Here is a 225,750-nt window from a genome sequence, read left to right as displayed (position 1 = left end):
ACGCGTTGTCAATGATCCGGTTGATGATCATCTCCTTGGTCTCCTCCGGGACCTCGACGTCGTCTGCGGCGACCTTAGCCACCTTGTACGCGAGGTGCTCCTCAATGGGGAACTCTTCGGCGGAACGGCGGGTGCGTACTTCGTGAACGATCATGGGTGGGGCGCTCCTCACTTTCCTCTGATATTGACCTACCTCATACTATGACCCCCTGTGTGTCGTACCACCGGTTTGCAATTGCAACATTCTTTAGCGAAAACACCTCGTTCCTGCGTAAGTTGTAAACACACTGTTCACCGCGCCAACATGAAAGTGAGGGAGCATGGCGAAGCACTTCGCGGGGGGCAAGATCCGGACGCTCCGCCACGCCCGAAACCTCACTCAGGCCCAAATGGCTCGCTCGCTGGGAATCTCAACTAGCTACCTGAACCAGCTGGAAAACGACCAGCGCCCGCTGACCGTGTCTGTATTGGTGCAGCTGGCCGGGGCGTATGACCTCGATCCCACCTATTTTTCCGACGACGCCGAAAGGCGCACGGTCGGCGAGCTGGCCAGCCTGCTGCCGTCGATAAGCGAGCCCGTTCTTACCGACATTGCCGTACGCTTCCCCGCCGTCGCCGAGGCAATCTTGAGCGTCCCCGAGCTCCTCGCCGGCTCTGCCCTCAACCCTTACGTCGCGGTCCGCAACTTCTTTCAAAGCCACCGCAACTACTTCCACGAGCTGGACACCCACGCCGAGGACCTCGCGCGATCAGCGCGCGGGCGGCAGCGCCGCCTCACGCAGCTTGCCGCCACCTTCGACCAAACCCTCGGCTACACCGTTCGCTTCAACCAGGACACCGGCGGGTCGCGCTCCGCCGTCGACCCCGCGCTCCGCGAGATCCGCCTCCGCACCGGTTTAACCGAAGCGCAGCAGTGCTTCGAGCTCGCGTATCACTACTGCACCCTCACGCAGGCCTCGCTTATCGACGCCTACCTGCACCCGGCCTTCACCGACCCCGAGGCCCGCGCAATCGCCCACCACGGTCTAGCCCAGTACTTCGCTGCGGCCGTGACCATGCCCTACGCCGAAATCCTGGAGGCCGCCGAAACCAGCCGCTACGACATCGAGGTCATCTCCGCTCGCTTTGGTACCAGTTTCGAGTCCACCTGCCAGCGCCTCGGCACACTCCAGCGCCCCGGCGCCACCGCCGTGCCGTTCTTCTTCATCCGCACCGACCGCGCCGGAAACATCTCAAAGCGGCAGTCCACGACCTCGTTTCCTTTCGCGATCTCCGGCGGCACCTGCCCCCTGTGGGTGATTCACCGCGCCTTCGATAACCCGGGAAGCGTGATCAGGCAGGTCTCGACCATGCCCGACGACACAACGCACCTCTGGGTGGCTCGCATGGTCCAAGGCCCCACCGCTGGTTTCGGCACACCCCGCCGCGAAAACGCCGTGGCCTTGGGCTGCGACATCAGCCACGCGCACCGCCTTGTCTACGCAGACGGCCTCGATCTCAGTCTCGCTTCCGCCACCCCCATCGGGCCGGGTTGCGACACCTGCCCGCGCATGTCCTGCCCTCAGCGGGCGTTTCCTGCAGTGCGGGTGTGATGCTGTCAGGCGCGAAAAGTAGAGCAACGCACGTTTTCTCGCTCTAACCCGGCAAGAATCTACACGTTGCTCTACTTCGGCAGCGGTTGCTTGACAACAAAGTAGAGCAACGCACGTTTTCTCGCTCTAACCCGGCAAGAATCTACACGTTGCTCTACCTCGGCAGCGGTTGCCTGACAACAAAGTAGAGCAACGCACGTTTTCTCGCTCTAACCCGGCAAGAATCTACACGTTGCTCTACTTCGGCAGCGGTTGCCTGACGTTGTCGCCAATCACGGAGGGCATCAGCGCTGGGGCCCGACCCAGCAGGGCGCGAATGTTGCCATCGCGCTCCACGGCGGAGGTGACGGCCTTAACTTTCCGAGAGGTACGTTCCTTGTCACCCCGTACCCCAGGCATACCCCCGCCAGCGGGAACGACATGACCGCCTCTGGCACCAGCGGACGAGCCGGCATTCATTCCTGAACCCGAAGTGGCTCCGCCATCGACACCGCGGTTGACGTTCGCGCCACTGCCTCCGACGGGTGCACCCAGGGATCCTGCGGGAGCGCGACGCGCGCCCAAACCCGCGTCACCAAATGCACCGGGTGCACCCATGCCGTACTTACTCGCACGCCCTAGTGCGTTCCCATCCGGAGATGCTCCGGCGACACCGGCGGAATGAGGGCGGGTAAACCCGGGCATGTGAAGCCTGGGGACCATGTTCGCACCGGCCCCTGCTCCTGTGCTCGCACCGAGTCCGGGGATCGCGCCGAACCCGCCACCAGGCATGGTGCCAAGCGACGGCCCTGACCCAATATTCGGAGCTAAGGAGGGTGACAGAGTGGGAGATGCTAACGCCGCCGCGTGGGTAGGAGATGCCCCCGCGGAAAGCGCCTCGACCAGGTCTGGCGTGACCTCTCCTGCGCCGCTGGTGACAGCACCGACAATGTCCGTGGGGGTAGCGGCGCGCGCGAGGTCCCCAAATCCAGCTTTTTCGAACGCTGCGGCCACCACCGTAGGTAGCGTGGTCGCGGTGAAGCTCGGCACCTCTGGGGCACTGACTCCACCCGCCGGAATGGCGGTAACTGGCATCTCAGCCAGCGGTGGGAGGAGCTGATTGAATCCGGGGTTCGAGGGAGTCAAACTCGTTGTTAGGTGGGTCGCGAAAGGCGTGAGATAAGCCTGCTCGAACGCCAGTTTTTGCTCCATGGTGGGCAACGCCAACCATGTTCCGTGTGCGGCGGCGGTCAACGCTTGGTGCGCTTGCGCCGCGGTTCCCAGACTCGTCGTGTGACCCGCGAGCGCCGTAGCGTGGGCAGCATACGTCGCCCCAGCCCACTGAATACGGTGCACCCGTTCTATCGCCGCCTGCACCCACGACGTCACTGACGAGGGCGCGAGCAGGTCAACGACCTCATCAAGAGCAGCAACGGCGGTGGACAACTGCTCAGCCGTTGTTGACCATTGAGCGGACGCTGCCAACGCATGAGAAGGTATCGTCGCGGTGAACATGGCGTTAAGCGCAGGAAGAGAAAACTGGGGTCCCGCCACCGCCGCAGCGTTCGCAAACCGTCCCGTCGACGGATTTACCACCACCGGAGCAGACCCAGCAGACTCCACTGATGGGCTCGCACCCGAACCAATCCCAGCTAATGCTGCGGATAGTCCCTCATCCGCCGCAAGCGTTGCTTCACAACCCGCATCCAGTAAGGCCGCTGCGTCTAAGATATGCGTAGCGAACGCGCGAGTGGCATCCGGTTCATAATTCTGCGTGATAGCCCCGTGCATTCGGCCCGCAAAATCGAGGCCGGAAACGGGGGAAAAGGTCAACAGGTCACCTTTGCTGCCATGTAAGTACAACCGGGATATCCCGCTTGAGATATCTCTCAAGCGCCAGACTGCGTCCTTGACGGACGGCACCTCGACCCTCATTAGTGCGTTCAATGTTTCCCCCTCGACATCTTGATTGACTGCACCCCGCAGCAGACATTGCCACTTCAACAATAGAAACGGTTCTAATCAGTGTCGAGCGATCGGCGCACACTGAAGTGACACCGAGAGTTTAGTGCTCTAACGGTTTAGCAGAAATAGCGCTTCCAACATATGAACTGCCTCCGCGCAGAGGGTGTCAAGGGATTCGCTGGGCCGCAAAGTTCCAAACGATGAGGTCAAACTACCCCGGGGTGTCTCAACGGCCGCCGTACACATCGCGTCTTCCGAACGCCCATCCCCGTAGACAAACAACCCGGGAATTACAGAAGAATACCCGGAGAGAAGCGTCTTCTTAGAGGAAATTACCTCTCGGTTAGCCGCGTTACCTCCGAACCCGGCAATCACGTATGGGTCGGAGCCTTCTACAAAACAGCTGCTAACTCCCCGCTCAGATGATGTCACTCCTCGGCTTGGATCGACCGTAAACCCCGCCGCCGCAAATTCCTCAACAGAAATCTCCGCGCACGGATCAAACACGTTCCCGAGCACTGCGTACGGATCGAAAGGCCCGAGCACCAAGTCGCCGCTGCGGAAATGAAACGCTGTAGGCTCAGCGTCCGGCGGGGCCACGCTCCCTGTTGTCACAATGTTAGACGAAGCAGCCCCGGTAACCGTGGCGTCCCCACCGTCGTCCGTGCCACAACTCGCGAGCAACCCCACCGCACACAGCAGTAATCCAAACCGTTTCATTCGCACACCCCCCATGCGAACGGGATTCTAGTCCAGGTCTGTGGAGGTCACCAGGCGACGGGCGGCTTCAGTGATCGAGCCAGAGAGCGAAGGGTACACGGCCAGGGACTCGGCGAGCTGCGCGACCGTAAGGTTGTTCGTCACCGCGATCGTCAACGAGAGAATGAGCTCCGAGGCAGTCGGGGCGACGATGACGCCACCAAGAACCTGGCCGGACCCCTTACGGGCAAAGATCTTCACAAAACCGTGTTTGAGGGAGCGCATCTTCGCGCGTGGGTTCGTGGCCAAGTCCAGCTTGATCACGTCCGCGTCGACCTCGCCGTTAGCAATCTGCTTTTCGCTCACGCCGACGGCCGCGATCTCGGGACGCGTGAAGACGGCATTGCCAATCGTCTTCAGGCGCAGGGGCTCGACGCCCTCACCAAGCGAGTGGTGCATCGCGATGCGCCCCTGCATCGCGGCAACCGAAGCCAACGGCATGAGGTCGGAACAGTCACCCGCCGCGTAGATCCCGGGGACGTTCGTACGCGAGACCCTATCGACGTGAATGTGACCGGAAGGAGTGGTCGCCACACCGGCGCCTTCCAGGTTGAGTGTTGCGGTGTTCGGGATCGAACCGATCGACATCAGCGCGTGGCTGCCCGTGATTTCACGGCCATCCTTGGTCCGCACAACCACCCCCTCACCGGTGTTCACTACGGATTCAGCGTATGCATCCTTGACCAGAGACACGCCACGACCAGCGAGGACATCCTCGAGGACGTCTGCCGCGTCGGCGTCATCGTGGGGCAGGATCCTGCTGCCCGAGGACACCATCGTGACTTTGACGCCGAGCTCAGCGAATGCAGACACCATTTCCGCGCCCGTCACGCCGGAGCCGACGACAATGAGGTGCTCGGGCTGCTCGATGAGGTTGTACACCTGGCGCCAATTCAAGATGCGCTCGCCGTCCGGCTCGGCGCCGCGCAGCACACGAGGGCTCGCTCCGGTGCACACCAGCACCATATCGGCGTCGAGCCGCTCGAACTCCCCGTCGGGATATGTCACCTTCACGCTGTGCGTGGTGTGGCCCGTCTGCTCAGTGGAAAAGGCGCCGCGACCTTTGACAATTTTCACGCCCGCGCGCTCCAGCTGCAACCGGATGTCGCGGGATTGCTCCGAGGCCAGGGCCACGACACGGTTGTTCAGCGCCGTGAAAAGGAGTCGCGCCTCCCCCAGGCCGTGATTGAGGCCCATGTCATCTGCGCGGCGCAGGTCGGTCTTGATGTTGGCGGCGGCGATGAACCCTTTGGACGGGACAACGTCCAGATTGATGCCGGAGCCGCCAATAGCCTGATCCTCAACCAGGGTGATGTCTGCTCCGTACTTTGAGCCGACAAGTGCGGCCTCGTAACCCGCAGGGCCACCACCAATGATGACGATCTTCTTTGACACTAAATAACTCCTTCAAGCCTGTACCGCACCGAGCCTGCAAAAACCCCGTGCCAGTGTACAGCTAGGAATCGTCAGCAGCGACCGCGGTAAAATACCTTTCGACGAGCGCCCCGAAAAGCCGCACACCGACCCCGATTGAGCGCTCGTCAACGCAGAGGTCTCCCCGGTGGAGATCCTGTTTCTCTCCTTTGCCGGGCCACGCGCCGAGGCGCACCATCGAACCGGGCACCTGCTCGAGGTACCAGGAGAAATCTTCGCCTCCCGACGACTGCGGTGCCGCGACCACCGCATGCGGGTCGATCGAGCGGCCCGCCTCGACGATGAGAGCGGTCGCGACATCGTCGTTGAGAACGGGCGGCACGCCACGCTGGTAATGAAGGGTGAAGTCGCACCCCGTGGGCGCAATAATCTGCCCAATGAGCTCAGTGAGGAGGCCCTCTAGGGCCCGCCAGGTCGCGATGTCGGCGGTGCGGATGGTGCCGCGCACCATGCCGGACCGCGGGATCGCGTTGGCCGCATACCCGGACTGCACCTGCCCGAAAACGAGGACGGTACCGGTGCGGGGGTCCACCCGGCGCGATAACAAGGCCGGGAGCTGGGTGATCACGGAGCCAAGGGCGTAGACAACGTCGGCCGTGATGTGCGGACGGGAAGTGTGACCACCGGGGCCGGAAATGTCGAGGCGGAGCACGTCGGCGGCCGATGTGATGGCGCCGGTACGCACGCCGATGTGCCCCACACGCAGCGTCGGCTCGACGTGAAGAGCATAGATGGCAGCGACATTGTTCAGCCCTCCCCACTCGATCACGTCAACGGCGCCCGACCCCATCACTTCCTCGGCGGGCTGGAAGATGATGCGCACGCCGTAGGGCAGAGTCGTTTCCGAAAGCGCGCAGGCCAGGGCGAGCGCGACGGTCGTGTGGATGTCGTGACCGCAGGCGTGGGACACCCCGGGCGTCGTTGATGCGAAGTCGAGCCCCGTAAGCTCGGGCACCTTAAGCGCGTCGATGTCCGCCCGGAACGCAAGTCGGTCTCCCCCCTCGGGCCCGAGGTCAACGTAGAGACCGGTGCCAGGGAAAGGGACGGGGTTCAAACCGTGGGCGCTGAGGACGTCGGAAAGAAAGCGCGTCGTCGCGGTTTCTTCGTTCGACAGCTCGGGGTGGGAATGGATGTGGCGGCGCCAACCGATCACCGTGTCGTGGTGATTCTCCAGCCAGCGTGTCACGTCTGCGGCGATTCCCACGATAATCCTTCCCCGTATCGACAATCCTATGAGAAGGAGTCTAGCAACTAGACTAAGCGGTTCGTTACACCTCTCCCAGCGGGAGTTGGAAACACGGATCGCGCAGACTGCTGCCCGCCGCCAGGTAGGCCTCACCAAAACGAGCCGTATCCTCGGGGACCTCGGGCCACACCACGGCGACAACCGGCAAAGCCTGTGACTGGTCGGAACAGGGCTCCCCCACTGGCTGACCAACTCCCGGCAGCAGGACCGCGGGCGGAACCCGCAGGGCGTAGGCCAGCCGGTACAGCGTGGACAGCGTCGGGTCCGCGCTTCGTCTGCTGTTGTAATGGTTGCGCTCCATGTTCGAAATGAGGCTGCGCGACACCCCCGACAGCTCCGCTAACCGCAACTGTGTCAGGCCACGCATGCAGCGCAACATGCGCAACCTCGTGGCCAGCGCAAATCCGTAGCTCGCCCAGTACGAGTGCGGCAACACGTCCGCCATGCTTGTTCCCCCCTCACGCGACCCCCCGGTCGCGTCATCCCCGATGAGGGTACTACAGATCAATGTTGCGCGGACCGTACAAGCGGTCACCGGCATCCCCAAGCCCAGGCACGATGTACGCGTCCGCATTCAACCCGGGATCGACGGCCGCCGTGACCAGCCTGAGAGTCAGACCGGGGTACTCGAGGGCCTCCAGCTTGTCGACGCCCACCTGCGCCGACACCACGCACACGCAGGTGATGTTATCTGCCCCGCGGCCCACTAACAGCTCAATCGCGTGCAGGAGGGAGCCACCGGTGGCCAGCATCGGATCGACCAAGAATACGGGCTGGCCGGAGAGATCGTCCGGCAGCGCCTCCAAGTAAGGAACAGGCTCGTGGGTGGTCTCGTTGCGCGCGAGCCCGATGAACCCGACCTGCGCGTCGGGGATCATGGACAGGGCCGGGTCAATCATCCCCAGCCCGGCGCGGATGACCGGCACGATGATGGGCGGGGTGCGCAGCCTGTGGCCCTCCGCCACCGCGACAGGCGTGAGGCAGTCGAAAGTCTCAACAGCGAGGTCGCGCGCCGCCTCGTATACAAGCATGGCTGCAAGGTCGGCGAGGGCCGCGCGGAACACCGAGTTGTCGCTGCGGACGTCACGCATGATCGTGAGACGGGAGGCGGCAAGAGGGTGGTTCACGACGGTTGTCTGCATACCCACCCATGCTAGTGACAACTTCGCCGCCCAATGGAACCGAAACGTGGACGCGACAGTCCAATAGGACATGACCGTTGCACAGTCCACGCCCGCAGTTTTTCAGATCGACCCCGATACGGTAGAACGCCTCGTGGCGTCGTTGCGCGCCGATGCCGACTCGCTCGCGCCGCTGAGCGCGGTCACACCGGTTACGGCGGGCCCGACCGCGGCGTTTACCTCCTCGCTTGCAACGGCAATTGCATGCGTGAATGAACGAACGGCGGAGTTGAGCCGGGAAGCGAGGCGCCTTGCCGACGTGATGGAGCTGACAGTGAGCGCGGCCCAGCAGCAGGACTCGCAGCTGAGCAAGAATCTGGGAGTGATGTCCGCGTGATCACCCCAGAGGCAGCCGCATCCGCACTCCTACAGCGGGTGCCGGGACTGATAGAGCCAGTGGTCGCGGGCGCGCCGTTCCCACTTTTCAATGCCGTTGCAGGCCTCGCGCACATCGTCAGCGCGGACCCCGCCCGCATGCAGGACGCAGTCGCAGCGTTGTACTCGGATCAATCTGCCGTGGAAACAGCCGCGCGCGAGGGCGCGGCGCTTATTGCCGCGGCGGGCGATGACCTGACGCGGCTGACCCTTTCCTTCTACGCCGAGGCCTCGACACTCGTGCCCCTTGTGCTCAACCCCTTGTCCGGCGGCCCTGCCGCGGCACGACTCGCGCACCTCACCGTGTCGGCGTTTACTCGCGCCGAATCCCGCCTTGCGCAGCTGGAACGCGACCTCGAACCGCACGTCGCACTCCTCAGCAAAACGGTAAGTGATGCGGCGGCCCGCCCACCCCTGAACCCGAGCGACACCGCGGTGAGGGCCACCCGCGAGTTGGAAAGGTACTCCGCACCGGAGAGCGACGAACCAGTTCCCGCCGTGTTCGAGGCGGCGTCCCTGCCCGTTCCGGCGGGGGGTGGCAACCAGGAGAACAGCGAGGTCGGGCGCGCCGCCGTCGAGGCCGCGAAGACCCAGCTCGGGGCACCGTACGCGTGGGGAGGCACCGGACCAGAAGGATTCGACTGCTCTGGGTTAACGTCGTGGGCGTACCGCCAGGCCGGTGTTGAGCTGCCTCGGATGGCCCACGAACAGGCGATCGGCCAGCAGGTGACCTACGACCAACTCCAACCCGGTGACCTCGCGGTGTGGGACGGGCACGTGGCGATGTACGCCGGGGACGGCATGTATATCGAAGCGGGTGATCCCGTTCAACTCAACCCAGTGCGAACCGAGAACATTGGAATGGGGTTCAGGGGATTCTGGCGGCCTACGGCGTAGCGTCGTTTAGTAAAGTTGCCCTCCATGAGCACGCGCGCGATCCTCCCCATCAAGTTGTCTCTCACCGAGGGCGACGTCTACACACTGTGGGCACCGACGTGGAAAGAAAACGGCACCGAGTGGCAGGCATTCTTGGGTGACGACGAATCCGTCCTTGCTTTCGCCTCCCCGGCGCACCTGTTGAGCTACCTCGAGCAACAGCCCCAGCACGACCTGACCGACCACCCCTCGTGGGGCCACTTCCAGATGCAGGGGGCGGACCGGGTCGTTCCCCGGGAGCGCGACGCCTACGACATCGTCGGGGCCCCGTCCTACCTCGCGGGCCGTCCGAGCCACGAGAATGTATCCCGCCTGGCGCGTGTCTTCCAGGTCTCAAAGTCGCTGGCCGACGTGGGCACCGCCGAGCAGGCGCAGATCTTCTTCGCGTCCCACTCCATCCTCGACAGCGTCGCCCGCGGTGCCGAGCACTACGCGGGGGACAACGGAATGAACGAGTGGAGCGGCGTGGGCCGAGTCGTGCTGGCGAATTGGGCGGACGTGGTGCGCTCCCTGGACGGGGTTGTGAGGGACGGCGGGGCGGCGTTAAGCGAAGCTTCCGTGGCCGACGCCGAGAGCCGCATCGCCGCCGCCGAGCAAAAGCGGGAACAGGAGCGCGCGCAGAAGGAAGAGGAGGAAAAGGCCGCGGCGGCAGCACGCGACCCCTACGACGAGTCGGTGTGGGCGACCGCCGGCATCGATCCGGTGAAGGTGTCCATCCAGGGCAAGACCGTCTACACGCTGCGCACGTACCTCGGTTCCTCCCCCGTTTTTCTGGGCAAGTACGGCGAGATCTTCACCTTCCCCTCAGCCAAGCACCTGGGCCGCTGGATCGTGGGGAACGAAGACCATGACCTCGCCGGGGTCTCCACCTGGGGCGAGATCATGAACGCGGCAAACGCCGGCGAGCTCGACGTGACGGTGCACCCAGACAACGCGTACTCCTTCAGCGGACTCGCCGAGGACATCGCCGAAGGCCCCGAGGCGGTGGACACGGCGCAGATGTCCAAGGCCTACGAGCTTCTCGCCGACGCCGCCGACTGGGCCGCGGATGATTCGCTGAATTCTTTCCTCCTGGCCAACCCGCGGATGCAGGACTATCTGGCCTATATGATGGGCGCGACGGAATCGGCGGGCTACGTGCCCTCGCCCCCGTTCAGCGATAAGTCCGAGGCGTGGGTCGAATTGGAAAATCAACTAATCAAGCGCTTCTCCAAGTTCTGATCCGGGCTACCCCACGGTGGCGCCGAACACCCACCCCGCCCCGAAGGTCACGGCAAGCCCGATCGCCCCACCCAGCACGAGGCGCAGCACCGCCCGGCCGGGTGAGGCACCGCCAATCCGTGCCGACACGTGACCGGTGAGCGCCAGAGCAGCGAGGGTAACGACGAAAGTCAGTGGCACGCGCCACTGCGCTGGGGGACTGAGCACCGCGGCCAGAGGCACCAAAGCGCCAACGAAGAAGCTCAGGAACGACGCCGCCGCGGCCGTCCACGGGCTCACGATGTCGTCCTGGTCGATTCCGTAGTGCATCTTCAGGTGTGCCCTAAGCGGATTGGTGGCGGTCATCTCCCGCGCAACGCGCAGGGCGGTCGGCCGGCTCAACCCGTCTCGCATGTAGCCGCGCACGAGGTGATCGAACTCGCCGTTCGGGTCGTCTTGGTGCAGCTGGCGCTCCTTCGCGATGTACGCCCGCTCCATATCCCGCTGCGAGGACACCGAGACGTACTCCCCCAGCGCCATGGACACCGCCCCTCCGACCAGCGAGGCAAGTCCGGAAGCCGCGATCGCACGCGCGTCGGAAGTTGCGCCGGCTACTCCGACGACGACCGCTGCTGTCGAAACAATCCCGTCGTTGGCGCCAAGAACCGCCGCACGCAGCTTGTTCAGCCGCTCGTTGAGGCCCGTGTTGGGGGTGACCGCGTTCATGGACCTTTATCTACCCTCCCCGGCACCGCCCCGCAAGCATGGAAAGCCTAAGGTACCGCTGCTCAGAAGCCCTTTTTCTTTTCGACGCCCACCGCCCCAGTCCTCCCGCTTACCCCAGTAGACTGTGTCGCGATGAACCCCGCCCCCTTTCTCGCCGCCGCCCTGGTCCTCTCCGCCACGCGGACGGCCGCGCCGGACACCGCAACCTGCCCGCAGGCAACGTGGCCACCCGGGCCCGTCACGACTTCGGAGGCGGCCGCCCCCGCCCCGCAGCCCCTCCCGGTGACCTACCACGGGTCGTGCGGGGTGTCAGCTCCGGCCGGTTTCGTCGTAGACGAGTCCGTGTTGGCGTCGGCGTGGCTGGTCGCTGACCTGGACACCGGTGACATCATCGCCGAAAAGGACCCGCACGGCCGCTACCGTCCCGCCTCCATTGTGAAGGTCCTCCTCGCGCTCGTGACCATCCGCGAGCTGCCCCTGGACCAGGTCGTTGTCGTGACGCAGGAGTCTGCAGACCAAGAAGGTTCCGCCGTCGGTGTGGTCGCCGGCGGAACCTACACCGTCAACGACCTGTTGCACGGCCTGCTCATGGCAAGCGGTAACGACGCGGCCCACGCCCTGGCGCAGCAGCTGGGAGGCGACGATGAGACGCTGCGCAAAGTCAACGATCTGGCGCACGCTCTCGGCATGGCCGACACCCGCGCTGTGAGTTACACGGGTCTCGACGCCGCCGGAATGTCCACCTCCGCCTACGACATGGGCTTGGCCTACCGGGCCGCCTTCGCAGACCCGACCTTCGCCGGAATCGTGGCCACCGACTTCTACCCCTTTCCCGGCCAAAACGGCGAACCCGGGTTCGAGGTGTGGAACGACAACGCGCTGTATTTGAACGACCCCGACGGGATCGGCGGTAAAACGGGGTACACCGACGATGCCAACCACACGTTCGTGGGAGCGGTGAATCACGCGGGGCGCCGGCTCGTCGCGGTGGTGCTGGACACAACCGTCGATAAGGCGAGGCCGTGGCAGCAGGCCCAAAGTCTGCTGCACGAGTCGTACCGGTTCACGCAGCCCGTGGGCACTCTCGGCGCTGGTGATTCGGCGAGAGAAGCAACCGCTGCCGAGCCCGCAAGCGAACCCAGCGCGAAGGAACCCCCCGCCATCATCGCGCTCGCCCTCGTGGCGGTCGCCGTGGCGCTGTGGGGAGCTAGTCGCGCGCTAGCAGCGAGAGCACGCCGGCGCCGATAAGGCCCGCCACAGCCCCGATCCCTAGGGCTCGGCCGTTGTCCGAGTGGGCGCGCCGGGCTTGTGCGGCAACGCCCGCGCGGACGTTGATGACGGCCGGTTCGGGAACATCGGCCGGGGCTGCCTTGAGCGACTCCGTGGTCGTCGCGGTCCAGGCCGACACATAGAGGACAACACGCCAGACGAGGTACAACACGACCATCAGCGTGATGATCGGGCCGAAGAGCGCACCAGCCGGGTTGTTCGACGCGGAGCTGATGATGACAGTGGCGAACTGCTTAATCAGCTCGAACGCGACCGCACCCAACAACGCGCCCTTGATGCCGGACATCAGCGGAACCTTCGTGCGCGGCATGAAGATGATCAGCCATGCCATGACCAAGAAGTTGGCAAGCAATCCCGCCACTAGGCCGACCAACCACACCAGGAAGCGGGCCCCCGGCACACCGTCGAGGCGCAGGTAGGCCAACAGGTCGGAGGTCCAATGGGAGGTGCCGATTGCGGTGACGGCGAAGGCGAGCAGGAGGAGGATGATGAGCCCGATCAAGCCGAGAAGATCCCACACCTTCTTCTTGATGAAGCTGCCGCCCTCATTGGCGTCGATGTTCCACATCTCCGAAATCCCGACGCGCAGGTTGTTCATCCACCCGAGCCCCGACCACAACGTGGTCAGCAAACCGATTCCGGCGACGGTCCCGCGCTGTTCAATGGCCGAATCAACGAGCTCTGACACGGTATCTCCCAGGTCGCCGCCGAGCGAGCTGTGGATTTGGTCCTGTACCTGCGTAAGCAGATCCGGCCGGGAGACGAGGAAGAACCCGAGTCCAGAGAAAATGAGCATGGTCAGCGGGAAGAGCGCAAGCACCGAGAAGTAGGTAATTCCCGCCGAGAGCTGGTTGCCACCCTGGGAGGAAAAACGGTCATTCATCCGCATCAGGTGCGCAAGGATCGGCGACTTCTTCGTGACTTTTCCCACCGCCCCCTCGTCCTGCTGCTTGTTTGCGCGCTCAATGCCCTGCTCATCTATATAGTCTTTGCGCGGCGACGTGGAGATAGCCATCGGCCTTCCTTACTCAGTCGTGGGACAAGAGGGACGCGCAGAACGCGCCAGCTATTTCATCGTAGAGGAACCCGGGCGGGCAGGAAGCCCACCCGATCGTAGACCTTCGCCAGCAGCGGCTCGGAGACCTCGCGGGCGCGCGCCGCTCCTTCTACGAGAACCGACTCCAGCTGGGCCCTGTCGGACATGAGTTCGTCGTAGCGGGCACGCAACGGCGTGGTAAAGGCCTCTAACGCGTCGGCCGTGTCGACCTTCAACGCGCCATAACCCTTGCCCTCGTAACCGGCGACGAGCGCGTCGATAGTCGTGCCCGTCAGCGCCGACTGGATGGCCAGCAGGTTGGACACACCAGGTTTCGCCTCCCGATCGAAGGCAATGACCCCGTCCGCATCGGTGACGGCGGATTTTATGCGCTTGGCGGAGGTCGCGGGCGCGTCGAGAAGATTGATGAGGCCCTTTGGATTGGCCCCCGATTTGCTCATCTTCGAGGTCGGGTCCTGCAGGTCATAGATCTTCGCCGAACCGTCGGGGATGAAGCCTTCGGGCACGACAAACGTCTCGCCGAAACGGGAGTTGAACCGCTCCGCAAGCGTGCGGGTCAGTTCGAGGTGCTGGCGCTGGTCCTCACCCACGGGAACGAGGTGCGGGGAATAGAGCAGAATGTCTGCCGCCATGAGCATGGGGTAGGTAAACAGCCCGACCGTGGCCCGGTCTTGCCCCTGCTTAGCCGACTTGTCTTTGAACTGGGTCATACGCGACGCCTCGCCGAACCCGGTGATGCACTGCAACACCCACGTCAGCTCGGCGTGGGCCGGTACATGGGACTGGACGAACAGCGTCGACTTCACCGGGTCGATGCCCAGGGCGATGAGCTGGGCGCAGCCCTTGATTGTGCGTTCACGCAGCTCGGCCGGGTCTTGCTCCACCGTGATGGCGTGCAGGTCGGGGATGAAGTAGAACGCGTCGTACTCGTCTTGCAAGGCGATCCACTGCTTCAGCGCCCCCAGATAATTCCCTAGGTGGTAGGAATCTGCCGTGGGCTGGATGCCGGAGAGGACACGCTGCTTCTCAGTCATGGCTACCGATTCTAAACGTCGCCCGCGCCGCGGCCCCCGCGGATCCGGCGCAGCCCGCGGTATGCCCAGCGCGCCCCCGGAATCTTCCGCCCCTGCGTGTAGAGAACCTCGCGCGGGTTGCGCGCCTTGACCTGCTCCTCGTCGTACTCGTAGACGGGCAGGTCCCAGCCGCGTTTGAGCGAAATCAGGCGCGTACTGAGGACGACACTCAGGGTGGCCAGCACGTTGATCCAATCGGGCGCGCCCAGCAACATGAGGCCCCACCACACGCACGTGCCGATCACCGCCGTCGAGGCATACATCTCGTGGCGGAACACCAGCGGGACGCGGTCGGACAGGACGTCGCGCATTACCCCGCCGGACACACCCGTGGTCACCGCCGCGACGCAGGAGATAACAAAGCCGTGGCCGTGGCCCAGCGCGACCTGAATGCCCAGCACAACGAAGGTGGCCAGGCCCACGGCGTCGGCGACGAGGAAGAAGCGACGCAGCTGGTACATCAGCCAGCTAATCCGCACCGTTACGACCGAGGCGATGATCACCACCAGTAGGTAGCGAGGGTGGGCGACCCACGTCAACGGGTAGACGCCGAGCAGGAGGTCGCGGACGGTCCCGCCGCCCAGCGCCGTGATCGCGCCGAGCGTCACCACCCCGAATAAGTCCATACGCATCCGTCCCGCCGACACGGCGGCGGTCATCGCCTCGGCCGTGATGCCAACCAGGTAGAGGGACGTGAGCAGACCCGATACATCGAGCGCCGTCATGAGCTGTACGCTACCAGCAGTGGCGAGTGGTCGGACCAGCGTTCTTCCACGGTCGCGGCTTTCTCTACCCAGCTGCGCTGCGCGCGACCCAGCATGTCAGCGGTGGCGGCTTGGTAGTCGATGCGCCAGCCGGCGTCGTTGTTGAATGCCTGCCCGCGGAAGGTCCACCACGTAAACGGCGCCCCCTCCGGGTCGAGCCTCCGGGCGACGTCAAACCAGCGGGGCTCGGCATTCACTTCTCGACGCCCCTCGGACACGTACTCCACCGCCCCCGCCCAGCTGTAGAGCCCTTTCGCATCCGCGTCCTGCGCCTCCTCGTCGGGGTAGGCGCCGAAGAGCGCGTCCATGAACGCTCGCTCGTCCGGCAAGAAACCTGACTTGGTTCGGTTCGTGCGCCAGTTTTTCAGGTCCTCGCGTCGATGGCAGATGTTCCAGTCCCCGCCCACGACCATGTGTTGGTGCTCGCCAGCCCACTGTTCGAGGAGCGGTTCAAGACTGTCGAGGAAGCGGTACTTCTCGTCCTGTTTTGCAGTGCCGGCTGAACCCGAGGGCAGGTAGAGGGAGGCCACGCGGGTGCCGTCGATAAGTGTGGCAGCGATAAAACGGCCCGCGTCACGGAAGCCGTCGATCCCAACCTCGACCTCGGCGAAAGGCTCGCGGCTGAGGATGCCCACCCCGGCCCGACCCTTCGCACCCGGCGCTTCGGCGGGTGCCACGGCGAGGTGCCACCCCTGCTCGAGGGCCGGCGCGAGCGCTGCGGCGGCTTGTTCCGCAGTGGCGCGCACCTCTTGTATAAGAACGACGTCGGCGACCGTGCCAGCGAGCCATCCGAGCATGCCTGGGTTGACCTCGCTGCGCACTTTCGTAGCCGCGCGAATCCCGTTGACGTTCACGGACGCGATGGTGAGAGTCATGGCAGACACCATACATTCCGCCCTCGACACCATTAATGACCGTATTAGTCAAACATAGGTATTCTGTATAACCGGACTGTCTCAAGGAACTTAGAGGAGCAAAAATAGTGGGCACGATTATGTGGACGCACACCGACGAAGCACCGTTGCTGGCAACGTACTCGTTGCTGCCGGTCATCAAGGCTTTCACCTCGAGCGCCGGTGTTGACGTCGAAACGCGTGACATCTCTGTGGCCGGACGCATCCTCGCCCTCTTCCCTGAGCGAGTAGACGACGACCTGGCGCGCGACGCTCTCGCCGAGCTAGGCCAGCTGGCGCGCGAGCCGGAAGCGAACATCGTCAAGCTCCCGAACATCTCCGCCTCGCTGGTCCAGCTGAAGAAGGCCATCGCCGAGCTCCAAGCCAAGGGCTTCGATATCCCGAGCTACCCGGACCACCCCGCCACCGCCGAGGATCGCGCGGTTTTGGCCAAGTACGCCACCGTCACCGGTTCCGCCGTCAACCCCGTACTTCGTGAGGGCAACTCTGACCGCCGCGCCCCCGAGGCCGTGAAGAACTACACGCGCATGCACCCGCACACCATGGGCGAGTGGTCGAGCGACTCCAAGACCAACGTGACGACCATGACCGACAACGACTTCCGCCACAACGAGAAGTCCGTCATCATGCCCACCGAAGACACCCTCACCATCACGCTGACCGGCCATGACGGAACCGAAACGGTGCTGCGCTCCGACCTTAAGGTCCTCGAGGGCGAGGTCATCGACGGCACCTTCATGTCCGCCAAGGCCCTCGACGCATTTCTTCTCGACGCCATCTCGCGCGCCAAAGAAGAAGGAGTCCTCTTCTCCGCCCACCTCAAGGCCACGATGATGAAGGTCTCGGACCCCATCATCTTCGGCCACGTCGTCCGCGCCTACTTCAAGGACGTCTACGACAAGTACGGAGCCACGCTGCTCACTGCCGGCCTCAATGGCGAGAACGGCCTCGGCGCCATCCTCGACGGTCTCACCGAGCTCGACAACGGCGAGGAGATCCGCGCCGCGATCAACGACGCCCTCGTCGACGGCCCCGAGCTGGCCATGGTCAACTCCTCGCGCGGCATCACCAACCTCCACGTCCCCTCCGACGTCATCGTCGACGCGTCCATGCCGGCAATGATCCGCACCTCCGGCCACATGTGGAATGCCGACAACCAGGAACAAGACACCCTGGCTACCATCCCCGACTCCTCCTACGCCGGCATCTACCAGGTCGTCATCGACGACTGTCGGGCGAACGGAGCCTTCGACCCCGCCACGATGGGCACCGTCCCGAACGTCGGTCTCATGGCGCAGAAGGCGGAAGAGTACGGCTCCCACGACAAGACCTTCAAGATTCTTTACGACGGCACCGTCACCGTCACCAACTCCGCCGGCGAGGTGCTCATCTCCCACGACGTCGAAGCAGGTGACATCTGGCGCGCCTGCCAGACCAAGGACACCCCGATCCGCGACTGGGTCAAGCTCGCCGTCGACCGCTCCCGCAAGTCCGGCATGAAGGCCATCTTCTGGCTCGACGACAAGCGTGCGCACGACCGTAACCTGATCGGCCTCGTCGAGAAGTACCTGCAGGATCACGACACCGAGGGATTAGACATCTCCATCGCCTCCCCCGTCGAGGCGACGAAGACGACCGTGGAGCGGCTGCGCCGCGGCGAGGACACTATCTCCGTCACCGGGAACGTCCTCCGCGACTACAACACCGACCTGTTCCCGATCCTCGAGCTCGGGACCTCCGCCAAGATGCTCTCCATCGTGCCACTCATGGCCGGCGGCGGCCTCTTCGAAACAGGCGCCGGCGGATCCGCCCCGAAGCACGTCCAGCAGCTGCAGGAGGAAAACCACCTGCGCTGGGATTCCCTGGGCGAATTCCTCGCCCTCGCCGAGTCCCTTCGCCTCGAAGCGGACTACGGCAACGCCCGCGCTGACGTCCTGGCCAGCGCCCTCGATCGCGCCACCGAGACGCTTCTGGTCGAGGGTAAGTCCCCGTCCCGCAATGTCGGCGAGATCGACAACCGCGGCTCCCACTTCTACCTGGCCCTCTTCTGGGCTGAAGAGCTCGCCGCCCAGACTGATGACGCCGACCTGGCTGCAACCTTCGGCCCCGTCGCCGCCCAACTTCGGGACAATGCCGACACAATCGCCTCCGAGCTCCTCGCCGTTCAGGGTTCGCCTGCCGACCTTGGCGGCTACTATTTCCCCGACGACGCGAAGACCACTGTCGTCATGCGCCCGTCGAAGACCTTCAACCGCATCATCGATGAGCTGTCTCACGTCTAGCTGCTAGGGCGCTGGTTCGATAGTTCCAGGCGAAGGGGTGGCCGCGAGTAGCGGTCATCCCGCGGGAATCCAGTTGGTCGGCAAGAGCGCCACCTGCTAGGAGGGTAGGAGGGTTGATGTGGCGCTTAGCATCCCCATTAACTGCTTTCCGATTATTCCCCCGCGACCCGTGCCAGCGTCCGGCCGGGAATGAGCTCCCCGCCGATGGTGATGCTTACCGGGGAGAGGCGATTGTCCGGGGTGCCGAAGCGGTCAATTATGTCGATCATCTGGGCCATCGCCGTCTCCGCCACGCGCTGAACCGGCCAGCGGTAGGTGGTCAGCCCCATGACCTCCGAGCCGGGGAGGAGACCATCGCACCCAGTGACGCTCACATCGCCGGGCACGGAAAGCCCGCTCCTTTCGAACAACTCGATAAACCCCACCTGCCGTCGGTCCGACGGGCACATCACCACGCTGACGGCACCGCTTTGGACGAGCGGGAGGATGTAGTCGGCACCGGTGTCGTTGCGGACGTCGACAATAAACGGCTCGAGACCGGACCCGCGGATTGCGCCGATGGCCGCCGTCGCCCTGGTCCATTCGGGGATAGAGATTTCGGAATTGGTCCGCACAACGGCGATGCGGGTGTGTCCGGATTCCAAGACGCGCCGAGCGAGCTCCTCGCCCGCCGCCGCCGCGTCATAGGAGACCGCATGGACGAGCCTATCGGGCTCCGGGGTGCAGATACGCAGGATGGGGACTCGCACCATGAATGGCTCGAGCGCGCTGCTCGGGAGGTCGCCGGTGGCCACGATAAGCCCCGCAACCTTCATCCCCAGCAACTGGTGCAAAAAGGGTCTTCTCGACGCCATCGAGCAGGTCCACGCAAAGACCGGCAAGCCGGGCATTACCTTCCAGCACTCCGCGTGGTACATGGAGCAGCTGGCGGCGTCACTAGGCAAGGAGTTCTGCGCACCGGGCAATGGCGTCGGCAAGGAGCAGGCCACCGAGTTCAACCTCACTGACCCCGCGCTCGTGTCCGTGTGGCAGCGCATCTCTGACCTGTACAAGGCCGGCGCGATCCACAACCCGGGCACCGACGCCTCTGCCGCGACAGGCGCGTTCCTCGCCGGCGAAGTCGCCCTCCAGATGAACTCCTCGTCGAATTACGGCAACATCCAGAAGGGCAACGTCGCCTTCGACTGGTCCATCCACCGCATGCCGCGCGACACCGCAGAGTCCGGTGCCGCCCCGGGTGGTAACTCGCTGTGGGCCGTTAAGGAAGGCAACTCCGACGAGGAGATCAAGGCCGCGTGGGAGTTCATGAAGTTCATCGGCTCCGACGAGTCCCAGACGCAGATCTTCCAGGAGACCGGCTACCTGCCCACGACCACCACCGCGACGGAGAAGCTCTCTAACCTCACCCCGCAGCACGAGTCCCTGCTCGACCAGCTAGGCACCACCCCGGTCAACACCGTGAGCGCCGGCTGCCACACCGGTGCGCTCAACGACGCGCGCAAGAGCTACGCCGAGGCCATGTCCACCATCGCTAACGGCTCGGACGCCAAGACCGCGCTCGAAACCGCGAAGCAGGGCGCCGATTCCGCCATCGCCTCCTACAACACCCGAGCTGGTAAGTAGTGGCGGGCCTCGTTGGAACCCCTGGCACACTGGCCAAGTTCCGCACTGACGGCGTGTCAAAGGTGCACCCAGGATCGACCTTTGTTGCCGCCGTGCGGGAGGGTTCTGCGCTCCAGGAGGTTGGGGAGAGAATCCAAAGCGATGCCCGTTCGCGCGGGTGGGAGAGTGACTTCGCCTTCACGGTGCCATCGAGCTTCCACATGACGGTGCTCGAAGGGCCCGAGGCGAACGGCACCCTCCCGACCTGGCTCGAGGACGCCAACGACTTCCCGGAAGCCGTGGTCCGCATGCGCCAGCGCCTCGCGGAGGCCCGCATTGCCGCGCCGACGCGGCTGGAGATGAAGACAACCGGTGTGTTCGATCTCCACGAGCGGCTGACGTTTAAGCTCGTACCCGCCGACGACGAGGTCAACGCCGAGCTCGATAGGTTCCGGAAGCAAGCCGGGGCGGTCCTCGAGATCCCCGTGAAGGAGCTCAGTGAGTACCACTTCCACTCCACGCTGGGCTACCGGCTTACCGTGGCCGAGCCGGACGAGCCTGCCCTCCTCGAGGCGAAGGCCCTCTACGACTCCTGGGCCGCCGAGGTCACCTCGGTCGACCTCGAGCGCGTCGGGTTCTGCATTTTCAACGACATGCAGTCCTTCCCGCCACTGCTCTACTTCGATCCCGCGTAAGGGACCGTAAGGGACCGTAAGGGACCGTAAGGGACTCAGTATGCTGCGAGGCTTAGAGCGACAGTGTCTCGCGCGCCTTTTCAGCACCCTCCCATAGGTGGGCGTCCCACCCGAACTCGAGCGCCCCACCGATGTTGACCTGGCGATCATCAAAGAAGAACGTGGTCTCGCGCTCGTAGTCGGGGTAGCGCTCCTTGAGGCGCTCCTCGGCGATCTCGAAGATGCGCTGTGCCGGCTTGGCTACTCCGACCTCAGCGGAGAAGATCTTCACCTCAATCTCGCTGCCCCAGTTGGATTCGCGCACGGCCTTGATCATTGAAGTCGGCGCGTTGCTGAGCAGGCCGACGTGGTGGCCCCCGGCGCGGAGGTCCGCCAGCAGCTCTTCGGTCTCCGGCACGAGCACGGAGTTGCGTGCCCCGTCAAGGGCCCCGAGGCCCTCGACGTCGACTCCGGCGTAGGCGGATTCTTCCAGCCCGGCGTCCTGGAGCACCTTGGGCCAGTACTCCGCCTCGGTCAGCCCGAGGTCATAGTCGTCTCGATGTGCCCAGTAGCCACGCATAAGATCGTCAACTCTAACGATCACCCCGCTGTCGGTGAGGTACGACATGAGGCGGGGGATGCGGTCTCCCTCGGGGACGAGAACCTTACCGATGTCGAAAACGACGATGGACATGCGCATTCCTTCATTCGGAGCTTATCTAGACGGTCCCCATCATGGTATGTTCGTCATCCTTTCACCTCGCCATCAATACACCCGTTCATCTTCCGTTTTCCTACTCAGTCACCACATTTTTATTCACGTAAAAGTGCACGTAATCGCACTTATCAGACAGCTTGGTCCAGAAGATCACCGCGCACGGATACATTGGCCGCATGACCAAGTACGACAATTCCGACGCCCAGTCGTGGGCCTTTGAGACCCGCGCAATCCACGCCGGCCAGCCGGTCGACTCTGACTATGGGGCGAGGAACCAGCCTATTTACATGACGACGTCGTACGTTTTCAACGACGCCGCTCACGCCGAGAGCCGCTTCAACCTCTCGGACGCGGGCCCGATCTACACCCGCATCACGAACCCCACGCAGCAGGCGTTGGAGGATCGCCTCGCCAGCCTCGAGGGCGGGGTTGCAGCGGTCGCATTCGCCTCCGGAATGGCCGCGGAAACGGCCGCGATCACGAACCTGGCCTCGGCCGGTGACCACATCGTCACCTCGCCGCGCCTCTACGGGGGAACGGAGACGCTCTTTAAGATCACGCTCCCCCGCCTGGGTATCGACTTCACTTTCGTCGACAACCCCGACGACCCCGAATCCTGGCAGGCCGCCGTCCAGCCGAACACGAGGGCATTCTACGGCGAGACTTTCGGTAACCCCATCGCCGACGTCCTGGACATCCCGGCCGTGGCGGACGTGGCCCACCGCAACAACGTACCGCTTATCGTGGATAACACGATGGCCACGGCTGCCCTCGTCCGCCCGCTCGAGCTCGGGGCCGACATCGTCGTCGCTTCCACGACGAAGTTCTACACCGGCAACGGTGCGGCCATCGGCGGCATTCTTGTCGACGCCGGGCGCTTCGACTGGACCGTCGAACGCGACGGGCAACCCGTCTTCCCCTACTTCGTCACCCCGGACCCCGCGTACCACGGCCTGACGTACGCTGACCTGGGAGCCCCGGCGTTCGCGCTCAAGGCACGCGCGGGCATCCTGCGCGACACCGGCGCGGCCATCTCACCGTTCAACGCCTGGGTCGCGCTGCAGGGCCTGGACACGCTGGGCCTCCGTGTCGAGCGCCACAACGACAACGCCCGACGCGTCGCGGAGTTTCTCGCCGCGAGCGACAAGGTCGCCTCTGTCAACTACGCGGGCTTGCCGGACTCGCCCTACTACGAGGTGAAGGAAAAGCTCGGGCTCCCGCACACCGGTTCCGTCCTCTCCTTCGACCTCGCGGGCGACCCGAGTGACCGCTCGAAGGCCTGGGCATTTATCGACGCCTTACAACTCCACTCCAACCTGGCCAACATCGGCGACGTCCGCTCGCTGGTGGTGCACCCGGCGTCGACGACCCATTCGCAGTCCGACGAGGCGGGCCTGGCGCGAGCCGGGATCACGCAGGCGACGGTACGTCTGAGCGTGGGCATCGAGAGCATTGATGACATTCTGGCTGACCTGGAGCGGGGCCTCGCCGCCGTCGAAAAGTAAAGTGGCCGTTCAGCACGTCGACATTGGGGACCTGTCCACAGAGGCGGGTGCGCTCGTACGCGATACGACCATCGCGTACGAGCAGTGGGGCGAGCTGCGCGGTGACCCCCACGGGGAGAACAACATCATGCTCGTCGAGCATGCCCTGACTGGTGACACCAACGCCGCCGAGTGGTGGTGCGAGGTGATCGGGCCGGGCCAGGCGCTCGATACCGACCGGTGGTGCGTGATCTGCACGAACGCGCTGGGCAGCTGCTACGGCTCGACGGGCCCGGCAAGCCGGCACCCCGACGGGGGCGCGTGGGGGTCACGCTTCCCCGCCATCTCTATCCGCGACCAGGTTCACGCCGAGCGCGTCTTTTTGAACAAGCTGGGCATCAGCCACGTGCATTCGATCCTCGGCGGGTCGATGGGCGGGGCGCGCACCCTGGAGTGGACGCTCATGTACCCCGAAGCCGTCAGTTACGCTTGCGTGCTCGCGGTGTCGGCCCGCGCGAGCGCGTGGCAGATCGGGATTCAGACGGCGCAGCTCTCCGCGATCACGCGCGACCCGAACTGGCACGGCGGCGACTACTACGGCACCGGATGCTCCCCCGATGCGGGTCTCGCCGCCGCGCGCCGCATCGCGCACCTGACGTACCGCGGCGAACTCGAAATCGACGAGCGATTCGGCACCTCCTCCCAGCCTGGCGAGGACCCCCTCGGACCGTACCGGAGCGACGAGCAGCGCTTCGCGGTGCAGAGCTACCTCGACCACCAGGGGCGCAAGCTCGTCGAGAGGTTCGATGCCGGGGCCTACGTGTCGCTCACGGAAACGCTCAACCGCCATGATGTCGGGCGCGGGCGCGGGGGGTTGAACAAGGCGCTGGCCAGCTCGACGGTGCCGACGATGATCGTGGGCGTGGACACCGACATCCTCTACCCTTACCATCAGCAGGAGCACCTCTCCCGGAACCTGGGCAACCTCATGGCCATGGCCAAGCTGTCCAGCCCCGTCGGCCACGACGCATTCCTCGTCGAGGCCCGCCAGATGGACCTCATCCTGCGTCGTTTCATGGCCTTGACCGAGCAGACACCCTCGCCTCACGACGCCGCCGCCACCCGCGGCTTCTACGACATCTAAGACCCCAGCGAGTCCACCGACCACGCCAGGACCATCATTCCCAAGCCGATAACCGTACAAAACGCGGCGTCGAAGCGGCGAGAGCGCACGGCGAACAGCCCGATCACCTGGGAATCACACGCCCATCGCAAACCCGCGAGCCACAGCAGGGCAGCGCCGAGGGTGAAGGTGGCGCGCCTCCAGTGCTCGGTGGCGGCATACACACCCGAGAGGAAAAACCCGGCGAGGAACACCCCCAGCAGTGCGCGCTGCGCCCACATCGGCAGGGGCGACGGGGGCACGCCCGCGTCGTGGGGGTTATCCAGGCTAGGCAAGCTGCTCCGCCCGCTCGACGATGTTACGGACGAGGAAAGTCCGCGTCATCGGACCGACCCCGCCGGGGTTCGGGGAGACCCAGCCGGCTTTCTCCCAGACGTCGGGGGCGACGTCGCCAACTGTTGTTCCGTCGACGCGGGAGACCCCGACGTCGAGTACCGCCGCCCCCTCCTTCACCATGTCCGCGGTGATCATGTGGGGCCGTCCCGCCGCGGCGATGACCACGTCGGCCCGGCGCGTCTCAGCCGCGAGGTCCTTGGTCCCGGTGTGGCACAACACGGCCGTCGCGTTGACCGACTTCACGGTCAGCATGAGCGACATCGGCCTTCCGACGGTCACTCCCCTGCCCACCACGCACACGATCGCCCCGTTGAGTTCCACTCCGAAACGCTCCAAGAGCTGCAGTGACCCGTGCGGGGTGCAGGGCAGCGGCGCGGGCTCACCTAGTACGAGTTTGCCCAGGTTGACCGGGTGGAGCCCGTCGGCGTCCTTGGCCGGGTCGATGAGTTCAAGGACGCGGTTCTCGTCGAGGTGCTTCGGCAGAGGGAGCTGGACGATGTAGCCGGTGACAGCCGGGTCGTGGTTGAGCTCGTCGATAAGCGAATCCAGCTGCTCCTGCGTCGCGTCCCCGGGCAGCTCCTTCATGATCGACGCGATGCCGAGCTGCGCGCAGTCGCGATGCTTCATGCGCACGTAGTTCTGACTGGCAGGGTCCTCCCCCACGAGGACCGTAGCCAGGCCCGGCGTGATGCCGCGCTCCTTCAGCGCCTGGACGCGGCGCTCAAGGTCGGCGAAGATTTCCTCGCGGTACAGATTTCCGTCCAGTTTGATCGCAGTCACGCACCCGATTCTAAACTCTCCCATCGTGTGTGCCCTGCATGTCATCTTTGACAACCCCGTCATTCCCTCGAACACCGGCAACGCGATCCGCCTCGCAGCGGTCACCGGCGCGGTGCTTCACCTCGTTGAGCCCCTCGGCTTCACCATGGAGGAAAAGCACCTGCGCCGCGCGGGCCTGGACTACCACGACCTCGCAGATGTAGTCGTCCACCCCGACCTCGACGCCTGCTTCGAGGCGCTGCCCGAGTCCCGCATCTTCGCCTTTACGACGCACACAACCGCCCACTACCACGACGTGGCCTACCGCGACGGCGACGCCCTGCTCTTTGGCACCGAGCCGACCGGCCTGCCGCACGAGCACCCCCACCACCCGCGCGTGACGCAGCGTGTGCGCATCCCCATGCTGCCCGCGCGCCGGTCGATGAACCTGGCCAACTCCGCATCGATCGCGGTGTACGAGGCGTGGCGGCAGCTGGGTTTTGCCGGGGGTGTGTGACTTAGTGAAAATCTCGCGACCCCCGTGACAGCCACTCCCCCATCTCCAGCGGTTCGAACTTGTCGGCGACGACGTTGACCGCACCGGTTTCGTTCTGCACAATCCCGCGCACGATCAGGGCTTTGGCCGTCCGCGCGAGCACCTTGTGCCGGTTCCACAATCCGGGCGAGACCACCACGTTGATCAATCCTGTCTCGTCCTCCATGCCGAAAAACGTCACCCCGGAGGCCGTCTGCGGCCGCTGCCTGTGCGTGACCACGCCGGCCACGCGCACGCGCGTCCCGTCTTCCACCCGGGAAAGGTCAGCGGCGGTGCAGATACCGCTGGCAAGCAATGCTCCCCGCACGAGTTCCATCGGCTGGGCGTCGTGCGTGACTCCCGTCGCCGTGATGTCGGCCGCCATCAGTTCGAAGGCGTTCATGCCGGGTAAGGCGGGCGCCGCGATCGCGCTCAGCCCCGGCAGCATGCCCTCACGCTCGGTCGCGGCGACGCCCGCTTGCCATAATGCTTGGCGACGGTCCACGCCAAAGCACTCCACCGCCCCCGCACGAGCCAGCGCCTCGACGTGCTCCACGCTCAGCTCCGCCCGGCGCGCGAGGTCCGGGATACCCGAAAACGGCTGCGCCGCCTCGATCCGGTCGGCGGCGTCCTCCCCCAGTCCCTTCACCAGGTTCAGCCCGACCCGAATCGTGGCGCTATCGACGCAGCGGGCCTCTGTGCCGGACTCGTTCACGCTAACCGGCAACACCCGAATGCCGTGGCGGCGGGCATCCTGGATGAGCGATTGCGGGGAATAAAACCCCATCGGTTGCGCACGCAGCAGGCCGACGCAGAACTGCGCCGGGTAGTAGCGCTTGAACCACGCCGAGAAGAACACCAGCGAGGCGAAGGACTGGGAGTGCGATTCGGGGAAACCGTAGGCGGCGAAGGCCACGATCTTTACCCACAGTTTCTCGGCCGTCGCCTCGTCAATCTGGTTCGTCTCCCAGCACCCGTCGAAAAAGCGCGCCTTGAGCGCCGCCATCTTGGCGGGGGAACGCTTCGACCCCATCGCGCGCCGCAGCGAATCGGCCTCCCGCCCGCTAAACCCGGCCGCGTCCACGGCGATCTGCATGAGCTGCTCCTGGAATAACGGCACACCAAGCGTCTTGCCCAACGACTTCTCCAGCACCGGGTGGTCGTAGGTGACCGCCTCCCTGCCGTCGCGTCGTCGCAGGTAGGGGTGGACGGACCCGCCCTGGATGGGCCCCGGGCGGATGAGCGCCACCTCCACGACGAGGTCGAAGAAGCAGCGCGGTTTAAGCCGGGGCAGGGTGGACAGCTGGGCGCGGGACTCCACCTGGAACACGCCCACGGCGTCGGCGCGGCACAACATGTCGTAGACCGACGCGTCGGTCACGTCGAGCTCCCACAGGTTGACCTCGCGGCCCGTGGTGTCGCGTACCAGGTCGATCATGTGGTGCAGCGCCTCCAGCATGCCGAGCCCCAGCAGGTCGAACTTCACCAGGCCCGCCGAGGCGCAGTCGTCCTTGTCCCACTGCACCACCGAGCGGCCCTCCATCCGCGCCCACTCCACCGGCACGACATCGGCGATGGGACGGTCGCAGATCACCATTCCGCCGGAGTGGATGCCTAGGTGGCGGGGTTGCCCCTTAAGCTGCGCCGCCAGCGCCGCCACCGCTTCCGGAGGGTCACTGATCCCCTTCGACCAGGAGTCCGCCGCTCCCTGGGCGTAACCGAGTGCGCGGGCGGCGTCGCGGATCGCCCCCTTCGTGCGGTAGGTGATCACGTTGGCTACCTGCGCGGCGTTGTCGCGCCCGTAGCGCTCGTAGACATACTGGATCACCTCTTCGCGCCGCCCCGATTCGATGTCGAGGTCGATGTCGGGCGGGCCGTCACGATCCGGGGAGAGGAAGCGCTCGAAGAGCAGACCGGCGCTGATCGGCTCCGCGTTGGTAATGCCGAGCGCGAAGCATACCGCCGAGTTCGCCGCCGAGCCCCTCCCCTGGCAGAGAATGTTTTCCCGGCGACAGAAGTCGACGATGTCGTGGACGATGAGGAAGTAACCGGGAAAGTTCAGCTCCTCAATCACGCCGAGCTCGTAGTCGATCTGTGCCATCGCCTTGTCGCGGATGTCTGCCGGCCGGGTGGCGTAGCGGATCTCCGCGCCCGCGCGCGTGATGCGGCGCAGCCAGCTCATCTCATCAAAGCCGCGCGGTGTGGGAAAGCGCGGCAGGTTCGGGGCGACGAGGTTGAGGGTGAAGGCGCACTGCTCGCCGATCTCCAGCGCGGTGTCGATCTTGTCGCGCGCCCCGGGCAGCATCCGCTCTATCTGCTCGGCGGAGCGCAGCCAGTTCGCGCCCATCGGGTGGAGGTGCGGGTGGGCGGCGCCAAGAGAATCGCGCCTGGCCAGCGCACGCTTCGCCGCCGCCAGGCGCGCGGCTTCGCGTGTCGACGCCCCCGGGGCCGCCGTGACAATCGCCGGCACGTGTGGGAAGCGATCGAGCGCCGCGTGGTGGTCGGCGTCCTCCGGCGTCATCGACACCTCGTACTCGCGCACTACGTTATCGCCAAAGAGTTCGACCAGGCGATCGATCTCGCCCACCCACCGCCACCCCGCCAGCACGATGCAGGTGCCGCCAAGCCGGTCGGCGATAAGCTCTAGCGGCGGGTAGGCTACAGCCCCCTTCTCCCTCGTCGCCATGCGCGCCGCGGCGATGAGGTGGGAGAGACGCCGGTACCCCTCCGGCCCCTTGGCCAGCACCGGGAGGACCTGTTCGTCCAGGGTAAGCTCCGCCCCAAAGACCGTATTGACGCGATACTCCGCGGCGGCCTCCGCAAACTTCACCGCGCCGTAAAAACCGTCCCTGTCCAGCAGCGCAAGCGTCTCGACGCCGAGTTCTTTCACCCGTCGCACCATCTCCTCCGGCTCGCTCGCCCCGCCGAGGAAGCTATACGACGACACCGCGTGCAGCTCGGCGAAGGGCGCCACGGCGGGGCGCTGCGCGGCGATGCCGACCCCCGGACGCGTGTGCTCCACCGGCACCGGCACCGGCCCGGGGCGGCCGGAGAGGATGCGCTCCATCCGCGACCACGACAGCGGCACCCCACCGTTGAACCTCATGGGGGTGAGGGTAGCAGTATTCGAATGTGTTTTCCATTCTTTCCAAACCCGGGCAGGTCAACCTGCAGGTGCCCCCCTCAACTCGGGGCAAGTTCGGGGCGTCCGGATGCCGCAATGCCGTCGTGGCTGCGGCAGCGGTCCAGGCGGCTCGCTTTCAGAGCTGCCCTCCGGGGTCTTTTTCCGTGGGTGGGCAGCTTCCCGCCGAGGCCCACCCCACTACCAAAGCACCCAAAAACCGACGCAGTACAGACCCGCCAGTGCAGAAAATAGACTAAGCGGTACAGGCAGTGATAAATTCAAATTCCGAAACAGTACCCACGATACGAAGGAGCCCTCATGCGCCTCAACCGCGTGATCGCCACCATCGCCGCCGCCGGCATCGCCGCGGGCAGCCTCGTCGCTTGCTCCGGCGAGTCAGCCAGCACCGGACCCACCACGGCGGCCGACGGCACCACCACAATCAAGATCGGCACCACCGACGCCGACCAAGAGGCGTGGTCCGTCTTCTCCGACCTCGCGGCTGACCAGGGCATCAAACTCGACATCGTGTCCTTCTCCGATTACGCGCCCGTCAACGAGGCACTCGCGCAGGGTGAGCTGGACGTGAATAAGTTCCAGCACATCAAGTACCTCGCGGCGTACAACAAGAGCTCGGGCAAGAACCTGCGCATCGTGGGCTCCACCGAGATCGTGCCGCTGGCCTTGTTCTGGAAGGACCACACCAGCCTCGACGGCATCGAGGGCCAAGAAGTAGCCGTGCCGAACGACCCGTCGAACCAGGGCCGCGCCATCAACGTCCTCGCGCAGGCGAACCTGGTCACGCTCAAGGACGGCGTTGCGGATACGCTTACGCCTTCGCCTGCGGACATCGACCAGCCGGCCTCAAAGGTAAAGATCGTCCCAGTCGACGCCTCCCAGACACCCTCCGCTTACAACGAGGGCCGCCCGGCGATCATCAACAACACCTGGCTGGACCGCGCCGGCATCGAGCCTTCCCTGGCCGTCTTCCAGGACGACCCGAACTCAACGCAGGCCGAGCCCTACATCAACGTCTTCGCGGTCCGCGCCGATGATGTAGGCAACGAAACCTTGAACAAGCTCGTTGAAATTTGGCACAACCCAGCGGTCACAGAGGCCGTCGCCAAGGATTCAAAGGGCACCTCCGTCCCGGTTGAGCGCGACAAGGACGAGCTCAACGCCATCCTCGACCGCCTGCAGAACAGCTAAGTAAAGGAACTTCCTATGCACATCAACCGCCTTATTGCTGCGGCCGCTGCCGCCACCATCGCCGCCGGTGGCTTGACCGCCTGCTCAAGCGACTCCTCCAGCGACGGCCAGAACGTCACCGTGAAGATCGGCACCACCGACGCCGACCAGAAAGCGTGGACCGCCTTCGAGGACAAGGCAAAGGAGGAGGGCGTCAAACTGGACATCGTCCGCTTCTCCGAGTACCCGACGGTCAACCCGGCGCTCGACGAAAGCCAGATTGACGTCTCGAAGTTCCAGACGATCAACTACCTCGCGCAGTACAACGCCTCCTCCGGCAAGAACCTGCGCATCATTGGCTCGGGCGAAATCAACATTCTCGGCCTGTTCTGGAAGGATCACACCAGCCTCGACGGTATCGACGGCCAGCAGGTCGCCATCCCCAACGACCCGTCGAACCAGGGCCGCGCCATCAACGTGCTGGTCCAGGCCGGACTCGTCACCCTGCATCCGGGCGCGCCGCAGCTCACGCCGACGCCGGCCGACATCGACGCCTCGGCGTCGAAGGTCTCCGTTGTCGCCGTGGACGCCTCGCAAACCCCCTCGGCCTACAACGAGGGCCGCCCCGCGATCATCAACAACAACTGGTTGGAGCGCGCCGGGATCGACCCGGGTAGCTCAGTTGCCGCCGACGACCCGAACTCCGAGCTCGCTGAGCCCTACATCAACGTCTTCACCGTTCGCGCAGATGACGTCGACAACGAGACCTACGCCAAGCTTGTCGACGCCTGGCAGTCCGACGAAGTCACGGCGGCCCTCAACGAGGACTCCAGCGGCACCGCCGTCCAGGTGAAGCGCTCCAAGGAGGAGCTCAATTCCATCCTTGACCGCCTTGTGGAGGACTACAAGTAATGACCGGTACCGGCACCCGGGTTGAGTTCCGGGAGGTCTCGAAGGTTTTCACCACCGGTAGGCGCACCGTCACCGCCGTCGACGGTGTCACGCTCACTGTGGAACCGGGGGAGATCCTCGGCGTCATCGGATACTCGGGCGCCGGCAAGTCAACCCTCGTGCGCCTCATCAACGGCCTCGACAAGCCAACGGGGGGGCAGTTGCTTCTCGACGGCACCGACGTCGCCGGCATGAGCGAGGCGAAGCTGCGGGGAATCCGTCGCAACGTGGGAATGATCTTCCAGCAGTTCAACCTTCTGCAGTCGCGCACAGCCGCCGGCAACATCGCCTACCCGCTGGAGTTGGCGGGCATGCCGAAGGAGCAGCGCACGGCACGCGTCGCGGAGTTGCTCGACTTCGTCGGCCTCGCCGACCGGGGCTCGAGCTACCCCGAGCAGCTGTCCGGCGGCCAGAAGCAGCGCGTCGGCATTGCTCGCGCGCTGGCCACCAACCCCTCTCTCCTGCTCGCCGACGAAGCCACCTCCGCCCTCGACCCGGAGACGACGCACGAGGTGCTTGGCGTGCTGCGCCGGGCGAACGAGGAGTTCGGCATCACGATCGTGGTGATCACCCACGAAATGGAGGTGATCCGCGCCATCGCCGACAAGGTCGCGGTGATGGAAAACGGCCAAGTGGTCGAGTACGGCTCGACCTACGAGGTCTTTTCTAACCCCCGCACCCGCGTGGCGCAGCGCTTCGTGTCCACCAGCCTGCGCAACACCCCGGACGAGGTGGAAACCCGCGATCTGCGCGCCCAGCCTGGCCGGCTCTTTACCGTCGACCTGCGCGAGAACTCGGGGTTCTTCGCGGCCGCCTCCCGCCTGCGCGAGCTAGGCGTGAACGTGCTGCCGGTGCACGCCGGCATCACTACCCTGCAAAACCATTCCTTCGGCAAGATGACGGTGCGCCTCAACGGCGACGACGCCGCCATCAATGAGTTCCTGCGCGAGCTGCAGAAAACCACCGAGATCGAGGAGATCACGCGATGACCGAGACAATCCTCGCCGCCGGCAGCCCCAACTGGGACCGGCTGGGGCCGACGTTCATCGAATCCATCGGCGATACCATGTTCATGGTGGCTATCACCATGGTCGTCGGCGGTTTCTTCGGCCTCGTGCTGGGCGTGTTGCTCTACACGACCCGCCCGAACGGCATTCTGAAAAACAGCGCCTTCTACTGGATAATCAACGTCCTGGTGAACTTCTTCCGTCCCATCCCGTTCATCATCATGATCGCCATGCTCTACCCCATCACGCTGAGCGTGGTCGGCACGACGATCGGTCGCAGCGCCGCGACCTTCGTGATGTGTTTCTCGGCGACGTTCACCGTGGCCCGCATCGTCGAGCAAAACCTCGTGGCGATCGACCCCGGTGTCATCGAGGCGGCGCGCTCGATGGGCGCCGGACCGTGGCACATCATCCGCACCGTCATCCTCCCCGAGGCGCTGGGCCCGCTCATTCTGGGTTACACGTTCATCTTCATCGCCGTGATCGACATGTCCGCGATGGCCGGTTACATCGGCGGTGGTGGCTTGGGTGACTTCGCCATCGTCTACGGCTACCGCCAGTTCCAGCCGGCGGTGACCTTCGCCGCGGTCATCGTCATCGTCGTCATCGTCCAACTGGCCCAATTCCTAGGCAACTGGCTGTCGAAGAAGGTGATGCGCCGCTAGGCGCTAGTGTGGGGCGCGTGAAAATCGCCGCGTTCGACTTCGACGGAACCCTCGGCCATTTCGGCCACGGGGCGCTCCCGCAGCGCCCTCGCGCACGGCATGCGCGGTTCCCGGCTCGCGTTCGACTACAACGTCTTATCCAATGGCGGCTCGGGGACGTCGTCAAGTGGTGAGCTGCTCTTCGCCCATCTTCTCGACGCCACGGTGCTCGACCACGCCATCACCGAGTTTAGCGACCGCGCGGGGGTGGCTGTCTTCGGCACCACCATCGGCGACATCGACGGCGTGTTTGCCAACAACACCGGCGCGCTCAGTGAGTTCACCGCCCATTTCACCCCGATGACGCGCGAGGACATCCCGCGGCACGACTTCGCTGTCGTCCCCCTCTGGGTACCCGGTGACCCCACCCTGCGCGACGAGGTCGCCGCGTGGGCAGTCGAGCTGGACGGGGTAAGCGTGGCGCGCAATCAGGATTACATCGACATCATGGCACCGGGCCGGTCTAAGGGTGCGGGCATCAGCGAACTTCTCGACGTCCTCCAGCTGCCCCGTGAGTCAATCAAGCTGTACACCTTCGGCGACTCCTGGAACGACCTCTCCATGCACCGCATCGCCGACGTCTCCCACAGCTTCGCCCACTCCCCCGCAGAGGTGCGCGCGGACACGGACCACGTGATCAGCTCGGTGGAAGATGCCCTAAGCGCTTACCTCTAGGACCTCCCACACCCTGCCGTTCTTCGGCGCGTCGCCGCAGGAGGAGACCACGCCCGCGACCTCCCGCTGCTGCAACGCCACCGCGTAGCGCTGCCCCGTCTCGCGGTTGCGCACGACGATAGTGGCAGCATCCCCCTCCACCGCCTCGGAGTCGATCTCGAGCTGGCCGTACTGCACCCGCACCCCGCCCCGAGCGAGATGCGCCGCAACAGCCACCTCCGCCGCCTGCGCGGGGGGCGAGAAGGTACCGCGCCCCCGGTTGCCCGGGACGAAGTAGAGCGCGCGCATGGCGTCGCTAATCAGCGCCTCGGTGGCCTCGAGGTTCATGCGCCCGAAGCTGTAGCCCCAGGGCATGAGCATCAGCGTGGCGGCGAAGCGGTGCCCCTTGAGGTGGGACGTCTCCCACACCACGTCGTGACCGGCGTTGAAGGGGTAGCGCCCGTTGAGCTCGTTGATCAGGGGGCGGCCCTTCATCGCGCAGCAACGGTCGCGTTTGCCGTGGGTACACACCAAGACCAAGGGCGCGAGCCGCGCCATGGCATCGTTGCGCCCCGGACCCCCCAGGTCGAGCTCCAAGATGGCCTCGGGCCCGCGGACATGCTTGACCTCCGTCAGCCCGATCTCAGTGTGCACGATATAGAGGTGGTGGTCGTCGATTTGACGCCCCTCGCGCGTGGAGTGCCGGATGAGCTGGAGGGACGCCCCCCACTTCTGCAGATGCGCCTTGATTCGAGCCGACAGCTCGGGGCCGAGCGTGTCCCCGTCCAACACATCGTGGCTCCACGACCCCGGCCACTCGAACAGGACGTAGACCCCGCCCTGTTTGGCGGTCCCGGGCAGGGGTTCAACCTCGACGTCGGAGCAATACACGACACCCCACCCTAGTACACAGCCTCGACCGCCCACCTCCCCCTCGACCACGCCAGGAGCCATGCGCTCACCCCGCCTTTTTCTTTCTTAGCGACGACCTGCAGCCGCGCCACCCGATTCGGCCGCTGCCCCCACCAGCCCTCGTCCGCGGGCCAGGGGCCCGCCCAGGCAGTCACCAGGTAGCGCTTCTCCCCCCACGCCAGGCCGTACGGCTCGGCAGTAAGCAGGGTCTCGGCGGTGACTCCGACGGCGGCGCCTGTGGCGTCGATAAGAATGATCCGGGAGGCGGGGTGGTCGATCCCCCCGCCGAGGCGCGCCGGCAGCGGGGCTGGGATCGCCCCTGGCCACGGCGCAGCCTCGACCTTGCGCGGGCTCTCCCCGTAAGGCACCAGCTCGATGCGTTCTGCGACACCCCGCCCACCGACGAGGTGTGGCTGCACCACCGCATCAATACCCAGCTGGGACTGAACCCGCTCCACCACCCGGCGCGCCTCGTCCCGGCTCGCCCCCGAAGACCATAGCTCCCCCACCGTCTCCGGCGCCGCCAGCTCAACGGGCTCCAGGATCAGCGACGCGATCGCGCCCGCCCCGCCGCTGCTCAACCAACCGTCCAACTGCCACCGCACACGGTCCGCTGTAGCAGTTTCCGTCAGCGCCTCCCGAGTGCGCCAGACCCGCTCCACACGGGCGCCATCTGTCAGCTCGGCGATCACCTTCAAGCGCAGGCAGTTGCTGCCCGCCCCCTTCAACTTCGCGTGTAGGCCGGCGGCGAGCGCGCGGGCTGCAAAGGCGGCGGTATCCACCCGCTCGATCGGTTCCTCTGGGGTGATGGCCACGGCGAGGTCTGCTACCGGCAGCTCAGGAGCTACGCGGCGGTCCGGGGCAGCCCGGGCTATACGGTGGATGTGCATCCCCGGGGTGCCAAAGCGTGTGGACATCGCGGTGGAGGGGATCTCGGCGACATCCCCCAATGTGGCGATTCCCAATTGCCCCAGCGCGCTCACCGTCTGCGGCTCCGCCCCCAGCGCATCCTCCGCCACCAGCACCCGCAGGGGTTGAGCAGCGAGGAACGCGCGGGAACCCCCAGGTGCCACGACCGCGGACGCTCGGGATGCGATGACGGCGGTGGACATCTCGTCGGCTACTCCCACAAGCGCGTCGATGCCGCGTCGCGCTGCGGCGTCGACAAGCATCTCCGTGGCCGTGCCCTCCCCGCCATGGAACGCGCCGGCCGCCGCCACGTCGACGGCCACCAGCCCTGGGCGCAGCACCTCAACCGACGCCGCTACGTCGTCGAAACTTCCGGCCAACGCAGCAAACATGCGGCCATCCCGATCGGGGTTGTCCTCCACTACCGTCAGTTCCGGTAGGAGCGCCTGCGCGTGGCGGACCTTCATGCCCCGGCGCACCCCGAGGGAGCGCGCCGCATGCGAACACGACTTCACCCTATGGTGGGCCACAACCGCGATCGGATCTTTCAGCTCATCGTCCGCGTCTAACCTGGCGGCCTGTATGGGCCAGTCCGGGAACCACACTGCGGCGACGCGCACAGCTACGTCACCACCCGCAGTCCCGGGCGCTGCAGCGGCGTACCCAGCGTGATCACGCGGGAAGCCGGGCGCGCGCCCTTGGCCTCCACACGGACACGGATATCAATGGCCGCGATCCGCCCCACCCCGCGGCCCACGCCGTGGACGTCCACGATCTCTCCCGTCACCGTGGCAGCTGGGGATGGGACGGACGCCCCCACGGTGACAAGCGCCGCGCGCCCCGTGCGCAACCGGGCCAGAAGGGGCCGCGCCCGCACCGGTGACAAGTCCACATGCTGGGCCGTCCGCATGACGACGAGGTCAAGCCCCTCCGCCAGCACCCCGGCCACCGTGACCGCGTCAAGGCCTGGGTCCGGCACCGCCACCACCCGTTCCAGGTTGCCCTCCCCCACTCCGGCGTAAGACAACTGCGGCCAACCCACCACCCCGGCAAAACCGCCCGTACCGGCGACGCGGTCGAGAATTTCCACGATGAGCGCTGGGGTGTCACTGACATGCGTGACCGCTTGACGGGGCAGACCACCGTATGGCAGAAGTGTTCGAAGTGGGCCCCCGACAATCACGGTGCCCGCGTCTTCCTCCTCGGACGGCACCGGGCCACCGCCCAGTGCAGCCATGCGTGAGCGGAGCTGGTCGATCTGTTCCGCCCTGCTCAGAGGGCGCGATTCCTCGGCCACTCCCTGCCGGGATCGAATGGGTGTTCTGCTCACACCCCAAGTATGCCCGCCACCCCCGACAGGGGCAACACTAAAGGTCAAACATATATTCTAATCTAGGGACCTGTCGGCGGCCCACCGCGTGAGCTGATGACGATTCGAGGTTTGCGTTTTGCGCAAGATATTCGACGCGTGCGTTTCCACCGTCTTCACCGAGATAAACAGCTGCTTCCCGATCTCCTTGTACGTATACCCACGAGCCAGCAACCGCAACACCTCTAGCTCCCGCCGCGTCAATGCATCCACCACCGGGTCCTCAATCTTGACGGGCTCCCCCTCCGGGTCGTCCACTACACCACCCGCCGCGAACGCGTCGAGTACGAATCCCGCCAGCCGGGGCGAGAAGTACGCATCCCCGCCGTGGACACGGCCGATTGCCTCCGCCAACTCGCCGCCGTCGATGTTCTTCGTCACGTACCCTCGGGCCCCGGCGCGGATCAGTGCGATGACGTCTTCCGCCGCGTCGGAAACGGACAGGGCCAGAAAGGTCGTGGGCGCCGTCACGCCGCGGATCACCGCTAGGCCGCCCCCGTCGGGCATGTGGACGTCGAGAAGAGCCACGTCCGGCTTTAGCTCGTCGATGCCACGGATGGCCGCTGCGACGTTTCCTGCCTCCCCCACGACGTCAACTTTGTCTGAAAGTTCCGCGCGGACGCCGGCGCGGAAGACGGAATGATCGTCGACGAGGAAGACTCTCATGGCTCCCAACCTACCTTTCGCACCCGTCGGCCTAGGCCGACGACCATGCGCTGGTGAATTCATCGAGGGTCAAGGCGTCATCACAGCGGACGGGTATGCCGTGGTTCGTGGAGACGAACCTCGCCCCGTTAGCCAGGATGAAGTGCACGTCTCCGCTGTCTTTGACGATGCGCGCCCACCCGTCCGTAACAAGGCCGTGGCACGCGGAGCAGAGGGGCAGCAAATTGTCCAGATCCGTCGTGCCCCCGTCTGCCCAGTCCTGGATGTGATGCATCTCCATGAATCGTGAGTGCGTGCAGCCCGGCATGGCGCACATCCCGCCCCACATCACCATGAGCGCGTTAACCTGGGCATCCGTGGCGAGCCTGAAGGACCGCCCGGTGTTGAGCACGAGGCCGGTTTCGTCGACGGTATTGACCCTCATCAGCCCGTTTGCCACAAGGTTCGCCACCGACTGCGCACCCGCCCCCGAGTTATTGGGTAGAAACGCCCGCCCATCCGACGTCACAACGATGTTGACGTGCGCCGCCGGGGTCCGCAGCGGGTTCTTCGGCCGGGCACGAACCATATTGACCATTCCCATGAACGAGGACAGCAGGACCTTCCCCAGCGGCAACCCGAACCCAGAGGCTGCCCTCCTCTTCTCCTGTACCTCGGGCCGTTTTTCCAGGTCATCGACGATGCCATCCAACCGCTCCCCGAGCGTTTCAGTGGGCTCTCCGGCCGGCACCTCCGTGTCGTAGTACGCGATTTCCCCTAGTTTGAGCGCTGCCATCACTTGCGCCCCCTCCGAGGGGCTGAACTCGGCCCAGAGCTTCACCCTTCCATCAGGTCGAGTGTTCATCCTCACGTAGGACCGCGGGCGTTCGCGCTCGCCGTCATCGTTGCGTGGTCTGCCTGCAAGCGCGATCTCGAGCTCGTGGTAACCCATGCTGCGTGCCATGCCCACAAGCTCTTCCTCGTTGCCTTCCGTCATGTACGGGAGAACCAGGCGCACCTTCGAATAGGACACCTCACCCGCCCCGAAAGCCCGTTCGAGCAGGGCAAATAGGCGCAGCGCACGGGCGAGCTTAACGTACTCGTGGGCGGTCGTGTTCGATACGCCGAGGCGCTGAATCAGCCACATCGCTGTTGTCGACGCTCCCATTCTGCGCGCCAAACCAAGCGCGTCGAACTGCCCGATACGCTGTAACAAGTACGCCTTTTGCCGCGTAATCCTCCCGAACACTCCGACAATGTCCGCCGTAATCTCCGCGGCAACAAAGTCTATCGACGTATTATTCGAACTCAAACCTGTAGCCATGGCATTCCCCTCCGAAACCGTGCCGATGAACACTTTTATTGTAACGAATGTTCGAACCGAGGTCGAGGGGAATGCGAATAAATTTTCGAAAAGAAAGTCCGCAATGCGGACTCCGAGCTCCCCCCCCCCCACAAAAAGTCCGCATTGCGGACTTTTTCGCCCCCGTTACCTAAATCGCTTCGGCACGTCCGGCTGGCCCAGGGTCAGCATTAAACGGTTGGCCCAGTTAAAGAAGGACGCGGAGTTCACGACGTCGATAATCGCGAGCTCATCGCAACCCGCGGCGCGCAACTTCTCGACGTCCCCCGGCCCGAACTCGAAGGGTGTCGCTGTGAGGGAGACCGCGGCGTCGCGAAGAGCGTTCCATGCGTCTGTGCCGAGGTCGGCGCCCACACCGTCGCGAAGAAGCCCGTCGATGGCCTCGGCGTCTCCGCCCTCCTGCTTCGAGCGTGCCTGGTGCACCGACGCGCAGTACTCGCAGCCGTTGAGGCGGGACACGACGGTGGCGACGAGCTCGCGCTCGGCGCGCCCCAACCCGCCCTCGGTGTTGAAGAAGATATCGAAGTCGGTCAGCGTGCGGGCCTTGAGCGCAGCGGGGTCGCGCGCGAGCAGGCGGAAGTACTCCGAATCGATGCGGGAGGGCTCGACCAAGGCGTCGTAGTGCGCGGGGGTGAACTGCTCCTTGGGTAGGTCTGCCACCCAGGGCTTCCACCCGAGGGAATGGTTGACAAAGTGGGTGGGCGATACGACGTCGGGAAGAATTGTGCGCGGACCGGGCGCCCACCCCGGGTTTGCGACGCCGCGGGCGCGAGTGGCGGGAGCGGCAGCAGAGCCACCGGCGAGGACGTGGAGGCCATGAGCGACGCGCAGTTGGAACGCGACGAACGAGATGAGCTGGGCCAGCGAGACGATGGCGTCGTCGCTGAACCCTGCGCGTTGCAGGTGCCCGATCGCTGCTGGTGAGGCGTCTTTGGGGTGGAACGTGAGCAGGTGAGCGAAGTCGAGGGCAGCGGACAAGCCCGCGTGCGGCCCGTCGAAAACGACGTATTCACCGCCTGTGTACGGGCCCGTCGACGTGCCTCGAGCGATGGCCTCGTTGACAAGAGTGATCAGGTCCTCGCCCGCCTCGTCGCTGAGCAGGTCGCGGTAGAAGCGAGCGGCAGAGCTGGAACCGGACACCCCGGCGATAAAGGTGGCCACGGCGTAGCGCCACGCCTGCGGCAGGTCCTTCTCTTCGGCGGGCTCGAACAGCGCCTGGAAACTGAGTTCGGCGTTCGCCACGGCGTCGGGCCGGGCGCGGCGCAAGCGCGCGACGTCGTCGGGGATGTCGGACAGCAAATCGATGATGTTAGACATTGAACTCTCCTAACTGGCGGGCGCGGAAGGTCGCGCCCGGGATGGCGTCGATAAGTGTGCGTGTGACCTCGCTGCGGGGGTGATCGAAGACCTCCTCGGCTCGGCCGTATTCAACCTGGTGCCCGTGGCTCAGCACGCTGACCGTGTCAGCGATTTGGCGGACGACAGCGAGGTCGTGCGAGATAAAGATGTAAGTCAGGCCCAGTTCGCGTTGCAGGTTCTCAAGTAGGGAGAGGATCTGCGCCTGGACGGTGACGTCGAGCGCGGAGACGGCCTCGTCGAACACCACGATCGCGGGGTCCACGATCAGCGCGCGGGCGATCGCGACGCGCTGCCGCTGGCCACCGGACAGCTGGGCCGGGCGGCGGAGTGCGAGCGCGGGGTCGAGTGAGACGCGAGGCAGGAACTCAGCAGCGCGAGCCCGCGCTTCACGACGCGACTGGCGCCCCAGGTTCCGCAACGGCTCCGCCACAATATCACCCACTGTCATCCGCGGGTCCAGCGAGGAAAAGGGGTTCTGGTGCACGAGCTGGACCGTGCCCCGCAGGCGCCGAAGGGCGGGTGAGCCGCCGACTTCCTCCCCGTTGAGGGTGATGGACCCCGAGGTGGGTGCGGTAAAGAGAGACACTGCGCGACCCGTCGTTGTCTTTCCCGACCCCGATTCCCCCACCAGCGCGTGCGTCGAACCGCGCCGCACGTCGAAGGACACCCCGTCGACGGCGGTGAAGTCGCCGTAAACCTTCCTCAGGTCGCGGACCGAGACGATGACCTCCTCCGACGTGGGCGGCCGGTGGTGGGCGTTGGCGACGGCGAGCGAGGGGGCGTCGGCAAGAAGGCGCTTCGAGTACTCCTCCCGCGGCGCGGCGAGCACGGTCGCGGCGGACCCCGACTCCACGACGCGGCCGTGCTCCATGATCACCACGTTATCGGCGCGGTCGCCCGCCACCGCGAGGTCATGGGTGATAAAGAGCAGGCCCAGGCCGAGCTCGGTGCGCATCCGGTCGAGCAGGTCGAGGATGGTTTTTTGCACGGTGACGTCGAGGGCCGAGGTGGGCTCGTCGGCGATCAGAACGTCCGGCTCAAGCGCGACCGCCGCGGCGATGAGCACGCGCTGCTTCATACCGCCCGATAGCTCGTGGGGGTACTGGTTGTAGCGGCGCTCCGGGTCGTCGATTCCCACCTCCGCCAGCAGGTCAAGGGCGCGCTTTCTTCTCGACGCCCGATCGCCGATCCCGTGGATCTCCATGCCCTCTTCGATCGAAGCCCCGATCGTGGCAAGCGGATTGAGGGAGTTGTTGGGATCCTGCGGGACGAGCCCAATGTGGGCCCCGCGCAGGGAGCGCCACTGCGCGTGAGTGGACCCCACGATGTCCTTTCCGCCGAAACGGATCGCGCCACTTTCGAGGCGAGCGGAGGGACTGAGCAGGCCGATCGCGGCCATCGCCGAGGTCGTCTTGCCCGAGCCGGACTCCCCGACGATCGCGGTCATGTGCCCCGGGTTGACGGTGAAGCTCACGTTGTCGACGGCGAGAACGTCACCGTACGACACGGTCAGGTCCTCGACGCTGAGGATCGGCTGAGAAGGGCTCGTTGTCACGCTTCCACCTCCGTGGAGAAGTTCTGGGACAGGCGGTTGGCGGCCATGACGGTGGCGACGATGGCCAGGCCCGGAAGGACGATGATCCACCAAGCGGTGGCCATGAAGTCGCGCCCCTCGGCGATGATGAGGCCCCACTCCGGCGTGGGCGGCGGCGCCCCGTAGCCCAGGAAGCCGAGAATGGACAGTTGCAGGATCGCGGTGCCGAACTGAAGCGCGGCCAGGGCGAGAACCGGGGTCAGCGAATTCGGCAGGATGTGGCGCGCAAGCACGGCAGCTCGGGTCGCGCCGGAGCCGTAGGCGGCCTCCACGAAATCGGTATTGGCCACGGTGATCACCTGAGACCGGGCGAGGCGGGCGAAGGCGGCGATCGATGTCACGCCGACCGCAAAGGCAGCCTGAACGGACCCGAATCCCAGCACGATGATGATGGACAGGGAAAGGAGGATGCCCGGGATCGCAAGAAGGACGTCGACAAGTCGCATGAGCACGGTGTCCACCGCACCGCGCACGCTGCCAGCGATGAGCCCGATGAGCGTGCCCGCGACCAGCCCCACGGCGACCGCGACTAGCGCGCCGAGCAGGGATTGGCGCGCACCGAACACCACGCGGGAGAACAGGTCCCGGCCCACCGAATCGGTGCCGAACCAGTGCTCGGCGCTCGGGGCAAGGAGGGCGACGTCAGTGCCGCGGAAGGGATCGTGCGGGGCAAACGCGCCGGGGAACACGGCCCACAACAGCGCGACAACCAGCACGATCAGGGACAAAACGGAGCCGGGAGCACGCCACGTGTTGGCCTGCGCGCGGGTTGAAAGTGCAGTTGTCATGCCGCCACCAATCGGTTCGGGGTGAGGGAGCGCTCGCGCAGGCGAACGTCGATCACCGGGTACAGAAGATCCACGACGAGGTTGATTAGGACGTAAGCGACCGCGGCGATGAGGACGACACCCAGGAGCACCGGCGTGTCACGGTTCGACACCGACGAGACCACGAGCGAACCCAGGCCTGTGCGCCCGAACACGGTCTCCGTCACGACCGCGCCGCCGACGAGCTCGCCGAAGAGCAGTCCCGCCATCGTCAGCGGGGGCAGGGAGGCGTTGCGCAGCACCGTCCGGAAGAAGATGCGCGTCTCCGTCGCCCCGCGCGAGCGCGCCACCTGCACAAAGGGCTGCTCCCTGACCTCGTCGATGGAGCGAATCAGCACCTGCGCGAGCGGGGCGGCCATGGGCACCGAAAGGGTCAGCGCGGGGAGGATGAGGCCTTCTAGCGGACCCGGGTCGATCACGTTGACCCAGCCCAAGCGGAAGGAGACGAATTGGAGGAGCAGGATAGCCACCCAGAAACCGGGAAGCGAGACCAGGAAGGACGGCAGCGCGCGGAAGAAGGCTCGCACGAGGCGCAGGCCGGGAAGCGTCGCCACGTAAGCGGTGACGAGCGCGACGATGGCCGCCAGGCCTACCGCGGCCGCCGCCAACGCGAGGGTGTGCGGGAGGGCGTCGGCGATCAACTGCGAGACGGGGGTGCCCGTCCGGACCGAGTAGCCCAGGTTACCGGTGAAAAAGCCCGCCAGCGAGGTAAAGAATTGCACGGCAAGAGGCTTATCGACGCCCATCTCCTGCCGGATCCCGTCAATCTCAGCCTGGGACAGACCCAACGCCGGGTCGGCGTAGCGGGCCATCACGCCGTCCGAGGGGAGGGCGGAGAGCAGGAAGAACGCGAGCGTGTAGGCCAGCAGCAGGACGATGAGCGCCTGTCCGATCCGCCGGAGAATGAGCGACATCAGTTGTCCTCGCTTTCGATGTAGACGTCATAGAACGACGGCCGCGCCACGCTCTCGGTACGGAATCCCTTCACGCGCGGGGACAGTGCGTACACCTGCGGTTCCTCGAACAGGGGAATGGAGTAGGCCTGCTGGGTGATGTAGTCCTGCACATCCCGCGTCGCGGCTGCGCGCCCCGCGTCATCCGGGGTGGACACGACGCGCTGCAGCAGGTCCTCGAGGTGCTGGTCGATCACGTTTCCCTCGGCGTCTTGGTTGATAAACACATCGCGCGTCCCGACGGAGTAGAGCGAGTTGATTGCGTCGTAGTCGGCCCGGCCCACCATCGAGTGATAGATCTGAATCTTGTTCTGGTCTTTCGCGTCCGCGTTCTGGCTCGCGTTATCACCGGAGTTAATCTCTAGGGCGATGCCTACGGCGCGCAGCTGGTCCTGAATCATGGTCTGTACTTCGCGGGAGCGCGGCTGGGGGCCCGCGATGTTGACGCGCAGCGCAAGGCGCTGGCCGTCCTTTTCCATGATGCCGTCGGAGCCAGCGGTCCAGCCCGCCTCGGCGAGGAGGGCTCGGGCCCGGTCGGGGTCGAAAGCGTAGGCCTGCGGGTCCTGCTCCGCGTACCCCAGCCCGGTTGTCGCGACCGTGGACGTGGCGAGCGGGTAGGAGTCCGAGAACAGCACGCGCAGGATTTCCTCCCGGTTCACGGCGTGGGCGAGCGCCTGGCGCGTCCTGATGTCCTGCAGCAGCGGGTGGTTGAAACGCAGCGCCAACTGGTTGTTCATCGAATTGGTGCCGCGCGAGTACACCTGCACGCCCTCGTCGGCAAGGTGCCGCTCCGCGGGCGCGGTGACGCTGCGCACGACGTCGGCCTGGCCGGAGATGACGGCGCCGGTGCGCATCGCCTCCTCGGCCGCCAGCGTGACGTGCACCCCGCCGATCCTCGCCCGGCCCTGGTGCTCCAGCGACGGCGGGGCCCAGTTGTAATCCTCGCGGGTGGTCAGGGTGAGGTCGGTGCCGAGGGATTCGCCCGTGATGACGAAGGGTCCGGAGCCGATGATGTTGACGGCGTTGCCGGGGCCGTAGTCCTCGTTGCGCAGCGCGAGGGTGGCGTCGGAAAGCAACCCGGCGTTGTAGACGGAGACCGCCTGGGCGAAGCCCGGGGCCGGCGCCGTGAAGTGGAAGCGGACGGTGTCGTCGTCGACGACCTCACCGTAGTCGTAGTTACTGATTTGCTCAGACTTGCTGAGCAGGCGCGACTTGTCCCCCTTGCCGTAAAGATCGATGTTGGCCACCACGTTGCGCGCCGTTAGGGGCGTGCCGTCGGAGTACGTCACGTCGGTGCGGATGTCGAAGGTGAACTCGGTGGCGTCGGCGTTGACCTCGGGAAGGGACGTAGCGATCCACGGTTCGAGCTCGAGGGTATCGGGGTCCTGATAGAGCAACCGGTCCGTGATTTGATTGACCACGCCACCGTTCGGGTAGTAACCCGCAGCTGGCGGATAGAGGGTGGTGAACCAGTTCGGTTCGAGGTAGGTGAGGACCTCGTCCTCGCTCGAGGAGCTTGCCTCGTCCGAGGGCGCCGCGCAACTCGTCAACGTTGCGACCGCGACGAGTGTGGCACCTATCGAGCCTGGAAGCGATAGCTTCACTGCGGTTTCCCTTCTATCGGGTTGTGCGGAATTCTCGAACAATAACACAGTTAGACGGAGTGGTATTCCAAGAGTAGACTATTCTGTCTAAACAGAAAGGACCGTTATGCCAGCCGATAGCACCATCGCGATCGTGGGAATGGGTCCGCGCGGCATCTCAGTTATCGAGCGCCTCGCTGCCTACCTCCGCGAATTAGGCCCGAGGCAGATCGCCCTCCACCTCATCGACGACGCCCAGATCGGCGCCGGGCGGGTCTGGGACACCTCTCAAACATCAACGCTGTGTATGAACACCCTGGCCGGCGCTGTCACGCTGTTCACCGAACCCGGCGCGACCGTCGGCGCCCCCGTCCTCGAGGGGCCCACCATGTACGAGTGGATCCAGCTCATCCGCGGCGAGCGCGAGGGGATCTCGAAGCCGAAGGCATCGCTTTTCGACGCTTACCCGGTCGCCGCCCCCACCGCTTACTCAGCGGAGATCGACGCGACGCTGCCCGAAAGCAATCCTTCCCGCACCCTCTACGGGGAATACCTGCGCTGGGTCTACCGGGTGGCTCTCGCTCAGCTGCCTGACACCGTCACCGTGGTCGAGCACGCCACCCGCGCCACCGGCGTGCGCAGCCAGGGCGATGCCGACGTCATCTCCCTGGCCGACGGCACCACCGTCACCGCGGATGCGACCGTGCTGGCCACCGGCTGGGTCCTGCCCGCCGGCAGGCGCGTCGGGGGCCCCGCCTGGATGGCCCCCGACAACCCAGTCGAGCAGGACGTCGACACGCTGCCGGCGGGTGGCGACGTCCTCGTGCGCGGCCTGGGCATGGGCTTTTTCGACCTCATGGCGCTGGTGACCATCGATCGCGGCGGCCGGTTTGTTTCTGAGCCCACCTCCCGCTCGGGGTTGCGCTACGAGGCGTCGGGACGCGAACCGCGCCTCCTCGTCACCTCCGGACGCGGATACCCCTACCTGCCCAAATCCGAGTACCACTCCCTCCCCCCGCGGCCCGCCATGCCGCGCCTGCGCAGCGTCGCCCGTGAGGCAGTGGAGTCAGGTTCCGCGCGCTTCGGTGAGGTGTTCTGGCCCGCTATCGTGCGCGACTCCTACGCCGAGTACTACACCACTCTCGCCCGCGTCCGCCCTGAGTCCCTCAACGCCAGCCTGGAGGACATCCTGAAGGCAATCGACTCCGCCGACCTGTGCGGGGACTTCAGCGCGGTGCCCGCGGCGCTCACTGCCCACCTCAGCGGGATGAGCTCGCAGCCCTTCGACCTCAATGAGTGGATCAACCCCCTCGCCGGCACTGAAAGCCTGAGCATCGACGAGCTCACCGGCCTGATTGGCACCAAGATGGAGCGTGACATCGCCGAGGCGGTCGCCGCCCGGAACTCGCCCGTCAAGGCGGGGCTGTGGGTCATCTCGGTGGCCCGCCGCCCCGCGTCCTACGCTGCCGAGAACGGCCGTTGCCCATCCTCAGACCGCGCGCTGCCCGCGTTCATGAACTTCGGCCAGATGGTCGGCTCGGGCCCCCCGCTGTTCCGCACCCAGGAGCTCCTCGCTCTCGTCGACGCCGGCCTCGTCACGTTCCTCGGTCCCCTCCCGGCACTGGCCAGGAGCGAGGAGGGCTACACCATCACCAGCGGCAGTCGCAGCGCCAGTGCGCCCACGCTTGCCGACGCCTTCCTTCCCGCCCCGGATATCCGCCGTCCCGCCGACCCCCTCTTCCGCTCCATTATCGAAGCCGGCCGCGTTCGCCCCTTCGCACCCGACGGCGCGCCCACCCCGGCGCCGGAGACCGACCCGTCGACGCGGCGCACCGTCCACCCCGACGGTTCACTGGACACGCGCCTTCACATCATCGGCATTCCAACCGGTGGCCAGTGGTCCGACACCACGATCTCGCCGATGCCGGGGACGGACCCTTCCTTCTTGCAGGAGACGGACAAAACAGCCGCCTCGCTGCTCAACCGAGGGTGAGTTCCACCTCGGTCCCCTCCCCCGGGCGGGTTCTCACCTCCGCGCGGCCGCCCGCCCGTTCCATCCGGGAACAGATCGAGTCGCGCAACCCGTGCCGGTCGTCCGGCACCGTCTGCGGATCAAACCCGCAGCCGCGGTCGCGCACGAACACGCTGAGCTGCCCGCCAAGGTGTTCCGCGTACACGTCGACCTGGCCCACCCCGGCGTGCTTTGCCGCGTTGGCCATCGCCTCCCGCGCCGCCAGCACGAGCGGCTCGGTCTCATCCGTGAACGGGCAATCCTCGCCGACGGTGACCGGGCGGATGTCTACCGAGTAGAGGTCTTCGACCTCGCCGGCTGCCGTGACGAGGGCGCTAAAAACCGTCGTCGGGGCGGGGCTGGCGGACCCTGTGGCGTCGAAAAGCCACGCCCTCAGCTCGCGCTCTTGGCTGCGGGCGAGGCGGGCGACCTCCTCCGCGTTCCCAGCGCGCTTTTGGATGAGCGCGAGGGTCTGCAACACCGAGTCATGCAACCGGGAGGCGATCTCCGCGCGCTGGTCGGCAGCGGCCTTGGCTTGGCGCTCCTCGAGCAAGGACGTGGCCAGCCGCACAATGACGGGCACGACCAGCAAGCCGCTGCCGAAGACGCTGGCGAGGACCGCGACGACAGTGCCCGCGGTGCCCCCTCTGTCCCCGAGCAGCGCGATGGCCAGCACGCCCCCCATCACCAAGAAAATACCCACCCCTAGGGCCGCGCGACTGCCCCGGGAGGACACTCCCCTGTCGTAGGCCTGCCACACCACTATCGCCCCGACCGCCACCACGCCTAGGACCCCGGTAAAAGCTCCCCCCGCGCCGCTGACCAGGGATAACGACACCGCTGCACCAACGCACCCCACCGCCACGAGCAACGCGTAGGCCGCGCGCGGCCACACGTCTCTCTCGACGGTGACGCCGCTTTCCAGCTTGGTGAACATCCACAGCGCGGCGTAGAGGATCACCCCCACGCCGCTGACAAACGCGGCCGCCGCGAAAAACACCCGCACCCACTTCACGTCCACGCCGAGGTGGGCAGACACGCCTGCTGCCACTCCGGCGACGACGCGTCCGCCGCGGACGCGGTGTAACCGCGGATACAGGGGGGAAGACATAGCCCCTATTGTGTCAGCGCCGGCCCTGGGGGCCATCCGGGAAGACCCTGAACCTGGAAATCCGGGCGGATCCCGATGGTGCAGCACCGCCCTCGCGGCGACACTGAAGCCATGGACCTCAACAGCACTCTTTCAGACATGTGGCGCACCCGCCCTCCCCGCCTCCCGCAGAGCCAGGGCGGCAACGCCATGGTCGCCGGCGTCTGCGAAGGAATCGGCGCCCGCTACCGACTTGACCCCACCCTCGTCCGCCTCGCGTTCGTCGCCCTCTCCCTGTCCTTCGGTGGCGGGATCTTCCTCTACCTCCTGCTCTGGATGATCATGCCGCGGTTCGGGATGACAACCTCCCCCTGGACAGGCATCAGTACCCCGAAAGAAAAGCTCTCCGCCGAAGAGAGACGCGACCGCGATACGGGCTGGTGGCTCTTGGTCGGGTTGTTCGTTTTCTTCCCCAGCCTCACCTTCGGCGCTGGCGGGGCGGGTGCCCTCTCCTCCCTGGTCACCCTCGCTGTGGCGGCGCTGGCGCTGTACTTGCTACATACGAGGCAGCCGCTCCCGCCAGAGGGGTTGCTGGCAGCGCCGGAGGACACCGCGCCCCCCGTTGATACGTCCCACCTGACCACGCCGGTGGGTTACCCACACCCGGGCGCCGGGAGAACGACCCCGCCCAGCTGGGACCCGCTGGGCACCGCCCCGGAGCTGTGGGACCTGCCAGAACCCCCGCCCGCGGAACCGGAACCCGCACCCAAACGAAACAGGCTCGTGCCCTGGATCCTCGTCGCCGGTGGGGCGGCGGTCCTCGTCACCGCGCTCGGTGCGGCGGGCCTGGTTATCCGGGATAGCGACGTGGCCGGTAGTAAGGCGTACACCGTCACCGACAACCTGCGCGAGTCCTACGAGACCGGCGTGGGGTCAGTCAGTCTAGACCTGGCTGGTTTGGAACCCCTCGACGATGACCGCACTGTCACCGTCACCCACGGCATCGGGGAAGTGACCATCGTTCCGCCTGCCGACGTGCGCACCGAGCTGACATGTCACACCGGGGTCGGCGAAACGGAGTGCCCCGCCGTGCTTAACAACGACACATCCGGGGCCACGCTCCACCTCGAAGCCGAGGTGGGAATCGGGTCCATCCGCGTTGCGGGCTAGTTACTCCCACTCGATGGTGGCCGGTGGCTTCGAGGTGACGTCGAGAACCACCCGGTTCACGCCGGCCACCTCGTTTGTAATGCGGGTGGAGATGGTTTCCAGCACCTCGTACGGCAACCGCACCCAATCCGCCGTCATCGCGTCCTCGGACGCAACCGGGCGCAGGACGATCGGGTGGCCGTACGTGCGCCCGTCGCCCTGCACGCCGACGGAGCGTACGTCGGCCAACAGGACCACCGGGCACTGCCAGATCTCCTGGTCGAGGCCGGCTCGAGTGAGCTCCTCGCGGGCGATCGCGTCGGCAACGCGTAAAGTCTCCAGGCGCTGGGCCGTCACCTCGCCAATAATACGAATGCCCAGGCCCGGGCCCGGGAAAGGCTGGCGGTTCACAATGACTTCGGGCAGGCCCAGTTCGCGCCCGACGGCGCGGACCTCGTCCTTGAACAGCGAACGCAGCGGCTCAACGAGAGTGAACTCGACGTCGTCGGGCAGCCCGCCCACGTTGTGGTGGCTCTTGATGTTCGCCGCCCCCGTGCCCCCGCCCGATTCCACGACGTCGGGGTACAAGGTGCCCTGCACGAGGAAGTCAACGTGGTGGTCGGAAAGCACCGAAGCGACGGCGCGCTCGAATGAGCGGATGAACTCCGCGCCGATGGCCTTGCGCTTCGCTTCCGGGTCCGTCAGGCCCGCCAGCTTATCCAGGAAGGCCTCCCGCTCATCGACGGTGACCAGACGCGCACCGGTGGCGGCGACGAAATCGGTTTCCACCTGCTCGCGCTCCCCCTGGCGCAGCAGGCCGTGGTCCACAAAGACGCACGTCAGCCGGTCCCCGATCGCTCGCTGAACGAGCGCGGCGGCGACGGCGGAGTCCACTCCACCGGACAACCCGCAGATCGCACGGCCGTCTTCACCAACCTGCTCCCGGACCTGCTCGATCAGCTGGTCGGCGATGTTAGAGGCCGTCCACGACCGCTCGAGGCCCGCGATATCGGTGAGGAAGCGGGTGAGCACCTGCTGTCCATGGGGCGAGTGCAGCACCTCAGGGTGGTACTGCACTCCCGCGAGCTTGCGTTCGAGGCATTCGAAAGCGGCGACGGGAGCCCCCGGCGTCGAGGCGGTCACGGTAAAGCCCTCGGGTGCCTCCGTCACGGAGTCACCGTGGCTCATCCACACCGGGTGTTCGGTGGGCAAGCCCGCATGCAGGGCCCCTTCGCTGGTCAACATCGTCGTACGCCCGTACTCGCGGGCACCGGTGTGCGCGACCTTCCCGCCCAGCGCTTGCGTCATGAGCTGGAAGCCGTAGCAGATCCCGAAGATAGGAAGGCCGAGCTCAAAAATCTCCGGGTCCAGGCTCGGGGCGCCCTCCTCGTAGACGGACGAGGGCCCGCCGGATAGGACAAGCGCGACAGGGTCTTTGGCGCGCACGTCCGCAGCAGTCACCGTCGAGGGGACTACCTCCGAGTACACGCGGGCCTCGCGCACCCGGCGGGCGATGAGCTGGGCGTACTGAGCGCCGAAGTCGACAACTAGAACGGGACGGGGATGCGGTGTCATCACCCCCTGTATCCTAGCCGACGTCAGGCTACGTGAATGTCGGGCACATCCTCACCCACCGAACGCAAGATTTCGTGCGTCACGGTGGCCACCTGGCCCCGGCCGAGGAAGACGGTCCCCAGCGCCGCCTTAAGCGGCCCCTCAGGCGCCCATTCGAAGTAGACCTCCACGTGCTTGCCGGTTAAGCGCTGAATCTCAAGCGAGATCACGGCGACCGCGTTGGCGATAGAGGCGGCGTGCACCCGCAAGACGCCGCCATCGCCCACGACATCGTAGGGCTCCTCGAAGGCACTCGGGTCCCGCACCGAAATCTCCAGGGCCACGACGCGCACGCTCTCATCGAGGTGGTGGCGGCGCCGAACACGCTCCTCCTTGGTGGAAATATCGTGGCAGGGCGCGGCGGGCATGAGGTGGAGGACGGCCCCGGGGACGTCGAGAAGCGACAGTGCCTCCTCGTCAAAGGTGACGCCGTTTTCGCGCAGCTGGTACGAGCGCGCCGCGCGCGACGCGAAGGACACGGCGACGATGGTGACGATGAAGAAACCCGCCACGTGCAACCCGTCCGGGCGCTCGATGACGTTGGCCAGCAGCGTCAAGCCCATAAGCAGCGAGATCGCGGCGAACCACAGCCGCGCCGTGCGGCCCCGCTCCGTCACAGTCACCGCCACGGCACCCGAAAGGATGACTACCAACACGCCCGTGGCGTACGCACCCGATTGCTTTTCGACGTCCGCCCGGAACGCCACCGTAATCAGCACCGCGATCGCGGCCAGCAGCACCACTATCGGCCGGGAACGCCGAGCCCACTCGGGCGCCATGCCAAATCGCGGGAGGTACTTCGGGATGAGCGCGAGCATTCCCGACATTGCCGACGCGCCGGCGAACCAGAGGATGGCCGTTGTCACCCAGCCGTAGACGTTGCCAAACCCGGAGCCCAGGTAATGGTCGGCGATCCAGGCGAGGGCGCGTCCGTTCGCGGACCCGCCCGCCGCGAACTCCTGCGCCGGGATCAGGGTAGCGACGAGGAACGACGAGGCGAACAGGAAGAAGCTCATCAGGAGCGCGCTTGTCAACAGCAGGCGCCGCCCCTTCTGGATTCGCTCGCCGAGGGTGGGGGCGCGCAGGAGCGGCATGACGGACACGCCCGTTTCGAAACCGGACAGACCGAGGGCGAGCTTGGGGAAGACGATGGCGCTCAGCGCCGCAATAGCCAGTGGGTCGGGGTTCTGAGCGTGAACGGCGCCGGCCCAGCTCTGCAGATAACCCGGGTGGGCGATGAGCTGCCCGGCGCCCGCGGCAACGACGACGAAGGTTAGGGCGAGGTACGCACCCACCAGAACGACCGCCACGGTGACCGCCTCTCGGAAACCGAGGAGGAAGACGATGGCCAATACCGCGATCAGCACCAAGGTGACCAACATTTGGTGGGGGGATGAGTCGGAGCCGAGGAGGTGGGCGGAGGCATCAGCGGCGGACAGCGTGATGGTGACCATGAAGTCCGTCGCAGCGAAGCCCAGCAGGACGAGGACAAGGACTTTCCCGTGCCACCCGCGGGTCAGCTTCTCCACCATCGCCACCGACCCCATGCCGTAGGGCGAGCGCTGCGCTACTCGGCTGTATACTGGGACAACACCGATGAGCGTGACCGCGATGAGGATCATGGTGGCAAAGGGCGCGAGAACCCCGGCCGCGAGGACCGCGATACCGGGTTGATAACCGAGGGTGGAGAAGTAATCGACGCCCGACAGGCACATCACCTGCCACCAGGGGTACGTGCGTTCTTGAGACGGCTCGACGGAAAAATTGTCCCGGCGAACCTGCCGCAAGGGTCTGTCACTGTGAGTAACCACCACAGGGAATCTACTCCCGCACGGCGACAGTCGAAAGCCCTCTATCGACGAACCGCCAGCCCTACCTTTTGGAACGCCTTGACATCGGTGTACCCGCACTTAGCCATGATCCGCCGCAACCCCCCAACCAGGTTCAACGCCCCCGTCGGGTCCGTCGACGGCCCCTGCAGGATCGTCGCCAACTGCTGCAGTTCGTCCGGCAACGCCACGGTGCCCACACCGCCCCGCGGGTGCCGGGGGTGGGCCGCCGCCGACTCCCAGTACACCCCGCGCCCCGCAGCCTCCTGGGCACGTGCCAGCGGCCGACCGAGGACCACCGCGTCGGCCCCGCACGCAATCGCCTTTGCAATGTCTCCGCTCGAGCGAATCTCGCCGTCCGCAAGAATGTGGACGTAGCGCCCACCCGTCTCGTCGAGGTATTCGCGGCGCGCGGCGGCAACGTCGGCAATTGCCGTCGCCATGGGGAGCCCGAGGGCTTTCGCACCCGAGCGCTCGCTAGTGGCTGTTCCCGAGCCGACGATAATGCCCACCGCACCGGAGCGCATGAGGTGCGTCGCGGTGGTGTAGTCGTACACGCCGCCGACGACCACCGGAACCTCCAAGGTGCCAATGAACTCCTTGAGGTTCAGCGGCTCCCCGCCTCGCTGCACGTGCTCGGCAGAAACGAGGGTGCCCTGGATGAAGAGGATCTCCGCCCCGGCCTTGACGGCAGCGGGCGCGACCTCGCGAGCGTGCTGCGGCGACACCCGCACCCCAACGGTAGCGCCCGAGTCGCGGACCTGCGCGATCCGCTCCGCGAGCAGGTCGACATCAAGCGGGGCCGCGTGCAATTCCTGCAGCGCCTTCGTGGCGGCGGCGCGGGAACAGAAAACGTCGCCCACGCTGTCCATATCGTCGCCGCTTCGTGCGAGCCGGGTTACCGTCTCCACCGCGTCCTCGAAGGACGGGTGCCTCGCCAGCAACCCCTCGGCGTTGAGCACGCCGAGCCCACCAAGCCGCCCCATTTCAATGGCGAACTCAGGGCTGGCTAGCGCGTCCGTCGGGTGGGAGACAACCGGAATGTCGAACGTGTAGGCGTCGATATTCCAGCGGGTGTCCACGTCCGCCGAGGAACGGGTGCGCCGCGAAGGCACGACCGTGATGTCGTCAAGAGCATACGCCCGGCGGGCTTCCCTGCCGATCCCGATTTCTGAGTATTCGCGCATCGGTGCCCCTTTAGCTGCGGTAGTTTGGCGCTTCGACGGTCTGGGTGATGTCGTGCGGGTGAGACTCTCGCAGGCCGGCGCTGGTGATCTGCACGAACTGCTTCGTCTTCAGCTCGTCGATCGACGCCGACCCCGTGTAACCCATCGCCGCGCGCAGCCCGCCAACGATCTGGTGAGTGATGGCATCTAGCTCACCGCGGTAGGGCACGCGACCCTCGATGCCCTCGGGCACCAACTTGTCTTCGCTGGTGACATCGGCCTGGAAGTACCGGTCCTTGGAATAGGAGCGCTTCTCCCCCGTCAGGCCGCGGCCCTGCATCGCGCCCATCGAACCCATCCCGCGGTAGCGCTTGTACTGCTTGCCGCCCACCACGACGATGTCCCCCGGCGCCTCGCGGGTGCCAGCCAGCATCGAGCCGAGCATAACCGTCGACGCGCCCGCGGCAAGAGCCTTGGCGACGTCACCCGAGTGCTGCATGCCACCGTCCGCGATCACTGGAACACCCGCGCGGGCCGCCGGAACGGATGCCTCCAAGATCGCCGTAATTTGGGGGGCGCCCACACCGGCGACAACGCGGGTTGTACAGATCGAACCGGGCCCGATGCCCACCTTGATGGCATCTGCGCCGGCCTCGACCATCGCGGCCGCTGCCTCCCGAGTCGCCAAGTTTCCGCCAATCACGTCGACGCGGTCGCCAAAGTCTTTCTTGACGCGGGACACCATCTCCAACACGCGGTTGTTGTGCGCGTGCGCTGAATCGACCACAAGCGCGTCGACACCCGCCTCCACGAGCAGGCCGGCGCGCTGGTACGAATCCTCGCCCGTCCCGACACCCGCAGCCACGAGGAGGCGGCCCTGCGAGTCTTTCGACGCGTTCGGGTACTGCTCGCTCTTCACAAAGTCCTTTACGGTGATGAGGCCGGAGAGCTTCCCGGACGCATCGACGATGGGCAGCTTCTCCACCTTGTTCGCGCTGAGCAGGCTCAGCGCCTCCTGCTTCGACACGCCGTCTTCGGCCACGACGAGCGGCATGGCCGTCATCACCTCGGAGACCGGCCGAGTGAAATCGGGCTCAAACCGCATGTCACGGTTGGTGATGATGCCTACGAGCGTGCCGTCCTCCGACACGACAGGCAGGCCCGAGATGCGGAAGCGAGCGCACAGCGCGTCGACATCCGCAAGCGTCATCTCCGGCGAAGCGGTCACCGGGTTCGAGATCATCCCGGACTCCGACCGCTTCACAACGTCGACGTGCTGCGCCTGATCTTCGGCGCTGAGGTTGCGGTGGAGCACGCCGATCCCGCCCTGGCGCGCCATGGCAATAGCCATCCGCGACTCCGTGACCGTATCCATCGCTGCCGAGGCAATGGGAATGCCGAGGCGAATGTTGCGAGTGAACTGGGAAGACGTGTCAACCTCGCCCGGCACGATGTGGGATTCGGCGGGCAGGAGGAGCACATCGTCGAAGGTCAACCCACGGAGGGCGATCTTTTCGGGGTCATCCCCACCCGTTACAACTCGTTCAGTGGCCACCTCGACGCAACTCCTTCCCGCAACGCAACCCTTAGTGTTCTAAGCGCTTCGGCCATAATATAACGCGCACTGAGAAAGGGAATTGCTCCTGCCCCAGAGGGCAAATAGGCTTGGTGAGCGTGAATTACGACGACATGATGCCCCTCGACCCGTTCGCGGACGACCCGAACGACCCCGCGTCGTTCATCGAGGACGATGAGGTCGTCGAACCGCTCACGCCGGAGGAGCGCCGCGACGTCACGCGCGACCTCGCCCAGGTGCGCGAGTTCCGCAAGGTGCTTAGCCCGCGCGGAATCCTCGGGGTGTTTTTCACGTGCGAGGATTGTGAGCAACTGCACTACTACAACTGGGAGATCATGGAGCAGAACATGCTCGCCAGCCTGCGCGGGGAGCTTCCCCCCGTCCATGAGCCGAGCGCCCAGCCGAACGTCGAGGCGTACGTCCCCTGGGACTACGCCCTGGGCTACCTCGACGGGCTCGACGCCCGCTGACGGTTAATGTGCGGGCCCGCCCAGCATAATCGTCGTCGTCGGCGCGGTCGTTGAGGCCTGGATGGGCTCGGAAGGGCCGGGTTGAGTGGGCTGAGGCTCGCCGGTTTCCGGCTGTGCTGTGACGGTGTGGGTGACCGTCACTGTGGCGGTGGCAGCCGAGGGCTCCGCGGGCGGGGCTGAGCTCGGCGACGGAGCGAGCGAGACGGTCACCGTGGCAGTGCCCGTCTCCGTCTCAGTTGCCCCGTGCACGGTCGTTCCGGGGGCGGATTTGGGCGCTTTCGTGGAGCTTCCGCCGGGGTGGATGCCGTCCACGAGCACCTTCGCTTGGCTGAGCAGGCCCCGAGCCGCGGCTGTGTCTCCGGAATCACTCGCGACCTCCAGCTGGTCCAAGGTGCTGGCCAGTTCCACGGCCGCTGCCCGATCGCCAAAGACGGCCGAAGCGGGGCCCCACAGCGGGCTACCGGGTGTGGCTGTGTAGAGCGCCGCCCCCGTCCCCACGACGGCCACGCTGGCTGCAGCGGCGCCAATGACACCAGCCAGCCACGGGTTGACCCCGCGACGGTCATCGCCCTCGCCGAACGAGGGAGCGTCGGGCATCGGCTTCTCGACGTCATCGCGCAGCCCAAGCAGCAATCCCGCGAGCGGGTCCGCCCCGTCCGTGGGATCCGTTCCGCGCGAGATCGCGGTGAGGAACTTGTCGTCGTCCACGAGGGGACGCAGGTGTTCGGACACGTTGTGGCCGCCCGACCGACGCTTCATAGGTGGTCCCCTTCTTCGATAGCTTTTCTCAAGGTTGTCAGTGCTCGGTGCTGGGCGACGCGAACCGCCCCGGCCGTGCCGCCCACAACCTCCGCTGTTTCTTCCGCGCTCAGACCGACAAAAACGCGCAGGACGAGGATGTTGCGAGCCTTTTCACTGAGTAAATCGAGCAACTCGCGAACTCTGTTACCACCGTCGCCAACAAGGGCGTGATCCTCGGGTGTCCCTTCGTGAGACTCTTGGTCGGGCACGGACTCCGTGGGGTTGAGACGGTCGCGTGCCATGAAGCGGTGGGCATCAGCGACTTTGTTAAACGCAATGCCGTAGACGAACGCCATGAACGGCCGGCCCTTGTCCTCGTACTTGGAAATAGACGAGGCGACGGCGAGGCACACCTCCTGGGCGACGTCCTCCGCCGTCGGTGTCTTCCCGCCCCCGATCCGCGCGCGGGTGTAGCGCAACACAGGTGGATGAATAAGGCGCATCACCTGGCCTAAGGCGCGCTTATCGCCAACGACAGCGCGCGGGACTAAACGGGAGAGTTGGGCATTGAGCTCCGAAGGGTTCACGGGGGGGTTCACGGGCGCGGACCCCCCCTTTCCTCAACGTCGCTCCGTGCAGTTGCCACAACTGCGCATCTCAACTGATATTACGCAACCGGCTTCCACCCGGGCATTGAGATCGGGCTATCGAGAAATTCACCCACCTTTAACCTTAATCAAACACCCAGGTAATCACACGGATTTTGAGAATGTGGGCGCCAGTTCAAACTGTGCGTTACCGGCGCGCCACGCGCCGTTAACCCGGGCGGACGAATATCCCAAAGCGGTGCGCCGCACCAGCACAGGATAAAACGTGACTAAGGAGATTCCTTTCATGTCTCAGCCCCACCAGCTCCCTGGCCCCAACGCCGACTTTTGGGACTGGCAGTTGCTCGGCGCGTGCCGCGGCGAAGCCTCAGAAATCTTTTACCACCCAGACGGGGAGCGCGGGCGGGCGCGGACTCAGCGCGAGAACCGCGCGAAGGCGATCTGCTACACCTGCCCCGTTCTCTCCCAGTGCCGGGACCACGCGCTGAAGGTCGCCGAGCCCTACGGCATCTGGGGCGGGATGAGTGAATCCGAGCGCCAGGCGGTGTTGCGCGGCGGATCCCGCGGCGGCATGAAGGTCGCCGCGGTCTCCTCCAAGTAAGACCCGCTAGTGCGCGTGACCGGCCTCGTTGTCCTCAGCGGACTTGGTCACCACGGATGCCTCGGTGGTGAGGATCATCCGCGCGACGGACGCGGCGTTGACCACTGCGGAGTGGGTGACCTTGACCGGGTCGATGATGCCCTGCTCCACCAGGTTGCCGTAGTCCAAGGTGGCGGCGTTGAAGCCTGCACCGTTGCCGAGCTCGGCAATCTTAGCGACGACAACCGCGCCGTCCAGACCCGCGTTTTCCGCAATCCAGTACGCGGGCTTTGTCAGCGCGCGCGAGACCGCGAGTACCCCGGTCTTCTGCTCGCCCTCGAAGTCGTCGGCAAAGGCCTCGAGCTCCTTGGAGATCTGCACGAGAGCGGACCCACCGCCCGCGATGATGCCCTCCTGGGCCGCGGCGCGGGCCGCGTTGATTGCATCTTCGACGCGCAGCTTGCGCTCGTTGAGCTCCGTCTCCGTCGCAGCGCCGACGCGCAGGACGGCGACACCACCGGAGAGCTTGGCGAGGCGTTCCTCAGCCTTCTCCTTGTCCCACGTCGAATCCGTCGACTCGATTTCGCGGCGGATCTGCTGGCGGCGTTCCTCAACGGCCTCTGCGGTGCCCGCGCCGTCGACGATGACCGTTTCATCCTTATTGACGGTCACGCGCCGTGCCGAACCCAGCTGGTCCAGGGTCACGTCCTTGAGGTTGATGCCAACCTCAGGGTCGATGACCGTCGCGTTCGTGACCACTGCCAGGTCGTCCATGAAGGCCTTGCGGCGCTCGCCGAAGTACGGCGACTTCACGGCGACGACCTTGAGCGTCTTGCGGATGGTGTTGACCACCAGGGTCTGCAGCGGCTCCCCGTCGACGTCCTCCGCGACGATGAGCAGCGGCACGGACTCGTTGGCCACCTGCTCCAGCAGCGGCAGGAAGTCGGGCAGCGAGGACACCTTGTTGCGGACGAGGAGGACGCGCGCGCCCTCGAGCACCGCTTGGCCGGCGTCGGGATCCGTCATGAAGTAGGGAGACAAAAAGCCCTTATCAAAGGAAATGCCCTCGGTCAGGTCGATGTAGGACTCCATGGACTGGGATTCCTCGACCGTGAGGACACCGTCCTTGCCCACCTTGTCCATCGCCCCAGCGACCATCTCCCCGATCTCCGCGTCGCGGGAGGAGACGGTGGCCACATTGGCGATCTCCGCGGAGGAGGACACGTCGGTGGCGCGCCGCTTGAGCTCCTCAACAGCCTTTTCGGCCGCGGCGAGGATGCCCTTGTTCAGCTCGATCGGGTTCGCACCGGCGGCGACGTTGCGCAGCCCCTCGGCGACGAGGGCCTGGGCGAGCAGCGTTGCGGTCGTCGTGCCGTCACCGGCCACGTCGTTCGTCTTCACCGCGACGGACTTGACCAGCTGGGCACCGAGGTTCTCAAAGGGATCGTCAAGGTCGATGTCCCGAGCGATGGTCACGCCGTCGTTAGTCACGGTCGGCCCGCCCCAGGCCTTAGACAGGACGACGTTGCGCCCCCTTGGGCCGAGCGTGACCTTCACGGCGTCGGCGAGGATGTCTACACCGCGCTGGATGCCCTCGCGGGCCTCCTGGTCAAAAGCAATTAGTTTTGCCATGTGTGGCTACGCCCTCACTCTTACTTTTCGACGACGGCCAGCAGGTCGCGAGCGGACAGGAGAAGGTACTCCTCCCCGTTGTACTTCAGCTCGGTTCCGCCGTACTTGGAGAAGACGACGGTGTCGCCCTCCTTCACGTCGACGGCTACGCGGTTGCCGTTGTCGTCCAAGCGACCCGGGCCCACGGCGATGACGACGGCTTCCTGCGGCTTCTCAGCGGCCGAATCGGGGATGACCAGGCCGGACGCAGTGGTGGTCTCAGCCTCGGCGATCTGGACGAGGACCTTGTCTTCGAGTGGCTTGATGTTGACGTTTGCCATGATCAACGACCTTTCCTGGTGAGTTGAAAATTGTCTGTTTCCAGCGGTTCTTTGCGGGCCCAGCCGTCGTCGCGGGTGAACAACTGTCCTCGAAACAACCTGTTAGCACTCTACCCTCGTGAGTGCTAGGTGACAACCTCAACCCAGAGGCGTGAAGCTAGCTCTCGGCAACCCTGTTGAGCACGGCATTTCGCCACAGCTCGTACTCCTCCGCGTTGTCCAACCGGTAGTTCCGGACGGCGCGGATGGCCTGCTCGACGGACTCGATCGTGGCCTCATCCACGCTCTTTCCCTCCTTAGAGGCGAAGATGACGGGGCCCAGGATGGCGCGCGACGGGTCCGTGAGAAAGTTGGGGTTGTCCGTGGCCGCGGTGTTCCGCGCGAGGGAGGCGACGGGGTTAGGCTCCGCCCCCTGCTGGCCCGCGGCGGGGTTGAAGATGGCGTGGAAACGCGAACCCTGCTGCACGAAAGCGACCTCCACAAAGTCGTCGGTAAGACCGCCGAGGAAGCGGTGGGCGGTTTCAAGATCGAACACAATGCGTCGGTAGGTCAGGTCGGGGTTAACCAAGAAGCCGAAACGCTCCCGGTCCGCCTGCTCAGGATCAATCGTGACAATCGGGGTGTGGTGTGGCTCGTCGCTCATGGTTGACCGCAACCTTTCCGTGAGTAGGGATTCTGCCCGGTACGCTACACGGACTACGCCCGCTCGTCAGCGCGAACGCGCGGCTCACACCAGGGGCACTGCCACGTCCAACGACGAGTCCGTGGCGACGGAAAAGTCGCTCGGCCGCCCTCCCTCATGAATCAGCTGCGCAGCGAGCGCCGCGATCATCACCCCGTTGTCGGTACAGAGGCCGAACCGCGGGACCCGCAGCTCGATCCCACGCGCCGCACACCGCTGGCCGGCCACGTCCCGCAGCCTCGTGTTGGCCGCCACTCCCCCGCCAATAAGGAGAGTCCGCGCCCCCGTGTCCTCGCAGGCCATCACTGCCTTCGCAGTGAGGACGTCGCAGACGGCCTCCTGGAATGACGCGCATACGTCTTCCACCGAAATGACGCGCCCCTCTCGCTCCGCGGCTTCGACGTACCGTGCCACCGCGGTCTTGAGGCCGGAGAACGAAAAGTCGTAGCGGTGGGGGCCCCTCAGGTCCTCGGCTCGGCTCAAGGCGCGCGGGAAATGAATCGCGTTCTTGTCCCCCTCCGCCGCGAGCCGGTCGATGACGGGCCCGCCTGGGTAACCCAGGCGAAGCAACCGCGCTACCTTGTCGTAGGCTTCGCCGGCGGCGTCGTCAAGCGTCGAGCCAAGCTCCCGCATTGGCTTGCCGACGGCAGCGACCTCCAACAGCTGGGTGTGCCCGCCCGAGACAAGCAGCGCTACCGAATGCGGCAGCGTTCCCGCGCCATCCAAGTTGGCGACGGCCACGTGACCACCCAGGTGGTTAACCCCGTAAAAGTCGACCCCCCAGGCTGCCGCATAGGCCTTCGCGGCTGATGCCCCGACCAGCAGCGCACCGGCGAGCCCAGGTCCCACGGTCGCGGCCACGGCGTCCGGCTTTTCGACGCCCGCCTGGCGCAGGGCTTCCGCCATGACCTGGGGCATCGCCTCCAGGTGGGCGCGCGAGGCAATCTCCGGCACGACCCCACCGAACCTCGCGTGGAGCTGCATTGACGACGCCACCGCGTCTCCGAGGACCTCCATGGACCCATCGGGGTGGAGCCCCACCACGCCGACCCCTGTTTCATCGCAGGAGGACTCGATCCCCACAACAATCACGACGTCGCCCTTTCGCTCGCCCTGTGTCTCATCATCGAAAACGCGTCGGCCCCCGATGGCTGGTAGTAGTTCTTCCGCGTGGCCAGGGTGAAAAAACCGTAACTCTCGTACATCCGCCGCGCGGGGATGTTGTCCGTGCGGACCTCGAGGAACATGGGAGCATCGTACTGATCCGCCGCGTGAACCAGCTGGTCCATGAGGATCCTTCCCACTCCTTTCCCCTGGTGGCTCGGGTCCACCCCGATTGTGTGCACCTCGAACTCGGGGTCGTCGCGGGGGCCGAGCTTCGCCACCCCGGCGTAACCGATGAGCTCATCGTCATCTTCGCCCGTGAATGCGCCAACGTAGAAGGTGTACGGCTGGGCGAGCTCAGCGGCAAAGACTGTGCGTGGCCACGGGCTGTCGCCGGCGAAGAGCACCGCTTCGATCTCGGCGACGCGCGTCGCGTCTGCGATCCTCAGCTCGCGCAGCTTCATTGCTCCGCCCTCTGAACGGGCAGCGCCGGCGACGGGGGGCCGAGCTTCGGCTCCACCGCATCCGGCCGCCGCAGGTAGAGAGGGACAAGCGGGCCGGGCTCGGAGGAGAAATCCGCAACCGCCACGAGGCCCGCGGCGCGGGGCGCGACGTAGGTGATGCGCTGCGCCTCTGCCGGGACATCGTCTACGAGGTGTTCCGGGACGCTCACGAGATCAACGGGCCCCTGGGCCGCGAGCAGCGCCGGAGCGCATACGTCGGGGCCGGCGACGCGACGACCCGACTCGTAACGCGCCCAGTACACCTCACGGCGGCGGGCGTCGGTGATGACGAGGGTGCGGCGCGCGTCGACAAGCGATGCCACGGCGTCATGGGTTGCAACGCCGTGCACGGGGAGTCCTAGGGCCTGGCCGAAAGCGGAGGCGGTGGCCATGCCCACGCGCAGTCCCGTGAAAGGGCCGGGCCCGCAACCGACGACGATGGCGTCGAGGTCGGGGAACGCCACGTTCGCCTCCCCGAGGATCCGAGAGACCGCGGGCACGAGCAGCTCGTTGTGCGACCTGGTGGGGGTCACTGACTCCGCGAGCGTTACCGCTCCTTCTTCCCCCACATCCACGACACCCGCCACGAGGTCCGTTGTCGCGGTGTCGAGGGCTAGCGCAATCACTGCGAGTTCGCTCCGAGCGTCCAGGTCCCGTTGTCCTGGTAGAAGGGCAGCGGGGCGTTGATCGCGTAGGCCTGATCCATCGTCATCGTGCAAACATTCACCGCGCGAAGGTCAACCTTGTCCAGCGAGACCTGCTCGCCCTCGGACGGGAGGAGAACGACGTAGCCGTACTTGCCCGAGAGGTTGACATCCGCCTCGTTGATACCAAGCTGATCGATCTTGTCCTGGATGAGCGAGGCGGGCTCGTCTGGGCACAGCGTGATGTACCCGGCGTAGTTGTCGTCGTACACCCGCGACGGGTCAACCATCTGGCTCACCACCGCGTCTCCCTCAGCCGGCTCCATGGCCGCGAGGCTCTGCTGCAGGGAGTTGGTGTAGGACGGGGCCGCCGTCGCCGCGGGCTTTGACGCGGCGACCAGCGCCATCGACACGAGGAGGAGCAGCCAGGCGCCGAGTGCGAGGACAACCCAGTTACGCTGCGTTGTGGTGAGCTTCAACATAGTTTTCTACCCTACATCGCCCTCCGGACACGGACTGACCACCTCCCAAGACACGACCCGCGCCTCCGTCTCGCGGTCAAGGGTGAGCAAAAGATAGGTGTCCGCGAGCTGCTCGACGAACCCCTCGCCCCATTCGGCGACGACGGCTGCGTCCGCCAGGTCGGTATCGAGGTCCAGTGCATCCAATTCTCCCATGGGGTCGCCCGACGACCCCTCCCCGATCAGCCGGTACGCGTCAACGTGGATCAGGGCGGGACCGGACCCACGGGACGTGTGTACGCGTGCAATTACGAAGGTCGGGCTGGTCACGCGCCCGGTTACCCCCATGCCCTCGGCGATGCCCTGGGTGATAGTGGTTTTGCCCGCACCTAGCGGCCCGCGCAGGATGACGAGGTCCCCCGCCTCGAGCGCCTGCCCAAGCTCGGCGCCAAGGCGCTTCGTGTCCTGGGCCGTTTCGCAGACCCGCGTTCCACGTGCAGCAAACGTTTCTTTCACTGGCGGTCCTCTCCCTGGTACGTCCGTTCCGTCCGCCCGCCGGGGGAGCAGACGACCTCGTAGCTAATGGTGCCGGCCCGGCGCGCAAGCTCCGTGGCGCCGAGTCCCCCCGCCCCGAACAGTACGGCCTGGTCCCCCGCCACAACCCCAGCCGGGTTGTCCGCGAGCCAGACGACAATCTGATCCATGCACACCCGCCCCACCTGTGGGTAAAGGTCGCCTCCGATCCCCACTTCGAGGCAACCCTGCCACGCTCGGTGAACACCGTCGGCGTACCCGGCTGAGACGACCGCCGTGTACCCGTCAGACGGGGCGCGCCACGTCAGCCCGTAACTCACACCCTCCCCGGCCGCCACACGCTTGACCGACAGCACGGTGGCCACCCAGCGCATCGCTGGCCGCAGTCCGTCGCGAACGTCCGCGCCGAGGGGGTCGAGCCCGTAGAGAGCGAGGCCCGCTCGCACCTGGTCAAACACCAGATCCGGCCGGGACATCGTGGCCGGGGAATTGGCTAGGTGGTTGCACGAGACGTCGAGCCCGTGGCTGCGCGCGAGGGCAATCGCGCGGCGGAACGTTTCAGCCTGCACGTCGTTGCTGGGGTTGCTGGGCTCATCGGCGCAGGCCAGGTGGCTCATCACGCCCGTGACCCTGAGGCCCGCGCGCGCCGCGAGAGAAAACGCCTCACTCCACTCCTCCTCGTCGATTCCACCGCGGTTCATTCCCGTATCCAGCTTGAGGCACACCTGCGGGTTGAAGGCGGGGCAGGTGCGGGTGGCGTCGATAAGCGATGCCATGTGACCGAGGCTGGGAACAGCCACGTCAATGCCTTCGGGGATGTCCTGGCCTGGGGCCCACAGCCACGCCAGCACCGGCTTGTCGGTGACGGCCCGCACTGCACGGGCCTCGGCAAACGTGGCAACCCCGAAAGCATCGGCACCGTGCCGGTCGAGGACCGGGACGACCTCGCGTGCCCCGTGGTTATACGCGTCGGCCTTTACCACGCACATGACGCGCGCGCCGCCCGCGGCCGCCTTGACCGTGCGCATGTTGTGTGCGATTGCGGATAGGTCAATGCAGGTAGCGAGCAAACTCATGGCACACATTGTGCACCCAGGGCGCAGCGGTTGGCGAAAGGCCCGTCGCTACACGACGTGAACCGCCCCCAACATAATTAGCAGCACCGAGACGGCCCACGTGGCCGCCAACGTCACTGGCCGCGGGTTGGATCGAGCGCGGGCGAAAAGCACCCCCGCCGTAGTGCCGGGGCGGGCGCGGACCCACCCGACGAGCAGGGCAGACAGGATGGGCAGGCTCAGCGCAATCGTCGCGTAGAGGAGGAGGGCGAGGTAGCGGATCCCGGGCGTGATGCCCGCCGCGGACAGGGCCGCCAGGCCGCCGTAGAAAGGCACGGAAGTAGCGGATTGGACCACGCCGAGCACCACGCCCGTTGCTAGTGTCGCCGGCGCGGGCGTGCGCAGGGGGGCCATGATGCGCTGCACCAGTGCGGAATTATCACCCCCGCGCAGAGCCAAAAACCCAGTGGCCAGACCCGTCGCGATCAGGATCCACCCGAACGCGGGGCCTTCCACGAAACGGTGGACGACGGGGCCGAGGCCATCGAAAATGGCGAGCATCACCAGCGCTAAGCCCGCCACACCCAGCCAATCACCGGCGATCAACAGGCCGGTGACCTTGGGGTATAAGCGCGCCCGCGCGGGTGCGACGATCCCCACCGCCACGATCACCCCGATCAGCAGGAGGTTGATCGAGTCGACAAAGGCGAGCGACAAAGCGCTAAACACGGGGGCTGATTACTCGACGGTGACGGACTTGGCCAGGTTGCGGGGCTTGTCGATATCCTCGTTGCCGTTTTCCCGCGCGATGTCTGCGGAGAGGAACTGCAGCGGCACCGTGGCCAACAGCGGCTGCATGATCGTCGGGGTCTGCGGGATCCGCACGAGCCAGTTGGAGTACGGCTCCACCGCGGTGTCGCCCTCCTCCGCGATGACGATCGTCTTCGCACCGCGGGCCCGAATCTCTTGGATGTTGGAAACGATCTTGGAGTGCAGCTGCGACACTCCGCGTGGCGACGGAACGATCACCACGACCGGCAACCCCTCTTCGATGAGCGCGATCGGCCCGTGCTTGAGCTCGCCGGCCGGGAAACCCTCCGCGTGGATGTAAGCGAGCTCCTTGAGCTTCAGCGCACCCTCAAGCGCGATCGGGTAGCCCACTCCGCGCCCGAGGAAGAGCATTGTCTTTACGGCGCCGAGTGTCTCGGAGATGTGGTCCACCTGGTCCTTGGCGCCGAGCACCTCAGCGATCTTGCCGGGGATGGACTCAAGCTCGTCCCAGATCTGGCGGATTTCGTCCGGGTATTTCGTACCCTTCGCCTGCGCCAATGCGAGGCCGACGATGTAGTTCGCGGCCACCTGGGCCAAAAACGCCTTGGTAGAGGCGACACCAATCTCGGGCCCAGCGTGGGTGTAGAGCACGGCGTCGGACTCGCGCGGGATTTGCGAGCCGTTGGTGTTGCACACCGCCAGCACCTTCGCACCCTGCGTCTTCGCGTGGCGGACCGCCTCGAGGGTGTCGGCGGTCTCCCCCGACTGGGAGATGGCGAGGACGAGCGTGCGTTCGTCGAGAATCGGGTCGCGGTAGCGGAACTCGGACGCAACCTCGATCTGCACCGGGATTCGCACCCAGTGCTCGATGGCGTACTTCGCCGCCAACCCCGAGTGGTACGCGGAACCACACGCGATGACAAAGACCTGGTCAAAAGACTTAAGGTCGTCGTTGGTCAGGTTCGACTCGTCGAGCGTGACTCGGTTGCCGTCCCAGTGGCCCGCGAGGGTGTCGCGCACGGCTGCGGGCTGCTCGAAGATCTCCTTCATCATGAAGGAGTCAAACCCGCCTTTTTCCGCGGCCGCCAGATCCCAGTCAATCGTGAAGGGTTTGCCTTCCGCCGGCGTGCCGTTGAAGTTGAGGATTTCGAAATCGTCCTTCGTGATCACCACGACCGAATCCTGCATCAGCTCGACGGCCTCTTTTGTGTGCTCGATGAACGCGGCGACATCCGAACCGAGGAACATCTCCCCCTCGCCCACCCCTACCATGAGCGGGGTCGAGCGCCGGGCAGCGATGATCTGATCTGGGTGGTCCTCGTGCAGGAACAGAAGGGTGAACGCGCCCTCGAGCCGGTTGAGCACGTGCAGCGCAGATGCCCGCAAGTCACCCGCCGTCTCGCCTTCGTTGTACGCCAAAGCGAGGAGGTGCGCAGCCACCTCGGAGTCCGTCTCAGACCGCAACTCGATCCCCCGCTGCGTGAGCTCGTCGCGCAATGGCGCGAAGTTCTCGATAATGCCGTTGTGGACAATCGCCACCTTCCCGTCATAGGAGACGTGGGGGTGCGCGTTCTCATCCGTCGGGCGGCCGTGGGTGGCCCACCGCGTGTGTCCGATGGCGGTGGTGCCGTTCAGCGACTCACTTCCCACCTCAGCGATTTTGTCCTCGAGGTTGGCCAGCTTCCCCGCCCGCTTGACCACCGCCAGGCCCGGTCCCCCCGCCACCGCAATGCCAGCGGAATCATAGCCACGGTATTCCATGCGACGTAATGCGTCGAAAGCAATGCCCAGCGATTCCCGCTCGCCTACATATCCCACGATTCCACACATGGGGGACAGGGTAATCGAAACGTCCGACGAAGCGGGAAACGGTTGTCACGAAGGTCTCGCCCGCTTATCGACGCCCAAGACCCGCTGCTACCGGAGCCACTTGCAGTAATCTTGTCCTCGTGTCTGCGAAACTAAAGAAACTGCCCGACCTGTCCAAGCGGGGCCCGTACCGCGTCCTTGAGGGCGACCTCGGATACACCGGTCTGCCCGGCACGGTCTACGCCCCCGCCGAGGGTCGCGACCTGCCCGGTGTCGCCTTCGGCCACGATTGGATGAAGCCAGTCACGGCCTACACGACAACCCTGCGCCACCTGGCCAGCTGGGGGATCGTCGTTGCCGCGCCCAGCACGGAGACGGGGTTCAACGCAGACCACGCCGGTTTTGCCGCCGACTTGGAAACAAGCCTGCAAATCCTCGCCGGCGTGAAGATGGGCAACGGCAACATCACGGTGTCCCCCGGCAAGCTCGGCGTTGCGGGCCACGGAATGGGCGCAGGCGCGGCAGTGTTAGCGTCCGTGGGCAATACGAAAGCAAAAGCAGTCGCGGCGATTTACCCCGCACACACCGCGCCGTCTTCCCTCGACGCCGCGCGCAACGTCTACTTGCCCGGCATGGTCATCGGACCCGACGACGACAGCAACGCCATCTTTGACGCGGGCAACCCAGCGAAGCTGGCCTACAACTGGGCCGGGGACGTGGTCTACCGCGTACCCAAGAAGGGCAACCAGCGGTCGTTTTCCGAGGACGGTTTCGCGCAGCGGTTCATCGGCCTTTCCAACTCCAACCGGAAGGTCCAGAACTCCATTCGCGGTTTGCTCGTCGGATATTTCCTGCACAAACTTGCCGGTGAACGTAGCTACTCCGGGTACGGTGAAGCTGACGCTTCGGGCAAGGGCGTGGAGTCCTTCAGTGGCGAAAAACTCGTGAAACGAGCGGGGCTGGCGCGCGACGACAGCCCCCTGGCCCTTTAATCATTCCCGGCCAGGATCCTCCCGTCGCAGCACCCCCTGAACGCTGCGCCGCTGGGGCCGGTATGCCCCTTTCGGGACGGGAGTACTGTGCCTCAAGTTCAGCTCCCTCGCCATCGTCTGCTGGCGGCCGGCCTGCTCGATTTTGCGGTGGGCTTCGCTGATGGCGGCTTCAAAGTCCATCATGCGCTTAGCGGTGCGCAACTTGTACTGCTCCGCAAACTCCAGGAAGTCCATTACCACTCTCCTGTCTTCTTAATTTTCGCTACAGCCGCGGGGGGAATCTCCGGGGGCGGAGGGTTGTCTTGTTCTGGGAAGGCTTCCGCGGCCGGTTGAGTTTCCTGGTCCGCAGCTGCTAGGTCCATAGCGGCGAGTTTGCCGGCTGGGGCAGGAGGTTCAGGAACGTCCGCAAGTTCAGGCGGCGGGGCGTAAACGCCGTCGTCTGATGCCGGGGGCACCTCTGGGGGCGGAGGCGGTGCGGGGGCCGGGTTTTCGGGTTCCGCACAATCGCACTCGCATTCACACTCGCGTTCACATCCTTCCCCCGCAATGAGCTCATTGCTCTGCACAAGAACTTCAAGGCCGCCCAGGACCGCGCATAAAGATGCGCTTCCAAGCGTGCCGAGCATCGCCGTTGCCAGCGCGTTAACCGACTCTCCCGGGCATGTGGCGGGTACAACAGGGGGTGGGGCGGAGCTACCCAGGTTGACGGTGATGTTCACCGGAGACGAGGAGACCCCTCCGCTCGACGCGGGCGTTGTAGGTGGCGAGGCCGGCGTGCACGGCGTTGGTTCAGGTGTTGGTTCAGGTGTTGGTTCAGGTGTTGGTTCAGGCTCCGGCGACGTGGCACACGGGCGCGTAACGGGTGCCGGTTGGTCGCGTACGGGTTCAGGAACGCATGGCAGTTCCGGAGGTTTCGGGGGCTCGAAGTCGGGGACGGGCGGCGGAGTGGCTGTGCCTGCGTCTCGGCAGACGTCCACGCACGTTTCAAGGCACCTGGCAACAGTGTCGTTCCGGTCATGGACGGTGGCTAGGGCGTCCCCGAGCCCGGTAATCGCAAGCTGCAGCGCACACGACGCTATGCCCACAAGCGGGTGCGCTCTAGCGAACGTCAACGCCAGTGAAACCATGCCAAGCAAAGCTTCGACAGCGACCGACGAGGTCTGCTCGACGTCTTCTATTGCGGTGCAGCAGGTGTGGATCGCGTTCTGCGTCGCGCTGACGCTGCTGCAGTGCTCGGCCTCTCCGTCCTGACGAGTCGCCTCGTCATGCGAAACCCCGATGCTGTCGAACCACTCGCTGGCTTCGGAGAAGCCGCTCATCACGCCGCTTGCGACCCCGTCGGCCGCAACCCTCTCCGCAACCCCCTTGGCCAGCTTCTGGAACGCCTGCGAAAGACCGCCGCCGCTTCTTCCCAGAACGAGGTCACTGGCCCCAGCGCGAACCGGTGCCAGATCCATCCCCTCGGTTTGAGCGTGAGCGGAGAGGAGCTGAGCGACGAGGTCGTTAATGTGGGCCACGTGCACCGGGCTGACATCCGCGAGCGCCCCCGCCTCGGCATTGATACGTACAAGGTGTTCAGTAACCGGGCTCATTGGTTTCCCCGCTGGCCGAAAGCGGCCGCGTTGCTGCCGTCGGTCTCCTCGACGGCATGTGCGAGCTCCATGATTTCCACCCACGCGCCAACGCGGTGCTCCATGTGCGCGATCGTCGTCTGGTGCAGCTGCGCCATCGCCTCGCGGAGCGCCGTGACATGACCAACGAACCCGGGGCCTACCGCCGTGGCCGGAAAATCTGGTTGGCGCGCCACAAGCTCCTCGATGAGAGCGCGCCGCTGTTCCACCGCATCCCCCAGCTGCGCACGAAGCCCAGCAGGGTCCACATTTAGCGGTACATTCATGCTTCCCCCCTCCCCCGAGCAGCACCCGGGGCTCACAACACTTGCACCCCTTTTAGACTGCTGAATCGGCGCCGTGGTTCCCCCGCAGCGGGAAATTTGGTCCTACACGGCCGACACGACCGCGGCGAGCCGTCCCGCCACCTTCCGCGCAATTTCGGGGTCGGCCGCTTCTACCATCACGCGGAACACCTCTTCCGTGCCTGAGGGACGCAGCAATACGCGCCCGCTGTCGCCGAGCTCGGTTTCGGCTTCCTCCAAGGCGGTGCGCACTGTGGCGTCGTCAAGAATGAGCGCCTTGTTGGACACAGGCACGTTGATGAGAACTTGAGGAAGGACCGTCATCACCAACGCGAGATCCGCTAAGCTGCTGCCGGTCTGCGCCATCCGTGCCATGAGCATCAGTCCGGACAGGGTGCCATCCCCCGTCGTGGCATGGGACGGCACGACGATGTGGCCGGACTGTTCGCCTCCCAGTGAGTACCCGCCCCGTCCGAGCTCTTCGAGTACGTATCGGTCCCCCACCTGCGTTTCCCGGACTTCGATTCCCTCCCTGCGCATCGCCAATTTGAGGCCAAGGTTGCTCATCACCGTGGCGACCAGCGTGTTGTCGTACAGGCTGGAGGTCTCCTTCATTGCCGTGGCGAGGATGGCCATGATCTGGTCGCCGTCGACAACGTTGCCGCGGGAATCAACGGCGAGGCAGCGGTCGGCGTCGCCGTCGTGGGCGAGCCCCAGGTCAGCGCCGTACTCGACGACGGCGCGCTGAATCTGCTCCATGTGGGTGGAACCAGAGCCGTCATTGATATTGAAGGCGTTTGGCTTGTTGTAAATCGCGATCACCTCCGCCCCCGCCGCGGCGTAGGCCTTCGGGGCAACTTCCGACGCCGCGCCATTCGCGCAGTCCACGACCACTTTGATGCCACTCAGATCAGTCGTGACGGCTTCGCGCAGGTGGGCGAGGTAGCGCGCCTGCGCGTCGGTCGCCTCCTCGATGACGCGTCCAATTGCCGTCCCGGTCGGGCCCGTCTCGTCGAGGTCCTTCATCGCAGCCTCGATCTGGTCCTCGACCGCGTCGGGGAGCTTTCGTCCGCCCGCTGAGAAGAACTTGATCCCGTTGTCCGGCATGGGGTTGTGGGACGCGGAGATCATGACTCCGATGTCGGCATCGTAGTCGTCGGTAAGGAAGGCTAGGCCCGGGGTGGGGATCACGCCGACGCGCAGGACATCGACGCCTTTCGACGCCATCCCAGCCGCCATTGCCGCAGCGAGCATTTCACCCGACACCCGTGGGTCCCGCCCGATGATCGCGGTTGGACGACGTTTGCTGACATCAGCGTGCTCAGTGAGCACGGTGGCAGCGGCGGCACCGAGCTTCAGGGCGAGTGGCGCGGTGAGGCGGTCGTTGGCGAGCCCTCGGACACCGTCGGTTCCAAACAATCTAGTCATGCGGACAATTATGCGTTACGGCGCGTGCACGACAGCACGGCGGCTGGCGGGAGCTTTCGCAGGTGTCTTTAAGTCCGCAATGCGGACTTCCCTACGGCGCATCGCCGATAAGAGGAGAATCAAAGTATGGCCCGCTTCCGAGACGTCAATGTAACCGCTGTGCTCGTTGCGTGTGCGCTTGTTGCGTCGTGTAGCGACAACCAATCAGAGCAACAGGCGCAGCCGGCAAGCTCCGCCACTTCAGCCAGCCGCACGGAATCCTCCTCGCAATCTTCCGGCGCGGCCACGGGGGCGTCGATGAGCGATGAAGGGCCCTCGACAGAAGCGACGCCCCCGGCCACGTGCGACTCTGCGGCGACTAATCCTCTGTCGCGAGCGGGCTCGTTGCCAATCGTTTCTGGCGGGGGCCAAGAGTTCTTCTACAGCGTGACCGACGATCACTTCAATCCGTGCGCCGATCTGAGTTGGTCCGTCGTGGCGGGCGGTGTTGGAACTGGTAACTCGCTTCGCGAGGGGGTTGTGTTCTTCCACAGAGGAAGCCCGATCTCTGAGCCCGCGCCACTCATGGAGGAAAGGGTCACCGCGGTGACTCGGCGAGGCAACGACGCGGTCACGGTCTCCTACGAGATCCTCGAGGACCCGCGAGCTGCGGGACAAACTACGCCTGGCTTAGCGACGTTTACCTTGACCGCCCAGGGCAGCCTCGTAGTGTCGGAAAACACGCTCCCCCACAGCGCGAATGCCGCCGGGATTCAGCTCGACGTGAGCCAGCTCTGACGAAAGCATAAAAAAGCGCCACCCCAAATAGGAGTGGCGCTGCCCAAAGCGAGACTAACGCTTGGAGTACTGCGGGGCACGGCGGGCCTTGTGCAGACCAGCCTTCTTGCGCTCCACGGCACGGGCATCTCGGGTGAGCAGTCCGGCTTTCTTCAGGGTCGGGCGCTCCGCCGGGTTGTACAGGTTCAGGGCGCGGGCGATAGCGAGGCGCAGGGCGCCGGACTGGCCGGTCGGGCCGCCGCCGTGAATCGTCGCCTTGATGGAGAACTGGCCCTCGCGCTCCAGGAGGGTGAGCGGGGTCAGAATGTCTTGCTGGTGGAGCTTGTTGGGGAAGTAATCCTCAAACGAGCGACCATTGACGGTGATGGTGCCGTCCCCTTCGACCATGGTCACGCGGGCAATTGCGCGCTTACGACGGCCGACGGTCTGGATCGGACCCTCGTGCAAAGCCACGGCCTCGACGCCCTCGGCGTCAGCGGCATCAGGGTCGACCTCGGGGGCGATTGCGTCACCGATGGTGTAGTTGAACTCTTCGGTGGCTGCTGCAGCGAGATCGACGTCGATGTCCGCCGAGAAGTTCTCTTCGGTGTAGTTATTCGGCTCGGTCATTACTGTGCCACCTGCTTAAACTCAAAGGTCTCCGGCTTCTGAGACGCGTAGGGGTGCTCGGAGCCGACGAAGACGTGCAGCTTCTTGATGGACTGGCGGGAAAGGCGGTTGTGGGGCATCATGCCCTTCACTGCCTCCTCGATCACGCGGTCGGGGCGGGTGTCCAGCGCGCGGCCCAGAGTCATGGACTTCAGACCACCCGGGTAACCGGAGTGACGGTAGCGCATTTCGCGGTCGCGCTTGTTCGAGGAAATGTGGACCTTGTCGGCGTTGATGACGATGACGTGGTCACCGGCATCGACGTTCGGCGCGAACTGGGGCTTGTGCTTACCGCGCAGGATGTCCGCTGCGGTGGACGCAAGCTTGCCCAGCACCACGTCGGCGGCGTCGATGACGTACCACTTACGGGTAATGTCACCGCTCTTCGGGTGGTAGGTAGACATGCATGACTCCTTAAAGTCTGTCTAGATAGCTGCCGGCCTAGCATTGGCGCGCCCGCAAACACCCCGTCGGCGGCCGGTGGAGACCCGGCGGGACACGTGCCGAAGCACGCGGAACACACAGATGAGAAAGAATACGCCGTCAGAGGTGACAAACCAAAACGCGAAAAAGGGCAGGCCCATACACGGGCCTGCCCCCCCTGCTTTATTACCCCCAGCTAGCAGCCGCGGCGGCGTTGACAGCCTGCATGCGGTTGTTGCCCTCTTCCACGGTGGTAGCAATCGTCGTCAAGATCGTGTTGAGCTCCTCGGCCGCTTGATCCCACTTCTGCTGGTGGGCGTAGTATGCCTCCGCCGCGTCACCTTCCCATGTGGCGACCATAGGCTGGAGCAGGCTTTTCAGCTCCTCGAGCTGGTGTGCAATACGCGCTGCAGACGCGTCCATGTCCTGCGCAGCCCCGGAAAGCTGCCCGAACCCGTACTTAATTTCCATGCTTGTCAACCTCTCTCTGTTGCAGTTTCGGTGGTCTAGAGGGCTAGGCCTGCGGAAATGGAGCGGAAGTCATCGGTGTTGCTGGCGTCGACGTGCTCGTAGTTCTTCGCGTTGTCACGAATGTTGACGGCGATGGCGGACAGCGCTTCCCCGAGGCGGCGCTGAGCGTCGTCGTAACGCACCATGAGCTCGTCGAAGCTGCGCTGCGCCGCGCCGCTCCAGAACGAGCGGGTGGATTCAGCGACGGACTGGACTCGGTCGATTTCGGCATTGACGTTGCTGTTGGTGTCATCCACGTGGTCTGCGGCAGAGCGCATAACCTCTGCTTCGGTCTTGAACTGTTCCATTGCGGAAGAAAACCCCCCTTGTGTGGTGGCTGGCGCGGGATGCGGAAGTCGAGCACGGACTCGACCTCACATAGGTATTGGACTGCGAAGGCAGCCCGGCGGTTCCCTGCCCGGTCAAACTTTTTCCTCTCATCCCGCAGGCGTGTACACAGCGGAATCCAGCGCCATCCGGCACGTCGCGTTTTGAACGGTCGTGGGCGCGCGCCGAGTATGGCACCCGACAAAGAGTTGCTTTCCCCCGGCGGACCACGTTGTCCAGAGCGCTTCCGACCCGTCTTCCTGCGTTTCCCGGTAGCGGACCAGCGTCGGTGCTGACTCCACCAGCTCGACCTCGGGGTCACTTTCTATCTCGCGCAGGACCTGTTCAACCATTTCCGACGCCGGCAAACCGTACAAGTCCGCAACCGCGATCTGTAAACGGAAGTCCGGGTCGGCACCCGTCGCGCGCCACATGTCCCCGTCGGGTTCCAGCCGAAAACCTGCTGGTAGCTCCACACTGAGACCATCGCGGGTGAGGGTGGCGGTGGGAGCGTCGGTAGGAGGCGGGGCTTCGCTTGTCGACGTCTCCACATCCGCGACCTCCTGCGCACCGAAATCGATCGGCCCGCGCGAGACAGCGGCCCAGATCGCGCCGGCCGCCACTGCCAAGACAACCGCCGCTACGGTCGCCAGCAGCCACACGCCCCGTTCTCGTTCTCGTGGCGGGCTCGCCGGGCGTTGGATCGGCACCTCCCATTCCCCGATGTCGGGGTCTTGTTCGCTTGGGTGTTCGGCCGTGAGGGTGACCTCGTAATCCCCGAGCGCCTGGTCCAGTTTGTCCACGTCCTCGGCCGCGGCTATGACATGAACAACCGCGCCCCGTGGATCGGGTCCAATGACGCTGCGCACATAGGCGGCGACCTCCGCGGGGCTGGGTCGGTCGTAGCGGTAGAGGTTGGCGAGGCCGGTGAAGATGGTTGAGGACTCGGTGATCGTCACCGTCACGCTGGGTTCAACGTGAGGTTCAGGGCGAGCGGGCGACAGCGTCATAGCTCCTCACCTTCCGCGTAAGGAGCGGCAACCTGCAGCGTTCCGAAGCTTTCATTCCCCCGCACGAGGACCGCACGACCGGGTTTCCGAGCCGTAGGCTTCACGCCGAATAAGGTCCCCTCGTCCCGCGGGATGTCGAACAAAAGAACGTCGGGGCCGATGTCCTTGAATGCCGCGAAGAAACCACCGTAGAAGGCGCGCGATGCCCCGCCTGCTTTTCGAGCGACAACGAGATGCATCCCAATATCGCGCGCGTGGGGCACGAGGGTGAGAAGCTGGCGCAGGGCGTCGTCGGCGACCAATTCGGCATCATCTATCACCACCCAGATGTCTGGGCCCGTCCACCAGTTCCTCTCCCCCAGCTGTTCGGGGGTGACGTCGGGGCCCGGAAGTCTGCCCCGCAGCGTCGTCGCCGCCGCCGCTAGTGCCTCGCTTGTGGCCGTGGGCGTGGCCGAGTACGCCGCCACCATATCCTCACGCGCCCGGCCCAAGTGCGCCCGACGCGGATCGACAATGACGAGGCACGCCCGATCGCGGCCCATTCCTTCCACCGCCGCGATCACTCCCGCGATCAGCGTGGATTTGCCGCACCCGGTCCCGCCGAGGGCGAGGAGGTGGCCGGGGCGGCAGGTGACGTCGGCAAGCGAAGGCCCGCCGATACCTAGAGGGAGGGCTCCTGGGTGGGCGGCGATAAGCGGGCCGATGTCCACATGATCGGGCAGAATGCGCAGGCGCGGGACGGGTGGTTGGCTCGCGCAGGTGGTGGCGATGTGAGCGACGTCCTGAGGAAAAGTCGCGGCCACAAGCATGGATGTGCCGGCCGCGGTGAGACCCCTGCCCGGGGAGGTTGGCAGGGCCGCCTGGGCTTTCCTGTCGATGAGGGAATCAAGCGGGTCGGTCAGGCGCAGCTCGAGTCGTGTGCCGAAGAGGTCACGGACGTTTCCACGCAGGGCGCTCCAACGCTGCGTGGTGGCAAGCAGATGGATGCGCGACGCGGGACCTTCGGAGGCGATGCGGGCAAGAGGGTCGCGCAGGTCCTCGAGCGTGGAGTCGTTCGCAGTCAGCGCGTGCCACCCGTCGATGACGAGGAGAGTGTGGCGCTGCGCGGTGGCCGAGGAATCGCCAAGGAAACCGGTGACCTCGTCGACGATGCGTCTCACGCGCTCCTCCTCCCCACGAGAAGCGACCCCGGCGACATGGGGCAATGACGCGAGGACCGCGAGGTCGCCCGAACCAGCGTCGATAGCGTAGACAGCGAGCTGGTCCGTCGTATGTGTGGCGGCGAGCGACGCGACGATCGTCTTGACCGCCATCGACTTCCCACTTTGCGGTCCCCCCGTAATGGCAACGTGGCCGCCAGATTCGGAGAAGTCGATCACAAGCGGGTCTTGGCGTTGTGTGAAGGGTTCGTCGGTTAGCCCGATGATCGCCCGCAGGAAGCCAGCATCTTCACAGACCGCCGCTAATTCGACCATCGCGGGCAGCGGAGGAAGCCACACCTGGTGCGCCTGTGCGTCTCCGCGGGACGCGGCCTCCTGGGCCTTGCCCACGACGGCTTGGAGCAGCGTCAAGGACTCGTCGACCCATTCTCGCGAGGAAGGGTCGTCGGCGGGTTCGGGGTAATCCCACCCCGTAAACCTTCCCACCTCGTGGTCAGACGCGGGGCCCGCCCCGGGCGTACGACGAACCAGGGGTCCCGAGACGTAGGCCGCGCGGAAGCGGGTGAGCTCACCCGCTCCGGTTTTGAGGAACCCGGTACCGGGCTCCGCGGGCAGCTCGTGGGCATCCACCACACCGAGAACGTGGCGCGACTCAGCCGCCGAAAAAGTCCGCAAACCGATGCGGTAGGACAAGTGCGAGTCCAGGCCGCGCAGCCTGCCCTCCTCCAAGCGCTGTGACGCCAGCAGGAGGTGGACCCCCAGAGAACGGCCCAGCCTGCCCACCGCCGCGAAGAGGTCCGCGAAATGCGGGTGGTGGCTGAGCAGTTCAGAGAACTCGTCCACGACGATAAGCAACGCCGGAAGCGGGTCCAGCGCTTCACGGCCCGCCGCCCGCGCCGCTGTGTAATCCGTGATGTTGGCGAAGTTGCCGGCAGCGCGCAGTATTTTCTGCCGGCGGTTGAGCTCTCCCGAGATGGCCTCGTACATGCGTTCGACCAGGAGGGCCTCCTCCTCCAGGTTCGTGATCACCGCTGAGGTGTGGGGCAGCGCTTCGCATCCGAGGAACGTAGCGCCACCCTTAAAGTCGACGAGGACAAAGTTCAGCTCCTCCGGCGAGTGCGTAGCCGCCAGCGCAACCACCAAGGTCCGCAGTAGCTCGCTTTTAAACGACCATCGGTTGTGGGTACAATAAGCTTAGGCGCACAATCCACTGACCACGAGAAGTACAGGGGAGGGTTGCGAGCTTTTACGCCTAGTAGTAAACTAAACCCGAACAAAGTGTTCAATCCCACTCCTTGACGCCGGTGGAAGGGCCCAAGGAGAACATAGATTTCCACCCCACTCACCGAGACTGGCCGGTTGCAGTCAACAGAGGTGAGATGGAGACGAACAGCCGCTGAGGGCGCTTCCCTGCCCCGATCAAACGGGATAGCTGCTGGAAAGACGTGGGTACACGCCAGGCGAAAGGTACGGGATCCTTGATTTTTAAGGATTCAACGTGCCTTCTCCTTTCCCGCCTGACAAGGATTTTTTCACAACAGCAGAAGCAGCCAAATATACAGGCTGCAGCCCTCGTACGCTAGAAAAGCGCCGCGCCAACGGACAGTCTCCCACCTTCACCAAGAAGGGCAGGAGCGTGGTGTATCGGCGAGAGGATCTGGATGCGTACGTAGACATCGATAGTTTCGTCGAAAAATTCGTCGACGCCGCACCCCATTTCACCGATGACCAGCGTCGCCGCCTCGTCGGCGTGCTCGTTGGGGGTGCGTCGGCGTGACGGACAAGAAAAACGCCCCTGTCGATGCTGTCAACAAGGACGTCGAAGTTGCAGATTCTGTTAACAAACCTAGCATTTCGGCTGCGGAAAACCTAGTCTTTGAACGTAACGAACACCATGAAAACGGGTCGTTTCAGCCGTCCGGAAAAGACACCGAAGCGTTAAAAATAGACCTTATCCGCACGCCGGGCACCGATAAAACCGCAGCTCAGACAGCAACGGCGGCAGTTGCGTATGGGGACCCCCCAATTGAAGCCGCTGCCGCCGTTGGGTGGGAAGTGGAGATCGTTACGGACTCAGCGACAAGTAAGAAGTATCCGGCGCGATTCGCTGTCTTGACGAAGACTGTGGCGAGGTCTTCACGTAGTACGGCGGGAGACTTCCGTAGCTACCCGAGCGTCTCAGCGATGTCGACTGGTCGGGAAAGCATCGTCATTGGGTTTGACACAGAATTCGTCAACGTCGAGCGCTTCGATGCGGAGTTAGGTTGGATCGGTGAAGACGCTGTCAGTGCGAGGAAGATTGTCTCGTATCAGTTCACCGCGCTCGACCCAGTGGATACGTCAAAACTTCGTTTGTCTGTTGTCATTCCACTCGACTACGACGGGCCTCGGGGTTCTCGTGTAGCCCGGTTGTCGTTTGAGAAAGCTCTAAACCTTGCTATCACGACCTTCGAGTTGCACAAGCATCCGTTGGCGCGTGGGTGGAAGTCTCAGGGTGTGTCGCGGTCCGAAGTGGTCGGCGGCGACGGGAAGAAACATCCAAGCTGGTGGTTTAAGAAACGCCGGGGTGTGAAAGCAAGTGCGTTGCCAATCACTTTGGTCGCACACTATCAACCCGCCGACCTCACGACATTTGTTGACAAGCGGAAAATGCTCAACACTTGGGGAGAGTGTTATCCAGGCAGATCTGACACGCAGAAAGTTCTGACAAAGGCTCCCGGTGTTGAGGGTAAACGGGCGCGCTGGCTGGAACGCGACCTAGTCGATGTTTTGCGTGCTGTGATAAGTGCTAGCGGGGGTGTTGTCTCCCCGAAACCAATTCATCTGGTGCTTGACGGTGCCAACCATCGATGGGCGCGTCCTGTGGCATTGAGCATCCGTGACACCATGGCTCATTCTGGTGCTCGTCCCCTGGCGGTACTGGGTGATTCTGTTGGAGTTTCCAAGCTGACTATCCCCGACGGATGGATTGAGCGGATGGACGAATACTGGGAACAACACCCTGTTGACTTCCTCGATTACGCTGCCAACGATGCCATCATTGCACTCGAATATGCCTGCGCCGTCTACGGCGATGGTGCTGAGCTGCCATTGACGCTCCCTACCGGTGCCGCACGCTCTGTAAAGGAAATCGTTAAGAAAGAACTCGGTGGTGGGTCGAAAGCCTTCAACGCTGTCTTCGGCGGTCTCGTCGAAGTCGAGAAGGACGACGACATCCCAGAACCGGGAGTCGAGAATCACTTGGATTACTACCGCAAGCGGGAGTTACAGCCTCTTGACGGCGCTGCAGCGACTTGGCTGCATGCCTGCGCTAACAGCTTCCGAGGCGGTTACAATATGTCTGCTGAGCTAGGAATATTCTCATTCCCGACATACGACTTCGATTTACAAAGTTGTTATCCAACGTCGGCCAGCTGCGTTCTCGATGTTGACTATCGACACAAAGACGGTGTCATCAGTCGTACGGTAAACAATCACCAACTGTCCCAGAACGACTTTGATGAGTGGGGGCCGCTGACGCCGTTTGTGGGTTTCGTCAGCTTCACCTTCCCCGAGACTGTCGCGTTCCCAACCATCCCTGTGCCTGTTGACGGTTCTATGGTGTACACACGCTCCAGTGGCGAGGGGCACGGGGTTTGGGCAAGTGCTCCCGAGATTTGGGCTGCGCTAATGCTCGGTGCTGAAGTCACCTGTCAGATCGGTCACTTCGGGCGTGTGTTGGTTAAGGAAGACGGTGTCCCTTCGCGCCTACTGCGCAAAGCCTTCAAGCAACTGCTTGATGATCGGGCGCGTGCAAAGAAGGAGTTTGGTCCCAAATCCTTCGAGCAAGACATCATCAAGCTCATGGCCAACAGTCCCTACGGAAAACTTGCACAGGGTGTGATGGGGCAATCAGGCTGGAACGCTTGGGCACAAGAGCATGAAGAAGTCGGCGGAAGCGCGATCACGTCGCCGTATCACGCGGCGTACACGACAGCACTTGTGCGGGCAATTCTACTACTCACGCTCAACGCACTTCACGCCGCTGGGTACTCGACCCCCTCATGCACGACCGACGGGTTCATCACCAACGCTCCACTCGATATCGTAGATGCTCTCGACCAACTTGGACTAGGCGAGATTTGGCGTGGGGCTCGTGAGGCGCTGACTGGTTCACGCGAGATGTGGGAGCAAAAGCATCAGCAGTCAGATCTTTACAACGTCACAACTCGTGCCAACTTCTCGCGCCAACCTGGTGGTGTGCTGGCGCACGGCGGTTACAAATTGCCTTGTCACATCGTTGAGGACTCGCAGGAAGATCGCGATTATATGTACAACCTTCTCGTCACCCGAGAAGGTGCGCTACCGATGTCTATGAAGGCTTTTCCATCCCTGCGCGAACTCAGCCGGATTGAAGGTCGGTTGGACTTCGCTCCAAAGGTCGTAGACAAAGAACTCACCATCGAGTTCGACCGCAAGCGTCGTCCCATCCCCGACGGTATGACTGCTGACTTCGTGATCATCGATGGTCAGAAGTGGGAAGTCGCACACGTGCACACCGTGCCGTGGGATACGCCTGAGGATTGCAAATTAGGTCGATCCATCGACAAGGGGTTGAAACGCCATGATGAAGACTCAGGCCAGACCGTCTGGACACGATCACCTGTACGGCGCACACGTGAGCAGTGGCTGGACTACTTCGAGAGGTTAGACCGTCTGCTCGATGAGGACGGTCGCATCGCTGAGCAAGAACGATTGGAACGCATCTCCAAGGGGATCGTCATTGCACACAGGCAGGGTGTCATCAACATCCCATGGCTTGCCCCTGGACGCTCACTGGCGGAGCGACTGGACGCCTTCGAGTGTTTTGGTCTGCCACGCCCCCGTGAACGTTTCTGGCACCACGCGCGGTCGAAAGCAGAGCGGCAGATAGAAGTGGAACTGGACGAGATCAGGCCGTTTGTCGAAGAGATGACGATCGTCGATCCGTTCGAAGGCGTCGACGAGGAAGAAGGTGTTGCGTAATGACTTATCGTGTCGGTGGAATCGACTTCCCCACCAAGAAAGCTGTCACTGAGCACGCTCGTGTCGTGTTACGTCGCTGGCCGCCGAAGCTTCCGATCTTTGGGCCAGACGAGGTATTCATCCGCGACCTGTTAACGCATCACCCTTTTGCCGAAGACAAGATCGGTGCGGGTCTCAGTGGCGTGTTCATCGGACTTGGGGAGTACGGTCACCGCCACTTCAATTTTCGCCGTGTGGACGGCACTGTGGACAACTTTTCCATCAAACAGTGTGTAGGGGCGCTCCGATGATCGGTTACAACCGCACGCGCCCACCACCACGGTGGTTGTGTACCCATAAACAGAAAAACTACCGAGTAAGGAGCTAGAAATGTCAGGTACCGGATTGGGCGAGGCCATCGCCGTTGCGGTGATGGTGTACATCACGGCTCGCCAGCAGATCGAGGAGCGGGAAGAGCAGGCCCGCCAGCGCGCTGAGCGAGAGCGGCAGCGTGCACAAGAAAAACAGCAACGCGAGGCTGAACAACGAGCGCGTCGGTTCGAGCAGCGTTGGGACGTGAAAACACAGCGCCAGATCGATGCGGCCAAGGCGGAGGCGCACCGTCGCTTCACCGGCGAGACGGTACAGGCTGTGTGCGACCATCTCGACGCGCGCGGCGTGTACCTCGCAGAGGTCGCGGAGGGCAGTCTGCACGGTGTCTCCCGGGGTGTGATCGAAGACGAACTCAAGGTGTGGGAGAGCGACCTCGCGGCCCTCGGCGCATGTGATCGAGGCCTGCTCCCCGCAGACGATCGACGCGTGACACGTGCGCGCGACCATGTAGCGGAAATCGTGGAGGCACGTCGTGATCGGGTGCTCTCGGCAGGTGCAGGGGCCCCTGCGCCTGTGAACTATGTGGAGCTCTCCGAGCGCGCGAAAGTGGGTGCGGACGATCTGCGCTCTCAGGCCGATAGAGCTCCGGGTGTGCCCCCACAGGGCGGCGCATCGGATGCGATTGGTGACCTCATGGAGACGCTAGAGGCACGGCGTGCCGCCCCCGTGGTGGAGCAGAAAAAGACAGTCTCAGCCACGCCATCGCGAACACCGCACGCCCCGCGTGCGGCGCAGCCTAAGAAATCAACGTCCTACGAAATGGAGTTTTAATCATGTCGAAAAGTTCTGTCTCTACTGCTGTAGCACGCCTCCGCAAACAGCAGGAGGCGCGCGAAGAAGCTGAGCGTCGTGAGGCCGAGGAGCGCCGCGAGATGCTCCTCGCCCTGGGCGAGGTGCTGGAGGCGTCGAGCGTGTCACCGCGTTCGCGGTGGCACGCATACCGCGAACGTCCGCTCGCGGAGCTGCTCGTCGCTGTCGGCCTCGAAGAGGGCGGCGCCAGTGACAGCGCCAGTGACGAGCAATCCGGAGGCGATGACGGGGCCCCAGCCAACGACGTGTCAGCGTCGGAGGATGGTGGGCTCGGCGAGCCGGATCAGCCCCACGGCGCACCGTGGGGCTAGGGGGTCCAGGGGGTCGTAGACCCCCGGCAAGCTCACCCGGTCGGCCCGTTAGGGCCGAGAGCACTGAGCCGCAGGCGAGGTGCTCAGGGTGATGCTTGCCCCTCATGTTCTGCAGCCGTGGCTGACGATGCCAGCGCTCACGGATCACGCAGTGATCTGGGAGACGGGGTCGCTCAGGCCGTGCAAGGAACATGAGGCCCTGTTCCGGCGCGGCAGTGCCGGAACAGCTAGAAGCGTGAGCACAGTCGAACGAGGAGGGTAGGACATGTTAGACGTAGCGAGACGGATGACTGTGCGCCTCACGGCGGAGCAGTGGAACACAGTGTCGGCGGCATCACGGGCGCTCGGTGTGCCCGCCGCTGAGGTGGTGCGTGGGGCTGTGGAAACACTCTCAGACCGTCTGCCGACAGGGTGGGCAGAACGCTCGCAGACTGACCCGGAGCAGGTGGCTGCACTGCACGCTCTGCGCATGGAGGTGCGGCGCATCGGAGTTAATGTCAATCAAGCGTCGCGGGCTCTCAATGCCGCTGGCGCTGAGCTCGACGCAGCGACAATCATCGAGCAGCTTCGGATGGTTTACGTTGCACTGGAGGAGCTCGAGGGGGTGGTCGGCGATGTCCGTCGTGACGGTGGATAGGTCGAAGGACGTCGCAGCCGCAGTTATCTACGCCGCCTACGGCACGCGCCAGGCTGCGCGCAGAGGCGAGGTGCGCGCGGCCTCGCTGAGCATCGTCGGGGTGGGTCCCGCGCGGCACGATCGTCATGCCGTGCTGTCGTGGATCGACGAGGGGCGGGCACTGCTCAGGCCTGCGTCCGGGCACAGGACGAATCAAGCGTTGCTCATCGTCCAGTCGTGGGCGCGCGACGAGCTGGATGGCGACAGCCTCGTCGATGTGGAGCGTGCGAACGCGCTAGGTGTTGAGCTCGCAGGTCGCCTCGCGCCGGACTCCCCGGTGTTAGTGGCGACGCATACCGATGGTGCGTCGGGATGCGTGCATAACCATCTTGTAATCCTGAACCACAATGTTTCGACAGGCCTCGCAGCACCTAAGAATTGCGGCAACTGGCACGCGGTAAGGGTCGAGAATGATGCACTGATGCGCGAGCACGGGATGCGCGTGCTCAGCCGCGAGAGCGAGGGTGTGGCCCTAACACAGGCAGAGCGCAAAGCCCGGCAGGCGGGTCGGACCATCAGTGCCGAGGGTTTGTCGCTACATGAAATCGGGCCTGATACGTGGGCAAGCTACCTACGATCGCGCGTCGATGATCTTCTCAACGACGAACGGGTACAGGCGTCCCCGGATCCCGCGTCCGGGTGGGAGATGGCGCGACGGATCGCACCCGAGCGCGGTGTGTCGATCCGGGTGACCGAGGGTACGCGGGGTGTTGGTGTGAGCCTCGCGCTGGTCGATGAGGACGGTGCCGCTGTGACGTACTCGACAGGTAAGCGCACGAGAAAAGCGGCGGCGGCGGGCTCAAAGTTGGGGCCGGACTACACGCTCGACGGCATCCAGGACCGTGTCGCTGAGGCGCAGGCGCTATATGCGGCAGAGCTGGCGCGGCGAACTAGAGAAGCAAGACTGCAACATATCCAATCGAATTTGAAAAAGAATGACAATGGCACGGGACGGAATCACACCAACACAGATCGAGGAGCAGATCACCGCAGCAGTAGATCCTATTCTGGCGACGCTGGAGGCACTGGCAGACGCACGGAAGACGGACGCGGAGAAGATTACAGCGGCGGAGGCAGCACTGGAGCACATCGAGTCTCAGATCGCGGGGCTGGACGAGTGGGAGACGGCACTCAGCGGCTTATCGACGCAGCAGCGCGAGCTCGAGACGCGGCTGCACGCGCTCGCGCAGACGACAGTGGGCACAAAAGAGTATCAGCAGGCGCAGCATGCAGTGGCGGAAACGCTCTCCTCTCTGGTCGAGATGACGACCGGGCTCGTGCCCGCGATGAGTTCGATCCAGAACACACTGAGCGATCTGGCAACAATGTACAAGGCGACGTTGGAGCTGAGCCGCTCGCCAGTGCAGCTGAGCGACACCGCCGCCTCCGCGATATCCAGCATACTCTCCGCGCAGCTGAGCAAGACCTTGAGCTCGGCGATTAGGGACCTCGTGCGGGCAGAGGTGAGGGCGGGCTACGCACAGATGCAGGAGACGGTGGGCCACAGCGTGGACCGCGTGGAGGCGGCACACGACACACTGATCGCGCGCCTGCACCGCCTCCTGGACCGCATGACTGCTGCCGCTGACAAATACTCCGTTGCGGTCTCAAAAATCGAGGATCGCACGGCTGTGACGGTCCGCCTCGCGGTGTGGCTGGCGGTCACCGCGACAGTGGCCATCGCCGCAGTGGCTGTGACAGGTGTGGCACTCCAGGGTGTGTTGGGCCTACTCGGTGTGGGGGCCGGGATGTCTGAGCTATGGACCCGCGCATGGGACGCGAACACGTGGTACGCCGGGCTGGGCTGGGGCGTGCTCGCAGTCGCGCTGACGGGTGGGCTCGTGGCGGGTCTCGGATGGTGCGCGACCCGGATGTGGAGGGGGTTGGAGGATCTCGTGCGGTCGACGAAATAACGAACCCCGTCGCCTCAGGGGGGGGTGTGGGCGGCGGAGTTCTACCACCGGCTCTCGGGGGTGAACACAGTGGTGAGCTGAGCATCGCACGGTCAGGCGATGCGTGCAATGCGAAAAAAAGAAACCCGCCTTACGGCGGGTGTTAGTTAGGAGTTGCGGAAGATGTAAACGCCGTGCTGCTCGGCGTCCATCACGGTGTAGTCATGTTGGAGGTCGCGGGCAAAAGAGTCATAGTCGATGTAACGCACTAGCTCGTCAGGAACGTCGGTTAGCAGCCCTGCATCGACAACGTAGGTGTAGGCAAACTCACGGAATGAATCCCATTGCCCGTTGAAAACATCTAAGAAATCTGAGACACATCCCACACCGCTGCTGTCCTCGGAATACATCCCGGAATCGATCCACGCACAGTAGGCAGGCCACAAATGATCCGAGTCGAGCTCGTCGTATGCATCACCCCATGCCTGAGCACGCTCAAGGTTGATCCCGCCGCGTTCGGGGATGTTCTCAGAGTCGAGGCAGTATATCTCTTCGCAATACATATCGTGGGAGTCGACCCAGCTGGCATGAACATCGATGATGGTGACATCGTTAGCTATGTCGGCGTCGAACCAATCACCGACGAGGATGCCGTTGCTGTAACAAGCTAGGCACCCGATCCAGACACGCGGGGAGTGGTTGGTGAAGGCAGTGGCGGGCATCGGAGGATCCTTTCGACGAGATGTATTCCACTCTTGGATCCGGACCCGGCTCTGCCGGGACAGTCCTACGGTTTAGCCTCCAGTGCGCGATAGATGGTCTGCCGTGATACGTTGAACGATCTTGCGAGCGCAGACACGCTCTCCCCGGCCTGGCGAAGCTGGCGGATCTGTTTTTTCTGTTCCAGATTGAGCTTCGGCTTCGGACCAGCCACGCGTCCCTGTGTTCGGGCGTGGGCGACGCCCTCACGGGTGCGTTGGATGAGAAGATCACGTTCCCACTCGGCCAGACTAGCCATCACGTTGACCACGACCTTGTCGGCGGGGCGGGCGGTGTCCAGCTCGGGCTCGAGCACGCGGACGTTGATATCGCGTTCGGCTAGGTCAGCGATGGTGGTCACCGTCTCGACCATGTTGCGACCGAGCCGGTCAAGACGGGTTACCAAGATGGTGTCGGCAGGGCGGGCGTAGGCCAGCGCGGCGTCGAGGCCAGGCCGCTGCCACTTGGTGCCGCGGATAGTGTCACTGTAGATATGATTCGGGTCACAACCGACTGCAGTGAGCTGTTCACGCTGAGTATCGAGACTCTGTTCCTGCCTAGCGGTGGACACGCGAGCATAGCCGATGAGCATGATTACTCACCCGCAATACCTACATTGGAACCGTCTGACTCAGGGATTCGGTCGCCGTAAGGCAGGGATCGAATGTAGTTTTCCATAAACTCCCAGTCGGGGATGAAGCCCTCTGGGTGGTAGGTCTTGGCGGGGTCGATAACCGGACAACCATTTTCATCACGCTGGACGGGCAGCTCAAAACCGTAGATGGTCCTGATGTATTTGTTCAGTTCTCTGCCAAAAGGGAAGTACTTGAACCGAGACTCGAACTCGATCATGGTTGCAAGAAACAATCGAGCGTAGGGAGACACCTGCTCAGTGTCGAACTGAAGAACAGAAACGTTTTGAGCGGTGTAGAAGGGGTGTGCTTGATAGAACGTGGAGCCAAGACTTCCTCCAAGCGCAACAGTGAGGCTCCCGGCAGGATAAGGATCGACATCTTCGACACTATCAACTATTCCCACGACACCGTTGTTGTCGGCGGACCTACCCACGAAATTGATAGTAGGGCTGTCGGTCGACATGGCAGAGAAGTCCATCTTGTTCCCCATATCAATGGAGCACAGATCCTTGAGCAGGAAAAATACCCAGGCACGTGTGCTTAAGGGAACCACCGGGGCAGTGTTCTCGGTCGAGATTGGCTTGGAGTCGAGATTTTGGATAAATCGCTCCATGTATCCCCAATCAGGGACATAACCCTCGGGATGGTATGACTTGGATGAGTCGATGACGGGAGAGCCATAATCCTGATACTGAATAGGTAGTTGAACCACGGTACTTTGAAGGAAGCGACCCCACTTCCGTCCAAACGAGTACTTGGGGCGTTCGAGACTGAAAACGGTGGCGAGGAACAGTCCGATTGAGGGGTTCAACCAGTCTGCGTATCCGAGGATCAGGTCGGTGGAGGCCACAAAATCAACATCCATGTAGTTCGCGTATCCCACAGAGCCTTGTCCGTTGCTTATGAATACAACACAGTTCCCTGGACTGACTAGCGTTTCGTCGTAAGCGCAGCTGAGCATCACACCGTTATCGTCACGCTTAGCACCAACGTAGAAGAGGTCAGTACCTTCTTCCAACTTGGTCTGATTAGCTTTACCCCGTTGAAAGTCGTCGAACAGGCCACCTATAAGGAACCCTTTCCAGCTCGATGTATCCAGCATTATCGAACACCGCCTCCCTCAGTAACCTGCCCCTCTTTGATTAGGTATGCAAGATAGTTATTGACCGTGGCTTGGAAGTCATCGACAGTGAGTTTCGAGTAGTCCGTCTTCATGTATGCCTCGACCAGCCACTCATCTTCGTGGGTGACCTCCTGCATGGCGGACATGCCTGCCTCCACCGTCTTGTTGCGATACAATTTGAGCCATTTGTCCTCGATGGCTTTCCACTTACTCGCGTTGTTGCGGTCGAACTGTTCGATACGCCCCAGGTTCTTCTTCTTTATGTGAGCATCGTCCTTGTAGTAGCCGAAGAACGTCGCTTTGTTCGGCTCACCTGTAGCGGGGTCGTTGTGTGGTTGACCGAGAGTCAGCAGCATCATGCACGCCGATGCAGAGGCACCGGGGTAGAAAATCTCGTTGGGTAGGGTGAACACCGCTTCCAGGGTGTTGTTGATGAGGAGGCGCCGCTTAGCATCCTTGAGAACGCTGTTTGCCCCAATGGCTGTGGCGACAGGCAGGATCACAGCCATCTTCACCGTTTTGGTGGACTGGTTGTTCTGTCTCCGCATCGCGTTTGCTTCCACCACACAATCGGAGATGAACTGAACGAAAACCATACCCTTGGTTGGGTCTTCCTTGCCGTCCTTTGCTTTCCCCCAGTTGGTCTTGTAGCGATCTGGAATACCGATGGGCTTCGCATTGAAGGGCGGGTTCATGAGCACAACATCCGGGTCGGCTTCGTGAAAGGATTTCTTGGAGTCGAAGAGGCTAGCGAACTCAATGTTGGAGTTACCATCACCATGAATGAGCATGTTGGTGGTAGCCAGGCCGTAGGCCTTTTCCTCATTCTCGACGCCGTAGATGTGCTCGCGTTTAATTTTCTCCCGCTGGGCTTCCTTTTCGGCCTGTGTACCTGGCATGGTGGTGCAATCGGCTAGCGCCTTAACCATCCCCTGTACGAGAAATGAGCCGGAGCCACAAGCACCGTCGAACACGCGGGTGTGGCGGTCAACACCAGTCACGCGGCAAGCAAACTCGGTAATGTGGTCTGGGGTGAATGCTTGGTTCTTATCAGCCTTACCGGTGTACTTGTTGAAGGCAATGAAGAACAGGTTGAGCAAGTCCTGCCCCTCGGAGCTTTCCTCGTCGATGTAGGCGTAGATGCCGGTCACGATAGCCATGAGGATGTCTAGCCAGTCATCAAGAGCTAGTTTTTTCACCTTCTGGTCGTTGACGACGTTGGTGCGCAGTAGTTTGATCTTCTTGGTCTTGTTGTCTGAGTCATCGAGTAGGTCATCGAGAGTGGTTTCGATACCAGTGCGGATTTGTGGCGCATCGAGGGTAGCCCAATACTCACGAAGTTTCCGGGCGGTCTTGTCGGTAACCTCAGAGATCCCGAGCCTGGTGACCACAGACTTGACGTAAAGCAGTGTGGTGCCGACAAACTGGCTGCGGAGCTTTTCGTCGATGTCCTTCTTATGAAGTAGCTCGTTAAGCGCGTAGGTGTTGCGCAACACCTTCTCGCGGTTGTTCTGCCGGTTCGTCTCGAACAGAGACGTGTAGTAGGCCATGGTGTCAATGGCAGTCTCGCCAGGCAGCTCATGCTCGTCATCCACATAGCTCTTCCACACACGCAACTCTTCGTCGGCCGTGTTGGCCAAGATGGCGATGATCTTGTTGCGGGGAAAAAGTGCCTTCTCTTCGGCCACATATTCACGGAGTTGGGCGATGTCACCATCGACGAAGCGCTGCTTTGTCTCGATCAGTACAGCCACGCCACTCTCTTCATCGAAGAAACGCAGGTCAACCTTGAAGTGGTTGAACTCCCGACCGAGGACCGATTGAAGTTTTTCACGAGAGCCTGCGGCCTGGACGTAGCTATACTCACCACCCTCAATGTTAGTTGTGAGGTACTCCACCCCTACCGTGTTCTGCATCGTGGCTCGTGACATGACTTTCCTTGCTGTTCAAAATCGCTCGATTGTGGACACCCAATGGATAGGTGGCAGCGTGAACTAGTCAAGCCCAGGCGGTAAACGACCGCAATAGGTGTCCATAAAACAATATGTACCGTAATTCTAGCATTAACGATTACGGACAGTCAAGACTTCCAGGTGATTTTTACACGTGTTGGATCGAACTTCTTCGCACCGAGCTTGCCAGGCAAAATATGGATCTCCATGAGCAACTTGGTCAGCCTGCGCTTGTCTTCGACACTGGCGCCCTCCCACCATTCGCCGAAATCCACACCGTCGGTTATCTCAGTAGTTAGTGGGTCAACCCCCATGCTTGACGTCATGGTGTTGAGCTGGCTATCGATGCTGGCCAGCTTGTCAGCGATCTTCGCCTCAACACGGGCGAATACCGTGACATCCACATCGCCACTGGCAACCTGTTCTTCCACTTCTTCTCGACGGGCAAGCAACGCGGTACGCTCGGTGAACAAATCCTTCATCTTTTCAGATAGGTCTTCATCTTCAGGCGCGAGCGCCTGGCGGACGACCTCGACAGCATCGGGTTTTGCCATACGCGCAAGGATGACCTTTTGGACGAGGTCATCGACCTCATCACCGATGGAGACGTGTTGAGCACCGGTCTTAGAGCGCTTGCAAGAGTAGAACTTCTTACTTTTGCCGCCCCACTGGCGAGACCGGGAATACATCGGGTCGCCGCAGGTGCAAGTCAAAACGGACGCTAGGAACTTAGTCGGCGCGGTACCCGCGTGATTTTTCCGACGCGCAGGATCATTGAGCACGGCGTCCAGCTTTTCACCGGTTGCGGAGTCGATGATGGCTGGCCAACTGCCGGGGCCAATGACCTGGCGGTCACGCTTGAGTCGGGTCCCTGTCTCGGGATTGGTCGGTTGGAAAGTAGAAATGCCACGAACACGAGGGTTGAGCAGGATGTCACGCAGCGTATAGGCGTTCATAGGATTCCCTCGCGTGGTCTCTAGACCACGGGGGTGGAAAATCTCACGACATGCCTCACGGAGTGCTTTGCCAGAGATAATCATTTTAGCGGCATCGAGAATGGCCTGGGCTTCGTCTTCGCGGATTGTGACCCCGTCGACCTCGTATCCAAACATGCGAAACCCACCAGTCTTGGGCCTGCCTGTGCGAGCGCGGTCTTCATAAGCAGCACGTATGCGAGCAGCGCGGTCAATAGATTCCTGCTCAGCAATAAGTCCAAGAATCACAATGGTCAGCCGCGATGCGGGGTCTTGAGGGTCGATACCGTAGCCCCGGTTGGCCTTGATTTTCACACCGTGTTTTTCACACAGCTCGAAGAGTGCCAACGTATCTTTGGTGCGGCGGGTCAGTCTGTCCAGTGCGTAGACGTATATGATGTCCAACTCCCCAGCCTGAACAGATTTGAGCAGCTTGTCATACTCAGGCCGGAATTCGCCGGAAAAGGCAGAGACGTTGTTATCGACGTATTCAGCGACCACGCAGGCCTCGTCGGCTTCAGCCTGCTTGCTTGCAAGGTGGACCTGCCGCTGGACACCAGCTTCTTCTTTACGGTCGAGGCTGATACGGGCGTAGATGGCAGCGCGAAAGGGCATGACACCTATCGTAGCCACAAACCAAGCTCAGATTTGCCCGACCCTGTCGCCCCAATGCACAACCCGTGGGGGCCCATTCCGCCGTGGGCCGATTCCTTGAGGTCGAGGTGAACCGGGTTACCAGCGGGGGATGCCCCGATCGGGACGGTGAGAAACTGCCGCGTGCCCTCTCGCCCCTCCCACATCACTTCGGGCGCGAGCTCCTCGATGTCGCCAAAACCCAACAGGCCCAGCAGACCATCCCCGCGCAGATTGCTACCCGTTGGCGACGGCCGACGGTAAAACGCGAGGTGGCGAGCGATCAACTCGACCTCCGCGTGGCACACGTCATCAGGCGTGCCGAGGTATTCCACGCCCGCCTCCGTGACTGCGCTGACGGAGTCTGTGCAGACGAGGTGGAGCGCGTCGTCGTCGATAAAGTAGTGAGGGTCCTCGCTGACGACGACGACGCAATCGGCCCCCCGTCCGGCGGTCCCCGCGTGGGTGCCGGTGGCGTCGACAAGCATGACTGTCAATGCGGCCGACTCAGGGTCGCGCGTGTGCGGCAGCCACTTCAGCCAGCTAAACGACGGCCCGCCGTACCCGTTGATTATGCCCACCGTTTCGGGCCCGTGGAAGAAGGCCAGCTGCACCAGAACGGAGCGCGCAACGCCCACCGCGGACGGGCCAGCCAGGGTAATCAACGGGAACGCCCCGAGCTGCACGACTATCGGCATTCCCGGCACGGTACTCACCGCAGCGACCGTACGCCGCAGACTCACTGCGCACACCGGGTCGAGGTCTTCCGGGGAGCCCGGGTCACCCACCTCGATGGGCGTACACAACGCTGTCGACCCGGTACCCAGCCGGACCTCCCCCGCCCGAGGTTCATCCGCCCCTCGCTCCCATACTCGCGAAGTGGGTGTCGCGGTGAGAAGGAAGTGGGGATCGGGATGGTAGTGGACCGCGTGTTCCCGCTGCGCGGCGGCATTGGTCCGCGCGAGGTTCGCCAGCGCATCAAGGTGGCGCAAGAAGGTGCGCCGTGGTTCATCACCGTCACCACTTTTCTCCGGCGGGTTAAGCATCATGAGCACGCCGAAGACCATGGTGAGCGGGAAGATCATCATCATCGGACTGACCCCGCGTCCCGACATCGCAATGATCGCCACCACCGCGCCCACTGCCACCAGCATCACGACCGGCAGCAGAAGCTTGAGAACGGGCTGCGGTGTGTCCCTGTGCGCCGGCGGGACTGCTTCGGCCGTTAGCACCCCCGATGGCAGCGGAGGGGGTTCCTCCGAATACGGCGGCACCGGAAGCAAGACCGCATTATGGTCCGACCCGAGCATGACGACACTCCCCCCTGTTTTCAACGCACCGGCTCACCCCGAGGCCGTGCTGTGGACGTGCCCAGAATCCTAAGCAATAATGAAAACTCGCGCGCGGCGAGGGGGTCCGGCGCCGCATTGATGACACACTTCGGGGGTTTGCTTTGGTTGCCACGTCGGCGCACCACATCGTACGAGTAACTGTCCGCATCGACGCCGTCTCGCTCCACCGCGACGTAGACCTGACGCTGCCGACGTCCTCCACGTTCGCCGAAGTGCTGCCCGAGATCGCGCGCTTCGTCGATCTTCCTCGTGTTCACCGGCCGTGGCAGGCGACGACCGCCGGGGGTGCACTGTTGGATCTACACACCCCTCTCTACCAGCTCAAACTCAGGGACGGCAGCATCGTGGTGTTGCGCCCCCACGAGCCCGTGGACCCACCTGTCGTACGAGACGCGGCCGAGTCACTGGCCAGCACAGCCGGGGAGGAAACCTTTGTGCCTGGGCTTGGCACCGCGGCGTCAGCGGTGGGGTGCGTGGCGGCGGGATTCGCCTTGTTTCCGCTCCTCGGCCCCCCTGCTGCCATGGCGGCGGCCGGGGCTCTGATGTTGCTACTCAGCCTGGTGTCAAGGTCCCGGGCGTTGTTTCACCTCGGCACGCTCACCGCGGCAGCCGCGTGCGGTGCGTGGGTGGCGGGGCCTCCCAGTGCGTGGATCGATGCGCGGGACCCCGCCTTGGGTGCCCTCGCGGCGGCCGGAACGCTGGCCGTGGGCACGCTCGCCGGTTGCGTGCTGTCGCTGGCCTACGACTCGCTCGCCGCGGCCTCGTTCACTGTCTCCCTAGGGCTCTTGCTGGCCGCGGCGACGCGCGCCGGGGGTTTCCTGCCATCCTCGTCGTCGCCCGCGGCGGTGGCCGTCCTCACGGGGCTCATCGTGGTCGCTGCCGCACCCGGAATCGCGACGCGCGCAGCCGGCCTGCGGGTCCCGCGTATCCCTACCGCCGGTGAGGAGCTAAGTACCACCGACGGTTACCTCGCTGATGCAGAAACCCGCAGCCGTCGAGCCCGCGTGCTGCTGACCGGCATCAACTTCGGGGCAGCCGCGATCATGATCCCCGCCCTGTTGTCCCTCGCCCGTTCGGGCAACGCGTGGGCCATCGTTCTCAGTCTGTGCGTCGCAGGAGCCCTTGTCCTCCATGGCGCTCGGCACCACGACACCGGGCCGCGGTTGGCGTTGACCGCGATCGCTCTCACTGGCGTACTCAGCTGCGGGGTCGTGGCCGCCGTATCGTCCTCGACGGCCGCGCTGGTTGTGGCGCTCATTGTCTGCGCCGTTACGGCAACCACGGTGCTGTGGGCGTCTCGAATTCCGGAGTTAGAACCAACCACGGTCGTGTGGCTAGAGCGATTGGAGACGGTCGCGATTATCGCTTCGCTCCCAGTGGTGGTCCACGTTGCCGGCGGGTTTGCCCTGATCAGGGGAATGTAAGTGCGCGCCCTCCGCTACGCCGCCGTCGTTGGGGCGCTGAGCGCCTCCCTCGTCTGCCCCGCCGCACGGGCGCAGGACATCCCGTGCGTGGCTCCGGAACCCGCCACGGGCACCCCAGCAACGCCGCAGGACGTTGCGCAGGTGCGTCGCTTCGCCACGGGAGCCGGGGTCCGGGTGGCCGTGATCGATACGGGCGTGGCCCCCAACCCCGAGTTCGCCCACGTGAGCCCAGGCGCGGACTTCGTCTCCCCCGGCGCACCCAACCCGCTTCTCGATTGCGACGGCCACGGAACCGTGGTCGCCGGGATCATCGCCAGTGCCACGCTCGGCATCGCGCCCGACGTCGAGCTCCTCTCCATCCGCCAAACGTCGCAGCATTACCGCTCCATCGACTCCGCCGGCAGCCTCAGCTCACTTGCCGACGCCATCGGCGACGCCCTCGACCGAGGCGCCCGAGTCATTAACATCTCTGTCGTATCGTGCCTCGATCCCCGCGATGCGGCTCGATTGGATACACGCCCGCTTGACGACGTCCTCCGCCGCGCCGAAGAAACAGGAGCGATCGTCATTTCCGCAGCCGGGAATGAAACACCGACGTGCCGCCAGGGCTGGCGCGTCCTGCCCGCCCACGCACCCACGGTCCTGGCAGTCGGCGCGCGCGAGGACAGCCATTCCGTAGCGAGCTACTCGGTCGCATCGGAAACAGGGGGCACGCCGTTGTCGGCCCCCGGCTCGGTACAGGCGGGCGTGTCGTGGGGCGGATCCGGGTTCGCCTCCGGTCGCGCGACTGACCGAGACACCACCCAGCCATTCAGCGGCACGAGTTTCGCCGCCCCCGTTGTCACTGGGTCGGTGGCACTACTTCTTCAACGCAACCCAACGCTTACTCCCGCCGAGGTTCGCGCGCGGGTCATCGCAGCTGCGGAACCCGCCGGCGGCGCCGTCGATCCACTTGCCGTAGTGACACAGACGCAGCCGGACCCGCAGCCCTCCCGCGCCCCGCTCAGCGTCGCGCAGAACGAAGCGGCAACCAGCCCCGCCCTTGCGCGCAGCCGCGGCGCCGCTGTTGTTATGGCGGCCCTAGCGGGCCTGTTGTGGTGCGCCCGCTCGTCAGTACAGGGCCGTTCCCGCCGCCTTCGCGCTGAGGGCCTCCCCCTCGGGCAGCAGGGCGATAATCTCCCAAGGGACTTCTTCTACGTGGACCGCCCCAACCACCGTTAAGGTGTCGCGGTCCGGCACCTCGTGCCGCAGTCCCTGCGCGGACACCACGTGGTACCCGTGTCCCGTGTCAACCCCGACCGCGCCGAGTTGCAATCCGATAAAGCGGGTTGCCGTTGCCCGGCCCGAAAGTTCAATGGCTCCCGCGGTGCCCCCTGAAACACTCATCGTGGACGCACCCCCGTCCTGCGTCGCGCAGAGCGCCTGGGAGCCCGGGTCGAGGAATACCGGGCGCAGCGCTGGCAACCTCACATCCAAGGGCGGGTCGGCGTCCGCGTACGTGGAGAGCTCCGCACGCTCGACCCGCCGCTCGAGCGCCCCCGCGTTCACGAGGAGCTCCGCCTGGAGAGGCGTCACGGGCTGGATCCCGCCAGTGGCGTTGAGCGCCCAGGCCTGCCCGTCGCTGTCCACCACCTCGGGGAGGTCGGCGGGAAAGGCCAGCGGCGGTTGCTCCTCCAGTGCCCAAAGCAGCTGGGCCGGGGGCGACCAGCGCGGAGTCGCCGAGTCAATCCCTAACCCGCGGCGCAGCACCCGCCCCTGCGGTGTCTGCGCGTCGGGCAGCTCGGCACGCCCGGCGCGAGTGATCAGCCACTCCTTGCCGCCGGCGGTGGCGAGGACCGCGGTGGCGTCGTCAAGCGACTGCGAGGGGTACCCCGCGATGACTGTGACGGTGCCGGCGAGCTCGCAGGCGGACCACGAGGAAGCAGGACTGTCGGCGGGTGCAAAAAGCGAGGGTGCGCTCGGGATGCCTATCGGGACCCCGCGCGGGAGGGTTGCCAGCACTGCGTCGCCCACGCGGGCGGGCTCGTCGGGCGCCCCAGCGATGAGCCGAGCCGAGGTCAGGTTTGTCACGGGATGCACCCGGTCCCCCACGCGGACGAGCAGGTTGCCCTGCATGTCGCGGAGGATGCTGGCGTCACCGGGATCCGGGTTCGGGCGCAACCAGGCGAAGAGTCCGGCGACCGCTGCGATCAGCGCAACGGCCACCCCGCTGAAGAGCATCGCGCGGTGGCGCGAGGCGAGCGGGTCGTGGATCATCCGTATGTCGCCGAAGAGCAGGCCGTGCTCGACGCGGCGGCGCATGAAGCGGTGACCCGACACCTGAGGCCGCGTGGTGGGCAAGAGTCGTCTCGGACGCTGCGGTGTAGTGCTCACGGACCATCCCCCCTCATGAATCCCCCGTGCGCCCTTAACCTACCGCAGCCGCGCTCACTCCGCGCCCGCTGCGTTAGTACGTGCGGCCGGTGTGAGAACCGGGATGTCGTCCGAGCCCGCCTCGCGGGCGCTACGACGCAAAGCGCGCAACTCCGTGTCGGTGAATTGCGAGTTGACGGCGAAGATAACCGTGGTGCCCTTGCGGTAGACGGGCGTGACCCCAGGGGACGTCCACAGCCCTTTGAGCTGGCCATACCTCTCGTACTGGAACTCCCAGATCGTCCCGGGGCTGAGCAGGTAGAACTTCACGTTCAGGTCTTTTAGGGCGGTATCGGTGACGTTTTGCGCGTCCGCGTCGCCGCGCCTGCCGTTTCCGAGGTAATCCGAGTGCCAATACGCCGTGTCCGTCGCGGATCCGCGCCCACCCATCGCCGACATGTAGTGCCGCGAAATCGTCGGCAACCCGTTGTAGGCGTACGCCCACGAGTACCCGTCGGCGGGCTCACCGAAGGTGTAGCCCTCCCACGCAACGGGTTGCGCGGCGAGCCAGTCGAAGGCCCGCAGGTCATTCTCGTTGACCATGCGGTCGCCGCTGCGCGGTTCGCTAAACGCCGCCTCCGCACCCGCGCGCGCCGTCGTCTCCGCCCACACGCTCACACCCGCGCCCGCCAGGACGGCCACGATCGCAGACACGCTTGTCGACGCCCTCGTCCACCCCGCCTTACCGCGTCGGGCGGCAAGCGGCGCCAAGGTGAGGAGGCGGATCATCGCGGCCACGCCAATCGATGCCGAGGCGAAGGTCACCATTGCCACCGGCTGCACTAGGCGGTGCGCGGTGTTGTAGTGGAACCCGCCGATCGTGGCGAGGATATCTCCGAACCACCCGCCAATAGGTACAAGGGCGCACACCGTCGCGGCCGCAGACACGACGTAGAAGATCACCGCCCACACCTGGCCCCGCCACAGCAGTGCCACCAGGGCACCGAAACCCGCCAACCAGAGAACGATGGCGGGGTCGAAGCCTGGGAAGAAGGAGTCGACGTGGCGCGTCGTCAGTGTGAGAACCACCTTCCAAGGATCCGTCACGCCAGCGTCCTCTGGGGTTCGCCAGCTCGAAACCTCCTCCGCCTGGGCGGACGCGAAGAGCGCCTGAGGCAGGAACAACACGCCGCCAACGCCCGACGCCACGGCGAGCCACAGAAGGTCGCGTAGCCTACCTCGTGCCGGCTTAATCAGCAGGCTGGTCACCCAGAACAGGGCCACCGCCAGCACCACGTACGTCGCTACAGCGGGGTGCACCTCGAGGATTCCCAGGAACGCTAACGCTGCGGGAAACGCCCTGACGGGGTGCGCCGGGACCGTGCAGAAGAGCCAGATCACGATGCCCACCACGGAAACCGCCGACAGGTACGGCCAGATTCCCACGCTGTCTGCCACCCACAGGGGCGGGGCGACGTAAATCGACACCGCTGCCAGCGCTGCGCCGATCTGGGCGGTCACTCCCCTGGAACGGAGAATGGCAAAGACGAGGCACGCCATAGTGACGGGCAGCGCCACCCCGGGAAAGACAATGCTGGCGATGTTGACAGCTGGGATCGGGTCATACCCCGCGGCCTGGGCGAACAGCGCCGTCGTGGCGTGGAACGCGGAGGGGTAGAGCATCGGCGCATGGCTCTCGATGTTGTGCAGCTCCCCCATCCGCGTTGCCGACGCCACGTGCTCCGTCATGATGAAGCGCACTGCGTTGGCATGCCACTGGGAGTCCCATCCCTGGACGATGTTATTAACCCCCAGTGGCATCGACACCAGCCACGTCATTTTGTCGTAGATGAGCATCCATGCACCCACGACCACTCCCGCGGCGGGGAGGACCCAGTACGGGTCCGACAAGGAACCGCGCCAGCGCGACGTGTTTTTATCCTCCCTCGCGCGCCGGTTGAACAGCCAACGCACGCCGAGGGCCACCCCAAGCGCAAGAGCCAGAGTGATACCAAAGGTGAACCACCCGAAAGGCGCGTCAACCGCACCCCACATCCACGCGCTGAACCCGACCACACCGAAGGTGACGGGCAGCGCCGCGGCGGCGGCAACGGGCACCTTCAAACCGGCCGCCCATGAAACGGCAAACCCGGGGAGAAAAAACACGAGGAGGGCAACCAGCACCGTTCCCGCCAGGACCATTATCCGCTACCTGTTCCTCTCTCACGCGCGTACGTATCTCTCGAACTATATTCATTCCCCACAGCCGCATTCCTTTCAGACACGGTGCTTTCAGGCACGGTGCGCCCCAGCGCCAGCTCAGCCAATCGACCCCCGCCGCGCGCGGGTTTGTGCGGAACGCGCCGCGAGGTCTTGTTCGGGCGGGTAGGCAACACCGGTCAGCGTCAACCCGCGCGCCGGGGCTAGCGGCACCTGTGCCGAGCGCTCCCGCAACGTCAGCAGCGTACTCACCCAGTCCTCGTCCCGACGCCCCTCCCCGACTATCAGGCAGGTGGCCACCAACGCTCGGACCATATTCCAGCAAAAAGCGTCGGCCGTGACGCGCGCAATATAGAGCTCGGGCTCCTCGCTTGTCGACGCCTCCGCCCACCTCAAGTGACGCAGCTGCCGCACCGTCGTCGCGTGCGGGCGGGCCCTGCAAAACGCGGCAAAGTCGTTGAGACCGAGCAATAGATCCGCCGCGTTTTGCATGCGGGCAAGGTCGACGGGCTTGCCCCACGTCGCAGTGTCGCTCCGCCGCATGGGCAGCGCCCCACCCGGGTGCGTCGTGACCCGATAGGCGTACGTCCTCTCGAGCGCGGAAAACCGCGCGTCGAAAAGCGGCGGCACCTCGGTGACCGCGAAGACTCGGATATCTTCGGGCAAGAGCTTGGCTAAGCGACGCACTAAGCGCCCGGGGTCCCCGTCAATAGAGCGCTGCTGCAGGCTCACCCGTGGCACATCGACGTGCGCGACCTGGCCCGAGGCGTGAACGCCAGCGTCCGTGCGCCCGGCGACCGTGAGGCCCACCTCGGTGCGCAGAACAAGCGCTAGCGCCGTCTCCAGCGTTTCCTGAACTGTTCGGGTGGCGCTGCCATCCGGCGCCGGGCGCTGGCGGGCCCAGCCGTGAAAACCGGAACCGTCGTAGGCGATGTCGAGGCGCAGTCGCGCCATGTCGGGCGCTGGGGTGGCGGGCTGCGAGGTCACCCGGCTAACCCTAGCAATGCCCCCAGACGAGCACACCCCGCCCTCGTGCATCGGCACGTAGGCGGGGTGTGACCGGCGAACCGGGGCTAGGACTGCTCAGACTCTTCCGTGGAAGCTTCTTCGGCAGGCTCGGCGGGCTCGGCGGGCTCAGCTTCGCGGGATGCTGCGACGCGCGCTGCGCGTGTGGCCTCGGAGGTCACGGTCTCCTCGAGAACAAGGGAGATCTGAACCATCGGGGCGTTGTCGCCGGCACGGTTCTCCAGCTTGATGGTGCGAGTGTAGCCACCATCGCGGTTGGCGAACTGCGGGGCGAGATCGTTGAACAGGTGCGCAACGATCTCCTTGCTCGGCAGCTCAGCGGCGACGGCGCGGCGGTCAGCCAGCGTGCCCTTCTTCGCCTTGGTGATGAGCTTCTCGGCGTAGGGGCGCAGGACCTTGGCCTTAGCCTCGGTCGTCTTGATTGCTCCGTGCTCGAACAGGGACTGAGCCAGGTTAGAAACGATGTGCTTCTGGTGGCTTGCGGACCCTCCGAGGCGGGCACCCTTCTTCGGGGTAGGCATGTTGTTCTCCTCGTATGCGGTTGATTGAGCGCGTGCTCGGGGTTGTTACTCGGTCTCTTCCCCGCTGCGGTCGACGTAGTCACCAGTCTCGGCGTCGTAGCCTTCAATCTGGGTCGGGTCGAAATCTTCCGGCGCATCCTTCAGGGTCAGCCCCAGAGAAGCAAGCTTGATCTTGACCTCGTTGATGGACTTCTGGCCGAAGTTACGGATATCAAGCAGATCGCTTTCCGTGCACTCGGCGAGCTCGCCAACGGTGTGGATCTCCTGCCGCTTCAGGCAGTTGTAGGAGCGGACGGAGAAGTTCAGGTCCTCGATCGGCAGGTTGTAGGCGGCGATGTATTCCGTCTCCTGGGGCGACGGGCCGATCTCGATGCCCTCGGCCGCGGTGTTGAGTTCGCGCGCGAGGCCGAAGAGCTCGACCAGAGTCGATCCGGCAGAAGCAAGGGCGTCGCGGGCGGACATGGAGTTCTTCGTCTCCACGTCAATGATCAGCCGATCGAAGTCGGTGCGCTGCTCGACACGGGTCGCCTCGACCTTGTAGGCCACGCGGGTCACCGGGGAGTAGATCTGGTCAACCGGAATGCGGCCGACCTCTCCGCCGGAGTTGGTGACCGCGGGGACGTACCCGCGGCCGCGCTCGACGACGAGCTCCATCTCGAGGCGCGCCTGCTCGTTGAGGGAAGCGATGACGAGATCCGGGTTGTGAATCTCTACACCGGCCGGTGCTTCAATGTCACCCGCGGTGACGACACCCGGGCCCTCCTTGGACAGGTACATCACAACCGGCTCATCCGAGTCCGAGGACAACACGAGTCCCTTGACGTTGAGGACGATCTCCGAGACGTTTTCCTTGATCCCGTTGATGGTGGTGAACTCGTGGAGCACACCATCGATCTTGATCGAGGTCACTGCCGCGCCCGGAATGGACGACAGCAGCGTGCGACGCAGGGAGTTGCCAAGGGTATAGCCGAAACCAGGCTCGAGCGGCTCGATGACGAACTTCGAGCGGTTGGTGTCGATGTATTCCTCGGTGAGCTGCGGGCGCTGCGAGATGAGCATGAACTTCTCCTTTAACGGCAACCACTATTTGATGCCGGTGGAACTGACTTGGTGAAGGTGTGCCGCGCCGGAAACGCGGCGGAAGCAGTCGGACTACTTCGAGTAAAGCTCGACGATGAGCTGCTCCTGCAGCGGAACGTCGATCTGAGCGCGCTCGGGCAACTGGTGCACGAGGATGCGCAGGGTTTCGGGGACAACCTGCAGCCACCCCGGGACAACGGAGTCGGTCAGGTTTTCCTGGGCCTCTTCGAACCACAGCATGTTGCGGGACTTCTCGCGCACGTCGATGATGTCGTAGCGGGACACGCGGTGGGACGGCACGTTGGTCTTCTTGCCGTTGATGGTGAAGTGGCCGTGGGACACAAGCTGGCGTGCCTGGCGGCGGGTCCGCGCAAGACCTGCGCGGTAGACGACATTGTCCAGGCGAGACTCCAGCAGAACCAGCAGGTTATCACCGGTCTTACCAGAGAGGCGGTTGGCCTCCTCGTAGTAACGGCGGAACTGCTTTTCCATCACGCCGTAGGTGAAGCGAGCTTTCTGCTTCTCCTGCAGCTGGAGGAGGTACTCAGATTCCTTGATCCGAGCGCGGCCAGCCTGCCCCGGGGGGTAGGGGCGACGCTCGAAGGACATGTCACCGCCGACGAGGTCGACGCGGAGGCGACGGGACTTACGGGTAGCAGGGCCAGTATAACGAGCCATGGTGTTTTACCTCTTTTCCTTTCTGCCTTAAACGCGACGACGCTTCGGCGGGCGGCAGCCGTTGAAAGGCTGCGGCGTGACGTCGGAGATCGAGGACACCTCGAGGCCGGCGGCCTGGAGCGAACGGATAGCGGTCTCGCGGCCAGAGCCCGGGCCCTTGACAAACACGTCGACCTTCTTCATGCCGTGGTCCATCGCCTTGCGGGCGGCGTTTTCCGCAGCCATCTGCGCGGCAAACGGGGTGGACTTGCGGGAGCCCTTGAAACCCACGTGTCCGGAGGAGGCCCACGAGATCACGGCACCGCTCGGATCGGTGATCGAGACGATCGTGTTGTTGAAGGTGGACTTGATGTACGCGTGGCCGTTAGCCACATTCTTCTTGACGACGCGACGTCCACCACGGCGCGCGCCGGAACGAGTCTTAGGGGGCATGTGTTACTTCTTCTTTCCTGCGATGGTCTTCTTCGGGCCCTTACGGGTACGCGCGTTCGTCTTCGTGCGCTGCCCACGAACGGGCAGGCCGCGGCGGTGGCGCAGACCCTGGTAGGAACCGATTTCGATCTTGCGACGAATGTCCGCCTGCACCTCGCGGCGCAGATCGCCCTCCACGGTGTAGGAGGACTCAATGGCGTCGCGCAGCGCCGCCAGCTGGTCGTCGGTCAAGTTATCGGTGCGCAGGTCAGGAGAGATGCCCGTCTTGGCGAGCAGTTCCTTGGAACGGGTGGCGCCGATTCCGTAGATGTAGGTAAGTGCGATCTCCATGCGCTTGTTGCGCGGCAGATCAACACCAGCGAGACGTGCCATGAGGTACGTGCCTTTCTGGTTGTTACGGTGGTTTTCTCCCCACCCGTCCACGCCAAGCGACGCTTTACCCGGTCCTCGCCGGATGATGGGTCGTGGTTGCGCGCGGCTCCGGCCACCGCGGCCAGAGGTTGACGACGCACCTGAGGTGCGCTTGGGAAGGGAGGCTTACGTTATTTACTTGTAGCGGTAGGTAATACGTCCGCGGTCGAGGTCGTAAGGAGACAGCTCCACGATGACGCGGTCTTCCGGGAGAATGCGGATGTAGTGCTGGCGCATCTTGCCGCTGATGTGGGCGAGGACTTCGTGCCCGTTGTCGAGCTCGACACGGAACATCGCGTTCTTCAAGGGCTCGACGATGCGACCCTCGACCTCAATTGCGCCTTCTTTTGCCATGCACTCCACTTCCTAAAGCACCATTCATGCTGGTACTTGACGTATTTTCGCGATTGCTACACGACGCCACCGAGCCGGTTTGAATCCGGCTCCACAACGCCAACTTGACAGCTTAGCCCGCCACCTGCGCAAACACAAACCCCGCTCGCGACGCATTGGCGCCGGAAGCGGGGTATGAACCGAGACTGGCTAGTACACGAAGACCTTATCGCCAACCTGCAGGTCGTCGAAGTAGCGCTGCGCATCCGCGCGGTACATGCGGATGCACCCATGGGAGAGAATCGACGGGTCGCCTTCGTGGAACGCGATGCCGTTGTTCGTGAAGTACGTCGCGTATGGCATCGGGGCATTGTTGAACTCGTAGGAGATCTCGTCCTTGACCTTGCGGTTGACGTAGAACGTCCCGCGCGGGGTTTCGTATCCGGCGCGCCCAGGCCCAATCGCCGCGGCCTGGTGGTACACCTGCCCGTCATTTTGCAGCCAGGACCTCCGGCCGTCGATATCGATGCACGCCTTGGCGTCGCGGGGGCAGGGACCGTAATCGAAGGCCGGCGCCGCTTGCTCGGCCGGCGCGGCTTCCGCCGCGGGGGCTGCCTGAGCGGCGGGCTCAGGCGCGGTGCGCTGAGCGATCAAACCGGGGAAAGCTGCTTCCACGGCTTGGTCAACGGCAGCCTTCGCCTGCGCGGGCAGGGCCGGGTTGACCGTCGCAAGGCCGTCCGCCTGCTGGTACATCGCGGCGCGCAAACCCCACGCACCCTCACGCGCGGACGCGTCGTGGCGCTGTGCCGCGTCCTGGAACGTCGCGTTGACCTGGGCGATAAACCCATCAAGGCCGGCATCTTGGGCGTGGGCGTCAGGCCCGCCGAACAGAGTCGTCGTCAATGCGGCGGCTCCGGCAACCACACCGAGGCGGCGCTTGGAAAGGGACGGCTTAGCGTGCCGCGGTGTGTATGACATGAGAGAAGTATAACAGCTGGGGACTAAACTGCTGTCGCTTAACGCACACGCGGCGTGAGAATTCGTGGGCCGTCGCTTGTCGCCGCGACCGTGTGCTCCCAGTGAGCGGCCGGGGAGCGGTCGAGGGTGACCACGGTCCAGCCGTCATCAAGCTCCTCGCTCTCTGTTTCTCCCCCGAGGATAAGCATCGGCTCGATGGCGAGGACCGAGCCTTCTGCAATGAGCGGCCCGCGCCCCGCCCTGCCCTCGTTGGCAAGAAAGGGTTCTTCATGCATCTCATGGCCGATGCCGTGGCCACCATAACCGTCGAGAATCCCCAGCTCGATTCCGAAACGCCGTTCCGCAGCACGCGTTGCCACCTCGAGCGCGTGCGAGACGTCGGTGAGCCGGGCCCCGGGCACCATCGCCTTGAGACCTTCACCCAGCACCCATTCGGTTGCACGATTGAGCTTGTCGACGTCCCCCGGCAACTGCCCCACCCCGAAGGACCACGCGGAGTCACCCACCCACCCGTCGAGGGTTGCACCGCAATCGATCGAGACGAGGTCACCGTCCTTGAGCACCTCCGTCGCGGAGGGAATGCCGTGCACGACGACCTCGTTGATCGAGGCGCAGATTGACGCCGGGAATCCGTTGTACCCAAGGAAGGTAGGGATCGCCCCGTGGTCGCGGATGACGTCCTCTGCCACCCGGTCAAGCTCTAGCGTGCTTACCCCCGGTCGCGCTGCGGCGCGCACTTCCTGCAGGGCAATGCCCACAATGCGCCCCGCGGCTTCCATCGCGTCGAGCTCGCCGACCGTCTTCGGCGGCACGGAACGCCGCTTGCGGAAAACCACTAGCGGGGCAGCTTGCTCAACGCGCGAGCGTTGACCTCATCGACGTCGCCCACGGCGTCGATGTCGATGATCGCGTCGCCGTAGTAGTCGATCAGCGGCGCTGTCTCGTCGCGGTACACGTTGAGACGGGTGCGGATTGTCTCCTCGTTGTCGTCTGCGCGGCCGCGAGCGAGCATGCGCTCGACAACGACGTCCTCGTCGATCCGGAAGTTGAGCACCCCGTCGAGCGTTACACCCTTGCGGTCGAGGAGGTCTTTGAGGATTTCCGCTTGCTCAACGGTGCGGGGGAAACCGTCGAGAAGAAAACCGTCATTGGCGTCGTCCTCCTCCAACCGGGCCTCGACCATGCGTGCGGTGACATCCGTCGGCACCAGCTTGCCCGCGTCGATGTATTCCTTGGCCTCAACACCGAGCGGGGTTCCTTCACCGATGTTGGCGCGGAAGAGGTCGCCCGTGGAGATGTGCGGGATGCCTAGCTTTTCGGAGAGGATAGCCGCCTGGGTGCCCTTGCCCGCACCGGGAGGGCCGAGAAGTACAAGACGCATTATCGCAATAGTCCTTCGTAGTTGGATTGGAGAAGCTGGGATTCAATTTGTTTCACCGTAGTCAGCGCCACGGAGACCATAATCAGAATAGCGGTGCCACCGAACGCGCTCATGCCCATCCGCCCGGAACCACCGACGCCCGCATCGAGCGCAAGGTTCGGCAGAATCGCGATGAGGCCGAGGTAGAGGGCCCCAACGAACAGCAACCGGTTCATGACGAACCCGAGGTACTGGGCGGTGGGCCGGCCCGGGCGGACACCTGGAATGAATCCGCCGTACTTCTTCATGTTGTCGGCCTGCTCCACCGGGTCGTACTGGATGGAGACGTAGAAGTAGGAGAAGAAGATGATGAGGGCGAAGTAGACTGCGATGTACTGCCACGAGCCCGGGTTCTGCAGCCAAGCCATCACGTTGCGTGCCCACCAATTTTCCGACGGGGCCGTCTTGTTCATCGTGACGATTTGAGTGATCAGCACCGGAACGTACATCAGCGAGGATGCGAAGATGACCGGGATAACACCCGCCTGGTTGACCTTCAGCGGCAGATAGGTGGAGGACCCGCCGTACTGCCGGCGCCCAACCATGCGCTTCGCGTACTGCACCGGGATGCGGCGCTGTCCCTGCTCGACGAAGATGATGCCCACCACGAGTGCGACAATCGCGGCGAGAACGAGCGCGAAGGTCACTCCCCCGGAGTTCTGCAAGATGTACGCACCCTCGCGTGGCAGCTGAGTGGCGATGCCTGCGAAAATGAGGAGGGACATGCCGTTGCCGACGCCCTTTTCCGTAATGATCTCGCCGAGCCACATGATCAGCACCGCGCCGGAGGTCATCACGACGATCATCATGATGAGCGTCCACACGCTGCGGTTTTCGACGAGAACCGGTACGCCCTGGCCGAGCAGCTGTTCCCTATCGGCCAGCGCGACAATCCCGGCCGACTGGAGGAGCGCCAACCCGACCGTGAGGTAACGGGTGTACTGGGTCATCTTGGTCTGACCCGCCTGCCCTTCCTTTTTCAGCTCCTCAAACCTCGGGATAACCACCGTCAACAGCTGCACAATTATCGAGGAGGTAATAAACGGCATGATGCCGATGGCGAAGATCGACAGCTGAAGGAGCGCACCTCCGGAAAAAAGGCCGATGACGGAAAACATCGTCGCCTGATCACCCTGCGCAATGTCGTTCAAACGCTGATGGATGAGCGCGTAATCGACACCCGGGGCAGGAATCTGAGCCCCGATGCGATACAGAATGATCAGCGCGATAGTGATCAAGATCTTCTTGCGCAGATCCGGGTCTTTAAACGCCTGAGCGATTGCGGACACAAAGCCTCCTGGCTTCTCCCCCGGCCGGCGGGAGAATAGGACGTGATGGTTCAGCCGGCCGCGCGTTTGACCCGGGCCGGCGGGTTTGACCCCACTACTTTAGCAGCCGCTGCCTACCTTGATAAGTCATGGCGTTGCGATAGGCTCTACACACATGACAGGGGACGAGGGACACATACGCGTCGGCGACGCCGAACGCTCCCAGGCGCTGGACCGGCTTGGCGAGCTTTTTACCGACGGATATCTCACTGTCACCGAGTTCGACGAGCGATCTGCCGCGGCGGCCTCCGCCAGCGTTCGCGGTGAGCTCGATCAACTGTTTGTGGACCTACCGAGTCAGACCACTCCCAGCCCCGCAGACAGGAGTGGGCTTACGCATCTCGATGCCGAAGCCGAACTCGACCGGGTTTTAGCAAAAGGGCGCAAAGTGAGCGCAGCTGACGCCGTCGTTGGGTCAGTTGCTACCGTCGTTTTCTTTCTTGGTCTCTTTCTCGGGTGGGACTACTTCTGGGTTGTTGTCCCACTAGCGGGCGCCGCATGTATCGGCGTACGAGCTTTTTTCCAGCTCGAGGATGAGGAGGAGGAGCTGTACGAGGAATTGTCCAAGTCCGAACGCCGTGAGCGCGCGGAACGGCTTCGCATCGCCGCAATGAAGCGTAAGGAACTCGGCCACTGAACACGAAAACTCCCCGCTTCCTCGGCAGCGCGAGAAAGCGGGGAGCAACGTAGGCGGCTTAAGCCTCGGTGACGGAACCCCCGGCTGCCTCGATCTTCTCGACGGCAGACTTGGAGAACTTCGTCGCGGTGACGTCGAGCTTGACGTTCAGGTCACCGTTGCCGAGCACCTTGACGGGCTGGTTCTTGCGAACTAAACCTGCCTCGGCGATCTCAGCGACAGTAACGGTTCCACCGTTCGGGAACTTCTCCGCGAGGTCTGCCACGTTCACGACCTGGTAGACAACGCGGTTCGGGTTCTTGAAGCCCTTGAGCTTCGGCAACCGCATGTGCAGCGGCATCTGGCCACCCTCGAAAGCGGCGGAAACCTGCTTGCGAGCGCCGGTGCCCTTGGTACCGCGGCCTGCAGTCTTGCCCTTGGAGGCCTCACCGCGGCCGACGCGGGTCTTGGCCTTGTTCGCGCCCTTTGCCGGGCGCAGATCATGGAGCTTGATGATGTCTGCCATGGTGTCCTACTCCCCTGCCACTTCTTCGACGGTAACAAGGTGGCGCACCTTGAGGATCTGCCCGCGAGTCGCGGCGTTATCCGCCTTGACCACGGACTGGCCGATCTTGCGCAGACCGAGCGCCTCGAGGTTCTTGCGCGTCATGGGCTTCTCGCCCACCTTGCCGTGGTGCAACGTAATTTTCAGTGCCATTGTGCTTAGGCCTCCTGTCCAGCGCGCGCGCGCAGCATGCGGGCCGGGGCGACGTCCTCGACGGACTTGCCACGCTTCGCCGCAATTTCCTCCGGGCGGACGAGCTCCTTCAAGCCGGCAACAGTCGCCTGAACGACGTTGAGGGCGTTATCCGAACCGAGAGACTTGGCCAGGATGTCCTGGATGCCCGCGCACTCGAGCACCGGGCGCACGGCACCGCCTGCGATAACACCGGTACCGGGGGCAGCCGGGCGAAGCATGACGATGCCAGCGGCGGCCTCAGCCTGGACCGGGTGGGGGATGGTGCCACCGATCATCGGGACGCGGAAGAAGTTCTTGCGAGCTTCCTCGGCACCCTTTTGGATGGCGGCGGGAACTTCCTTGGCCTTGCCGTAGCCCACGCCGACCATGCCCTGGCCGTCGCCCACGACGACGAGCGCCGTGAAGGACATGTTGCGGCCACCCTTGACGGTCTTGGCCACGCGGTTGATGGTGATGACGCGCTCGATGTACTTATCGCGCTCGTCGTTCTGGTTGCGACGATCGTCGCGGCGGCCTCGGCCACCGCGCTCGTTGTTGCCGCGGTTGTTGTTCTGGTTGTCGGCGGAGCGCCCGCCGTCACGCCGTTCACGTTCGGCCATTACGCGATCCTTCCGTAGGTGATGATGGTTGCGATGGTCATTAGAACTTCAGACCACCTTCACGAGCCGCCTCAGCCAGGGCCGCAACGCGGCCGTGGTACTTGTACCCGGCGCGGTCGAAGACGACCGACTCAATGCCGGCTTCCTTGGCGCGCTGCGCAACCAGCTGACCAACCTTGGACGCCTTGTCCTTCTTGTCGCCTTCCATGGCGCGCACATCCGGCTCCATGGAGGAGGCGGACACGAGCGTGTGCCCAGCCAGGTCGTCGATGACCTGAACGTGCATATGGCGGGACGAACGGTGCACGACGAGACGCGGGGTCTCGGCGGTGCCGCGGAGCGTCTTGCGGATGCGGTTGTGGCGGCGAACGCGGGCTTCGCGGCGGCGCGTAGAAATGTCGCGGCCGACCGGGGTGCGCTTGGTGTTCTCTGCAGTGTTGCTCATGTTTACTTACCCGTCTTTCCGACCTTGCGACGGATCTGCTCACCTGCGTAGCGGATGCCCTTGCCCTTGTAGGGGTCATCCTTACGCAGACGGCGGATGTTCGCCGCGATCTGGCCGACCTGCTGCTTGTCGATACCCTCGATGGAGAACTTGGTGTTTCCGTCGACGGCGAAGGTGATCCCTTCGGGGGCCTCGATCAGGATCGGGTGGGAGTACCCCAGTGCGAACTCGAGGTTCTTGCCCTTGAGCTGCACGCGGTAACCGACGCCGAAGATCTCCATGTTGATCTTGTAGCCCTCGGTGACACCGATGACGATGTTGTTCACCAGGGAGCGGGACAGGCCGTGCAGTGCGCGGTTGTTGCGCTGGTCGTCCGGGCGGGAGACGACGATCTCGTTGTCCTGAACGGACGCGGTGATCGGGGCCGGAAGCTCAAGCGACAGTGTACCCTTCGGGCCCTTGACCTGAACGTTCTGGCCGTCGATAGTCGTTTCGACGCCATTGGGGATTGCGATGGGTGCTTTACCTACACGCGACATAGTTGTTCCAGCCTCCCTTTACCAGACGTAGGCGAGGACTTCCCCACCTACACCCTTCTCGTGTGCCTGGCGGTCGGTGAGCAGGCCCTGGGACGTGGAGATGATGGCCACGCCAAGGCCCCCGAGGACCTGGGGCAGGTCGTTGGACTTTGCGTACACGCGCAGGCCCGGCTTGGACACGCGGCGCAGGCCCGCGATGGATGCCTCACGGGTCGGTCCGTACTTGAGGTCGAGGGTGAGCTCCTTGCCCACCTTCGCATCCTCAACCTTGTAGTCAGCGATGTAGCCTTCCTGCTTCAGGATCTCGGCGATGTTCGCCTTGAGCTTCGAAGAAGGCATAGACACGGTCTCGTGGTGCGCATTGTTTGCATTGCGCACGCGAGACAGCATGTCCGCGATTGGATCAGTCATGGTCATGGAAGTGACCGTTTACCTTTCTCGTTGCGGTTCCCTAACCCACCGTGGCGCCATCTATCGGCACCGCGTTAGCCGTGTGATCTGTCGGGGGCTACTCATCGCTCCGCCACGCTTAGTAGCGCGGGGCGCTCGCCGCCACCCTTGCACCCGGTCCGCACGTTGGCGGGGGGCCTGCAACAAAGTTGGATGTTCGAATGTTCAACGGTCGTGCGCACACCAGCAGGCGCACACGCCCGTCGGTGTACGCTACCCCTCCTATACCACGATGGCCAAATCGCTTGTCGACGCCCCCCGCGCTTAAAGCGAGCTCAGCGGCATGCTCGACACCGCGGCGCTCAACGCCGCCGCATCCGAACCACCGTTGCCGTTGAAGTTGGTGCAGTAGGCGGGGGCGTCTGCGTTATCGCCGCGGAGGCGGGCGAGGATGAACGGCATGCCGAACCCAGAGCCAGACGCGGCTTGGGCGACGTGGTTGTACTCACCGAGTGTGCCCAGCTCGGGGAGGATGTCGTCCCGGTAATACACGTTGACGCCTTTCGCGCACCAGTTTCGTGCGAGTGATTTCGCTTGGCTGTAGTCTACGTTGCGGTCGTAGCGCCCGGACACGACCATCACGGGCACCTGCGGTGTGCCCGCGCCAATAAACTGGTCCGACATTGCCCTTGCTGCGTCTGGATTGTCGAGCAAAAGCTCCGTCAACGAGCGGTCGCCGGTTATCCATTCGCGGGTGGTGGCGTAGCCGTACTGGTCCATGATCTCGTCCGTACATAGGGTGGCCACGTTTTCCAGGGCGGCCTTGCCGTTGTCATTGACGTTCGCGTCGATCACGCTGCGCAGCGAGGAGTACCGGGCTGCCAGGCCGTTAATGGTGGACCCAATGACTCCAGCTAGGTCAGATCCATCGATGTTCTTTTGCACCGCGTCGAGGTCCGCGGGCGGTGCCGAGGCGTATGCGGCGACGAGGTTGAGGTCCGGCGCGTATTCGGGTTGGGCCTCGGCGGCGGCAGCCGACGCCCCGCCACCTTGCGAGTGCCCGTAGAGCGCAACTTTGCCGAACTGCTCTCCCCGGCTTTCGACGAGGGTGCGGGCTGCGCGGGCGGCGTCGAGCATCGCGTGGGCTTGGTCGTCGCGGTTCATGTAGGTATGCATCTCGGCCGTCCCCATCCCGATGAGGTCGCTGACGACGACTCGCACGCCCTGGTGGGCAAAGACCATGTCGTACAAACCCTCGAGGTTGACAAACCGGCCACTGTACACTGGGTCCGGTTGGCCGTCGACTGGCCAGTTCCGCGAGGGCGCGCACTGGTCGCCCTGGCCGACCGTTCCCCGCACGACGACAAGTGTCGGTCGCGGACCCCCTCCGGTCCATGGCACCGTCGGTTCCACCACGTACCCGGTGACAGCGGTCAACTCTCCGCTGGCGTTTTTGGTCGTGTACATGACTTTGTCCACCTCGCTGGGCACCGCCCCGTCATTCGGCCCGAGGATGTTGGAATAGGGAGCCTTAACCGTACGCAGGATCTCCCCCTCCTTGGCCGGGTTGATCCCGGCGGTGTCGTAGAACGGGTCACCATCACCGCGCTGGACAACCCCCTTCGTCACCACCGAAGACCCTAGCGAGGAACCCTTCAGTGAGCTTCCCTCGTCTGCCCCCGCCGGGACTGTGATAACCGCAGCCGCTAGGGTGACACCACCGAGCGCGGAGACAACGGCCCGCGCCACGCCTCTTAGAATCATGTGTTCTGCCTTTCGCTCTCCACCAAACGCGATATCCAACACAATAAAAGAAGCTATTAGTTTCCGCGCCGAAACCTTGATTCGAGATCGGCGCCCCACCCCCGGCATCACCCCTGAGCACACCTAAGAAGAGATCGCCCGGCGCGACGGCATTCTCGTTTGACCCAGATCCACAGCTCGACCGGCCTCTAACCCATCGCCGTAGGAAACACCGTCTATGGCACAGCTCGACCGGTAACTCCCCAAGAAGAACCCCTCGCGTGAGGCGAACTCATCACGCGCCTTGTCGGCGCGTTCGGAATCGCTCATCAGCGCCAGGCTGTAGCGGGTGTCTCTGTCTGCCACCGTTCGCTCGGCCGAGCTCAGACGCTCCCCAACAGATCTCGCGAACCCAGCCATGAACGACCGGCGCTTCACGACAGTCGAGGCGTCACCGTAACCGCAGTGCTTGACGCGCTGGGCGCCAAGAGCCATACCTGGCGAGAGCAGGGCATAGAGAACCTCGACGCGTTCAGCGTGGCGCCGTAAGCCGAAAACCGTCGCGGAGACCACCTTCGTGGAGCGCGGCATCTTGCACTGGAAGCCAGCGCAGTGCAGGGCTACGGCAATCGCGAATAGCAGCGCCGCTTGCTTGTCCGTGTACGAACCGGTGAAGTCAAAGGTGCGCCGCACGACGTCATCACCGTCGTCGGGCTTGCTCACATCCCGCTCACTGAAGCCGTATTCCGCCATGAGCGCGAACGCCTTGTCATAAAACGCGTCCCCCTCGGGCGTGCCCGCGCGATCCGCCGCTTGGTTGAGAAGCTTCGCTACCTTGTCCCGAACCTTGTCCTGCATCATTTCCCCCCTTGTTGAATGCAGTGTGTCGAATGCAGTGTGTCGAATGCAGTGTGTCGAATGCAGTGTGGAAACAGTTATAAACCGCCAGCCGGACACAAGACCAGCCCCCGCGGCCGAAAGCTGTGGATAACCGGGGATCACGTGCGGCGGCCTGTGGATAACGCGCTGTGGACGGCGACAGACGAAAAATCCCCCGCGCCACCCAGGTTGGGCGGTACGGGGGACGTCGACAAGCGGGCAGCGCTATGCCTGCTGCATCTTGCCGTCCTTGTCCACGAACGGGAAGCCGAGGTGGCGCAGCAACGCGCGGCCCTCGTCATCGTTGGTGGCGGTGGTGACGAGCGTGATGTCCATGCCGCGGACGCGATCGATCTTGTCGATGTCGATCTCGTAGAACATTGTCTGCTCGTTCAGGCCGAAGGTGTAGTTGCCGGCGCCGTCGAACTGCCGGTCGCTCAGACCGCGGAAGTCGCGAATACGGGGAAGCGCGACGTTGAGAAGGCGATCCAGGAACTCCCACATGCGGTCTCCGCGCAGCGTCACCTTGGCGCCGATGGGCATGCCCTCGCGAAGCTTGAAGTTCGCGATGGACTTCTTGGCGCGACGCAGCTGCGGTTTCTGACCGGTGATGGCGGTCAGGTCGGCGATCGCACCGTTGATCACCTTGGAGTCGCGAGCGGCGTCGCCGACACCCATGTTGACCACGATCTTGGTCAAGCCCGGGATCTGCATGACATTTTCATAACCAAACTCGCTGCTGAGCTTGGCGCGAATGTCATCCTTGTAGCGCGTCTTCAGGCGCGGGGTGTAGTTCTCAGCCATGGCTAGATGTCCTTCCCGTTCGACTTGGCAACGCGGACCTTCTTGCCGTTTTCATCGAAACGGTAGCCGACGCGCGTCGGGGTGCCGTCCGAGTCAAGCAGCATGACGTTGGAGACGTGAATCGGGGCCTCCTGGGTCACAATGCCGCCGGATTCGGCGCCGCGCTCGTTGTACGAGTTAGCGACGTGCTTCTTCATGCGGTTCACACCCTCGACGAGGACCTTCTCGCGCTTCGGGTAGGCCTCGATGACCCGGCCCTGAGCGCCCTTGTCCTTGCCGGAGATGACCTGAACCATGTCACCCTTCTTGATCTTCATGGGTTAGATCACCTCCGGTGCGAGAGAAACAATCTTCATGAAGCGCTTTTCGCGCAGCTCACGAGCGACGGGGCCGAAGATACGGGTGCCGCGGGGCTCGGTGTCGTTCTTGATAAGGACGGCGGCGTTCTCATCGAAGGCGATGTAGGAGCCGTCGGGGCGACGGGTTTCCTTCTTCGCGCGGACGATGACGGCGCGAACAACTTCACCCTCCTTGACGTTTCCGCCCGGGGTGGCTTCCTTCACGGTGGCGACGATGGTGTCGCCGATGCCGGCGAAGCGTCGAACAGATCCGCCGAGCACGCGGATGCACAGGATTTCCCGTGCACCGGTGTTGTCGGCGACCTTGAGACGCGATTCCTGCTGAATCACTGTGGTCTCCTGACCTGGTAGTATGTGCGCCAGATTTCCGAACTGGGCGCACGTGGCCAATTGCTATCCTGCCCCCGCCTCTATAGTGCAGGGCCCCCGCCCGGAAAAGCGGGCACCCCAGCTAGCACAAGGGGCAACTGGGGTATTAAAGCACGCAGCGTATCTCGAGACAAAATCCGCTGCGGCGGGTGCAATGGGCTCAATCGAGCGCAAACCCCTCCCAATCAGCATCATCGGCGGCGAACACCGCCGCGGAAAAGGCGACCTCGCCCCCGCCTGCCGTGATTTCCACGGCCGCCCCGTCCGCGGTACAGAGCACCTCTCCCTCGCCGCACTCTGCCCACCGAGTCAGGCCGTTTTTGGTCACTGACACTGTTCCCCGACCGTCGCCAGTCGGGTTCCAGGAGACGGTCAGCGGTGTTGCCCCCGTGGCGTCGACAAGCGAGGCGTTGAATGGCTCGCTCCCCGCTGCGAAGCGCCCCACGCACATGCGCGCGTCGCGCGGGATGAGCAGCGATTGGTAGAGGCGGCCTCCGCGCAGCACGACCCGGCGCGGCAAGGTGAGCTGGTGGGCCCACCCCTCCGCCTCCAGCGACGGGGTGTCGCCCCGGGAGGGCTGACCCATCCACCCCAGCATGAGTGCCGCACCATCGGCGACGACGAGGTGGGGGCCGAAAAACTCGTGGCCGTAGTCGAGGGGCGTGTAGTCGGTGACCACGTCAAAGTTGGTGCCCTCAAGGTGGCCGACCACGTAGCCGCTCTCATCCGAGTCCGGAAACCGCGGTGAAAACACTAGGACGTCCGAGCTTTCCCCCGTTGCCTCATCCACCATGCTGAGCAGATTGGGGCGCTCCCAGGCGTGAGCCGAGGCGACGTTGTAGTTGAGGCCCGCGAATTCCAGGGGTCCGACCTCCTCCCAGGATTGCCCGTCGGTGCTCGTCAAAAGCGCGACTGCACCGGTGCCGTTATCGCGTTGGCCGCCGACCACCATGCGCCACTGCCCCCCAGGCCTGCAGGTGACGTAGGGCCCCGCGTCGAGTCTTAGCCCGGGGACGTCGACAAGCGGGTTGGCCGGGCTGCGGTGGAAGAAACCCCCAGCGGGCCCGTCAATGTCTTCCACCTCAACGAGATTTTGGCTGGACCGTCTCTCAGACCCGGCGCCGCTAACGCCGGTGTAGTACACGCGAACACTCCCCTCATCAACGAGCGCGGAACCCGGGTAGCACCCATCGCGGTCGTAGGGGAAGGAGGGAGAAAGGGCGTCGGGAAGGTGCGCCCACGGCCCCCCGTCCAGGGTGGTCACTGCGTGCCCCCAGCCCACCCGCTTTTCCTCGTGCCCGGGGTCGTGCTGGTAGAACACGTGGAGCCGATCACCTACCAGCAGGAGTGCGCTCACACCTTCCAAACGGCCGTGCGGCGGACTGAGGTGGTATGTCGGGCGGTAGCTCATGCGATCAAGCTTAGAGCTTATCGACGCCCCCGCGGCCCCCTTCTGCGCTAGAAGTAGTGGGGTGACACAGCAACCCAGAGTCCTGTCAATCGCCGGCACCGACCCGACCGGTGGAGCCGGCATCCAGGCCGACTTAAAGTCCATTGCCGCGTGCGGCGGGTACGGCATGAGCGTGGTGACGGCCCTCGTCGCGCAGAACACGCGCGGTGTTCGCGAGGTGCACACCCCACCGGCCCGCTTCCTTAAGCAGCAGCTTGACGCGGTTTTCAGCGACGTAGAGGTCGATGCCGTCAAGGTGGGCATGCTCGGGGATGCCACGACAATCCGCACCGTTTCACGCTTCCTCAGCGCGCACCCCGTCGAGGTGGTCGTCGTCGACCCCGTCATGGTGGCAACCTCCGGAGACCGCCTTCTCACCCCTGACGCTGAGGAGGAGCTGCGCGACTTCGTCCGCGAGCACGCCACGGTGGTGACCCCTAACATCCCTGAGCTCGCGGTCCTGTCCGGGGAAGAGCCTGCCACGAGCTTTCCCGCAGCTGTCGCCCAGGGCTCCCGCTACGCCGCCGACGCAGGCGTCACGGTCTTGGTGAAAGGCGGGCACTTAGACGGCCCGCGCGCTTCGAACGCGCTGGTCACCCCGGCGGGCGAGGTCCACGAGATCCACACCGCGCGCATCGACACCGCGAACACCCACGGCACTGGGTGCTCCCTGTCAGCCGCGCTCGCCACGCGCATTCTTCTCGACGTCACCGTTCCCGCCGCCGCCGCGCACGCCACACGGTGGCTCCACGAGGCGATCCTGGGCGGCGCCTCGCTACACGTCGGCCAGGGCAACGGGCCCGTTGACCACTTCCACCGGTTGCGTCGCCTTGCCGCCGCGGGCGATTCCACCCCGCTCCCCGTCGATTCCGAGGCGGCGTCAGTCGAACCACGTATTCCCGCAGCCGGGCCGTTCACCCGGGAGTTGTGGAACCACGGTGCCGCAAAGGCGTGGCCCGACACGCTCGCACTGGGCTTCCTGGAGGATCTGCGCTCGGGCAACCTAGCGGCCGAGGACTTCGCGTTCTACCTCGCCCAAGACGCGCTCTACCTCAGCGACTACGCTCGCTCTCTCGCCCTCGTCGCGGCTCGGGCAGGAGCGCGGGAGGAGCAGGAATGGTGGTCCCGCGCGGCGACTGCGGCAACCGCGGCGGAGGCCGAGCTGCACCGCTCGTGGCTCAGTGACCGCGCCCTCGACGCCGACGTGGACCCCTCCCCCGTCACCCTGGCCTACGTCAATCATCTCAAGGCAACGGCGGCCACCGCTGACTACGCGGTTGGTGCCGCGGCGGTCCTTCCTTGCTTCTGGCTCTACGCCGAAGTAGGCCTACTGCTTCGCGACGCCTGCCACCCCGGCCACCCATACGAGGCATGGTTATCCCTCTACGGCGGCGACGAGTTCGTTCAGGAGGCTGCGCACGCCATCGCGTTGACGGAAAAGGCCCTCGCCGCCGGCTCCGAGCAGCAACGCACAGCAGCCGCCCGGGCCTTCACCTACTCCTGTTTCTACGAGCGGGACTTCTTCGATCAGGCGTACCGCCGCTAGGAGGTCGCCGGCTCCCAGCCGAGAGCGGGGGCGATGTGCTCCGCGAAGTCCGAGAGGACCTTCATGTTGAGGTCCACGCCCAACTGGTTCGGAATGGTGAGCATCAGGGTGTCTGCAGCGTGGATCGCGGGGTCGCTGGACAGCTCGGCGATGATCTCGTCCGGCTCCGCCGCGTAGGTCTTGCCGAACGTCACCATAGAGCCTTCACCCAGCGACCCGATCTGCTCCTCACTACCCTGTCCGGCGAAAAGCCTGCGGGAGACGTCATCGACAATGGGAAACACGCTGCGAGAGATCGACACTCGCGGCTCCCAGTCGTGGCCCGCGGCGACCCACTCGTCGCGGAAGTGCTGGATCTGCTGGGCCTGGAGTTCCCCGAGGCTACGCCCGTCAGCCTCGCTGATCAGAGTCGAGCTCATGAGGTTCACCCCGTCGCGGGCTGCTTGTGCCGCGGAATCGAAGGAACCGGCGCCCCACCACACGTGGCGGTCCGCGCCCGGCGCGTGCGGCATGACCGGCAGGGGCGTTCCCGGGTGGTACATCTGTGGGTACTGCTTCCCCACAGGCGCCGCGGTGGCCATGCCGTCCCCACGAAGCGCCGACAAAAAGCTTTCGAAATGCGCCCGCGCGAGGTCAGCGCCGTTGTCTGAGGTAGCGGTGTACCCGAAGGCCTCCCAGCCCCTGATCGCCGGTTCCGGTGAACCGCGAGAGACGCCGAGGGCAACCCGGCCGTCGGAAAGGAGGTCAAGCGCGGCGATGTCTTCCGCGAGCTGAAGGGGGTTGGCGTAGCGCATGTCAAGCACACCGGTGCCGACCTCGATGTTCTTCGTCACTGCGGCCATCGCCGACAGAAGCGCGATGGGCGAGGCGAACTGCGGCGCGAAGTGGTGGACGCGAAGGTATGCTCCGTTGACCCCGATCGAATCCGCCTGGCGGGCGATCTCCACGGTGTCTTGGAGGGTTTGGCGCGCGCCCGGACCGCGCTGCCCGGGAAGGGCGTAGTGCCCGAAGGAAAGGAACCCAAATTTCTTCATACCCCGGATTATAGTGATATGTCACCAAAATCGGGTAGCAAGCGTTCACGTGCGGGAAGATCGATGCAGGTCAAGGTTATTGTGGAGCTGAGCCGCACAGGCCCGCCGGGAGACGGCGGCCCACTGCGGCAATCGATTTTCTGGGGCAGAATTCGCCTCACTCCGGCCCGCTAGCGCCGGGTGAACGAGGGGCAGGACCCACACCTTGTCGTCACTCAGCCGGAATACGACAAACTCAACAAGCCCTCCTCGCGTGCCACCATCATCGCAGTCCCAGCGGAAGAGGAAATCATCCTGGAAGTGGACGACGAGCCCGGCTGCGATAACCACGGCAGACGGGGTATCCCGTAAATCGATAAGGCGAACCCTCGGCTCCCCCACCACGCCCGTGCCCGGGGCGCGAAGACGAAGATCCAGGACATCCCTTTGGACTTGTTCAATGGCTCCCTGCAGCGCTGTGAGTTCAAAGACGGACCCGGGCTGCGCGCGGAGCTCGACAACCGTGTCGGTAACATTTAGGTGGGTGAGACTGCTCATAAGGTAACCCTAACCTAAACGCGCCGGAGGCGGTAGGGGCGTTAGACGCCGATCTTGCCACCGTCCTCCCGCCACACGACAGCGACAGCCGGCCGCGGAAGGGAGGAACCGCCGTCGGGCCAGTGCGAGGCCGGCTTTTCAAAGGTTGCGTCGTCTTCCTCGCCCGGGTGCTGCACGTTCACCATCACGCGGTCGGCGTCGACAATCGGGCCGCAAGTTTCGGCACCGGAAGGCACAGTGAGGAAGCACTTCACCTGACCGCGGTTCGCCCCCTCCAGCCCCACGGCGTACAGGCCGTCGTTGCTCTTCAGCGCGTTGCCGTCGGTGGAGATCCACAGGTTTCCGTGGTCGTCGAAGGCCAGGTTATCCGGACACGAAATCGGGGAAACCTGGGATTTGTCGAACCCACCGAAGTAGGAGTACGCGGCCTCTGGGTCGCCACAGACCAGCAACAGGTTCCAGGTGAAGGACTCGCCGGCGTGATCGTCGTCGATCTCCATGACAAGACCGTTCTTGTCCTCCTTGATGGGCGCGTACTCTTTCACACCCTCCTTGCTCTTGCTAGCGTTTTCCCCCGCCGCGCCACGGTAGGAGTTGTTGGTCAGTGCGACGTAGAGCTTGCCGGTTTTGGGGTCGGGTTGGAAGTCCTCGGGGCGGTCCATCTTCGTGGCGCCGACCTTGTCCGCAGCGAGGCGCGTGTAGACGGCTACTTCTTCCGCGCTAAAACCATCGACGTGCGATTCCGCGCCGCTCGCTGTAACGGTGAGCAGCTTGTGCCACGTCCCGGTGCCGTCGAACTTCTTGTCGGCCGGCAAGGCGCCGTCGCCAATAATTTCGCCCTCGGGTGAGTTGCCCTGTAGAGAAGCGACGTAGAGCGTACCCTCGTCGAGGATGCTCATGTTGTGCGCGATGTCGCCCTCCTTGACCTTCTTCGAGGAGACGAACTTATAGATGTACTCGAAGCGAGAGTCATCACCCGAGTAGCACACGACGGTGCCGTCCGCGGTGACGTAGATGTTGCCGGCTTCGTGCTTGAAGCGGCCCATCGAGGTGTGCTTCACCGGGGTCGAGGTCGGGTCGTAGGGGTTGATCTCCACGAGCCAGCCGAAGCGGTTGATCTCGTTCGGCTCCTTCGACAGGTCGAAACGGTCGTGGTAGCGCTCCCATTTGCGCTCCGATTCGCCCTCCGGAACGGCGTAGCGCTTGACGTCCTGAGCGGCGCGGCCCTGGGTTACTGCGGAGGAGTGAGACCAGTACTGCTCAAAGTTTTCCTCGCCGGACAATAAAGTGCCCCACGGCGTGATACCACCCGAGCAGTTGTTAAAGGTGCCCATCACGCGCGTGCCGGTCGGATCGGAGCTCGTCTTCAGCAGGTCGGAGCCGGCGGCGACACCGCGGACCTCAAACTCGGTGTTGCCGGTGATACGCCGGTTGAGCGGGCCGAATTCCCGCTTCAGCTCCCCTGAGCCGGCCACCTTGGAAACTTCCAGGATGGAGTGGCCATGGCTTGCGATACCGATGTTGACCTGCTCCTGCGTCGGGTTGTCGGCGTCGTACCCCGGAAGCATGTGCGGCTCCGTCGAATATTCGTGGGAACACACGTACACCAAGCGGTCCGAGCTATCGGGGTGGGGCAAGAGGCCGGCGAAGTCGTTATTGAAGCCGAACTGGCGCTCCGCGGCGGCCGCGGTCTGGTTCTGCGGGTCAAACTCAGGGGCGTCGGCAAACAACGGGTCACCCCACCGGATGAGCACACCCGAGGAATAACCCGCGGGGACGACGAGCTTGTCCTCGGTATTTGCGGCCACGCTGTCAAAACGCATGCCCTCCGGGGGAGTCACCTGGGCCGGCGCGGAGCCAGACGGGGAGCCAGACGGGGAGCCAGTCGAGGAGCCAGTTGAGGACGACGAGGTCGCAGCGCCACTCGTTTGCCCGTCCGCACCACACGCGACAAGCGCGGCCCCGCCGCCGACTGCGAGCACAGCGACGCCCGAGGCCTTGAGCATCCCGCGCCGCGAGACGACATCTCCGAAGTACTCGTTGTCCGACACGTTCGCGCACTCCCCCAAGCAGGCGTTTCCGCACTTGTACGTGCACGTCAGGCTTGAGCGGCGCGATTGAAACAGGTTGAGGCCTTTAATCGGCATGGGGTTCTCCTCCGCACAATAGAAACACATTCAGATGGATAGACCGAACGGAACAATAGGTGTCCTTGGTGTCCCAGCCGGGAAGTACTGATTAATTTTCTGTAAACGGGGAGAGAGGGGGCGTCGACAAGCGAAAAGCCCCGCACGAAGCGGGGCTTGACGGTGACGCGGAGGGGGCTTCTAGCGGGCCTTCTCCACGATCTCGACGAGACGGAAGTGCTTGTCCTTCGACAGCGGGCGCGTCTCCTCGATGCGAACGAGGTCACCGATACCAGCGGTGTTCTCCTCGTCGTGCGCCTTCACGCGCTTTGTGCTGCGCACGATCTTGCCGTAGAGGCTGTGGGACTTACGGTCCTCCAGCTCAACGACGATCGTCTTGTCCATCTTGTCGGACACGACGTAGCCGGTGCGGCGCTTGCGGGTCGGCTTCTTGGTCTGGTTCTCAGTCACGGTTGCCTTCGATGCCTTCGATGCCTCAGTTGCTTCGGTCATGATTTACGCCTCAGCTCCCGGGACAGTAGACAGGCCCAGCTCGCGCTCGCGCAGCACGGTGTAGATGCGTGCGATGTCGCGCTTCACGGTGGAGATGCGGCGGTTGTTGGTCAGCTGACCGGTGGCGAGCTGGAAGCGCAGGTTGAACAGCTCTTCCTTCGCCTCGGCCAAACGGGTGCGCAGCTCATCGTCGTTGAGCTCGCGGAACTCGGATGCGGGGGTACCGACAGCCATCAGAACTGGTCCTCCTTCTTGATCACGCGGACCTTGCAGGGGAGCTTCGCACCCGCGCGGCGCAGAGCCTCGAGAGCGGTCTCCTCGTTCGGGTAGGACATCTCGAAAAGGATACGGCCCGGCTTGACGTTGGCCACCCACTTCTCGACGGGGCCCTTACCGGAACCCATACGCACGCCGAGCGGCTTCTGGGTCAGGGGGCGGTCAGGGAAGATGTTGATCCACACCTTGCCTCCGCGCTTGACGTGGCGGTTGATGGCGATACGTGCAGACTCGATCTGGCGGTTGGTAATGTAGGCCGGCTCGAGTGCCTGCAGGCCGTAGTCACCGAAAGTGATGGTGTTGCCACCCTTGGACACGCCACGACGGGTCGGGCGGTGCTGGCGGCGGTACTTCACGCGCTTTGGAATAAGCATGTGTTTAGCCCTCCTGCTTCTGCTCTGCGCGCTGGCGACGCTGGCCGCCACGGCGCGGGCGGCGGTCGCGGTCACCGCGGCCGCGGCGGTCGTTCGACGGAGCGTTGAGCTCAGACTCGCGGACGCCGCCGACGACATCGCCCTTGTAGATCCACACCTTGACGCCAATCACGCCGAAGGTGGTGTGTGCTTCTGCGGTGCCGTAGTCGATCTCCGCGCGGAGCGTGTGCAGCGGCACGCGCCCCTCGTGGTAACGCTCGACACGCGACATTTCGGCGCCACCCAGACGGCCAGAGGTCATCACCTTGATGCCCTTGACCTGCGGGTTACGCATTGCGGACTGGATCGCCTTGCGCATTGCACGGCGGAACGCCACACGGTTGACCAGCTGCTCCGCAACGGACTGCGCCACGAGGGTGGCGTTGGCGTCGACGTTCTTGACCTCGAGAATGTTCAGCGCGACCATCTTGCCGGTGAGCTTCTCCAGCTCACGGCGGATGCGGTCTGCCTCCGCGCCGCGGCGCCCGATGACGATGCCCGGGCGGGCGGTGTGGATGTCCACGCGGACGCGATCACGGGTGCGCTCGATGACGACATCGGCGATTCCGGCACGCTCCAGGCCCTTGGCCAGGAAGTTGCGGATCTTGATGTCCTCGGCGACGTAATCGGAGTAGTTCTTGTCGGCGTACCAGTGCGACTTCCAGTCCGAGGTGATGCCCAGGCGCAGGCCGTGTGGGTGAATTTTCTGGCCCATTACTTAGCCCCTTCCTTGGACTCGACGGACTCGACAACGACTGTGATGTGGGACGTACGCTTCCGGATCTGGAAGGCGCGGCCCTGCGCGCGCGGCTGGAAGCGGCGCATGGTCGGCCCCTCGTTGGCGTAAGCCTCGGAGATGACCAGGGTGCGCGGGTCAAGGCCGAAGTTGTTCTCGGCGTTGGCCGCGGCAGACGCGACGACCTTGGCTACCGGGCGAGCGGCGGCCTGAGGTGCGTACTTCAACGTGGCGAGGGCCTCGGAAACGGACTTCCCGCGGACGAGGGCCAGCACGCGGCGGGCCTTCATCGGGGAAGTGCGGGCAAACTTGGCCGTCGCGGATGCAGTGGTGATCGTCTCAGCCATTGCTTATCGACGTCCCTTCTGTTCCTTGACATGACCCTTGAAGGTCTTGGTTGGTGCAAACTCACCGAGCTTGTGGCCGACCATGGACTCGTCCACGAACACCGGGACGTGCTTGCGACCGTCGTGAACGGCGAAAGTGTGACCGATGAAATCGGGGAGAATGGTCGAACGGCGAGACCAGGTCTTGATGACCTGCTTGGTACCGGCCTCGTTCTGAGCGTCCACCTTGTTGAGGAGGTGCTCGTCGACGAACGGGCCTTTCTTAAGGCTGCGTGGCATGTCTGTTTACCTCCTCTTAGCGCTTCTTCGAGCGACGACGGCGCACGATCATGTTGTTCGAGTAACGGTTCGGGTTGCGGGTGCGGCCTTCCTTCTGGCCCCACGGCGACACCGGGTGGCGGCCACCCGAGGTCTTGCCCTCGCCACCACCGTGCGGGTGGTCGACGGGGTTCATCACAACACCACGAACCGTCGGGCGCCAGCCCTTCCAGCGCATGCGGCCTGCCTTGCCCCAGCGAATGTTGATCTGGTCGGCGTTTCCGACCTCACCAACGGTCGCGCGGCAACGGATGTCCACACGGCGGATCTCGGAGGACGGCATACGCAGCACGGCGTAGGAGCCTTCCTTACCCAGCAGCTGGATGGACGAGCCTGCAGAGCGAGCGAGCTTAGCTCCCGCACCCGGCTTCAGCTCCACAGCGTGGATAGTCGTACCGGTCGGGATGTTGCGCAGCGGAAGGTTGTTGCCAACCTTGATGTCCGCGTTCGCACCGGACTCAATGACGGTGCCCTGTTTCAGGCCCTTCGGAGCGATGATGTAGCGCTTCTCACCGTCATAGTAGTGGAGCAACGCGATGTTCGCGGTCCGGTTCGGGTCGTACTCAATGTGAGCAACCTTGGCCAGGACGCCGTCCTTGTCGGAGCGACGGAAGTCAATCACGCGGTAGCGGCGCTTGTGGCCGCCGCCGCGGTGGCGGGTAGTGATGTGGCCGTGAGTGTTGCGGCCACCCTTCTTCGGGAGCGGGCGCAGCAGGGACTTTTCCGGCGTGGAGCGGGTAAGCTCCTCGAACTCGGAGACAGAGCTGTTGCGGCGACCCGGGGTTGTCGGCTTGTACTTACGAATAGCCATAGTGTGTCCTTTTCTATCGAGTCACTTAGACGGCTGCGCCGCCGAAGATATCGATGGAGTCGCTGCCCTCGCGGAGAGTGACGTAGGCGCGCTTGGTGTCCTTGCGCTTGCCAACGCCGGTGCGGGAGCGCTTGCGCTTGCCCTCGCGGTTGGCGGTGTTCACCGAAGCGACGTCGACGCCGAAAATCTCTTCCACGGCGATCTTGATCTGGGTCTTGTTGGCAGAGGGGTTCACGAAGAACGTGTACGTGTTCTGCTCCATCAGCGCGTAGGTCTTCTCCGAGAGGACCGGAGCGATGATGACATCACGCGGGTTGACGATCTTGGCCATTACTTCTCCTCCTCCACCGCGGCCTGGGCTGCGGTGGCAGCGTTAACGAAGGTGTGCAGCGCCTCGACCGAGAAGACGACGTCGTCAGCGTTGAGCACGTCATACGTGTTCAACTGGGCCGGCTCAAGGATGTGGACGCCCGGCAGGTTCCGTGCGGACAGGCGGGAGTTGACATCCTCACGGCCGATCACCAGCAACACCGACTTGCGGTCGGTGAGGCGCTCGATGAACGCGCGCGCAGACTTGGTTGACGGAGTCTGACCCGGCACGAGCTCTTCCACGAGGTGGATACGCTCGTTGCGGGCCCGGTCAGTCAGGGCGCCCGCGAGGGCGGCCTTGATCATTTTCTTCGGGGTGCGCTGCGCGTAGGAACGCGGCTGCGGGCCGTGAACGGTTCCGCCGCCGGTGAAGTGCGGCGCACGGGTCGAACCCTGGCGGGCACGGCCGGTACCCTTTTGGCGGAACGGCTTGCGGCCGCCGCCGCGGACCATGCCACGGGTCTTCGTGGCGTGGGTGCCCTGACGTGCTGCAGCAAGCTGCGCGATGACAACCTGGTGCATCAGGGGGATGGAAGCTTCGCGGTCGAACAGCTCCGCGGGAAGCTCTACGGAACCGTTGGTCGTACCGTCTGCGGTGTGGACGTCAAGCGTCAGGTTCGTCATGCGTGAGCACCGCCCTTCACTGCGGTCTTGACGGTAACAACGCTGCCCTTGGGGCCGGGGATGGCGCCCTTGATGAGGATCAGGTTGTTGTCGCCGTCGATGCGTTGGATCTTCAGGTTCTGGGTAGTAACGCGGTTACCGCCCATGCGGCCAGCCATGCGGGTGCCCTTGAAAACGCGGCCCGGGGTCGCGCAGGCGCCGATGGAGCCGACGCGACGGTGGGACGCCTGGTTACCGTGGGCTGCGCCCTGGCCAGCGAAGCCGTGGCGCTTCATCGCGCCGGCGTAGCCGTGGCCCTTGGTGGTGCCAGCAACGTCGACGTAGGTGTCGCCGTCGAAGATTGTGGCGCTGATCTCCTGGCCGACCTCGTATGCGGAGGTGTCGGTCATGCGGATCTCGGCCACGTGGCGGCGCGGGTTCACGCCGGCCTTCTTGAAGTGGCCCGCCTGGGGCTTCTTGGTCTTTCGGGGGTCGATGTCGCCGTAAGCGATCTGGATGGCCGAGTAGCCATCGGTCTCGGGGGTACGGATCTGGGTGACCACGACAGGACCTGCTTCAACGACGGTAACCGGGATAACGCGGTTGTCCTCGTCGAAGATCTGGGTCATGCCGAGTTTCTTGCCCAGAATCCCCTTGATCTGGTTGTCAGACATGTTTTAGTTCTCCACTGCGTGAAAGGTCGGAAATCTCGTTGCTTCTCAGCAGCGTCGTTCGTGTCGTCTACTGGATGTTGACGTCGACGCTGGCCGGAAGGTCGATGCGCATGAGCGCGTCAACCGTCTTGGGGGTCGGGTCGAGAATGTCGATGAGGCGCTTGTGAGTGCGCATCTCGAAGTGCTCGCGAGAGTCCTTGTACTTGTGCGGAGAACGAATAACGGCGTACACGTTCTTATTGGTGGGCAACGGCACCGGCCCCACAACGCGGGCACCCGTGCGGGTGACCGTCTCGACGATCTTCTTCGCGGATGCGTCGATCGCCTCGTGGTCGTAGGCCTTGAGCCTGATGCGGATCTTCTGTCCCGCCACGCTTACCTCTTCCTCGCATCCCCACATTCATGCTGAAGCGGTGGGGTTCTAGCAACTGTTTTCTCTATAACGTTGTCCGGGCTCGGCCCTAGGCTCAACGCCAGTGTCGTTGATGACTGTCATGACACAACCGGAAGATGGGCGCACAGCATCAACTGCGTGCTACACCAGTGCTTCCACCCGTGCGGGGTGTCAGACTCGGAAGGGCGCGTGACCCTTGCGTACTGCCGCTGTTGATTTGCCATGGCCTTCCCCCGGTTCCCGGCGGACCGGGTACCTTCGGTGAAGGTGTCATGCTTGCCTGGCCATCGCGCGCAACCGCGCCATGTCTAGGCAACCGGTCTATTAAATCACGGCGGCTGCAGCATTGCAAGACGCTTGTCGACGCCACCGCGCCGCCCCCCTATTGTTTCAACTCTGTACCAGTGTGCTTGAAAATCGGCTCGGTATCTTTGGGCGTGTGTAAGGTTAGGCCGCATCGAACGGAGACCCCGGAAGGAAGCCCATGACCGACACAAATCCCGCCAGCGCCGCAGAAGCGTCGGGCGCTACCGTCACCCCACCCAGTAATGGGAACCTCGAGTCGGAATTCGGAATCACGGTTATCGACGACAACGTGGTGGGAAAAATCGCTGGCCTCGCCGCCCGCGAGGTATCCGGGGTGTACAACCTTGGCGGCGGCGCGGCTCGGGTGTGGGGCGCTGTGCGTGAGACGCTGACGTCCTCGACCGCTGTCCAGCAAGGCATTGGCGTTGCCGTCGATACCGGCCATGCCTCTGTGGCTGTGGCCATCATCGCGGAGTACGGCGTGGCCATTCACGAGCTCGCCCGGGCCATCCAGGAAAACGTCACGCAGGCGGTGACGCGCATGACCGGCTTGATCGTGGACCGTGTCGACGTCACTGTTCACGACGTCCACCTGCCGGGGCAGGACACCAACGGACGGGACGGTACCTCCGAGCAGGCAGCCCCCTCAGCTCCCGCAGCCAACGCGCCCACCCAGTAATCATGTCTACTGCTGTAGGAGCGTCTTTCGCCGTGACCCGGGACGTGGGCGAAGCCGCAGTGGCTGCCGCCCTTTCCACCCCCGGCGTGGCCGGTCTTCACGCGGGGCGGTTTGGCGAGGTCGCCCTTCTCCTTCCCGGCACCCGGATCCCCGGCCTGAGGTCGGTCGAGCGCGCCTCCCTCCGGGGTATCGAAGTGCACCTTGTCTATGATGTCGATTCCGGCCTCACTGTGTCTGCCGCTGCCAGCAACGCACGCGCCGCGGTAAGCGCCGCGACCGGCGCACCGTTTGTCGATGTCATCGTCGCCGATGCGGCACGAGCCCCGGCGCCCCGGCAATCCGGAGTAATCCCGAACAATCCCGAGAAAAGTGGTTAGAGCTATGAACGTCTTTTCCAACAAAATCGCGCTCGGCATTGGCGCCGGGGCCCTGCTCGCATTCTTCGTCACGTTCGGCGGCTGGGCCGGGCTGGTATGGCTACTCCTCTTCAGTGCGGTCGGCGGCGCTATCGGTGCCCACCTGGAGGGCAAGCTCGATATCGCAGAAATCCTCAGCACCACCTCCGGACGGGGCCGAAGCTGATGCCGTCTTCGTCGATCACCATCAGAGACCGCGCGATCAGTCGCCTTGCGGAGGCCGCCGCGCTGGCGGTCCCAGGTTGCGTCGGGATGGACGCCAAGCTCGCCGGCCTAGCGAGCAAGAGCCTCCCACGCGTCGAGGTGCAGGTTGATCGCGGTGCTGGCACGGTAAACGTGACGGCGGAGGTTGCCGTCGCTTACCCATCGCCCATCGCCGCCGTCGCTGATGCGGTGCGAGAGACGGTGAGCGCCCGCGTCGAGCAGTTCTCGGGGATGAAGGTAACGCGGGTCAACGTCACAGTGTCGAACGCGCAGGCGGGGCCCCGCGTCTCGCTGAGTGACCTCGCCGCACACTCCCCCCGCGCCGCCGTCTCCTCGCCTGCTGCCCCCGAGCCGCGGGCCCTCACGCCAGTGACAGTGATCCTTCCCAGGGAACCGAAAGGCGTGACCGCACCCCCACCTCGCCCAGTCATTCCCATCAATGTGCGCCAGGTGCCGGTCTCGCACCCCGTTGTGCCCCCGCCGCTGCCCCTCGCGCCGATCAGTATCATCCACGTGGTGAGGCCCCATGTCCACGCACTTACCTAGCGCCGCTCCCGGTGCCGAGCCGCGGGCGAACCCGCCTGCCCGCTACCTCGCGGTCTCCATCGGTCTTGTCTTCCTCGCGGTCGCTGCGGTCGCGGCCCGCGACCTGTGGTACCGGTTCGCCGCCAAGCACCCCTCGGATTCCTGGGTGGGGGCGGCGCTGTCGTGGCTGGCGGCCGGGGACGTATCTCCCGCCGTCGTGGCGGCCGGGGTGGTGCTGTCCTTAGCCGGTCTCTGGCTGATCGTCTCTGCATTCCGGCCTCGCGGCCGTACCCACGTGCGCGTTAATTCGGATGCGTCGATGTGGATGCGGCCGGTCGACATCGCGCGCAAAGCCACGTACGTGACGCGCGCCGACATCGGGGCGAACAAGATCAGCTCCCGCGCGGATCGCCGCACGTTGACCGTCCAGCTGGAGGACGACGCTTCGGGCGCGGGGCTGGCCTCCCGTGTCGAAGAACGGCTCAACCGGGAATTTACGCATCTGGCGCGGCCACCGCGGACGCGAGTCATCGTCACCGCTGCGCCCACGACCACGGAGGAGCGCCCACGATGACACGCCGACTTTCCATCATCGACCGCATTCTTGTCGCTCTTCTCGGCCTTCTTCTGCTTCTCGCTGGCCTCGTGCCCGTGTTTTACCGCTTCGACTTTCCTTACAACCCCGGGATCAGCGAGGCGCTTCGCGGGGCCGATCGGGCCCAGCTTGCCGACGTGAGCGCCCGCCCCTGGTTCCCTTACGCGCTCACGGCAGCATCGCTACTGTTCGCGGTTGCTGGTACGTGGGTGATCGTCGCGAACATCCGAAGCCGAGCCTTTAGCATGCGCAGCGTCGGTCAAGGCGAGACGGGACCCGAGGAAATACAGGTCAACGTGCAGCGGGTTGCCGACGCTGCCTGTGCCCACCTACAGCTATCGCCTGCTGTCGTGAAGGTTGCAAAGACGACCGCCTGGGAACGCTCCCGCCCGACCACGACCTTCACGGTGACCGCCGATCCCGACGTCGGCCTCGGTGAGATTGTTGCCCTATTAGAGGACGCGGACCGCGATTTCCGCGCCGCGTGCGCGGGTCTCGACATCGACGCCGTCTACAAGCTGCACTTCGACCGCCTGGACAGCGTGGGCGCCTCGACAACTACGCCTGAATAACGGTGACGTTGTCCACCTCTCCAAGCTCAAGCAGGCCCCGGCCGCCAACCGGAGTGACTGCCATCGCGGCACCTGGAGAGCAGCGATCGATGCGCTCCCACGCGACCGTGTGCAACTCGACGTCGCGCCGGTTCACACGCCAGACGCGCAGACGAGGGGCGACGAGCGCGCGGGAGCCGTCTGCGAACTCCACGAGCCAGCGGGCCTCCCCGATGTTCTGCGCCCGTATCCCACTGAGCGGTGGCACGGAGTGCGGGTCGAACTCCGACACAAGCGAACTAACTCCGAGGCGGTGCTCCACGCCAGCGACGTCCGTGATGACAAGAGGCCGGCCCGGGCCGGTGGGACGCAGCGCGCTGTACGCCCACGCAACCGGCTGACGCGTCGGCACGTGCGGATCGCGCACGACTACACGGTCTGGAGTCAGCGTGACCAGGTGGCGGGGCGCGAAAGTTGCGATGCTCAAGTGCCGGGTCGGCGGAGCGTCGACAAGCGAAGGGTGCTCTCGCTCCACCTGCTCGAGTGTGGCGAGGAAGTCCTCGTCCGACGAACCCCAACCCACTCCGCGGTTAGCGACGAGCCCGAGCAGCGCCGGGAGCGCGAGGTCGGGCTGGCCCTCCCATGCCCGCTGGAGGGCTGCAATGACGCGCGGGATGCGGGTCGGGTCGGTGGGTTCGCTCACGTCAGGCAAGTCTACGCACGCAAAACGCCACCCCTCCCGGCGGGGAGAAGCGGCGTTTATGACCGGGCTGGGCCGGTCATTAGTCGAGGATCTTGGTCACGCGACCAGCGCCGACGGTGCGGGAGCCCTCGCGGATAGCGAAGCGCAGGCCCTCGTCCATGGCGACCGGCTGGATGAGCTCGACGGACATGTCGACGTTGTCACCCGGCATAACCATCTCGGTGCCCTCCGGCAGCTTCACCACACCGGTCACGTCGGTGGTGCGGAAGTAGAACTGCGGACGGTAGTTGTCGAAGAACGGGGTGTGGCGGCCGCCCTCGTCCTTGGACAGGACGTAGACGGAGCCCTCGAACTTCTTGTGAGGGGTGTAGGCGCCCGGCTTGATGACAACCTGGCCACGCTCGACGTCCTCGCGCTTGATGCCGCGGAGAAGCAGAGCGGCGTTGTCGCCGGCCTCAGCGGTGTCTAGCAGCTTGTTGAACATCTCGATGGAGGTGACGGTGGTCTGCGTCGCCTTGTCCTTGATGCCGATGATCTCGACGTCCTCGTTGAGCTTCAGGACGCCGCGCTCGACACGACCGGTGACGACGGTACCGCGGCCGGAAATGGTGAAGATGTCCTCGATCGGCATGAGGAAGTCGCGGTCGGTCTCGCGGATCGGGTCCGGGATGGAGTTGTCGCAGGCTTCCATGAGCTCAACGATGGAGGCAACCCACTTCTCGTCGCCCTCGAGAGCCTTCAGAGCGGAGATGTGGACGATCGGGGCGTCCTCGTCGTAGTCCTGCTCGGCCAGAAGCTCGCGGACCTCCATTTCGACGAGCTCGATGATCTCCTCATCGTCGACCATGTCGCACTTGTTCAGCGCAACGAGGATGTAGGGGACACCGACCTGGCGAGCGAGCAGAACGTGCTCACGGGTCTGCGGCATCGGGCCGTCGGTGGCCGCGACAACGAGGATGGCGCCGTCCATCTGAGCAGCACCGGTGATCATGTTCTTGATGTAGTCGGCGTGGCCCGGGGCATCCACGTGAGCGTAGTGGCGCTTCGGCGTGTTGTACTCAACGTGGGAGATGTTGATGGTGATGCCGCGCTCGCGCTCCTCAGGAGCCTTGTCGATCGCGTCGAAGGCGAATGCGGTGTTCTCATCCGGGTAAGCGTCAGCGAGCACCTTGGTGATGGCAGCCGTCGTGGTGGTCTTGCCGTGGTCGACGTGACCGATGGTGCCAATGTTTACGTGCGGCTTTGTACGCTCAAACTTAGCCTTTGCCACTGTTTGTCCTCCTGGACTTCTGGTGGCTACGACCTTCGCAGCCACGTGGTTGACATTCTGCCCTGTCACGCGCCCATCAACGGGGCACACGACAATGGCCATTTCACAATGTGCCAGTTACACGATCCTAGATTCACACCGCGCGTTTTTCAAACCGCGGAATAGGGCCGCGAAGCGATCTACCTTGGGGAAACGGCCGGCTCAGGCCCATGCGCGCGGGCCTTCGCCCGTGACACCGTTGAGCCTCAGCCCGGCCGCTTCCCCGCCGATCACCCGGCCACGCTGGCACGCGCTGCCGGAAGGGGCGGGAGCGGCGGCTTACTTGCCGTTGCGCTCGTCGATGATCTCCTGCGCCACGGACGAGGGAACCTCACCGTAGGAGTCAAACACCATCGTGTAGTTCGCGCGCCCCTGGGTGCGGGAACGGAGGTCGCCCACGTACCCGAACATCTGGGACAGCGGAACGACGGCCTTGACGACCTTCGCGCCCGAGCGGTCATCCATAGAGTTGACCTGACCACGGCGGGAGTTGAGGTCACCGATGACGTCGCCCATGTACTCCTCCGGGGTGACGACCTCGACGGACATGAGCGGCTCCAGAAGGACCGGCTTTGCCTTAGCGACGGCCTCCTTCAGCGCCTGGGAACCAGCCAGCTTGAATGCCATTTCGGAGGAGTCAACTTCGTGGTAGGCGCCGTCTTCCAGCGTGGCCTTGATGTTTACCAGCGGGAATCCAGCCAGGTAGCCGTATTGCATGGCGTCCTGGATGCCGGCATCGACGGAGGGGATGTACTCCTTCGGCACGCGGCCACCGGTCACGGCGTTCTCGAACTTGTAGATAGCGGACTCGCCCTCTTCGAGCTCCTCCGCAACCGGGTTGTACGGCTCGATGGTGACGATGACCTTCGCGAACTGGCCCGATCCACCCGTCTGCTTCTTGTGGGTGTAATCGAGGTGCTCCACCTTCTTGCGGATGGTCTCGCGGTAGGCCACCTGCGGGGAACCGATGTTCGCCTCGACTTTGAACTCGCGCTTCATGCGGTCCACCAGGACGTCGAGGTGAAGCTCGCCCATCCCGCCGATGACGGTCTGGCCGGTTTCGTCGTCAAGCTTGACCGTGAAGGTCGGATCCTCTTCCGCGAGCTTCTGGATGGCTGTGCCCAGCTTCTCCTGGTCGGCCTTCGTCTTCGGCTCGATAGCCACCTGAATGACCGGATCCGGGAAGTCCATGGACTCGAGGATGATCGGGTGATCAGGGTTGCACAGCGTGTCACCCGTGGTGGTGTTCTTCAGGCCGATGAACGCGTAGATGTTGCCAGCGTCGGCGTGCTCGACCGGGTTCTCCTTGTTCGCGTGCATCTGGAAGAGCTTGCCCACGCGCTCCTTGTGCTGCTTGGTGGAGTTGAGCATCTGCTCGCCGGGGACGGCCTGACCAGAGTAAACGCGAACGTAGGTCAGCTTGCCGAAGAACGGGTGCACAGCGATCTTGAACGCGAGCGCCGAGAAGGGCTCCTCGACAGACGGCTTGCGCACGAGATCGTCCTCGCCGTTGAGGGTGGTGCCGTGGACTTCACCGATGTCGAGCGGGTTAGGCAGGTATTCGACGACGGCGTCAAGCAGGGGCTCGATGCCCTTGTTGCGGTAAGCGGTGCCGCAGAAGACCGGGTAGATCTCGGAAGCGACGGTGAGCTTGCGGATCGCGCCCTTGATTTCTTCGACGGTGAGTTCCTCGCCGCCGAAGTACTTCTCCATGAGCTCCTCGTCGGACTCGGCGACGGCGTCGAGCAGCTTCTCGCGGTACTCTTCCGCCTTCTCCTTGAGGTCCTCGGGGATCTCCTGGATCTGCGGCGGGGTGCCGGTCTCGACCTTCCCCGGCCACATCAGCGCCTTCATCTCGATCAGGTCGACAACGCCGTCGAAGTCATCTTCGGCACCGATCGGCAGCTGCATCACCAGCGGCTTGGCGCCGAGGCGGTCGATGATGGTCTGGACGGTGAAGTAGAAGTCCGCACCCAGCTTGTCCATCTTGTTGACGAAGCAAATGCGGGGCACGTCGTACTTTGCGGCCTGACGCCACACCTGCTCGGACTGGGGCTCGACGCCCTCCTTGCCGTCGAAGACTGCGACCGCGCCGTCGAGGACACGCAGGGAGCGCTCGACCTCGACGGTGAAGTCGACGTGGCCCGGGGTATCGATGATGTTGATCTGGTTGTTGTTCCAGAAGCAGGTCACCGCGGCAGAGGTGATGGTGATGCCGCGTTCCTTTTCCTGTTCCATCCAGTCAGTGGTCGCGCCACCATCGTGCGTCTCCCCCACCTTGCGGTTGATGCCGGTGTAGAAGAGGATACGCTCGGTCGTGGTCGTCTTACCGGCGTCGATGTGGGCCATGATGCCGATGTTGCGGACCTTGTTCAGGTCCTTAAGCACTTCTTGTGCCACGTTTGTTACCCCAACTTAAGAGTCGTCGACGCTGCAGGGCGTCCCAGCGAGCGTCTCTGGCGATTATTTTTTCTTTGTCGATTCTGCCACCAAATACGGCGGGCGGCAGGGGGCGAGTGACTACCAGCGGTAGTGAGCGAAGGCGCGGTTCGCCTCGGCCATCTTGTGGGTATCCTCGCGGCGCTTCACGGACGCACCCAGGCCGTTCGATGCGTCGAGGATCTCGTTGGCGAGGCGCTCGATCATCGTGTTCTCGCGACGCTGGCGGGTGAAGGTGACCATCCAGCGCAGCGCGAGGGTGTTGGAGCGACCGGGCTTAACCTCGACCGGCACCTGGTAGGTGGCGCCACCCACGCGGCGGGAGCGAACCTCGAGGTCGGGGCGGATGTTGCCCAGTGCCTTCTCCAGGGTGCCGACGGGATCAGTGCCGGTCTTCTCGCGGCAGATCTCGAGAGCGCCGTAGACGATGCGCTCGGCGGTGGACTTCTTGCCATCCAGGAGGATCTTGTTCACCAGCTGGGTGACAAGCTCGGAGCCGTAGACCGGATCCTTAACGACGGGGCGCTTTGGCGCTTGCTGCTTACGCATGAGTCTTTACTGTCCCTTCTTCGCGCCGTAACGGGAGCGAGCCTGCTTGCGGTCCTTGACACCCTGGGTATCGAGGGCACCACGGATGATCTTGTAGCGGACACCCGGAAGGTCCTTCACGCGGCCACCGCGCACGAGCACCATGGAGTGCTCCTGCAGGTTGTGGCCCTCGCCCGGGATGTAGGCGGAGACCTCGATGCCCGAGGTGAGGCGAACACGCGCGACCTTACGCAGCGCGGAGTTCGGCTTCTTCGGGGTGGTGGTGTACACGCGGGTGCACACGCCGCGGCGCTGCGGGGAGCCCTTCAGGGCCGCCGTGGCAACCTTCGTGCGCTTGTCGTGGCGGCCCTTGCGGACCAGCTGCTGAATAGTTGGCATTCAAGATCCTTCTTCATTGTGGCTTCGTACGTCCCTGGTCGCCGGAGTTACTCCGTGACAGGTATCGCAGCGACGTGGGAAGGTGCCCAAACACGCGAAAATGGGGGCTCTTTATCCGGGGCCCTGCCGTTTAAGCATGAAACACCTTCGCGTACGTCGCGAGGGATTCAACTTTCACCGCCCGCCCTGAGGCGATCGGGAAATCCTTTGGAACTATACCGGACTCCCGGGGGGCATCCAAATTCGACAACGGCTTTTACAGTGGTGCTTCGGTAATGCGCAGGGCCACAGCCGCCACCTCACTCCAGCGGAACGCAACAGGGCCCCGAGTTCTTCACCTGAGACATAGTCTGACATGTAACCGGAGCCGCCTTTCGAGCTTACGTAACTTGATCATGCTTGACCCCAAGACGGGAAGCCACTGCCCGCGAGCCATAGCCTTCCTTAAATAAATCGACTGCTCGCTCACGCGGAGCCTGACCGAGCTTACTGCGTGGATACATAGAAAACTCCCCACAATCCGGTTTCTGATTTCTCAGTCCGGATTATGGGGAGCAGTTCAAGGTGCCGGGGGCCCTGCAGTGCAGCAGACCTAGCTATTAGCCACGGATCTAGATCTGGTCGAATCCGTACTCGTCCAGCGGCACGGATGCGCCGGTGAACTCGCCGTATCCGTCGTCTCCGTAGATCGAGTCACCGAACGTCGGGATCGAGTAGGCCGCGGAGCGCGCTGCCTCGGTCGGCTTGACCTGGATGTTGCGGTAGCGCGAGATACCGGTACCGGCCGGAATCAACTTGCCGATGATCACGTTTTCCTTCAAGCCGATGAGCTTGTCGGAACGCTTGTTGATCGCAGCGTCCGTGAGCACACGCGTGGTCTCCTGGAAGGAGGCCGCGGACAGCCACGACTCGGTTGCCAGCGAGGCCTTGGTAATACCCATGATCTCGGAGCGCATCTCCGCCGGCTGGCCGTTGTCTGCCACGGTTGCAGCGTTAACCTGGCGGGCCTCAGCGAGGTCGACCAAGGTGCCCGGCAGGAACTCGGTCGTGCCCGAGTCGATGACAGTACCGCGGCGCAGCATCTGGCGGATGATGATCTCGATGTGCTTGTCGTGGATGGACACACCCTGGGTCCGGTACACGGCCTGGACCTCGTCGATGAGGTGCTTCTCCACGCCACGGCGGCCTAGCACCTCAAGGACATCGTGCGGATCGGCAGCGCCGCGCAGCAACCGCTCGCCCACCTCGACGTGGTCGCCCTCGCGCAGGGAACGCTCGATCATGGCATCCGGGTTGGACTCCATGGGGCGGCGCACCTGGGCCAGACCCTGACGCTTGGACAGCTTCTCGTAGACGACGACGTCAGAACCGTCGTCCGGGTGGATCGTGAGCGTCCAGAAGTTGCCCTCGTCCTCCAGCGTAACCGTACCGGCGACCGATGCGATCGGTGCGCGGTTCTTCGGCACGCGGGCCTCGAACAGCTCCTGCACGCGCGGCAGACCACCGGTGATGTCGCCGCCGACGCCGCCCTGGTGGAAGGTACGCATGGTCAGCTGGGTACCGGGCTCACCGATGGACTGCGCGGCGACGATGCCGACTGCCTCTCCGATATCGACGAGCTTGCCCGACGCCATCGACTTGCCGTAGCACTTCGCACACACGCCGGTCGGGGTCTGGCAGGTCAATACAGACCGCACCTTCACCTCGGCGACGCCTGCGGCAACGAGCTCGTCGATGCGCTCCTCAGACAGTTCCGATCCGGATTCGAGAACGACCTTGCCCTCGGCATTCGTTGCGTCCGCTGCGAGGACGCGACCGGAGACGGTGGTCTCCACGAGGTCGTCGCGCACCCACTTGTCCCCCACCTGGTGGGCGACGGGAACCTTGACACCCTGGCGGGTGCCGCAGTCTTCCTCGCGGACGATGACGTCCTGCGCGACGTCGACAAGGCGGCGCGTGAGGTAACCCGAGTCGGCGGTACGCAAAGCGGTATCCGCCAGGCCTTTACGGGAGCCGTGCGAGTTGTTGAAGTACTCCATCACGGACAGGCCCTCGCGGAAGGAGGTCTTGATCGGGCGGGTGATGTACTCACCACGCGAGTTCACGACCATGCCCTTCATGCCGGCCAGGGTCCAGATCTGGCGCATGTTGCCGGCCGCGCCGGACTTCACGATCATCGGGATCGGGTTGTCATCCGGGTAGAGATCCTCCACGGCCTGTCCCACCTTGTTCGTGGCGTCCTGCCACAGCTCAACGAGGCGGTCGTAGCGGTTCTCCTCGGTCAGAGCACCCTTCTCCCAGAACTTGCGCTCGATCTCCTCGGCTTCCTTCTCGTACTGCTCGAGGACCTCCTCCTTGTTCGGGAGGACCAAAACGTCAGACATGGAGATGGTCACGCCGGAGCGCGTGGCCCAGTAGAAACCGGCGTCCTTGAGCTTGTCCAGAGTCTGGGCGACCGTGATCATCGGATACTTCTCCACCATCGACTGGATGATGTCACCCAGCAGCACCTTGCCGGAGCCGCCGCCCTTGCGCACCATTGCGCCTTCCTGGTACGGGAAGTTAAACGGCAGCAGCTCGTTGAACATGATCCGGCCAAGTGATGTATCCGCCATCCAGGCCTGGCCCTTTTCCCAGCCGTCGGGGAACTGCTCTGCCTCGATGTCCACGGTCGGGCGGAGGTGGTCAATGCGCACCTTGATCGGCGCCTGCAGTCCGAGCACGCCGCGGTCGTAGGCCATGATGGCTTCGCGATAGGAGGAGTACACGCCTGTAGCCGGTCCGTTCTCGGTCGCCGGGGCGTACGCGCCCTCGCCACCGATTTCGGCTTCCGACTTCAGCATGGTCAGGAAGTACAGGCCCGTGACCATGTCCAGGCGCGGCATCGCCAGTGGCTTGCCGGAGGCCGGGGACAGGATATTGTTCGAGGACAGCATGAGAATGCGGGCCTCCGCCTGGGCCTCCGCGGAAAGCGGAAGGTGGACAGCCATCTGGTCGCCGTCGAAGTCAGCGTTGAAGGCCTCACACGCCAGCGGGTGCAGCTGGATGGCCTTACCTTCCACAAGCTTTGGCTCGAACGCCTGGATGCCCAGGCGGTGCAGCGTTGGCGCGCGGTTAAGCAGGACCGGGTGCTCCGAGATGGCCTCTTCGAGCACGTCCCACACCTCGGGGCGCTGGCGCTCCACCATGCGCTTCGCGCTCTTGATGTTCTGCGCGTAGTCGTTATCCACCAGGCGTTTCATCACAAACGGCTTGAACAGCTCGAGAGCCATGAGCTTGGGCAAACCGCACTCGTGCATCTTCAGCTGCGGGCCGACGATAATGACGGAACGTCCGGAGTAGTCCACGCGCTTGCCCAGCAGGTTCTGTCGGAAGCGGCCCTGCTTGCCCTTGAGCAGGTCAGAGAGGGACTTCAGCGGGCGGTTGCCCGGCCCGGTGACGGGGCGACCGCGGCGGCCGTTGTCAAACAGCGCGTCCACGGATTCCTGCAGCATGCGCTTCTCGTTGTTCACGATGATCTCGGGCGCACCGAGCTCGATCATGCGCTTGAGGCGGTTGTTGCGGTTGATCACGCGGCGGTACAAGTCGTTTAGGTCCGAGGTGGCGAAGCGGCCACCGTCAAGCTGAACCATCGGGCGCAGCTCCGGCGGGATCACCGGAATGGCGTCGAGGATCATGCCGGCCGGGTTGTTGCCCGAGCGCTGGAACGCGGCGACAACCTTGAGGCGCTTGAGCGCGCGGACCTTCTTTTGGCCCTTACCCTCGGCGATGATGGTGCGCAGCTCCTCGGCCTCGGCGTCGAGGTCGAAGTTGCGGGTCAGCGTCTGGATCGCCTCCGCACCCATGCCGCCGGTGAAGTAATCCTCGTAGCGGTCGACGAGCTCCTCGTACAGGTTCTCGTCGATAATCATCTGCTTCGGCGCGAGCTTGACGAAGGTCTGCCAGACCTCGTCGAGCCGCTCAACCTCACGCTCCGCGGCCTCGCGGATGTGGGTCATCTCCTTGTCAGCAGCCTGCTGCACCTTCTTGCGGGCGGAAGCGTTCGCGCCAGCAGCTTCGAGCTCGGCGAGGTCTTCTTCCAGCTTCTGCGCGCGCTCGGCGATCTCCGAGTTGGCGTCGGCTTCGACTTCCTTCTTCTCGAGGATCATCTCGGCCTCGAGAGTGGACATGTCGTTGTGGCGGGCCTCGTCGTCAACGCTGGTGATGATGTTGGCGGCGAAGTAGATGATGCGCTCAAGGTCCTTGGGCGCCAGGTCCAACAGGTAGCCCAGGCGGGAGGGCACACCCTTGAAGTACCAGATGTGCGTCACCGGAGCAGCGAGCTCGATGTGACCCATGCGCTCGCGGCGCACCTTGGACTTGGTCACCTCGACACCGCAGCGCTCACAGATGATGCCCTTGTAGCGCACGCGCTTGTACTTGCCGCAGGCGCACTCCCAGTCGCGGGTCGGGCCAAAAATGCGCTCGCAGAACAACCCGTCCTTTTCCGGCTTGAGCGTGCGGTAGTTAATGGTTTCGGGCTTCTTGACCTCACCGTGGGACCAACGGCGAATGTCGTCGGCGGTAGCCAGGCCAATGCGAAGCTCGTCGAAGAGGTTTACGTCAAACACGTAAATTCCCTTTCACCTCCCCCGGACGGGGAGGATCGAAGTTGATGGTGATCGTTGCGTTGCTTGGGTTCGAGCCTGCTTACGCCGTCTCCGCCGCGGATCCCTCGTCGCGCGAGAGGTTGATGCCCAGCGAAGAACCGGCCTGGTCATAGTCGTCCTCGTCGCCGGACAGCTCCATCGGCGCGCCGTCGGTGGACAGCACCTCAACGTTGAGGCACAGCGACTGCAGCTCCTTGAGCAAGACCTTGAAGGATTCCGGAATGCCCGGGTCCGGGATGTTGTCGCCCTTGACGATGGCCTCGTAAACCTTCACGCGACCCACCACATCGTCGGACTTGATGGTCAGGAGCTCCTGCAGGGTGTAGGCCGCGCCGTATGCCTGCATCGCCCACACCTCCATCTCACCGAAGCGCTGGCCACCGAATTGGGCCTTACCACCCAGCGGCTGCTGCGTAATCATCGAGTAGGGGCCGGTGGAGCGAGCGTGAATCTTCTCGTCCACGAGGTGGTGCAGCTTGAGCATGTACATGTAGCCCACCGAGACCGGGTACTTGAACGGTTCGCCGGAACGGCCGTCGAAAAGCATGGTCTTGCCGTTGGCATCGACCATGACGTCGCCATCGCGGTTCGGCTTCGAGTTCGCGAGCAGGCCAGCGATCTCCGCGTTCGTCGCGCCGTCGAACACCGGGGTGGCAGTCAGCGACTCCGGTGGCACGTCGTAGAGCTGCTCCGGAAGCGTTTCCAACAGCTCGGCGTTGGCCGGGTCGTCAGGGTTGACGGTCCAGCCGGCCTTGGCCAGCCACCCGAGGTGGACCTCGAGGACCTGGCCGATGTTCATACGGCGGGGAACACCGTGCGTGTTGAGGATGATGTCCACGGGGGTGCCGTCAGCCATAAACGGCATGTCCTCTTGGGGCAAGATCTTGCCGACGACACCCTTGTTACCGTGCCGGCCAGCCATCTTGTCACCGTCCTGGATCTTACGCTTCTGAGCGACGTAGACGCGGATCATCTCGTTGACACCCGGGCTCAGATCGTCGTCGTCCTCCCGCGAGAAGCGGCGTACAGCGATCACCTTGCCGGTCTCGCCGTGGGGCACCTTCAGGGAAGTGTCGCGGACCTCGCGGGCCTTCTCGCCGAAGATGGCACGAAGGAGTCGCTCCTCGGGAGTCAGCTCGGTCTCACCCTTCGGGGTGACCTTGCCCACCAAGATGTCGCCGTCGCGCACGTCCGCACCAATGCGGATGATACCGCGTTCGTCGAGATCCTTGAGCACATCCTCAGAGACGTTCGGGATCTCACGCGTGATCTCCTCGGCACCGAGCTTGGTGTCGCGGGCATCGATCTCGTGTTCCTCGATGTGCACCGAGGTGAGGATGTCTTCTTCCACAACACGCTGGTTGAGGATGATGGCGTCCTCGTAGTTGTGGCCTTCCCACGGCATGAACGCCACGAGGAGGTTGCGGCCGAGCGCCATCTCGCCGTTCTTGGTGCCGGGGCCGTCCGCGATGACCTGGCCGGCCTCGACACGGTCACCCTGGGCCACGATCGGCGACTGGTTGTAGCAGGTGCCCTGGTTGGTGCGCTCGAAGGTGCGCAGCATGTAGGTGTCCTGAATGCCTTCGTCATCCATGATGGTGATGAAGTCACCGGTGACGTTAGTCACGGCGCCAGCCTTGGCGGAGGTGACGACGTCACCAGCGTCATAGGCAGCGCGCTGCTCCATGCCCGTGGCGACGTACGGCGCCTCGGCGCGCAGGAGCGGCACGGCCTGCTTCTGCATGTTCGCACCCATCAGCGCACGGTTTGCGTCGTCGTGCTCCAAGAACGGGATCATGGCCGTTGCCACCGAAACCATCTGGCGCGGGGAGATGTCTAGGTAGTCGACACCGTGCGGGCCAACGACTCCGATGTCCCCGTCTTTGAGACGCACCTCAATGCGGTCTGCGGTCAGCGTGCCATCGGCGTCCATCGGGGTCGCCGCTTGCGCGATGGCGTAGCGGTCTTCTTCATCTGCGGTGAGATAGTCGATCTGGTCGGTCAGCTTACCGTCGACTACCTTCTGATACGGCGTCTCGATGAAACCGAAAGCGTTCACACGGGCGTAAGACGCCAGCGCGCCGATCAGGCCGATGTTCGGGCCTTCCGGGGTTTCAATCGGGCACATCCGGCCGTAGTGCGACGGGTGGACGTCGCGGACCTCGATGCCCGCGCGTTCGCGGGACAGGCCACCCGGGCCTAGGGCCGAGAGGCGGCGCTTGTGGGTCAAACCAGACAAGGAGTTGTTCTGGTCCATGAACTGGGACAGCTGCGAGGTACCGAAGAACTCGCGGATTGCCGCGGAGACCGGACGCACGTTGATCAGGGAGGTCGGGGTGATCGACTCCGCGTCCTGGGTGGTCATGCGCTCACGGACGACACGCTCCATGCGGGACAACCCGACGCGGACCTGGTTCTGGATGAGCTCGCCGACGGTGCGCAGGCGGCGGTTACCAAAGTGGTCGATGTCATCGGTGCTGATCGGCACTACAGTTCCGGTGGGAGACGTCATCTCGGCCTCACCGGCGTGGAGGCGCACGAGGTACTCGAGCGCGGTAGCGATGTCTTCCTCGGTCAACGTCATCAGACCGTCGTGGTCGCCGCCTAGGCCGAGCTTGCGGTTGACCTTGTAGCGGCCGACGCGAGCAAGGTCGTAGCGCTTCGCGCGGAAAAACGCGTTTTCGAGGAGCGACTGCGCGAGGTCACGGGTCGGCTGCTCACCCGGACGCTGCTTGCGGTAGATCTCCAGCAGCGCCTCGTCGGTGTTGGCGACGCCGTCGGACTCCAGCGTTGCCATCATGATCTCGGAGAAACCGAAGCGTTTCGTGATCTGCTCGGTGGTCCACCCCAGGGCCTTGAGAAGGACAGTCACCGGCTGGCGCCGCTTGCGGTCGATGCGCACACCGACGGTGTCGCGCTTGTCAACGTCGAATTCAAGCCACGCACCGCGCGACGGAATGACCTTCACGGAGTGCAGCGGGCGCTCCGTCGACTTGTCGATCGTCTCGTCGAAGTAGACGCCGGGCGAGCGGACGAGCTGGGACACGACGACACGCTCGGTGCCGTTGACAATGAACGTTCCCTTGTCCGTCATCAGCGGGAAGTCGCCGATGAAGACAGTCTGAGACTTGATCTCCTGGGTGTCGTTGTTGATGAACTCCGCCGTGACGTACAACGGCGCGGAGTAGTTAATGTCCTTGTCCTTGCATTCGTCGATGGTGTACTTCACATCTTCGAAGCGGGGCTCAGACAGGGACAGGCTCATGCTGCCCGAGTAATCCTGAATCGGGGAAAGCTCCTCGAGGATGTCTTCAAGGCCGCTGGTTACGCGAGCATCGTCGCCTCGTGCCGCTTGTTCACGTTCGCGCCATTCCGGCGTGCCGACGAGCCACGCGAACGATTCGAGCTGCACATCGAGCAGCCCGGGTACGGTGATCGGCTCCGAGATCTTCGCAAAGGAGTAACGTTGCGGAGCCCCGGGGATAGCGGCCATTGACATGGTCTGGTGGGAGACTGCCAAGTTGGGTCCTTCCAGCACCTCACGCGGAACCGGGAGCGACTGCACTGGCTTACAGTCGTCCGACATTTCCGCTGGTAATTTAGCATTCGGTCTGCTGTGGAAGACCCGCCCCTAGAATGCACAAAGTCACCTTGTCAAAACGGCGTGTCCGCCACGATGACAAGGTTCGCGGTGAATACTGGAGACGGCTTCCAGCGCAACGATTTAGCCTAGACGAAAACAGACGTCTTGTAAAGGCCACGCGAGTGTCTGCCCACCACCCCCGGACATAGGCGGGCCCGAACCCGGAACCCCTCATCGCCCCGCAAGCCGTCAGTCGGGGGCGATCCACACCGGGTTCCGATGAGCGAACTCTACCACCATGCACGCCTAATCGGGCAAACTCCCGGCGCGCCGGCGACGCGTAAGCACAGGCCAGAGGGCCAGAAGGCAGCCAATCAGTGTCATCAAAGCCCCCACCCCGATCACTCCGTACGTCAACGCACGCGACTGGCTCGCGGAGTACACCGACTTCAACTGCTTCACCATCCCCTCGGTCTGCTCAGACGACATCGTGCCGCTGTAGGAAATGATCTGCTCAAGCTTCGCCCCCTGGGCGTCACCGTAGTAGTCGTCGACATTTTCATTAATGCCCACAACTAGGCCCGAGACTTGATCGACCAGGAATTCGCGCTGGGCGGAGTGGAAACGGAACGAACGGATCTGGGTCTTTTCCCCCTCAGGATCCTCGGGGTCGACCGGTCGCTCAAGCGTCTTGGTGTTGCGCGTGTCTGCGTAGAGCCGCGCGACGTTTGTCGGCTGTACCGTCTGCTCAAAGCGGTAGACGGTGCGCCCGGCGATGTGCTCTTCCCCCGCAAACGTCGCGGGGGCCGTCGTGCGAAGGACGGGGTCGAAGATCTGGTACTCTTCCCTGCCCGTGTTGGACGGCAGTTTGAACCAGTGCATCGCGACGCCTTCAGTAGGTACCTCTGTCTCCGGCATTGTCATGACCGATTGAAGCTTGAGGGTCCCCTCCGGCTGGCCCGACCGACGGTCCATGGCGAAAGACCACGTCGACGCGGAGACGAGGTTGTCGAAGTCCTGCCCCGCCTCACCGGCCCGTAGCGTGTCACCGACGCGGATGCTCGCGGAGTCTGTGTCAGCCGGCTCCTGAATGTGCATGTGCAGCTGGTGCGTCACCGGAACCGTTTCCCCGTTGTAACTGCCCTCTGCGTCGCTGATTGTCCACGTTGTTTCGGTCAACCCGAGCGGCAACCGAGCGTCGCCAAGAAGGAGGCGCGGAGCGAGCACACCCGCGGAGAGGAGGGCGACGCCGAGGCCGGCCATAATGGCCGGGAAAAGACGAGAGAGGGAGGGCATGGTGGCCGATTGTATCGCAGTGCGATAGCCCAGTCCCTCACGTTAGCGCATGATATCCCGGCCGAGGCGCAGCGAGACGGCCAGTAGGTTTGCCCACGGTTTGCGGGGAAGGTTGTTGGTGATGAGGTTCATCACCCGCGTCTGAGTCACATTGCGCGACTCGGTGTATTTCGTCAGGCCGTAGTCGCCGTGGCGACGGCCCACGCCAGACTTCTTCCACCCGCCCATCGGCGCGTCAATGGCCGACCACGCAGGTGCGTAACCCTCGTTGATGTTGACCGTGCCCGTCTCCAGCTGGGATGCGATCTCCCTGCCCGTCTTCGGGCTCGCCCACACGGAGGAGTTCAATCCGTATGTGGTGTCGTTCGCGCGCGCGATCGCCTCGTCGTTGCTATCCACCACCTCGATGTAGACGACCGGCCCGAAGACCTCCTCGCGGAGGAGTTCTGCGTCGGCGGGGACGTCGCGAAGAACCGTAGGCGCGAAGAATGCGTCCCCGAGCTCGCGGAGCCGGCGGCCACCGGTGAGCACCGTGGCACCTTTATCTACCGCGTCGTTGACGAAGCGTTCGATCTCGCCGGTGTGCTCCACAGAGATCTGGGAACCCATGTCGATGTCCCAGTCGGGTCCCGTGCCAATCCGCATTGCCTTGACGCGGTTGACAAACGCCGGGATGAATTCGTCCGCCACGGCGCGGTGGACGTACATACGCTCAATAGAGATGCAGAGCTGGCCGGAGTTGCCAAAGCACGCTGACCAGGCGCCTTCGGCCGCGCGTTTCACGTTCGCGTCGTGCGCGACGATCATCGCGTTCTTTCCGCCCAGCTCCATCGAGTAGTCGATGAGCCGGCTGGCCGCTTGCTCGGCGAGCTTCTCCCCCGTCGAGGTTGAACCGGTGAACATGAGGTAGTCGCACTCCTCGATGATCGCCTGGCCCACCTCTGAGCCGCGCCCGGGTAAGACCTGGAACACATCCGCCGGCAGACCCGCCTCACGGAGCAGCTCAACCCCGGCGAGCGCGGACAACGGCGTCTGGGAATCCGGCTTGAGTACCACGGTGTTGCCGGCCATAATCGCGGCCAGCGCGTCGGAAATGGACAGGGACAGCGGGTAGTTAAACGGCGCGATCATGCCCACAACGCCTTTGGGCGCGTGTTCCTCCCAAGTGCTCGTCAGCAGCGGCATCACGGCGCGCCGCCGATGTGGTTTGAGCATTTTTTTCGCCTTATAACCGTAGTGGCGAGCGGTCAACGCCACATCGAGAACTTCCTCGAGGGCCGAGATCCGAGACTTGCCGTTTTCTTTTTGGATCGTATCCATGAGCATGTCGCGGTTATCCAGCGCCAAGTTGTGAAACGTGAGCATGATTTTGCGACGCTGCCGGAAGCTCGTCCGCGCCCACCGAAGTTGGGCGCGCCGAGCTATCTCGAAGGCCTCGCGGGTGTCATCCTTGGTATGGGCCGGGACGGTCGCCACGACCTCACCCGTGGCTGGGTTCACGATGTCGGTCATTGTGCGCTGGGCGGTGGCGTGAGTCATAGGTTTTACTCCTTCACGGGACAGTTTCTTTCGCAATGCTACACATATGACCCATATTCCACCTATTGTTTCACTATGACCAATTCACTCGACACAAACAAAGCGATCTTTATCACAGGTGGGGCTTCTGGCATCGGTAAGGCAACCGCTCACCGGATGTTGAAGCGCGGATGGACGGTGGGCAGCTACGACGTCGTGCCCACCGAATGGGGTGACGACGCGCGGTCGTACCCCGGCACGCTTATCACCGGCAAGCTGGACGTCCGCAACTGGGACGAATGGGAGGCTGCACTAGCCGATTTCACCTCCCACACCGGCGGCCGCCTCGATGCCTTCTTCAACAACGCGGGCGTGATTATCGACGGCCCCATCTCCGAGCAGGATCCCGAGCGCATCCAGTGGATCCTGGACATCAACTGCGTCGGTATCGTGTACGGGGCCAAAGCGTGCTACCCCTACCTCAAGCGCACCAAGGGTTCTGTCATGGTGTCAATGTGCTCTGCCTCGGCGATTTTCGGTCAGCCGGAAATCGCGACGTATTCCGCGTCGAAGTTCTTTGTCAAGGGGTTCACCGAAGCCATGAGCCTTGAATGGGCTAAGGACAAGATCCGAGTCCACGACCTCATGCCGCTGTGGGCAAAGACCAAGATCGCCGAGGTCAACGCCCGCTCCGTGCGTACCCTTGGCGTGAAACTGGAGCCCGGTGATGTCGCCGACGTGGCGGAAAAGGTCTTCGCTGAGCCGTCCTTCTTCCAGAAACTGCGCCTGCACCACGGGGTGAGCACACCCGACAAGGCGCTCAAGACCCTTTCCGACTTCGCGCCGGACATCCTTCGCCGCGCCGCGACGAAGGTCCTCGTGGGGTAGGTTGTGTGGCCTAGGCGCGGCTCTTTGCTCTGTACCGGAACGACTCCTCGTCAGAAACACTCGTCGAGGAGTCGTTCTGGTGGAAGTAACCCGCCTTGCCTCCACCCCGTCGACGTTGCCACGTCCGTATCTTGGCAGCTGTTGTCCATATTTCATGAATTTCCCGCAGTAATAGCACATCCCAAGACAATTGAAACCCGTCCTTCGCGGGCACATTCAGTACAGCTCCGCTGCGGTTCTTCGGAAGCGCACGATAGGTCTCGTCACGGGCTTTCGCAACCACCACCCCGTGGTATGCTTGGAAGGGGGTCACATTGCTATCCAGTGTCCTACCTCAAGGAGGTGCTGCGCTCTGACGCAGAAAGCATCTGGTTTTTCAAGGACGTTCGGGCTTGATGGTCCAGAACCGGGTTCTGTGCCTTGGTGGGGTCACGCACCTTCAAGGCAGAGGGTGCTGGCCCTGGCGACCGCACTACTACTAGGAATTGGGGCTTATTTTCTTTTCAGATGGCTCCTTGACAGCCAAGTCGCGTCTAACCTCTTGGTGGCCGCTATCATCGCCACACTAACGGCCCTCAACGTCATTCAGGCTTGGGAAAGGTCGACAGTCCAAGAAGGACACTCATAATCGCAAAAACTACCGGCTTCCAATGGTCATCTTGACCGCGAACTGGGCAACCGCCAATTCCACGCGTGTGCGTCAGGTGAGCTTGAAGCACCTGCTGCGCTGCCCGTCGGAGTTTCTCTTGGGGCCGGTATTACGCAACCCCTCACCGACGATCTTAGATCCGCACTCGAGAACCTTTGATGTTCCGGCATCGGCAATCGGTATTCGACATCTGGATACCAACGAGTCGGTATTCGTCGACAGTGCGGGCAGCAATGTGGGATCGCTATCACAGCAGCATAACGCGCGAACTCAGACGCAGCCTTCCGTGAGTGTCTACGGGCTAGTCCCAGAAGAAGCCAAGCGGATTATCGGGGCATGCCTCGGATGTGCTTGGGAAGGGGGTCCACTTACTGAGGGCCGTTTTCCGAGAAGTTTTCGAGGTGAAGACCGCGATCAAATTTATCATTCGGCGCATTGGTTTGGGTGCCGCTATTGGCCGTGTGGGTGGAATCATCTGGGAGTACATCTAACCAACTCAGGTTCCTCCGCATCCGACCAACTCCCCGTTGGAACGCACAAGGCTCCCCACCCTAACCCGGGCGGGGAGCCTTCTATGTGGCGCGAAAGGCGGGGCGAGATTACTTGAGGGTGACCTTCGCGCCGGCCTCTTCGAGCTTGGTCTTGGCAGCCTCGGCATCGTCCTTGTTCGCGCCTTCGAGGATCGCCTTGGGGGCGCCCTCGACGAGCTCCTTGGCATCCTTCAGGCCCAGGCCCGGGATGATCTCGCGGACAGCCTTGATCACGCCGATCTTCTTGTCGCCGGCAGCCTCGAGAACGACGTCGAACTCGTCCTTCTCCTCCTCGGCAGCGGCCTCAGCGGCGGGGGCGCCAGCAGCGGCAACAGCGACCGGAGCAGCGGCGGTGACGTCGAAGACCTCTTCGAACTCCTTCAGGAACTCGGAGAGCTCGATGAGGGTCATGTCCTTGAACTGCTCGATGAGCTCGTCCTTGGAGAGCTTAGCCATGGTGGCTTCCTTTCTTTAGCGGGCCAGCGTTGTGGCCACGATGTGTGATTGTGAATGCACGCTGTTAAGCGGCTTCGCCCTGCTTGTCCTGCAATGCAGCGACAAGGCGAGCGGTCTTGGATGCAGGGGCCTGGAACAGGCCGGCAGCCTTGGCCAAGGAGCCCTGGAAAGCGCCAGCGATCTTTGCGAGGGTGGTCTCGCGGTTGTCCATCTCAGCGATGGCGTCAACCTGAGCGGCGGTGAGGGCGTTGCCGTCCATGTAGCCGCCCTTGATCACGAATGCGTCGTGGTCCTTGCCGAACTTCTTCATGACCTTGGCGGCGTCAACAGCCTCGCCCTTGATGAAGGCGACGGCTGTCGGGCCGGTCAGAAGCTCGTCAAGACCCTCGACGCCCTGCTCGTTGGCAGCGATCTTGACCAGGGTGTTCTTGGCGACGTGGTATTCGACATCGAAGCCGAGTTCACCGCGCAGCTGCTGCAGCTGAGCCACGGTCAGGCCGCGGTACTCGGTGAGGACGATAGAGCTCGCCTCCTGGAACTTGCCACGTAGAGCGACCAATTCCTCAGCATTCTTCGGGTTTGCCATTACACACGCCTCCTTCCAATTACGTCATGTCCTTACAATCCGCCGAGGCACGAAAAATGCCCCGTGCAGAAGCACGAGGCAGTTGTTTGCCACGTTTCTCCTGCGTGGGCCGTCCCCTGGGAGGGGGAACCTTCAGCTCGTTAGACGAGCGGCCGACGGTCTTCGGTGAAACTTGAGCTCGGGGGAATCCTCCCCCGTTCAAACTTCGTTGCCTAAGCCTACACGGACTCTCCTTTTCCCCCAAATGGCCCCGCTCCGCGCACCTCTTTCAGCGCGCGCCACGCCGCCGCGAAGAGCACCGCACCGCCGATGAGCGCCATCGCGCCCACACCGAACGCGAGGCCAGCCCAGAAACCACCCGCAGTCATGGCATTGCTTTTCGACGCCGCGTCCTTGCCCTGCGCATATTCGCCCGGGTGCGTGCTGTCGATGGAGGAGACGATTTCCCCTGTGCCACCAGAACCCATGTCGGTGGTAGATTCCGCGCCGTCCGCGTCCGGAATGGCATCGCCCTCGCCGACGCTGCCATCGCTACCCGCTGCTGGCTGCGCCGCCTGTTGCGCCGCCTGGTGCACTGCCGGTTGTGCCGGTTGCGCTGCCTGGGTTGCCGCCGCTTGCGCCACGCTCTTGTGCGTTCCAGTTGAACGCGAAGCAACGGCCGCGGAATTGGGTGCCGTCGTTGCCAGAACTGTCGAGCCGCCCGTAGCCGTCGTACTCGCCCCCGCCTGCGTCGACCGGGCGGGTTGTGGCACGCGCGATACGCTGGCCGCGGCACTCGTGCCCGTCGACGCACCCTGCGACGCACCTGCTTCCTTGCCGTCCTGGCGCACTAGCTTCAGAAGTTTCTCCGTTTCCTTATCCAACTTGGTCACCCCAGTGGTGAAGCCCTGGATCGCTTTGGTCAATTCGGTGAAGCGGGATGCTTCGTCGCCTGCGTCACTGTCTGCGCTGGGGAGGTCGCACTGCTCAACGTCGGCAAGCGATGCGTAATTCTCGTTCTTGTGCGCCCTCGCCTCTTCAATCGCTTCCTTGCCGACGGCAAAGGACGCGCGCAGCTGTTTGGTGAACGCAGCTCCGTTCGCGGCCCTGCCCTGATACGTAAAGGTCGCTGTGTAGAGCCCGGGCGCGGTAAACCCGAAAGCTTGGTGGTCGTGGTCGTTCAGACCGTAGGTAAGTGACTTGCTGGGGTCCGCTGAATCAAGCTCCGTCGTCGCCCCTGACAATCCTTCGTGCCAGGTGAAGAGGCGTCCTGGTCCGGTCACGTCACTCATACTGAGGGTCACGTTTGACCCCTTCTTCAAGCTCGTCTCTTTGAGCTCCGTTGTGGAAAAACCGAGCCAGGGCAGACCGGGTTGCTGCGCCTGGGGCAACATCCACAGCTTGTGCGGCTTGCCCGGCAGGGTAGCCCGGAAACCCTCTGGCGGCTCGACGTATGCCGAATCGGACACCTCGAACAGGAAGGTTCCACTCTTTCGAGCAGCTGACGCGCCGGGAACGCTGTCATCATGAAGCACGGCCTGGATCCCGTTGCCCGAGTCCTCCAACGCGAGGTCCATGTGTCCCTCCGAGATGAACGCCTCGGGCTTCGTCGCCAGCGCGGCGGCGGCGTAGCAGCGGGCGGTGTCTTTGGTGTCTTTGGTGTCTTTGGTGTCTTTGGTGTCTTTGGTGTCTTTGGTGTCTTTGGTGTCTTCGGTGTCTTTGGTGTCTTTGGTAGCGGGGGCTGCCGTAGTAGTGGGGGCCGCGGTGGAGGGTGTTGTTGTAGACGGGGTGGCAGATGCCGTGGTCGACGGCGCCGTCGTGGAAGTCGAAGGCGTAGTCCCGTCGACAAAGGTGGTGACCGGCCGCAAACCGGTGGTCGTTCCTGGCTTCAACCCGACGTCTGGGTCGTCGCCGACGAGCCAGTATTGCGTGACCTCATCGGTGGTTTCAACCGTGCCGTCTTTGTGCACCGCGCGGCCTCTCCACGTGATGGCGTAGATCCCCGGCTTAGAGAACGTCCAGTTGAAGTGGCCGTGTGCCCCCACCTTATAGGGAATGGACTGCAGCTTCGGGTCGCGACTATCGAAGTACCTATCGAGCCTGACGGAATTCTTGAAGAAGATCTGCATGTCCCCCGGCCCGTCGAAGTTGACCAGATCAAAGTACATCGTGTCGTTGAGGAAGTCTTTGGGAATCGAGTCATCGCTCGCTTCGTGCGCGGGATCAAAAGCCCCGAGACCCGACCACAAAGGACGCCAGTTATCCCTCCAGTTCACGGTAGCCGGAGCGAGCCACACCGCCTGACCTGGCGTGCCGAGAAAGTCCATGGTCCCGTCATTGGGAATAACGAAGCGGGACACCTCCGTACCGTTGGCGTCCGCATCTCTCGCAAGGCGGAAGCACACGTCCTTTTGGTATGCCACGCTTTGCCCGTCCACCGCCATGACCGCGAGCTTGTCCCCGCGAATTCGCGTTCCGTAGAGGGCGTCGTTGTGAGACTGGTACAGGAGCTTGCGCCCCGCGCACGGGTGGGTGACAGTCGTTCCCTGATCCGTCTTCATCGTCGTGTTTTCAGGGAGCATAAAACCGTTGCCCACGCTCTTCTTCTTGTGGCCCGTTTCGCTGAGCGCTGGGGTGGCAGGCGCGGGCTCATCCGCGTGGGCGATGACGGGAGCAGTGCTGAGGGAAAGCGCAACGGTGAAGATCGCAGCGCCGAGGCGGCGGTTGAACAACCGCACTTAGATCATCTCCTTTTCGGGCGTCTGTTCGGGTTGGGGTCGGAAACGGCGCAGGCTGTCAGGCACGACTCCTTGGCGTGGGGCGAAAAACCAGCTCAAGACGAAGATCCCCGTGACGGCGAGGACGATCGTGGCGCCGGTGGGTGAGGCGTAACCCCACGACAGCCACACGCCAATCACACTGCCGACGGTGGCGCAGGCTGCGGAGAGCGCCATCATCACGCCCAGCTTGTCCGTGAACAGGCGGGCGGTCGCCGCCGGTGTGACCAACAGCGACAGCACGAGGATGTTGCCAATGGTGCGGACCGAGATGACCACAGCTGCGGTGACGGACAGGTAGAGAATCAGGTCGAGAACCCCCACGGGCAGGTTCATCGCGCGGGCGGTTTCTCGGTCCAGCGCCACCGCCGTCAACCACGGACGCAAGGCGACGGTGAGCGCGATGATGAGCGAGCCCACGACCGCGGTAACCCACAGGTCAGTGCGCCCGACGCCCGTCAGCGATCCGAAGAGGAAGGTACTCAGGGAGGCCGTGTACCCGTCCACGCGGGAAATGAACACCAACCCCAGCGCGAAAGCAGCGGCAAAAACAATACCGATGACGGTGTCTTCCTTGATCCGCCTCCGTTGGGACGCGACCGCGATGAGTACCGCGATGAGCGCTCCCGCCACGGCCCCGCCCAGTAGGACCGACCCGTGAAGCGCAAACGCGATAGCCACCCCAGGGAACACACCGTGGGAGACCGCATCTCCGATGAAGGCCATCCCGCGCAGCACGACGAAGCACCCGACCACGGAGCACACCACGGCGGACAGCAGCGCCGCCGCCAGAGCCCGGGGCAGGAACGATAACTGGGGGTTGGCCATGTCCAGGAGGAATTGCAGAAACCCGACCTCAGGCATGGGCCACCTCCGCGCTTGAACGAACCGCCTGCAACCAGTGGGATTCCGGGCCAACGCCGAAGGTTTCCATCCACGGCTGCGGGTTCGTGAGTTGCGCGGGCGCACCGTCGGCCACCACCCCACCTCGAAACAAGACGAGCCGCGTGCAGGTGCCCGCTGCCTCTGCGACGTTGTGCGTGGACATCACGACGGTGATTCCCTGGGCGACGAGGCGCTGAAACAGGCCCAGCAGTTGTTCGGTCGAGGGAATGTCGAGGCCGGTAAATGGTTCGTCGAGAAGCAATACCTGGGGCTGACGAACCAGCGCGCGCGCCACGAGAACCCGCTGGCGCTGACCCCCCGACAGCTCTCCGAGGGGCCGCTGACCCAGCTCCCGAAGCGCCACCTGTTCAAGCGCCTCCGCGGTCGCCCGGTGGTCGGCCACCTGGGTGGGCACCCACCAGGGCCGCAACCCGAGCCGGCCGTTGAGCACCGCGGAATAGACATCGATGGGGAAGTCCCACGCCACGTCGTGACGCTGCGGCACATAACCCACCACGGCGCGCACGGCTCGCCCAGATGCACCCGCTACCGTGACGCGTCCCGAACTGGGCCGAACAAGCCCCAGCATGGCGCGCAACAGGGTTGTTTTCCCCGCCCCGTTCGGACCGATCAGCCCGACAAGCTCACCCGCGGCGAAGCTCAGATCGACTCCGGTGAAGACGGTGCGGCCGGGGTAGGAGACGGTGAGGCGGGAGACGTCGATAAGCGGAGCGCTCACAACTGCCCCCCGGCCTGGCGGCGAACGCGATTGGCGCGCCGCGCCGCGACGACCGCAAGAGCGACAACGACGCCCACAACCCCCGCGGCTACCGCGAGGGCGATGAGCGTCGTAGTGCTCCCCTCGCTCTGAAGCCCCTGGGCTTCATCGCCGCGCCAGGGGCCGCTAAACGACGCCGCCTGCGCCGCACCGACGGTCTCTTGCCCGCCGATGGCCACCTTCACCACTTCCTCGGCGCGGTGCTCCTGGCCCGCGTCGTCGGTCACGACGGCGCGCACGCCGATCAGGTGTACACCCGGCTTGGTAAACACCCAGTTCGCGTGCGTGTGCGTGTTGGCCTCCACCCACATTCGCTGGGTGCCGTCGAGGCGCGAGTTCCACAGTTGCTGGGGCTGCCGGAAGCCGCCGGGCTGCAAGAAGAGGCTGAAATCACCCTCACCCTCGTGGCCCCCGAACTCCATGTTCACCCCGCCCGTCGCGCGCTGCAGCAGCGCGGGCGATTGCGTGTTCCACCCGAGCCACGGAACGCCGTGCACCTCGGTCTGGGGGATGACCCATACACTGTCCCCGCCATGCGCACCCGTGAAGTCGAAATCAGACCCTTCGGGTAACGTCTGCAACGCCTCATCGCCCACCTGGAATACGACGTCGCTGAGGTGGCGCCACACAGGTGGCGTTTGGGAGTCATCGCGTACCAGGAACTCCAACTCGTCGCCTGTAAAGGTGGCGCCTAGGTCGGCGTGCCCCGCGGAAATGACCGCGCTCTCCCCCGCCGGCGCGACGCGTTCGTCGGCAGTCACGGTTTGTTGCAGCGCGGGGTCGCGGTCAGCCTGCGTTTGTGCGACCCCGGGTGCAGGCGCGCACCCGAGCGCAAGCGCCAAACCCATAGCCGCTGTCAATATACTGAGTTTTTTCATTATTGGTCCTTTCCCATTGTTGACGTGCCTAGGCCAGGCACTCGCTTATCGACGCCGCGTTCGCCCGCATCAGCTCCACGTACGTCGTGGCCGGGCCCGTCCCCGGCGGGTCGAGGCTGTCTCCCCGGATCGGGCAGACTCGAATTCCGAGCCGGTGCGCGGTTTGCTGCAAGTCGCTGGACTTCCCAGCCAGCTCCGGTTCGAGGAAAACCGCCGGCACGTGGAGGTTTTCTAATGTCCGGGTCAGCGCGAGGAGGTCACGGGGGCTCGGTTCCACGCTGGGGTTCGGCGTGACGAAACCAGCGATGCGCAATCCGTACGCGGCGCCCAGGTAGGCGTACCCATCGTGGGTGGTCACCAGGTTCCGGCGTTCAGGCGGTATGGAGTCAACCTGCGCGTGCACTTCCGCGTCGAGAGAGTCGAGCTGCTCTCGGTACGACCGCGCGTTAGCGGCGTAGGACCCGGAGTGCGCGGGGTCGACGGCGGCCAGCTCATCGCGCACGACGTTTACCACCGCTTTTATGGCGGACACGTCGTGCCAGAAGTGGGGGTCAAGCTCGCCGTGGACGTGTTTGCCCAACACGGCCTGCGGGAGCAGGTAGGTTTCGTCCCCCGGCGTGCCGAGGAAACGGAACTCCCGCTGGGCCGGAATGGTCTGCAAGGTGGTGGTGGGCACCGCGATGACTGCCTCGCCGGGGTTGTACTCAACGTTGGTGTCGCGGGGCATTCTGCTGCCCTCGGCCGGGCCGTCCCCCCGGAGCGTGAGGCGACCCGATTCCCCGGCCAGGGTTGTGATGTCCACGTGGCCGGTGCCGAGTACCTTCTTGCCCGGTGTGACCGTGGCGGGGTCGGTTCCTACGACAACGGTGAACGTCTCCTCCGACGTGTACACCGCGGAAGGGGCCTTCGCTGACTCGCGGGTCGTCGCCGCAAGCCTCAGGTGGTACACACCAGGTGCCGAAAAGGACCAACTGACGTGGGTGTGCGCGGCGGTTGGCAACGTAATGGAGTCGTCGCTGCCCAGACCGTCCCGGGTGGAAAAAATGACCTCCGGTGTGCCGAAAGTGCCCAGCACGAACGCCGCCGCATCCCCCGGCCCCTCAGCGCCGGTCAGGGCAAGGTCGACCACGGCCGTGCCCGCAGCATCGCCGGGGATATCGCCGTCGACGCGCATCCCGAGCCAGACCGTGTCCAACCCGGCGTCTTCCACCAGCGGAATAGGTGCAAACCCCTCCCGCTGAGCTTCCTCCGACACAGCAACGACGGGCGCACCTGGCCGGGCGGTGGAGGCAATTGTGCTAGTCACCGACTGCGGCTCTAGGAGCAATCCGCTTGTGAACACCGCGTCCGCGTACGCTATGTCGCGCGTGTCGCGCAGGCTCGGTTCGAACGTATGTGGGTCGATCCCCGGGCGCATGAGGCCTGTCACCTCAGCGTTATCACCGGCCACGCGGGACACGACGTCGCGAAGAATGGACGTCGTCGCAACCACACGAGGCTTGGCGTGCTGCTCTCCGCTCGCGGCCGTGCACCCAGTGGTGGCGAGTCCGAGGACCAATGCCAATGAGACGCAGCCGAAGCAGCGTGCCGACCTTCTCACCGCTTCCCGCCCAGCACGAGGCGACGCAGGCGTGAATCGAGCGCGATCATGCCACCCCCGAATCCAATCACCCCGAGGCCGAGCACCGCGAACGGAAGGGTCATCACGGTCGGCCCGGTCTCTGCAAGCTCACCCGTCGCACTACCGGCCTCGGTGGACGCACCTCCGCCCGCCGAGCCTTCGGCGCCTGCGCTGGAACAAGAACCCGCGGCATCATACGTTGCCCCGAAGTCGAAGTGGCCGTCATCGGCATTGCCCTTACCCCCGACATTGAACGTCAGGGTCGCACTTCCGCTTAGCTTCTCACCGCTTTTCGACGTCGCGCTCTGCCGGACCGTCAATTTGTACGTTCCCGCTTTATCGAAAACCCACGACGGGTGCACGTGGGAGTTTGCCGGGATAGTGTGGCTGCCTTGTGCCTTCCCTCCGGAGGCGCGGAACCACTCCTCCCCCACGATCTGCCCCAGGCCGCCTTGGGTGAACACGAACATGGAACCCGGCCCCTCGAAACTCGTGATGTCCCAGGTCACGTCGCCCGTCGTCTGCTGCAACAGGCTTTCATGTTGCGTGTTGGCGCCAAGCCACGGCACGCCCGATTGTTGGGTGGAGCCAATCATCCAGGCCTCGCCTGCAGCGATCGGCCCAACTGCGGAGGGCAGCTGGGTCCGCGCCGCGTCACCGAGCCCGAAGACAAGAGTCGCGGGGTCTTTCCACTCTGCTGGCACGGAGCGGTCGTCCTTCACCTTGGGAACGATGCCCGGGGAGCACGTGCCCGCCGCCTGGGGTGCCTTCGCCGGCTGAGGGTGGGGGGCGGTAGCTTTATCACCAGTAGAGGTACTGGCTGCACCCCCGGTTGTTGTTGCTGCCGCTCTCGGGCGGGCCCCGCCATCCTCGTTAGAGTACGTCGCCACGTTCTGGGAGGCACTGCCCCCTTCCCCCACGACCCACGTGTAGGTGGCGGTGTTCGAGGTCGCGCCGCTCGCGGTTGCGTTCACACGCATGGTGTATTGGCCGGGCTGGGTGAACAACCAATTGGCGTGGACATGGGACGGGTTTTCCTGGCGGATCACTGACCCGGTAGACAGTTGCATGGAGTCGCCGGCCAGCACGGGCCCGATGGTGCCCAAGCCTTGAGCCTGGAAGAGGTACACTTGGCCGGGGCCGTCGACTGATTCGAAGTTGATGTCTACGCTGCTGAACCCGCCGGCGCGGACGTCGTTGGTGTCCCACCCGGGCCAAATCAACCCCGCCTTCTGAGTTTGCGGCAGCAAGTAGCCGGCCACACCGATGCTCGGCACCGACTCCGTCTCGGTGGTATAGGCCTCCGGGGCCACGTGCAGCTCGACGTCTTCGGGAGCGTGGCGCACGTGGGAACCGGTAACGTCTTCTTTGAGGTCGAGGGTGAGCGAGCCCCCGTCGCCGCTGACGTTGAAGGCGTCGATGTGGCCCTCGGTGAGAACAGTGGCCGTGGCCTGCGCCGCTGGCGCGGCGAGGCACATGCTGGCCCAGAGCGACATCAGTACTGACGTGAGCACTGACGTAGCCACTGAGACGTGGCGCGGCGCCCCAGGGTGGGCGACGGTGCATACCATATCCGGTTTTCTCCTTCATTCGACGAACGAGAAAAATACTATTGAAAACAGTTGTCATTTTCATAACCGGGGCGGGCAGGCACCCCCATGAGGGCATGAAAAAAACCCCGCCGAAGCGGGGTAATTTCGACAAGCGTTACGCCTTCGTGGCGTAACCCTTCTGCACGGAGGGATCAATCTGAATGCCCGGGCCCTGGGTGGAAGACACGGAGATCTTCTTCAGGTACACGCCCTTGGCCGACGACGGCTTGAGCCGGACGACTTCGTCGAGAAGCGCACCGTAGTTCTCGGCCAGCTGCTCGGCGGTGAAGGAGGCCTTGCCGATCACGGCGTGCAGGTTGGCAGCCTTGTCCACACGGAACGAGATCTTGCCGCCCTTCACGTCCTGAATCGCCTTGGCAACGTCCGGGGTGACCGTACCAGTCTTGGGGTTCGGCATGAGACCACGCGGGCCCAGCACGCGGGCCACGCGGCCGACCTTGGCCATCTGGTCCGGGGTGGCGATGGCGACGTCGAAGTCGAGCTGACCGTTGTTGATCTGCTCGATCAAAACGTCGGTCCCGACGATGTCGGCTCCCGCTTCCTCCGCCTTCGTGGCGTTTTCGCCTTCGGCGAAGACTGCGACGCGGACGGTCTTACCCGTGCCGTTGGGCAGAGAGACGGTTCCGCGCACGAGCTGGTCAGCCTTGCGGGGGTCGACGGAGAGGCGCAGGGCGACGTCGATAGTGGCGTCGTACGTGCCGGAGGAGGTCTCCTTCGCCAGCGCGACGGCGTCGAGCGGGTGGTACAGCGCATCGGCGTCGACCTTGGCCGCCATCTCTAGGTAGCGTTTGGATTTCTTAGCCATGTTGGGTTCCTTTCCTGCATTACAGCGGAGGGAGTGTGGTGCGGGCCTGGCCGGCCCTACCACGCACGAGGGGGGTTACTTGATGACGTCAATGCCCATGGAGCGAGCAGTGCCAGCGATGATGGCAGCACCGGCCTCGATGTCGCGGGCATTGAGGTCGTCCTTCTTCGTCTCGGCAATCTCCTTGCACTGATCCCAGGTCACAGAACCGACCTTCTGGGTGTGCGGAACGCCGGAGCCCTTCTGCAGGCCAGCCGCCTTGAGCAGCAGCTTCGCGGCCGGCGGGGACTTCAGAACGAAGGTGAAGGAGCGGTCTTCGTAGACCGTGATCTCCACCGGGATGATGTTGCCACGCATGGACTCGGTCGCAGCGTTGTACGCCTTGGTGAATTCAACGATGTTGACACCGTGGGCACCCAAGGCGGGGCCCACAGGCGGGGCGGGGTTCGCCATACCGGCTTCGATCTGCAGTTTGATCAGGCCGGTGACCTTCTTCTTTGCCATCGGATTACCTCAATTCCTTGATACAGCGCTGGGCCACGATGCTTAACCCAGAGCTTCCGGATGCCCACCACGTGTAGGCCACCGGGGACGAACGAATAAACGTCGCGTGCACTGTGCACACGCGACGTTTCACCCTACGGGCTCGACAGGCCTAGACGCAAACTAGATGATGCGCTCGATCTGGTCGGCGGTCAGCTCGACGGGGGTCTCTCGGCCAAAGATCGACACGAGGGCTTGAATCTTGCCGGTTTCCGAGTCGATCGAGGAGATCGTCGCGGACACGGAGGCCAGCGCGCCCGAGAGAATGGTCACGGCCTCTCCAACCTTGTAATCGTGGGACAGCTTCGGCGCAGTTGTTTCCTCCGGCATCGCGATGACCGTTTCGCCCTCTTCGTTGGCCACGGCACGGGTGGCCTCCCCATCGGATGGCGCCTCCTTCGGCATCAAGAACTTCGCGACGTCGCGGTGCTTCACTGGGGTCGCGTTGCCCTCGTTGCCCACGAACGACGTCACTCCGGGGGTTTCGCGAACCACAGACCACGCCGCGTCGTTCATGTCCATGCGGACGAGGACGTAGCCCGGCAGCAGCTTGCGCTTCACCAATTTACGCTTGCCGTCTTTGAGCTCGACGGCCTGCTCAATCGGCACGACGACGTCGTAAATGGAGTCCTCCACCTCGAGCGTCTGGATACGCATGTCGAGGTTGGTTTTCACCTTATTCTCGTAGCCCGAGTAGGACTGGATGATGTACCACTCGCCCGGCAGCTTCTTCAGCTCCCGCGTGTACTCACGCAGACGGCGACGGTACTCGCTATCGGCCGGCTCCTCGGCAGCGTCCGTAGCGACTTCGAGGTCGCCGTCTTGAATGGGCTCCTCGACGACCTCTGCGTCATCCCCCGCCCCTGCGGTCACGTCGGCTTTTGCGGTCACGTCGGTATCTTCGGACTCGGTGGCGTCGATAAGCTCGGGGAGCTCGTCAACCTTCGTCTCGGGCGTGAACTCTGGGGTGGTGTCCTCAGCCATCATTTCTCTCCTCGCTTGAGTACCAAGTCAGCCCCAGCCTACGGGGCAATAAATTATCCCGCCCTCCCCTTGCTGGGGCGGCGGGATGATGCTGTACGTCGACCAGTATACCTAGCGGATCAGTGCTTTCTCAACCGCCCAGCCGGCGACCCAGTCCACGCTCCACACGAGGGCGGTGAGGAGGATGAGAAATCCGAACACGATGAGTGTGTAGTTGAGCATTTGGCGGCTCGTCGGCCAGATCACTTTGCGGACTTCAGAAACAACCTCGCCCGGGAACGCCGCAACGCCCCCACCGGGCTTATCGCTCGCAGCTCGCTTCTCGGCGGACCCCGCATCCGTCTCCCCCGCCTTTGCGCTCGAACCCGCCGAGGGTACCGCTGCACCGCGTAACTGGCGCTTACCGGTTGGCCGCTCGGGGTTGTGAGTCTGCGGGTTAGTCACGGTTCTCCTCCAGCTGAAAACTATGGCAGGGGCGACAGGACTCGAACCTGCAACCTACGGTTTTGGAGACCGTTGCGCTACCAATTGCGCCACGCCCCTAGGACACCGACGAAGCGGTGCACCTACCCTACCACGGGCGCTTGCGCACCCTAGCCAAGGTGAGTAGCGATGGAGAGAATTGAACTCTCGACACAGCGATTATGAGTCGCTTGCTCTACCACTGAGCTACACCGCCTCGCGTTTGCCGGAACCCCGACAAACAACAGAGCCCCCTATCAGAATCGAACTGATGACCTTTTCCTTACCATGGAAACGCTCTGCCGACTGAGCTAAGGGGGCACAGCCTCTGTTTTGTGAGCCGCGGCGTGTCCCGCAACCCGCTCCGCTGAAGCCTTGTAGAGATTAACCCGACACTTCTGCCGAACACAAATCCGCAGGAAGCGTCGCATTTTGCACCCCGCCCGTGGCACCTTAAAGCCACGACGAGCCACAACCGCCGAATGCACAAAACCCGCCGCTCCTGACGGAACGACGGGCGTGTGTGCCAGGTAGAAGATTCGAACTTCTGAAGGCAATGCCGGCGGATTTACAGTCCGCTCCCTTTGGCCGCTCGGGCAACCTGGCAGGCACCCTAAGTGCGTTGATAACCATACATCAACGGCCGCGGGAAAAGGCAAATCACCTGGTTAGCGGCCTTAGCCGACGCGCTGGACCGTAAGCTGTGACAGCTGGCGCAGGGCGCGGTTGGCGGGGCAATCAGGGAGCTGATCCAGCTCCCTTTCGACGACTGCCAGGTAGCGGTGGACGTCGCCAATCGCGCGCTGCCTGCCGTCGGTCTCCGCGATGAGGCGCAGCGCGTGCTCGACCTCCTCGTCGCTCGTCAGCGGGCCGGTGAGCAAGCCGCGAAGCTCCTCGCCCACTGGCGAGTCCTCCTCCAGCGCGTAGAGTACCGGCAGGGTAAACACACCCTCGCGCAGATCCGTCCCAGGCACCTTTCCCGACTCGCGAGAGGTGGAAAAGATGTCGATGATGTCGTCGACGATCTGGAACACCATGCCGATTGCGCGGCCGATCTTCTCGCAGCGCTGCGTCGTTTCCTCGTCGGCGCCGGCTAACCGCGCTCCGAAATACGCGGACGAGGCGATGAGCACGCCGGTCTTTTCCCCGATCACGGTGAGGTAGTGCTCCACCCGGTCCCCGCCGCGGGGCCCGACCGTCTCTCGCATCTGTCCCGTGACCAGCTCCGCGAAGGTGTCCGCGAAGTGGCGCACGGTGTCGGTGTCAATTTCACCCATCAACCGCGAGGCGTGGGCGAAGAGGATGTCCCCGGCCAAGATGGCCACCGTGTTGCCCCAGCGTTGATTGGCGGAATCGACGCCCCGTCTCTTGGCAGCCTCGTCCATAACATCGTCGTGGTAAAGGGTGGCTAGATGCACCATCTCGGTGATGGCGGCCGCTTTCACTACGTCCTCGGTACCGGGGTGGGGGCCAAATTCGCTACACAGCAGAGCAACGAGGGGACGGAAGCGCTTCCCCCCCGCCTGGACGAGGTGCGTGACCTTATCCACGATGAAATCCTCCCCCTGCGACAAACGCGCCAGGAGAAGGTCTTCCACCTCGCCCATCCCCTGGGCAACACGGGCGGTTAGGTCGGCGTCACCGAGGTCCGTGCTGAAGTCGGGGGGCGGTGTCGGTGGGGTGCCGGTGGTCATCAGGGACGTCCTTGCAGGTCGGGAAGACTGCCCGCGGGGGAGCAACCGCGCCGCGGGGTGTAAATGTCGCACTTAACCGTAGCCCACCAGCGCGCCTGAGTGCAGCAGTGGGTGAAATGCGCGGCCGGAGTCCTGTGCCACAATGAGCGGCTGTGGGAATAAGCGAGTTTGAGTGCCTCGTCGTTGGCGCGGGGCCGTCCGGAGCAGCGGCGGCGGTAGCGGCCCAAAGGGCCGGGATGAGCACCTTGCTTATCGACGCCCAACCACCGCGCCGCGACAAAACCTGCGGCGATGGACTGACGCCGCGCGCCGTGCATACGCTGCGTCGCCTCGACTTGACGGATGTCCTTCCCCCGTACCGCAACCTGGGCCTCAAGCTCCACGGGTTCGGCGGCGACGTCACCGCCCCGTGGCCCGACGGCACTTTCGGCTCGGAGGGATCCGCTGTACCCCGGGCACAGTTCGATGCCTCGCTCGTTGACCGTGCCCGCACCGCCGGCGCCACGGTGTGGCACGACTGCCCCGCTACCCGGGTCGAGCGCGAGCAGGGGCGGATCTCCTCGGTGGAAACGCCACGGGGGGATATCCGCCCGAAGTGGGTCATCGTCGCCGACGGTGTGCGCTCAACTCTGGGCAAGCAGCTGGGCCGGGTGTGGCACCGCGACCAGGTCTACGGCATCGCGGCCCGCTCCTACTGCGAGTCTCCTGAGTCCAACGAGCCGTGGATGCACTCGCACGTCGAACTGCGCGATGCGAGAGGCGTTTTGCAGCCGGGCTACGGCTGGATCTTCCCCTTAGGTGACGGGACCGTCAACCTTGGATGCGGGGCGTTGTCCACCGACGCTCGGCCCGCCAAAGTAAATACAAAGGCGCTGCTCGCCCAGTACGCAGCGCAGCAACGCGCAAAGTGGGGACTGGGGCCTGAGCGGAATGTCACCAGCGCTCTACTGCCGATGGGAGGCGCCGTGTCCAACGTCGCAGGGCCTAACTGGGCGTTGGTTGGGGACGCCGCTGCGTGCGTCAATCCCCTGAACGGCGAGGGCATCGATTACGGGCTGGAAACCGCCGTCAGGGCCGTCGACCTGCTTCGCGAGGGCCACGATCTCACCCTTGCCTGGCCACATGAGCTGCGTCGCACCTACGGCGAGGCGTTCACCTTGGCCCGTGCCGCGGCGCGCCTGCTCACCTACCCGCGCTTTCTGCCGGCCGTCGGGCCGCTGGGAATGCGCGGGGCGGGGGCGCGGTTCCTCATGCCCGCAGCCGCACGGCTCATGGGCAACCTCGTCACCCCGGAGGACACCGATCTCATCGCCCGCGCCTGGCGCGCGGCCGGACGGGCCGTTCCCACGGGCCGCGCACTGTGGGACCCGTCCTAAAACCGGCCTAGGGCTTTAGCGCTGAATGCAGCGCGACGACGCCCAGCGCCAGGTCCTGCCACCCCGCGTCAGTCCAGCCGTTGCGGTTAATCGCCGCGGCGAGCTCCTCTTGGCGTGGCCACGCGCGGATCGACTCCGCTAGGTATTCGTAGGCATCCGGGTTCGAGGAGAACACCCGGGCGAGCAGGGGCAGCGCGCGGGGGAGGTATTCCTTGTAGACGGTAGCCACAACCGGCACGACCGGTGTGGAGAACTCGTTGACCACGAGGCGCCCGCCGGGCTTGGTCACGCGTGCCATCTCGCGCAGCCCCGCCTCAAAGTCGTGCACGTTGCGCAGACCGTAGGAAATGGTGACTGCGTCGAAAGACTCGTCTGCAAAAGGAAGGTGCATGGCATCGCCTACCACCTTCGGCACGTCGCGGTCCTTTCCTGCCGCCAGCATCCCCTGCGAGAAATCGCATGCGACAACCCACGCCCCAGACTTCGCTAACTCAACCGTCGACACCGCGGTTCCAGCGGCGAGGTCGAGAACCTTCTCGCCTGGCTTCAAAGCCAAACGCTCTCGCGTGCGTCGACGCCAGTACCTGTCCAGCCCAAACGACAAAACTGTGTTAGTCAGATCGTAGTTGCGGCCGACGTCGTCGAACATGCCCGCAACGTCAAAAGGGTCCTTTTCCAGGTCTGCCTTCGCCATGAGCAGCGAGTCTACCGCTGCCTTCTTAGGCGCTACGCGAGCGGCGGGGCTTGCGCACCCACCGGGGTAGGACCATCTCCCGGCCAAAGAGGTTGACGTGGGAGCGCCTGTACCCGGTTACCGCCTGCTCGTAATAACCCATCAGCTGATCCCCCAGCGCGTGCCACGTCTTGTTCTCCACAGCTGCCCGCGCCTGTTCGCGCAGCTGTGGGTGGCGCGACCCATCCAGGAGCGTGTCCACTGCGCTGGGCAAATCCGTGGTGAACGAGGAGACGTCGAGAAGTAGACCGTTCACTCCCTCAGTGATGAGGTCAACGGGGCCACCCGCCCGCGGTCCGATTGTGGGCACGCCGCTGGCTTGGGCCTCTTGGATCGCCTGACAGAAGGTCTCGAACTCTCCGGTGTGGACGAAGAGGTCGAGGCTGGCGTAAGCACGCGCAAGTTCCTCGCCGGACAATGCACCCGTAAACACTGCGGAAGGAAGCACGCGTTGAAGAGCTTTGCGCTCTGGTCCGTCACCGACGATGACAAGCTGAATGGAAGGGTCGCCCACCAGCGAAGCGAGACGGTGCACGCCTTTTTCTGCGGCGAGGCGCCCGATGAAGCCAACGATCTTCTTGCGGCCTGAGGGATCCCACTGACGGCGCAGGAGCTCAGAGCGCTTCCCTGGGTTGAACAGGGTCGTATCTACGCCACGGCCCCAGTGATGCACGTCCCGGATGCCGTGGGACTCCAACTCGCGGATCGCCTCAGACGACGGCGCCAGCGTCAACTCGCATCGATTGTGGATGTTGCGGGTCCACTCCCACGCCATGGAGGACAGCAGCGAGAGCTGGTATTGGGTAGCGAAGCCCGCCACGTCCGTTTGGTAGATCGCCACCGCCGGCACCCGGGCCTGCATCGCGGCGAACGCGCCGGCACCCCCGAGGACGAACGGGCTGGCAAGGTGGACGACATCCGGACGGAACGTGTTTAAGCTGCGCAAAACCGACGTGGTGGGCACGCCGATCGGGAGTGAGTCCACCAGCGGGATCATGACGGTGGGGACGCGGACGATCTCAAAACCCAGGTAGTCAGGAACCTCTTCTTGGTAGTCCCGCGCCCCGGGGGCAACGACGATCGCGTCGTGCCCTTCCTCCCGTAGGTACTCCAGCACGCGCAAGACGGAGTTGGTTACCCCATTGATGTTGGGAAGAAACGATTCTGCGACGATCGCGACACGCATGGCTTCGACCTTTCCATACCCACCCAAAAGTATCATTCACGCCGAGGAAAGTTCGAGTGAACTTCTTATTACGCCACGGTAACTTTATCTACTGCCCAGCGCCTGATGGCGAACCACGCCGCCGCGGCCACAGCGGTGGACACCGCCGCGACGGACAACGCCGGCCCGACGGCCAGCCACCAGCTGCGCCCCTCCACCTTGACTAACTCCGGGTCTGACTTCGCGTACGTCACCCACACGCGCTGGCCCTCACCCAGGCCCGTCGGGTAGAGCAGCCCGCTTCCGGGCGAGTGAAAGAGCCCGTCCTCATCTTGGTAGTCCGCGTCGGTGCGCAACCACGTTGTGCCGGTCACCGTGGCCAGACCCCGCCCTGGGTCGGCGTGAATGCGCGCGTCGTTGATCGCGGGCCCCGCGACCATGGCAACCACTGCAAGCATCGCGCAGGCGTAGAGAGCTAGCACTAGCTGCAGGAGCCGACGGCGAATCACCGGCGCAACCTTTCTCCCAGGGCGCGGCGCGTTGCGCGCGTGGTCACGGCTTCGATCACGGTGAGGGGCCCGGAGGCGTCGTCAAGCAGGGCAAGGAGCTCGGGCACGGTTTCGGCGCGGCGGTATTGCGCACCGTACGCCTGAGCCAGCTTCTCGACGCTCACCCCGTGCGGGGTCCCAAACGCCCTCTCGAACCCTCCCCGCAGCGAGGGCGCGCCCACCTCAAGTGTCTCGAAAATCCCGCCCCCATCGTCGTTCGCCACGACGATGGTGAGGTTGCTCGGCCGCTGCTCGTCAGGCCCGATGAGCAGGCCGTTGACGTCGTGGAGGAACGTGAGATCACCCAGCAACGCCACCGTGCGCGGTGCGCTGAGCTCCTCGGGGTGCAACTCTTGCGTGGCAAGGGCCACGCCCACCGCCTGCGACACCGTACCGTCGATGCCAGCTGCACCGCGCGCGCTGAACGTACTCACACCGTCGAACGGGAGGCCGACGAAGCTGGCGTCGCGCACCGGGTTTGACGACCCGAGCACGAGGGTATCCCCCACCGCCAGGGTGTCGGCCACGGCTGCCGCGACGTGCAAACCGGTGAAACCGAACTCCTCTTCCGCCAGCGCGTCGCGGACGGTGTCCGCGGCGACCTCGCCGGCGGCCTCGCAGATCTTCAACCACCTGTCCGTCGGTTGCCCCGTCACGTTGACGCGGGAGCCACGTCGCGCGGGCTGCCCCGTGAAGATCTCGCTTCTGCTCAACCCGATGACCTCGATGTCCGGATCCGCAAGCAGGGCCATGACCTCGCGGTGCAGCGTGGGGTGGCCCACCACCACCACCTGCTCCGGTTTCGTTGAGGCCGCGAAATCACCACCGTCGTGACTGATGGAAACCTCGGACTGCGCGAAGAACCGCGCCGCCAGTGGGTGGACTTGATGGAAGGGTGTAGGTGCGGTCGGCTCGGCGATCGTGGGGACGTATTCCAGACCGGGTACATCCCAGGCCTCGTCACCGGCGATGACAAGGGTGTCTTTAGTGATATCCAGATCCACCACACCGTGATCGAGCTGTCCCACCTGGCGGCCCAACTGCCCAGGCCCCACCCGCCTAGCGCGCCCCGTCTTCACTGGGAGTTCTGGTGGCACGAGCGGGACATCCAGGGCTACGTTGATGTGGACATGGTCTGCGTCAAAACTCACCGAATCTTCGACGGACGCCACTTGTTGCGTGTGCGCGTACCTCCCGAAGATTCCCTGTTGCCAGATAGTCTGCGACGCACCCGTTCCCACGAGACGCTCGGGCCGGTCCGCGCTGACCACCGCTAGCGGCGTGTGCGACATGTACGCCTCCACCATCGCGGGCAGAGCGTTTGCCACCGCAGTTCCCGAGGTCATCACCACGGCCACGTGCTTGCGCTGCACTCTGGCCATGCCCAGGGCGGTGAAAGCCGCAGAACGCTCGTCGATACGCACATGCACCCTGATATCCCCCCGCGCCAACAGGGCGTAGGCCAGCGGCGCGTTGCGCGATCCGGGGCTGAGGACCACGTCCGTCACATGCTTCGCGAGCGCTTCTGCGACGTGCGCCGCGAGATCCGGTGCCCCCATCTACTGCTGCCCCTGCAGGAGGCTGTTCGCACCGTTGACCAGGTCGTCGAGCAATGACCCAGCGTTGTCCCGCACCTCCGGAGGGATCTGCGTGGGCAACTCCGACGGCAGCACCGTGGGCAATTGAGAGGCGGTGCTGTCACCTCCCAACAGCCCCGTGCGGCGCGTTGTCGTCGTGTTCTGTGTCGTGGTCTGTGTCGTGGTCTGAGTCTGGGTCACCGTGACCGTTTCTGGCACGCGTTGTGCCTCGCTTGCTGCGCCGCGCCAGAGGAACATAAAGACTATTGCGGTCAGTGCAGCCAAGGCCGCGACGACACCGAGCGCCACGGCCGCGGTGGTGGAGCGCTGCCGTGGCTGCGCGTACACAGGTTCTTGGTAGTAGCTCGCCTCCGACACCTGCTGCTGCGCGGGGTCCGGGAAGTACTGCCTGGGCCTCTCCGGCCGCGGCGGCTGGTTCGACGCCTGCGGCTCCCGCCGAAACTGGCGGGTTTCGTCGTCGTTGGGGTTCATAGGGACAGGGTAGCGCGTGCGAATCCCTGAACCCGCACCCGGAAATCAGACTCGGGGCCACAACGCGACCTGAAACTACAGGGCCCCTAGAACACCAGCCCGAACACCGGTACGGCGAGGAAGAAGGTGGCTAGAGAGATCAGCACCAAGGCAATGAGGTTGAGCCAGATGCCGCCCTTAATCATCTGACCCATTGTGACGTGGCCGGAGGAATACGCGATTGCGTTGGGCGGGGTGGCCACCGGGAGCATGAAGGCGCAGGTGGCGGACAGGGCGACGGGAATCGCGAGCAAAAGCACATTCATCTCGGTAGAGGAGGTGAGCCCAATACCGACGGCCACGCCGCCCATGATCGGCAGGAAGGTCGCGGCGGTAGCCGTGTTGGAGGTCAGCTCGGTCAGCCCTAGAACTAGCGCGGCAACAGCGAGGATGAGCAAGAACACGGGAAGCCCCGCGAGCCCCTTCGCGGCCTCGCCGATCCATAGCGAAAGACCGGTCTGAGTGAACATCGCAGACAACGACAACCCTCCGCCAAAGAGCAGCAGGACATCCCAGGGCAAACCGTTTGCAGTCCCCCAGTCCAGGATTCGGGTCCCGTTCTTCCGCACCGGGACGATGAACATGAGTAGGCCTGCAATAATGCCCACCACGGCGTCGTCGTAAGGAATTGTCCAATCGAAGTAATCGATCCCGAGAGGGACAAACACCCAGGCCAAGGCCGCGACCAGGAAGATGATGCCGACAGCAATTTGGGGGAAAGTCCAGGGCCCGAGATTGCGGATCTCGCCACGGATAAGTTCTTTTCCGCCGGGGATCTGGTCGACCTCAGGTTTGAAAATGGTGATGAGCACGAACCACGCGACGAAGGTGAACACGATAGCTACGGGCATGCCCACGAGCATCCACTGCCCAAAGCCGATGTTGATGCCGTGGGCCTCACGCATATACCCGGCGAGCAGCGCGTTCGGCGGGGTACCAATGAGCGTTCCCAAGGAACCGATCGAGGCCGCGTAGGCGATCGCGAGCATGAGAGCGGTGGCGAAGTTCTTCTGGTTCTGCATGCCGCCCACCGTTTCAGCGGTGAGGGTGAGGACGGAGACGCCGATGGGCAGCATGACAACGGCGGTGGCAGTGTTGGAAACCCACATGGACATAAACCCCGTGGCGATCATGAAACCCAAGATGATGCGGCGCGGACTCGTTCCCACCAAAGACACGACGACAAGCGCGAGCCGGCGGTGGAGGTTCCACCGCTGCAGGCCCAGTGCCATGAGGAACCCGCCCATGAATAGGAAAATCGTTGAGGACGCATAGGGGGCAGCGATGGCGCTGAACTTCGCCACGCCCGCAAGGGGGAAAATCGCGATGGGTAGCAGCGCGGTGGCAGCTAGGGGGATCGCCTCCGTCATCCACCACACCGCCATGAGGACCGTGGTCGCCGCGACAATTCGCATGGCAGCGCCGCTATACGACGCCCCCGGGTCCGCCCCGGAAGACTGCGCGACGGTGTCTGCGGCCGAGGAGGGGAAGACGACGAAGGTGAGGGCGGCGAGGAGGATCCCCGCGGTGAGTCCGATGAGCTGGCGGCGCCATTCGCCGGGAGCGGGTGGCGTGGCGAGGTCACCCTCCGACAGCCGGGATGAGTCGTGTGTTACCGGAGTAGACAAGGAACACCCTTCAATTTTAAGAGGAAAAACTTCTTCGTTTCCCGCAAAACCTAACCGCCCTCGCGTCCGAATCAGACATTGAGGCCCCCATTTGGGTGCACCTCCAGGAGTGGTAGACAGTCTCGGACCCGCTGGAACCACCAGTCGCGACGTGGCCCGGGGGCGCGCAGCCCGTGGAGCCGCTCCGGGTCGGGGGTGGTGCGGGTGATCTCGAGGCGACCCCCGCGAAGCTCGCGCCGGGCGGCGACGTCCTCGACGAACAACCGCTGTGTGGCCAACCCCGCGGCCCGCGAACCTGTCAGCTTCGCTGCAACCAACCCCGCGTCGATGCCCACGGCGGTGTCGAGGGCGCTGGCCACCGTCAGCGACAGCCCCAGCTCCTCCCCGATCGAGACCAGCCTGCGCACCCCTCCCAAAGGGGCCGGCTTCACGACGCCCACATCCGCCGCGCCCACCTCCACCACGCGGTACGGGTCGGCGGCGCGCCGGATGGCCTCGTCCGCCGCGATGGGAGTGGCGACCCGCCGGCGCACCTCCGCGAGCTCCTCCACCGTGGCGCAGGGCTGCTCGATGTACTCCAGCTCCCCCAGCGCGGCGGCTGCTTGCACCGCCTCATCGACGGACCAGCCGCGGTTCGCGTCCACACGCACGGTCGCATCCGGGCGCGCGCGGCGCACGGCGGTGACGCGGGCGATGTCGTCGTCAAGCGACTGGCCCTTCTCCGCCACCTTGACCTTGAAGGTGCCCACCCCCGGGTAGCGTTCGAGCACCTCGGGGACCCGGGAGGCGGGCACCGCGGGCACTGTGCCGTTGACCTCGACCCAGCCGCGCGCCTCGGGCAGGCCGGTGAACGCGGCCTCGATCCCGGCGGCGAGCCAGCTGGCCGACTCCCCCGGACCGTATTCCACGAACGGCGAGAACTCCCCCCAGCCGGCGGGACCGTCGATGAGCAGGGCCTCACGGGTGTCAACCCCGCGAAAGGTGACGGCCATAGGCAGGGCGACCACGTGGGCGCGCTCGAGGATGCTGTCGAGGGTGGGGATCATGAAGCCCAGGGTAGTTGTGGTTCGGCCACATCAGGTTGATTCACCTCGACAACTTGGGTGAACGTATCGCCAGCGACTTCGTAGTGGTGGGGAGCGCCTTTTCGGCAGCGTCGCGCGCCCACGGAGCATCAATGAGCGCCACATCAGATCCGTCAACTCGGACCAATAGAGCGCCACTATTCCGGTCGACATGCAGGTCAACCTGGCCATCCGCCTCAACCCTGAACGACTTTTGATGTTCCTCTACGGGCGACGCAATACTCCACTCGAGTTGCATCCCCGAAGGAGTATCGGTCTTCTCGCCGATCCCACCTCTCGAGGCATTCCGAATTGTAATGCTCTTTGCGGATGGAGCAACGCTACGCGCAGCGTCACTGTTGTTGTTCACGGTTACAAATTGATCAGAGTCGGTGACGTCTTCAGCATTCGCCTTTTCCGCCACAACTCCGCCGGAAAGGATCACCGAAACACTGAGACGTGCGAGCAATTTCTTCATGGACCACTCCGTGTGTCGACGCGAAACCAATAGTCACGCATTGAATTAGGAATGTCCCCAAACTAGGACTGCGAGCTCCCTCACCGAAGAATCGACCACTCGGCTTAGGTTCTCCAGCCAAGAGGCTAGAACCCGCATCTCGCGGGCGAAACCCGAATTTAAAAGTCGGCACTAAAGTAGATAAGAAATGAGTGAATTACGCACGGGTGAGAATGATGGAAGGTATCGTCCGCACCCTCTACACGCCGACGGGGACCTCGATAAGCGAGCCGCTGGCCGTTCGGGAGGGTCTGAGGAAACTCATGGGAGACACGATAAACCCCCGCGTCTGAGGTGAGTAATACCTAACTTCGATTTTCTCCACACATCTGTTGTGAAATTGGCGACACGTAGGATGAACCGCATGACCTACTCCACCGAGCAGCCCTTCGACCTCGCGCAGTGGGACGAGGTCGGGGGCTTCGACTTCAGCGACATCACCTACCACCGCCACAACGGGAGCGGGCGCGCCAACGGCATCGTCCGCATCGCCTTCGACAGGCCCGAGGTGCGCAACGCGTTCCGCCCCCACACGGTCGACGAGCTCTACCGCGCGCTTGACGACGCCCGCCGCGACCCCACCGTCGGAACAGTGCTGCTCACCGGCAACGGGCCGAGCCCGAAGGACGGCGGCTGGGCCTTCTGCTCCGGCGGCGACCAGCGCATCCGCGGCCGCTCCGGCTACCAGTACGCCACGGATTCCGGCGAGGTCGACCAGGCCCGCGTCAAGGCCGAAGGCGGTCGCCTGCACATCCTCGAGGTGCAGCGCCTGATCCGCACCATGCCGAAGGTGGTCATCGCGGTGGTGAACGGCTGGGCCGCCGGCGGCGGGCACTCCCTGCACGTGGTGTGCGACCTGACCATCGCCTCTCGCCAGGAGGCGCGCTTCAAGCAGACCGACGCCGACGTCGGATCCTTCGACGCCGGCTACGGCTCCGCCTACCTGGCCAAGATGGTCGGCCAGAAGTTCGCCCGCGAGATTTTCTTCCTCGGCAGGACGTATTCGGCCGAGGAGATGCAGCGCATGGGCGCGGTCAACATCGTCGCCGACCACGCGCAGCTCGAGGAGGAAGCAATCGCCGCGGCCCGCGAGATAAACGGCAAGTCCCCCACCGCGCAGCGCATGCTCAAGTTCGCTTTCAATCTTGCCGACGACGGCCTGGTTGGCCAGCAGGTGTTCGCGGGCGAAGCGACCCGCCTGGCGTACATGACAGACGAAGCTGTGGAGGGACGGGACTCCTTCCTAGAGAAGCGCGCCCCGAACTGGGAGGCGTTTCCGTACTATTACTAGCCGGGCATGAGATCGAACCCAAGGCGAAGTTCCCGCCATTGCTCGGGGGCTCCCTCACCGTCATCTAGCGGTTCGGCCCACAATGACCAGGACGCAGCGTGGATCGCGTCCGCCTCATTAATGACGTGTTTCGTAGCGGACTTGGCCACTCTCATGCTGCGGTAAACGCGGCAATTGCCTGACGCATTAACTCCGACCGCGAAACATGTCTGTCGCGCGCTAATTCATCCAACGCCTCAACTTCGTCTTGGGTGAGACGCACTGCAATGAGTTGTAAAGGCCCGGCCCCCGGCCTGGCCTGCCACGCCCACGCTTCTTCAACTCGTCGACATCATAACCCGCTTCTGCTTCAGCGACCCACGCCTCAAGCTGCTGCTCATTCATTCGAACCGCCACGTAAATTGGCGGAGCGCCCCGACTACCATATTCCCCCGTGACGAATCACCTCGAAGTTCTTCCCGTTGACCCCCGCGACCCGCTGGCGATCATGGCTGACCTCGAGGAAGCCCTCTCGGGGCAGCGCGCACTTCTTCCTGTGCCGAAGGACGACCCCACCCGCGCCCACCTGCTGCGCACCACCCAGCGCGTCGGCGAACCCATCGACAGCGACATCGCGCTGGTCGTCTCCACCTCCGGTTCGACGGGTACGCCGAAGGGAGCGCAGCTCACCACTTCTAACCTGATCTCCAGTGCGGACGCTACTCACCAGGCATTGGGCGGCCCCGGTCAGTGGGTCCTTGCCATGCCCGCTGCATTCATCGCGGGCATCCAGGTGTTGGTTCGCAGCATGGTCGCTGGAGTCGAACCGGAGTTCCTTGACCTCTCCCAGGGATTCCACGTCTCGGAGTTCGCCGCGAAAACCCGCGCCATCTCGCGCACCGGCGAGCGGTGTTACACCTCGCTGACCCCCATGCAGCTGGCCAAGGCCACGTCGACGTTAGAAGGGATAGTCGCTCTGCGCCAGTACTCTGCCGTCCTCGTTGGGGGCGCGGCGACGAACCCGCGCCTACTCGAGTCGGCGCGCAGGTTGCGGATTCGCGTAGTCACCACGTACGGCTCGTCGGAAACCGCGGGCGGGTGTGTCTACAACGGCCGCCCTATCGCGGGCGCACGGGTGCGCATCAGCGGCGGCCGCATCCACCTCGGAGGGCCGATGGTCGCCCTCGGCTACCGTAATGTTCCCAGCCATGAGGCGTTCGCCGAGCCCGGCTGGTTTGCCACCTCAGACGCGGGCGTTCTTCACGACGGCACCCTCACCGTCACCGGGCGCCTCGACAACATCATCGACTCCGGCGGCCTCAAGCTCCACCCAGAGGTACTGGAGACGTTCATGCTCGGCATCGAGGGCGTGATCGCCGCGTGCGTCGTCGGTGTCCCCGACGAGCGGCTGGGCCAGCGCATCTGCGCCGCCTACACGGGTTCAGCACCCGTGCCCGTTCTGATGGAAGCCTTTGATGACCTGCCCCGCTGGCAGGTGCCGAAGGAGCTCAAGCCGGTCCCGGCGCTGCCTCTCCTCGGCCCCGGCAAAGTCGACCGTGCCGCGGTCAGAGCATTGTTCGGGTAGCCTCTTGCGCGGCCCACACCCCCGCCATCCCATGGACCCCCGCGCCCGGCGCGGTCGCGCCACTTGCCAAGTACACGCCGCCACCTAGCGACCGCGGGTGCCGGAACAGCAGCTGCCGCAGGTTCATGTCGCCCGCCGCGATGTCGCGAATATATCCCGTAACATGCCGCGCCTCGACGACGTCGCGAAAGCCGGGCGCGAAGCGCTCGATTTGGCGCGCGATGTGCTCGCTGGCATCCCCGTCAAAACCCCGCGGGACGTGGGCGTAGGTCCACAACACCCGACCCCGCGATGGGTCGGCGACGTACTGCTGGCCCACCATGACGAACGGGGCGTCCGGCATCCTCCCCCGCGCAATCTCACTTTCCGACGCCACAATGTCCCGCGCGGTCCCCCCCACGTGCACCGTCCCCGCCTCCCCGACGCGCGGGTCGCGCCACGGCACCGGCTCACGCAGCAACCAGTCCACCTTGAACACACCCGGCCCCTCGCGCCACGGCCGCACCCGCGCACCCAGCCGTTCCGCCTCCCAGGGAGGCATATTCAATACGACGACGCGGTCGCGGGGCACCTCCCGCACATCGATACCTGTGTGGATCTCCACCCCAAGAGACTCGGCGCGGGCAGCAAGCTTGTCGACGATCCCGCGACTGCCTCCCCGCACCACCGGCCACCCCACCGACGCGGCAAGGGCACCGAACAACACCCCGAACGCTCCCGTCAGCGGCCGGCCCGGCGAACTGAACGAGTGCACGGCGTTGCCCGCCAGCAGCGCTTTCGCGGCCTCCGTCCGGAAGAGGACGGTCCCAAGCGTCGCAGCCGGAAGCGCTCCCCGCACCCCAAAGCGGGCGAAGGCCAGCGGGTGCGGGGGCACGCGCCACAGCGTTGGGCCGAGGATGTTGTCCAGGTGGTCGCCGATGTGGGCTGCAACAGGGCCGTGCACGCGGTTCCACGTCGCTTGGTCAGGGCCGAGCGCGTCCAGGAACCCTGTTGAGTGCTCGAGCGGGTGGGCCACGGGCCGCGGCGGGTGGGCCCACTCCACTCCCAGATCGCGCAGAGTCGCCGCGCCGAAGGGGAAGGCAGCGGCGCCGACGTCACTAATCGTGCCCGGGAAATAGGAGTCGGAGCGGCACGACCCACCCACCTCGTCGTTGCGCTCAAAGACGCGGACCCGCCAACCCAGCTGCGCCAGCCGGATCGCAGCAGCTAGCCCATTGGGTCCTGCGCCCACGACGGTCGCGGTGGCGCTCATCAGAGCTCCGTGGCGCCGTCGAAGAGTTTGAGCTCGTCCGCGCGCGTGTATGTCTGCGCGATCTGCTCGTCGTTTCCCCCGCCACGCAGGTTGGCGCGCACAAGCGCGCCACCTTGCGAGCCCGGAACCAGGGAAAACTCCCGCGGGTGCGGAAAGACCTGCCGGACTAAGTGGTCGGAACGCAGGGCGCAGGCGTTGAGCCACACGTCGTCGGCAAGCGGGGCGTGCTGCGAAAACGCCAGGCCCTGCTGTGCCACGTAGTCAACCATCGACGCCGGGTAAGCCACCCCAGACACCCCGGTGGCGAAGTTGCGCCGCGAGGGTTCGGTTGTATCGACGGCCTTCCACTTCACATAAGGCGCGATGGCACCATCCAGGAGGGCGATTTGGTGTGCGCGGTACGCGGTGACGCAGTCGGGGCTCGCATCCGAGGCATTCAGAAGCTTGTCGACGAACCAGCGCGGGTACATCATGTCGTCGTCAATCGTAATGACTCGGGTAGCCGTACCCGCGAACTGCTGGAACGTGCCATAATACTTGGTGTGCGGGCCGTACTGCCCGTCGGAGCGGTGAACGTGCAGGCCGCGGTCAGCGAGCGAACGCAGTCCCTTCGGCCACGGCCCGTCAAAGTCCTCTGCGTCCAGCCAAAGGTGCACAGGTAACCGCCTGGTGCCCACGAGCAGCGAGGAAACCGCCACGACCGCCGACGAGAGGCGTTTGCCGTAGGAGGTCAAAGACACGACCGTGCTGTCTTCACCCGGCTCCGCGGGGAAGGAAAACGGCGCGTTGCGTGCCATGACACGCAGGCGCGGCGCCCGCGCGGCCGCGGACGCATAAGTAATCACCTGACGTGCGGCATAGTCGACCCACATGCCGGGTAACTTTAGCCGGGCGATGCGGCCTGCGTGAACCTGGAAGGGCAAGATGGTAACCCATGACACCCACTCGCGACTGGTTCATGGCCTCCCGCCCACACACCTGGCCCAACGCCTTCGCCCCCGTCATTGCCGGTACCGGCGCCGCGTTTCACGCTGGGGAGGGTTCGTTCGGTCGCGCCCTCCTAGCAGCGGTCGTCGCTTGGGCGCTCATCGTCGGTGTCAACTACGCCAACGACTACTCCGACGGCATCCGCGGCACCGACGACGACCGCCGCGGACCCGTCCGTCTCACCGCCTCGGGGCGTGCCAAGCCCCAGCACGTCAAGTACGCCGCGTTCGCTGCCTTTGCCGTGGCGGGGTTGTTCGGCGTCGCGCTCGTCGCGGTCTCCTCAACGTGGTGGCTCATCCTCCTCGGCGCCGTGTGCATCGCGGCGGCGTGGTTCTACACGGGCGGGTCCCGGCCCTACGGATACGCCGGGTTTGGTGAGGCCGCGGTGTTCGTTTTCTTCGGCCTGGTCGCGGTGCTGGGCACCGAGTACACCCAGGCCGGCCGCATCACATGGGCTGGCGCACTGTGCGCCGTGGCGATCGGGGCCATCTCCGCATCCGTCAACCTGGCCAACAACATCCGCGACATCCCCACCGATGCCGTCGCCGGGAAGCGCACCGTGGCTGTCCGGCTCGGCGAGGTGTGGGCGCGCCGCTTGTTCGTCCTTCTGACGATTGTGCCGTTCCTCGCCTCGCTCCTGTTGGGTGCGCTCTCGCTCCCCTGCCTCTTCGGCCTGGCGGCGTTGCCGCTGGCCATCGCAGCGATACGCGTCGTGCTCGGTGGCGCCACGGGTGCCGCGCTCATCCCAGTGCTCGGGATGAACGGCCGGGCCATGCTCGTGTGGGCTGCGATCACTGCGCTGGCCCTGGGGGTGTGACGGGTAGCATCGTCGGAGTGCTCAACGTCGTCACCGCATTCGCCATCATTTTCGTGGTAATCGGTGCGGGGTTCGTGCTCTCGCGGACGGGTGTCATCGGCACAGGAGAGGCGCGGCTGCAGCTCAACCGCATCGCCTTCTACGCCGCGACGCCGGCGCTGATCTTCTCCAACGTCTCGGTGTCGGACAACTCGGCCTTCTTCTCACCGGTCGTGCTGGTCATTGGGGCTTCCTCCTTTGCGACGATGGCCCTGTTCTGGACTCTGAGCAGACTGTTCTTCCGCCGAGACGTGCCAAACACCATGGCCGGGGCCGCAGCCTCGTGTTACTACAACTCGGTCAACATCGGACTCCCCGTCGCAACCTATGTCATCGGAGATGCAACCTACGTCGTGCCCGCGCTTGTCCTGCAGATGACGGTTGTCTCCCCGATCGTGATCGCCGGGTTGAATGCGAACGGCACCGGGGGCGTGCGCGCCGTCGTTAAGTCGATGGTGTCCGGGCTGACCGCACCGGTCGTAGTGGCCGCGATCGCGGGCGCCCTCGTCGCGGAGTCGGGCCTGGCCATCCCCGACCCAGTCCTCGCCCCGCTGAAAATCCTCGGCGGCGCGTCGATCCCCCTCATCCTCATGAGCTTCGGCGCCTCATTGAACGGCTCCGCCGTGCTGCACGACGACCCCGTGCCGACCCTCATCGCGACCCTGCTCAAGCTCGTTGGGATGCCACTGATCGCGTGGGCGGTTGCCACGGCGCTCGGTTTGGAGGGCACCCACCTTTACGCGGCGCTGATCTTGGCCACGCTGCCTACGGCGCAAAACGTCTACAACTACACCGCAACGTACGGGGCTGGGACAACGGTAGCCCGGGATACGGTACTGCTCACCACGTTCCTCTCCATGCCGGCGATGCTCCTCATCGCGGCCGCGTTCCGCTAACGCTCGGAAAGCTCCCCGCGAATCCAGTTCTTGCGGGCATCGCGCTGCCGCTTCCACTCCGCCAGCGCCGCATTGGCCGCCAGACGCTGCTTGGAAAACAGCATCATGGACAGGGGGAAAGCGAGGATTAGGGCGAGGAGCGCGGACATGATGAGGGGCACGGGGGCATCGATAAGAACTGCTACGAGCTGGATGGCCACCGTGAGCGCAATGAAAAGGAGGAGGCGGTAGAGGCCGTAGAGCGCGGCCGCCTTGTTGGCGCGGGAGCGCGCCGCCGGGTCCGGGGTGAAATCCTGGGGGGTTGACACAACCCGGTAGCCTACTCACCCCCCTGATGTCCGACCCAACCAGTATCGTGGGCGTATGGGAAGAATTCTGCTGTTGCTGCTGGTGGTGTTGGCGGTCTACCTCATGTGGCGTGCGTTCGGGCCGGGCAGCAGCTCGCGGGGCGCGGACCAGCCCCCCGCTATCAAGGGCCCAGACGATGACGAGGAGTTCCTCTGGAACATCGAAAAGAAGCGCTTCAAAGAGCGGCGCGCTCGGGAAGAGGAAGAACGCAAACGCCGGGATGAGAGCTAGCGCAGGGCCGCTTCGTCACGGAGCACCGCCGGTAACTTGGCCGCCCACTGCAGGGAGTGTCGCACACCCTGGGCGAGCGTGAACTCCGGCCGCCACCCCAGTACCTCGGCAGCCTTGTCGACGCGTGCGGCAGAACCCACCACGTCACCCTCGCGACGGGGCGCGGGCACGACATCGAGTGGCTCACCTGTTGCCTCCCCCACCGCGCTGGCGAGTTCGAGCACCGTCGTGCCCGTGCCGGTGCCGAGGTTGATGGCCTCGTACTCCCCGAGCTCCCTCTGGAGGGCCGCCACGTGGGCGCGCGCCAAGTCCCACACGTGGACGTAGTCACGCAGGCCAGATCCGTCGCGGGTGGGCCAATCCACGCCCGTCACAAAGAAGGGCTGATGCTGTTGGTGGGCGGTGATCATCTTGCCCAGAGCGTGGCTAGGCGCCGGGTTCTGAAGTCCCGTCCGCATCTGCGGGTCCGCACCGATCGGGTTGAAGTAGCGCAGGGCGACGGCGCTGATCCGGCCGGTGGCGGCGGTATCGGCTAAGACCCGCTCGAGCATCCACTTCGATGCGGCGTACGGACTTCCCGGGTTGACCGCGCTGGCCTCGCTGACCATGAAATCCGGGTCTGGCTCATACATCGCCGCTGTCGAGCTGAGCAGGAAGCGGCGCACCCCGCGGGCCGAGAGGGCGTCGATAAGGGCCACGGCCTTGGCCACATTGGTGTCGTAGTACGCCAGGGGCTGCTCCACCGATTCAGGCACCACGATCTTCGCGGCGCAATGCACCACGGCGTCAATGTCCGGGTGCTCATCAACGATGCGGGTGAGCAGCGCGACGTCCGCGATATCACCCTCGTAGTGGGCGTAGCGGGCGGCGAAGACGCGCAGGCCCGTGGAATAGTCGTCGAGGATGACCGGCGTGATGCCCGCGTCCTCGCAGCACGACGCGATCGTGGATCCGATGTAGCCGGCCCCGCCGGCGATGAGCACCTTCATCTAATTCAGCCCCGCGTAGGAGTGCAAGCTGGCGATGACGAAGTTGACGTAGGTCATGTTGAAAATGGTCATGGCCAGCGCGAAGACGTTGATCCACGCGGCGCGCGAGTTCTTCCAGCCAGCGGTGGCGCGGGCGTGCAGGTAGGCCGCGTAGAGGATCCACGTGATGAGGGACACCGTCTCCTTTGCGTCCCAACCCCAGAACCGGCCCCACGCAACTTCGGCCCACACGGCGCCGAGCGTGATGCCGATGCCAAACAGCGGCAGCGTCACAATGGCCGTCTTGTAGGCCAGCTCATCGAGCGTCTTCGCGGTGGGCAGCGGCCGCACCAGCGCGCCGATCACACCGTGCTCCTCCCCCCGCGGCTGCCACATGCGCAACAGGTAGAGCAGCGAGAATATCCCGGACACGATCCCGACGGACGCTCCAACCGACACCGAGGACACGTGCACCGGCAGCCAGTACGACTGCAGCGCCGGCACCACGGGGGCCGCCTTCATGTGGAAGACCGTCGAGTTCAAGTACATCGCCACAATCAGCGGCGCAAGCAGCCAGGGGTAGAGGGAGTACCACTTCTTGCGCTGGATGGTCACAGCCGCAACAACCATAATGACGGCCGTCATCATGAGGATGTACTCGTACAGATTGCCCAGCGGGAACCGGCGCGCACCGAGCCCGCGGGTGATCACCGCTGCGACGTGCAGCAGGATCCCGAGCCAAATGAGGGCCTGGGTCATCCCCGCCCACTTCCGCGCACCTGCTACGCGCTTGTCGTACTCGAGCTCATCGAACACCGGCTTGTCGACGCCTTCTGGCTCGTCCACCACGATCGAAGCGCCCCCAGCCCCCACGGCCACCTTGTCCTGGTCACGGGCCCGGTCACGCACCGCCGCTTTCTCGCGGCGCATGTCCACCACGCTAAACATCCGCCCGTAGTAGAGGCACGACATGAGCATTGCCACGATGTAAATGACAAACGCCGTCCGGAACGTCAGGTCGGACAGATCCGCCATTGTGGTGTTCACAAGCATAGGGTTAACCTACTCCACCCTATCGATACAGGCCAAGGGCACAATCAACCGCGCGATGTTACTATCCCCCTGTGCATACCCCGCGCAAGCCGGCGCACCTTACGCGCCGAGCGCTGATTCTAGGTGCTCTGGGCACCGCCTGTGCCGTTGCGGTGGACGGTAGGAGCAGAAAAACAGTGCCCGCCGCGGCATTTCCGCCCGCCCCCGTTGTCCCGCCACCGCCGGGACCCGAGCACTACACAGGAATGGTGCCAACTCAGTTTGGAATGGATCTCCCAGGAATTACCAGGACCGTTCCCACGAGTCCTGGAGTCCGCACTCTAGCACTCACCTTCGACGCGTGCGGGGGCCCTCACGGCTCGGCTGTCGACTGGAAGCTCATCAACGTTTTGCGGCGTCACCGCGTACCCGCCACTCTCTTCTTCAACTCCCGGTGGGTGGAAGCGAACCCGACCCCTCGAGCCGAGCTTTCCAATGACCCGCTCTTCCAGATTGAAAGCCACGGCGCGACTCACGCACCGATGTCGGTAACGGGCCGCTCCGCCTACGGCATTCCAGGTACGTCAAGTCCCTCCGAGGTCATCGCCGAGATCGCGGGCGCTTCCCGCTGGTTCCGCGCCGGCACAGCACACTATGACGACGTCGCCGTACGCATCATCCGAGACCGCGGGATCCGCATTGCGGGGTTCACTACCAACCTCGACTACGGAGGCACCGCGAGCCCAGACGCGGTCACGACGAACCTGCTCGGCGCGCCCGACGGCGCGATAATTCTCGGTCATATGAACCAGCCCCGCGGCGGAACAGCTATCGGGGTCGACGCCGCACTGAACCGCCTTGCCAACGTCCAGTTTGTGAAGCTCCCGCTGGTGACGTCCGCCTAAGAGGAGTTGCTCTACCCTAACTCGTCCATTTCGTCGTCTGAGCTGTGCTCTTCCCGCACCCGACCCAACACATCGTCAGCGATGCGCTCGAACTCGGGGCCCCACCCGGCGCGGTCGGTGCGGGCCAGGCCGCCGAGCTCCACGCGCGTGCCCGAATCGGTGGGTATGTACCGTACCCAGATCCGCCGCCGCTTGATTGTCAGCGACCCAATCAGGGAGGCCAGCATGACTACGGTAGCCACCAGGGACCACACCTGGGTCGGGTCGCGCGAGATTTGGTAGTTTGCGTACTCCGCAGCGCCGTCGAAACGTACCGTGATGCCACCCGGGATAGTCACCTCTTGACCCGGTGTGAGGTTCAGGCGTTGCACCTTCTCCAGCTGGCCACTGGCGATCAGCGACTGGTCCAGCACGAAGATGTTCTGTGAGCGGCCAGTATCCAGCCCGGCGTCACCCACGTAGACATCGACAGCCATCGCTGGGTCATCCATCGCGGGAAACGACGACTGCAGCATGTCGTCATTCGGCCCCGTCCACTTAGCGGTCGGCGCGAACACCCCCTCAATGGCGATCTGGTTCTCGCGCCGCTGCGTCAGGTCTGGGAACATACCCGCCGGCGGGTCGAAACGCATCACTCCGGAGGAGAGGAAGTTCTGCACGTCCGTGGGGCGGAACTGAATCATTTGCGTGCGAGTCTCACCGTCCGGCCACGTCACCGTGATCTGCGGCGCGAAACCGTGGCCTTGCAGGTACACGCGGTCGCCGTTTACCCGCAGCGGGTGGTTGACACGCAAGGTGGTGGGCTCCCAGGTGCCAGGGTCGCTATCCACATCCGTGGTATACGTGATGTCCGAGCTAAACCCGCTGGCCTGGCCCGTGTTGAGGTAATCAGCGGAAAAGTTCTTGGATTCAAGGCAGAAGGGGGTCAGCCCGGTGCCGTCGAAAAGCGGGCCGGCCCGGAAGACATCGAAGTTGGCGGGCGAGGTGTTGCAAAACTCGCGGGACTGGGTCACCGGCACCGCGGAGGGCGATTCCGAGTTGGTCACCACGATGACCTGGCCTTCGTAAAACACCAACCTGCCTGCGGTAAAGGCGACGATCACGCCCACCAGGCCGATGTGGAACAGCAGGTTCATCAGCTCTCGACTGTGACCACGCTCGGCGGCGAGCGACGCAGCCCCCGCCCGGTCTTCCTCTGCGGAGTACGAGGCGACGTGCCATTTCTTCAGCACGCGGCGCACATGCGTATCGACGTCTTCCGCGTCCTGCTCCACCACGCCCTCCGCATACAGTGGCATGCGGGTGAGGAACTTGGGCGCGCGCGTGGGCTTGGCGCGGAAGGCACGCCAATGGTCGATGGAGCGCGGGATGATGCAGCCGACCAGGGACACCATCAACAGGGCCACAATGGCGACAAACCACGTGGACCCGAAGACGTTGAACAGCTGGAGCCGGTCGTAGATGGGGCCCATCGTGGGGTTGGCGGCGAGGAAGTCGTCGACAAGCGTGGCGCTGACGCTGCGCTGCGGCAACAGCGCACCGGGAACGGACGCGAGCGCGAGAAGAAACAGCAGCACGAGAGCCGTGCTCATGCTTGTAAGCCAGTGCCAGGCCTTGCGAAGCCAACGCAACAAAGCGCCTCCTAGATAACGGTGCCGCCGTAACCGACGACGAGCTGGCGAGTCCAGCCGACGAAGTAGTTCCACACGCCGGTGAGCAGAAGGAGACCAACCGCGATCATCAGCACAGCGCCGATGAGCTGGATTGCCCGGGAGTGCCGACGCAAAAAGTCAACGCCCGAAACGGCCTTGGCCGAACCCATCGCCACCAAGAGAAACGGTAGACCCAAACCGAAACAATAGGCGAGCACCAGCGCACTACCCCGCATCGCGGTCACTCCCTGCGTGCCTACGGAGACAGAGACGACGGCGGCGAGGGTCGGGCCGAGGCAGGGCGTCCACCCCAGCGCGAATACGCCGCCCAGCAGCGGCGCGCCCATCCACGTCGCCCAGCGACGCGGCGCGAGGCGCGTGTCCTTTTGCAAAGCGGGGACCCATCCGGCGAAGACCAGGCCCATCAGGATGGTGACCACCCCGCCGGCGCGCATCAGGGTGTCCGCGTTGAGGGTGAGCGCGCTGATCGCCCCGAAGACCGAGACGGTGGCCAGCAGAAACACCACGGTGAAGCCCAGCACGAACAGGCCCGCGGCGCCGACCACAGCCCACTGTCTGCGACGCCCGACTCGCGGTCCGGATTCGTCGATCACCATCTCCCCTCCCACCACTCCGGTGAGGTAGGACATGTACCCCGGGACCAGCGGGATCACGCACGGAGAGGCGAAGGAAACCAACCCCGCGAGCGCCGCCGCAAACATGCCGACGATGACGGGACCGTTCGTCACCAGGTTGCTGAGAGCGTCGCCCATTTAGGCGTCCGCCTCCGCTCGCACCACCGCGAGGATGTCGTCGGCCGTCACCTCGCGGAGGAACACTGCCGCGGGTCGATGCTGTTTGTCCAACACAATGGTCGTCGGGATAACGGAACTGGGTACCCCTCCGAGGCTGGCGGCGGTCTTGAATGGCGGGTCGTAGAGCGACGGGTAGGTCACGCGATTGTCCGCAACGAAGTCGCGGGCGATATCCGCGTTGTAGTCGCGGACATTGATACCCAGCACCGTGCCGGTGCCATCAGCCGCAAGCGACTCCTGGACCTGCTCTAAATCGTCTACTTCGGCGCGGCACGGTGCGCACCACTGTCCCCAAGCGTTGAGGACGACGATTTGCCCGTCGAAATCCGAGAGGTTGACGGTGGCACCGGGGGTGGTCAACGACTCACCGGAAAATTCCTTGACGGGCTTGCGCTCAGCCTCGTCGTAGAAGATCTCGACCTTCCCGCCCGGGGAGTGAAACGAGTACGTGCTTCCTTCGTCCCCAGAGCGGCAGCCTGCAAGCCCTGTTGCGAGCGCAGCTGCACACAGCGCAGCAAGCGCGCGTCGGTGTCGCATCTAGATATCCTTTGCCGGTTGACTGTAGGACCAGTCAACAACATCGCCGCCGTTGAAGACAACCGAGGTCACGCTGGCCAGATCGCACTCGCGGCTCATGTGGGCCAACGGTTTACCCTGCACGAAGCGTTGCACCGTCACAATGGGCAACTGGTGGCTGACCAAAACGGCCTCGTGGCCCTCGGCTTCATCGCGAGCGCCCTCGACCTCCCGCCACATCCGCTCGAGGATATCGCGGTAGGACTCGCCCCAGCTGGGGCGGGCGGGGTTGGTCATGTGGCGCCATCGGATCGGGTTGATCAGCTGCGAGCGCCACCCCTTCGTTCGCAACCCCTCGAAGGTGTTGCCCGCCTCCACGATCCCCTCGCGGGTGCCGACCTCAAGGCCCGTGACCTCCGCGATGGGCTGCGCGGTTTCCTGGGCGCGCTCCAGCGGGCTCGCGGCAAGGTAGGTGACGTCGCGCCCACGAAAGAACTGCGAGGTCGCGGCCGCCATTGAGCGCCCGCGCGAGGAAAGGTGGTACCCCGGCATCTTCCCGTAGAGGATCTTCTGGGGGTTGTAGACCTCGCCGTGGCGGACGAGGTGAACCGTCGTGCGCGTCATGCGTCGCCCTCTTGGGCGGCAGCGGCGGCGCGCGCTGCGGGGGCAAGCGCGCGTTCAATCGTCGAAAAGTCATCCGCGGTGAGCGCCGTAGAAACAAACCACGTTTCAAACGCGCTCGGCGGGGCGTAAACACCACTTTCCAGCAGTGCGTGGAAGAAGGGCGCGTAGCGGAACGTGTCCGCGGCCTTCATCTCCTCGAAGTTGCGTCCCTCGCCTTCCGCGAAACGCACCGAGAGCATTGTCGACGCCCGCTGCACGTGATGTTCCACGCCCTGCTTGGTCAGCGCGTCCCTGATCAGCTCCTCCAGCGTGTCCGCGTTGCGTAGCAGCACAGGGTATATATCCTCGGTGGCCAGACGCAGGGAGGCAGCACCCGCCGCCACCGCGACGGGATTGCCCGACAACGTGCCGGCCTGGTACACGGGTCCGACCGGCGCGAGGCGCTCCATAATCTCCGCGCGCCCACCGAAGGCGGCGGCCGGCAGCCCGCCCGAGACGACCTTGCCAAAGGTCGTCAGGTCCCCCGCCACGTGGTCAACCCCGAACCAGCCGTTGTAGGACGTGCGGAACCCCGTCATCACCTCATCGAGTATCAGCAGGGCGCCGTGCTCGTGCGCGATGTCGCGCAGCGTCGCGTTGAACCCCTCGGCCGGTTTCACCGTGCCCATATTGCCCGCGGCGGCTTCCGCGATGATGCAGGCGATCTCGCCTTCGTTCTCGGCAAACGCGTGGCGCACCGCATTCACGTCGTTGTACGGCACGACGATCGTGTCTGCGGCCTGGGCGCCCGTCACACCCGGCGAGTCAGGCAGTGAAAACGTAGCCAACCCCGACCCCGCCGACGCGAGCAACGCATCGACGTGCCCGTGATAACACCCGTCGAACTTGAGCACCTTCGCCCGGCCCGTATACCCCCGGGCAAGACGAACGGCGGACATGGTGGCCTCAGTCCCCGAATTAACCAGGCGGACTTCCTCCACCGACGTACGCTCGATGATCAGTTCCGCCAGCTCGACTTCGCCCTCGGTCGGTGCGCCAAAAGACAGACCCTGCGCGGTAGCCTTCTCGACGGCCGCAGCGATCTCAGGGTGCGCATTGCCATGAATCATTGGCCCCCAGGAATTCACTAAGTCAACGTAGGCGTTGCCATCGACGTCGTAAAGCGTGCTGCCCTTCGCCCTAGCGATAAAGCGAGCCTGTCCCCCGACCGACGCAAACGCGCGTACGGGCGAGTTCACCCCGCCGGGTATGACGCGACGGGCGCGGTCGAAGAGTGCTGCCGAACGCGCGGTGTTCATGGTGGGGCTCATGCTGGGCGCGGGGAGGTCAGTCATGTGGAGCCATTCTAGGCCATCCGCACCATCCGAAAGTTTTACTGGCTCGGCTGGCGCTTGCTTTGGCCCTTGAACGCTCCGACGAATATCACGACGAGAAGCGCGATGGCCACCCAGTTTGCGACCCGCGCGTACTGCTCCAGCACGTAGACAACGGGTTCTCCAATCACCATGCCCAACGCGAAGTACCCCAGCGACCACAACGTCTTGGCCACAAAGTTAAGAACCATGAACTTCCACAGGGGCATACCCGCCGTACCCGCAAGCACGAACACAACCAGCGCGATGGGCAACGGGATGGGGACGTAGGCGAGGAAGATTCCCAACCAGCCGAGTTTGAGCGCCCACGCCTCAGCGCGCGCTATGTTGCGGGCGGAGCGCTTCGACCTGCCCGCCTGCACCTCGAGCATCCCGCGGCCCCACAGCTTTCCCGCCCACCAGTAGATCCAATCGAACTTGATCGCCATCACCGAACCGACAAGCAGGTAGAACAACCAGTTATCCGCCTGGCCCACTGCTTGAAGGGCACCCGTCGACGCTGCACCGATTCTCGAACCCGTCAGCGCCAGCATCACGGGCGGATCCAAACCAAGGAGCCACGCCCGCAGCGGGATCATGGCCAGGCCGAACAACCCTACAAAGCCGAACCAGCCCAGGCACCAGTAGTCCTGCTTCGTCGGCTTGGAGTTCCACGGCAGGCCGTCTTGTTCCCACCATTCTTGTGTGTCTTGTTTGGTGGGTTCTTCGGTTGGTTCTCGGGTCGGCATGACCAATAAAGCTACCTCGTGCCGCGCTTCTTAGCGGAGTGCTGCCCCTCCTCTCAACCCCCAGACGTACTGGCACCTTTACGAAAAGGTTTGTCACTGCGCGATTCCGCCACCCCGCCGGCGCGCGCTACTTCCGCCGCGCCACCTCGCGGGCGTTCGCAATGACAGCCGGCACACCAACTCCGCCCACCCAGGCGCCCGTGACGTCGATGCCGGGGACGGCACGAAGCAGGGCCGAGACCTTGGCGACGGTGGCGAGGTGCGTCTCGTCGTAACGAGGCAGCCCGCCGAACCAGCGTTGGACGTAGATCTCTTCTAACCCCGCGGCGCGCCCGTCGAAACCGGTAATGGTGAGGAGGTCGTCGAGCGCCCAGTCGACGAGGTCGTCCTCGGACGCGCGCACTGCGATGGTGTCGCCGAAACGGCCGAAGCTGGCCCGCACGAGCGCACCACCACGTTCCGCAAGGTGGGGCCACTTCCTCGAGGAGAAGGTGAATGCCTTGGCGGTGACGTTCTCAGTACCCGCCGCGACGAGGATGCCGGAGTTGTCGGGTAGGCCGGTGTCGTCGGCAAAGCGCATTCCCACAACGACGGAGTCCGCGAGCTTGACCGGCGCCACAGCCTCGGCCACGTCGGGCGCGACCTTCTTCAGCAGCAGTGCGGCCGTGGGAGCGGGCACGGCGAGGATGACGCGGTCGTACACCTCGTCTTCCCCACCGTTCAGCCGGTACCCTTCCCCTTCTTTGGCGATGCCCGAGATGAAGGCGTCGACGTAGATGTTGGCTCCCGATTTCTCGGCGAGCGCCTCGTAAAGCTCTTGGTACCCATCTCGGAAGGAGTTGAACACCGCGCCCTGGCCGGTGGGCAGTTCGGCCCGCGCCTGCTCGAGGTTGCGTACCGCGGCCGAGAGGTGCACTGGCCCGGCTGAGGCCAGCCGGTCGAACTCTTCGGCCAACTGCGGAATGGTTGCGCGCAGGCCGAGGTCGTCGGCGGTACACGAATACACCCCGCCGAGCAGCGCGGACACAACGTGGTCAACGATCTCATCGCCGTAACGCTCACGCACAAGCTTGCCGACGTTGACGTCACCGCCGATCTCCCAGTCGATCCCGGGGGCGTCCGATTCGGCGTCGATCAGTGATGCTGCCTCCGGCGAAACGAGGTGGGCAACCCCCACTGAGGAGGAAGGGACGCCCATTATTCCGCCGCGAGGCAGGGGGCGAGTCTCCCCGTCGATGTAGACAAGCGAGCCAAGGCCGGAAGGCTCCACCAATGAGCCGGCAAGGCCGAGCTCAGTGAAAAAGTCGACCGCGTCATGGCGGCGCGCGATGAAGGCCTCGGCGCCCATGTCTGTGGGGCCGGCAGCGAAAGCGACGGTGTGGAGCTTGCCACCGATGCGCTCGGTGGCCTCGTATACATCGACCGCGTGGCCCGAATTCCGTAGCTCATACGCGCAGGTCAGACCGGCTAGGCCCGCGCCGATGATGGCGATGTTCACTAAGCCTCCTCGTGAATGATCCGGACTGCTTCCGTGATGGCGTCCGGGTCGGTGGTGGGCAGCACACCGTGCCCGAGATTGAAGATGTGCCCCGTCGCAGTCCCCGACGCGATGGCCCGGGCGGCCTCGTCCTTGATGCGGATGACCTCCGCGCGGATGACGTCGCTACCTGCTAAAAGCAGAGCCGGGTCGAGGTTGCCCTGCAGGACGCGGGGTGAGGCGAAGCGCGTTGCCGCAGTGTCGAGGGGCACGCGCCAATCCACGCCCATGACCTCGGAACCCGCCTCGCTCATTGCGCCGAGCAACTCGCCCGTGGCCACGCCGAAGTGGATCCGGGGAATCACTCCCTCGACCGAGGCGAGAATTTCCGCAGAATAGGGCAGCACGTGCTCGCGGTAGTCGGCCTCGGTGAGGAAGCCGGCCCAAGAGTCGAACAGCTGCATCGCGTCGATACCGGCGTCGACCTGTGTCTTCAAGAAGGACATGATGGTGGGCACCAGCCGACGCATGAGCGCGTGCCACGTGTCTGGCTCCGCGTGCATCATCGCCTTGGTCTTCTCGTGGTTCTTGCTGGGGCCACCTTCGATCAGGTAGCTTGCCAGCGTGAAGGGGGCGCCCACGAACCCGATCAGGGCCTGACTGTCGTTCAGCTCCCCCAGAACCGCCTCGATCCCCGCCGCAACTTCCGGGACCGCGTCCTCGAGCACGGGGAGCTTGTCGACGTCACCGCGGCTGCGCACCGGCGACCCCATCACCGGACCCCGCCCAGGCACGATATCGACGTCCACCCCGGCCGCTTTGAGAGGGACGACGATATCCGAAAACAGGATCGCCCCGTCCATGTCGTGGCGGCGGACCGGTTGCACGGTGATTTCCGCCAGGAGCTCGGGTATGAAGCACGAGTCCAGCATGTCGATACCCTCGCGCACCGCCCGGTACTCGGGGAGGGAACGCCCCGCCTGCCTCATGAACCACACGGGGGTGCGGCGAGGTGTGCGGCCTAGGGCGGCCTCGACGAGCGGGGCATGCGTCAGGTCACGTCGTGTCATGTGCTTTAACACTACCTAGCCGGGAAAGCGGCGGGCACGAGAGCTCCTCGCCTCGATAAACAGCGAGCTGCCCAGCATGAGCAACGTCGCTCCCACAGGCGGCAGCACCCCCGCGACGGCGAGAAAGATCGCCACGAGGTTGTAGGCCCAGGCAAACACCATGTTGGAATCGATGATGCGACACACCCGACGCGACAGCTCCACCAGCTGGGGCACGGCCATGACGTCGTTGCGGATCAGCACGACATCGGCCGCGTCTTCAACCTTGCTCAACCGGGCCTCGATGGACGGTTCGTCAGCGTAGAGGATGCCCACGTCCGCCACTTTGAGGGTGCTCATCACGGAGTGGTCGCCCACCATCGCTACCGTTGCGCCCTGCGAGTGCAGCGAACGCACAGCCACCGGCTTTGAGTGGGCGGGGATGCCCGCCAACACGTTCGAAATGCCGAGGAAGTCCGCAAACCGCCGGGCGACCGGGTACGTGTCGCGGGTGAGCATCACCGTCTCGATGCCCATATCTTCCAGGCGCTCTATCGCCTCGATCGCGTCTGGCTTGGCTGGGTCGAACAGCGTGATGACACCTCGGTCCTTGCCCTTCCACCTCACGACGACAGGCGCTCCCCCCAAGGTCGCTGCAATGGCGAGCTTCCCGTGCAGGCGGGACAGGTTGGTGGGGCGCCACAGGGTCGCGTCGAATGACTCCGTGCGCTCCTCGCCGTCCTGAGAATCGAAGGTGAGTGTCAGCCGGCCGCGGAAGTCGCCATCTGCCGTGATTTCGTGGTCGGACAGCTCGATCCACGTCGGCAGGCCCTCGTCCTTCGCGCGCGAGTCGCGCGACTCTCGGGACGCCTTCACCAGCGCCTTGGCCAACGGGTGGCCCGACTCCATGGAGAGCGCCGCCGCGATCCGAAGCACGAGATCTGGGTCCTCACCGCGCTCGGCGGTGACGGTTTCCACCACCATCTGCGGTGTGACCAACGTACCGACGCGGTTGAACACGGCCGTATCCACGTTCTCCAGGGTCCGGAATGCCTCGCCATCGCGCATCATGATGCCGTTGCGCGCGGCGGTCTCGATGCCAAGGCGGGTCGCGACGGCCGGCGAAATCGCCAGGGCGACCGGAGCGACCACCGCGAGGATGGACATGGCCGTGGAGAAAGCGAGGTTGTAGTTGCCGGTGATGAGGAGCCACAAAGCGAAGTCGAGAAGCGCGATGACGTAGGCGAGCGGAATCAGCGCGCCGGCGGTTCGGGTGGACAGCAACGTAGCGACGTTTTCCCTCTGGGAGGCATCCTCCACCCAGCCGTGCACCGCAGCCCAGCGCGTCGCGTGGCCGGTGCGCACAACACGCACTTTGATGCTGCCGCTTTCCACGACCGTGCCCGCGTGCACGCGAGACCCCACCTTGACGTTTACCAGCTCACGCACGTCGATCATCGCCGGGCGGAGGGTACAGCTGCCGCCGACCACGTCTCCGTCGATAGGAATGGTGTCCCCGGCGTTAATGACAACATCGTCGCCCCGGTTGATTTCGGAGACAGGCAGTACCTCCTCAATCACCCTGTCCGTCGTGCGGTTGCGGTGGAACACGGTGAACTCGCTGTCCGGGTCGGGGCGTAGTTGCTCCATGTCCTGGAGTAGGTAGGAGCGGACGCGAATCGAGTTGTACCGCCCCACGAGCAACATCGCGGTAACACCGCACGAGACGTCAAGGAACGGTTCCATACCCAGGCTGTACCCGGTGGCCAGCCACCCGGCGGGCGAGGTCCAGCCTATTTCTCCCGTCGGTGTGAAAACGAGAGCCACCAGTGCCCAGAGGTACGACGCAAGCACCGCGATCGAACTGGCCCCGTCAAGGGCGGGCATGCCCCGGCGCACACCACCCGCCATGGCCCGGTGGAATGGGAAGGCGCACCACAGGGCGACGGGCGTAGCCAGCGCAAGGCTCACCCACTGCCAGCCGGCGAACTGGAGCTGCGGAACGTAGCTCATAGCCAGCACCGGAATCGCGAGAATGACGGCCGTCCACATGCGCAGCGGCGTCACCATGTCGCGAGCCGTGAACAAGACATCAATCTGGCTGGTCCGCATGTGCCGCGGTTCGTCTCGAATGAACCCCGCGTCCCGTTTGCGGACCAGGTTGGCTTCCTCGTCCCGGCGCTGCCGGCGCATCCGGCCGGTCATTCCTCGCGTCCCCCTCCGGGGAAGCGGGTGCTCCGCGGCACGACGCCCCAGCGCGCGACGGTGCAGCGTGGAGTCAGTCATCGTCGCCGTCACATTAAAACGGTGAATGACCCCGATAATGCGCTCGGGGTTCATGTCCTTCGGGGCGGTGATCCATGCTGTGGAGGACGGGTACACAAGCCGGGCCGAAACACCGTCCAGCTGCTCCAACGCCCTCTCGATCTCGCGTAGCTGTGGCGCGTCTTCAACCCCGGCGAGGTTGAACGCGTAGGAGGCGTTGGGGCGGTTGAACTCTTCGCGCTCCTCGTGCGGCGTGTCGGGGTCGAAACCGGCGTCGATCGCTGCGCTGCGAGCGGCGGCGATGCACTCGGTGAGCTCGTCTGTCGACATTTACTCCACGCCCTTCCACAGAGAGTGCTTGGAATCGATGAAGGCGTTGGCAGCGGGGCGGAACATACACAGTGCCGCCACGGAGAGGAGGACGACGATAACCAGTACCGACCAGCCCGCAACCTGGAGGGCAAACGCGGCGGCGTTGAGGAAAATCCCCACCGCTACGAACGCAGCTGCCCAGCGGCGCGCCACCCGGGATCCGCGCTCGAAGTAACTGGCGGTTCCGCCTAGCCCGAGAGCGAGGAGGACGTCACCCCACGCGACGACGCGCATGTTGACCATGTACGCGTAGCGGAAAGACTGGTCCGCCCCCTGCGGAAACCCCGTGGTGAGCAGCATCATCGCCGTCACCAACATGAGCGCTGCCGCGGCTACTACGAGCCAGTAGGCGGTGCGAAGTGAGCGCGGCCACTGGTCCCCGGACGGCGCGGAGTACCTGCGGTTCGGATCGTTGGGGTCGCCGACCATCGTGGGGAACATCCCTGCCATGTGGCAGTCACCTCTCTTTTGCCGCCTCGCCATTATTTAGGTGCCGCTGCACCTCGTCCTGCAAAGAATAGAGGACGGCGCAGACACCCGCTGCGGCCAGCGCGATTTGCAGCGCCCCGTCGACGGCATACATCGCAACGGGCACTCTTGTCGACGCCGGCGCGCTCAGAAACAGCACGGCGGCGCGCAGGGCGAAGTACACCGAGAATACCTGCAGCAACCGCAGCGCGTTTCGGGCCCACTTCTTGCGGTCAGCGATCGCGCCGCGCGATATTGCCAGTACCGCGACCACGGCGAGCTGGAACAGGGCCATCACAGCGACGGAGGCGAAGACGCTGGCGGTGAGAACCGCATCGCTCGCCTGCTCACCCGAGGAACGAGCCGCTTCCGTTGCCGCCTGCCGCAGAGCGGAAGGGTCAATGACGAGGCTGATCACGGAGAGCACCTGGTGGATCAACTCGCCTGCGATCATGACCTTCCAGCAGGCGAGCATGTACCGGAAGGGCTCAGGCATGAAGCTTCCTCGCGGCATCGATGGCAAAATACGTCAGGATCTGGTCGGCGCCGGCGCGCTTGATGGAGGTCAGGGACTCCATCATCGCCGCCTCCGGGTCAATCCACCCGTTGTTTCCCGCCGCCTTGATCATGGCGTACTCACCGGAGACGTGGTACGCAGCCACCGGAATCGGGGAGAAGTCCGACACGCGCGCCACGATGTCCAGGTAAGGAAGCGCGGGCTTAACCATGACAAAGTCCGCCCCCTCGGCGATGTCAAGCTCGGCTTCGAGCAGGGACTCACGGGCGTTGGCGGGGTCCTGCTGGTACGCGCGCCGGTCCCCGACTAGCGAGGAGCGAACGGCGTCGCGGAAGGGGCCAAAGAAGGAGGACGCGTACTTCGCCGAGTACGCCATGATTGCCACGTTGTCCCAGCCGGCCTCGTCAAGCGCGCGGCGGATCGCTGCAACCTGGCCGTCCATCATCCCGGACGGGCTGACGATGTGCGCACCCGCCTCAGCCTGGGACACCGCCATGTGGCAGTAGCATTCGATGGTCTCGTCGTTGAGGACTACCTCGTTGCCAAAGCGATCCGTTCCCACGACGCCGCAGTGGCCGTGGTCGGTGAACTCGTCGAGGCAGGTGTCAGCCATAACGAGGAGGTCCTCCCCGAACTCTTCGCGTAGCGCGCGAATGCCACGGTTCAAGATGCCGTCTTCGGCCCACGCAACTGACCCTCGGGCATCCTTGTCGCCGTCGACAGGCACGCCGAACAGGTCGACGCACGTCACTCCGGCGTCGAGGGCCTCGTGCGCGATGGCCTTGAGCGTATCGACGGTGTGATGGTACTGCCCCGGCATCGAGGCGATCTCGCGCTTGGCGTCGAGCCCGTCGGCAACGAACAGCGGGAGGATGAAGTCGGAGGGGGAAAGCCGCGTTTCCGCAACGAGGTCGCGCATGGCCGGGGTCGTGCGCAGCCTCCGGGGTCGGCGGCTCTGATTGGTCTTGGTCAGGGGGGAAGCACTCGAGGACAACACGCACCCCATCCTAGGAGTTGCGCGTCCGGCGCTTCTTCCTGGGCGGGGGCAGCTGTCCCGCAGCCCGCAACGTGGCGGCGTGGTGCGCAAGGGCGTCGACAAGCGAAGGCACGTCCGCAACCTCGGGCTGCACGTCCACGCGCAGGCCCTGCTCGCGCGCCGCGGCAGCCGTCATCGGGCCGATGCAGGCGATGATGGTGCGCTGGTGGGGCTTACCGGCGATCCCGACGAGGTTCTTCACCGTGGAGGCGGAGGTGAAACACACCGCGTCGAAACCACCGCTCTTGATCAGGTCGCGAACCTCGGGCGCGGGGGGCGCGGCGCGGACTGTGCGGTAGGCGACGACGTCGTCGACTTCCCAACCCTTCTCCATGAGGCCCGCGACAAGCGCGTCGGAGCCCAGGTCGGCGCGCGGCAACAACACGCGGGAGACGGGATCGATGTCCTCGACGTACTCGGGAAACATCTCCACAATCCCCTCGGCGTTCTGCTTCGTCCGGTGCGGGATGAGCTCGGGGGACATTCCCCGAGCGCGCAGCGCATCGGCAGTCTTCTGCCCCACGGCGGCGAGGTGCACCCCGGCAAAGGCACGAGCGTCGAGGCCGAGCACCGCGAACTTGTCCCACACCGCGCTGACGGCGTTGACGGAGGTAAACACGACCCACTGGTAGCGGCCCTCGACGATTCCCTTGATCGCTCGGTCCATCTGCGCGGGGTTGCGCGGCGGCTCCATGGAGATCGTGGGAACCGACTGCGGAATGGCGCCGTAGGAACTCAGGCGCGCGATCATCGGCCCCGCTTGCTCCTTCGCGCGGGGAACGAGCACCCGCCAGCCGTAGAGCGACCGGTTCTCCCACCAGGAGTACTTGCTCCGGTCGTCGACCGCGGTGCCGACGGTGACAACAAGGCTGCCCTCGAGGTCCGCGTCGATCTTGCCCAGGGTCTCCAGCGTCGCGTCGAACGTGCGCTGCAGCCTCGTCGTGCCGTTAGTGGTCACCGTCAGAGGGGTCGTCCCCGCGTACCCGCGCGCCTGCAGCTCGGAAGCGATCGTCTCCAGCTGCTCCTCGACGGCCTGGAACACCAGCGGCTGGGGGGCGGCCGCGAGCTGGTCCCAGTCCACGTTGTCGTTGGACAGGTCCGTCTCGGTGTACGTCGAACCCAGCGCGATGCCCGCGAAAGACGGCACCGTCGACGGCAGCGACATACCCGGCACAACCTGGAACTCGAGACCCGCGGCGGCGACGGCTGAAATCTCCTCCATCACGCGGTCCCGGGTCAGCGGGTTGCCGGACACGAGGCGCACCACGTCACCGTCGCCCGCCTCACCCCGCGCGATAGCTTCCGCAGCGCGCTCACGCGCTTCGCTCAGCTTTTCGACGATCCCACTGCCCATAAGTTCGACCTCATCGAGTTCAGCAGCGGTCGGATCGGCGGGTCGTGGCGGCTTCCGGCGAGCCCCGGCGGCTTTCGCCTCCGCGCACATCGCCTCATACTGTTCCTCTGCCGCCTTCATTTTTTCGGCAGGGACCGGCAGCTTGGAGGCGACAACGTTTCGGACACCCTGATAGACGTCAGGTTCGACGATCGCGATAGAGTTGTGTTCCATCACCTCGCGAGCGCGGATGGTGAGCAGATCAGGGTTGCCCGGGCCCGCGCCGACGAAGATGATCTTCCCCGGCTGGGGCGTGACGGAGGGCAAAGTCATAGACGATTCTTTTCTCAGGCGTATCAATGGCGTGAAGGCCCCGACGTCACGGCGCGTGTATATGGGGGCCGTGGCGCCTGGTTAATTCAACGTGTGGTAGTTACACCTTAAAGTGAACGTCCGCCGATTCAAAAACGCCTTAGTACTGTATGAGGTCAGCCGCCCCTCGCTCCAGCAGGGAGGCCGCTACCGCCTGGCCTAGCCGTCCAGGCTCAGTGGCCTCCCCTGTCGCAGTCTGGGTGAGCTGCGCGGACCCGTCCGGCGCGAAAACCCCAGCAGTGAGGCGGATCTCCTCGCCGTCGAGGGTGGCGAACGCGGCGACCGGCGCTGTGCACCCCGCCTCCAGCTGAGCGAGAACCGTGCGCTCGGCGGCGGCACAGCGGAACGCGGTGGCGTCCAGCAAAGAGTCGATAGCGTCTCGCGCCTCCGCGTCGTCCACCCGACATTCGACCGCGAGTGCACCCTGCGCGGGTGCCGGCATGAGAACGTCCGGGGCGAAAACCTCAGTCGCCCACGATGCCAGCCCGGCGCGGGAGAGCCCGGCGTAGGCGAGGATGACGGCATCCACGTCTCCGCTTGTCACCCGGCCCATCCGCGTCTCGATGTTGCCACGCAGCGGCCGAATATCCAGGTCGGGCCGCAGAGCACGCAGCTGCGCGACCCGGCGGGGAGCGGAGGTACCCACGCGAGCGCCGGCAGGCAGCTGGGCGAGCGTGAGACCATCCCGGGCGATGAGGGCTTCCCGGTTGTCCTCTCGGCGGGGCACGATGAGGTGGGTGCGCGGCTCGGGGGCCGTCGGTAGGTCCTTGAAGGAATGGACCGCGACGTCGACGTCGCCGTCGAAAAGCGAGTCCCGCAGCGCCGACGTGAACACACCCACCCCGATGCGTTCGACCGGGGCGGCGGAGATGTCACCGGCCGTGGTGACGATGCTGAGCTGCGCGGGCCAGCCCCCTGCAGTCAGCGCGTCGCGCACGTGCCCGGCCTGCGTGGTGGCGAGGTTCGATCCTCGCGTTCCGATTTTCAACATGTCGGCCTCCCTGTCAGTCTGCACCCTTGATGTCTTCCAGCCGCGGCAGCTGCGCAGCGTCGACGGACACGGGCGCCGATCCCAGTCCGAAGAGCTCCTCAATAGCCCGCTCGACGCTCACTGTCTCCGTGGTGGCGGCCAATTCCTTGATCCTCACCGTCGGCGTGTGCAAAATCTTATCGACGACCCGCCGCACCGTTCTGGTCACCTGGTTGAAGTCTTCCTCGCTCAGGCCCGGCAGGCGCGAGCGCAGGCGGCTAAGCTCCGCGTCCGTCACGCTGCTGGCCGCCTGGCGCAGCTGAACAACCGCGGGCCCGATGTCGCGGACCCGCTGCTGAGAGCTGAACGCGGCGGCCTCTTCCGCCACGATTGCCTCGGCGGCGTGCTGCGCGGCGAGGCTGTCCGCGTCCGTGGTCTGACGTTCGTTGTGCAGGTACTCGATGTTGACCAGGTGCACGTCCCCGCGCGCGGCCACGGCGTCATCAATGTCTCGCGGCAACGACAGGTCAGCCAGAACAATGGGCCCCGAGATGTCCTCCGGCGTGATGGTGAATCCATCGCTGGCGGTCGCCGATACCGCCACGTCGACGCGCGCTAGGGCACCCGCCCGCGCATTGAAATCCACCACCTCGGCCGGGACGCCCGCCTCGCGCGAGTGCTCGGCCAGGCGTTCCGCGCGCGAGCGCGTGCGGTTAGCCACGATGAGCTTGTCCACCCCAAGCTTGCCCAGGTGCGTAGCGGCCAGCGACGCCATCGCCCCGGCCCCGAGAACTAGGGCGGTCCGGCCGCGGAAGTCCTCGGCCCCGATCGCCCGAAGGGCGTTATCGAGGGCGAGGGTCACCATCGACGCCCCGGCGTCATCGATTCCCGTTTCGGTGTGAACCCTCTTGCCCGCGTGCAGCGCCGACTGGGCCAGAGCATGGAGCGCGGGGCCAACCGTGCCGTGTTCCGTTGCCTGGAGGTAAGCGCTGCGCACCTGCCCGATAATCTGCTGCTCGCCGACAACCATGGAATCCAGGCCGGCCGCAACTTTCATCAGGTGCGCGGCCGCGGCGTCGGCGTAGCGGACGTAGAGGTAGGTACGCAGCTCCTCCTCCGCTACCCCCGACATCGCCACCAACGTATTCAGCACCTGCTCCACGCCTGGATGGAAAGAGTTCGTCACGGCGTAGACTTCGAAGCGGTTACAGGTGGAGATGATCATCGCCTCCGTTAAAGACGGCTGCCTGACCAGCTCGAACGACGCCTCGGTGAGTGCGTCGCCGTTCAAACTCAGCCTCTCCAGCAGGGCTACGGGCGCCGAGCGGTGCGACATCCCTACAACGAGAACACTCACTAAACCCTCCGGACATTCGTCTAAATCAAACTAAAGGTTACCCCAGCCCCCTCACTTTCCTCCCATTAGCTCCGCCGCAAGCTCCGCATTGTCCACTTCCCAGCAGGCAAACTCCTCGCCATCGATGAGCACAACGGGAACTCGGTCGCCGAACTCGGCGGCCAAGTCCGGGTCAGCATCGACGTCGACAAGTGCGAGGCTCGCGTCGCATAGCTTGACGACGGGAGCGATCTGCCCCGCGACACGCCCGCACGACCCGCAGGACTGGCGCACCATCAACTTGACCTGCTTCACATGCACCGCCCCGTTTCTCTTTTCAACATCCTTTTCAACATCCTTGTGACGGAAGAATTACGATTGTTCACGCTACCCCGCCCCCGGAGAAAGGCAGTCAACCACATGAGCGCGGATTTTTCCCCCCGACCAGGCAGGGAATTCCTCGCGCAATGGTCTGTCTCGCGCGGCAATCTGCGCCGTTTTCTGGAAGATATGGCGCTGCCGCCGCTTGGCGGGAACGCGCAGCGCACGGCTGGCGAGGCCGCCGCAGCAGCCGCGGTCGAGGAGACCTTCGGCATTGACCTGAAGGACTTCACCACGGGGGTGGACTCCGTGAGCGGGGCTTTCGCCGCTGCTGGCGGGTCGACCCTCACCGCACCCGATCCCGACATCCCCCAGGATTCGGAGGCGGTGGCCTTCTTTGACATCGACAACACGCTGGTCCAAGGCTCGTCGCTGGTGCTGCTGGCCATTGGCCTCGCGCGGCGGCGCTATATTTCGCTGCGCGAACTCATGCCGGGCGTTATCAAACAGATCCGGTACCGGCTCAGCGGCTCGGAGAACTCCGGGGACATCGCCCGCGGGCGCGAGCAGGCACTCGATCTGGTGAAGGGCAAAAGCGTCGCCGAGCTGAAGAACTTGTGCGCGAGCATCGTCGACCAGCAGATGATGGGCAGGGCTTACGAGGACACGCTCGAGCTGGCGTCGATGCATATCGCCGCTGGCCAGCAGGTGTGGCTCGTCTCGGCCACCCCAGTCCAGATCGGTCAGGCCCTCGCGCAGCGGCTCGGGTTCACCGGCGCGCTGGGCACCGTCGCCGAGGAGGAGGACGGGCACTTCACCGGAAAACTCGTCGGCGATATCCTCCACGGCCCCGGCAAGATGCACGCGGTGGCGGCACTGGCCGCGATCCAGCAGCTCGACCTGTCCAAGTGCACGGCCTACTCGGACAGTATTAACGACGTGCCTATGCTGTCCATGGTCGGAACGGCCGTTGCTATCAACCCGGATCGAGCTTTGCGCGCGCACGCCCGCCGCGAGGGGTGGGCCATCCGCGACTACCGCCCCATGCGCCGCTTCCTCGCCCCAGCCCTCCTCATTCCCGCGGCCGCAGCCGTAGCGTGGGTAGCAATAGCGAAAGCCCGCACCAGATAAGGTTGGTGCGGGCCTTCGTTGGGTATAACTTGGGCTTATTTGCCAAGCTTACGACGCTGAACGCGCGTCCGGCGAAGCATCTTGCGGTGCTTCTTCTTGGACATGCGCTTGCGGCGCTTCTTAATCACAGAACCCATTGAGTTTCCTCGTTTCTTAGCGTATACGTACAGGCCTGCCGGCGAATCCCCACCAGCATACCGCCCACGAGGAAGCGGGCCAAAAACTATCCCACGTCATACACCGACGAATCGAGGTAATCGCTCACTGCGGTCTCGTTCACGCGGAACGAGCGACCGACCCGAACGGCCGGCAGCTCCCCGGAATGCACGAGGCGGTACACCGTCATCTTGGAAACCCTCATGATCTCCGCGACCTCCGCGACGGTGAGGAACTTTCCCTTATCTTCGTTAGCCATAAAAATTTGTAACCCTTCAAGCACGGTCGCGCTGCAGGCTTCCCCTCCTCCAGGACGATCACGCACGTGCTGCAACCAGATTAGCGTGAACCGTGGGCGTGGTGCGACATATGGGTTGAAATCTTTTCAGAGTTCGCACAGTAAACCCGCCGCTACTGCTGTGACGTGGGGGGTTTAGGCCCCCAGCTCACGCGCCCGTTCGGCGCACGCTTCCGTCGCCCGGTAGAGCGCACCGCGCACCCCGGACTCCTCCAGTTCGCGGATCGCGGCGGCGGTCGCCCCACCGGGCGAGGTCACCGCGCGACGCAAGCCGACGGGGCCGGCCTCTCCCAGCAGCATTTCACCGGCGCCGGCCGCAGTCGCGGTAGCCAGCTCGGTGGCCACGCTCCCCGGCAACCCGAGGGCCACGCCGGCGTCGATAAGAGCCTCGGCGATGAGGAAGAAGTACGCAGGGCCCGAGCCCGACAGCGCGGTGGCCTTGTCGATCAGTTTCTCCTCAACGACAACCACCCTCCCCGTGGCCGCCAACAGGCCGTGCACCCTCTGCTGCTGCTCGTCGGTGACGTACCGGCCATAGGAAACCACGTGGACGCCGCGGCCCACCAGCATTGGGGTGTTTGGCATGACGCGCGCGAGGGCTGTTCCAACCGCGCACACGGCGTCCTCCATCGCAGAGAGGGTGACACCCGCGGCCATAGAGACAAGTACGGTCGAGGCGTCGTTCTTGGCCACAGTCTTATTGATGCCTGAGATGACGTCGACCACCTGGTTCGGCTTGACGCAGAGGAAGCAGACGTCGGCGTCGGAGACAGCCTCGTTGTTGTCGGTGGTCGCGATGATCCCGTAGCGCTGAGCCAGCTCCGCCCCGCGCTCCCCTCTGCGGTTCGTCGCCCTGATGCTGCGCGGGCTGACCCCTGCGTTGATAAGCCCCGCGATGAGGGCCTCGCCGATCGTGCCCGCCCCGATGACGGCGATTTTGATGTCGGATGGCTGTGTTTCTGTAGTCACGACACCCACGCCTTAGACCAGGAAGGCGGGCCCGAAGCTGACGACGGCCGCCGCGAGGCCCGCAAGAGTCATCGTGAGGCCGTCGCGGCCGGTGCGCATCGAACGGACGCCGAACACGGCACCCAGGGTAAAGACTGCCGCGAGCAGCGCCGCGATCACGTTCGACAGATGGTCCCAGACCCACTGGAACCCGAGGAAGCCCAGCACTCCGACGATGAGACCGAGAAAAACAAGGAGGACGAGGAGGACCGGGTTGAGCGGCGCGCGCTCAGTGCCTGCTGTTCCCTCGCTAACGTCTTTGCCGAGCTCAACTCTGCGGAGTTCGCTGGTCTCTTCCGCGGAGGGGGCGGGAGCCGGCTCAGGGGCATCGACCTTCCGGATCTCGGCGGTGTCGCTCGCGGAAGGGGCGGAAGGGGCATCCAGGGGAGCGTCTAGGGGAACGCTGGAGTGCTTGACCTCCGCTGGTCGCGCCTCCACCTTCTTAACGGACCCGGTCAGCTCGGCGACCGAGATCCCGCCTTCCTCGAGACTGCGACGACGACGGGGCTTTTCCACACCCGGGTGCTCTTTTTGAGCTCGGGCGAGGAGCTCGGCAACGGTGAGCTGCTTGTCCTCGGCCATCAGTTGTCCTCTTTCTGGTCGTGTCCCTGATCGATCCACCGAAGTATGACGCCTTCACGCAGCGCCCACGGGCAGATATCCAACTTATCAAGATTAAGGGCGCGCATCGCGGCTTCCGCGACGAGGGCACCCGCGACGATTTGGTGGGAGCGGTCCGCGTTAATGCCTTCCAGCTCGGCGCGGTCCGCAGCGGTCATGCGCGAGATAAACGCGATGAGTTGCCGCAGGCCGGGGGCGGTCAGAGTGCGACGCACGAAGGGGCCAGCCGAAGACGGCGCCGCACCCGTCAAGCGGGCGAGCGTGCGAAGGGTCTTCGAGGTCCCCACGGCGAGACCCGCCTCCCCGAGGGCGCGGAATTGCTCGGCGGGGCCAGCCAGTTCGGCGTCAATGAAGTCGCGCAGCAGGTTGATCTTTTTGCGCTCGGGTGGGTCAGTATCGAACCATTGGTGTGTCAACCGCCCGGCACCGAGGTCCAGGGACACGGCGAGATCAGGTGTTTCCTCGACACCGCTGGAAATCTCCAGCGAACCACCGCCGATGTCGAGGTTGGTGATGCGCCCGGCCGACCACCCGTGCCAGCGGCGCGCGGCGAGGAAGGTCAAGCGCGCTTCTTCCTCACCGGAAAGAATGGTCAGGTCCACACCCGTTTTCCGGGCGACTTTCTTGAGCACGTCGTCAGAATTTGTGGCGGAGCGCACGGCGGACGTCGCGAAGGCGAGAAACTCCTCGCACTTGAGTTTTACGGAGAGGTCTTTGGCCTCCTGAACGGCGTCGATGAGCTTGTCCACGCCCTTGTCTTCGAGGTTGCCATTCTTGTCGACGAGCTCGACCAACCGGAGCGGCTGCTTCCAATCGCTCATCGGGGTGGGGCGGCCGCCGCTGCGGGCGTCGACCGCCACGAGATGGACGGTGTTGCTGCCTACATCCAATACACCTAGTCGCACACCCCCAAGACTAAAGGGTCTACGGTACTCAGGTGTGAATCAGCCATCCTCTTCAGCCGTGTTTTTGGGCTTCCCTGCCTCCTCCCCAGCGGGCAGGTCGATTGTGGCTGGCCGCGAAACGAGACCCGACTTCCCTCGGGACTGGTTTGAGTTCGTCGATCCCGCCGACCCGACCCACTACTTCTCTATCGACCTGACCTGGGTCGAGTCCACGTGGTCCTGCCGTTTTGGCACTCCCGAGTGCATGGGCGTCGACGCAGACCAGCCCGTCGCGGGGTGCTGCACCCACGGCGCCTACCTCGCCGACGAGGTGGACCGCGACAACCTATACAACGCGGTGGCCGAGTTGCCGGCGGAGCTGTGGCAGCACCGCCCCGCCGGCGTCGATGAGTTTTATCAGGCCGCAGATCCCGTCGCTCTCGAGCCGTGGCTCGAATGGGACGAGGGCGACCTCAAGACCACGCTTGTCGACGGCGCCTGCATCTTCGCCAACCGCGCCGCCGCGCCCAGCGGCCCCGGTTGCGCCCTCCACCAGTGGGCGGTCGCCCAGGGCAAGCCCGTTGTCGGCTCGAAACCGGAGGTGTGCTGGCAGGTTCCCTTTTCCCGAGTCGACGAGTGGGAAGAACGCCCGGACGGAGCCGAGGTCTTGCGCACCACAATCGGCGAGTATGACCGGCGACAATGGGGCGGCGGCGGAGAGGACTTCGACTGGTGGTGCACGTCTGCCCCGGCGTGCCACACGGGGGCCACACCGGTGTGGCAGTCAATGAAAGCTGAGCTCACCGCCCTTATCGGGGACGGGCCGTACGCGGTTCTCGCCGACCACTGCGCGGCGCGCCAAGCGTTGCCCCCGTCGGCCCGGGCGCAGCACCCCGCCTCGGTTCAGGCCTCGAACTTGTAGCCCAGGCCCCGCACCGTGACCAACTGCGTGGGACGCGAGGGCGCCGCCTCGATCTTGGTGCGCAGGCGCTTGACGTGCACGTCGAGGGTCTTGGTGTCGCCCACGTAGTTCGCGCCCCAGATCCGGTCGATAAGCTGGCCGCGGGTCAGCACCCGTCCGGCGTTTCGCATCAAGTACTCGAGGAGGTCGAATTCTTTGAGGGGCATTGGGACCGGTTGGCCGTCGACAAGCACGAGGTGCCTTTCGACGTCCATCTTCACGCGGCCCCCCTCAATGATTTGCTTGCCGTCGCTGGGGGCCTCTTCGACCTCGGGACCGCGACGCAGCACCGCGCGGATCCTCGCCACCAGTTCGCGGGTGGAGTAAGGCTTCGTCACGTAGTCATCGGCACCGAGCTCGAGGCCGACGACCTTATCGATCTCGGAGTCGCGCGCCGTGACCATAATTAGTGGCACCGAGGACACGCTGCGGATCTTGCGGCACACCTCGGTGCCGCTCATCCCGGGCAGCATGAGGTCCAAAAGAACGAGGTCAACACCGCCCCGTCCGAATTCCTCCAGCGCGCTCGGCCCATCGCCGGCGACGACGGTGTCGAACCCTTCCTTGCGCAGTAGGTAGGCCAGGGGGTCGGCCAGGGACTCCTCGTCCTCAACGATAAGGATGGTCGTCACTGCTCTTCCCTTTCTTTTCGACGCCCCGCCACCCGCGTCACCGCCTTGCGGATCCCGTCTTCGTGATCGGGCCCCAAAACGCGTTCCTGCGAGGTGAAGATGGGCAGTTCAATCGTGAACGTTGAACCGGTCCCCACGCGGGACCACAGCTTGATATTACCGCCGTGGTTTGCCACGACGTGCTTGACTATCGCCAGGCCGAGACCCGTGCCACCGGTGGAGCGGGAGCGCGCCTTATCCACCCTGTAGAAACGTTCAAACACGCGCTTTTGGTGCTCGGGGGCGATTCCTATCCCGCGGTCCGTGACGCGGATGAGCACCACGCTTTCCCGGACAACCTTCTGCGTAATGCTGACCGGCTGGTTGTTGGGCGAGTAATTGATCGCGTTGGCGACCAGGTTGGACACCGCAGCGGTCAACAACGCACGGTCCCCCAGCACCGTAATTCCCGTTCGCGCGGAACGCGTCAGCTCAATCTCCCGGTCGTCGGCGGTGACCTGGTTGCGCTGGATCGCGGCATCGATGACGTCGTCAACGCGAACTGGCCCCATGTCCGGCAGCGCCTCAGCCCCCTGCAGCTTGGACAGCGAGATGAGGTCGGTAATCATATCCCCGATCCGGTGTGATTCCTTCAGCAACTTGTCGCCGAAATACCTGACCATCTCCGGGTCCGTCGGGTCCTGCATCAGGGCCTCCGCCAGCAAGGCGATGCCCCCGACCGGGGTCTTTAACTCGTGCGAGACGTTTGCCACGAAATCCCGGCGCGCGGACTCCATCCGGACGTTCTCCGACTCGTCGGTGCCGTAGGCCACAACGAAGGAGTCGTCGTTGAGCGCCAGCGGCTTGACCAGCGCGCGAACGTTGCGGATCCGGTTCCCCGTCGCGCGGCGGGGCAGGTCCAGCTCGAGCGCGTGGGATTCCTCCCCCTCGAAGACGCTGTTGGCGGCCTTAAGTACGAGCGGGTTGAGGTTCCTGTCGTGAACGAGGCTCATGGCGTGGGCTCGCTCGTTGGACATGATGACCCGGCCCGCCCGGTCGATCACCGCGATCCCGGTCGGGGCCCCCTGGACAGCCAGTTGAAGCACCCGGCCGACGGTGCTGACGGCTTTGTCGTCCCCACCGTCGCGCGCGTGAGTCTGGCGGTACCAGCGTCCCGCCCACCACAGGCCCAGGGCCCCGGCGCAAACGGCCAGGCCGAGCAAAAACGCGAAAAGTGGATTCACCCGCGCTCCGCCGCGCCCTACGCCTTACCCTGGTTGGCCACTGCTGCCGCACCGGCCGCGGCGGCCTCGGGGTCGAGGTACGTGCCGCCCGGGTTGAGCACGGCGCCGCGCTCGCCGATCTCGTAAACGAGGGGCATGCCGGTCGGGATGTTCAGGCCGGCGATGTCATCGTCGGAAATATGGTCAAGGTACTTCACCAACGCACGCAGCGAGTTGCCGTGCGCGGCGACCATCACGTTCCGGCCAGCCAGCAGCTGCGGCAAAATCACGTCGACGTAGAAGGGCATGAAACGCTCGACGACATCCTTCAGGCACTCGGTGCGCGGCACCTCTGGGAGGAAAGCGTAGCGCGCATCGTGAGACTGGGAGTACTCGTTGTCCACGTCGATCTCCGGTGGCGGGGTGTCGTAGGAGCGACGCCACATCATGAACTGCTCCTCACCGAACTCCTCGCGGATCTCCGCCTTGTTTAAACCCTGGAGGCGGCCGTAGTGCCGCTCGTTCAGGCGCCAGTTGCGCTCGACCGGAATCCAGTGCCGGTCGGCCACGTTCAGGCAAATCTCTGCGGTGCGGATGGCGCGACGCAGAAGCGAGGTATAAACAATGTCCGGCAGAACGCCGCTTTCCGTCAACAGCTTGCCTGCATTCGCGGCTTCCTGCTCGCCCTGCTCAGTTAGGTCAACGTCCACCCAGCCGGTGAACTGATTGGACTTGTTCCACTCGCTTTGCCCGTGGCGCACGAGAATCAGCTTTCCGTTGCTCATACCCACTAGCATGCCACGCCTAGGCGCCGAAGGGGTCCCGCTCGGCGGTGCCCGGCACGAAGCTGGCGAGAGTCTCATCGTAGACTTGGGCGAGCTTCGCCGCGGAGGTCGCCCAGCTAAACCGGCGCGCGTGCTCGGCCGCGGCCCGTCCCATGGCGAGGCGTCTCGGGTCGTCGTCAAGGAGCTCGGCGAGGGCGTCGGCCCAGGCCACCTCGCTATGCCCGGTCACCAGCAACCCCGTCTCCCCCTCCACAACCGCGAGGGGCAAGCCGCCGACCCGCGCCGCGAGAACCGGTGTCCCCGTAGCTTGGGCCTCCACGGCGACTAGGCCAAAGGACTCGTTGTAGCTGGGCACCGCAACGACGTCGGCCGCTTGGTACACGGCCACGAGCTCCTCCGGAGGTCGGGGCCCCAGGAATCGGACGCGCCCGCCGATACCCTCCTCCTCCGCTAGCTTCCGGTATGCCTCGACGCTCGCACCGCTTCCCGACGCCCCACCGCACAGCACCACTCGCACATCCAGGGCGGGCTCGCGGCGCAGCAGTTCGCCGACAGCGCGCAGCAGCACCTGCGGCCCCTTGAACTCCTGGAGGCGCCCGACAAAGGCCACAACCTTTGAACGAAGCGGGATGCCCAGCTGCCGGCGCGCAAGTTCGGTGTTGCGGTTGGTGCCGGGCGTAAATAGGTCGGTGTCAGCACCCGGCGTGACCACCGCGATTTTGGCGGGGTCCACGTCGTAGTGAAGGGCCAGCTCGTTAGTCTCGTCGTCGGTGTTGACGACGAGGGTGTCGGCGTTATCCACAAGCTGCTGCTCGCAGATCCGCCGCGCCTCGCTCTCCGAGGTATCCGTCACCGCCCGGTAGGCGTTTTTCACCGCCGCCCATGTATGCCCAGTGTGCACGAGCGGCACGCCAATCAAGTCAGCCAGCAGCCACCCGACCTGACCGGAAAGCCAGTAGTGGGAATGGATCAGGTCGTATGAGGAGCCCTCCTCCCGCGCGAACTGGACGACGCCACCCGAGAACGCGGCCAGCTGGGTGGGCAGAGCCTCTTTGCTCAGCCCTTCGTAGGGGCCCGCCACGACATTGATGACTCGCAAGTTCTTCTCGACGCCAACCACCTGGCCCTGGCTGGGCCGCGTCGCCCGGGTGAACACGTCGACCCCGATCCCGCGCCTCGCGAGCTGGCGCGCCAGATTGATCACGTAGACGTTCATCCCGCCTGCATCGCCCCACCCGGGCTGATCTAATGGCGAGGTGTGCATGGAGATCATGGCGACGTGCATGCGCCCCACTTTAGGGTCACCACACGGCGTGACGGTGCCACGACCCGAAATCCGCGGCTACCGTAGCAGCGAGTTCGCGGTAGGCCATCAACGTTGCGGGATTGAGGCGGTCAAGGTCCACCACGGCGCCTTCGGCCAAGTGACGGTCGTACGGGATGATGTGAACCGCTCGCGCGCGGGAGGCGAAGTGGTTGACCAGGCGGGCGACGTCGATAGTTGGCCGCCCAGGCGCCGAGGATGAGACGACGACCACCGCGTTAGCGGCGAGCTGGTCGTGGCCGTGGAGGTTGAGCCAGTCCAGGGTGGCCGCTGCCGACTGCGCCCCGTCGAGCGCGGGCGAGGTGACCAAGACGAGCGCGTTGGCCAAATCCAGGACGCCGGCCATCGCGGAATGCATGAGGCCCGTGCCGCAGTCGGTGAGGATGACGTTGTAGTGGTGTTGGAGGATGTCGACTGCGCGGCGGTAATCGGATTCGCTGAACGCCTCGCTTACCGCGGGGTCACGCTCGGAGCCGATCACCTCCAGACGGGACGATGCCTGGTTCGTAAAGGCCCTGACCTGTGGGTACCTAGATGTGTCGGGGGCGGCGAGGAGGTCCCGGATCGTGGCGGGCCCGGTGGGGGCGGTGCGCTGGGCAAGCGTGCCCAAATCGGGGTTGGCGTCGATCGCGATGACACGGTCCCCGCGGGCCTGCGCAAAAACGCCACCGAGTGCCACTGTTGTCGTGGTCTTTCCCACCCCGCCTTTGAGGGACATGACGGCGATGCGGTAGTCACCCCGTAGCGGCGTGCGGACCGCCGCCATGATCCGCTCCTCCTTCGCCTCTTTCGCAGAGCTGCCCGGGTTGATCCTGCCCCGGCTGAGCGAGTGGACGGCGCGCCGCCATCCTTTCCCCGGCGGCGCCTTGACCGGGTTGAGCAGCGTCGTCTGGTCGAGTGGCCCTTCACTAGATGCGGCGTTTGGCCGTTCACGCTCTGACAGCGTCATTGCACAATCCTTCCCCCCGATGACCGACCCCACTTATCCCACGGATTACCAGCGTCCGCAACCGGAGAGACAGCCTAATGTAGTTTCACTCACGAATGTGGGGAATATGTGACACGCAACACCGTTACGCTTTATACTGGCTCCCCATGAGAAGCCGCCGAGCAATAAGGAGAGGCCCTAGATGAGTGCTGTCGAAGAGAAAGCGTGGCTGAAAAGCTACGCACCGTGGACGCCCCACGAGATCGATCTGGGTGATGACACCCTCGTAGACATCTACGAGCGGAACCTTGCCAAGCACTCGCACCGCACCGCCACTTGGTTCTTCGGGCGGACCATGACGTTCGCCGACCTCAACGAAAAGGTGGTTAAGGTTGCGGCCGGCCTGCAGGAGCTCGGCGTGAAGAAGGGCGATCGCGTCGCCCTTGTCATGCCCAACTGCCCGCAGCACGTCATCGCCTTTTGTGCCGTTATTCGCATCGGCGCCATCGTCGTCGAGCACAACCCCCTCTACACAGCCTCGGAGCTGCTCCCCCAGTTCCAAGACCACGGTGCGAAGGTGGCCATTGTGTGGGACAAAGCAGCGGGAACGCTCTCCACGCTGCGCAAGGATTCCCCGTTGTCAACCATCGTGTCGGTCAACATGATCGAAGAGATGCCGCTGTCCTACCGCCTGGCGCTGAAGCTGCCGGTGGGCAAGGTGAAGGAGATGCGGGAGAAGCTCACGGCCCCGGCTCCGGCCACGATGCCGTGGGAAGCCCTCTTAATCGACAAGCCGTACGAGCCGTGTGAGAAGGTGACCCAGGATGACACGTGCCTCATCCTCTACACCTCCGGAACCACCGGCCCTCCGAAGGGCGCGCAGCTGACGCACGGCAACCTCAACGCCGTGTTGAAAGGTGGCCTGGTGTGGGTGAAAGACCTGGGCAAGGAACGCGAGAAGATCATGGCAATCTTGCCGCTCTTCCACGTCTACGGTCTCGCGCTCAACCTCGGTTTGGCCCTGGGTATCGGGGGCGAGGTCATCCTGGTTCCCTCACCGGAGCCCTCCCTGATCGCAATGGCGCTCAAGAAGAACCCGCCCACCTTCTTCCCCGGCGTTCCCACGCTGTACGAAAAGATCGCCAGCGCCGCGATCGAAAACGACAAGAAGTACCCGACGATCCGTAACTCCTTCTCCGGCGCGTCGACGCTGCCCGCATCAACGATCGAAAAGTGGGAGTCCATTACCGGCGGCGTGCTCGTGGAAGGCTACGGACTGACCGAGACCTCGCCCATCCTCACCGCCAACCCGATGGACGGCAACCACCGCCCGGGTTATATCGGGTTGCCCTTCCCCAACACCGAGGTGCGCATTGCAAACCCGGACAACCTGGACGAGACGATGCCGGATGGAGAGCCCGGTGAGCTCCTCGCCCGCGGCCCGCAGGTGTTCAAGGGCTACCTGAACAAGCCGGAGGACACGGCCAATGCGTTCCACAACGGCTGGTTCCGCACGGGTGACATGGGCGTGATGGAGGAAGACGGGTTCATCCGCCTCGTCTCCCGCATTAAGGAAATGATCATCACCGGCGGCTTTAACATCTACCCCGACGAGGTGGAGCAGGTGATGAGGCAGCACCCCGACATCGAGGACATCGCCGTCGTCGGGCGCCCCCGTTCCGACGGCTCGGAAGACGTCGTCGCCTGTGTCACCCTCCGCGAGGGCGCGATCATCCAATCCGACACCCTGCGTGAGTACGCCCGCGAGCGCCTTACCGCGTACAAGGTGCCGCGCACCTTCTACCACTTCGAGGACCTCGCCCGCGATATGACGGGCAAGATCCGTCGCCGCGAGGTGCAAGAGACGCTGATTTCCATGCTGGAGGCCGGCGACGATACGACCGTTGGGAGCCAGGCAAGCAAGGCAGAGTAGACCGCCCGAGTTCTATACTCGGGACCATGCTCGAGAACCCTCAAAAGCCCTGGCTGCAGTACTATCCCGAATGGACCGACCATTCCCTGACGTACGGCACCACGACCCTGCCCCAGCTCTACGAATCGAACCTGAAAGCGCACGCCGACCGCCCGGCGACGCGCTTTTTTGGCCGGAGCCAGACATTTAAGCAGCTCGACGCGGAGGTGCGCCAAGCCGCCGCGGGGCTCCAGGCCCTCGGGGTGAAGGCCGGCGACCGGGTCGCTCTCCTCCTGCCGAACTGCCCCCAACACATCGCTGCGTTCTTCGCCGTGCAGCTCCTCGGCGCCGTCGTCGTGGAGCACAATCCCCTCTACACCGCCGCGGAGCTGCGCCCCCAGTTTTCCAACCACGGTGCCCGGGTGGCCATCTGCTGGGACAAGGTCGCCCAGACCGCCTTGACGTTGAAGGAGGGAACGGACCTCGAGTCCGTTGTCAGCGTGGACATGACGGTAGCGATGCCACGCCTCCAGCAGGCGGCGCTGAGGATCCCGCTGAAGAAGATCCGCGCCGCGCGGGCTCAGCTTGCGGCGCCACGCCGCGCCGCGGGCACTATCGCCTGGGAAGAACTCACAAGCAGCAGCTTTGGCGGCGACGGCGCGGGCCTTTCCGCCCCCAACACGGTGACGCCCGATTCTCCGGCGCTCATTCTCTACACCTCGGGGACGACCGGCCAGCCCAAGGGCGCTGTGTTGAGCCACGCCAACCTTCATGCCAACGCCTACCAGGGCGTGGCATGGGTGCGCGAGTTCCAGCAAGGAAACCAGCGCATGCTGGCCACGCTGCCGTTCTTCCACGCCTACGGCCTGACCTTCTCGCTCACCCTGACCTTTTTGATCGGAAGCGAGGTGATTTTGCTGCCCGCTCCCCAGATCAACTTGGTCATGTCCGCCATCAAGAAGTACAAGCCGACCTTCATTCCCGGGGTGCCCACTCTTTTTGAACGCATCGTGGACAGCGCGAAGGAAACCGGGGCCGACCTCTCCGACATCACGACGGGGTTCGCAGGTGCTTCATCGCTGCCGGCCCAGGTCATCGACGAGTGGGAGGCTTTGACTGGTGGACATCTCGTGGAGGGTTACGGTCTGACGGAGGCCTCTCCGATTCTGGTTGGCAACCCGCAGAGCTCGAGCCGTCGGCCCGGTTACATCGGCATCCCTTTTCCCGACACCGAGATCCGCATCGCGAACCCCGAGAATCCGGACGAGGACATGCCCGCCGGAGAGGCGGGCGAGCTTCTGGCCCGGGGCCCCCAGGTCTTCTCCGGCTACCTGGGCAACGAGGATGCCACCCGGGCCGCGTTCCACGACGGGTGGTTCCGCACCGGTGACATGGGCGTGATGGAGGACGACGGATTTATTAAGCTCGTCTCGCGCATCAAGGAGCTCATCATCACAGGTGGTTTCAACGTCTACCCCCAGGAGGTCGAAGACGTTATCCGCCAGCACCCCGACGTCGTCGACGTCGCCGTGGTGGGCCGCCCTCGCTCCGACGGTTCAGAAGATGTCGTTGCCTGCGTCACCCTTGCCGAGGGCGCCCCCCTGGACCCCGATTCGCTGAAGGACTTCGCCCGGGAGCGCCTCACGCGCTACAAGGTGCCGCGCACCTTCTACCACTTCGAGGAGCTCGCCCGCGATCCGCTGGGGAAGATCCGCCGCCGCGAAGTGCAGAGCGACCTCATCGAGCGGTTAGAGGCTAACTAGAGGCTCAGGCCCACCCACACGGGTTCGGGCTCCAGCGCTACGCCATACCGCTTCTCGACGCCACCACGCACCGACCGAGCCAACTCCGCAATGTCATCCGCCGTCGCCGACCCCCGGTTGGTGAGGGCGAGCGTGTGTTTCGTCGACAAGCGAGCGGCCGCGCCCTCGCCGGGGTAGCCGCGGGGGAAGCCCGCATGCTCGATGAGCCAGGCTGCAGAAAGCTTCACCCGCCCATCGGGTTGGGGGAAGCGGGGCATGCTCTTCTCCCCGATCGCGTCGGCAATCTCCGCTGGGACGATGGGATTAGTAAAGAAGGAACCCGCCGACCACGTGTCGTGGTCGGCCTCGTCGAGCACCATCCCCTTCGCACGGCGCGTCTCCAGGACCGAGGCGCGGGCGTCAGCAAGCGGGACGCGCTCACCCCCGAGGTGGCGCAGCGGGATCGACAGATCCGTTTTCTCCAGCTCGATCTCCAGCTCGAGTACGACGGCCCGCCCGGTGAACTTCAGGTTGGAGGAGCGGTACCCCAGTTCGAGCGACTCCGCGGGCACCCACTCGTCCGCCAGCGTCTGACGGTTCCACAACCGCACCCGGGTGAGCACGTCCGATATTTCCGACCCGTACGCACCCACGTTCTGCACGGGGGTGGCACCCGCCGAGCCGGGAATTCCGGAGAGCGCCTCGATTCCCCCCAACCCGTGGTCGACGGCGAAAGCCACGACGTCGTCCCACACGGTTCCGGCACCGATGCGCAGGGTGGCGTCGTTAAGCCACACGCCCTCGTTGCCGGCGATGACCGCGGTGAGGTCGAGGTCCCCCTCCGCTACGACGAGGTTGGAACCGCCCCCCACGACGAGGAGTTCTCGGCCCTCCCGGTCGAGCCGCTCCACGGTGGCGGCTAACTCATCGGCGCTGGTACAGCGGATGATCTCGCGCGGGCTCCCGCCCACGCGCAGTGTAGTCAGGGAGGCGAAACGTGATGTAGGCACGCGTTCAACGGTAGTCTGTAGCCCATGACTGCACACAGTGAAACCACCGTGACCATCAACCACTCGGCGCAGAAGGTGCACCAGGCGTTGAGCACGAAGGAGTACTGGGAGTTCATCGCCGAGAAGCTTTCCCCCGAGCCGGGTCAGCTGCACGACTTCACCGGCGACACCGCGACCCTTTTCGAGGTCCTGCCCAAGTCCATCCTCCCCGAGGCAGCCCAAGCGATGATTTCGCAGGATCTGAAGCTGAAACGCGTGGTCACCATCGGCGCGCTCGACGGCGACAAGGCCACACTGTCCTACACCGGCGACGTGAAGGGAACCCCGGTCGACTTCTCCGGCGACATCGCGCTGAGCGGAGAAGGTGATGTCACCTCCCTCGCTTACGACAACGAAGCCAAGGTCAACATCCCCTTCATGGGTGCCGCGTTGGAGCCGAAGGTCGGCGAAGCGCTCGAGGAGATCTTCGCCAACGAGGCGAAGCTCACCGAACAGTGGATTTCTGAGAACCTCTAACTGCGCGCAGTGCCCGACCATGCCCATAACCTCCGGGCGAAACGCGGCCCGGGCAAGCCGTTTGGGGTGATCACGCGGGGCACGACGGGCGTTAACAGGCTGCGCCGCTCCGACCGCTGGACCCGGTACCACCCGCGCATCCAGGAACTGCTGCGGTCTTCGCCCCAGCCCCTCGCCGTCGATTGCGGCTACGGAGCCTCCCACACCACCACCGTCGAGTGGGCCCGCTGGCTGCGCCAGGTCAACCCGTCGACGGAGGTGGTCGGCCTCGAGATCGCCCCCGAGCGCGTCCTTGCGCCCCGTAACGGCGTGCGCTTCGAGCTCGGCGGGTTTGAGCTCGCAGGCTACCGGCCCCATCTCGTCCGCGCCTTCAACGTGCTGCGCCAGTATGACGTCTCGGACGTTGAAGAGGCATGGCAGACCGTGACGCAGCGCCTCGCCCCCGGCGGAGTTTTCATCGAGGGCACCTGCGACGAAGTGGGACGCCTCGCATCATGGCTACTTCTCGACGCCACCGGCCCGCTCACCCTCACCCTCGCGTGGGACCCCTGGGCCGTCGAGAAACCTTCCGCCCTGGCGGAGCGGCTGCCGAAGGCCCTGATTCACCGCAACGTTCCAGGCGAACCCATCCACGACCTGCTCGCGGCCGCCGACTCAGCCTGGGACCACGCCGCGGCATGGGCTCCGCACGGCCCGCGGGTGCGCTGGGCGCACGCCAGGGTGGAGCTGGCCGCGGCCGGCTGGCCGATTCAGGTACCGCGGCGCCAGCTTCGGGATAATCTGCTCACTATCGGTTGGGAAGCCGTGGCCCCGCACGTATGATGCACCCATGAAGACAGCCTGGAAGGTGATCGCCGGCACGCTCGCCGTTGCGCTTGTGCTCCTGCTCGCAGCTGAGATCGGATTACGCAATTACATCGCGAGCCAGATCCGGGGGGAGGTGTCCCAGGAAGCAGAGCCCGAGGTTTCCTTCGGCTCCACGCCCGTCACCCTCGGCTTGCTCGGTGGAGCGCTCCCCCACGTCTCGCTGTACCTCCCCTCAACGCTCGCGGTCAACGGCGACAACACCGCGGGCCAGCCGGCCACGACTGTCGACGTCACCAGGCTCCACCTGAGAACCCACGTCGCCGACGACCTCACCGCCTCAGCCGAACTTCCCGACGATTTCCTGCGCGCCCAGCTTCAGCAGCAGCTCAGCCATACCCTCAACGAGACGGGAGGCACCGCCGCTTCTCTTCTCGGCGGCATCGTAAGCGTCTCGGGCGTCCATTCCAACCCCTCTGAGGGGACGTTCACGATCAGCCTGAGCAACGGGCTGGCCGGCATCGACCTCCGCCCCGTGGTGGACAACGGCGAGCTCACATTTGAAGCACCTTCGAGCTCGCTGTTCGGCGTCGCCTTGCCTCAGTCCGCCGCCTCCGTGCTGACTGACATCCTGCGCGAGCAGGTGGGCTCGATCGCCACCGGAGAACTGCAGATCACCGACCTTACCCCCGTCGATGGCGGCCTCCGCGCGACCCTCACCGGCCAGAACGTAGACCTCAGCAGCTTGGGAGATTCACTGCCGTAAAGACGCCCGTGGCGCCGGCCTCAAGCGCCTCGATTACAGCCTCCGGGCTGTCCTCGACCCCGAGCACCACGACGTCGAGCCGCGACTGCGGGACCGACTGACCAGACGACACCACGAGGCGGTCCGCTCCGGCCCGCTCTGCAGCCCACACGGCTGCGTCCCCGGTGACGACAACCCCGAGCCGCGCCGGGTCCTCGACCGCCTGGCGCACCGCGACAATGTCCGCTAAGAGCGCGTTCCTCTCCGTGACCGCGGGATCGAGGGCGAGCCACACTTCCGACGCACCCGCCTCGACCGCGAGCCGCGCCTCGGCCGCCTTGATCACGCTGTGGTGGCGGCCCGTCGGCCACCCAACTACCGCGAACACCGGCAGCCCCCGGCGCCTAGCCGTGCCGATGTGCGTGGGCTCCACGACCACGCCCATCCGGTGGCGTGGCGAGGGCTCGGGGAAGGGCTCGGATTCACCCAGAAGAGACAAACCCGTCCTGGTGGCCAGCCACTCCACATTGTTCACGTCTACCAGCCCGAATTGCCGCGCAGGATGTTGTTGAGCTGCGGCCGGACATCAAGGTAGTACAGGCCAATCGCGACGGCGCCGAACCAGGATACAAAGGGGAACCGCAAGAGGCACACGCCCGCGCCGACGGCGAGGATGGCTACCCACGCCCACTTGCTCTGGCGATTCCCCGCGGCGAAGGCGTCCTCCCTCGTCGTGGCCGCCAGAACCGCCCCGACGACACCGGCAATCCCGACGGCGAGGAAGAGCAGAGTACGCACGATGCCCGGCACGGCCAGGATCGAAGCGACGGAGCCAGAAATCATTAGGGGATCCCACCTTGTAGCTTAGGAAGTAGCTTTAGGAAAACAGCAGCAGAGAAACAGTGTAGATAGCCATCCCGGCGAGTGCACCAACGATGGTGCCGTTGAGGCGGATGAACTGCAGATCTTTTCCCACCATGAGCTCGATCTTCTCGCTGGCTTCCACGCCGTCCCAGCGCCTGATCGTCTCCGAGATGATCCCGACGATTTCATCGGCACCATTGTCGGCGAGGAAACGCGTGGCCCGCCGCAGGTTTTTCTCCGCCGCGGCGCGGACCTGCTCATCCTTCACCAGCTTGTTTCCCCACTCCAGGCAAAGCGAGGCGATTTTTTGGCGCAAGGCCGACTGCGGGTCCTGTGCGGCGTCGAGAAGCGAGCTCGAAACCTGCTCCCAGGCCCCCGCAGCCGTGGCACTCACCGCGCGCGAATTCATGACATCCGCCTTGACACCCTCGACGCGCGCGATCATGTCGGGGTCGTGCTGCAGATCGTCGGCGAACTGAGCCAGCTGCCGCCGAATCGCCTGGCGGGCTTCGTGGTCGGGGTTGGTATCGACCTCCCACGCGAAGTCGGCGAGCTCGCGGTACACGCGCTCACCCACGAGTTCCTTGGCGAAGCGTGGCGCCCACCGCGGCATCCGCTCGTCGATCATCTCGACAACCGTCGACTCCATCTCCCCGACCTTGCGGCGCGCCCAGGAAATCGCCTCGTCGACAAGTGGATCGACCTTTCCGTCCTCGACGAGTCCCTCGAGCGCCCGGCCGAGCGGTGGGCCCCACTCCGGTTCAGCCACGCGATCCAGCACCTGGGAACGAATGAACCGCTCGGCGTCGTCCGCGCTTATCCCCGTGATCATCCGCGTGGCGATGCCTCCCGCCTGCTCCGACACAAACGTGGCGTTATCGGGCTTTGCCAACCACGCGCCCACTCGGCGTGGAACGTCCGCCTGCATGACCTTGTCTGTGATCGTCTGAGCGTTGAGAAAGTTCTCGGAGACGAAGTCGCTAAGCGCCCCGGCCACCTGGTCCTTCTTGCGCGGAATGATGGCCGTGTGGGGGATCGGAATGCGCATCGGGTGGCGGAAGAGCGCGGTGACCGCAAACCAGTCCGCGAGGCCACCCACCATCCCCGCTTCCGCTCCGGCCCGGATCAACCCAATCGCCCAGTGTTCGTGGCCCTGCGACTCGAGCCAGGAGCAGGTAAGGAAAATCGCCGCCATGACCCCGAGGAGGGCGGTGACGGCGATCTTGTATCTCCGCAGGGTCGCGCGCCTGCCCGCCTCATCGCTGGGCGTAGGGAGAGAGCTCGCGTCGGCTGCCATTGGTGCGGACGCTTAGTTGATGCGCCCAGTTCGGGTGCGGTACTCCTTGTACGCTCTGCGCGACCGAGAGATGAGGAGCGCGCCGACCGCGAGAGTGATGATTGCCTCGGCTAGACCCAGGACAAACAACCGGTTGCTCAGGTCCACCTGAGAACCGGAGCCGTAGAAGTGTGCCGCGCCGCCCCACACGGCGAGGCCGATTCCGAAGAGCGCCGAGAGGATGAGGCCCATCCCGATCCATAGTGAGTACGTCTGCAGGGAGGAGTGTGGGGCACCCAGCGAGACGGGGTCGTAGCCCTCGACGTACGCGTCCTCGATACGTGCCTCGTAGTTGGGAAAGGACTCGGAACGGATATCCGCCACGATATGGTTGGAGTTGCCCATTGCTTCGCTCTTTTCCTCGTGATCCTCGTACTAGTTGTCGTTCCCGCGGAACGCTGCGCGAGCGCGCTCGGCGTTGATGGCCGCGACGGCGTCCAGCGGAATGCCGGCGGGGCAGACATCCGCGCACTCGCCATAGAGGCTGCAGTGACCGAAGTTAGTTTCCAACTCGTCGACCATCTGGCGAGCACGCTTGCCACGCTCTTCTTTGCCAAGCGGCAGCAGCTTCAGGTGCTTCAGCTTAGCACCGGTGAACAGGTGGGCGGCGCCGTTCGGGCACGCCGCAACACAGGCGCCACAGCCGATGCACGCGGCGTAATCGAGTGCTAGCTCTGCGTCGTGGTGATTGACGTGAAGCGTATCGGCGTCGGGGGCCGTGCCAGCGTGGACGGAGATGTAACCACCCTGCTGCATCACGCGGTCCAGCGCGGAGCGGTCCACCGCGAGGTCCTTGATCACGGGGAAGGCGCCCGAGCGGAACGGCTCAATCTTCAGCGTGTCGCCATCTTTGTAATTGAATAGGCGCTGGAGGCAGGCGGTGGTGTTTTCTGCGGCACCGTGCGGGCGGCCGTTGACGTTCACACCGCAGGTTCCGCAGATCCCTTCGCGGCAGTCCGAGGAGAAGACGAAAGGCTCCTTGCCCTCCTCCACGTAACGGTTGTTGACATGGTCGAGGAGCTCGAGGATGGACATCTGCTCGACGGCATCGTCGACCTCGACGGTTTCGTAGCTGCCTTCTGTATCGGGTCCGGCCTGACGCCAGATCTCAAGTGTCAGTTTCATTACTTGTAGTTCCTTGCCATCAGAGGAATCGAATCGAAGAACAGGGGCTCGGCGTGGCGGACGAACTGCCCGTCACCGGCCGGCTCCCAGGCGGAGACGAAGCACCAGTTCTCGTCGTCACGCTCCGCCTCACCATCCTCGGTGAGGTGGTCGGCGCGGTAGTGGGCGCCGCACGACTCATCGCGGTCGAGGGCATCGACGCACATCAACTCACCCAGGTTGATGTAGTCAACCAGGCGGATCGCGGCCTCGAGGGTCTGGTTCATGTCCTCGGACGAACCGGGCACTAAGATGTTGGCCCAGAAGTCCTCGCGCAGCGCGCGGATCTTCCGGATGCCCTCTTCGAGCCCCTCCACCGTGCGGGCGACGCCGCAGTGCTCGTAGAGAATTTCGCCGAGCTGTTCGTGGAAGTATTCCGGGCCGTGAGGCTGCGGGCCTCGCACGTTCATGATGCGGGTGACCATCGCCTGGGCGCGCTCCACGGCAGCGAGGGCCTCCGGGGAGTCGACCGCGGGAAGCGGCTCACCCAGGTGGTTGGCCAGGTAGTTCGGGATGGTGAACGGCAGGGTGAACCAGCCGTCAACCGACGCCGACAGCAGCGAGTTTGCACCCAGGCGGTTTGCGCCGTGGTACGTCCAGGATGCCTCGCCGGCAGCGAAGAGGCCATCAATAGACGTCATCTCGTTGAAGTCCGTCCACAGGCCACCCATGGTGAAGTGCACGGTCGGGGCGATGCGCATCGGCGCCTTGTACGGATCCTCGCCGGTGGAGTCTTCGTACATTTCGAACAGGTTGGAGTAGCGCTCGCGGATCGTATCCACGCCGAGGCGGGCGATCGCGTCGGAGAAGTCGAGGTAGGCCGAGTTGTGCAGCGGGCCCACGCCGTAACCAGCGTTGAGCTGCTGCGAGATCGCGCGGGACGCAACGTCGCGAGGAACGAGGTTGCCGAAGGCGGGGTAGCGACGCTCCAAGAAGTAGTCGCGCTCCTCCTCGGGAATCTCGTTCGGGTTGCGGTCGTCGCCCTTTTCCTTCGGCGTCCAGATGCGGCCGTCGTTACGCAGCGACTCGGACATCAGGGTCGTCTTCGCCTGCCACTTCGCATTGACCGGAAGGCCGGTCGGGTGGAACTGAATGAAGCAGGGCGAGGCGAGGTAGGCACCGCGCTCGTAGGCACGCATCATGGCGGAGGAGTTGGAGTTCTTCGCCAAAGTCGTCTTGTGATAGACGTTGCCGTAGCCACCCGTCGCCAAGATGACTGCATGCCCCGTGAACGGCGTGATCTCACCATTGATCAGGTTGCGGGTGACAATGCCGTGGCAGTGCTTCTTGCCATCCTTCTCGGCGACGATGAGATCCAGCAAATCGTGGTGGGTGAAAATCTCGACGTTGCCTAGGTGGATCTGGCGCTGGAGGGCCGAGGCTGTCGATAGCTGGAGCTGCTGGCCCGTTTGACCGCGCGTGTAGTACGTGCGGGAGACCTGAACACCGCCGAAGGAGCGGGTGGCCAGGGTTCCGCCGTATTCGCGGGCGAAAGGCGCACCAATCGCGTTCATGTGGTCGATCACGCGAACGGATTCGACGGCTAGGCGCCAGCAATCGGACTCGCGGCAGCGGTAGTCGCCGCCCTTGACCGTGTCTTTCACGTGGCGGTAAGCGCCGTCGTTGTCGACCTTCTTGCCGCGGGCGGAGTTCACGCCACCCTGGGCAGCGATCGAGTGCGCGCGGCGCGGGGCGTCGTGGTAGGTGTACACCTTGACGTTGTAGCCAAGTTCCCCTAATGCAGCCGCAGCCGCACCACCAGACAGACCGGTGCCGACAACAAGGACGGTGAACTTCCGACGGTTGAGGGGGGAGACCAAGTTCATGTGGTCTTTTTGGTACTCCCACATGTCCTTCATACGGACCTTGGTACGGTCCGGTTCCGCGCTGTCCAGGATGCGACCAGGAGTGACACCCGGCACGATTGAGGCCGGCTGGCGGAAGGCTTGGGGGGTTTGAGCGGTAGTCATGTAATTCTTCTCCTAATCAGCCGTTACCTGGAAAAGCCGGGAACCCAGCCGAGCGTGAGCGCAAGCGGCATGATGACGTTGCCCAAGACGACCATTCCGGGGAGGATGTACGCGAGGACCACCATGATGGCGTGGCCTCGCTTGCCCAGCCAGCCCAGGTCAGACACGGCCAGGTAAATGCCGTGGGTGAGGTGCAGCAGCAACGCCAGGTTGGCCACGATGTAGACCAAGGCAACCCACCAGCGTTCGGGCGCGAAGGTGGCCAGCAGGTTGTTGCGCACCGCGCCGTGCACGAATTCGTCGGAGGCGACGACCTGGCCCACCGTGAGGTCCAGAATGTGGAAGATCACGAACAGCAGCAGGATCACACCGGTGACGAGCATGGAACGCGTTGCGGTGGACTGCCAACCACCCATCAGGCCCGTCCGCTTGAACTTGCCGCGCGACCGAGTGGACCGGGCGCGCAGCGCGAAGGCGCCGTAAACGTGGAGAAAAAGGCTGGCCAGCAGCACAAGCCGGATGATCCACAACAAACTCTCGTGGGGGAACAGGGGCTCACCCATGGAGCGCAGGAACCGGGCGTAATCGTCGATCGGGGCTACGCCGTTTGCGTGCAGCGGCATGAAGATTTTGAGATTGCCCACCATGTGGCCGAGGACGTAGAGGGCGAAGATCAGCCCCGTAACGGCCATACCCAGCTTTAGCGCCCACGTGGGGAATGACGGCCGTTCACGGAGTGGCCGCTCAGTAATTTTTCCGTTACGGATTGCGTCGCGATCTGCGTTTTGAATAGTCATGGCACCTCCAGTGTCGTTTCAACTTTACGAAACACTGGGAAGTTTCACCTACTCATTGAGGGCCCACCAAGAGCCGCTCAGCCCTCGCGCGCCTCGAAGGCGCGGTCGATGGCGCATATACGTGATTGATGTGATTTTTCCCACTAGCTCGTGGGGCACACCGGGGCCCCTCCCGCACCACCCCAAAGGGTGTCATACTTTTGGATGTAAGTATGTCCTTACAGGGGGAAATCGGCGTGCGAAGTTCTTTAGCAATCCTTCACAGCGGGGCCTCCGTCGATGGTTAGATAGGTCCATGCCTAAGACCTACGTTGGCTCCCGGCTCCGCCAGCTGCGTCGTGAACGGAACCTGAGCCAGGCCTCCCTGGCGGCTACGTTGGAGCTGTCTGCCTCCTACGTCAATCAGATCGAGCACGACGTCCGCCCCCTCACCGTCTCAGTATTGAAACGCATCACGGAGGCCTTCGGGGTTGACGCGACGTTCTTCTCCCGGGACGACGACTCCCGGCTTCTCGCCGAGTTGAAAGACGTTGTCGCCGACCAAGAACTCGGCACCGGAGACGTGGAACTGCAGGAACTGTCGGAGTTGGTTTACCGGCACCCGGCCGTGGCGCGGTCCGTCGTCGAGATGCACCGCCGTTACAGCAACGCTCGCGACAAGCTGACCTTGGCCACGGACTCGCGCGTCTCGGCATCCGAGACGCTCGCGATGCCCCACGACGAGGTGCGCGACTTCTTCTATTCCAGGCAGAACTATCTCGACGACATCGACCACTACGCCGAATCCCTCGCGGCACAGCTGGGCATCTCGCGCTTCGGCATTCACGAGACTGAGGTCGCCCTCCTCGAGCGAATTACGGTTCGTCACAACATCGAGGTACGTATCCGGCCGACCGACAACGGCATCTTGCACCTCCTTGACCCCGCCCGCGGAGTCCTCACCCTCTCACCCATCCTCTCGGCAGGTCAACGCTCGTTCCGCATCGCGTCCGAGCTCGGTTACCTCGAGGCAGGCCAGCTTATCGACGCGCACGTAGCCGCCGAACCCTTCTCCTCTGAAACCTCGGTGAACCTCGCCCGGCGCGGCATAGCAAGTTACTTCGCCGCGGCCACCCTGCTGCCGTACACCTTGATGCACTCCGAGTCCGAGGCCCACGGTTACGACGTGGACTACCTCAGCCACGTATTCGGCGTGGGGTACGAGACCGTGGCGTCGCGGCTGTCCACACTCCAGCGCGCGAACCGTCGCGGGGTCCCCTTCACCTTCGTGCGAGTGGACCGGGCCGGCAACATCTCAAAGCGCCAATCCGCGACGGGCTACCACTTCTCCACGTCGGGTGGCACCTGCCCGCTGTGGGGCATCTACGAGTCGTTCTCGCTGCCCGGCGAAACGGTCCGCCAGCACGCGATGATGCCGGACGGCCGCACGTACCTCTGGGTGGCCAGGACCGTGCGCCACCACCGCTTCCAATTCAACGAGACCGAGAAGCTCTTCGCCATCGGCCTGGGGTGCGAGACTCGCCACGCTGACCGCACGATCTACGCGCAGGGCCTCCCGCTTGACGACGTCACGCAGGCCACCCCCATCGGCGCAGGGTGCCGCGTGTGTCCCCGGAAGAACTGCGCCCAGCGGGCCTTCCCCTCCATCCAGTACGGGGCACACGTCGACCCCCACTCGACGTCGATCGCCCCCTACTGAGTTTTCTCTACACTGGGCGCCATGACTGAGCAGACGAACACCGCAACACGAGTCATCGACGCCCCCGCGGGCACGATCTTCAATATCCTGTCCAACCCCCAGCGCCACGCGGAGACGGACCACTCCGGTTCCGTCGTCTCCGCGGACCGTGGCGACCGCCTCGGCAGCATCGGCGACACGTTCACGATGAACATGTCCAAGCCAGACGGCTCCGAGTACCAAACACGCAACGAGGTCTTCGCCTTCCAGCCGGATCGCGTCATCGGATGGAAGAACGTGGAGAACATCACCGGCGGCGTCCAGGTCGGCTCGAAGTGGCTCTACGAGCTCGAGCCCGTTGACGCCGACCACACCTCCGTGACGCTGACCTACGACCGGTCGGAGCTCGCGTCCGACGCCGCCCGTTCGGTCTCCGAGAACTACAACGACGACACGCTCGCGGAGTCGCTCGGAGCCTTGGCCGCAGCTGTTACAGGTTAATCATGTGCCCCTCGACGCCATGCGAGATCTCCTTGAGAGCCTCGGAGAGCGTTGGGTGGATGTGAATGTTGCGCGCGATCTCGCTCGCAGTGAGATCGAAGCGCTGCGCCAACGTCACCTCGGGCAGGAGCTCGGAGACGTTGGCTCCAACCAGGTGGGCCCCTAGGATCTCGCCGAAGTCGGCGTCGGCAACAAGCTTGGCAAAGCCGGTGGACTCGCCGAGGCCAAGCGCCTTGCCGTTGGCCGAGAACGGGAACGTCGCCACCTTGATTTCTTTGTCCGGCCACTTCTGGCGGGCCTGTTCCTCGGTGTAACCCATGGACGCGACCTGGGGGTTGCAGAAGGTCGCGCGGGGGGTCATCATGTAGTCCTCGATCGGCAGGGTCTCGGCACCGGCGATCGTCTCCGCCGCGATGATGCCCTGCGCTTCCGCGACGTGGGCCAGTTGCAGCTTCGCTGTGACGTCGCCAATCGCGTACAGGCCCTCGACGTTGGTGCGCATGTTGTCGTCGATAGCAATGGCCCCTCGCTCCGTGAGGTCGACGCCCGTGTTCTCTAGGCCATAACCCTCGGTGCGGGGCGCGAAGCCAACGGAGATCATGACACGGTCGACGGTGAGCGTTTCCGTGTCCTCGGTGCCGTTCTTCTTGATGTCCACCTCGACCTCGGAGCCATTGTCGCGCACAGCGGTAGTGGCGTGCCCGGTCAGGAGCTTCACGCCGAGCTTCTTGTACGCCTTGGCGATCTCCTTGGAGACATCCTTGTCCTCGTTCGGGAGCACCCGGTCCATGTACTCCACGACGGTGACATCGACACCGTAGTTGGCCAGCACGTAGGCGAACTCCATGCCGATGGCGCCTGCACCGACGATGACCATCTTACGCGGCGCCTCGGGGTTGAGGATCTGCTCTTCGTAGGACACGACGTTGTCCGACAACTCAATGCCGGGCAGGCTACGCACGACGGAACCCGTCGCGATGATGCAGTTGTCGAAGGTCACGGTCTTGCCCGCGTTTTTGCCCTCGCTGATCTCCAGCGTCTTGGCGTCGGTAAACGAGCCGAGGCCGTCGATCTCGGTGATCTTGTTCTTCTTCATCAGGTAGTGGACGCCACCGACGATCTTCTGGGAGACCTGGCGGGAGCGCTTGTGGGCGTCACCGAAGTCGAAC

At 64.5% G+C, this 225,750-nt stretch carries 228 protein-coding genes, 4 tRNA genes and 1 pseudogene (2 of these 233 only partly in view); 58 read left to right on the top strand and 175 right to left on the bottom strand.

The genetic code is table 11. The features are described 5' to 3' along the window. Positions 1-154, bottom strand: the 5' end (the start) of a protein-coding gene (gene prpD / locus CAPI_RS02015) for a 2-methylcitrate dehydratase PrpD (protein ID WP_018017608.1). The gene continues 1,358 nt to the left of window position 1, outside the view; the window shows 154 of its 1,512 coding nt (coding positions 1-154); the start codon lies at positions 152-154; its stop codon lies beyond the left edge, outside the window. 166 nt (positions 155-320) lie between these two features. On the opposite strand from prpD, the gene CAPI_RS02010 reads away from it, so the two are divergent. Then, positions 321-1,592: a helix-turn-helix domain-containing protein gene (locus CAPI_RS02010; protein WP_018017607.1), complete on the top strand. Its 1,272-nt coding sequence runs from the start codon at positions 321-323 to the stop codon at positions 1,590-1,592. 237 nt (positions 1,593-1,829) lie between these two features. Here CAPI_RS02010 and CAPI_RS02005 read toward each other — a convergent pair whose 3' ends face one another. The 6 genes from CAPI_RS02005 to upp all read right to left on the bottom strand — a co-directional run bounded on the left by CAPI_RS02005 (position 1,830) and on the right by upp (position 8,117). Then, a complete protein-coding gene (locus CAPI_RS02005) occupies positions 1,830-3,056 on the bottom strand; it encodes a hypothetical protein (protein WP_156806850.1) in 1,227 nt (408 codons plus the stop codon). A 588-nt stretch (positions 3,057-3,644) separates the two neighbouring features. Then, complete coding sequence (locus CAPI_RS09615) at positions 3,645-4,256, bottom strand: DUF3558 family protein (RefSeq protein ID WP_169331514.1); 612 nt, start codon at positions 4,254-4,256, stop codon at positions 3,645-3,647. A 27-nt stretch (positions 4,257-4,283) separates the two neighbouring features. Further along, on the bottom strand, positions 4,284-5,690 hold the full coding sequence (locus CAPI_RS02000) for an NAD(P)H-quinone dehydrogenase (RefSeq protein ID WP_018017606.1): 1,407 nt from the start codon (positions 5,688-5,690) through the stop codon (positions 4,284-4,286). Between the two features lie 61 nt (positions 5,691-5,751). Beyond that, positions 5,752-6,933 carry an amidohydrolase gene (locus CAPI_RS01995; protein WP_018017605.1) on the bottom strand — a complete coding sequence of 394 codons (1,182 nt, stop codon included), beginning with the start codon at positions 6,931-6,933 and terminating at the stop codon, positions 5,752-5,754. 64 nt (positions 6,934-6,997) lie between these two features. Then, on the bottom strand, positions 6,998-7,420 hold the full coding sequence (locus CAPI_RS01990; protein WP_018017604.1) for a helix-turn-helix domain-containing protein: 423 nt from the start codon (positions 7,418-7,420) through the stop codon (positions 6,998-7,000). Between the two features lie 52 nt (positions 7,421-7,472). Further along, the gene (upp, locus tag CAPI_RS01985) at positions 7,473-8,117 is read right to left on the bottom strand and encodes a uracil phosphoribosyltransferase (RefSeq protein ID WP_018017603.1); all 645 of its coding nucleotides are present in this window, start codon (positions 8,115-8,117) and stop codon (positions 7,473-7,475) included. A gap of 70 nt (positions 8,118-8,187) precedes the next feature. Here upp and CAPI_RS01980 point away from each other — a divergent pair, with 70 nt between their 5' ends. Genes CAPI_RS01980 through CAPI_RS01970 form a run of 3 tightly spaced genes read left to right on the top strand, consistent with a single transcriptional unit; the run spans position 8,188 to position 10,688 of the window. Further along, complete coding sequence (locus tag CAPI_RS01980; RefSeq protein WP_018017602.1) at positions 8,188-8,493, top strand: hypothetical protein; 306 nt, start codon at positions 8,188-8,190, stop codon at positions 8,491-8,493. Positions 8,494-8,552: 59 nt separating this feature from the next. Next, on the top strand, positions 8,553-9,428 hold the full coding sequence (locus CAPI_RS01975; RefSeq protein WP_018017601.1) for a C40 family peptidase: 876 nt from the start codon (positions 8,553-8,555) through the stop codon (positions 9,426-9,428). A 24-nt stretch (positions 9,429-9,452) separates the two neighbouring features. Next, positions 9,453-10,688 (top strand): SatS C-terminal domain-containing protein, encoded by a 1,236-nt coding sequence (locus CAPI_RS01970; protein ID WP_018017600.1) that lies wholly within the window; start codon positions 9,453-9,455, stop codon positions 10,686-10,688. A 6-nt stretch (positions 10,689-10,694) separates the two neighbouring features. Here CAPI_RS01970 and CAPI_RS01965 read toward each other — a convergent pair whose 3' ends face one another. Continuing rightward, a complete protein-coding gene (locus tag CAPI_RS01965; RefSeq protein WP_018017599.1) occupies positions 10,695-11,393 on the bottom strand; it encodes a VIT1/CCC1 transporter family protein in 699 nt (232 codons plus the stop codon). Between the two features lie 132 nt (positions 11,394-11,525). Here CAPI_RS01965 and CAPI_RS01960 point away from each other — a divergent pair, with 132 nt between their 5' ends. Then, positions 11,526-12,641, top strand: a complete 1,116-nt coding sequence (locus CAPI_RS01960; RefSeq protein WP_018017598.1) for a D-alanyl-D-alanine carboxypeptidase family protein — start codon at positions 11,526-11,528, stop codon at positions 12,639-12,641. Here the strand turns inward: CAPI_RS01960 and CAPI_RS01955 are convergent. From CAPI_RS01955 to CAPI_RS01940, 4 genes are read right to left on the bottom strand one after another with little or no spacing between them, the layout of a single operon-like run. Next, positions 12,601-13,698: a YhjD/YihY/BrkB family envelope integrity protein gene (locus tag CAPI_RS01955; protein WP_018017597.1), complete on the bottom strand. Its 1,098-nt coding sequence runs from the start codon at positions 13,696-13,698 to the stop codon at positions 12,601-12,603. The two genes, CAPI_RS01960 and CAPI_RS01955, sit on opposite strands and share 41 nt — an antisense overlap. Positions 13,699-13,754: 56 nt before the next feature. Further along, positions 13,755-14,774, bottom strand: a complete 1,020-nt coding sequence (trpS, locus tag CAPI_RS01950) for a tryptophan--tRNA ligase (RefSeq protein WP_018017596.1) — start codon at positions 14,772-14,774, stop codon at positions 13,755-13,757. A gap of 11 nt (positions 14,775-14,785) precedes the next feature. Beyond that, positions 14,786-15,538: a trimeric intracellular cation channel family protein gene (locus tag CAPI_RS01945; protein WP_018017595.1), complete on the bottom strand. Its 753-nt coding sequence runs from the start codon at positions 15,536-15,538 to the stop codon at positions 14,786-14,788. Beyond that, positions 15,535-16,452, bottom strand: a complete 918-nt coding sequence (locus tag CAPI_RS01940) for an exodeoxyribonuclease III (RefSeq protein WP_018017594.1) — start codon at positions 16,450-16,452, stop codon at positions 15,535-15,537. Before CAPI_RS01940 ends, CAPI_RS01945 begins: the two co-directional genes overlap by 4 nt. A 107-nt stretch (positions 16,453-16,559) precedes the next feature. On the opposite strand from CAPI_RS01940, the gene CAPI_RS01935 reads away from it, so the two are divergent. Next, positions 16,560-18,773 (top strand): NADP-dependent isocitrate dehydrogenase, encoded by a 2,214-nt coding sequence (locus CAPI_RS01935; RefSeq protein WP_018017593.1) that lies wholly within the window; start codon positions 16,560-16,562, stop codon positions 18,771-18,773. 152 nt (positions 18,774-18,925) lie between these two features. Here CAPI_RS01935 and CAPI_RS01930 read toward each other — a convergent pair whose 3' ends face one another. Further along, positions 18,926-19,567: a substrate-binding domain-containing protein gene (locus CAPI_RS01930; protein WP_169331513.1), complete on the bottom strand. Its 642-nt coding sequence runs from the start codon at positions 19,565-19,567 to the stop codon at positions 18,926-18,928. Here CAPI_RS01930 and CAPI_RS01925 point away from each other — a divergent pair. Both CAPI_RS01925 and CAPI_RS01920 read left to right on the top strand, forming a co-directional pair. Further along, complete coding sequence (locus CAPI_RS01925; protein WP_169331512.1) at positions 19,560-20,396, top strand: extracellular solute-binding protein; 837 nt, start codon at positions 19,560-19,562, stop codon at positions 20,394-20,396. The genes CAPI_RS01930 and CAPI_RS01925 overlap by 8 nt on opposite strands. Further along, on the top strand, positions 20,396-21,070 hold the full coding sequence (locus CAPI_RS01920; RefSeq protein ID WP_018017590.1) for a DUF1868 domain-containing protein: 675 nt from the start codon (positions 20,396-20,398) through the stop codon (positions 21,068-21,070). The genes CAPI_RS01925 and CAPI_RS01920 overlap by 1 nt, the downstream gene beginning before the upstream one ends. A gap of 52 nt (positions 21,071-21,122) precedes the next feature. Here CAPI_RS01920 and CAPI_RS01915 read toward each other — a convergent pair whose 3' ends face one another. Beyond that, positions 21,123-21,743 carry an HAD family hydrolase gene (locus CAPI_RS01915; protein ID WP_018017589.1) on the bottom strand — a complete coding sequence of 207 codons (621 nt, stop codon included), beginning with the start codon at positions 21,741-21,743 and terminating at the stop codon, positions 21,123-21,125. 200 nt (positions 21,744-21,943) lie between these two features. On the opposite strand from CAPI_RS01915, the gene CAPI_RS01910 reads away from it, so the two are divergent. Both CAPI_RS01910 and metX read left to right on the top strand, forming a co-directional pair. After that, the gene (locus CAPI_RS01910; protein ID WP_026157137.1) at positions 21,944-23,272 is read left to right on the top strand and encodes an O-acetylhomoserine/O-acetylserine sulfhydrylase; all 1,329 of its coding nucleotides are present in this window, start codon (positions 21,944-21,946) and stop codon (positions 23,270-23,272) included. Between the two features lies 1 nt (position 23,273). Then, positions 23,274-24,395, top strand: a complete 1,122-nt coding sequence (gene metX / locus CAPI_RS01905) for a homoserine O-acetyltransferase MetX (RefSeq protein WP_018017587.1) — start codon at positions 23,274-23,276, stop codon at positions 24,393-24,395. Here metX and CAPI_RS01900 read toward each other — a convergent pair. Then, a complete protein-coding gene (locus tag CAPI_RS01900) occupies positions 24,392-24,709 on the bottom strand; it encodes a DUF3017 domain-containing protein (RefSeq protein WP_018017586.1) in 318 nt (105 codons plus the stop codon). The genes metX and CAPI_RS01900 overlap by 4 nt on opposite strands. Next, positions 24,702-25,550: a bifunctional methylenetetrahydrofolate dehydrogenase/methenyltetrahydrofolate cyclohydrolase gene (locus CAPI_RS01895; protein WP_018017585.1), complete on the bottom strand. Its 849-nt coding sequence runs from the start codon at positions 25,548-25,550 to the stop codon at positions 24,702-24,704. The genes CAPI_RS01900 and CAPI_RS01895 overlap by 8 nt, the downstream gene beginning before the upstream one ends. A 25-nt stretch (positions 25,551-25,575) precedes the next feature. Between CAPI_RS01895 and CAPI_RS01890 the strand changes: the two genes are divergently transcribed. Continuing rightward, on the top strand, positions 25,576-26,046 hold the full coding sequence (locus tag CAPI_RS01890; RefSeq protein WP_040356769.1) for a tRNA (cytidine(34)-2'-O)-methyltransferase: 471 nt from the start codon (positions 25,576-25,578) through the stop codon (positions 26,044-26,046). 1 nt (position 26,047) lies between these two features. Here CAPI_RS01890 and CAPI_RS01885 read toward each other — a convergent pair whose 3' ends face one another. Beyond that, complete coding sequence (locus CAPI_RS01885) at positions 26,048-29,170, bottom strand: error-prone DNA polymerase (protein WP_018017583.1); 3,123 nt, start codon at positions 29,168-29,170, stop codon at positions 26,048-26,050. A 336-nt stretch (positions 29,171-29,506) separates the two neighbouring features. Between CAPI_RS01885 and CAPI_RS01880 the strand changes: the two genes are divergently transcribed. The 5 genes from CAPI_RS01880 (at position 29,507) to CAPI_RS01860 (ending at position 33,713) form a co-directional block, all read left to right on the top strand. Then, on the top strand, positions 29,507-30,397 hold the full coding sequence (locus CAPI_RS01880; protein WP_018017582.1) for a MetQ/NlpA family ABC transporter substrate-binding protein: 891 nt from the start codon (positions 29,507-29,509) through the stop codon (positions 30,395-30,397). Between the two features lie 15 nt (positions 30,398-30,412). Then, on the top strand, positions 30,413-31,288 hold the full coding sequence (locus tag CAPI_RS01875) for a MetQ/NlpA family ABC transporter substrate-binding protein (protein WP_018017581.1): 876 nt from the start codon (positions 30,413-30,415) through the stop codon (positions 31,286-31,288). Then, on the top strand, positions 31,288-32,316 hold the full coding sequence (locus CAPI_RS01870; RefSeq protein WP_018017580.1) for a methionine ABC transporter ATP-binding protein: 1,029 nt from the start codon (positions 31,288-31,290) through the stop codon (positions 32,314-32,316). Before CAPI_RS01875 ends, CAPI_RS01870 begins: the two co-directional genes overlap by 1 nt. Next, positions 32,313-32,999: a methionine ABC transporter permease gene (locus CAPI_RS01865; protein WP_018017579.1), complete on the top strand. Its 687-nt coding sequence runs from the start codon at positions 32,313-32,315 to the stop codon at positions 32,997-32,999. The genes CAPI_RS01870 and CAPI_RS01865 overlap by 4 nt, the downstream gene beginning before the upstream one ends. Before the next feature lie 99 nt (positions 33,000-33,098). Next, a complete protein-coding gene (locus tag CAPI_RS01860) occupies positions 33,099-33,713 on the top strand; it encodes an HAD hydrolase family protein (RefSeq protein WP_018017577.1) in 615 nt (204 codons plus the stop codon). Here the strand turns inward: CAPI_RS01860 and CAPI_RS01855 are convergent. The 10 genes from CAPI_RS01855 to CAPI_RS01810 form a co-directional block, all read right to left on the bottom strand. Then, positions 33,696-34,583, bottom strand: a complete 888-nt coding sequence (locus CAPI_RS01855; RefSeq protein ID WP_018017576.1) for a sucrase ferredoxin — start codon at positions 34,581-34,583, stop codon at positions 33,696-33,698. The genes CAPI_RS01860 and CAPI_RS01855 overlap by 18 nt on opposite strands. An 11-nt stretch (positions 34,584-34,594) precedes the next feature. Beyond that, positions 34,595-36,133 (bottom strand): DNA polymerase Y family protein, encoded by a 1,539-nt coding sequence (locus CAPI_RS01850; RefSeq protein WP_018017575.1) that lies wholly within the window; start codon positions 36,131-36,133, stop codon positions 34,595-34,597. A 2-nt stretch (positions 36,134-36,135) separates the two neighbouring features. Beyond that, the gene (imuA', locus tag CAPI_RS01845) at positions 36,136-36,843 is read right to left on the bottom strand and encodes a DnaE2-dependent mutagenesis accessory factor ImuA' (RefSeq protein WP_245531631.1); all 708 of its coding nucleotides are present in this window, start codon (positions 36,841-36,843) and stop codon (positions 36,136-36,138) included. Between the two features lie 57 nt (positions 36,844-36,900). Continuing rightward, on the bottom strand, positions 36,901-37,548 hold the full coding sequence (locus CAPI_RS01840) for a LuxR C-terminal-related transcriptional regulator (protein WP_018017573.1): 648 nt from the start codon (positions 37,546-37,548) through the stop codon (positions 36,901-36,903). Between the two features lie 31 nt (positions 37,549-37,579). Further along, entirely contained in the window at positions 37,580-38,851 is a 1,272-nt protein-coding gene (locus tag CAPI_RS01835; RefSeq protein ID WP_156806846.1) for an HNH endonuclease signature motif containing protein, read from the bottom strand. A gap of 165 nt (positions 38,852-39,016) precedes the next feature. After that, a complete protein-coding gene (locus CAPI_RS01830; RefSeq protein WP_018017571.1) occupies positions 39,017-40,207 on the bottom strand; it encodes an alkylhydroperoxidase domain protein in 1,191 nt (396 codons plus the stop codon). After that, entirely contained in the window at positions 40,200-41,804 is a 1,605-nt protein-coding gene (locus CAPI_RS01825; RefSeq protein WP_018017570.1) for a dipeptide ABC transporter ATP-binding protein, read from the bottom strand. Before CAPI_RS01825 ends, CAPI_RS01830 begins: the two co-directional genes overlap by 8 nt. Beyond that, on the bottom strand, positions 41,801-42,631 hold the full coding sequence (locus CAPI_RS01820; RefSeq protein ID WP_018017569.1) for an ABC transporter permease: 831 nt from the start codon (positions 42,629-42,631) through the stop codon (positions 41,801-41,803). Before CAPI_RS01820 ends, CAPI_RS01825 begins: the two co-directional genes overlap by 4 nt. Continuing rightward, a complete protein-coding gene (locus tag CAPI_RS01815; RefSeq protein ID WP_018017568.1) occupies positions 42,628-43,584 on the bottom strand; it encodes an ABC transporter permease in 957 nt (318 codons plus the stop codon). Before CAPI_RS01815 ends, CAPI_RS01820 begins: the two co-directional genes overlap by 4 nt. Further along, positions 43,584-45,227: a TIGR04028 family ABC transporter substrate-binding protein gene (locus tag CAPI_RS01810; RefSeq protein ID WP_018017567.1), complete on the bottom strand. Its 1,644-nt coding sequence runs from the start codon at positions 45,225-45,227 to the stop codon at positions 43,584-43,586. The genes CAPI_RS01815 and CAPI_RS01810 overlap by 1 nt, the downstream gene beginning before the upstream one ends. Positions 45,228-45,333: 106 nt before the next feature. On the opposite strand from CAPI_RS01810, the gene CAPI_RS01805 reads away from it, so the two are divergent. Further along, positions 45,334-47,199, top strand: coding sequence for an FAD/NAD(P)-binding protein (locus tag CAPI_RS01805; protein ID WP_018017566.1), 1,866 nt, complete (start codon positions 45,334-45,336; stop codon positions 47,197-47,199). Here the strand turns inward: CAPI_RS01805 and CAPI_RS01800 are convergent. Further along, the gene (locus CAPI_RS01800; RefSeq protein ID WP_026157134.1) at positions 47,186-48,328 is read right to left on the bottom strand and encodes an ATP-binding protein; all 1,143 of its coding nucleotides are present in this window, start codon (positions 48,326-48,328) and stop codon (positions 47,186-47,188) included. The two genes, CAPI_RS01805 and CAPI_RS01800, sit on opposite strands and share 14 nt — an antisense overlap. A gap of 111 nt (positions 48,329-48,439) precedes the next feature. Here CAPI_RS01800 and CAPI_RS01795 point away from each other — a divergent pair, with 111 nt between their 5' ends. After that, the gene (locus CAPI_RS01795) at positions 48,440-49,477 is read left to right on the top strand and encodes a PspC domain-containing protein (protein ID WP_040356767.1); all 1,038 of its coding nucleotides are present in this window, start codon (positions 48,440-48,442) and stop codon (positions 49,475-49,477) included. Here CAPI_RS01795 and guaA read toward each other — a convergent pair whose 3' ends face one another. The 4 genes from guaA to guaB form a co-directional block, all read right to left on the bottom strand. Beyond that, complete coding sequence (gene guaA / locus CAPI_RS01790; protein ID WP_018017563.1) at positions 49,478-51,031, bottom strand: glutamine-hydrolyzing GMP synthase; 1,554 nt, start codon at positions 51,029-51,031, stop codon at positions 49,478-49,480. It lies immediately after the preceding gene. A 23-nt stretch (positions 51,032-51,054) separates the two neighbouring features. Then, entirely contained in the window at positions 51,055-52,785 is a 1,731-nt protein-coding gene (locus CAPI_RS01785) for an APC family permease (protein ID WP_018017562.1), read from the bottom strand. Between the two features lie 137 nt (positions 52,786-52,922). Continuing rightward, positions 52,923-54,086 carry a GuaB3 family IMP dehydrogenase-related protein gene (locus tag CAPI_RS01780; protein ID WP_018017561.1) on the bottom strand — a complete coding sequence of 388 codons (1,164 nt, stop codon included), beginning with the start codon at positions 54,084-54,086 and terminating at the stop codon, positions 52,923-52,925. Between the two features lie 10 nt (positions 54,087-54,096). Further along, positions 54,097-55,620 carry an IMP dehydrogenase gene (gene guaB / locus CAPI_RS01775; RefSeq protein ID WP_018017560.1) on the bottom strand — a complete coding sequence of 508 codons (1,524 nt, stop codon included), beginning with the start codon at positions 55,618-55,620 and terminating at the stop codon, positions 54,097-54,099. A 110-nt stretch (positions 55,621-55,730) separates the two neighbouring features. On the opposite strand from guaB, the gene CAPI_RS01770 reads away from it, so the two are divergent. After that, positions 55,731-56,111 (top strand): DUF5319 domain-containing protein, encoded by a 381-nt coding sequence (locus CAPI_RS01770; RefSeq protein ID WP_169331510.1) that lies wholly within the window; start codon positions 55,731-55,733, stop codon positions 56,109-56,111. A 3-nt stretch (positions 56,112-56,114) separates the two neighbouring features. Here CAPI_RS01770 and CAPI_RS01765 read toward each other — a convergent pair whose 3' ends face one another. Both CAPI_RS01765 and CAPI_RS01760 read right to left on the bottom strand, forming a co-directional pair. Further along, complete coding sequence (locus CAPI_RS01765; protein ID WP_018017558.1) at positions 56,115-56,870, bottom strand: hypothetical protein; 756 nt, start codon at positions 56,868-56,870, stop codon at positions 56,115-56,117. Further along, a complete protein-coding gene (locus CAPI_RS01760) occupies positions 56,867-57,451 on the bottom strand; it encodes a sigma-70 family RNA polymerase sigma factor (RefSeq protein WP_018017557.1) in 585 nt (194 codons plus the stop codon). The genes CAPI_RS01765 and CAPI_RS01760 overlap by 4 nt, the downstream gene beginning before the upstream one ends. Positions 57,452-57,746: 295 nt before the next feature. Between CAPI_RS01760 and CAPI_RS01755 the strand changes: the two genes are divergently transcribed. Further along, positions 57,747-58,061, top strand: a complete 315-nt coding sequence (locus tag CAPI_RS01755; RefSeq protein ID WP_018017556.1) for a WhiB family transcriptional regulator — start codon at positions 57,747-57,749, stop codon at positions 58,059-58,061. Between the two features lie 6 nt (positions 58,062-58,067). Here the strand turns inward: CAPI_RS01755 and groL are convergent, their stop codons facing one another. From groL to glmS, 11 genes are all read right to left on the bottom strand, one after another. Beyond that, entirely contained in the window at positions 58,068-59,672 is a 1,605-nt protein-coding gene (groL, locus tag CAPI_RS01750) for a chaperonin GroEL (RefSeq protein ID WP_018017555.1), read from the bottom strand. Between the two features lie 20 nt (positions 59,673-59,692). After that, the gene (gene groES / locus CAPI_RS01745; RefSeq protein ID WP_018017554.1) at positions 59,693-59,992 is read right to left on the bottom strand and encodes a co-chaperone GroES; all 300 of its coding nucleotides are present in this window, start codon (positions 59,990-59,992) and stop codon (positions 59,693-59,695) included. Positions 59,993-60,149: 157 nt separating this feature from the next. Next, entirely contained in the window at positions 60,150-60,635 is a 486-nt protein-coding gene (locus tag CAPI_RS01740; RefSeq protein ID WP_018017553.1) for a hypothetical protein, read from the bottom strand. Positions 60,636-60,719: 84 nt separating this feature from the next. Continuing rightward, entirely contained in the window at positions 60,720-61,766 is a 1,047-nt protein-coding gene (gene tsaD, locus CAPI_RS01735) for a tRNA (adenosine(37)-N6)-threonylcarbamoyltransferase complex transferase subunit TsaD (protein ID WP_018017552.1), read from the bottom strand. Beyond that, positions 61,763-62,242, bottom strand: coding sequence for a ribosomal protein S18-alanine N-acetyltransferase (gene rimI / locus CAPI_RS01730; protein WP_018017551.1), 480 nt, complete (start codon positions 62,240-62,242; stop codon positions 61,763-61,765). The genes tsaD and rimI overlap by 4 nt, the downstream gene beginning before the upstream one ends. After that, positions 62,239-62,907: a tRNA (adenosine(37)-N6)-threonylcarbamoyltransferase complex dimerization subunit type 1 TsaB gene (tsaB, locus tag CAPI_RS01725; RefSeq protein ID WP_018017550.1), complete on the bottom strand. Its 669-nt coding sequence runs from the start codon at positions 62,905-62,907 to the stop codon at positions 62,239-62,241. Before tsaB ends, rimI begins: the two co-directional genes overlap by 4 nt. Beyond that, the gene (locus tag CAPI_RS01720) at positions 62,904-63,407 is read right to left on the bottom strand and encodes a hypothetical protein (RefSeq protein ID WP_018017549.1); all 504 of its coding nucleotides are present in this window, start codon (positions 63,405-63,407) and stop codon (positions 62,904-62,906) included. The genes tsaB and CAPI_RS01720 overlap by 4 nt, the downstream gene beginning before the upstream one ends. 6 nt (positions 63,408-63,413) lie before the next feature. Beyond that, the gene (gene tsaE, locus CAPI_RS01715) at positions 63,414-63,902 is read right to left on the bottom strand and encodes a tRNA (adenosine(37)-N6)-threonylcarbamoyltransferase complex ATPase subunit type 1 TsaE (protein WP_018017548.1); all 489 of its coding nucleotides are present in this window, start codon (positions 63,900-63,902) and stop codon (positions 63,414-63,416) included. Beyond that, entirely contained in the window at positions 63,899-64,996 is a 1,098-nt protein-coding gene (gene alr, locus CAPI_RS01710; RefSeq protein ID WP_018017547.1) for an alanine racemase, read from the bottom strand. The genes tsaE and alr overlap by 4 nt, the downstream gene beginning before the upstream one ends. Positions 64,997-65,044: 48 nt before the next feature. Further along, positions 65,045-65,704: a hypothetical protein gene (locus tag CAPI_RS01705; protein WP_018017546.1), complete on the bottom strand. Its 660-nt coding sequence runs from the start codon at positions 65,702-65,704 to the stop codon at positions 65,045-65,047. Positions 65,705-65,713: 9 nt separating this feature from the next. Further along, positions 65,714-67,576, bottom strand: a complete 1,863-nt coding sequence (gene glmS, locus CAPI_RS01700; RefSeq protein WP_026157130.1) for a glutamine--fructose-6-phosphate transaminase (isomerizing) — start codon at positions 67,574-67,576, stop codon at positions 65,714-65,716. A 119-nt stretch (positions 67,577-67,695) separates the two neighbouring features. Between glmS and CAPI_RS01695 the strand changes: the two genes are divergently transcribed. Next, positions 67,696-68,547: a dienelactone hydrolase family protein gene (locus CAPI_RS01695; RefSeq protein ID WP_018017544.1), complete on the top strand. Its 852-nt coding sequence runs from the start codon at positions 67,696-67,698 to the stop codon at positions 68,545-68,547. Here CAPI_RS01695 and CAPI_RS01690 read toward each other — a convergent pair whose 3' ends face one another. The 4 genes from CAPI_RS01690 to glmM all read right to left on the bottom strand — a co-directional run bounded on the left by CAPI_RS01690 (position 68,548) and on the right by glmM (position 71,890). Next, positions 68,548-68,781 (bottom strand): hypothetical protein, encoded by a 234-nt coding sequence (locus CAPI_RS01690; RefSeq protein ID WP_018017543.1) that lies wholly within the window; start codon positions 68,779-68,781, stop codon positions 68,548-68,550. It abuts the gene before it with no gap. Beyond that, on the bottom strand, positions 68,781-70,139 hold the full coding sequence (locus CAPI_RS01685) for a hypothetical protein (protein WP_156806841.1): 1,359 nt from the start codon (positions 70,137-70,139) through the stop codon (positions 68,781-68,783). The genes CAPI_RS01690 and CAPI_RS01685 overlap by 1 nt, the downstream gene beginning before the upstream one ends. Next, the gene (locus CAPI_RS01680) at positions 70,136-70,444 is read right to left on the bottom strand and encodes a hypothetical protein (RefSeq protein WP_156806839.1); all 309 of its coding nucleotides are present in this window, start codon (positions 70,442-70,444) and stop codon (positions 70,136-70,138) included. Before CAPI_RS01680 ends, CAPI_RS01685 begins: the two co-directional genes overlap by 4 nt. Before the next feature lie 102 nt (positions 70,445-70,546). Continuing rightward, entirely contained in the window at positions 70,547-71,890 is a 1,344-nt protein-coding gene (glmM, locus tag CAPI_RS01675; protein WP_026157129.1) for a phosphoglucosamine mutase, read from the bottom strand. Positions 71,891-72,016: 126 nt separating this feature from the next. Here glmM and CAPI_RS01670 point away from each other — a divergent pair, with 126 nt between their 5' ends. Continuing rightward, on the top strand, positions 72,017-72,667 hold the full coding sequence (locus CAPI_RS01670; RefSeq protein WP_018017539.1) for an LppP/LprE family lipoprotein: 651 nt from the start codon (positions 72,017-72,019) through the stop codon (positions 72,665-72,667). Between the two features lie 54 nt (positions 72,668-72,721). Here CAPI_RS01670 and rpsI read toward each other — a convergent pair whose 3' ends face one another. The 6 genes from rpsI to eccCb form a co-directional block, all read right to left on the bottom strand. Beyond that, positions 72,722-73,276: a 30S ribosomal protein S9 gene (gene rpsI, locus CAPI_RS01665; protein WP_018017538.1), complete on the bottom strand. Its 555-nt coding sequence runs from the start codon at positions 73,274-73,276 to the stop codon at positions 72,722-72,724. After that, the gene (rplM, locus tag CAPI_RS01660; RefSeq protein WP_018017537.1) at positions 73,276-73,719 is read right to left on the bottom strand and encodes a 50S ribosomal protein L13; all 444 of its coding nucleotides are present in this window, start codon (positions 73,717-73,719) and stop codon (positions 73,276-73,278) included. The genes rpsI and rplM overlap by 1 nt, the downstream gene beginning before the upstream one ends. A 205-nt stretch (positions 73,720-73,924) precedes the next feature. Then, positions 73,925-74,209, bottom strand: coding sequence for a WXG100 family type VII secretion target (locus tag CAPI_RS01655; protein WP_018017536.1), 285 nt, complete (start codon positions 74,207-74,209; stop codon positions 73,925-73,927). Between the two features lie 35 nt (positions 74,210-74,244). Continuing rightward, the gene (locus tag CAPI_RS01650) at positions 74,245-74,556 is read right to left on the bottom strand and encodes a WXG100 family type VII secretion target (protein WP_018017535.1); all 312 of its coding nucleotides are present in this window, start codon (positions 74,554-74,556) and stop codon (positions 74,245-74,247) included. Positions 74,557-74,685: 129 nt separating this feature from the next. Then, the gene (locus CAPI_RS01645) at positions 74,686-75,585 is read right to left on the bottom strand and encodes a type VII secretion-associated protein (protein ID WP_018017534.1); all 900 of its coding nucleotides are present in this window, start codon (positions 75,583-75,585) and stop codon (positions 74,686-74,688) included. Continuing rightward, the gene (gene eccCb, locus CAPI_RS01640) at positions 75,582-77,885 is read right to left on the bottom strand and encodes a type VII secretion protein EccCb (protein ID WP_018017533.1); all 2,304 of its coding nucleotides are present in this window, start codon (positions 77,883-77,885) and stop codon (positions 75,582-75,584) included. The genes CAPI_RS01645 and eccCb overlap by 4 nt, the downstream gene beginning before the upstream one ends. A gap of 358 nt (positions 77,886-78,243) precedes the next feature. Between eccCb and CAPI_RS01635 the strand changes: the two genes are divergently transcribed. The 8 genes and pseudogenes from CAPI_RS01635 (at position 78,244) to CAPI_RS01605 (ending at position 85,831) form a co-directional block, all read left to right on the top strand. Continuing rightward, positions 78,244-78,522 (top strand): helix-turn-helix domain-containing protein, encoded by a 279-nt coding sequence (locus tag CAPI_RS01635; RefSeq protein WP_083893919.1) that lies wholly within the window; start codon positions 78,244-78,246, stop codon positions 78,520-78,522. Beyond that, complete coding sequence (locus CAPI_RS01630; protein WP_018017531.1) at positions 78,519-81,749, top strand: DNA polymerase type-B family protein; 3,231 nt, start codon at positions 78,519-78,521, stop codon at positions 81,747-81,749. The genes CAPI_RS01635 and CAPI_RS01630 overlap by 4 nt, the downstream gene beginning before the upstream one ends. Continuing rightward, positions 81,749-82,039, top strand: coding sequence for a DUF3223 domain-containing protein (locus CAPI_RS01625; protein WP_018017530.1), 291 nt, complete (start codon positions 81,749-81,751; stop codon positions 82,037-82,039). The genes CAPI_RS01630 and CAPI_RS01625 overlap by 1 nt, the downstream gene beginning before the upstream one ends. Before the next feature lie 79 nt (positions 82,040-82,118). Then, positions 82,119-82,892 (top strand): hypothetical protein, encoded by a 774-nt coding sequence (locus CAPI_RS01620; protein WP_018017529.1) that lies wholly within the window; start codon positions 82,119-82,121, stop codon positions 82,890-82,892. Positions 82,893-82,894: 2 nt separating this feature from the next. Further along, entirely contained in the window at positions 82,895-83,242 is a 348-nt protein-coding gene (locus CAPI_RS01615) for a hypothetical protein (RefSeq protein ID WP_018017528.1), read from the top strand. A 265-nt stretch (positions 83,243-83,507) separates the two neighbouring features. After that, positions 83,508-83,879 (top strand): plasmid mobilization relaxosome protein MobC, encoded by a 372-nt coding sequence (mobC, locus tag CAPI_RS01610; protein WP_083893918.1) that lies wholly within the window; start codon positions 83,508-83,510, stop codon positions 83,877-83,879. Next, positions 83,764-84,294, top strand: a pseudogene (locus tag CAPI_RS09610) (relaxase/mobilization nuclease domain-containing protein); the annotation flags it as partial. The gene mobC and the pseudogene CAPI_RS09610, both read left to right, overlap by 116 nt. A gap of 565 nt (positions 84,295-84,859) precedes the next feature. Further along, entirely contained in the window at positions 84,860-85,831 is a 972-nt protein-coding gene (locus CAPI_RS01605; RefSeq protein WP_018017526.1) for a hypothetical protein, read from the top strand. Positions 85,832-85,977: 146 nt separating this feature from the next. Here the strand turns inward: CAPI_RS01605 and CAPI_RS01600 are convergent, their stop codons facing one another. The 6 genes from CAPI_RS01600 to CAPI_RS01575 form a co-directional block, all read right to left on the bottom strand. Beyond that, positions 85,978-86,532, bottom strand: a complete 555-nt coding sequence (locus CAPI_RS01600) for an antirestriction protein ArdA (protein ID WP_018017525.1) — start codon at positions 86,530-86,532, stop codon at positions 85,978-85,980. 65 nt (positions 86,533-86,597) lie between these two features. Next, on the bottom strand, positions 86,598-87,140 hold the full coding sequence (locus CAPI_RS01595; protein ID WP_245531629.1) for a recombinase family protein: 543 nt from the start codon (positions 87,138-87,140) through the stop codon (positions 86,598-86,600). A 23-nt stretch (positions 87,141-87,163) separates the two neighbouring features. Further along, entirely contained in the window at positions 87,164-88,306 is a 1,143-nt protein-coding gene (locus tag CAPI_RS01590; protein WP_018017523.1) for a restriction endonuclease subunit S, read from the bottom strand. Continuing rightward, positions 88,306-90,258 carry an HsdM family class I SAM-dependent methyltransferase gene (locus CAPI_RS01585; protein ID WP_018017522.1) on the bottom strand — a complete coding sequence of 651 codons (1,953 nt, stop codon included), beginning with the start codon at positions 90,256-90,258 and terminating at the stop codon, positions 88,306-88,308. The genes CAPI_RS01590 and CAPI_RS01585 overlap by 1 nt, the downstream gene beginning before the upstream one ends. Positions 90,259-90,407: 149 nt before the next feature. Continuing rightward, the gene (locus CAPI_RS01580; RefSeq protein ID WP_018017521.1) at positions 90,408-91,868 is read right to left on the bottom strand and encodes a recombinase family protein; all 1,461 of its coding nucleotides are present in this window, start codon (positions 91,866-91,868) and stop codon (positions 90,408-90,410) included. Between the two features lie 5 nt (positions 91,869-91,873). Continuing rightward, entirely contained in the window at positions 91,874-93,196 is a 1,323-nt protein-coding gene (locus CAPI_RS01575) for a hypothetical protein (protein WP_018017520.1), read from the bottom strand. A gap of 143 nt (positions 93,197-93,339) precedes the next feature. Between CAPI_RS01575 and eccD the strand changes: the two genes are divergently transcribed. Both eccD and CAPI_RS01565 read left to right on the top strand, forming a co-directional pair. After that, positions 93,340-94,662 carry a type VII secretion integral membrane protein EccD gene (eccD, locus tag CAPI_RS01570; protein WP_018017519.1) on the top strand — a complete coding sequence of 441 codons (1,323 nt, stop codon included), beginning with the start codon at positions 93,340-93,342 and terminating at the stop codon, positions 94,660-94,662. Continuing rightward, positions 94,663-95,883, top strand: a complete 1,221-nt coding sequence (locus tag CAPI_RS01565; RefSeq protein ID WP_083893914.1) for a S8 family serine peptidase — start codon at positions 94,663-94,665, stop codon at positions 95,881-95,883. It begins immediately after the preceding gene. Here the strand turns inward: CAPI_RS01565 and eccB are convergent. From eccB to secY, 13 genes are all read right to left on the bottom strand, one after another. Continuing rightward, positions 95,773-97,035 carry a type VII secretion protein EccB gene (gene eccB, locus CAPI_RS01560; RefSeq protein WP_026157128.1) on the bottom strand — a complete coding sequence of 421 codons (1,263 nt, stop codon included), beginning with the start codon at positions 97,033-97,035 and terminating at the stop codon, positions 95,773-95,775. The genes CAPI_RS01565 and eccB overlap by 111 nt on opposite strands. Before the next feature lie 54 nt (positions 97,036-97,089). Further along, positions 97,090-99,216 (bottom strand): DUF6541 family protein, encoded by a 2,127-nt coding sequence (locus CAPI_RS01555; protein WP_018017515.1) that lies wholly within the window; start codon positions 99,214-99,216, stop codon positions 97,090-97,092. Positions 99,217-99,333: 117 nt separating this feature from the next. Continuing rightward, positions 99,334-100,188 (bottom strand): tRNA pseudouridine(38-40) synthase TruA, encoded by an 855-nt coding sequence (truA, locus tag CAPI_RS01550; protein WP_026157127.1) that lies wholly within the window; start codon positions 100,186-100,188, stop codon positions 99,334-99,336. A 119-nt stretch (positions 100,189-100,307) separates the two neighbouring features. Further along, a complete protein-coding gene (gene rplQ, locus CAPI_RS01545) occupies positions 100,308-100,781 on the bottom strand; it encodes a 50S ribosomal protein L17 (protein ID WP_018017513.1) in 474 nt (157 codons plus the stop codon). Positions 100,782-100,826: 45 nt separating this feature from the next. Beyond that, positions 100,827-101,840, bottom strand: a complete 1,014-nt coding sequence (locus tag CAPI_RS01540; RefSeq protein WP_018017512.1) for a DNA-directed RNA polymerase subunit alpha — start codon at positions 101,838-101,840, stop codon at positions 100,827-100,829. A gap of 93 nt (positions 101,841-101,933) precedes the next feature. Further along, the gene (rpsD, locus tag CAPI_RS01535) at positions 101,934-102,539 is read right to left on the bottom strand and encodes a 30S ribosomal protein S4 (protein WP_018017511.1); all 606 of its coding nucleotides are present in this window, start codon (positions 102,537-102,539) and stop codon (positions 101,934-101,936) included. Between the two features lie 27 nt (positions 102,540-102,566). Further along, complete coding sequence (gene rpsK / locus CAPI_RS01530; RefSeq protein ID WP_018017510.1) at positions 102,567-102,971, bottom strand: 30S ribosomal protein S11; 405 nt, start codon at positions 102,969-102,971, stop codon at positions 102,567-102,569. A gap of 3 nt (positions 102,972-102,974) precedes the next feature. Then, on the bottom strand, positions 102,975-103,343 hold the full coding sequence (rpsM, locus tag CAPI_RS01525; RefSeq protein ID WP_026157126.1) for a 30S ribosomal protein S13: 369 nt from the start codon (positions 103,341-103,343) through the stop codon (positions 102,975-102,977). 174 nt (positions 103,344-103,517) lie between these two features. After that, a complete protein-coding gene (gene infA / locus CAPI_RS01520) occupies positions 103,518-103,736 on the bottom strand; it encodes a translation initiation factor IF-1 (RefSeq protein WP_018017508.1) in 219 nt (72 codons plus the stop codon). A 189-nt stretch (positions 103,737-103,925) separates the two neighbouring features. Next, on the bottom strand, positions 103,926-104,693 hold the full coding sequence (locus tag CAPI_RS01515; RefSeq protein ID WP_018017507.1) for a L,D-transpeptidase: 768 nt from the start codon (positions 104,691-104,693) through the stop codon (positions 103,926-103,928). Positions 104,694-104,731: 38 nt separating this feature from the next. After that, complete coding sequence (gene map, locus CAPI_RS01510; RefSeq protein ID WP_018017506.1) at positions 104,732-105,529, bottom strand: type I methionyl aminopeptidase; 798 nt, start codon at positions 105,527-105,529, stop codon at positions 104,732-104,734. Then, the gene (locus CAPI_RS01505; RefSeq protein WP_018017505.1) at positions 105,529-106,074 is read right to left on the bottom strand and encodes an adenylate kinase; all 546 of its coding nucleotides are present in this window, start codon (positions 106,072-106,074) and stop codon (positions 105,529-105,531) included. The genes map and CAPI_RS01505 overlap by 1 nt, the downstream gene beginning before the upstream one ends. Continuing rightward, positions 106,074-107,402: a preprotein translocase subunit SecY gene (gene secY, locus CAPI_RS01500; protein ID WP_018017504.1), complete on the bottom strand. Its 1,329-nt coding sequence runs from the start codon at positions 107,400-107,402 to the stop codon at positions 106,074-106,076. Before secY ends, CAPI_RS01505 begins: the two co-directional genes overlap by 1 nt. Before the next feature lie 154 nt (positions 107,403-107,556). Here secY and CAPI_RS01495 point away from each other — a divergent pair, with 154 nt between their 5' ends. Then, positions 107,557-108,078, top strand: a complete 522-nt coding sequence (locus CAPI_RS01495) for a DUF1707 SHOCT-like domain-containing protein (RefSeq protein WP_018017503.1) — start codon at positions 107,557-107,559, stop codon at positions 108,076-108,078. A gap of 58 nt (positions 108,079-108,136) precedes the next feature. On the opposite strand, the gene rplO is transcribed toward CAPI_RS01495, so the two are convergent. The 12 genes from rplO to CAPI_RS01435 form a co-directional block, all read right to left on the bottom strand. Beyond that, the gene (rplO, locus tag CAPI_RS01490; RefSeq protein ID WP_018017502.1) at positions 108,137-108,583 is read right to left on the bottom strand and encodes a 50S ribosomal protein L15; all 447 of its coding nucleotides are present in this window, start codon (positions 108,581-108,583) and stop codon (positions 108,137-108,139) included. A 6-nt stretch (positions 108,584-108,589) separates the two neighbouring features. Further along, positions 108,590-108,775 (bottom strand): 50S ribosomal protein L30, encoded by a 186-nt coding sequence (gene rpmD / locus CAPI_RS01485; RefSeq protein ID WP_018017501.1) that lies wholly within the window; start codon positions 108,773-108,775, stop codon positions 108,590-108,592. Between the two features lie 5 nt (positions 108,776-108,780). After that, the gene (gene rpsE, locus CAPI_RS01480) at positions 108,781-109,416 is read right to left on the bottom strand and encodes a 30S ribosomal protein S5 (protein WP_018017500.1); all 636 of its coding nucleotides are present in this window, start codon (positions 109,414-109,416) and stop codon (positions 108,781-108,783) included. Between the two features lie 40 nt (positions 109,417-109,456). Continuing rightward, entirely contained in the window at positions 109,457-109,861 is a 405-nt protein-coding gene (gene rplR, locus CAPI_RS01475; protein ID WP_018017499.1) for a 50S ribosomal protein L18, read from the bottom strand. A 2-nt stretch (positions 109,862-109,863) separates the two neighbouring features. Beyond that, positions 109,864-110,400, bottom strand: a complete 537-nt coding sequence (rplF, locus tag CAPI_RS01470; protein ID WP_018017498.1) for a 50S ribosomal protein L6 — start codon at positions 110,398-110,400, stop codon at positions 109,864-109,866. An 18-nt stretch (positions 110,401-110,418) separates the two neighbouring features. Beyond that, the gene (gene rpsH / locus CAPI_RS01465; protein WP_018017497.1) at positions 110,419-110,817 is read right to left on the bottom strand and encodes a 30S ribosomal protein S8; all 399 of its coding nucleotides are present in this window, start codon (positions 110,815-110,817) and stop codon (positions 110,419-110,421) included. 297 nt (positions 110,818-111,114) lie between these two features. Then, complete coding sequence (locus tag CAPI_RS01460; protein ID WP_018017496.1) at positions 111,115-112,596, bottom strand: alpha/beta fold hydrolase; 1,482 nt, start codon at positions 112,594-112,596, stop codon at positions 111,115-111,117. An 81-nt stretch (positions 112,597-112,677) separates the two neighbouring features. Beyond that, the gene (locus tag CAPI_RS01455) at positions 112,678-113,391 is read right to left on the bottom strand and encodes a DUF2786 domain-containing protein (protein WP_245531628.1); all 714 of its coding nucleotides are present in this window, start codon (positions 113,389-113,391) and stop codon (positions 112,678-112,680) included. 246 nt (positions 113,392-113,637) lie between these two features. Then, the gene (gene rplE / locus CAPI_RS01450) at positions 113,638-114,216 is read right to left on the bottom strand and encodes a 50S ribosomal protein L5 (RefSeq protein WP_018017494.1); all 579 of its coding nucleotides are present in this window, start codon (positions 114,214-114,216) and stop codon (positions 113,638-113,640) included. Between the two features lie 2 nt (positions 114,217-114,218). Beyond that, the gene (rplX, locus tag CAPI_RS01445; protein WP_018017493.1) at positions 114,219-114,533 is read right to left on the bottom strand and encodes a 50S ribosomal protein L24; all 315 of its coding nucleotides are present in this window, start codon (positions 114,531-114,533) and stop codon (positions 114,219-114,221) included. Between the two features lie 3 nt (positions 114,534-114,536). Next, entirely contained in the window at positions 114,537-114,905 is a 369-nt protein-coding gene (gene rplN / locus CAPI_RS01440; protein WP_018017492.1) for a 50S ribosomal protein L14, read from the bottom strand. Between the two features lie 199 nt (positions 114,906-115,104). Continuing rightward, positions 115,105-116,355, bottom strand: coding sequence for a glycoside hydrolase family 32 protein (locus CAPI_RS01435; RefSeq protein ID WP_026157125.1), 1,251 nt, complete (start codon positions 116,353-116,355; stop codon positions 115,105-115,107). A 61-nt stretch (positions 116,356-116,416) separates the two neighbouring features. Here CAPI_RS01435 and CAPI_RS01430 point away from each other — a divergent pair, with 61 nt between their 5' ends. Then, the gene (locus tag CAPI_RS01430) at positions 116,417-117,940 is read left to right on the top strand and encodes a bifunctional hydroxymethylpyrimidine kinase/phosphomethylpyrimidine kinase (RefSeq protein ID WP_018017490.1); all 1,524 of its coding nucleotides are present in this window, start codon (positions 116,417-116,419) and stop codon (positions 117,938-117,940) included. Here CAPI_RS01430 and CAPI_RS01425 read toward each other — a convergent pair. The 14 genes from CAPI_RS01425 to rpsJ form a co-directional block, all read right to left on the bottom strand. Then, positions 117,937-118,974 carry an LLM class flavin-dependent oxidoreductase gene (locus tag CAPI_RS01425; RefSeq protein ID WP_018017489.1) on the bottom strand — a complete coding sequence of 346 codons (1,038 nt, stop codon included), beginning with the start codon at positions 118,972-118,974 and terminating at the stop codon, positions 117,937-117,939. The two genes, CAPI_RS01430 and CAPI_RS01425, sit on opposite strands and share 4 nt — an antisense overlap. Positions 118,975-119,019: 45 nt before the next feature. Beyond that, positions 119,020-119,511: a hypothetical protein gene (locus CAPI_RS01420; protein ID WP_018017488.1), complete on the bottom strand. Its 492-nt coding sequence runs from the start codon at positions 119,509-119,511 to the stop codon at positions 119,020-119,022. 41 nt (positions 119,512-119,552) lie between these two features. Then, the gene (locus CAPI_RS01415) at positions 119,553-121,658 is read right to left on the bottom strand and encodes a PhoX family protein (RefSeq protein WP_018017487.1); all 2,106 of its coding nucleotides are present in this window, start codon (positions 121,656-121,658) and stop codon (positions 119,553-119,555) included. A 180-nt stretch (positions 121,659-121,838) separates the two neighbouring features. Then, entirely contained in the window at positions 121,839-122,150 is a 312-nt protein-coding gene (gene rpsQ, locus CAPI_RS01410) for a 30S ribosomal protein S17 (protein WP_018017486.1), read from the bottom strand. Positions 122,151-122,153: 3 nt separating this feature from the next. Beyond that, entirely contained in the window at positions 122,154-122,384 is a 231-nt protein-coding gene (rpmC, locus tag CAPI_RS01405; protein WP_018017485.1) for a 50S ribosomal protein L29, read from the bottom strand. After that, entirely contained in the window at positions 122,384-122,800 is a 417-nt protein-coding gene (rplP, locus tag CAPI_RS01400) for a 50S ribosomal protein L16 (RefSeq protein ID WP_018017484.1), read from the bottom strand. The genes rpmC and rplP overlap by 1 nt, the downstream gene beginning before the upstream one ends. Before the next feature lie 4 nt (positions 122,801-122,804). Next, positions 122,805-123,554, bottom strand: coding sequence for a 30S ribosomal protein S3 (rpsC, locus tag CAPI_RS01395; protein WP_018017483.1), 750 nt, complete (start codon positions 123,552-123,554; stop codon positions 122,805-122,807). Next, positions 123,554-123,922, bottom strand: a complete 369-nt coding sequence (gene rplV / locus CAPI_RS01390) for a 50S ribosomal protein L22 (protein WP_018017482.1) — start codon at positions 123,920-123,922, stop codon at positions 123,554-123,556. Before rplV ends, rpsC begins: the two co-directional genes overlap by 1 nt. 3 nt (positions 123,923-123,925) lie before the next feature. Then, positions 123,926-124,201, bottom strand: coding sequence for a 30S ribosomal protein S19 (gene rpsS, locus CAPI_RS01385; protein WP_018017481.1), 276 nt, complete (start codon positions 124,199-124,201; stop codon positions 123,926-123,928). Between the two features lie 16 nt (positions 124,202-124,217). Beyond that, complete coding sequence (gene rplB / locus CAPI_RS01380; RefSeq protein ID WP_018017480.1) at positions 124,218-125,051, bottom strand: 50S ribosomal protein L2; 834 nt, start codon at positions 125,049-125,051, stop codon at positions 124,218-124,220. A gap of 25 nt (positions 125,052-125,076) precedes the next feature. Beyond that, positions 125,077-125,382 (bottom strand): 50S ribosomal protein L23, encoded by a 306-nt coding sequence (gene rplW / locus CAPI_RS01375; RefSeq protein ID WP_018017479.1) that lies wholly within the window; start codon positions 125,380-125,382, stop codon positions 125,077-125,079. Then, positions 125,382-126,044 carry a 50S ribosomal protein L4 gene (gene rplD / locus CAPI_RS01370; RefSeq protein ID WP_018017478.1) on the bottom strand — a complete coding sequence of 221 codons (663 nt, stop codon included), beginning with the start codon at positions 126,042-126,044 and terminating at the stop codon, positions 125,382-125,384. Before rplD ends, rplW begins: the two co-directional genes overlap by 1 nt. Continuing rightward, positions 126,041-126,697, bottom strand: coding sequence for a 50S ribosomal protein L3 (gene rplC, locus CAPI_RS01365; RefSeq protein WP_018017477.1), 657 nt, complete (start codon positions 126,695-126,697; stop codon positions 126,041-126,043). The genes rplD and rplC overlap by 4 nt, the downstream gene beginning before the upstream one ends. A 67-nt stretch (positions 126,698-126,764) precedes the next feature. Then, the gene (gene rpsJ, locus CAPI_RS01360) at positions 126,765-127,070 is read right to left on the bottom strand and encodes a 30S ribosomal protein S10 (protein WP_018017476.1); all 306 of its coding nucleotides are present in this window, start codon (positions 127,068-127,070) and stop codon (positions 126,765-126,767) included. 505 nt (positions 127,071-127,575) lie between these two features. Here rpsJ and CAPI_RS01355 point away from each other — a divergent pair. Genes CAPI_RS01355 through CAPI_RS01330 form a run of 6 tightly spaced genes read left to right on the top strand, consistent with a single transcriptional unit; the run spans position 127,576 to position 130,388 of the window. Beyond that, entirely contained in the window at positions 127,576-128,076 is a 501-nt protein-coding gene (locus tag CAPI_RS01355) for an Asp23/Gls24 family envelope stress response protein (protein ID WP_018017475.1), read from the top strand. A gap of 2 nt (positions 128,077-128,078) precedes the next feature. Next, a complete protein-coding gene (locus CAPI_RS01350) occupies positions 128,079-128,453 on the top strand; it encodes a hypothetical protein (RefSeq protein ID WP_156806837.1) in 375 nt (124 codons plus the stop codon). A 4-nt stretch (positions 128,454-128,457) separates the two neighbouring features. Next, positions 128,458-128,658 carry a hypothetical protein gene (locus tag CAPI_RS01345; RefSeq protein ID WP_018017473.1) on the top strand — a complete coding sequence of 67 codons (201 nt, stop codon included), beginning with the start codon at positions 128,458-128,460 and terminating at the stop codon, positions 128,656-128,658. Beyond that, positions 128,658-129,242, top strand: coding sequence for an Asp23/Gls24 family envelope stress response protein (locus CAPI_RS01340; protein ID WP_018017472.1), 585 nt, complete (start codon positions 128,658-128,660; stop codon positions 129,240-129,242). The genes CAPI_RS01345 and CAPI_RS01340 overlap by 1 nt, the downstream gene beginning before the upstream one ends. Beyond that, positions 129,223-129,795: a hypothetical protein gene (locus CAPI_RS01335; RefSeq protein ID WP_018017471.1), complete on the top strand. Its 573-nt coding sequence runs from the start codon at positions 129,223-129,225 to the stop codon at positions 129,793-129,795. The genes CAPI_RS01340 and CAPI_RS01335 overlap by 20 nt, the downstream gene beginning before the upstream one ends. Next, a complete protein-coding gene (locus CAPI_RS01330; protein ID WP_018017470.1) occupies positions 129,792-130,388 on the top strand; it encodes a hypothetical protein in 597 nt (198 codons plus the stop codon). The genes CAPI_RS01335 and CAPI_RS01330 overlap by 4 nt, the downstream gene beginning before the upstream one ends. On the opposite strand, the gene CAPI_RS01325 is transcribed toward CAPI_RS01330, so the two are convergent. The 9 genes from CAPI_RS01325 to CAPI_RS01285 form a co-directional block, all read right to left on the bottom strand. Then, on the bottom strand, positions 130,375-131,070 hold the full coding sequence (locus CAPI_RS01325) for a hypothetical protein (protein ID WP_018017469.1): 696 nt from the start codon (positions 131,068-131,070) through the stop codon (positions 130,375-130,377). The two genes, CAPI_RS01330 and CAPI_RS01325, sit on opposite strands and share 14 nt — an antisense overlap. Before the next feature lie 79 nt (positions 131,071-131,149). Further along, a complete protein-coding gene (gene tuf, locus CAPI_RS01320; protein ID WP_018017468.1) occupies positions 131,150-132,340 on the bottom strand; it encodes an elongation factor Tu in 1,191 nt (396 codons plus the stop codon). Positions 132,341-132,658: 318 nt separating this feature from the next. After that, the gene (fusA, locus tag CAPI_RS01315) at positions 132,659-134,779 is read right to left on the bottom strand and encodes an elongation factor G (protein ID WP_026157124.1); all 2,121 of its coding nucleotides are present in this window, start codon (positions 134,777-134,779) and stop codon (positions 132,659-132,661) included. A gap of 120 nt (positions 134,780-134,899) precedes the next feature. Beyond that, the gene (gene rpsG, locus CAPI_RS01310; RefSeq protein ID WP_018017466.1) at positions 134,900-135,367 is read right to left on the bottom strand and encodes a 30S ribosomal protein S7; all 468 of its coding nucleotides are present in this window, start codon (positions 135,365-135,367) and stop codon (positions 134,900-134,902) included. A gap of 6 nt (positions 135,368-135,373) precedes the next feature. Continuing rightward, positions 135,374-135,745: a 30S ribosomal protein S12 gene (gene rpsL, locus CAPI_RS01305; RefSeq protein ID WP_018017465.1), complete on the bottom strand. Its 372-nt coding sequence runs from the start codon at positions 135,743-135,745 to the stop codon at positions 135,374-135,376. 611 nt (positions 135,746-136,356) lie between these two features. After that, entirely contained in the window at positions 136,357-140,355 is a 3,999-nt protein-coding gene (locus tag CAPI_RS01300; RefSeq protein ID WP_018017464.1) for a DNA-directed RNA polymerase subunit beta', read from the bottom strand. Positions 140,356-140,434: 79 nt separating this feature from the next. Further along, positions 140,435-143,932, bottom strand: coding sequence for a DNA-directed RNA polymerase subunit beta (rpoB, locus tag CAPI_RS01295; protein ID WP_026157123.1), 3,498 nt, complete (start codon positions 143,930-143,932; stop codon positions 140,435-140,437). A 351-nt stretch (positions 143,933-144,283) separates the two neighbouring features. After that, a complete protein-coding gene (gene pgfA / locus CAPI_RS01290) occupies positions 144,284-145,273 on the bottom strand; it encodes a cell envelope lipid trafficking protein PgfA (protein WP_018017462.1) in 990 nt (329 codons plus the stop codon). Positions 145,274-145,315: 42 nt separating this feature from the next. Next, positions 145,316-146,812, bottom strand: a complete 1,497-nt coding sequence (locus CAPI_RS01285; RefSeq protein WP_018017461.1) for a succinic semialdehyde dehydrogenase — start codon at positions 146,810-146,812, stop codon at positions 145,316-145,318. A 75-nt stretch (positions 146,813-146,887) separates the two neighbouring features. Here CAPI_RS01285 and CAPI_RS01280 point away from each other — a divergent pair, with 75 nt between their 5' ends. Next, on the top strand, positions 146,888-147,679 hold the full coding sequence (locus tag CAPI_RS01280) for an SDR family oxidoreductase (RefSeq protein WP_018017460.1): 792 nt from the start codon (positions 146,888-146,890) through the stop codon (positions 147,677-147,679). Positions 147,680-148,927: 1,248 nt separating this feature from the next. Here CAPI_RS01280 and rplL read toward each other — a convergent pair. The 17 genes from rplL to CAPI_RS01195 all read right to left on the bottom strand — a co-directional run bounded on the left by rplL (position 148,928) and on the right by CAPI_RS01195 (position 162,919). Beyond that, complete coding sequence (gene rplL, locus CAPI_RS01275) at positions 148,928-149,314, bottom strand: 50S ribosomal protein L7/L12 (protein ID WP_018017458.1); 387 nt, start codon at positions 149,312-149,314, stop codon at positions 148,928-148,930. Positions 149,315-149,378: 64 nt separating this feature from the next. Beyond that, the gene (gene rplJ / locus CAPI_RS01270; RefSeq protein WP_018017457.1) at positions 149,379-149,900 is read right to left on the bottom strand and encodes a 50S ribosomal protein L10; all 522 of its coding nucleotides are present in this window, start codon (positions 149,898-149,900) and stop codon (positions 149,379-149,381) included. A gap of 218 nt (positions 149,901-150,118) precedes the next feature. Beyond that, positions 150,119-152,617, bottom strand: coding sequence for a choice-of-anchor M domain-containing protein (locus CAPI_RS01265; RefSeq protein ID WP_018017456.1), 2,499 nt, complete (start codon positions 152,615-152,617; stop codon positions 150,119-150,121). After that, positions 152,618-153,520 carry an anchored repeat-type ABC transporter permease subunit gene (locus CAPI_RS01260; RefSeq protein ID WP_018017455.1) on the bottom strand — a complete coding sequence of 301 codons (903 nt, stop codon included), beginning with the start codon at positions 153,518-153,520 and terminating at the stop codon, positions 152,618-152,620. Beyond that, entirely contained in the window at positions 153,513-154,280 is a 768-nt protein-coding gene (locus CAPI_RS01255) for an anchored repeat-type ABC transporter ATP-binding subunit (RefSeq protein WP_018017454.1), read from the bottom strand. The genes CAPI_RS01260 and CAPI_RS01255 overlap by 8 nt, the downstream gene beginning before the upstream one ends. Next, positions 154,277-155,167 carry a choice-of-anchor M domain-containing protein gene (locus tag CAPI_RS01250; protein WP_018017453.1) on the bottom strand — a complete coding sequence of 297 codons (891 nt, stop codon included), beginning with the start codon at positions 155,165-155,167 and terminating at the stop codon, positions 154,277-154,279. The genes CAPI_RS01255 and CAPI_RS01250 overlap by 4 nt, the downstream gene beginning before the upstream one ends. 58 nt (positions 155,168-155,225) lie before the next feature. Continuing rightward, entirely contained in the window at positions 155,226-156,755 is a 1,530-nt protein-coding gene (locus tag CAPI_RS01245) for an anchored repeat ABC transporter, substrate-binding protein (RefSeq protein ID WP_018017452.1), read from the bottom strand. Positions 156,756-156,793: 38 nt separating this feature from the next. Continuing rightward, positions 156,794-158,389 (bottom strand): TIGR03773 family transporter-associated surface protein, encoded by a 1,596-nt coding sequence (locus CAPI_RS01240; protein WP_018017451.1) that lies wholly within the window; start codon positions 158,387-158,389, stop codon positions 156,794-156,796. A 136-nt stretch (positions 158,390-158,525) separates the two neighbouring features. Continuing rightward, a complete protein-coding gene (gene rplA / locus CAPI_RS01235; protein ID WP_018017450.1) occupies positions 158,526-159,236 on the bottom strand; it encodes a 50S ribosomal protein L1 in 711 nt (236 codons plus the stop codon). A gap of 75 nt (positions 159,237-159,311) precedes the next feature. After that, positions 159,312-159,740 (bottom strand): 50S ribosomal protein L11, encoded by a 429-nt coding sequence (rplK, locus tag CAPI_RS01230; protein ID WP_018017449.1) that lies wholly within the window; start codon positions 159,738-159,740, stop codon positions 159,312-159,314. Positions 159,741-159,902: 162 nt separating this feature from the next. Further along, positions 159,903-160,766, bottom strand: a complete 864-nt coding sequence (nusG, locus tag CAPI_RS01225; protein ID WP_018017448.1) for a transcription termination/antitermination protein NusG — start codon at positions 160,764-160,766, stop codon at positions 159,903-159,905. 108 nt (positions 160,767-160,874) lie between these two features. Continuing rightward, positions 160,875-161,207: a preprotein translocase subunit SecE gene (gene secE / locus CAPI_RS01220; RefSeq protein WP_018017447.1), complete on the bottom strand. Its 333-nt coding sequence runs from the start codon at positions 161,205-161,207 to the stop codon at positions 160,875-160,877. A gap of 23 nt (positions 161,208-161,230) precedes the next feature. Then, positions 161,231-161,306: transfer RNA gene (locus CAPI_RS01215), tRNA-Trp, on the bottom strand. Between the two features lie 64 nt (positions 161,307-161,370). Then, positions 161,371-161,442, bottom strand: a tRNA-Met gene (locus CAPI_RS01210). 31 nt (positions 161,443-161,473) lie between these two features. After that, positions 161,474-161,546: transfer RNA gene (locus CAPI_RS01205), tRNA-Thr, on the bottom strand. 203 nt (positions 161,547-161,749) lie between these two features. Further along, positions 161,750-161,831 (bottom strand) — tRNA-Tyr (locus tag CAPI_RS01200). A gap of 71 nt (positions 161,832-161,902) precedes the next feature. Beyond that, positions 161,903-162,919: a polyprenyl synthetase family protein gene (locus CAPI_RS01195; RefSeq protein WP_018017446.1), complete on the bottom strand. Its 1,017-nt coding sequence runs from the start codon at positions 162,917-162,919 to the stop codon at positions 161,903-161,905. Positions 162,920-163,077: 158 nt separating this feature from the next. On the opposite strand from CAPI_RS01195, the gene CAPI_RS01190 reads away from it, so the two are divergent. Continuing rightward, complete coding sequence (locus CAPI_RS01190; RefSeq protein WP_156806871.1) at positions 163,078-164,295, top strand: geranylgeranyl reductase family protein; 1,218 nt, start codon at positions 163,078-163,080, stop codon at positions 164,293-164,295. A gap of 7 nt (positions 164,296-164,302) precedes the next feature. On the opposite strand, the gene CAPI_RS01185 is transcribed toward CAPI_RS01190, so the two are convergent. From CAPI_RS01185 to CAPI_RS01150, 8 genes are all read right to left on the bottom strand, one after another. After that, on the bottom strand, positions 164,303-164,989 hold the full coding sequence (locus tag CAPI_RS01185) for a demethylmenaquinone methyltransferase (RefSeq protein ID WP_018017444.1): 687 nt from the start codon (positions 164,987-164,989) through the stop codon (positions 164,303-164,305). A 25-nt stretch (positions 164,990-165,014) separates the two neighbouring features. Next, positions 165,015-166,214, bottom strand: coding sequence for a glycosyltransferase family 4 protein (locus tag CAPI_RS01180; protein WP_018017443.1), 1,200 nt, complete (start codon positions 166,212-166,214; stop codon positions 165,015-165,017). 68 nt (positions 166,215-166,282) lie between these two features. Then, positions 166,283-166,702, bottom strand: coding sequence for a DUF3592 domain-containing protein (locus CAPI_RS01175; protein WP_018017442.1), 420 nt, complete (start codon positions 166,700-166,702; stop codon positions 166,283-166,285). Next, positions 166,699-168,300 (bottom strand): 2-succinyl-5-enolpyruvyl-6-hydroxy-3-cyclohexene-1-carboxylic-acid synthase, encoded by a 1,602-nt coding sequence (menD, locus tag CAPI_RS01170; RefSeq protein ID WP_018017441.1) that lies wholly within the window; start codon positions 168,298-168,300, stop codon positions 166,699-166,701. Before menD ends, CAPI_RS01175 begins: the two co-directional genes overlap by 4 nt. After that, positions 168,301-168,810 (bottom strand): hypothetical protein, encoded by a 510-nt coding sequence (locus CAPI_RS01165; protein WP_018017440.1) that lies wholly within the window; start codon positions 168,808-168,810, stop codon positions 168,301-168,303. Between the two features lie 86 nt (positions 168,811-168,896). Continuing rightward, positions 168,897-170,477 carry an SLC13 family permease gene (locus CAPI_RS01160; RefSeq protein ID WP_018017439.1) on the bottom strand — a complete coding sequence of 527 codons (1,581 nt, stop codon included), beginning with the start codon at positions 170,475-170,477 and terminating at the stop codon, positions 168,897-168,899. A 71-nt stretch (positions 170,478-170,548) separates the two neighbouring features. After that, positions 170,549-171,523, bottom strand: a complete 975-nt coding sequence (locus CAPI_RS01155) for an o-succinylbenzoate synthase (RefSeq protein ID WP_018017438.1) — start codon at positions 171,521-171,523, stop codon at positions 170,549-170,551. Between the two features lie 40 nt (positions 171,524-171,563). Next, positions 171,564-172,019, bottom strand: a complete 456-nt coding sequence (locus CAPI_RS01150) for a hypothetical protein (protein WP_018017437.1) — start codon at positions 172,017-172,019, stop codon at positions 171,564-171,566. Between the two features lie 191 nt (positions 172,020-172,210). Between CAPI_RS01150 and CAPI_RS01145 the strand changes: the two genes are divergently transcribed. Then, positions 172,211-172,351 carry a hypothetical protein gene (locus tag CAPI_RS01145; protein ID WP_156806831.1) on the top strand — a complete coding sequence of 47 codons (141 nt, stop codon included), beginning with the start codon at positions 172,211-172,213 and terminating at the stop codon, positions 172,349-172,351. Between the two features lie 71 nt (positions 172,352-172,422). Further along, positions 172,423-173,349: a 1,4-dihydroxy-2-naphthoyl-CoA synthase gene (locus CAPI_RS01140; protein WP_018017435.1), complete on the top strand. Its 927-nt coding sequence runs from the start codon at positions 172,423-172,425 to the stop codon at positions 173,347-173,349. Between the two features lie 151 nt (positions 173,350-173,500). Here the strand turns inward: CAPI_RS01140 and CAPI_RS09605 are convergent, their stop codons facing one another. Continuing rightward, the gene (locus CAPI_RS09605) at positions 173,501-173,611 is read right to left on the bottom strand and encodes a ribbon-helix-helix domain-containing protein (protein WP_342662603.1); all 111 of its coding nucleotides are present in this window, start codon (positions 173,609-173,611) and stop codon (positions 173,501-173,503) included. Between the two features lie 171 nt (positions 173,612-173,782). On the opposite strand from CAPI_RS09605, the gene menE reads away from it, so the two are divergent. After that, positions 173,783-174,913: an o-succinylbenzoate--CoA ligase gene (menE, locus tag CAPI_RS01130; protein ID WP_018017434.1), complete on the top strand. Its 1,131-nt coding sequence runs from the start codon at positions 173,783-173,785 to the stop codon at positions 174,911-174,913. Here menE and CAPI_RS01125 read toward each other — a convergent pair. Further along, positions 174,894-176,165, bottom strand: coding sequence for a phytoene desaturase family protein (locus tag CAPI_RS01125; protein WP_018017433.1), 1,272 nt, complete (start codon positions 176,163-176,165; stop codon positions 174,894-174,896). The genes menE and CAPI_RS01125 overlap by 20 nt on opposite strands. Beyond that, complete coding sequence (locus tag CAPI_RS01120; RefSeq protein ID WP_018017432.1) at positions 176,165-177,037, bottom strand: hypothetical protein; 873 nt, start codon at positions 177,035-177,037, stop codon at positions 176,165-176,167. The genes CAPI_RS01125 and CAPI_RS01120 overlap by 1 nt, the downstream gene beginning before the upstream one ends. Before the next feature lie 62 nt (positions 177,038-177,099). Between CAPI_RS01120 and CAPI_RS01115 the strand changes: the two genes are divergently transcribed. Both CAPI_RS01115 and CAPI_RS01110 read left to right on the top strand, forming a co-directional pair. Beyond that, positions 177,100-177,969 (top strand): 1,4-dihydroxy-2-naphthoate polyprenyltransferase, encoded by an 870-nt coding sequence (locus tag CAPI_RS01115; protein WP_018017431.1) that lies wholly within the window; start codon positions 177,100-177,102, stop codon positions 177,967-177,969. A gap of 17 nt (positions 177,970-177,986) precedes the next feature. Continuing rightward, positions 177,987-178,904 carry an AEC family transporter gene (locus tag CAPI_RS01110; protein WP_018017430.1) on the top strand — a complete coding sequence of 306 codons (918 nt, stop codon included), beginning with the start codon at positions 177,987-177,989 and terminating at the stop codon, positions 178,902-178,904. Here CAPI_RS01110 and CAPI_RS01105 read toward each other — a convergent pair. Next, positions 178,901-179,212 (bottom strand): DUF4229 domain-containing protein, encoded by a 312-nt coding sequence (locus tag CAPI_RS01105; RefSeq protein WP_018017429.1) that lies wholly within the window; start codon positions 179,210-179,212, stop codon positions 178,901-178,903. The two genes, CAPI_RS01110 and CAPI_RS01105, sit on opposite strands and share 4 nt — an antisense overlap. A gap of 55 nt (positions 179,213-179,267) precedes the next feature. Between CAPI_RS01105 and CAPI_RS01100 the strand changes: the two genes are divergently transcribed. Beyond that, positions 179,268-179,483: a hypothetical protein gene (locus tag CAPI_RS01100; RefSeq protein WP_018017428.1), complete on the top strand. Its 216-nt coding sequence runs from the start codon at positions 179,268-179,270 to the stop codon at positions 179,481-179,483. Here the strand turns inward: CAPI_RS01100 and galE are convergent. Together galE and ccsB are read right to left on the bottom strand one after the other, a co-directional pair. Next, on the bottom strand, positions 179,480-180,472 hold the full coding sequence (gene galE / locus CAPI_RS01095) for a UDP-glucose 4-epimerase GalE (protein WP_018017427.1): 993 nt from the start codon (positions 180,470-180,472) through the stop codon (positions 179,480-179,482). The genes CAPI_RS01100 and galE overlap by 4 nt on opposite strands. Next, entirely contained in the window at positions 180,473-181,504 is a 1,032-nt protein-coding gene (gene ccsB / locus CAPI_RS01090; RefSeq protein ID WP_018017426.1) for a c-type cytochrome biogenesis protein CcsB, read from the bottom strand. 245 nt (positions 181,505-181,749) lie between these two features. Between ccsB and CAPI_RS01085 the strand changes: the two genes are divergently transcribed. Beyond that, positions 181,750-182,388, top strand: a complete 639-nt coding sequence (locus tag CAPI_RS01085; protein WP_156806869.1) for a polysaccharide deacetylase family protein — start codon at positions 181,750-181,752, stop codon at positions 182,386-182,388. A gap of 11 nt (positions 182,389-182,399) precedes the next feature. Here CAPI_RS01085 and CAPI_RS01080 read toward each other — a convergent pair whose 3' ends face one another. The 16 genes from CAPI_RS01080 to CAPI_RS01005 form a co-directional block, all read right to left on the bottom strand. After that, on the bottom strand, positions 182,400-183,980 hold the full coding sequence (locus tag CAPI_RS01080) for a cytochrome c biogenesis protein ResB (RefSeq protein ID WP_051059706.1): 1,581 nt from the start codon (positions 183,978-183,980) through the stop codon (positions 182,400-182,402). Between the two features lie 50 nt (positions 183,981-184,030). Continuing rightward, positions 184,031-184,813 (bottom strand): cytochrome c biogenesis CcdA family protein, encoded by a 783-nt coding sequence (locus CAPI_RS01075; RefSeq protein ID WP_018017423.1) that lies wholly within the window; start codon positions 184,811-184,813, stop codon positions 184,031-184,033. Then, on the bottom strand, positions 184,814-185,392 hold the full coding sequence (locus CAPI_RS01070; protein WP_018017422.1) for a TlpA family protein disulfide reductase: 579 nt from the start codon (positions 185,390-185,392) through the stop codon (positions 184,814-184,816). It abuts the gene before it with no gap. Then, the gene (locus tag CAPI_RS01065) at positions 185,393-185,995 is read right to left on the bottom strand and encodes a histidine phosphatase family protein (protein ID WP_018017421.1); all 603 of its coding nucleotides are present in this window, start codon (positions 185,993-185,995) and stop codon (positions 185,393-185,395) included. After that, positions 185,992-187,329, bottom strand: a complete 1,338-nt coding sequence (hemL, locus tag CAPI_RS01060; RefSeq protein WP_051059705.1) for a glutamate-1-semialdehyde 2,1-aminomutase — start codon at positions 187,327-187,329, stop codon at positions 185,992-185,994. Before hemL ends, CAPI_RS01065 begins: the two co-directional genes overlap by 4 nt. Before the next feature lie 38 nt (positions 187,330-187,367). Then, positions 187,368-188,096, bottom strand: a complete 729-nt coding sequence (locus CAPI_RS01055; RefSeq protein ID WP_018017419.1) for a DedA family protein — start codon at positions 188,094-188,096, stop codon at positions 187,368-187,370. A 127-nt stretch (positions 188,097-188,223) separates the two neighbouring features. Beyond that, complete coding sequence (locus tag CAPI_RS01050; protein WP_018017418.1) at positions 188,224-189,594, bottom strand: protoporphyrinogen oxidase; 1,371 nt, start codon at positions 189,592-189,594, stop codon at positions 188,224-188,226. Then, on the bottom strand, positions 189,594-190,643 hold the full coding sequence (gene hemE / locus CAPI_RS01045; RefSeq protein ID WP_018017417.1) for a uroporphyrinogen decarboxylase: 1,050 nt from the start codon (positions 190,641-190,643) through the stop codon (positions 189,594-189,596). The genes CAPI_RS01050 and hemE overlap by 1 nt, the downstream gene beginning before the upstream one ends. Positions 190,644-190,658: 15 nt before the next feature. Next, positions 190,659-193,217 (bottom strand): heavy metal translocating P-type ATPase, encoded by a 2,559-nt coding sequence (locus CAPI_RS01040; protein ID WP_018017416.1) that lies wholly within the window; start codon positions 193,215-193,217, stop codon positions 190,659-190,661. After that, entirely contained in the window at positions 193,218-193,709 is a 492-nt protein-coding gene (locus CAPI_RS01035) for a hypothetical protein (RefSeq protein ID WP_018017415.1), read from the bottom strand. It abuts the gene before it with no gap. A gap of 7 nt (positions 193,710-193,716) precedes the next feature. Further along, positions 193,717-194,223: a hypothetical protein gene (locus CAPI_RS01030; protein ID WP_018017414.1), complete on the bottom strand. Its 507-nt coding sequence runs from the start codon at positions 194,221-194,223 to the stop codon at positions 193,717-193,719. Continuing rightward, the gene (hemB, locus tag CAPI_RS01025; protein WP_281163736.1) at positions 194,216-195,238 is read right to left on the bottom strand and encodes a porphobilinogen synthase; all 1,023 of its coding nucleotides are present in this window, start codon (positions 195,236-195,238) and stop codon (positions 194,216-194,218) included. The genes CAPI_RS01030 and hemB overlap by 8 nt, the downstream gene beginning before the upstream one ends. 13 nt (positions 195,239-195,251) lie before the next feature. Beyond that, the gene (locus tag CAPI_RS01020) at positions 195,252-196,946 is read right to left on the bottom strand and encodes a bifunctional uroporphyrinogen-III C-methyltransferase/uroporphyrinogen-III synthase (RefSeq protein ID WP_018017412.1); all 1,695 of its coding nucleotides are present in this window, start codon (positions 196,944-196,946) and stop codon (positions 195,252-195,254) included. A 139-nt stretch (positions 196,947-197,085) separates the two neighbouring features. Next, the gene (gene hemC, locus CAPI_RS01015; RefSeq protein WP_018017411.1) at positions 197,086-197,976 is read right to left on the bottom strand and encodes a hydroxymethylbilane synthase; all 891 of its coding nucleotides are present in this window, start codon (positions 197,974-197,976) and stop codon (positions 197,086-197,088) included. Between the two features lie 13 nt (positions 197,977-197,989). Beyond that, a complete protein-coding gene (locus CAPI_RS01010) occupies positions 197,990-199,312 on the bottom strand; it encodes a glutamyl-tRNA reductase (RefSeq protein WP_026157116.1) in 1,323 nt (440 codons plus the stop codon). A gap of 51 nt (positions 199,313-199,363) precedes the next feature. Next, positions 199,364-199,588 (bottom strand): glutaredoxin family protein, encoded by a 225-nt coding sequence (locus tag CAPI_RS01005; protein ID WP_051059720.1) that lies wholly within the window; start codon positions 199,586-199,588, stop codon positions 199,364-199,366. 123 nt (positions 199,589-199,711) lie between these two features. Between CAPI_RS01005 and CAPI_RS01000 the strand changes: the two genes are divergently transcribed. Beyond that, positions 199,712-200,743 carry an HAD family hydrolase gene (locus CAPI_RS01000; RefSeq protein WP_040356739.1) on the top strand — a complete coding sequence of 344 codons (1,032 nt, stop codon included), beginning with the start codon at positions 199,712-199,714 and terminating at the stop codon, positions 200,741-200,743. Positions 200,744-200,778: 35 nt separating this feature from the next. Here the strand turns inward: CAPI_RS01000 and CAPI_RS00995 are convergent, their stop codons facing one another. From CAPI_RS00995 to CAPI_RS00975, 5 genes are all read right to left on the bottom strand, one after another. After that, positions 200,779-200,880 (bottom strand): 30S ribosomal protein bS22, encoded by a 102-nt coding sequence (locus CAPI_RS00995; protein WP_003855542.1) that lies wholly within the window; start codon positions 200,878-200,880, stop codon positions 200,779-200,781. Between the two features lie 86 nt (positions 200,881-200,966). Then, positions 200,967-201,158, bottom strand: coding sequence for a helix-turn-helix domain-containing protein (locus CAPI_RS00990; RefSeq protein WP_018017407.1), 192 nt, complete (start codon positions 201,156-201,158; stop codon positions 200,967-200,969). A gap of 174 nt (positions 201,159-201,332) precedes the next feature. Then, positions 201,333-202,175: a pyrroline-5-carboxylate reductase gene (gene proC / locus CAPI_RS00985; RefSeq protein WP_425393252.1), complete on the bottom strand. Its 843-nt coding sequence runs from the start codon at positions 202,173-202,175 to the stop codon at positions 201,333-201,335. Between the two features lie 3 nt (positions 202,176-202,178). Beyond that, the gene (locus CAPI_RS00980; RefSeq protein WP_018017405.1) at positions 202,179-202,787 is read right to left on the bottom strand and encodes an Rv0497 family membrane protein; all 609 of its coding nucleotides are present in this window, start codon (positions 202,785-202,787) and stop codon (positions 202,179-202,181) included. Continuing rightward, positions 202,787-203,731: a Ppx/GppA family phosphatase gene (locus CAPI_RS00975; protein WP_026157115.1), complete on the bottom strand. Its 945-nt coding sequence runs from the start codon at positions 203,729-203,731 to the stop codon at positions 202,787-202,789. Before CAPI_RS00975 ends, CAPI_RS00980 begins: the two co-directional genes overlap by 1 nt. Positions 203,732-203,765: 34 nt before the next feature. On the opposite strand from CAPI_RS00975, the gene CAPI_RS00970 reads away from it, so the two are divergent. Continuing rightward, a complete protein-coding gene (locus CAPI_RS00970; RefSeq protein ID WP_026157114.1) occupies positions 203,766-204,632 on the top strand; it encodes a DUF3109 family protein in 867 nt (288 codons plus the stop codon). Here the strand turns inward: CAPI_RS00970 and CAPI_RS00965 are convergent. The 5 genes from CAPI_RS00965 to CAPI_RS00945 are packed head-to-tail and all read right to left on the bottom strand — an operon-like array spanning position 204,614 to position 209,563. Then, complete coding sequence (locus tag CAPI_RS00965) at positions 204,614-205,303, bottom strand: response regulator (RefSeq protein WP_018017402.1); 690 nt, start codon at positions 205,301-205,303, stop codon at positions 204,614-204,616. The genes CAPI_RS00970 and CAPI_RS00965 overlap by 19 nt on opposite strands. After that, a complete protein-coding gene (locus CAPI_RS00960; protein WP_018017401.1) occupies positions 205,300-206,526 on the bottom strand; it encodes a sensor histidine kinase in 1,227 nt (408 codons plus the stop codon). Before CAPI_RS00960 ends, CAPI_RS00965 begins: the two co-directional genes overlap by 4 nt. Positions 206,527-206,543: 17 nt before the next feature. Next, a complete protein-coding gene (locus tag CAPI_RS00955) occupies positions 206,544-207,290 on the bottom strand; it encodes a phosphoglyceromutase (protein ID WP_018017400.1) in 747 nt (248 codons plus the stop codon). 19 nt (positions 207,291-207,309) lie between these two features. Beyond that, positions 207,310-208,575 carry a D-inositol-3-phosphate glycosyltransferase gene (gene mshA, locus CAPI_RS00950; protein WP_018017399.1) on the bottom strand — a complete coding sequence of 422 codons (1,266 nt, stop codon included), beginning with the start codon at positions 208,573-208,575 and terminating at the stop codon, positions 207,310-207,312. A 16-nt stretch (positions 208,576-208,591) separates the two neighbouring features. Further along, positions 208,592-209,563 (bottom strand): MinD/ParA family ATP-binding protein, encoded by a 972-nt coding sequence (locus CAPI_RS00945; RefSeq protein ID WP_018017398.1) that lies wholly within the window; start codon positions 209,561-209,563, stop codon positions 208,592-208,594. Between the two features lie 181 nt (positions 209,564-209,744). Here CAPI_RS00945 and CAPI_RS00940 point away from each other — a divergent pair, with 181 nt between their 5' ends. Then, positions 209,745-211,475 (top strand): long-chain-fatty-acid--CoA ligase, encoded by a 1,731-nt coding sequence (locus tag CAPI_RS00940; protein WP_018017397.1) that lies wholly within the window; start codon positions 209,745-209,747, stop codon positions 211,473-211,475. A gap of 26 nt (positions 211,476-211,501) precedes the next feature. Next, positions 211,502-213,217 (top strand): long-chain-fatty-acid--CoA ligase, encoded by a 1,716-nt coding sequence (locus CAPI_RS00935; RefSeq protein ID WP_018017396.1) that lies wholly within the window; start codon positions 211,502-211,504, stop codon positions 213,215-213,217. Here CAPI_RS00935 and CAPI_RS00930 read toward each other — a convergent pair. Continuing rightward, positions 213,214-214,206 carry a UDP-N-acetylmuramate dehydrogenase gene (locus tag CAPI_RS00930; protein WP_026157112.1) on the bottom strand — a complete coding sequence of 331 codons (993 nt, stop codon included), beginning with the start codon at positions 214,204-214,206 and terminating at the stop codon, positions 213,214-213,216. The two genes, CAPI_RS00935 and CAPI_RS00930, sit on opposite strands and share 4 nt — an antisense overlap. A gap of 24 nt (positions 214,207-214,230) precedes the next feature. Here CAPI_RS00930 and CAPI_RS00925 point away from each other — a divergent pair, with 24 nt between their 5' ends. From CAPI_RS00925 to CAPI_RS00915, 3 genes are read left to right on the top strand one after another with little or no spacing between them, the layout of a single operon-like run. Then, positions 214,231-214,722, top strand: a complete 492-nt coding sequence (locus CAPI_RS00925; protein WP_018017394.1) for a DUF2505 domain-containing protein — start codon at positions 214,231-214,233, stop codon at positions 214,720-214,722. Positions 214,723-214,731: 9 nt separating this feature from the next. Continuing rightward, positions 214,732-215,544, top strand: a complete 813-nt coding sequence (locus CAPI_RS00920; RefSeq protein WP_018017393.1) for a class I SAM-dependent methyltransferase — start codon at positions 214,732-214,734, stop codon at positions 215,542-215,544. A 7-nt stretch (positions 215,545-215,551) separates the two neighbouring features. Further along, complete coding sequence (locus CAPI_RS00915; protein WP_018017392.1) at positions 215,552-216,292, top strand: LmeA family phospholipid-binding protein; 741 nt, start codon at positions 215,552-215,554, stop codon at positions 216,290-216,292. Here the strand turns inward: CAPI_RS00915 and CAPI_RS00910 are convergent. Genes CAPI_RS00910 through CAPI_RS00880 form a run of 7 tightly spaced genes read right to left on the bottom strand, consistent with a single transcriptional unit; the run spans position 216,264 to position 222,402 of the window. Beyond that, positions 216,264-216,806, bottom strand: a complete 543-nt coding sequence (locus CAPI_RS00910) for a hypothetical protein (RefSeq protein WP_051059703.1) — start codon at positions 216,804-216,806, stop codon at positions 216,264-216,266. The two genes, CAPI_RS00915 and CAPI_RS00910, sit on opposite strands and share 29 nt — an antisense overlap. A 2-nt stretch (positions 216,807-216,808) precedes the next feature. Further along, positions 216,809-217,114, bottom strand: a complete 306-nt coding sequence (locus CAPI_RS00905) for a DUF2516 family protein (RefSeq protein ID WP_018017390.1) — start codon at positions 217,112-217,114, stop codon at positions 216,809-216,811. A gap of 34 nt (positions 217,115-217,148) precedes the next feature. Further along, positions 217,149-218,432 (bottom strand): DUF445 domain-containing protein, encoded by a 1,284-nt coding sequence (locus tag CAPI_RS00900; RefSeq protein WP_018017389.1) that lies wholly within the window; start codon positions 218,430-218,432, stop codon positions 217,149-217,151. Positions 218,433-218,444: 12 nt separating this feature from the next. Beyond that, entirely contained in the window at positions 218,445-218,816 is a 372-nt protein-coding gene (locus tag CAPI_RS00895) for a hypothetical protein (protein WP_018017388.1), read from the bottom strand. Between the two features lie 30 nt (positions 218,817-218,846). Then, entirely contained in the window at positions 218,847-219,596 is a 750-nt protein-coding gene (locus CAPI_RS00890; protein ID WP_018017387.1) for a succinate dehydrogenase/fumarate reductase iron-sulfur subunit, read from the bottom strand. Beyond that, a complete protein-coding gene (locus tag CAPI_RS00885; RefSeq protein WP_018017386.1) occupies positions 219,596-221,605 on the bottom strand; it encodes a fumarate reductase/succinate dehydrogenase flavoprotein subunit in 2,010 nt (669 codons plus the stop codon). Before CAPI_RS00885 ends, CAPI_RS00890 begins: the two co-directional genes overlap by 1 nt. A 23-nt stretch (positions 221,606-221,628) precedes the next feature. Next, positions 221,629-222,402, bottom strand: coding sequence for a succinate dehydrogenase cytochrome b subunit (locus CAPI_RS00880; RefSeq protein WP_026157110.1), 774 nt, complete (start codon positions 222,400-222,402; stop codon positions 221,629-221,631). Positions 222,403-222,697: 295 nt separating this feature from the next. Here CAPI_RS00880 and ramB point away from each other — a divergent pair, with 295 nt between their 5' ends. After that, on the top strand, positions 222,698-224,101 hold the full coding sequence (gene ramB, locus CAPI_RS00875; protein WP_018017384.1) for an acetate metabolism transcriptional regulator RamB: 1,404 nt from the start codon (positions 222,698-222,700) through the stop codon (positions 224,099-224,101). 21 nt (positions 224,102-224,122) lie between these two features. Then, complete coding sequence (locus CAPI_RS00870) at positions 224,123-224,581, top strand: SRPBCC family protein (RefSeq protein WP_018017383.1); 459 nt, start codon at positions 224,123-224,125, stop codon at positions 224,579-224,581. On the opposite strand, the gene lpdA is transcribed toward CAPI_RS00870, so the two are convergent. Further along, on the bottom strand, positions 224,571-225,750 hold the 3' portion of the coding sequence (gene lpdA, locus CAPI_RS00865; RefSeq protein ID WP_026157109.1) for a dihydrolipoyl dehydrogenase. The gene runs 233 nt beyond the window's last position; 1,180 of the gene's 1,413 nt are visible here — the last part of the coding sequence; its start codon lies off the right edge, out of view — the gene reads right to left on this strand; the stop codon is at positions 224,571-224,573. The genes CAPI_RS00870 and lpdA overlap by 11 nt on opposite strands.

This window comes from Corynebacterium capitovis DSM 44611 (genome assembly GCF_030440535.1).
In the GTDB taxonomy this organism is placed as follows: Bacteria; Actinomycetota; Actinomycetes; order Mycobacteriales; family Mycobacteriaceae; genus Corynebacterium; species Corynebacterium capitovis.
Note: the sequence above shows the minus strand (reverse complement) of the source record. Positions and strands in the feature narration are given on the sequence as shown.

What these genes read in the sequence shown, in the direction of transcription:
- CAPI_RS02010 (WP_018017607.1), top strand. Translation starts at nt 321, where the DNA reads ATGGCGAAGCACTTCGCGGGGGGCAAGATCCGGACGCTCCGCCACGCC.
- CAPI_RS09615 (WP_169331514.1), bottom strand. Translation starts at nt 4,256, where the DNA reads ATGAAACGGTTTGGATTACTGCTGTGTGCGGTGGGGTTGCTCGCGAGT.
- CAPI_RS01990 (WP_018017604.1), bottom strand. Translation starts at nt 7,420, where the DNA reads ATGGCGGACGTGTTGCCGCACTCGTACTGGGCGAGCTACGGATTTGCG.
- upp (WP_018017603.1), bottom strand. Translation starts at nt 8,117, where the DNA reads ATGCAGACAACCGTCGTGAACCACCCTCTTGCCGCCTCCCGTCTCACG.
- CAPI_RS01980 (WP_018017602.1), top strand. Translation starts at nt 8,188, where the DNA reads ATGACCGTTGCACAGTCCACGCCCGCAGTTTTTCAGATCGACCCCGAT.
- CAPI_RS01970 (WP_018017600.1), top strand. Translation starts at nt 9,453, where the DNA reads ATGAGCACGCGCGCGATCCTCCCCATCAAGTTGTCTCTCACCGAGGGC.
- CAPI_RS01965 (WP_018017599.1), bottom strand. Translation starts at nt 11,393, where the DNA reads ATGAACGCGGTCACCCCCAACACGGGCCTCAACGAGCGGCTGAACAAG.
- CAPI_RS01960 (WP_018017598.1), top strand. Translation starts at nt 11,526, where the DNA reads ATGAACCCCGCCCCCTTTCTCGCCGCCGCCCTGGTCCTCTCCGCCACG.
- CAPI_RS01955 (WP_018017597.1), bottom strand. Translation starts at nt 13,698, where the DNA reads ATGGCTATCTCCACGTCGCCGCGCAAAGACTATATAGATGAGCAGGGC.
- trpS (WP_018017596.1), bottom strand. Translation starts at nt 14,774, where the DNA reads ATGACTGAGAAGCAGCGTGTCCTCTCCGGCATCCAGCCCACGGCAGAT.
- CAPI_RS01945 (WP_018017595.1), bottom strand. Translation starts at nt 15,538, where the DNA reads ATGACGGCGCTCGATGTATCGGGTCTGCTCACGTCCCTCTACCTGGTT.
- CAPI_RS01940 (WP_018017594.1), bottom strand. Translation starts at nt 16,452, where the DNA reads ATGACTCTCACCATCGCGTCCGTGAACGTCAACGGGATTCGCGCGGCT.
- CAPI_RS01915 (WP_018017589.1), bottom strand. Translation starts at nt 21,743, where the DNA reads ATGTCCATCGTCGTTTTCGACATCGGTAAGGTTCTCGTCCCCGAGGGA.
- CAPI_RS01910 (WP_026157137.1), top strand. Translation starts at nt 21,944, where the DNA reads ATGACCAAGTACGACAATTCCGACGCCCAGTCGTGGGCCTTTGAGACC.
- CAPI_RS01885 (WP_018017583.1), bottom strand. Translation starts at nt 29,170, where the DNA reads ATGAGGTTCAACGGTGGGGTGCCGCTGTCGTGGTCGCGGATGGAGCGC.
- CAPI_RS01880 (WP_018017582.1), top strand. Translation starts at nt 29,507, where the DNA reads ATGCGCCTCAACCGCGTGATCGCCACCATCGCCGCCGCCGGCATCGCC.
- CAPI_RS01875 (WP_018017581.1), top strand. Translation starts at nt 30,413, where the DNA reads ATGCACATCAACCGCCTTATTGCTGCGGCCGCTGCCGCCACCATCGCC.
- CAPI_RS01870 (WP_018017580.1), top strand. Translation starts at nt 31,288, where the DNA reads ATGACCGGTACCGGCACCCGGGTTGAGTTCCGGGAGGTCTCGAAGGTT.
- CAPI_RS01865 (WP_018017579.1), top strand. Translation starts at nt 32,313, where the DNA reads ATGACCGAGACAATCCTCGCCGCCGGCAGCCCCAACTGGGACCGGCTG.
- CAPI_RS01860 (WP_018017577.1), top strand. Translation starts at nt 33,099, where the DNA reads ATGCGCGGTTCCCGGCTCGCGTTCGACTACAACGTCTTATCCAATGGC.
- CAPI_RS01840 (WP_018017573.1), bottom strand. Translation starts at nt 37,548, where the DNA reads ATGAGAGTCTTCCTCGTCGACGATCATTCCGTCTTCCGCGCCGGCGTC.
- CAPI_RS01835 (WP_156806846.1), bottom strand. Translation starts at nt 38,851, where the DNA reads ATGGCTACAGGTTTGAGTTCGAATAATACGTCGATAGACTTTGTTGCC.
- CAPI_RS01830 (WP_018017571.1), bottom strand. Translation starts at nt 40,207, where the DNA reads ATGTCTAACATCATCGATTTGCTGTCCGACATCCCCGACGACGTCGCG.
- CAPI_RS01820 (WP_018017569.1), bottom strand. Translation starts at nt 42,631, where the DNA reads ATGACAACTGCACTTTCAACCCGCGCGCAGGCCAACACGTGGCGTGCT.
- CAPI_RS01815 (WP_018017568.1), bottom strand. Translation starts at nt 43,584, where the DNA reads ATGTCGCTCATTCTCCGGCGGATCGGACAGGCGCTCATCGTCCTGCTG.
- CAPI_RS01805 (WP_018017566.1), top strand. Translation starts at nt 45,334, where the DNA reads ATGCCAGCCGATAGCACCATCGCGATCGTGGGAATGGGTCCGCGCGGC.
- CAPI_RS01800 (WP_026157134.1), bottom strand. Translation starts at nt 48,328, where the DNA reads ATGTCTTCCCCCCTGTATCCGCGGTTACACCGCGTCCGCGGCGGACGC.
- CAPI_RS01795 (WP_040356767.1), top strand. Translation starts at nt 48,440, where the DNA reads ATGGACCTCAACAGCACTCTTTCAGACATGTGGCGCACCCGCCCTCCC.
- guaA (WP_018017563.1), bottom strand. Translation starts at nt 51,031, where the DNA reads ATGACACCGCATCCCCGTCCCGTTCTAGTTGTCGACTTCGGCGCTCAG.
- CAPI_RS01785 (WP_018017562.1), bottom strand. Translation starts at nt 52,785, where the DNA reads ATGTGCCTGTCGGGCGTCGATTACTTCTCCACCCTCGGTTATCAACCC.
- CAPI_RS01780 (WP_018017561.1), bottom strand. Translation starts at nt 54,086, where the DNA reads ATGCGCGAATACTCAGAAATCGGGATCGGCAGGGAAGCCCGCCGGGCG.
- CAPI_RS01765 (WP_018017558.1), bottom strand. Translation starts at nt 56,870, where the DNA reads ATGAAGCGTCGGTCGGGCGGCCACAACGTGTCCGAACACCTGCGTCCC.
- CAPI_RS01755 (WP_018017556.1), top strand. Translation starts at nt 57,747, where the DNA reads ATGTCTCAGCCCCACCAGCTCCCTGGCCCCAACGCCGACTTTTGGGAC.
- groL (WP_018017555.1), bottom strand. Translation starts at nt 59,672, where the DNA reads ATGGCAAAACTAATTGCTTTTGACCAGGAGGCCCGCGAGGGCATCCAG.
- groES (WP_018017554.1), bottom strand. Translation starts at nt 59,992, where the DNA reads ATGGCAAACGTCAACATCAAGCCACTCGAAGACAAGGTCCTCGTCCAG.
- CAPI_RS01740 (WP_018017553.1), bottom strand. Translation starts at nt 60,635, where the DNA reads ATGAGCGACGAGCCACACCACACCCCGATTGTCACGATTGATCCTGAG.
- rimI (WP_018017551.1), bottom strand. Translation starts at nt 62,242, where the DNA reads ATGAAGCTGCGCGAGCTGAGGATCGCAGACGCGACGCGCGTCGCCGAG.
- CAPI_RS01720 (WP_018017549.1), bottom strand. Translation starts at nt 63,407, where the DNA reads ATGTTGAAGCTCACCACAACGCAGCGTAACTGGGTTGTCCTCGCACTC.
- alr (WP_018017547.1), bottom strand. Translation starts at nt 64,996, where the DNA reads ATGAGTTTGCTCGCTACCTGCATTGACCTATCCGCAATCGCACACAAC.
- glmS (WP_026157130.1), bottom strand. Translation starts at nt 67,576, where the DNA reads ATGTGTGGAATCGTGGGATATGTAGGCGAGCGGGAATCGCTGGGCATT.
- CAPI_RS01690 (WP_018017543.1), bottom strand. Translation starts at nt 68,781, where the DNA reads ATGGACTTCCTGGAGTTTGCGGAGCAGTACAAGTTGCGCACCGCTAAG.
- CAPI_RS01685 (WP_156806841.1), bottom strand. Translation starts at nt 70,139, where the DNA reads ATGAGCCCGGTTACTGAACACCTTGTACGTATCAATGCCGAGGCGGGG.
- CAPI_RS01680 (WP_156806839.1), bottom strand. Translation starts at nt 70,444, where the DNA reads ATGAATGTACCGCTAAATGTGGACCCTGCTGGGCTTCGTGCGCAGCTG.
- glmM (WP_026157129.1), bottom strand. Translation starts at nt 71,890, where the DNA reads ATGACTAGATTGTTTGGAACCGACGGTGTCCGAGGGCTCGCCAACGAC.
- CAPI_RS01670 (WP_018017539.1), top strand. Translation starts at nt 72,017, where the DNA reads ATGGCCCGCTTCCGAGACGTCAATGTAACCGCTGTGCTCGTTGCGTGT.
- rpsI (WP_018017538.1), bottom strand. Translation starts at nt 73,276, where the DNA reads ATGACCGAGCCGAATAACTACACCGAAGAGAACTTCTCGGCGGACATC.
- rplM (WP_018017537.1), bottom strand. Translation starts at nt 73,719, where the DNA reads ATGTCTACCTACCACCCGAAGAGCGGTGACATTACCCGTAAGTGGTAC.
- CAPI_RS01655 (WP_018017536.1), bottom strand. Translation starts at nt 74,209, where the DNA reads ATGGAAATTAAGTACGGGTTCGGGCAGCTTTCCGGGGCTGCGCAGGAC.
- CAPI_RS01650 (WP_018017535.1), bottom strand. Translation starts at nt 74,556, where the DNA reads ATGGAACAGTTCAAGACCGAAGCAGAGGTTATGCGCTCTGCCGCAGAC.
- CAPI_RS01645 (WP_018017534.1), bottom strand. Translation starts at nt 75,585, where the DNA reads ATGACGCTGTCGCCCGCTCGCCCTGAACCTCACGTTGAACCCAGCGTG.
- CAPI_RS01625 (WP_018017530.1), top strand. Translation starts at nt 81,749, where the DNA reads ATGACTTATCGTGTCGGTGGAATCGACTTCCCCACCAAGAAAGCTGTC.
- CAPI_RS01620 (WP_018017529.1), top strand. Translation starts at nt 82,119, where the DNA reads ATGTCAGGTACCGGATTGGGCGAGGCCATCGCCGTTGCGGTGATGGTG.
- CAPI_RS01615 (WP_018017528.1), top strand. Translation starts at nt 82,895, where the DNA reads ATGTCGAAAAGTTCTGTCTCTACTGCTGTAGCACGCCTCCGCAAACAG.
- mobC (WP_083893918.1), top strand. Translation starts at nt 83,508, where the DNA reads ATGTTAGACGTAGCGAGACGGATGACTGTGCGCCTCACGGCGGAGCAG.
- CAPI_RS01605 (WP_018017526.1), top strand. Translation starts at nt 84,860, where the DNA reads ATGGCACGGGACGGAATCACACCAACACAGATCGAGGAGCAGATCACC.
- CAPI_RS01600 (WP_018017525.1), bottom strand. Translation starts at nt 86,532, where the DNA reads ATGCCCGCCACTGCCTTCACCAACCACTCCCCGCGTGTCTGGATCGGG.
- CAPI_RS01590 (WP_018017523.1), bottom strand. Translation starts at nt 88,306, where the DNA reads ATGCTGGATACATCGAGCTGGAAAGGGTTCCTTATAGGTGGCCTGTTC.
- CAPI_RS01585 (WP_018017522.1), bottom strand. Translation starts at nt 90,258, where the DNA reads ATGTCACGAGCCACGATGCAGAACACGGTAGGGGTGGAGTACCTCACA.
- CAPI_RS01580 (WP_018017521.1), bottom strand. Translation starts at nt 91,868, where the DNA reads ATGCCCTTTCGCGCTGCCATCTACGCCCGTATCAGCCTCGACCGTAAA.
- CAPI_RS01575 (WP_018017520.1), bottom strand. Translation starts at nt 93,196, where the DNA reads ATGCTCGGGTCGGACCATAATGCGGTCTTGCTTCCGGTGCCGCCGTAT.
- CAPI_RS01555 (WP_018017515.1), bottom strand. Translation starts at nt 99,216, where the DNA reads ATGGTCCTGGCGGGAACGGTGCTGGTTGCCCTCCTCGTGTTTTTTCTC.
- truA (WP_026157127.1), bottom strand. Translation starts at nt 100,188, where the DNA reads ATGGCGCGACTGCGCCTCGACATCGCCTACGACGGTTCCGGTTTTCAC.
- rplQ (WP_018017513.1), bottom strand. Translation starts at nt 100,781, where the DNA reads ATGCCTACCCCGAAGAAGGGTGCCCGCCTCGGAGGGTCCGCAAGCCAC.
- CAPI_RS01540 (WP_018017512.1), bottom strand. Translation starts at nt 101,840, where the DNA reads ATGCTCATCTCGCAGCGCCCGCAGCTCACCGAGGAATACATCGACACC.
- rpsD (WP_018017511.1), bottom strand. Translation starts at nt 102,539, where the DNA reads ATGGCTCGTTATACTGGCCCTGCTACCCGTAAGTCCCGTCGCCTCCGC.
- rpsK (WP_018017510.1), bottom strand. Translation starts at nt 102,971, where the DNA reads ATGCCCCCTAAGACTCGTTCCGGCGCGCGCCGTGGTGGACGTCGCGTC.
- rpsM (WP_026157126.1), bottom strand. Translation starts at nt 103,343, where the DNA reads ATGGCACGTCTCGCTGGTGTTGATCTGCCGCGCAACAAGCGCATGGAG.
- infA (WP_018017508.1), bottom strand. Translation starts at nt 103,736, where the DNA reads ATGGCAAAAGAAGGCGCAATTGAGGTCGAGGGTCGCATCGTCGAGCCC.
- CAPI_RS01515 (WP_018017507.1), bottom strand. Translation starts at nt 104,693, where the DNA reads ATGTCATACACACCGCGGCACGCTAAGCCGTCCCTTTCCAAGCGCCGC.
- CAPI_RS01505 (WP_018017505.1), bottom strand. Translation starts at nt 106,074, where the DNA reads ATGCGTCTTGTACTTCTCGGCCCTCCCGGTGCGGGCAAGGGCACCCAG.
- CAPI_RS01495 (WP_018017503.1), top strand. Translation starts at nt 107,557, where the DNA reads ATGACAGGGGACGAGGGACACATACGCGTCGGCGACGCCGAACGCTCC.
- rplO (WP_018017502.1), bottom strand. Translation starts at nt 108,583, where the DNA reads ATGGCAGACATCATCAAGCTCCATGATCTGCGCCCGGCAAAGGGCGCG.
- rpmD (WP_018017501.1), bottom strand. Translation starts at nt 108,775, where the DNA reads ATGGCACTGAAAATTACGTTGCACCACGGCAAGGTGGGCGAGAAGCCC.
- rpsE (WP_018017500.1), bottom strand. Translation starts at nt 109,416, where the DNA reads ATGGCCGAACGTGAACGGCGTGACGGCGGGCGCTCCGCCGACAACCAG.
- rplR (WP_018017499.1), bottom strand. Translation starts at nt 109,861, where the DNA reads ATGAGCAACACTGCAGAGAACACCAAGCGCACCCCGGTCGGCCGCGAC.
- rplF (WP_018017498.1), bottom strand. Translation starts at nt 110,400, where the DNA reads ATGTCGCGTGTAGGTAAAGCACCCATCGCAATCCCCAATGGCGTCGAA.
- rpsH (WP_018017497.1), bottom strand. Translation starts at nt 110,817, where the DNA reads ATGACCATGACTGATCCAATCGCGGACATGCTGTCTCGCGTGCGCAAT.
- CAPI_RS01455 (WP_245531628.1), bottom strand. Translation starts at nt 113,391, where the DNA reads ATGCAGGACAAGGTTCGGGACAAGGTAGCGAAGCTTCTCAACCAAGCG.
- rplE (WP_018017494.1), bottom strand. Translation starts at nt 114,216, where the DNA reads ATGGCTGAGAACTACACCCCGCGCCTGAAGACGCGCTACAAGGATGAC.
- rplX (WP_018017493.1), bottom strand. Translation starts at nt 114,533, where the DNA reads ATGAAGATCAAGAAGGGTGACATGGTTCAGGTCATCTCCGGCAAGGAC.
- CAPI_RS01435 (WP_026157125.1), bottom strand. Translation starts at nt 116,355, where the DNA reads ATGAGCTACCGCCCGACATACCACCTCAGTCCGCCGCACGGCCGTTTG.
- CAPI_RS01425 (WP_018017489.1), bottom strand. Translation starts at nt 118,974, where the DNA reads ATGAAGAAATTTGGGTTCCTTTCCTTCGGGCACTACGCCCTTCCCGGG.
- CAPI_RS01420 (WP_018017488.1), bottom strand. Translation starts at nt 119,511, where the DNA reads ATGAGCAGTCTCACCCACCTAAATGTTACCGACACGGTTGTCGAGCTC.
- CAPI_RS01415 (WP_018017487.1), bottom strand. Translation starts at nt 121,658, where the DNA reads ATGCCGATTAAAGGCCTCAACCTGTTTCAATCGCGCCGCTCAAGCCTG.
- rpsQ (WP_018017486.1), bottom strand. Translation starts at nt 122,150, where the DNA reads ATGACCGAAGCAACTGAGGCATCGAAGGCATCGAAGGCAACCGTGACT.
- rpmC (WP_018017485.1), bottom strand. Translation starts at nt 122,384, where the DNA reads ATGGCTGTCGGTACCCCCGCATCCGAGTTCCGCGAGCTCAACGACGAT.
- rplP (WP_018017484.1), bottom strand. Translation starts at nt 122,800, where the DNA reads ATGCTTATTCCAAAGCGCGTGAAGTACCGCCGCCAGCACCGCCCGACC.
- rpsC (WP_018017483.1), bottom strand. Translation starts at nt 123,554, where the DNA reads ATGGGCCAGAAAATTCACCCACACGGCCTGCGCCTGGGCATCACCTCG.
- rplV (WP_018017482.1), bottom strand. Translation starts at nt 123,922, where the DNA reads ATGGCTGAGACGATCACCACTGCATCCGCGACGGCCAAGTTTGCCCGC.
- rpsS (WP_018017481.1), bottom strand. Translation starts at nt 124,201, where the DNA reads ATGCCACGCAGCCTTAAGAAAGGCCCGTTCGTCGACGAGCACCTCCTC.
- rplB (WP_018017480.1), bottom strand. Translation starts at nt 125,051, where the DNA reads ATGGCTATTCGTAAGTACAAGCCGACAACCCCGGGTCGCCGCAACAGC.
- rplW (WP_018017479.1), bottom strand. Translation starts at nt 125,382, where the DNA reads ATGGCCAAGATCGTCAACCCGCGTGATGTCATCATCGCTCCGGTCCTC.
- rplD (WP_018017478.1), bottom strand. Translation starts at nt 126,044, where the DNA reads ATGACGAACCTGACGCTTGACGTCCACACCGCAGACGGTACGACCAAC.
- rplC (WP_018017477.1), bottom strand. Translation starts at nt 126,697, where the DNA reads ATGTCTGACAACCAGATCAAGGGGATTCTGGGCAAGAAACTCGGCATG.
- CAPI_RS01355 (WP_018017475.1), top strand. Translation starts at nt 127,576, where the DNA reads ATGACCGACACAAATCCCGCCAGCGCCGCAGAAGCGTCGGGCGCTACC.
- CAPI_RS01350 (WP_156806837.1), top strand. Translation starts at nt 128,079, where the DNA reads ATGTCTACTGCTGTAGGAGCGTCTTTCGCCGTGACCCGGGACGTGGGC.
- CAPI_RS01345 (WP_018017473.1), top strand. Translation starts at nt 128,458, where the DNA reads ATGAACGTCTTTTCCAACAAAATCGCGCTCGGCATTGGCGCCGGGGCC.
- CAPI_RS01340 (WP_018017472.1), top strand. Translation starts at nt 128,658, where the DNA reads ATGCCGTCTTCGTCGATCACCATCAGAGACCGCGCGATCAGTCGCCTT.
- CAPI_RS01335 (WP_018017471.1), top strand. Translation starts at nt 129,223, where the DNA reads ATGTCCACGCACTTACCTAGCGCCGCTCCCGGTGCCGAGCCGCGGGCG.
- CAPI_RS01330 (WP_018017470.1), top strand. Translation starts at nt 129,792, where the DNA reads ATGACACGCCGACTTTCCATCATCGACCGCATTCTTGTCGCTCTTCTC.
- rpsG (WP_018017466.1), bottom strand. Translation starts at nt 135,367, where the DNA reads ATGCGTAAGCAGCAAGCGCCAAAGCGCCCCGTCGTTAAGGATCCGGTC.
- rpsL (WP_018017465.1), bottom strand. Translation starts at nt 135,745, where the DNA reads ATGCCAACTATTCAGCAGCTGGTCCGCAAGGGCCGCCACGACAAGCGC.
- pgfA (WP_018017462.1), bottom strand. Translation starts at nt 145,273, where the DNA reads ATGCCCTCCCTCTCTCGTCTTTTCCCGGCCATTATGGCCGGCCTCGGC.
- CAPI_RS01285 (WP_018017461.1), bottom strand. Translation starts at nt 146,812, where the DNA reads ATGACTCACGCCACCGCCCAGCGCACAATGACCGACATCGTGAACCCA.
- CAPI_RS01280 (WP_018017460.1), top strand. Translation starts at nt 146,888, where the DNA reads ATGACCAATTCACTCGACACAAACAAAGCGATCTTTATCACAGGTGGG.
- rplL (WP_018017458.1), bottom strand. Translation starts at nt 149,314, where the DNA reads ATGGCTAAGCTCTCCAAGGACGAGCTCATCGAGCAGTTCAAGGACATG.
- rplJ (WP_018017457.1), bottom strand. Translation starts at nt 149,900, where the DNA reads ATGGCAAACCCGAAGAATGCTGAGGAATTGGTCGCTCTACGTGGCAAG.
- CAPI_RS01260 (WP_018017455.1), bottom strand. Translation starts at nt 153,520, where the DNA reads ATGCCTGAGGTCGGGTTTCTGCAATTCCTCCTGGACATGGCCAACCCC.
- CAPI_RS01250 (WP_018017453.1), bottom strand. Translation starts at nt 155,167, where the DNA reads ATGGGTTTGGCGCTTGCGCTCGGGTGCGCGCCTGCACCCGGGGTCGCA.
- CAPI_RS01240 (WP_018017451.1), bottom strand. Translation starts at nt 158,389, where the DNA reads ATGGTATGCACCGTCGCCCACCCTGGGGCGCCGCGCCACGTCTCAGTG.
- rplA (WP_018017450.1), bottom strand. Translation starts at nt 159,236, where the DNA reads ATGGCTAAGAAATCCAAACGCTACCTAGAGATGGCGGCCAAGGTCGAC.
- rplK (WP_018017449.1), bottom strand. Translation starts at nt 159,740, where the DNA reads ATGGCAAAGAAGAAGGTCACCGGCCTGATCAAACTGCAGATCGAAGCC.
- nusG (WP_018017448.1), bottom strand. Translation starts at nt 160,766, where the DNA reads ATGATGGCTGAGGACACCACCCCAGAGTTCACGCCCGAGACGAAGGTT.
- CAPI_RS01195 (WP_018017446.1), bottom strand. Translation starts at nt 162,919, where the DNA reads ATGACCACCGGCACCCCACCGACACCGCCCCCCGACTTCAGCACGGAC.
- CAPI_RS01185 (WP_018017444.1), bottom strand. Translation starts at nt 164,989, where the DNA reads ATGGCGAAGGCAGACCTGGAAAAGGACCCTTTTGACGTTGCGGGCATG.
- CAPI_RS01180 (WP_018017443.1), bottom strand. Translation starts at nt 166,214, where the DNA reads ATGCGTGTCGCGATCGTCGCAGAATCGTTTCTTCCCAACATCAATGGG.
- menD (WP_018017441.1), bottom strand. Translation starts at nt 168,300, where the DNA reads ATGGGGGCACCGGATCTCGCGGCGCACGTCGCAGAAGCGCTCGCGAAG.
- CAPI_RS01165 (WP_018017440.1), bottom strand. Translation starts at nt 168,810, where the DNA reads ATGAACCCCAACGACGACGAAACCCGCCAGTTTCGGCGGGAGCCGCAG.
- CAPI_RS01155 (WP_018017438.1), bottom strand. Translation starts at nt 171,523, where the DNA reads ATGATCCCCACCCTCGACAGCATCCTCGAGCGCGCCCACGTGGTCGCC.
- CAPI_RS01150 (WP_018017437.1), bottom strand. Translation starts at nt 172,019, where the DNA reads ATGAAGAAATTGCTCGCACGTCTCAGTGTTTCGGTGATCCTTTCCGGC.
- CAPI_RS01140 (WP_018017435.1), top strand. Translation starts at nt 172,423, where the DNA reads ATGACCTACTCCACCGAGCAGCCCTTCGACCTCGCGCAGTGGGACGAG.
- CAPI_RS01125 (WP_018017433.1), bottom strand. Translation starts at nt 176,165, where the DNA reads ATGAGCGCCACCGCGACCGTCGTGGGCGCAGGACCCAATGGGCTAGCT.
- CAPI_RS01120 (WP_018017432.1), bottom strand. Translation starts at nt 177,037, where the DNA reads ATGTGGGTCGACTATGCCGCACGTCAGGTGATTACTTATGCGTCCGCG.
- CAPI_RS01115 (WP_018017431.1), top strand. Translation starts at nt 177,100, where the DNA reads ATGACACCCACTCGCGACTGGTTCATGGCCTCCCGCCCACACACCTGG.
- CAPI_RS01100 (WP_018017428.1), top strand. Translation starts at nt 179,268, where the DNA reads ATGGGAAGAATTCTGCTGTTGCTGCTGGTGGTGTTGGCGGTCTACCTC.
- galE (WP_018017427.1), bottom strand. Translation starts at nt 180,472, where the DNA reads ATGAAGGTGCTCATCGCCGGCGGGGCCGGCTACATCGGATCCACGATC.
- ccsB (WP_018017426.1), bottom strand. Translation starts at nt 181,504, where the DNA reads ATGCTTGTGAACACCACAATGGCGGATCTGTCCGACCTGACGTTCCGG.
- CAPI_RS01085 (WP_156806869.1), top strand. Translation starts at nt 181,750, where the DNA reads ATGGTGCCAACTCAGTTTGGAATGGATCTCCCAGGAATTACCAGGACC.
- CAPI_RS01080 (WP_051059706.1), bottom strand. Translation starts at nt 183,980, where the DNA reads ATGAGCACGGCTCTCGTGCTGCTGTTTCTTCTCGCGCTCGCGTCCGTT.
- CAPI_RS01075 (WP_018017423.1), bottom strand. Translation starts at nt 184,813, where the DNA reads ATGGGCGACGCTCTCAGCAACCTGGTGACGAACGGTCCCGTCATCGTC.
- CAPI_RS01070 (WP_018017422.1), bottom strand. Translation starts at nt 185,392, where the DNA reads ATGCGACACCGACGCGCGCTTGCTGCGCTGTGTGCAGCTGCGCTCGCA.
- CAPI_RS01065 (WP_018017421.1), bottom strand. Translation starts at nt 185,995, where the DNA reads ATGACGCGCACGACGGTTCACCTCGTCCGCCACGGCGAGGTCTACAAC.
- hemL (WP_051059705.1), bottom strand. Translation starts at nt 187,329, where the DNA reads ATGACTGACCTCCCCGCGCCCAGCATGAGCCCCACCATGAACACCGCG.
- CAPI_RS01055 (WP_018017419.1), bottom strand. Translation starts at nt 188,096, where the DNA reads ATGCCGACCCGAGAACCAACCGAAGAACCCACCAAACAAGACACACAA.
- hemE (WP_018017417.1), bottom strand. Translation starts at nt 190,643, where the DNA reads ATGACACGACGTGACCTGACGCATGCCCCGCTCGTCGAGGCCGCCCTA.
- CAPI_RS01040 (WP_018017416.1), bottom strand. Translation starts at nt 193,217, where the DNA reads ATGTCGACAGACGAGCTCACCGAGTGCATCGCCGCCGCTCGCAGCGCA.
- CAPI_RS01035 (WP_018017415.1), bottom strand. Translation starts at nt 193,709, where the DNA reads ATGGCAGGGATGTTCCCCACGATGGTCGGCGACCCCAACGATCCGAAC.
- CAPI_RS01030 (WP_018017414.1), bottom strand. Translation starts at nt 194,223, where the DNA reads ATGCCTGAGCCCTTCCGGTACATGCTCGCCTGCTGGAAGGTCATGATC.
- CAPI_RS01020 (WP_018017412.1), bottom strand. Translation starts at nt 196,946, where the DNA reads ATGACTTTGCCCTCCGTCACGCCCCAGCCGGGGAAGATCATCTTCGTC.
- hemC (WP_018017411.1), bottom strand. Translation starts at nt 197,976, where the DNA reads ATGTTGAAAATCGGAACGCGAGGATCGAACCTCGCCACCACGCAGGCC.
- CAPI_RS01005 (WP_051059720.1), bottom strand. Translation starts at nt 199,588, where the DNA reads ATGGTGCGCCAGTCCTGCGGGTCGTGCGGGCGTGTCGCGGGGCAGATC.
- CAPI_RS01000 (WP_040356739.1), top strand. Translation starts at nt 199,712, where the DNA reads ATGAGCGCGGATTTTTCCCCCCGACCAGGCAGGGAATTCCTCGCGCAA.
- CAPI_RS00995 (WP_003855542.1), bottom strand. Translation starts at nt 200,880, where the DNA reads ATGGGTTCTGTGATTAAGAAGCGCCGCAAGCGCATGTCCAAGAAGAAG.
- CAPI_RS00990 (WP_018017407.1), bottom strand. Translation starts at nt 201,158, where the DNA reads ATGGCTAACGAAGATAAGGGAAAGTTCCTCACCGTCGCGGAGGTCGCG.
- CAPI_RS00980 (WP_018017405.1), bottom strand. Translation starts at nt 202,787, where the DNA reads ATGGCCGAGGACAAGCAGCTCACCGTTGCCGAGCTCCTCGCCCGAGCT.
- CAPI_RS00955 (WP_018017400.1), bottom strand. Translation starts at nt 207,290, where the DNA reads ATGAGCAACGGAAAGCTGATTCTCGTGCGCCACGGGCAAAGCGAGTGG.
- mshA (WP_018017399.1), bottom strand. Translation starts at nt 208,575, where the DNA reads ATGCACGTCGCCATGATCTCCATGCACACCTCGCCATTAGATCAGCCC.
- CAPI_RS00945 (WP_018017398.1), bottom strand. Translation starts at nt 209,563, where the DNA reads ATGACGCTGTCAGAGCGTGAACGGCCAAACGCCGCATCTAGTGAAGGG.
- CAPI_RS00940 (WP_018017397.1), top strand. Translation starts at nt 209,745, where the DNA reads ATGAGTGCTGTCGAAGAGAAAGCGTGGCTGAAAAGCTACGCACCGTGG.
- CAPI_RS00935 (WP_018017396.1), top strand. Translation starts at nt 211,502, where the DNA reads ATGCTCGAGAACCCTCAAAAGCCCTGGCTGCAGTACTATCCCGAATGG.
- CAPI_RS00925 (WP_018017394.1), top strand. Translation starts at nt 214,231, where the DNA reads ATGACTGCACACAGTGAAACCACCGTGACCATCAACCACTCGGCGCAG.
- CAPI_RS00915 (WP_018017392.1), top strand. Translation starts at nt 215,552, where the DNA reads ATGAAGACAGCCTGGAAGGTGATCGCCGGCACGCTCGCCGTTGCGCTT.
- CAPI_RS00905 (WP_018017390.1), bottom strand. Translation starts at nt 217,114, where the DNA reads ATGATTTCTGGCTCCGTCGCTTCGATCCTGGCCGTGCCGGGCATCGTG.
- CAPI_RS00900 (WP_018017389.1), bottom strand. Translation starts at nt 218,432, where the DNA reads ATGGCAGCCGACGCGAGCTCTCTCCCTACGCCCAGCGATGAGGCGGGC.
- CAPI_RS00895 (WP_018017388.1), bottom strand. Translation starts at nt 218,816, where the DNA reads ATGGGCAACTCCAACCATATCGTGGCGGATATCCGTTCCGAGTCCTTT.
- CAPI_RS00890 (WP_018017387.1), bottom strand. Translation starts at nt 219,596, where the DNA reads ATGAAACTGACACTTGAGATCTGGCGTCAGGCCGGACCCGATACAGAA.
- CAPI_RS00885 (WP_018017386.1), bottom strand. Translation starts at nt 221,605, where the DNA reads ATGACTACCGCTCAAACCCCCCAAGCCTTCCGCCAGCCGGCCTCAATC.
- CAPI_RS00880 (WP_026157110.1), bottom strand. Translation starts at nt 222,402, where the DNA reads ATGACTATTCAAAACGCAGATCGCGACGCAATCCGTAACGGAAAAATT.
- ramB (WP_018017384.1), top strand. Translation starts at nt 222,698, where the DNA reads ATGCCTAAGACCTACGTTGGCTCCCGGCTCCGCCAGCTGCGTCGTGAA.
- CAPI_RS00870 (WP_018017383.1), top strand. Translation starts at nt 224,123, where the DNA reads ATGACTGAGCAGACGAACACCGCAACACGAGTCATCGACGCCCCCGCG.